General features: G+C 51.4%; 223 protein-coding genes, 2 tRNA genes, 1 other RNA gene and 4 pseudogenes (2 of these 230 running past the window's edge). 117 read left to right on the top strand and 113 right to left on the bottom strand.

The features are described from left to right. Both maeA and sra read right to left on the bottom strand, forming a co-directional pair. Window positions 1-177, bottom strand: the 5' end (the start) of a protein-coding gene (maeA, locus tag FDX09_RS12300) for a malate dehydrogenase (RefSeq protein WP_087856604.1). Its footprint begins 1521 nt before the window's first position; 177 of the gene's 1698 nt are visible here — the first part of the coding sequence; it begins with the start codon at window positions 175-177; its stop codon lies off the left edge, out of view. Between the two features lie 179 nt (window positions 178-356). After that, entirely contained in the window at window positions 357-497 is a 141-nt protein-coding gene (gene sra, locus FDX09_RS12295; RefSeq protein WP_038640628.1) for a stationary-phase-induced ribosome-associated protein, read from the bottom strand. Between the two features lie 228 nt (window positions 498-725). Here sra and FDX09_RS12290 point away from each other — a divergent pair, with 228 nt between their 5' ends. Next, complete coding sequence (locus FDX09_RS12290; RefSeq protein ID WP_085048199.1) at window positions 726-1157, top strand: OsmC family protein; 432 nt, start codon at window positions 726-728, stop codon at window positions 1155-1157. Between the two features lie 47 nt (window positions 1158-1204). On the opposite strand, the gene FDX09_RS12285 is transcribed toward FDX09_RS12290, so the two are convergent. The 6 genes from FDX09_RS12285 to FDX09_RS12260 are packed head-to-tail and all read right to left on the bottom strand — an operon-like array spanning window position 1205 to window position 6917. Beyond that, a complete protein-coding gene (locus FDX09_RS12285) occupies window positions 1205-1975 on the bottom strand; it encodes a 3-hydroxybutyrate dehydrogenase (RefSeq protein WP_085048200.1) in 771 nt (256 codons plus the stop codon). A gap of 11 nt (window positions 1976-1986) precedes the next feature. Beyond that, window positions 1987-3381, bottom strand: coding sequence for a GntP family permease (locus tag FDX09_RS12280; protein WP_199951110.1), 1395 nt, complete (start codon window positions 3379-3381; stop codon window positions 1987-1989). Window positions 3382-3424: 43 nt separating this feature from the next. After that, complete coding sequence (locus FDX09_RS12275) at window positions 3425-4348, bottom strand: 3-hydroxyacyl-CoA dehydrogenase family protein (protein ID WP_137347284.1); 924 nt, start codon at window positions 4346-4348, stop codon at window positions 3425-3427. Further along, complete coding sequence (locus tag FDX09_RS12270) at window positions 4338-5540, bottom strand: acetyl-CoA C-acetyltransferase (protein ID WP_137347283.1); 1203 nt, start codon at window positions 5538-5540, stop codon at window positions 4338-4340. Before FDX09_RS12270 ends, FDX09_RS12275 begins: the two co-directional genes overlap by 11 nt. Before the next feature lie 10 nt (window positions 5541-5550). Continuing rightward, the gene (locus FDX09_RS12265; RefSeq protein WP_038640615.1) at window positions 5551-6207 is read right to left on the bottom strand and encodes a CoA transferase subunit B; all 657 of its coding nucleotides are present in this window, start codon (window positions 6205-6207) and stop codon (window positions 5551-5553) included. A 2-nt stretch (window positions 6208-6209) separates the two neighbouring features. Continuing rightward, window positions 6210-6917: a CoA transferase subunit A gene (locus FDX09_RS12260; RefSeq protein WP_032939731.1), complete on the bottom strand. Its 708-nt coding sequence runs from the start codon at window positions 6915-6917 to the stop codon at window positions 6210-6212. Window positions 6918-7059: 142 nt separating this feature from the next. Between FDX09_RS12260 and FDX09_RS12255 the strand changes: the two genes are divergently transcribed. Beyond that, window positions 7060-7950: a LysR family transcriptional regulator gene (locus tag FDX09_RS12255; protein WP_038640611.1), complete on the top strand. Its 891-nt coding sequence runs from the start codon at window positions 7060-7062 to the stop codon at window positions 7948-7950. 13 nt (window positions 7951-7963) lie between these two features. Here the strand turns inward: FDX09_RS12255 and FDX09_RS12250 are convergent, their stop codons facing one another. From FDX09_RS12250 to FDX09_RS12220, 7 genes are read right to left on the bottom strand one after another with little or no spacing between them, the layout of a single operon-like run. Next, window positions 7964-8905: an ABC transporter ATP-binding protein gene (locus FDX09_RS12250; RefSeq protein WP_085048204.1), complete on the bottom strand. Its 942-nt coding sequence runs from the start codon at window positions 8903-8905 to the stop codon at window positions 7964-7966. Beyond that, entirely contained in the window at window positions 8898-9884 is a 987-nt protein-coding gene (locus FDX09_RS12245; protein ID WP_038640607.1) for an ABC transporter ATP-binding protein, read from the bottom strand. The genes FDX09_RS12250 and FDX09_RS12245 overlap by 8 nt, the downstream gene beginning before the upstream one ends. Continuing rightward, window positions 9881-10777, bottom strand: coding sequence for a D,D-dipeptide ABC transporter permease (gene ddpC, locus FDX09_RS12240; protein WP_137347282.1), 897 nt, complete (start codon window positions 10775-10777; stop codon window positions 9881-9883). The genes FDX09_RS12245 and ddpC overlap by 4 nt, the downstream gene beginning before the upstream one ends. Further along, on the bottom strand, window positions 10774-11796 hold the full coding sequence (locus FDX09_RS12235; protein ID WP_038640603.1) for an ABC transporter permease: 1023 nt from the start codon (window positions 11794-11796) through the stop codon (window positions 10774-10776). The genes ddpC and FDX09_RS12235 overlap by 4 nt, the downstream gene beginning before the upstream one ends. 44 nt (window positions 11797-11840) lie before the next feature. Beyond that, entirely contained in the window at window positions 11841-13403 is a 1563-nt protein-coding gene (locus FDX09_RS12230) for an ABC transporter substrate-binding protein (RefSeq protein WP_137347281.1), read from the bottom strand. Between the two features lie 15 nt (window positions 13404-13418). Next, window positions 13419-14006: a D-alanyl-D-alanine dipeptidase gene (gene ddpX, locus FDX09_RS12225; protein WP_137347280.1), complete on the bottom strand. Its 588-nt coding sequence runs from the start codon at window positions 14004-14006 to the stop codon at window positions 13419-13421. Between the two features lie 14 nt (window positions 14007-14020). Further along, the gene (locus tag FDX09_RS12220; protein WP_038640598.1) at window positions 14021-14887 is read right to left on the bottom strand and encodes a MurR/RpiR family transcriptional regulator; all 867 of its coding nucleotides are present in this window, start codon (window positions 14885-14887) and stop codon (window positions 14021-14023) included. Window positions 14888-15284: 397 nt separating this feature from the next. On the opposite strand from FDX09_RS12220, the gene hdeB reads away from it, so the two are divergent. Further along, window positions 15285-15614 carry an acid-activated periplasmic chaperone HdeB gene (hdeB, locus tag FDX09_RS12215; RefSeq protein ID WP_032939734.1) on the top strand — a complete coding sequence of 110 codons (330 nt, stop codon included), beginning with the start codon at window positions 15285-15287 and terminating at the stop codon, window positions 15612-15614. A 155-nt stretch (window positions 15615-15769) separates the two neighbouring features. Beyond that, window positions 15770-17713, top strand: coding sequence for a methyl-accepting chemotaxis protein (locus FDX09_RS12210; RefSeq protein ID WP_137347279.1), 1944 nt, complete (start codon window positions 15770-15772; stop codon window positions 17711-17713). Between the two features lie 45 nt (window positions 17714-17758). On the opposite strand, the gene FDX09_RS12205 is transcribed toward FDX09_RS12210, so the two are convergent. Genes FDX09_RS12205 through FDX09_RS12195 form a run of 3 tightly spaced genes read right to left on the bottom strand, consistent with a single transcriptional unit; the run spans window position 17759 to window position 19682 of the window. Beyond that, window positions 17759-18898, bottom strand: coding sequence for an HlyD family secretion protein (locus FDX09_RS12205; RefSeq protein ID WP_137347278.1), 1140 nt, complete (start codon window positions 18896-18898; stop codon window positions 17759-17761). A gap of 2 nt (window positions 18899-18900) precedes the next feature. After that, on the bottom strand, window positions 18901-19242 hold the full coding sequence (locus FDX09_RS12200; protein ID WP_042308402.1) for a DUF3302 domain-containing protein: 342 nt from the start codon (window positions 19240-19242) through the stop codon (window positions 18901-18903). 41 nt (window positions 19243-19283) lie between these two features. Beyond that, window positions 19284-19682: an ion channel gene (locus FDX09_RS12195; RefSeq protein ID WP_085048211.1), complete on the bottom strand. Its 399-nt coding sequence runs from the start codon at window positions 19680-19682 to the stop codon at window positions 19284-19286. Window positions 19683-19893: 211 nt separating this feature from the next. Between FDX09_RS12195 and FDX09_RS12190 the strand changes: the two genes are divergently transcribed. The 3 genes from FDX09_RS12190 to FDX09_RS12180 all read left to right on the top strand — a co-directional run bounded on the left by FDX09_RS12190 (window position 19894) and on the right by FDX09_RS12180 (window position 22272). Then, complete coding sequence (locus tag FDX09_RS12190; protein ID WP_137347277.1) at window positions 19894-20532, top strand: helix-turn-helix domain-containing protein; 639 nt, start codon at window positions 19894-19896, stop codon at window positions 20530-20532. Between the two features lie 161 nt (window positions 20533-20693). Next, on the top strand, window positions 20694-21008 hold the full coding sequence (locus tag FDX09_RS12185) for a helix-turn-helix transcriptional regulator (protein ID WP_087856616.1): 315 nt from the start codon (window positions 20694-20696) through the stop codon (window positions 21006-21008). After that, window positions 21001-22272 carry a type II toxin-antitoxin system HipA family toxin gene (locus tag FDX09_RS12180; protein ID WP_137347276.1) on the top strand — a complete coding sequence of 424 codons (1272 nt, stop codon included), beginning with the start codon at window positions 21001-21003 and terminating at the stop codon, window positions 22270-22272. The genes FDX09_RS12185 and FDX09_RS12180 overlap by 8 nt, the downstream gene beginning before the upstream one ends. A gap of 37 nt (window positions 22273-22309) precedes the next feature. On the opposite strand, the gene FDX09_RS12175 is transcribed toward FDX09_RS12180, so the two are convergent. The 3 genes and pseudogenes from FDX09_RS12175 to FDX09_RS12165 all read right to left on the bottom strand — a co-directional run. Beyond that, the gene (locus tag FDX09_RS12175; protein WP_137347275.1) at window positions 22310-23677 is read right to left on the bottom strand and encodes a glycoside hydrolase family 10 protein; all 1368 of its coding nucleotides are present in this window, start codon (window positions 23675-23677) and stop codon (window positions 22310-22312) included. A gap of 12 nt (window positions 23678-23689) precedes the next feature. Beyond that, window positions 23690-23977: a VF530 family protein gene (locus tag FDX09_RS12170; protein WP_087856619.1), complete on the bottom strand. Its 288-nt coding sequence runs from the start codon at window positions 23975-23977 to the stop codon at window positions 23690-23692. Between the two features lie 205 nt (window positions 23978-24182). Then, a pseudogene (locus tag FDX09_RS12165) lies at window positions 24183-24464 on the bottom strand (AraC family transcriptional regulator); the annotation flags it as partial. Window positions 24465-24630: 166 nt separating this feature from the next. On the opposite strand from FDX09_RS12165, the pseudogene FDX09_RS12160 reads away from it, so the two are divergent. Beyond that, window positions 24631-24834 (top strand): annotated as a pseudogene (locus tag FDX09_RS12160) (alpha/beta hydrolase); the annotation flags it as partial. A gap of 727 nt (window positions 24835-25561) precedes the next feature. Here the strand turns inward: FDX09_RS12160 and FDX09_RS12155 are convergent. Beyond that, a complete protein-coding gene (locus FDX09_RS12155) occupies window positions 25562-26212 on the bottom strand; it encodes a GntR family transcriptional regulator (protein WP_137347318.1) in 651 nt (216 codons plus the stop codon). 85 nt (window positions 26213-26297) lie between these two features. Between FDX09_RS12155 and FDX09_RS12150 the strand changes: the two genes are divergently transcribed. Both FDX09_RS12150 and FDX09_RS12145 read left to right on the top strand, forming a co-directional pair. Continuing rightward, window positions 26298-27500 (top strand): MFS transporter, encoded by a 1203-nt coding sequence (locus tag FDX09_RS12150; protein ID WP_137347274.1) that lies wholly within the window; start codon window positions 26298-26300, stop codon window positions 27498-27500. 40 nt (window positions 27501-27540) lie between these two features. Further along, window positions 27541-28147: pseudogene (locus tag FDX09_RS12145) on the top strand (isochorismatase family cysteine hydrolase). A 239-nt stretch (window positions 28148-28386) separates the two neighbouring features. Here the strand turns inward: FDX09_RS12145 and FDX09_RS12140 are convergent. Beyond that, on the bottom strand, window positions 28387-28911 hold the full coding sequence (locus tag FDX09_RS12140) for a GNAT family N-acetyltransferase (protein ID WP_137347272.1): 525 nt from the start codon (window positions 28909-28911) through the stop codon (window positions 28387-28389). 109 nt (window positions 28912-29020) lie between these two features. Here FDX09_RS12140 and tam point away from each other — a divergent pair, with 109 nt between their 5' ends. Together tam and FDX09_RS12130 are read left to right on the top strand one after the other, a co-directional pair. Continuing rightward, entirely contained in the window at window positions 29021-29779 is a 759-nt protein-coding gene (tam, locus tag FDX09_RS12135) for a trans-aconitate 2-methyltransferase (protein WP_137347271.1), read from the top strand. A 130-nt stretch (window positions 29780-29909) separates the two neighbouring features. Then, window positions 29910-30290 (top strand): GFA family protein, encoded by a 381-nt coding sequence (locus FDX09_RS12130; RefSeq protein ID WP_085048228.1) that lies wholly within the window; start codon window positions 29910-29912, stop codon window positions 30288-30290. Here the strand turns inward: FDX09_RS12130 and FDX09_RS12125 are convergent. The 6 genes from FDX09_RS12125 to sad form a co-directional block, all read right to left on the bottom strand. Further along, on the bottom strand, window positions 30283-31197 hold the full coding sequence (locus FDX09_RS12125) for a bestrophin family protein (RefSeq protein ID WP_085048229.1): 915 nt from the start codon (window positions 31195-31197) through the stop codon (window positions 30283-30285). The genes FDX09_RS12130 and FDX09_RS12125 overlap by 8 nt on opposite strands. Before the next feature lie 209 nt (window positions 31198-31406). Beyond that, window positions 31407-32858 carry a tagaturonate reductase gene (locus FDX09_RS12120; protein ID WP_069325035.1) on the bottom strand — a complete coding sequence of 484 codons (1452 nt, stop codon included), beginning with the start codon at window positions 32856-32858 and terminating at the stop codon, window positions 31407-31409. 106 nt (window positions 32859-32964) lie between these two features. Then, window positions 32965-33492, bottom strand: a complete 528-nt coding sequence (locus tag FDX09_RS12115) for a GNAT family N-acetyltransferase (protein ID WP_137347270.1) — start codon at window positions 33490-33492, stop codon at window positions 32965-32967. An 80-nt stretch (window positions 33493-33572) separates the two neighbouring features. Further along, window positions 33573-33932 carry a DUF4186 domain-containing protein gene (locus FDX09_RS12110; protein ID WP_038640562.1) on the bottom strand — a complete coding sequence of 120 codons (360 nt, stop codon included), beginning with the start codon at window positions 33930-33932 and terminating at the stop codon, window positions 33573-33575. Continuing rightward, on the bottom strand, window positions 33932-34858 hold the full coding sequence (gene glsB, locus FDX09_RS12105) for a glutaminase B (protein ID WP_038640560.1): 927 nt from the start codon (window positions 34856-34858) through the stop codon (window positions 33932-33934). Before glsB ends, FDX09_RS12110 begins: the two co-directional genes overlap by 1 nt. A 150-nt stretch (window positions 34859-35008) precedes the next feature. Then, entirely contained in the window at window positions 35009-36397 is a 1389-nt protein-coding gene (gene sad, locus FDX09_RS12100; protein ID WP_137347269.1) for a succinate-semialdehyde dehydrogenase, read from the bottom strand. Between the two features lie 102 nt (window positions 36398-36499). On the opposite strand from sad, the gene FDX09_RS12095 reads away from it, so the two are divergent. Together FDX09_RS12095 and FDX09_RS12090 are read left to right on the top strand one after the other, a co-directional pair. Then, complete coding sequence (locus FDX09_RS12095; protein WP_038640556.1) at window positions 36500-37360, top strand: LysR family transcriptional regulator; 861 nt, start codon at window positions 36500-36502, stop codon at window positions 37358-37360. Window positions 37361-37454: 94 nt separating this feature from the next. Beyond that, window positions 37455-38651, top strand: a complete 1197-nt coding sequence (locus FDX09_RS12090) for a sugar transporter (RefSeq protein ID WP_137347268.1) — start codon at window positions 37455-37457, stop codon at window positions 38649-38651. Between the two features lie 37 nt (window positions 38652-38688). On the opposite strand, the gene FDX09_RS12085 is transcribed toward FDX09_RS12090, so the two are convergent. Next, the gene (locus FDX09_RS12085) at window positions 38689-39354 is read right to left on the bottom strand and encodes a MarC family NAAT transporter (RefSeq protein WP_061381352.1); all 666 of its coding nucleotides are present in this window, start codon (window positions 39352-39354) and stop codon (window positions 38689-38691) included. Window positions 39355-39611: 257 nt separating this feature from the next. On the opposite strand from FDX09_RS12085, the gene marR reads away from it, so the two are divergent. The 3 genes from marR to marB are packed head-to-tail and all read left to right on the top strand — an operon-like array spanning window position 39612 to window position 40695. Beyond that, window positions 39612-40046 (top strand): multiple antibiotic resistance transcriptional regulator MarR, encoded by a 435-nt coding sequence (gene marR / locus FDX09_RS12080; RefSeq protein WP_042308445.1) that lies wholly within the window; start codon window positions 39612-39614, stop codon window positions 40044-40046. 19 nt (window positions 40047-40065) lie between these two features. Next, window positions 40066-40449: an MDR efflux pump AcrAB transcriptional activator MarA gene (gene marA, locus FDX09_RS12075; protein WP_003032424.1), complete on the top strand. Its 384-nt coding sequence runs from the start codon at window positions 40066-40068 to the stop codon at window positions 40447-40449. 27 nt (window positions 40450-40476) lie between these two features. Next, window positions 40477-40695 (top strand): multiple antibiotic resistance protein MarB, encoded by a 219-nt coding sequence (gene marB, locus FDX09_RS12070; RefSeq protein ID WP_069325030.1) that lies wholly within the window; start codon window positions 40477-40479, stop codon window positions 40693-40695. 33 nt (window positions 40696-40728) lie between these two features. Here the strand turns inward: marB and eamA are convergent, their stop codons facing one another. Then, window positions 40729-41628: an O-acetylserine/cysteine exporter gene (eamA, locus tag FDX09_RS12065; protein WP_087856391.1), complete on the bottom strand. Its 900-nt coding sequence runs from the start codon at window positions 41626-41628 to the stop codon at window positions 40729-40731. 198 nt (window positions 41629-41826) lie between these two features. On the opposite strand from eamA, the gene ydeE reads away from it, so the two are divergent. Next, window positions 41827-43014 carry an efflux MFS transporter YdeE gene (ydeE, locus tag FDX09_RS12060; RefSeq protein WP_137347267.1) on the top strand — a complete coding sequence of 396 codons (1188 nt, stop codon included), beginning with the start codon at window positions 41827-41829 and terminating at the stop codon, window positions 43012-43014. Window positions 43015-43054: 40 nt separating this feature from the next. On the opposite strand, the gene urtE is transcribed toward ydeE, so the two are convergent. From urtE to urtA, 5 genes are read right to left on the bottom strand one after another with little or no spacing between them, the layout of a single operon-like run. Continuing rightward, window positions 43055-43753: an urea ABC transporter ATP-binding subunit UrtE gene (gene urtE, locus FDX09_RS12055; RefSeq protein ID WP_121529040.1), complete on the bottom strand. Its 699-nt coding sequence runs from the start codon at window positions 43751-43753 to the stop codon at window positions 43055-43057. Window positions 43754-43762: 9 nt separating this feature from the next. Next, entirely contained in the window at window positions 43763-44560 is a 798-nt protein-coding gene (gene urtD / locus FDX09_RS12050) for an urea ABC transporter ATP-binding protein UrtD (protein WP_137347266.1), read from the bottom strand. Further along, the gene (gene urtC / locus FDX09_RS12045) at window positions 44560-45633 is read right to left on the bottom strand and encodes an urea ABC transporter permease subunit UrtC (protein ID WP_137347265.1); all 1074 of its coding nucleotides are present in this window, start codon (window positions 45631-45633) and stop codon (window positions 44560-44562) included. Before urtC ends, urtD begins: the two co-directional genes overlap by 1 nt. Next, a complete protein-coding gene (urtB, locus tag FDX09_RS12040) occupies window positions 45633-47207 on the bottom strand; it encodes an urea ABC transporter permease subunit UrtB (RefSeq protein WP_137347264.1) in 1575 nt (524 codons plus the stop codon). Before urtB ends, urtC begins: the two co-directional genes overlap by 1 nt. Window positions 47208-47250: 43 nt before the next feature. Continuing rightward, window positions 47251-48522 (bottom strand): urea ABC transporter substrate-binding protein, encoded by a 1272-nt coding sequence (gene urtA, locus FDX09_RS12035; RefSeq protein ID WP_137347263.1) that lies wholly within the window; start codon window positions 48520-48522, stop codon window positions 47251-47253. A 486-nt stretch (window positions 48523-49008) separates the two neighbouring features. Here urtA and mgtS point away from each other — a divergent pair, with 486 nt between their 5' ends. Next, window positions 49009-49104, top strand: coding sequence for a protein MgtS (gene mgtS, locus FDX09_RS12030; RefSeq protein WP_137347262.1), 96 nt, complete (start codon window positions 49009-49011; stop codon window positions 49102-49104). Between the two features lie 283 nt (window positions 49105-49387). On the opposite strand, the gene FDX09_RS12020 is transcribed toward mgtS, so the two are convergent. Together FDX09_RS12020 and dcp are read right to left on the bottom strand one after the other, a co-directional pair. After that, complete coding sequence (locus tag FDX09_RS12020; protein ID WP_087856385.1) at window positions 49388-50314, bottom strand: diguanylate cyclase; 927 nt, start codon at window positions 50312-50314, stop codon at window positions 49388-49390. Between the two features lie 167 nt (window positions 50315-50481). Beyond that, window positions 50482-52527, bottom strand: a complete 2046-nt coding sequence (gene dcp, locus FDX09_RS12015) for a peptidyl-dipeptidase Dcp (RefSeq protein ID WP_137347261.1) — start codon at window positions 52525-52527, stop codon at window positions 50482-50484. Between the two features lie 137 nt (window positions 52528-52664). On the opposite strand from dcp, the gene ydfG reads away from it, so the two are divergent. From ydfG to ydfZ, 3 genes are all read left to right on the top strand, one after another. Continuing rightward, window positions 52665-53411 (top strand): bifunctional NADP-dependent 3-hydroxy acid dehydrogenase/3-hydroxypropionate dehydrogenase YdfG, encoded by a 747-nt coding sequence (gene ydfG / locus FDX09_RS12010; RefSeq protein WP_085048243.1) that lies wholly within the window; start codon window positions 52665-52667, stop codon window positions 53409-53411. A gap of 86 nt (window positions 53412-53497) precedes the next feature. Then, a complete protein-coding gene (locus FDX09_RS12005; protein ID WP_085048244.1) occupies window positions 53498-54184 on the top strand; it encodes a GntR family transcriptional regulator in 687 nt (228 codons plus the stop codon). 190 nt (window positions 54185-54374) lie between these two features. Further along, on the top strand, window positions 54375-54578 hold the full coding sequence (gene ydfZ / locus FDX09_RS12000) for a putative selenium delivery protein YdfZ (RefSeq protein ID WP_038640526.1): 204 nt from the start codon (window positions 54375-54377) through the stop codon (window positions 54576-54578). Window positions 54579-54653: 75 nt separating this feature from the next. Here ydfZ and FDX09_RS11995 read toward each other — a convergent pair whose 3' ends face one another. The 5 genes from FDX09_RS11995 to FDX09_RS11975 form a co-directional block, all read right to left on the bottom strand. Further along, a complete protein-coding gene (locus FDX09_RS11995) occupies window positions 54654-56120 on the bottom strand; it encodes a mannitol dehydrogenase family protein (protein WP_137347260.1) in 1467 nt (488 codons plus the stop codon). Window positions 56121-56284: 164 nt separating this feature from the next. Beyond that, window positions 56285-57664 carry an MFS transporter gene (locus FDX09_RS11990; protein WP_137347259.1) on the bottom strand — a complete coding sequence of 460 codons (1380 nt, stop codon included), beginning with the start codon at window positions 57662-57664 and terminating at the stop codon, window positions 56285-56287. A 53-nt stretch (window positions 57665-57717) separates the two neighbouring features. Continuing rightward, window positions 57718-58737 (bottom strand): Zn-dependent oxidoreductase, encoded by a 1020-nt coding sequence (locus FDX09_RS11985; RefSeq protein ID WP_137347258.1) that lies wholly within the window; start codon window positions 58735-58737, stop codon window positions 57718-57720. Between the two features lie 13 nt (window positions 58738-58750). Beyond that, on the bottom strand, window positions 58751-59965 hold the full coding sequence (gene rspA, locus FDX09_RS11980; protein ID WP_003832907.1) for a starvation-sensing protein RspA: 1215 nt from the start codon (window positions 59963-59965) through the stop codon (window positions 58751-58753). 107 nt (window positions 59966-60072) lie between these two features. Next, the gene (locus tag FDX09_RS11975; protein ID WP_038640517.1) at window positions 60073-60399 is read right to left on the bottom strand and encodes a YnfA family protein; all 327 of its coding nucleotides are present in this window, start codon (window positions 60397-60399) and stop codon (window positions 60073-60075) included. 152 nt (window positions 60400-60551) lie between these two features. Between FDX09_RS11975 and FDX09_RS11970 the strand changes: the two genes are divergently transcribed. Together FDX09_RS11970 and speG are read left to right on the top strand one after the other, a co-directional pair. Beyond that, complete coding sequence (locus FDX09_RS11970; protein WP_137347257.1) at window positions 60552-60893, top strand: DUF1283 family protein; 342 nt, start codon at window positions 60552-60554, stop codon at window positions 60891-60893. A gap of 37 nt (window positions 60894-60930) precedes the next feature. Beyond that, window positions 60931-61491, top strand: a complete 561-nt coding sequence (gene speG, locus FDX09_RS11965) for a spermidine N1-acetyltransferase (RefSeq protein ID WP_137347256.1) — start codon at window positions 60931-60933, stop codon at window positions 61489-61491. 6 nt (window positions 61492-61497) lie between these two features. On the opposite strand, the gene FDX09_RS11960 is transcribed toward speG, so the two are convergent. Continuing rightward, complete coding sequence (locus FDX09_RS11960) at window positions 61498-62208, bottom strand: YnfC family lipoprotein (protein WP_038643159.1); 711 nt, start codon at window positions 62206-62208, stop codon at window positions 61498-61500. A gap of 103 nt (window positions 62209-62311) precedes the next feature. Here FDX09_RS11960 and FDX09_RS11955 point away from each other — a divergent pair, with 103 nt between their 5' ends. From FDX09_RS11955 to clcB, 6 genes are all read left to right on the top strand, one after another. Next, window positions 62312-62620 carry a DUF1161 domain-containing protein gene (locus tag FDX09_RS11955; protein ID WP_087856380.1) on the top strand — a complete coding sequence of 103 codons (309 nt, stop codon included), beginning with the start codon at window positions 62312-62314 and terminating at the stop codon, window positions 62618-62620. A gap of 153 nt (window positions 62621-62773) precedes the next feature. Next, complete coding sequence (gene ynfE / locus FDX09_RS11950; protein ID WP_137347255.1) at window positions 62774-65212, top strand: selenate/tellurate reductase subunit YnfE; 2439 nt, start codon at window positions 62774-62776, stop codon at window positions 65210-65212. Between the two features lie 10 nt (window positions 65213-65222). Then, window positions 65223-65840, top strand: a complete 618-nt coding sequence (locus FDX09_RS11945; protein WP_038640507.1) for a DMSO/selenate family reductase complex B subunit — start codon at window positions 65223-65225, stop codon at window positions 65838-65840. Between the two features lies 1 nt (window position 65841). Then, window positions 65842-66696, top strand: coding sequence for a dimethyl sulfoxide reductase anchor subunit family protein (locus tag FDX09_RS11940; RefSeq protein ID WP_137347254.1), 855 nt, complete (start codon window positions 65842-65844; stop codon window positions 66694-66696). 42 nt (window positions 66697-66738) lie between these two features. After that, window positions 66739-67353 (top strand): Tat proofreading chaperone DmsD, encoded by a 615-nt coding sequence (dmsD, locus tag FDX09_RS11935; protein ID WP_137347253.1) that lies wholly within the window; start codon window positions 66739-66741, stop codon window positions 67351-67353. A gap of 117 nt (window positions 67354-67470) precedes the next feature. After that, a complete protein-coding gene (gene clcB, locus FDX09_RS11930; RefSeq protein WP_137347252.1) occupies window positions 67471-68760 on the top strand; it encodes a voltage-gated ClC-type chloride channel ClcB in 1290 nt (429 codons plus the stop codon). On the opposite strand, the gene bioD is transcribed toward clcB, so the two are convergent. The 3 genes from bioD to FDX09_RS11915 all read right to left on the bottom strand — a co-directional run bounded on the left by bioD (window position 68716) and on the right by FDX09_RS11915 (window position 71784). Then, on the bottom strand, window positions 68716-69411 hold the full coding sequence (gene bioD, locus FDX09_RS11925) for a dethiobiotin synthase (protein WP_121529033.1): 696 nt from the start codon (window positions 69409-69411) through the stop codon (window positions 68716-68718). The two genes, clcB and bioD, sit on opposite strands and share 45 nt — an antisense overlap. 125 nt (window positions 69412-69536) lie before the next feature. Then, window positions 69537-70757 (bottom strand): sugar metabolism global transcriptional regulator Mlc, encoded by a 1221-nt coding sequence (gene mlc, locus FDX09_RS11920; protein ID WP_085049336.1) that lies wholly within the window; start codon window positions 70755-70757, stop codon window positions 69537-69539. Between the two features lie 118 nt (window positions 70758-70875). Next, window positions 70876-71784 (bottom strand): LysR family transcriptional regulator, encoded by a 909-nt coding sequence (locus FDX09_RS11915; protein WP_038640495.1) that lies wholly within the window; start codon window positions 71782-71784, stop codon window positions 70876-70878. 107 nt (window positions 71785-71891) lie between these two features. On the opposite strand from FDX09_RS11915, the gene FDX09_RS11910 reads away from it, so the two are divergent. Next, window positions 71892-73142 carry an MFS transporter gene (locus tag FDX09_RS11910; protein ID WP_137347251.1) on the top strand — a complete coding sequence of 417 codons (1251 nt, stop codon included), beginning with the start codon at window positions 71892-71894 and terminating at the stop codon, window positions 73140-73142. A gap of 30 nt (window positions 73143-73172) precedes the next feature. Here the strand turns inward: FDX09_RS11910 and FDX09_RS11905 are convergent, their stop codons facing one another. From FDX09_RS11905 to FDX09_RS11895, 3 genes are all read right to left on the bottom strand, one after another. After that, on the bottom strand, window positions 73173-73847 hold the full coding sequence (locus FDX09_RS11905; protein ID WP_042308544.1) for a CPBP family intramembrane glutamic endopeptidase: 675 nt from the start codon (window positions 73845-73847) through the stop codon (window positions 73173-73175). Between the two features lie 87 nt (window positions 73848-73934). Further along, window positions 73935-75416: a HAMP domain-containing sensor histidine kinase gene (locus tag FDX09_RS11900; protein ID WP_137347250.1), complete on the bottom strand. Its 1482-nt coding sequence runs from the start codon at window positions 75414-75416 to the stop codon at window positions 73935-73937. Continuing rightward, window positions 75413-76135 carry a response regulator transcription factor gene (locus FDX09_RS11895; RefSeq protein ID WP_137347317.1) on the bottom strand — a complete coding sequence of 241 codons (723 nt, stop codon included), beginning with the start codon at window positions 76133-76135 and terminating at the stop codon, window positions 75413-75415. Before FDX09_RS11895 ends, FDX09_RS11900 begins: the two co-directional genes overlap by 4 nt. 187 nt (window positions 76136-76322) lie before the next feature. Here FDX09_RS11895 and msrP point away from each other — a divergent pair, with 187 nt between their 5' ends. The 5 genes from msrP to FDX09_RS11870 all read left to right on the top strand — a co-directional run bounded on the left by msrP (window position 76323) and on the right by FDX09_RS11870 (window position 81111). Further along, on the top strand, window positions 76323-77327 hold the full coding sequence (msrP, locus tag FDX09_RS11890; RefSeq protein WP_137347249.1) for a protein-methionine-sulfoxide reductase catalytic subunit MsrP: 1005 nt from the start codon (window positions 76323-76325) through the stop codon (window positions 77325-77327). Beyond that, window positions 77328-77954 (top strand): protein-methionine-sulfoxide reductase heme-binding subunit MsrQ, encoded by a 627-nt coding sequence (msrQ, locus tag FDX09_RS11885; RefSeq protein WP_137347248.1) that lies wholly within the window; start codon window positions 77328-77330, stop codon window positions 77952-77954. Window positions 77955-78001: 47 nt separating this feature from the next. Further along, window positions 78002-79489, top strand: a complete 1488-nt coding sequence (locus FDX09_RS11880; RefSeq protein ID WP_087856373.1) for a carboxypeptidase M32 — start codon at window positions 78002-78004, stop codon at window positions 79487-79489. Between the two features lie 137 nt (window positions 79490-79626). Further along, window positions 79627-80019, top strand: a complete 393-nt coding sequence (asr, locus tag FDX09_RS11875) for an acid resistance repetitive basic protein Asr (RefSeq protein WP_085049341.1) — start codon at window positions 79627-79629, stop codon at window positions 80017-80019. A gap of 270 nt (window positions 80020-80289) precedes the next feature. After that, the gene (locus FDX09_RS11870; protein ID WP_038640479.1) at window positions 80290-81111 is read left to right on the top strand and encodes a serine protease; all 822 of its coding nucleotides are present in this window, start codon (window positions 80290-80292) and stop codon (window positions 81109-81111) included. A gap of 34 nt (window positions 81112-81145) precedes the next feature. On the opposite strand, the gene mdtI is transcribed toward FDX09_RS11870, so the two are convergent. Next, entirely contained in the window at window positions 81146-81475 is a 330-nt protein-coding gene (gene mdtI, locus FDX09_RS11865) for a multidrug/spermidine efflux SMR transporter subunit MdtI (protein WP_038640477.1), read from the bottom strand. Then, window positions 81462-81827: a multidrug/spermidine efflux SMR transporter subunit MdtJ gene (mdtJ, locus tag FDX09_RS11860; RefSeq protein ID WP_160956389.1), complete on the bottom strand. Its 366-nt coding sequence runs from the start codon at window positions 81825-81827 to the stop codon at window positions 81462-81464. Before mdtJ ends, mdtI begins: the two co-directional genes overlap by 14 nt. Before the next feature lie 416 nt (window positions 81828-82243). On the opposite strand from mdtJ, the gene FDX09_RS11850 reads away from it, so the two are divergent. Then, window positions 82244-83278 (top strand): AI-2E family transporter, encoded by a 1035-nt coding sequence (locus tag FDX09_RS11850; RefSeq protein ID WP_110498092.1) that lies wholly within the window; start codon window positions 82244-82246, stop codon window positions 83276-83278. A gap of 31 nt (window positions 83279-83309) precedes the next feature. On the opposite strand, the gene FDX09_RS11845 is transcribed toward FDX09_RS11850, so the two are convergent. Beyond that, a complete protein-coding gene (locus FDX09_RS11845; RefSeq protein ID WP_069324177.1) occupies window positions 83310-84506 on the bottom strand; it encodes a multidrug effflux MFS transporter in 1197 nt (398 codons plus the stop codon). Between the two features lie 261 nt (window positions 84507-84767). On the opposite strand from FDX09_RS11845, the gene FDX09_RS11840 reads away from it, so the two are divergent. After that, the gene (locus FDX09_RS11840; RefSeq protein ID WP_087856370.1) at window positions 84768-85619 is read left to right on the top strand and encodes an aldo/keto reductase; all 852 of its coding nucleotides are present in this window, start codon (window positions 84768-84770) and stop codon (window positions 85617-85619) included. Window positions 85620-85661: 42 nt separating this feature from the next. On the opposite strand, the gene pntB is transcribed toward FDX09_RS11840, so the two are convergent. Both pntB and pntA read right to left on the bottom strand, forming a co-directional pair. Further along, a complete protein-coding gene (gene pntB / locus FDX09_RS11835; RefSeq protein ID WP_038640472.1) occupies window positions 85662-87050 on the bottom strand; it encodes a Re/Si-specific NAD(P)(+) transhydrogenase subunit beta in 1389 nt (462 codons plus the stop codon). 10 nt (window positions 87051-87060) lie between these two features. Next, window positions 87061-88590: a Re/Si-specific NAD(P)(+) transhydrogenase subunit alpha gene (gene pntA / locus FDX09_RS11830; protein WP_085049552.1), complete on the bottom strand. Its 1530-nt coding sequence runs from the start codon at window positions 88588-88590 to the stop codon at window positions 87061-87063. Between the two features lie 525 nt (window positions 88591-89115). Here pntA and ydgH point away from each other — a divergent pair. The 3 genes from ydgH (at window position 89116) to folM (ending at window position 92448) form a co-directional block, all read left to right on the top strand. Further along, window positions 89116-90060 (top strand): DUF1471 family protein YdgH, encoded by a 945-nt coding sequence (ydgH, locus tag FDX09_RS11825; RefSeq protein WP_069324179.1) that lies wholly within the window; start codon window positions 89116-89118, stop codon window positions 90058-90060. A gap of 246 nt (window positions 90061-90306) precedes the next feature. Further along, a complete protein-coding gene (locus tag FDX09_RS11820) occupies window positions 90307-91689 on the top strand; it encodes an amino acid permease (RefSeq protein ID WP_069324180.1) in 1383 nt (460 codons plus the stop codon). A gap of 36 nt (window positions 91690-91725) precedes the next feature. After that, on the top strand, window positions 91726-92448 hold the full coding sequence (gene folM / locus FDX09_RS11815; RefSeq protein ID WP_121529026.1) for a dihydromonapterin reductase: 723 nt from the start codon (window positions 91726-91728) through the stop codon (window positions 92446-92448). Here folM and FDX09_RS11810 read toward each other — a convergent pair. Beyond that, window positions 92445-92780, bottom strand: a complete 336-nt coding sequence (locus FDX09_RS11810; RefSeq protein ID WP_032939759.1) for a GlpM family protein — start codon at window positions 92778-92780, stop codon at window positions 92445-92447. The genes folM and FDX09_RS11810 overlap by 4 nt on opposite strands. Window positions 92781-92906: 126 nt before the next feature. Here FDX09_RS11810 and rstA point away from each other — a divergent pair, with 126 nt between their 5' ends. Beyond that, window positions 92907-93641, top strand: a complete 735-nt coding sequence (gene rstA / locus FDX09_RS11805; protein WP_170973237.1) for a two-component system response regulator RstA — start codon at window positions 92907-92909, stop codon at window positions 93639-93641. Between the two features lie 243 nt (window positions 93642-93884). Then, the gene (locus FDX09_RS11800) at window positions 93885-95225 is read left to right on the top strand and encodes an L-cystine transporter (RefSeq protein WP_137347247.1); all 1341 of its coding nucleotides are present in this window, start codon (window positions 93885-93887) and stop codon (window positions 95223-95225) included. Window positions 95226-95279: 54 nt separating this feature from the next. Here the strand turns inward: FDX09_RS11800 and FDX09_RS11795 are convergent, their stop codons facing one another. Next, on the bottom strand, window positions 95280-96308 hold the full coding sequence (locus FDX09_RS11795; protein WP_087856366.1) for a HoxN/HupN/NixA family nickel/cobalt transporter: 1029 nt from the start codon (window positions 96306-96308) through the stop codon (window positions 95280-95282). A 344-nt stretch (window positions 96309-96652) separates the two neighbouring features. On the opposite strand from FDX09_RS11795, the gene FDX09_RS11790 reads away from it, so the two are divergent. Further along, a complete protein-coding gene (locus FDX09_RS11790; protein WP_137347246.1) occupies window positions 96653-97444 on the top strand; it encodes an MBL fold metallo-hydrolase in 792 nt (263 codons plus the stop codon). Window positions 97445-97469: 25 nt separating this feature from the next. On the opposite strand, the gene FDX09_RS11785 is transcribed toward FDX09_RS11790, so the two are convergent. Beyond that, window positions 97470-97814, bottom strand: a complete 345-nt coding sequence (locus tag FDX09_RS11785) for a DUF1294 domain-containing protein (protein ID WP_087856364.1) — start codon at window positions 97812-97814, stop codon at window positions 97470-97472. A 65-nt stretch (window positions 97815-97879) separates the two neighbouring features. On the opposite strand from FDX09_RS11785, the gene rstB reads away from it, so the two are divergent. Both rstB and tus read left to right on the top strand, forming a co-directional pair. Then, complete coding sequence (rstB, locus tag FDX09_RS11780; protein WP_137347245.1) at window positions 97880-99181, top strand: two-component system sensor histidine kinase RstB; 1302 nt, start codon at window positions 97880-97882, stop codon at window positions 99179-99181. Window positions 99182-99255: 74 nt separating this feature from the next. After that, window positions 99256-100185: a DNA replication terminus site-binding protein gene (gene tus / locus FDX09_RS11775; RefSeq protein WP_087856362.1), complete on the top strand. Its 930-nt coding sequence runs from the start codon at window positions 99256-99258 to the stop codon at window positions 100183-100185. Here the strand turns inward: tus and fumC are convergent. Further along, the gene (gene fumC, locus FDX09_RS11770) at window positions 100182-101585 is read right to left on the bottom strand and encodes a class II fumarate hydratase (RefSeq protein ID WP_137347244.1); all 1404 of its coding nucleotides are present in this window, start codon (window positions 101583-101585) and stop codon (window positions 100182-100184) included. The two genes, tus and fumC, sit on opposite strands and share 4 nt — an antisense overlap. A gap of 140 nt (window positions 101586-101725) precedes the next feature. Beyond that, on the bottom strand, window positions 101726-103372 hold the full coding sequence (fumB, locus tag FDX09_RS11765) for a class I fumarate hydratase (protein WP_061381392.1): 1647 nt from the start codon (window positions 103370-103372) through the stop codon (window positions 101726-101728). A gap of 262 nt (window positions 103373-103634) precedes the next feature. On the opposite strand from fumB, the gene manA reads away from it, so the two are divergent. After that, the gene (gene manA, locus FDX09_RS11760) at window positions 103635-104810 is read left to right on the top strand and encodes a mannose-6-phosphate isomerase (protein ID WP_137347243.1); all 1176 of its coding nucleotides are present in this window, start codon (window positions 103635-103637) and stop codon (window positions 104808-104810) included. A gap of 106 nt (window positions 104811-104916) precedes the next feature. Next, window positions 104917-106425 (top strand): YdgA family protein, encoded by a 1509-nt coding sequence (locus tag FDX09_RS11755; RefSeq protein WP_137347242.1) that lies wholly within the window; start codon window positions 104917-104919, stop codon window positions 106423-106425. 45 nt (window positions 106426-106470) lie between these two features. Here the strand turns inward: FDX09_RS11755 and FDX09_RS11750 are convergent, their stop codons facing one another. Beyond that, window positions 106471-107499, bottom strand: coding sequence for a Mal regulon transcriptional regulator MalI (locus tag FDX09_RS11750; protein WP_121529020.1), 1029 nt, complete (start codon window positions 107497-107499; stop codon window positions 106471-106473). A 169-nt stretch (window positions 107500-107668) separates the two neighbouring features. Between FDX09_RS11750 and malX the strand changes: the two genes are divergently transcribed. Both malX and FDX09_RS11740 read left to right on the top strand, forming a co-directional pair. Further along, entirely contained in the window at window positions 107669-109261 is a 1593-nt protein-coding gene (gene malX / locus FDX09_RS11745) for a maltose/glucose-specific PTS transporter subunit IIBC (protein ID WP_038640441.1), read from the top strand. Between the two features lie 10 nt (window positions 109262-109271). Further along, entirely contained in the window at window positions 109272-110444 is a 1173-nt protein-coding gene (locus tag FDX09_RS11740; protein WP_137347241.1) for a MalY/PatB family protein, read from the top strand. 68 nt (window positions 110445-110512) lie between these two features. On the opposite strand, the gene FDX09_RS11735 is transcribed toward FDX09_RS11740, so the two are convergent. After that, window positions 110513-111712, bottom strand: coding sequence for a zinc-dependent alcohol dehydrogenase (locus tag FDX09_RS11735; protein ID WP_137347316.1), 1200 nt, complete (start codon window positions 111710-111712; stop codon window positions 110513-110515). Window positions 111713-112197: 485 nt separating this feature from the next. Between FDX09_RS11735 and FDX09_RS11730 the strand changes: the two genes are divergently transcribed. The 6 genes from FDX09_RS11730 (at window position 112198) to add (ending at window position 117134) form a co-directional block, all read left to right on the top strand. Next, window positions 112198-112383, top strand: coding sequence for a general stress protein (locus tag FDX09_RS11730; protein ID WP_006684659.1), 186 nt, complete (start codon window positions 112198-112200; stop codon window positions 112381-112383). A 92-nt stretch (window positions 112384-112475) separates the two neighbouring features. Continuing rightward, complete coding sequence (locus FDX09_RS11725) at window positions 112476-112973, top strand: ferritin-like domain-containing protein (RefSeq protein ID WP_038640435.1); 498 nt, start codon at window positions 112476-112478, stop codon at window positions 112971-112973. A gap of 24 nt (window positions 112974-112997) precedes the next feature. Next, on the top strand, window positions 112998-113504 hold the full coding sequence (locus FDX09_RS11720) for a ferritin-like domain-containing protein (protein WP_038640433.1): 507 nt from the start codon (window positions 112998-113000) through the stop codon (window positions 113502-113504). Window positions 113505-113554: 50 nt separating this feature from the next. Further along, the gene (locus FDX09_RS11715) at window positions 113555-114961 is read left to right on the top strand and encodes a cytochrome ubiquinol oxidase subunit I (protein WP_121529016.1); all 1407 of its coding nucleotides are present in this window, start codon (window positions 113555-113557) and stop codon (window positions 114959-114961) included. Beyond that, the gene (gene cydB / locus FDX09_RS11710) at window positions 114961-115971 is read left to right on the top strand and encodes a cytochrome d ubiquinol oxidase subunit II (RefSeq protein WP_137347240.1); all 1011 of its coding nucleotides are present in this window, start codon (window positions 114961-114963) and stop codon (window positions 115969-115971) included. The genes FDX09_RS11715 and cydB overlap by 1 nt, the downstream gene beginning before the upstream one ends. Window positions 115972-116132: 161 nt before the next feature. After that, window positions 116133-117134: an adenosine deaminase gene (add, locus tag FDX09_RS11705; protein ID WP_038640426.1), complete on the top strand. Its 1002-nt coding sequence runs from the start codon at window positions 116133-116135 to the stop codon at window positions 117132-117134. 77 nt (window positions 117135-117211) lie between these two features. On the opposite strand, the gene FDX09_RS11700 is transcribed toward add, so the two are convergent. Beyond that, window positions 117212-118252 (bottom strand): oxidoreductase, encoded by a 1041-nt coding sequence (locus FDX09_RS11700; protein ID WP_038640423.1) that lies wholly within the window; start codon window positions 118250-118252, stop codon window positions 117212-117214. A 240-nt stretch (window positions 118253-118492) separates the two neighbouring features. On the opposite strand from FDX09_RS11700, the gene blr reads away from it, so the two are divergent. The 12 genes from blr (at window position 118493) to gstA (ending at window position 128845) form a co-directional block, all read left to right on the top strand. Further along, window positions 118493-118618, top strand: a complete 126-nt coding sequence (gene blr / locus FDX09_RS11695; protein WP_038643149.1) for a division septum protein Blr — start codon at window positions 118493-118495, stop codon at window positions 118616-118618. A 290-nt stretch (window positions 118619-118908) separates the two neighbouring features. After that, window positions 118909-119124, top strand: coding sequence for a transcription modulator YdgT (gene ydgT / locus FDX09_RS11690; RefSeq protein ID WP_008784684.1), 216 nt, complete (start codon window positions 118909-118911; stop codon window positions 119122-119124). A gap of 91 nt (window positions 119125-119215) precedes the next feature. Next, window positions 119216-119656: a DUF2569 domain-containing protein gene (locus tag FDX09_RS11685; protein WP_038640418.1), complete on the top strand. Its 441-nt coding sequence runs from the start codon at window positions 119216-119218 to the stop codon at window positions 119654-119656. A 76-nt stretch (window positions 119657-119732) separates the two neighbouring features. Further along, window positions 119733-120314, top strand: a complete 582-nt coding sequence (rsxA, locus tag FDX09_RS11680) for an electron transport complex subunit RsxA (RefSeq protein ID WP_003029144.1) — start codon at window positions 119733-119735, stop codon at window positions 120312-120314. Next, the gene (gene rsxB / locus FDX09_RS11675; RefSeq protein WP_032943340.1) at window positions 120314-120892 is read left to right on the top strand and encodes an electron transport complex subunit RsxB; all 579 of its coding nucleotides are present in this window, start codon (window positions 120314-120316) and stop codon (window positions 120890-120892) included. Before rsxA ends, rsxB begins: the two co-directional genes overlap by 1 nt. Then, on the top strand, window positions 120885-123002 hold the full coding sequence (rsxC, locus tag FDX09_RS11670) for an electron transport complex subunit RsxC (protein WP_137347239.1): 2118 nt from the start codon (window positions 120885-120887) through the stop codon (window positions 123000-123002). The genes rsxB and rsxC overlap by 8 nt, the downstream gene beginning before the upstream one ends. Then, window positions 123003-124055, top strand: a complete 1053-nt coding sequence (rsxD, locus tag FDX09_RS11665) for an electron transport complex subunit RsxD (RefSeq protein ID WP_038640414.1) — start codon at window positions 123003-123005, stop codon at window positions 124053-124055. It begins immediately after the preceding gene. A gap of 9 nt (window positions 124056-124064) precedes the next feature. Continuing rightward, complete coding sequence (gene rsxG / locus FDX09_RS11660; protein WP_038640412.1) at window positions 124065-124685, top strand: electron transport complex subunit RsxG; 621 nt, start codon at window positions 124065-124067, stop codon at window positions 124683-124685. A 3-nt stretch (window positions 124686-124688) separates the two neighbouring features. Next, window positions 124689-125381: an electron transport complex subunit E gene (locus FDX09_RS11655; protein WP_038640410.1), complete on the top strand. Its 693-nt coding sequence runs from the start codon at window positions 124689-124691 to the stop codon at window positions 125379-125381. After that, window positions 125381-126016 (top strand): endonuclease III, encoded by a 636-nt coding sequence (gene nth, locus FDX09_RS11650; RefSeq protein WP_137347238.1) that lies wholly within the window; start codon window positions 125381-125383, stop codon window positions 126014-126016. Before FDX09_RS11655 ends, nth begins: the two co-directional genes overlap by 1 nt. A 613-nt stretch (window positions 126017-126629) precedes the next feature. Continuing rightward, window positions 126630-128135, top strand: a complete 1506-nt coding sequence (gene dtpA, locus FDX09_RS11645; RefSeq protein ID WP_038640405.1) for a dipeptide/tripeptide permease DtpA — start codon at window positions 126630-126632, stop codon at window positions 128133-128135. A gap of 104 nt (window positions 128136-128239) precedes the next feature. Further along, complete coding sequence (gstA, locus tag FDX09_RS11640) at window positions 128240-128845, top strand: glutathione transferase GstA (protein WP_069324194.1); 606 nt, start codon at window positions 128240-128242, stop codon at window positions 128843-128845. 107 nt (window positions 128846-128952) lie between these two features. Here gstA and pdxY read toward each other — a convergent pair whose 3' ends face one another. From pdxY to anmK, 5 genes are all read right to left on the bottom strand, one after another. Next, the gene (gene pdxY / locus FDX09_RS11635; protein WP_137347237.1) at window positions 128953-129813 is read right to left on the bottom strand and encodes a pyridoxal kinase PdxY; all 861 of its coding nucleotides are present in this window, start codon (window positions 129811-129813) and stop codon (window positions 128953-128955) included. A gap of 64 nt (window positions 129814-129877) precedes the next feature. Further along, window positions 129878-131152 (bottom strand): tyrosine--tRNA ligase, encoded by a 1275-nt coding sequence (tyrS, locus tag FDX09_RS11630; RefSeq protein ID WP_038640399.1) that lies wholly within the window; start codon window positions 131150-131152, stop codon window positions 129878-129880. Window positions 131153-131278: 126 nt separating this feature from the next. Then, on the bottom strand, window positions 131279-131935 hold the full coding sequence (pdxH, locus tag FDX09_RS11625) for a pyridoxamine 5'-phosphate oxidase (RefSeq protein ID WP_038640396.1): 657 nt from the start codon (window positions 131933-131935) through the stop codon (window positions 131279-131281). Window positions 131936-131994: 59 nt separating this feature from the next. Next, window positions 131995-132318 (bottom strand): C-type lysozyme inhibitor, encoded by a 324-nt coding sequence (gene mliC, locus FDX09_RS11620; RefSeq protein ID WP_038640393.1) that lies wholly within the window; start codon window positions 132316-132318, stop codon window positions 131995-131997. 93 nt (window positions 132319-132411) lie between these two features. After that, a complete protein-coding gene (anmK, locus tag FDX09_RS11615) occupies window positions 132412-133533 on the bottom strand; it encodes an anhydro-N-acetylmuramic acid kinase (protein ID WP_038640391.1) in 1122 nt (373 codons plus the stop codon). 273 nt (window positions 133534-133806) lie between these two features. Between anmK and slyB the strand changes: the two genes are divergently transcribed. Next, the gene (slyB, locus tag FDX09_RS11610; RefSeq protein WP_003029175.1) at window positions 133807-134274 is read left to right on the top strand and encodes an outer membrane lipoprotein SlyB; all 468 of its coding nucleotides are present in this window, start codon (window positions 133807-133809) and stop codon (window positions 134272-134274) included. 46 nt (window positions 134275-134320) lie between these two features. Here slyB and slyA read toward each other — a convergent pair whose 3' ends face one another. Continuing rightward, window positions 134321-134761, bottom strand: coding sequence for a transcriptional regulator SlyA (gene slyA, locus FDX09_RS11605; protein WP_019076732.1), 441 nt, complete (start codon window positions 134759-134761; stop codon window positions 134321-134323). Window positions 134762-134953: 192 nt separating this feature from the next. Here slyA and FDX09_RS11600 point away from each other — a divergent pair, with 192 nt between their 5' ends. The 3 genes and pseudogenes from FDX09_RS11600 to FDX09_RS11590 all read left to right on the top strand — a co-directional run bounded on the left by FDX09_RS11600 (window position 134954) and on the right by FDX09_RS11590 (window position 138093). Continuing rightward, window positions 134954-135190, top strand: a complete 237-nt coding sequence (locus FDX09_RS11600; RefSeq protein WP_085049402.1) for a DUF1656 domain-containing protein — start codon at window positions 134954-134956, stop codon at window positions 135188-135190. Between the two features lie 2 nt (window positions 135191-135192). After that, window positions 135193-136056, top strand: a complete 864-nt coding sequence (locus FDX09_RS11595) for an HlyD family secretion protein (protein WP_038640386.1) — start codon at window positions 135193-135195, stop codon at window positions 136054-136056. Then, window positions 136053-138093: pseudogene (locus FDX09_RS11590) on the top strand (FUSC family protein). Before FDX09_RS11595 ends, FDX09_RS11590 begins: the two are co-directional and overlap by 4 nt. Here FDX09_RS11590 and sodC read toward each other — a convergent pair. The 3 genes from sodC to FDX09_RS11575 all read right to left on the bottom strand — a co-directional run bounded on the left by sodC (window position 138069) and on the right by FDX09_RS11575 (window position 139860). Next, window positions 138069-138593: a superoxide dismutase [Cu-Zn] SodC gene (gene sodC / locus FDX09_RS11585; protein ID WP_038640384.1), complete on the bottom strand. Its 525-nt coding sequence runs from the start codon at window positions 138591-138593 to the stop codon at window positions 138069-138071. The pseudogene FDX09_RS11590 and the gene sodC sit on opposite strands and share 25 nt — an antisense overlap. 81 nt (window positions 138594-138674) lie before the next feature. Further along, on the bottom strand, window positions 138675-139571 hold the full coding sequence (locus FDX09_RS11580; RefSeq protein ID WP_137347235.1) for an aldo/keto reductase family oxidoreductase: 897 nt from the start codon (window positions 139569-139571) through the stop codon (window positions 138675-138677). Between the two features lie 49 nt (window positions 139572-139620). Beyond that, window positions 139621-139860, bottom strand: a complete 240-nt coding sequence (locus FDX09_RS11575) for a DUF1289 domain-containing protein (RefSeq protein ID WP_038640381.1) — start codon at window positions 139858-139860, stop codon at window positions 139621-139623. Between the two features lie 100 nt (window positions 139861-139960). Here FDX09_RS11575 and FDX09_RS11570 point away from each other — a divergent pair, with 100 nt between their 5' ends. The 4 genes from FDX09_RS11570 (at window position 139961) to rnt (ending at window position 142960) form a co-directional block, all read left to right on the top strand. Then, entirely contained in the window at window positions 139961-140560 is a 600-nt protein-coding gene (locus FDX09_RS11570) for a TetR/AcrR family transcriptional regulator (protein WP_038640379.1), read from the top strand. 54 nt (window positions 140561-140614) lie between these two features. Then, window positions 140615-141712: an alkene reductase gene (locus tag FDX09_RS11565; protein ID WP_038640378.1), complete on the top strand. Its 1098-nt coding sequence runs from the start codon at window positions 140615-140617 to the stop codon at window positions 141710-141712. Window positions 141713-141809: 97 nt separating this feature from the next. Next, entirely contained in the window at window positions 141810-142217 is a 408-nt protein-coding gene (gene gloA / locus FDX09_RS11560; RefSeq protein ID WP_038640376.1) for a lactoylglutathione lyase, read from the top strand. A 95-nt stretch (window positions 142218-142312) separates the two neighbouring features. Beyond that, complete coding sequence (gene rnt, locus FDX09_RS11555; protein WP_038640374.1) at window positions 142313-142960, top strand: ribonuclease T; 648 nt, start codon at window positions 142313-142315, stop codon at window positions 142958-142960. 53 nt (window positions 142961-143013) lie between these two features. On the opposite strand, the gene grxD is transcribed toward rnt, so the two are convergent. Then, window positions 143014-143361, bottom strand: a complete 348-nt coding sequence (grxD, locus tag FDX09_RS11550) for a monothiol glutaredoxin 4 (protein ID WP_003832760.1) — start codon at window positions 143359-143361, stop codon at window positions 143014-143016. Between the two features lie 334 nt (window positions 143362-143695). On the opposite strand from grxD, the gene FDX09_RS11545 reads away from it, so the two are divergent. Together FDX09_RS11545 and sodB are read left to right on the top strand one after the other, a co-directional pair. Continuing rightward, window positions 143696-144526: a C40 family peptidase gene (locus FDX09_RS11545; protein ID WP_038640372.1), complete on the top strand. Its 831-nt coding sequence runs from the start codon at window positions 143696-143698 to the stop codon at window positions 144524-144526. Window positions 144527-144653: 127 nt separating this feature from the next. After that, entirely contained in the window at window positions 144654-145235 is a 582-nt protein-coding gene (sodB, locus tag FDX09_RS11540) for a superoxide dismutase [Fe] (protein ID WP_003029205.1), read from the top strand. A gap of 39 nt (window positions 145236-145274) precedes the next feature. On the opposite strand, the gene FDX09_RS11535 is transcribed toward sodB, so the two are convergent. Together FDX09_RS11535 and cydH are read right to left on the bottom strand one after the other, a co-directional pair. Beyond that, on the bottom strand, window positions 145275-146444 hold the full coding sequence (locus tag FDX09_RS11535) for an MFS transporter (protein ID WP_137347234.1): 1170 nt from the start codon (window positions 146442-146444) through the stop codon (window positions 145275-145277). A gap of 175 nt (window positions 146445-146619) precedes the next feature. Then, window positions 146620-146709: a cytochrome bd-I accessory subunit CydH gene (gene cydH, locus FDX09_RS11530; protein ID WP_003029209.1), complete on the bottom strand. Its 90-nt coding sequence runs from the start codon at window positions 146707-146709 to the stop codon at window positions 146620-146622. Between the two features lie 297 nt (window positions 146710-147006). Between cydH and purR the strand changes: the two genes are divergently transcribed. Next, window positions 147007-148032, top strand: a complete 1026-nt coding sequence (gene purR / locus FDX09_RS11525) for an HTH-type transcriptional repressor PurR (RefSeq protein ID WP_038640368.1) — start codon at window positions 147007-147009, stop codon at window positions 148030-148032. Here the strand turns inward: purR and punR are convergent. Next, window positions 148029-148961 carry a DNA-binding transcriptional activator PunR gene (gene punR, locus FDX09_RS11520; RefSeq protein WP_038640367.1) on the bottom strand — a complete coding sequence of 311 codons (933 nt, stop codon included), beginning with the start codon at window positions 148959-148961 and terminating at the stop codon, window positions 148029-148031. The two genes, purR and punR, sit on opposite strands and share 4 nt — an antisense overlap. A 113-nt stretch (window positions 148962-149074) precedes the next feature. On the opposite strand from punR, the gene punC reads away from it, so the two are divergent. Both punC and cfa read left to right on the top strand, forming a co-directional pair. Then, window positions 149075-150280, top strand: a complete 1206-nt coding sequence (gene punC, locus FDX09_RS11515) for a purine nucleoside transporter PunC (RefSeq protein ID WP_137347315.1) — start codon at window positions 149075-149077, stop codon at window positions 150278-150280. Between the two features lie 290 nt (window positions 150281-150570). Then, window positions 150571-151719: a cyclopropane fatty acyl phospholipid synthase gene (gene cfa / locus FDX09_RS11510; RefSeq protein WP_085049407.1), complete on the top strand. Its 1149-nt coding sequence runs from the start codon at window positions 150571-150573 to the stop codon at window positions 151717-151719. A 47-nt stretch (window positions 151720-151766) separates the two neighbouring features. On the opposite strand, the gene FDX09_RS11505 is transcribed toward cfa, so the two are convergent. After that, window positions 151767-152408, bottom strand: coding sequence for a riboflavin synthase (locus FDX09_RS11505; RefSeq protein ID WP_038640361.1), 642 nt, complete (start codon window positions 152406-152408; stop codon window positions 151767-151769). A gap of 217 nt (window positions 152409-152625) precedes the next feature. On the opposite strand from FDX09_RS11505, the gene mdtK reads away from it, so the two are divergent. Then, complete coding sequence (gene mdtK / locus FDX09_RS11500) at window positions 152626-153999, top strand: multidrug efflux MATE transporter MdtK (protein WP_061381408.1); 1374 nt, start codon at window positions 152626-152628, stop codon at window positions 153997-153999. 38 nt (window positions 154000-154037) lie between these two features. On the opposite strand, the gene FDX09_RS11495 is transcribed toward mdtK, so the two are convergent. Continuing rightward, window positions 154038-154736 carry an RluA family pseudouridine synthase gene (locus FDX09_RS11495; RefSeq protein WP_087856343.1) on the bottom strand — a complete coding sequence of 233 codons (699 nt, stop codon included), beginning with the start codon at window positions 154734-154736 and terminating at the stop codon, window positions 154038-154040. 134 nt (window positions 154737-154870) lie between these two features. Between FDX09_RS11495 and FDX09_RS11490 the strand changes: the two genes are divergently transcribed. The 10 genes from FDX09_RS11490 (at window position 154871) to trpS (ending at window position 165705) form a co-directional block, all read left to right on the top strand. Further along, window positions 154871-155662 (top strand): PhzF family phenazine biosynthesis protein, encoded by a 792-nt coding sequence (locus tag FDX09_RS11490; protein ID WP_137347233.1) that lies wholly within the window; start codon window positions 154871-154873, stop codon window positions 155660-155662. 39 nt (window positions 155663-155701) lie between these two features. Further along, window positions 155702-156010: a monooxygenase gene (locus FDX09_RS11485; RefSeq protein WP_038640354.1), complete on the top strand. Its 309-nt coding sequence runs from the start codon at window positions 155702-155704 to the stop codon at window positions 156008-156010. A 225-nt stretch (window positions 156011-156235) separates the two neighbouring features. Then, window positions 156236-156631, top strand: coding sequence for a RidA family protein (locus tag FDX09_RS11480; protein WP_137347232.1), 396 nt, complete (start codon window positions 156236-156238; stop codon window positions 156629-156631). Between the two features lie 27 nt (window positions 156632-156658). Continuing rightward, window positions 156659-157627, top strand: coding sequence for a threo-3-hydroxy-L-aspartate ammonia-lyase (locus FDX09_RS11475; RefSeq protein ID WP_137347231.1), 969 nt, complete (start codon window positions 156659-156661; stop codon window positions 157625-157627). Window positions 157628-157751: 124 nt separating this feature from the next. Further along, complete coding sequence (locus FDX09_RS11470; protein ID WP_069324208.1) at window positions 157752-158393, top strand: helix-turn-helix transcriptional regulator; 642 nt, start codon at window positions 157752-157754, stop codon at window positions 158391-158393. Window positions 158394-158793: 400 nt separating this feature from the next. Next, window positions 158794-159288, top strand: a complete 495-nt coding sequence (locus FDX09_RS11465; RefSeq protein ID WP_137347230.1) for a molybdopterin-dependent oxidoreductase — start codon at window positions 158794-158796, stop codon at window positions 159286-159288. Between the two features lie 17 nt (window positions 159289-159305). Further along, on the top strand, window positions 159306-161234 hold the full coding sequence (locus tag FDX09_RS11460) for a GGDEF domain-containing phosphodiesterase (protein ID WP_137347229.1): 1929 nt from the start codon (window positions 159306-159308) through the stop codon (window positions 161232-161234). 236 nt (window positions 161235-161470) lie between these two features. Then, window positions 161471-162580 (top strand): AI-2E family transporter, encoded by a 1110-nt coding sequence (locus tag FDX09_RS11455; RefSeq protein ID WP_069324210.1) that lies wholly within the window; start codon window positions 161471-161473, stop codon window positions 162578-162580. 118 nt (window positions 162581-162698) lie between these two features. Beyond that, on the top strand, window positions 162699-164483 hold the full coding sequence (locus FDX09_RS11450) for a diguanylate cyclase (RefSeq protein WP_137347228.1): 1785 nt from the start codon (window positions 162699-162701) through the stop codon (window positions 164481-164483). A 217-nt stretch (window positions 164484-164700) separates the two neighbouring features. Then, window positions 164701-165705 (top strand): tryptophan--tRNA ligase, encoded by a 1005-nt coding sequence (gene trpS / locus FDX09_RS11445; RefSeq protein ID WP_137347227.1) that lies wholly within the window; start codon window positions 164701-164703, stop codon window positions 165703-165705. Between the two features lie 744 nt (window positions 165706-166449). Here the strand turns inward: trpS and FDX09_RS11435 are convergent. Further along, window positions 166450-167430: a nitronate monooxygenase gene (locus tag FDX09_RS11435; RefSeq protein WP_087856337.1), complete on the bottom strand. Its 981-nt coding sequence runs from the start codon at window positions 167428-167430 to the stop codon at window positions 166450-166452. 198 nt (window positions 167431-167628) lie between these two features. Here FDX09_RS11435 and FDX09_RS11430 point away from each other — a divergent pair, with 198 nt between their 5' ends. From FDX09_RS11430 to FDX09_RS11410, 5 genes are all read left to right on the top strand, one after another. Beyond that, window positions 167629-168525 carry a LysR family transcriptional regulator gene (locus FDX09_RS11430; RefSeq protein WP_137347226.1) on the top strand — a complete coding sequence of 299 codons (897 nt, stop codon included), beginning with the start codon at window positions 167629-167631 and terminating at the stop codon, window positions 168523-168525. A 383-nt stretch (window positions 168526-168908) separates the two neighbouring features. Then, window positions 168909-168985, top strand: a tRNA-Val gene (locus FDX09_RS11425). 4 nt (window positions 168986-168989) lie between these two features. Further along, window positions 168990-169066 (top strand) — tRNA-Val (locus FDX09_RS11420). 215 nt (window positions 169067-169281) lie between these two features. After that, complete coding sequence (locus FDX09_RS11415) at window positions 169282-170889, top strand: FAD-NAD(P)-binding protein (RefSeq protein WP_137347225.1); 1608 nt, start codon at window positions 169282-169284, stop codon at window positions 170887-170889. 4 nt (window positions 170890-170893) lie between these two features. Further along, window positions 170894-171616, top strand: coding sequence for a substrate-binding domain-containing protein (locus FDX09_RS11410; RefSeq protein ID WP_137347224.1), 723 nt, complete (start codon window positions 170894-170896; stop codon window positions 171614-171616). On the opposite strand, the gene FDX09_RS11405 is transcribed toward FDX09_RS11410, so the two are convergent. The 4 genes from FDX09_RS11405 to puuE form a co-directional block, all read right to left on the bottom strand. Continuing rightward, a complete protein-coding gene (locus FDX09_RS11405) occupies window positions 171603-172355 on the bottom strand; it encodes an ABC transporter ATP-binding protein (protein ID WP_079224361.1) in 753 nt (250 codons plus the stop codon). The genes FDX09_RS11410 and FDX09_RS11405 overlap by 14 nt on opposite strands. Then, window positions 172352-173356 (bottom strand): iron ABC transporter permease, encoded by a 1005-nt coding sequence (locus FDX09_RS11400; protein WP_121528996.1) that lies wholly within the window; start codon window positions 173354-173356, stop codon window positions 172352-172354. Before FDX09_RS11400 ends, FDX09_RS11405 begins: the two co-directional genes overlap by 4 nt. Beyond that, window positions 173343-174398 carry an ABC transporter substrate-binding protein gene (locus FDX09_RS11395; protein ID WP_121528995.1) on the bottom strand — a complete coding sequence of 352 codons (1056 nt, stop codon included), beginning with the start codon at window positions 174396-174398 and terminating at the stop codon, window positions 173343-173345. The genes FDX09_RS11400 and FDX09_RS11395 overlap by 14 nt, the downstream gene beginning before the upstream one ends. A 176-nt stretch (window positions 174399-174574) precedes the next feature. Beyond that, window positions 174575-175837 (bottom strand): 4-aminobutyrate transaminase, encoded by a 1263-nt coding sequence (gene puuE / locus FDX09_RS11390; protein WP_038640330.1) that lies wholly within the window; start codon window positions 175835-175837, stop codon window positions 174575-174577. A 106-nt stretch (window positions 175838-175943) separates the two neighbouring features. Between puuE and FDX09_RS11385 the strand changes: the two genes are divergently transcribed. After that, complete coding sequence (locus FDX09_RS11385; protein WP_137347223.1) at window positions 175944-177419, top strand: PLP-dependent aminotransferase family protein; 1476 nt, start codon at window positions 175944-175946, stop codon at window positions 177417-177419. 42 nt (window positions 177420-177461) lie between these two features. Here the strand turns inward: FDX09_RS11385 and FDX09_RS11380 are convergent, their stop codons facing one another. The 4 genes from FDX09_RS11380 to FDX09_RS11365 all read right to left on the bottom strand — a co-directional run bounded on the left by FDX09_RS11380 (window position 177462) and on the right by FDX09_RS11365 (window position 182561). Continuing rightward, window positions 177462-178670, bottom strand: coding sequence for a cytochrome c (locus FDX09_RS11380; protein WP_137347222.1), 1209 nt, complete (start codon window positions 178668-178670; stop codon window positions 177462-177464). Between the two features lie 3 nt (window positions 178671-178673). After that, window positions 178674-180566 (bottom strand): FAD/NAD(P)-binding protein, encoded by a 1893-nt coding sequence (locus tag FDX09_RS11375; RefSeq protein WP_137347221.1) that lies wholly within the window; start codon window positions 180564-180566, stop codon window positions 178674-178676. Window positions 180567-180648: 82 nt separating this feature from the next. Then, entirely contained in the window at window positions 180649-181122 is a 474-nt protein-coding gene (locus FDX09_RS11370; protein WP_038640326.1) for an ester cyclase, read from the bottom strand. Between the two features lie 11 nt (window positions 181123-181133). After that, the gene (locus tag FDX09_RS11365; RefSeq protein WP_085049426.1) at window positions 181134-182561 is read right to left on the bottom strand and encodes a gamma-aminobutyraldehyde dehydrogenase; all 1428 of its coding nucleotides are present in this window, start codon (window positions 182559-182561) and stop codon (window positions 181134-181136) included. 313 nt (window positions 182562-182874) lie between these two features. On the opposite strand from FDX09_RS11365, the gene FDX09_RS11360 reads away from it, so the two are divergent. Then, window positions 182875-183600, top strand: a complete 726-nt coding sequence (locus tag FDX09_RS11360) for a GntR family transcriptional regulator (RefSeq protein WP_038640319.1) — start codon at window positions 182875-182877, stop codon at window positions 183598-183600. A 24-nt stretch (window positions 183601-183624) separates the two neighbouring features. Continuing rightward, window positions 183625-184323 carry a cache domain-containing protein gene (locus FDX09_RS11355; protein ID WP_038640317.1) on the top strand — a complete coding sequence of 233 codons (699 nt, stop codon included), beginning with the start codon at window positions 183625-183627 and terminating at the stop codon, window positions 184321-184323. 19 nt (window positions 184324-184342) lie between these two features. On the opposite strand, the gene FDX09_RS11350 is transcribed toward FDX09_RS11355, so the two are convergent. Next, window positions 184343-185824: an APC family permease gene (locus tag FDX09_RS11350; protein ID WP_042308718.1), complete on the bottom strand. Its 1482-nt coding sequence runs from the start codon at window positions 185822-185824 to the stop codon at window positions 184343-184345. A 332-nt stretch (window positions 185825-186156) separates the two neighbouring features. Between FDX09_RS11350 and FDX09_RS11345 the strand changes: the two genes are divergently transcribed. After that, window positions 186157-186297 carry a hypothetical protein gene (locus FDX09_RS11345; RefSeq protein WP_003832695.1) on the top strand — a complete coding sequence of 47 codons (141 nt, stop codon included), beginning with the start codon at window positions 186157-186159 and terminating at the stop codon, window positions 186295-186297. 53 nt (window positions 186298-186350) lie between these two features. Here the strand turns inward: FDX09_RS11345 and FDX09_RS11340 are convergent, their stop codons facing one another. Further along, window positions 186351-187244 (bottom strand): LysR family transcriptional regulator, encoded by an 894-nt coding sequence (locus tag FDX09_RS11340; RefSeq protein WP_087856327.1) that lies wholly within the window; start codon window positions 187242-187244, stop codon window positions 186351-186353. A 212-nt stretch (window positions 187245-187456) separates the two neighbouring features. Between FDX09_RS11340 and FDX09_RS11335 the strand changes: the two genes are divergently transcribed. Genes FDX09_RS11335 through FDX09_RS11320 form a run of 4 tightly spaced genes read left to right on the top strand, consistent with a single transcriptional unit; the run spans window position 187457 to window position 190562 of the window. After that, a complete protein-coding gene (locus FDX09_RS11335) occupies window positions 187457-188290 on the top strand; it encodes an ABC transporter substrate-binding protein (protein WP_085049427.1) in 834 nt (277 codons plus the stop codon). Window position 188291: 1 nt separating this feature from the next. Then, entirely contained in the window at window positions 188292-189110 is an 819-nt protein-coding gene (locus FDX09_RS11330) for an amino acid ABC transporter ATP-binding protein (protein ID WP_137347220.1), read from the top strand. Further along, window positions 189110-189895 carry an amino acid ABC transporter permease gene (locus FDX09_RS11325; RefSeq protein WP_038640306.1) on the top strand — a complete coding sequence of 262 codons (786 nt, stop codon included), beginning with the start codon at window positions 189110-189112 and terminating at the stop codon, window positions 189893-189895. The genes FDX09_RS11330 and FDX09_RS11325 overlap by 1 nt, the downstream gene beginning before the upstream one ends. Further along, window positions 189885-190562, top strand: a complete 678-nt coding sequence (locus tag FDX09_RS11320; protein ID WP_038640304.1) for an amino acid ABC transporter permease — start codon at window positions 189885-189887, stop codon at window positions 190560-190562. The genes FDX09_RS11325 and FDX09_RS11320 overlap by 11 nt, the downstream gene beginning before the upstream one ends. Before the next feature lie 9 nt (window positions 190563-190571). Here FDX09_RS11320 and ydhT read toward each other — a convergent pair whose 3' ends face one another. The 9 genes from ydhT to ttrS form a co-directional block, all read right to left on the bottom strand. Beyond that, window positions 190572-191384, bottom strand: a complete 813-nt coding sequence (gene ydhT / locus FDX09_RS11315) for a protein YdhT (protein WP_038640302.1) — start codon at window positions 191382-191384, stop codon at window positions 190572-190574. Window positions 191385-191387: 3 nt separating this feature from the next. Then, the gene (gene phsC, locus FDX09_RS11310; protein WP_121528988.1) at window positions 191388-192173 is read right to left on the bottom strand and encodes a thiosulfate reductase cytochrome B subunit; all 786 of its coding nucleotides are present in this window, start codon (window positions 192171-192173) and stop codon (window positions 191388-191390) included. Next, window positions 192170-192838 carry a 4Fe-4S dicluster domain-containing protein gene (locus tag FDX09_RS11305; protein ID WP_042308731.1) on the bottom strand — a complete coding sequence of 223 codons (669 nt, stop codon included), beginning with the start codon at window positions 192836-192838 and terminating at the stop codon, window positions 192170-192172. The genes phsC and FDX09_RS11305 overlap by 4 nt, the downstream gene beginning before the upstream one ends. A 64-nt stretch (window positions 192839-192902) precedes the next feature. Further along, window positions 192903-193568: a YdhW family putative oxidoreductase system protein gene (locus FDX09_RS11300; protein WP_085049429.1), complete on the bottom strand. Its 666-nt coding sequence runs from the start codon at window positions 193566-193568 to the stop codon at window positions 192903-192905. A gap of 10 nt (window positions 193569-193578) precedes the next feature. After that, the gene (locus tag FDX09_RS11295) at window positions 193579-195681 is read right to left on the bottom strand and encodes an aldehyde ferredoxin oxidoreductase (protein ID WP_038640295.1); all 2103 of its coding nucleotides are present in this window, start codon (window positions 195679-195681) and stop codon (window positions 193579-193581) included. A gap of 113 nt (window positions 195682-195794) precedes the next feature. Next, a complete protein-coding gene (locus FDX09_RS11290) occupies window positions 195795-196421 on the bottom strand; it encodes a ferredoxin-like protein (RefSeq protein WP_038640293.1) in 627 nt (208 codons plus the stop codon). Window positions 196422-196899: 478 nt separating this feature from the next. Next, window positions 196900-197109 (bottom strand): fumarate hydratase FumD, encoded by a 210-nt coding sequence (gene fumD / locus FDX09_RS11285; RefSeq protein ID WP_038640291.1) that lies wholly within the window; start codon window positions 197107-197109, stop codon window positions 196900-196902. 92 nt (window positions 197110-197201) lie between these two features. Next, window positions 197202-197786, bottom strand: coding sequence for a tetrathionate respiration response regulator TtrR (gene ttrR / locus FDX09_RS11280; protein ID WP_137347219.1), 585 nt, complete (start codon window positions 197784-197786; stop codon window positions 197202-197204). Beyond that, window positions 197761-199494: a tetrathionate respiration histidine kinase TtrS gene (ttrS, locus tag FDX09_RS11275; RefSeq protein WP_121528987.1), complete on the bottom strand. Its 1734-nt coding sequence runs from the start codon at window positions 199492-199494 to the stop codon at window positions 197761-197763. The genes ttrR and ttrS overlap by 26 nt, the downstream gene beginning before the upstream one ends. Before the next feature lie 227 nt (window positions 199495-199721). Between ttrS and ttrB the strand changes: the two genes are divergently transcribed. From ttrB to ttrA, 3 genes are read left to right on the top strand one after another with little or no spacing between them, the layout of a single operon-like run. Continuing rightward, window positions 199722-200456: a tetrathionate reductase subunit TtrB gene (gene ttrB / locus FDX09_RS11270; protein ID WP_038640285.1), complete on the top strand. Its 735-nt coding sequence runs from the start codon at window positions 199722-199724 to the stop codon at window positions 200454-200456. Beyond that, a complete protein-coding gene (gene ttrC, locus FDX09_RS11265; protein ID WP_137347218.1) occupies window positions 200457-201479 on the top strand; it encodes a tetrathionate reductase subunit TtrC in 1023 nt (340 codons plus the stop codon). Next, complete coding sequence (gene ttrA, locus FDX09_RS11260; RefSeq protein ID WP_137347217.1) at window positions 201472-204537, top strand: tetrathionate reductase subunit TtrA; 3066 nt, start codon at window positions 201472-201474, stop codon at window positions 204535-204537. Before ttrC ends, ttrA begins: the two co-directional genes overlap by 8 nt. A 78-nt stretch (window positions 204538-204615) precedes the next feature. Here the strand turns inward: ttrA and FDX09_RS11255 are convergent, their stop codons facing one another. The 3 genes from FDX09_RS11255 to FDX09_RS11245 are packed head-to-tail and all read right to left on the bottom strand — an operon-like array spanning window position 204616 to window position 207133. Further along, window positions 204616-205428 (bottom strand): MetQ/NlpA family ABC transporter substrate-binding protein, encoded by an 813-nt coding sequence (locus FDX09_RS11255; RefSeq protein WP_003029358.1) that lies wholly within the window; start codon window positions 205426-205428, stop codon window positions 204616-204618. A gap of 21 nt (window positions 205429-205449) precedes the next feature. After that, a complete protein-coding gene (locus FDX09_RS11250) occupies window positions 205450-206118 on the bottom strand; it encodes a methionine ABC transporter permease (protein ID WP_069324235.1) in 669 nt (222 codons plus the stop codon). Continuing rightward, complete coding sequence (locus FDX09_RS11245) at window positions 206111-207133, bottom strand: ATP-binding cassette domain-containing protein (protein ID WP_121528984.1); 1023 nt, start codon at window positions 207131-207133, stop codon at window positions 206111-206113. Before FDX09_RS11245 ends, FDX09_RS11250 begins: the two co-directional genes overlap by 8 nt. A 577-nt stretch (window positions 207134-207710) precedes the next feature. Here FDX09_RS11245 and pykF point away from each other — a divergent pair. Continuing rightward, on the top strand, window positions 207711-209123 hold the full coding sequence (pykF, locus tag FDX09_RS11240; protein WP_006684766.1) for a pyruvate kinase PykF: 1413 nt from the start codon (window positions 207711-207713) through the stop codon (window positions 209121-209123). A 309-nt stretch (window positions 209124-209432) separates the two neighbouring features. Next, window positions 209433-209669 (top strand): murein lipoprotein Lpp, encoded by a 237-nt coding sequence (gene lpp / locus FDX09_RS11235; protein ID WP_003029373.1) that lies wholly within the window; start codon window positions 209433-209435, stop codon window positions 209667-209669. A gap of 68 nt (window positions 209670-209737) precedes the next feature. Here the strand turns inward: lpp and FDX09_RS11230 are convergent, their stop codons facing one another. The 8 genes from FDX09_RS11230 to FDX09_RS11195 all read right to left on the bottom strand — a co-directional run bounded on the left by FDX09_RS11230 (window position 209738) and on the right by FDX09_RS11195 (window position 220299). Next, entirely contained in the window at window positions 209738-210742 is a 1005-nt protein-coding gene (locus tag FDX09_RS11230; protein ID WP_137347314.1) for a L,D-transpeptidase family protein, read from the bottom strand. 123 nt (window positions 210743-210865) lie between these two features. Then, on the bottom strand, window positions 210866-211282 hold the full coding sequence (gene sufE, locus FDX09_RS11225; protein WP_137347216.1) for a cysteine desulfuration protein SufE: 417 nt from the start codon (window positions 211280-211282) through the stop codon (window positions 210866-210868). A gap of 12 nt (window positions 211283-211294) precedes the next feature. Continuing rightward, window positions 211295-212515: a cysteine desulfurase SufS gene (gene sufS, locus FDX09_RS11220; RefSeq protein WP_137347215.1), complete on the bottom strand. Its 1221-nt coding sequence runs from the start codon at window positions 212513-212515 to the stop codon at window positions 211295-211297. Further along, a complete protein-coding gene (gene sufD, locus FDX09_RS11215) occupies window positions 212512-213783 on the bottom strand; it encodes a Fe-S cluster assembly protein SufD (protein ID WP_137347214.1) in 1272 nt (423 codons plus the stop codon). The genes sufS and sufD overlap by 4 nt, the downstream gene beginning before the upstream one ends. Then, on the bottom strand, window positions 213758-214504 hold the full coding sequence (gene sufC, locus FDX09_RS11210; RefSeq protein WP_038640264.1) for a Fe-S cluster assembly ATPase SufC: 747 nt from the start codon (window positions 214502-214504) through the stop codon (window positions 213758-213760). The genes sufD and sufC overlap by 26 nt, the downstream gene beginning before the upstream one ends. Window positions 214505-214520: 16 nt before the next feature. Continuing rightward, on the bottom strand, window positions 214521-216008 hold the full coding sequence (gene sufB, locus FDX09_RS11205; protein ID WP_038640262.1) for a Fe-S cluster assembly protein SufB: 1488 nt from the start codon (window positions 216006-216008) through the stop codon (window positions 214521-214523). An 8-nt stretch (window positions 216009-216016) separates the two neighbouring features. Continuing rightward, on the bottom strand, window positions 216017-216385 hold the full coding sequence (sufA, locus tag FDX09_RS11200) for a Fe-S cluster assembly scaffold SufA (RefSeq protein ID WP_038640259.1): 369 nt from the start codon (window positions 216383-216385) through the stop codon (window positions 216017-216019). Between the two features lie 401 nt (window positions 216386-216786). Continuing rightward, window positions 216787-220299 (bottom strand): autotransporter outer membrane beta-barrel domain-containing protein, encoded by a 3513-nt coding sequence (locus tag FDX09_RS11195; RefSeq protein ID WP_137347213.1) that lies wholly within the window; start codon window positions 220297-220299, stop codon window positions 216787-216789. Window positions 220300-221254: 955 nt separating this feature from the next. On the opposite strand from FDX09_RS11195, the gene FDX09_RS11190 reads away from it, so the two are divergent. Both FDX09_RS11190 and FDX09_RS11185 read left to right on the top strand, forming a co-directional pair. Beyond that, window positions 221255-221875, top strand: coding sequence for a helix-turn-helix domain-containing protein (locus FDX09_RS11190; protein ID WP_161668284.1), 621 nt, complete (start codon window positions 221255-221257; stop codon window positions 221873-221875). Window positions 221876-221880: 5 nt separating this feature from the next. Next, entirely contained in the window at window positions 221881-222477 is a 597-nt protein-coding gene (locus tag FDX09_RS11185) for a hypothetical protein (RefSeq protein WP_137347212.1), read from the top strand. A gap of 237 nt (window positions 222478-222714) precedes the next feature. Here the strand turns inward: FDX09_RS11185 and FDX09_RS11180 are convergent, their stop codons facing one another. Then, entirely contained in the window at window positions 222715-223602 is an 888-nt protein-coding gene (locus FDX09_RS11180) for a LysR family transcriptional regulator (RefSeq protein ID WP_137347211.1), read from the bottom strand. A gap of 122 nt (window positions 223603-223724) precedes the next feature. Here FDX09_RS11180 and FDX09_RS11175 point away from each other — a divergent pair, with 122 nt between their 5' ends. Further along, window positions 223725-224576 carry a Vmh family MBL fold metallo-hydrolase gene (locus tag FDX09_RS11175; RefSeq protein ID WP_137347210.1) on the top strand — a complete coding sequence of 284 codons (852 nt, stop codon included), beginning with the start codon at window positions 223725-223727 and terminating at the stop codon, window positions 224574-224576. 67 nt (window positions 224577-224643) lie between these two features. Here the strand turns inward: FDX09_RS11175 and FDX09_RS11170 are convergent, their stop codons facing one another. The 3 genes from FDX09_RS11170 to FDX09_RS11160 all read right to left on the bottom strand — a co-directional run bounded on the left by FDX09_RS11170 (window position 224644) and on the right by FDX09_RS11160 (window position 228373). Beyond that, a complete protein-coding gene (locus FDX09_RS11170; protein ID WP_029139522.1) occupies window positions 224644-224832 on the bottom strand; it encodes a YdiH family protein in 189 nt (62 codons plus the stop codon). A gap of 77 nt (window positions 224833-224909) precedes the next feature. After that, window positions 224910-225320 carry a 1,4-dihydroxy-2-naphthoyl-CoA hydrolase gene (gene menI / locus FDX09_RS11165; RefSeq protein WP_042308766.1) on the bottom strand — a complete coding sequence of 137 codons (411 nt, stop codon included), beginning with the start codon at window positions 225318-225320 and terminating at the stop codon, window positions 224910-224912. Beyond that, entirely contained in the window at window positions 225317-228373 is a 3057-nt protein-coding gene (locus FDX09_RS11160; RefSeq protein WP_137347209.1) for an FAD-binding and (Fe-S)-binding domain-containing protein, read from the bottom strand. Before FDX09_RS11160 ends, menI begins: the two co-directional genes overlap by 4 nt. 213 nt (window positions 228374-228586) lie before the next feature. Between FDX09_RS11160 and ydiK the strand changes: the two genes are divergently transcribed. From ydiK to FDX09_RS11140, 4 genes are all read left to right on the top strand, one after another. After that, entirely contained in the window at window positions 228587-229687 is a 1101-nt protein-coding gene (gene ydiK / locus FDX09_RS11155; protein ID WP_038640243.1) for an AI-2E family transporter YdiK, read from the top strand. Between the two features lie 184 nt (window positions 229688-229871). Beyond that, window positions 229872-229979, top strand: an RNA gene (gene rprA / locus FDX09_RS11150) — antisense sRNA RprA. A gap of 158 nt (window positions 229980-230137) precedes the next feature. Further along, window positions 230138-230494, top strand: a complete 357-nt coding sequence (locus tag FDX09_RS11145) for a YdiL family protein (RefSeq protein ID WP_137347208.1) — start codon at window positions 230138-230140, stop codon at window positions 230492-230494. A gap of 48 nt (window positions 230495-230542) precedes the next feature. Further along, window positions 230543-230686, top strand: the 5' end (the start) of a protein-coding gene (locus FDX09_RS11140; RefSeq protein WP_137347207.1) for an MFS transporter. 1077 nt of this gene lie beyond the right edge of the window; only the first 144 of its 1221 coding nucleotides appear in the window; it begins with the start codon at window positions 230543-230545; the stop codon falls past the right edge of the window.

Below are 230686 nucleotides of genomic sequence, written 5' to 3'. Positions count from 1 at the left end.
GCGTTCAGCCTGTTCTTCAATCGTCTCGACCACTTCCGGCAGTAACCCCAGCAGGTTGAAGTTACGGCGTTCTTCCACACTGAAAGCGCTCCCTTTATTCAGTAAAGGGAATTCCAGCAGTACCGGGCCAGCGTAGGGGATGTAAAGGGAACGCAGTTTTTTAGTTTCGTTTTCCATGTCACTCACTCTTTTTTGAATAACCGTCCCTGGCGTTCTTTATGATCGTATGTGGCCTGTCCGCCAGGGAAACGGGCGAAGTATAAAGCATTGTGAATGGGGTATGGGGTTTTATAAGCAAAAACACCACTGCGGTTGCAATGGTGTTTATCTCGTTATTCAGTCAGACCTGCGAAAGACTATTTGCCGTCAGCGCGGCGTTTTCTTCCGGTAGGATTGTTGACCACACTGGTTTTGTCACCTTCGGTCACGACTTTACGTTGGTTTGAGATTTTGTGGTCCAGTCCAAGAATATGACGGGCCTGACGGTTCGATTTCATTCTAACTCCTTAATCCTGTTTCTGGTTTCAAGGGCGAGCCCGTATAACAACGGACGAAATACAACCTGATAGAAAGCCGATGTTTAAAATAACGGCTTTCAGGATGGTCGGTCATTTTGTCTGAAAGGTCAATGCTTAAGCGGTAAATGCAGAACTATCCCGGATGGATCATGCATTTTCTCAGGCGTCCTATACTTGTAACTTCAACGACAACACAGGAGAACGGTAATGACTATCCATAAGAAGGGTCAGGCACACTGGGAAGGCGACATTAAACGCGGTAAAGGTACCGTATCGACCGAAAGTGGCGTGCTGAATCAGCAACCGTATGGGTTTAATACGCGGTTCGAAGGGGTAAAAGGCACCAATCCTGAAGAGTTGATTGGCGCGGCCCATGCCGCCTGCTTCTCAATGGCGCTTTCGTTAATGCTGGGCGATGCGGGCTTTACGCCAGACGCCATTGATACCACTGCCGATGTTTCTCTGGATAAGGTGGATGCGGGATTTGCGATAACCAAAGTAGCGCTGCACAGTGAGGTAAGCGTTCCGGGGATAGACGCCGCCACGTTTGACGGCATCATCCAGAAAGCGAAGGCCGGCTGCCCAGTTTCGCAGGTACTGAACGCGGAAATTACACTGGATTATCAGCTGAAGTCTTAATCGTGGCGTGCCGGATGCGACTGCGTCTTATCCGGCACCCGATGATGTTATTGCGCCACCCAGCCGCCATCCATATTCCACGCAACGCCTCGTACCTGCGCCGCACCGTCTGAACATAAAAACAACGCGAGTTCCCCTAACTGCTCCGGCGTGACGAATTCGCGCGACGGTTGCTTTTCCGCCAGCAGGGCGTCACGTGCGACGTCAGGCGCAGCGCCTTCGGCAATACGTTTATCAATCTGCTGCTGAACCAACGGTGTGAGCACCCAACCGGGGCATAGCGCATTGCAGGTGATGCCGGTCTGCGCGGTTTCCAGCGCAATGGTCTTGGTTAATCCCACCACGCCGTGCTTGGCTGCCACGTATGCGGATTTCTCTTTAGAAGCCACCAGGCCGTGAACCGAGGCGATATTAATGATGCGTCCCCAGTTCCGTGCGCGCATGCCTGGCAGCGCCAGTCGCGTAGTGTGAAAAACGGATGAGAGGTTAATAGCAATAATCGCGTTCCATTTTTCAACCGGGAAGGTTTCTACCGGAGACACATGCTGGATCCCGGCGTTGTTGACCAGGATATCCACACCGCCAAATTCGCTTGCGGCATAGCGCATCATGTCAGCAATTTGCGCTTCATCGCTCAGGTCCGCGCCGTGGTAGCCTGGCGTTTTGCCATACTGCGCCACGGCGTCTTTGGCGGCTTCGACATCACCAAACCCGTTGAGGATCAACGAAGCGCCCGCTTGTGCCAGCACCTGAGCGATGCCTAATCCAATACCGCTGGTCGAGCCGGTAACCAGGGCGGTTTTTCCCGTTAAGTTCATGATGATTCTCCTTAAACAATTCCGGTGGTGTAGAAGACGCCGATAACAAACAGCACGGCCAGGCTTTTGATCACGGTGATGGCGAAAATCCCGCCGTACGCCTGACGATGGCTGAGGCCGGTAATAGCCAGCAGGGTAATGACCGCGCCGTTGTGCGGCAGGGTATCCATGCCGCCACTGGCCATTGACGCCACGCGGTGGAAGACTTCGAGTGGAATATTGGCGGCATGGGCAGCGGCAATAAAAGTGTCAGACATGGCGGCGAGGGCAATACTCATTCCGCCAGACGCCGAGCCGGTGATCCCGGCCAGCGTGGTGATGCTGATGGCTTCGTTAAGAAGCGGGTCGGGGATCGCCGCCAGCGCTTTTGACAACACAAGGAAACCCGGCAGGGCAGCGATCACCGCACCAAAACCATACTCCGACGCGGTGTTCATCGCCGCGAGGATCGCGCCGCCAACCGCCGTTCTGCTGCCTTCCGCCAGGCGACCTTTAATGTTGCGATAGCCGAACAGCACCACCAGCAGGATCCCTGAAATCAGCGCCGCTTCCACCGCCCAGATAGCGGTAATTTTACCGACTTCGGTGGTAATCGGTTTGGCAAGGCCTGGCAGTTCCAGTTGATGTGTTGCGCCGTACCACTGTGGGATCCAGCGGGTAAACAGCAGGTTAAATACCCCAACCAGAATCAGCGGAGAGATAGCGATTATCGGGTTCGGCAGGTTAATGTTATCCGGCGTTTCCGGCTCGTTTAACAGTTCAGTGCCATAGCCTTCATTCTTTGCCTGCGCTTTACGACGCTGACGTTCGAGATAAACCAGACCGACGAAAATAATAAACAGCGAGCCTATCAGCCCCAGCCACGGCGCGGCCCAGGCGTTAGTCCCAAAGAAGCTGGTCGGAATAATATTCTGGATCTGCGGCGTGCCCGGCAAGGCGTCCATCGTGAAGGAAAACGCGCCCAGCGCAACGGTGGCCGGGATCAGGCGCTTAGGGATATTACTCTGGCGGAACAGCTCCGCCGCAAAGGGATACACCGCAAACGCCACGACGAACAGCGATACCCCGCCGTAGGTTAACAGCGCGCACACCAGCACGATCACCGGGATGGCGTGACGCCGCCCGAGAATATTGATGGCGGCGGCAACAATAGAGCGGGAAAAACCAGACAACTCGATTAACTTGCCAAACACCGCACCCAGCAAAAATACCGGGAAGTAAAGCTTCACAAAACCGACCATTTTTTCCATAAACAGGCCGGTGAAGGCAGGGCCGACGGCGCTGGGTTCAGTAAGCAATACAGCACCTAATGCTGCGATGGGGGCAAACAGGATGACGCTGTATCCGCGATAGGCTGCAAGCATCAGCAGGCCCAGCGCTGCCAGGGCGATTAATACACTCATCATGACTCCTCAATATCATTGTTATAGTGGGGTACAGAAAGAGAAGTTACGGTTTCAGGGCAAAGCGCAGCTGGTGCTCTCTGCGTTGCTGGATGTACTCCTTGCGCGAATCATCCCAGCGATAAAATCCCTGGCCGCTGCGCAAACCAGTATCACCGTTGGCAACCTTGTCAGCGACCAGCGACATCATGTCGCTACCGGTGGCGAGCGTGGGTAACAGATGCTGACAAATGTCCTGTACCGTAGAAAGACCGGTCATATCAGCCGCCTCCAGCGGACCAACCATGGCATAGCGTCGTCCGAGCGAGGCACGCATTACCTGATCCACTACCTCCGCGCTGGCGATACCGCTTTTAACGATATGCAACGCTTCACGCAGCAGGGCGAATTGCAGACGGTTGCCGACAAACCCTGGCGCGGCGCGATCGAGTACGACCGCTTCCAGCTGCATCGACAGCAGTAGTTGTTGTAATTCATGGAGATATTCCGCCTTCGTTGCCGTCCCCGGCACAATTTCAACCAGCGGAATAAAGTGTGGCGGGTTCCAGAAATGGGCAATCAGCAACCGCTCAGGATAGGCAAGCTTTTCTGCCAGGGCATCGGGTGGCAGTCCGCTGGTATTACTGGCGATCACCGCCTCCGGTGCGATCAGCTCTTCCAGTTGCGCATACAGCGCATGTTTAAGTTCGAGGCGTTCCGGGATGGCTTCAATCAGCAATCCGCACGCGGCAATATCCTGTAGCGACGTCGTACCGTGTAGACGGTTCATAACCGATGCTTTTTCGCTTAGAGCAAATTGTTCAGTAGCAATAAGCTCATCCACAATACCGCTGGCAATATGGCTAATTTCCGCAATTCGGCTGCTATCGGTGTCGTACAACCAGATATCGTGACCAAAGCGGGCAAAGTGGGTGGCGATGCCGACGCCCATTAAACCCGCGCCCAGTACGCAAATTTGCTTATTTTTCATGAGATCCCCCCGGACGCTCTACTGCCAGCGCGACACCCTGACCGCCGCCTACGCACAGTGTGGCCAACCCTTTGGCGGCGTTGCTGCGGGCCATTTCATGCAGCAGGGTCACCAGAATCCGGCACCCGGAGGCGCCAATCGGATGACCCAGCGCGATCGCGCCGCCATTGACGTTAACTTTGCTGCTGTCCCAGTTCAGTGATTCGCCAACCGCCAGCGCTTGTGCGGCAAACGCTTCGTTGGCTTCAATGAGATCAACATCGTTCAGCGCCCAGCCTGCCCGTTGCAGACACTGAAGTGACGCATCTACCGGCCCAATACCCATAATGGCCGGATCGACGCCGGAGACCGCGTAGCCCGCAACCCGTCCCAGAACCGGCAAATTGAGTTCCGCGGCTTTGGCGGCGCTCATTAGCATCACCGCCGCGGCGCCATCATTGATTGAAGAAGCATTCCCGGCGGTCACCGTGCCGTTTCCTGGCCGAAACGCTGGCTTGAGCTGAGCCAGCTTATCAGCCTGAGTATCCGGGCGCGGCTGTTCGTCGCGGTCCACAACACGCGGCGGTTTTTTCCCCTGCGGAACGCTGACCGGGGTAATCTCCGCACTAAAACGACAGGCTTCAATCGCGGCAGTTGCTTTTTGCTGGGAGTGCAGAGCAAATGCGTCCTGTTGCTCACGACTGATAGCGAACTTATCCGCCAGATTCTCCGCGGTAATGCCCATGTGATAGTCGTTGAAGGCGTCCCATAAACCGTCATGCACTACGCTGTCTTTCAGGCTGGCATGACCCAGGCGCAGACCGGCCCGCGCGCCGTCGAGGAAATAGGGCGCATTGCTCATGCTCTCCTGTCCACCGGCAATCACAATTTGCGCATCACCGCAGCGAATCGCCTGTACCGCCTGATGCACCGCCTTCAGGCCCGAGCCGCACACCAGATTAATGGTTAGCGCTGGCGTAGTGACCGGTAAGCCCGCGCGTAACGCCGTCTGTCTGGCCGGATTTTGACCACTGCCCGTCGTGAGCACCTGACCCAAAATCACTTCATCAATTTGCTCAGGCGCCACGGCCGTTTTTTCCAGCAGGGAACGGATAACCACCGAACCGAGTTCAACCGCCGAAAGCGGCGCCAGCGCGCCATGAAAACTGCCAATCGGGGTACGCGTTGCCGCGACAATAACAACATCCTGCATGGTCAGCTCCTCAGTTAAATTGCATCTCGGGGACATTTTCAGGAACGATCAGCTTGCCGGCGGTTCTGGCGACGATGTCATCCACGCTGATACCCGGGGCGCGTTCACGCAGAATGAACGCCCCGTCGGCAATCTCCAGCAGCGCCAGATCGGTAAGTACGCGTTTGATGCAGGCCACGCCAGTCAGCGGCAGGGTGCAGGCGGGAAGCAATTTTGACTCACCGTTTTTGGAGGCATGGGTCATCACCACGATGATGTTGTCGGCTCCAGCCACCAGGTCCATTGCGCCGCCCATGCCTTTCACCATTTTTCCGGGGATCATCCACGAGGCGATATTGCCGTTTACATCGACTTCAAACGCGCCGAGCACCGTCAGGTCAACGTGGCCGCCGCGGATCATCGCGAAGGATTGCGCCGAGTCGAAAATCGCTGCGCCTTTGCGCGCCGTCACGGTCTGTTTTCCGGCGTTGATCATGTCTGCATCAATTTCGTCTTCTGTGGGAAACGGCCCCATACCCAGCAAACCGTTTTCCGATTGCAGCATCACGTCCATACCATCGGGGATGTAGTTCGCTACCAGAGTGGGAATACCAATCCCAAGATTGACGTAATAACCGTCGCGCAGCTCACGGGCGACACGCATTGCCATTTGTTCACGCGTTAACATGGTCAGGCTCCTTTCTGGCGCAGGGTGCGTTGTTCAATACGTTTTTCAAATTGCCCCTGAATAATGCGGTTAACAAAAATTCCGGGAGTATGAATCGCAGCGGGATCCAACTCGCCAGGGGGGACAATCTCTTCAACTTCCACCACGGTAATGCGCCCGGCAGCGGCCATCAGCGGATTAAAATTCTGTGCGGTATGGCGATAGATAACATTGCCGTACCAGTCGGCTTTCCAGCCTTTGACCAGCGCAAAGTCCCCGGTTATGGCCTGCTCTAAAATGTACGGACGTCCGGCAAACTCGCGCACCTCTTTTCCTTCGGCCACGGGGGTCCCGTATCCGGTCGCGGTGAAGAAAGCGGGGATCCCCGCGCCGCCAGCGCGCAACTGCTCCGCCAGCGTGCCTTGCGGCGTCAGGATGGCTTCCAGTTCGCCGCTAAGCACCTGCTTTTCAAACAGCGCGTTTTCACCCACATAGGATGCAACCACTTTGCGCACCTGACGCGTTTCCAGCAGTACGCCGAGGCCAAAACCGTCCACGCCGCAGTTGTTTGACACCACGGTAAGACCCTGAACCTCCCGACGACGTACTTCGGCAATCAGATTTTCAGGGATGCCACATAAGCCAAAACCGCCCGCGAGCAGCGTCATGTTGTCGGTCAGTCCTTCCAGCGCCTCTTGATACGTGGCGACCCGTTTATCCAGTCCAGCCATATACTTGCCCCTCCTGTTGTCCTTGCCGACATCATTGAGGGAGAAAAATGATTTGTTAATTTTAAATTTGTGACTCACTCATTGGGTTTTTTTATCAATTTAATGTTAATTAAAGGTATTCAACAGGTTAAAGGAATGCGAAATGGGAATGAGCATCAAACAGTTACGCGCGTTTTTAGCGGTAGCTCACACTCTGAATTTTGCTCATGCCAGTGAAAGACTGAATATGTCGCAACCCGCATTAAGTCTGGCGATTAAAGGACTGGAGGATTCGTTAGGTGGGGCTTTACTGTTGAGAACCACCCGCAAGGTGACCCTGACGCAGGAAGGGGAAACGTTGCTGAACATGGGGCGACAGTTGCTCGCGGACTGGGAGAACACGGAAGAGGCAATGCGCCAGCGATTCACGCTGCAACGCGGTAAAATCTCTATTGCCGCCATGCCTTCATTTGCTGCTAACGTCCTGCCGTCAGTACTGAAGACGTTTCGTGATTCCTATTCCGGTATCAACGTAACGGTTCACGATGTGATCAACGAACAAGTCATTGAGATGGTGAGTGAAGGGCGGGTGGAGATGGGCATTGCCTTCGAACCGGACTATTCCGGGCATCTGCATTTCACCCCGCTTGGTGTGGATCGTTTTATCGCGATTGTCCCGCCAACATGCCGACTGGCAGGGCGGGATCGTATTGCGTGGCGTGAACTGCTGACGCTGGATTTCATCACTCTGCAACGACCTTCCGCTGTGCGTCTGATGCTGGAAGAACAGTTGGTGCAAAGCGGGCATTCGCTGGAGGTGGCGCTGGAGAGCCATCAACTGGTGACCATTGGCCGGCTGGTGGCTAAGGGCCTGGGCGGCAGCGCGGTACCCGCGCTGTGCCGTACGCAAATGACTGAATTAGGCGCAACCTGTATCGATCTGGACACGCCAGTGATCCAGCGTCGGATCGGCGTTCTGCGTTCGGCACATCATAAGTTATCTACCGCCTCAGAAGTGCTGGTGGATACCCTGAAAAAGGCGTATTGCGCCTGATTTTCCGCCGCGTTCAGCTCACGTTAACCGCCCGCCAGCAGCGAACCTCACATCCTGATTCGCTGGACAGCAAGATCTGTTTATTCTCACAGCCACGGATCGCCAACGGACATCTGTCACGAAAAAAACAGCCCTCAGGCAGCGTTCGGTTCCCCGGTAGTTCGGTTTTCCGTAATACTAAATCCTCCGCCAGCGGTGCTCCCGTTTTAGGGACGGAGTCGAGTAATAATCGCGTGTAGGGATGGGCAGGATGAGTAAGAACCTGCTGCGTTTCTCCCAGTTCAACAATTTGCCCAAGGTACATCACCGCCACGCGATCGCTCATATGGCGAACCACCGACACGTTATGCGATATCAGCACATAGGTCAGATTTCTGCGTGCCTGCAATGACACCAGCAGGTTAAGAATTTGCGCCTGCACGGAGATATCCAGCGCCGAAGTGGGTTCATCCAGTACAATCACGTCCGGCTCTGACGACAACGCCCGGGCAATGGCAATACGCTGACGCTGCCCGCCGGAGAACGCATGCGGCAGACGGTCGAGATATTCAGGGCGGATCCCTACCTGTTGCGCCAAATCTTCGGCAAGAATGCGGCGTTCACGCTCGGAGCTTCGCTTCTGGATCCACACCGGTTCGGTGATAATTCGCCACACCGGTAAGCGCGGATCAAGCGATGAAAGCGGGTCCTGAAAGACCATCTGCATACCATTGTGCTGCTTGTCATCGCGGCGAGAGTAGTTTCCCTGACTGGGTTGCAGCATCCCCATCAGCAGTTGCGCCAGCGTACTTTTTCCGCAGCCGGATTCACCGACAATCCCCAGCGTTTCTCCCTGTCGAATCTGTAAATCCAGACCGTTGAGCGCATGCACCCGTTCGGTAACCTTGCCGAGCCAGTTTTTACGCGCGGGAAAGCTGACATGAACATCCTGCAGGGCCAGTAAAAATTCAGACATGTGTTGTCTCCAGTTGCGGATACCAGCAGGCCGATTGTTGATCCGCGCCTCCCTGACTGCTTAATGCCGGCGTCTCGTCACAGCGAGGGCCAGCCGCAAAACAGCGCTCACGAAATGCGCATCCGCTCGGTAAGCGGGTTAAATTCGGTACGGTGCCGGGAATGGCAGGCAGCAATGCGCGCGGTTCGCCGTGTTCCGGCGCACATTTCAGCAAGCCGATGGAATAGGGATGCGTGGGATGCTGAATAACGGTTGGTGTTGGACCACTCTCAATCACGCTTCCGGCATACATGACATATAACCGGTCGCACAATTGTGACACCACCGCCATATCATGGCTGATAAATAGTACGGCTGTCCCGCTGGCGCGCGCTTTTAGCTTCAATAAACGCAGCACCTGCAGCTGTACCGTGACGTCGAGCGCGGTGGTCGGTTCATCGGCAATGATCAGTTCCGGCTCGCAGGAAAAGGCCAGCGCAATCATCACCCGCTGGCGCATACCGCCGGAAAGTTCAAACGGGAAACGTTTCATCACTTCCGCCGCGTCCGGAATTTGCATCTCTTCCAGCAAAGCGATGGCTTTCTGGCGAGCATCCGTGCGGCTTAGCGCCTGGTGATGGCGGATAACTTCCACCATCTGCTGGCCGATACGTCGCGTGGGATTAAGCGCGGTCATGGGCTCCTGAAAGATCATCGCAACGCGTGCGCCGCGCCATTGACGCATTTGCTTTTCGCTGGCGTTGAGCACATCTTCACCCAGTAGCGAAACGCGTCCCTGGTGAATATGATAGCTGCCCTCCGGCAGCAGCCGCATGGTAAGCATCGCCGTCACGGACTTGCCGGAACCGGATTCACCGACCACGCCGACAATTTCTCCGCGGTTGATATGCAGCGAAACATGGTTCAGCGCATGCACGTCAGCTTTATAGCCGGGGAAACTCAGATGCAAATCCTCAATTTCCAGTACGGGTTGTGTCATGACTGTTTTCCTCCGGCTTTCGGATCCAGCAGGTCGCGAATACCATCGCCAAAAAGATTAAAGCCCACGGCGGTAATCAGAATTGCGGCGCCGGGAAAAGCGCAATACCACCACTGATCAAGCACGTAGTTGCGGCCTATCGCCACCATCGCTCCCCATTCCGCGCTGGGCTGCTGTGCGCCCAGACCAATAAACCCGAGCGTGGCGGCCATCAGGATCGCGCTGCCGATATCCAGCGACGCCTGCACAATCAGCGGCGGTAAAGAGTTACGTAAAATGTGCCAGCTAATCAGGTGCCAGCGAGAAGCGCCGTAGGTCCGCGCAGCCTGGACATAGGTAAACTGACGCACCACTAACGTTTGACCGCGGGCGAGGCGCACATAAAAAGGAATACGTACGATGGCAATCGCCAGCATGGCGTTAAACAGGCTGGGTCCCAGCGCAGCGGCCAGCGCCATTGTCAGTACCAGCGAAGGGATGGACAGCATGACGTCCATTATTCGCATGATAATTGCATCGGCGCGTCCCCCCATGACACCAGACAGACAACCCAGCAGCGAACCCAATCCGCCGGCAATTCCCACCACCACCAGACCAGCGACGACCGACTGCTGGCTTCCGACCAGAACACGGCTGAACAGATCGCGGCCCACTTCATCGGTACCAAACCAATGGGCCGCGGACGGTGGCAGCAGGCGCGCACTTAAATTGATGGCATTAGGATCGTAAGGCGTAATCCACGGAGACAGCACCATCAGCAACAGTATCAGTACAATGATGACCCCGCCTATCAACGTCAGCGGGCTGCTTTTCATCATCCACAACAATTTCGCCCAGTCCGTACGACGACGAACAGTCTGTGGGGCGGTCGGCGTTTCTTGAGTGAGCATCATTCAGCACCTCCGCGTCCAATACGTGGGTCAATCCACAGGTAGAGTAAATCAACCGCCAGGTTGACCAGCACATAAGCGAAAGAGACCACTACGGCAAATCCCATCACCGCCGGGAAGTCGAGCGCCTGAATCGACGTTACCACCCAGGCGCCCATTCCCGGCCAGGCGAAGACCGTTTCGGTCAGTACCGCACCGTAGAGCAGATCGCCCAATGCCAGGCCGAGCACGGTTATTGATGGAATAAGCGCATTCGGCAACGCGTAACACAGCACGATGTACCAGCCCGGCAGTCCGCTGGCGCGCGCGGTACGAATGTAATCTTCACTCAGTTGCTCCAGCATGGCGGAGCGAATCTGGCGGGCAACGATCCCTAAGTGCACAAAAGCCAGCGTCAGTGACGGCAGGATCAGGTGCTGGAGCGCATTGAAAAAGACTTCGCCATTGCCTTCCAGCAGGGCATCAATCAGGTAGAATCCGGTGACATGAGCCGGTGGATCCAGCCAGTCGTCTAACCGTCCACCACCGGGCAAAATTTGCAGATGACCGTAAAACAGCACGATAACCCCCAGCCCCAGCCAGAATGCAGGCGTGGAGATGCCGGTAATCGCCATCAGGCGAACGAGGTGATCAAGCCAACGGTTGCGCCAGACTGCAGATAAAATACCTAACGGAATACCGATCACCAGCGCCAGCAACAAAGAGCAGAAAGCCAGCTCCAGGGTGGCGGGAAAGAAGATACGCAGTTCATCCAGTACCGGGCGTCCGGTGCGAATAGAGGTGCCTAAGTCGCCCTGAAAGATATCGCTCACATAGCGAAAGAACTGCACATACAGCGGCTGGTTCAGCCCCAGCTGTTGACGAATATTTTCGACAATTTCATCGCTGGCGCGATCGCCCGCCAGCAACCGTGCGGGGTCGCCTGGGATCAGGTGCGAAATAATAAAGGTGATCACGCAAACACCGATAACCACCAGAATAAGTCCCCAGCATCGCTGGCGTAAAATGCTCCAGAACGTCATTAGCTTCCCCTTGCGGAGCCTGAGTGGCTCCGCATCAACGTGGCTTATTTACTCATGGTGGAGATATTGAAGACCTGTTCCAGCATGGGGTTAAATACAAATCCTTTGACGTCTTTGTTCATCGCCAGTTGATAGTTTTTCTGGAATAAATAGACGTAGGCCGCTTCATCAATCACGATGGTTTGCGCCTGCTGGTAATCATTGGTTCTGGCAACCGGATCGGTGGTGGCTAATGCGCTACGCAGCAGCTTATCGACCTCACTTTTTTCATAGAATGAACGGTTACCCGGCAGACCTTTTTTATCTGACTCAAACCAGTAGTTCATGAACATGTACGGGTCGGCGAAATCCGGGCTCCAGTTGCCGATAGCAATGTCGTAATCCCCTTTACCCACGCGGTCACGCATGGTGGCATTCGCCAGTTTTTCCAGCTTCACCTTAATACCCAGTTTGTTGAGACTGGCCTGGGTAGAGAGGGCAATCGGCTCCCAGTTAGGGTCATTATCTGAATACAAGAAACTCAGGCTCTCGGGTTTGTTCGCGACCTTGTCCCATGCGGCTTTCGCTTTGGCTTCATCAAAACTGTACTGCATAGCCTTGTCATCAAAACCCCACATACCTTCAGGGATCGGACCGCGCATCTGTTTACCATTGCCACTGAGGATCCCATTCACCATGCCTTTATAATCGGTGGCCCATGAGATGGCGCGGCGTAAATCCACCTGATTGAGCGGCGCTTTACTGTTGTTCAGATACAGATAGGTCACGCGCAGCGAGGGATAATCCACTACGTTAACTTTGCCTTCCTGTTTTAAAGCGGCCAACTGGTCGACTGGAAGCGCGTCGGCAATGTCGATATCGCCACGCGACAACTGCAGGCGACGGGAGGCGCTTTCACCAATGATTTTTACCGAAACCCGCTTAAACGTTGGTTTGGCCCCGGAATAATGCGGGTTTGGCACCAGTACCAGTTGTTGTCCTTTTTGCCAGCTTTTCAGCATGAAAGGACCGGAGCCTGCCGTGTTCTGCGCCAGGAATCCGCGGGCATCGTCTGCGGCATGCTCTTTTAAGATTGCCGGGTTGATAATTGAGGCCCCGTCATTTGCCAGCGTATACAGGAATGGCGCGAACGGCTGGCTGAGGGTAAATTTCACCGTATTGTCATCAATGGCCTCAACCTTCAGATCTTTCGGGAATGCTTCAGCGGGTCCCTGGCCAATTTTGAGCAGGCGCTCAAAGGATTGTTTTACTGCATCTGCCGTCACCGGCGTACCGTCGGCGAATTTGGCATCGTTTTTCAGGGTGAACGTCCACTCTTTCTGATCGTCAGAGGCTTTCCAGCCGCTGGCTAAATCACCTTCAACTTCCGTTGAGCCTTTACCGCCTTCGGTTTTGTACTGAACCAAACGCTGATAAGAGGGATAGGTGACCGTCCAGTCGTTGTTATCGATTGTCACGGCGGGGTCGAGCGTCTGCGGGTCGGCGGCTTTACCGATGACCAACATATCTTTCGGCACGGCGGCCTGCGCGGCAGGGAGGGCAAATGCCAGCGCAATGGCGATCAGAGCGGGGCGAAAAAACGCATTTAACGCAGGTGTAGTCTTCATAACCAGGCTCCAGAATTAAAAAGGATGTTGTGTTGTTATGGGGGGAACAGGGAAACAGGCTATCTGGTCGTCAAGCAGTGGATAACGCGCGGCATCAGGTAATTCAAAATGCCACCACTCGCTGTTAATGCCGACAAAACCGCCACCGAACATAATGGCGTTGAGTAACAACCGGTTACGCTGCGCGGCTGGTGGAACAGAAGGGTGCCAGGCATGAGAACGCTCGTGCATCTCATCAAAATCAGCGCCCATATCAAGAACATTGCCACGATCGTCCATCAGCGTAACGTCGATGGCCGTCCCACGGCTGTGATTGGATCCAATCGCCACATCGACGACGTACTGGGGATCCGGGCACGCATTCCACAGCACCGCCTGCGCCTGCTGGGGGCGATACGCGTCATAGATTACAAGCTTCAGGCCCGCCAGTTGCGCGATACTGATGCTTTTAGCCAGCGCGGTTACCGCCTCGCGGTGTAACAGGCAGCGCGCTTCCCGGTAGATAGGCGCGCCGGTAATGTTGTCGGCCGTGGCGTATTTGAGATCGATATGCAGTGACGGGAATATCACCGACAGATCGACCAGTTCTGGGGTTTCTGACATAGCACATTTCCTGTTTATTGTTCGAATTGACCAAACTGTTGTTGTAACTGGCGATTGGTTTGCAGGCGTCCTGCGAGGGAATCACCAAGTTGCTCCACCACCGCAGAGAGTAATAAGTTGAACAGACAGCTCACGGGAGCCAGAGAATCCCAGAAATGTCCGGTGTCAGTTTTTACCTGGAGTAAATCAAGGGCATAATCTCTGGCCCACGGACACCACACATCGGTGATCAGCGCCAGTGGAATATGGCGTTCTGTCGCGACACGGCAATATTGTCGGGAGATAGCGGAGTAGGCGCGCATGTCGGTGATCACCACGTATGGCTGGTTAAATCCCGAATTCAGCGACTCGACCCAACTGCCGGAAAGCCCTTCGGAGTAGCTGACTTTAGGCCGCAGGTATTCAAGATGACTAAAAAAGGCGTTGGCAATCCCACGTGTAGATTGGATCCCGAGGATGTAAACCGCTTCCGCATGCGCCAGCTGCTGCGCAATGCGTAAAAATGTTTCGCTTTGCGCGAGTTGATAGACATGGGTAATGGCGTCGATTTCCAGTAACAGCGACTGCTGCGCACGATCCGGCAGGCTTTGCTGCTGGTGCCAGGAATCCAGCCGTTCGTTCATTCCCCAGGGCTGATAGGGGACGACGGGCAGCTCACGCAGGCTGGCTTTTGCATCCTCCAGATTGCGAAAGCCCAGCTTACGCAGATAGCGTCCTACGGTAATGCCGCTGGTTCCTGCTGCTTTAGCGATGCCATCCGCGGTTTCAAAAGGGATCTGTACACCGTGGGCTAACAGCCATCCGGCTACGCGCTTTTCGCTCGGCGTAAGCTGGCTGAAGGTCTGTTCTATGCGGGTAAATAATTCAGGTTTCGCTGTCATTACCTTCTCGCTGTTAGTTGTCTGTCAGATGACGGCTCACTGTTAGTGAATTAACAATGCAGGACGCGTGCCAGGTCGCTAACAGCATACGCTGGCTGTTTTTGTTAAAACACAAACCATATTCATTAACCAATGATCAACATTTGTGCAGCGTAGTTCAGTTTTGGTGCAGCGACAGGAGAGCGGGGTATGAATCTGCTGATTTCGTCGGAACGATCACATTGTCGGCAACATTCCCCCTCAAACATCAGAATCGGTAATGGGAAATATCAATTTCAGCCAAATCAATAATGGCAATCTTTATTCTTATAACGGTAGGGGTATTATTTTTGCGAACTACATTAACGGTTTGAAGCGCGAGTGTAGATATTATCTATATTATAAATGGAGTACTACAATGAATAAATTCTCCCTTTCTACAGCAGGTATTCTGGTCGCAGCGCTGTTAACCAGTGTTAGCGTCAATGCAGCCACTGATAGCGCGAAAACTGAAGTGACGCCGAAAGGCATGAGCTGCCAGGAATTCATTGATCTGAACCCGCAGACCATGGCTCCGGTGGCTTTCTGGGTGCTTAATGAAGACGAAGATTTCAAAGGTGGTGATTACGTCGACTATAACGAAACCGTCACAACCGCAGTACCTCTGACCGTAGAACTTTGTAAAAAACATCCGCAGAGCGAATTAAGTAAAATAAAAGACGAAATCAAAAAAGAATTATCAAAATAAAATTAAAGCGTTATTAAAACCCGGCCAAAGTGCTGGGTTTTGCTATTTGTGACGCCGTCACTTATTTATTTTGCAATACTTAAGGAAACTTTATAAAGATAAAAACGCCGGTGCCGATACTGGGTAAAAGTTAGCCTTTTGCAGAAGGAGTTTGTATGGCCTGGTATCCTACTCGTATTTCAACGCGTTTAACCATTGGCGGCATTCTGCTGCTTGCAGTCACTACACTTGTTATTGTTGCGATTATGCTCTGGCGAGGGCAGCCGCGCGTCGTTGAAATCAATACCGCCCTGATCGAAGAAACGGGGCAAGGTTTAACCCGCCAGTTAAGTACCGTGTTGTCGCGAATTGAAGGTGAGACCGTCGGTTTGTCGCGACTGGCCGAAGTGCTGCCCAACGATGAATCGCTATATCAAAGCGTTGTTCCACATTTGATAGGTGAAGATAAAGAATCGATCATTACCGGCGGCGGCATTTGGCCAGAACCAGACGCCTTCACCGCAGGCGTAGAAAAACGCAGCTTTTTCTGGGCGCGTAACGCTGAAGGAAAGCTGATGTACTCCAACGACTATAACGTCGAAGGATCAAGCGGATACCACAATGAAAGCTGGTATCAGCATGCCAAGGGACATTCACAAAACAGCTGCTTATGGTCTGATGTTTACCAGGATACCAGTTCCGGGGTCAACATGGTAACCTGCAGCGTTCCTTATCAACTGGCCGGTAAGTTTGCCGGCGTCGCCACTACCGATATTCGTCTCGATAACGTTGCCACCTTTATGCAACAGCAGGGAAACAGCACCGGCGGTTACGCGTTCGTGGTGGATAAACAGGGACAAATTCTCTATTTCCCGCAGGCAGACCTGACAAAACACAAAACCATTAACGATCTGGCGCAAAGCGCGCAATGGCTTATCCCGGTGGAAAACGGTCTTAAATCTTTACGTCCGGCAGATGGGGTGAAGACGATTACGCTTGCCAACGACAATGTGTTGAATACGCCGACCCGGGTAATGCTATTCCCGATGGCGGATACCGGCTGGGTCGTGGGGCTGGTGACGCCTGAATCACGCATCGTCGGTCTCGCCAAAGTGATGATGCAGGACGTGCTGGAAGTGTTGATCCCAATTATGACGCTATTGCTGGTGGGATCCTGGCTGGTGGTTCGCCGACTGATTTCGCGTCTCGATGATACCCGCCAGGCGCTCGATGATATTGCGCAGGGCGAAGGCGATCTTACCCGTCGCCTGGATGTGCGCGGCAAAGATGAGATTTCGGCTATCGCCGAGGCGTTTAATCTGTTCGTCGATAAAATCTCAGCCATTCTGATCACCGTCAGAAGCAGTAGCGTGGTGGTGGCGAATAATGCCGTCAGCCTGGCAGACAGCAATATGGAACTTTCATCTCGCGTCACGCAGCAGGCCGCTGCGCTGGAAGAGAGTTCGGCGGCGATGGAACAGTTAAATGCGACCGTTCATCAAAATGCCAGTAATACGCAACTGGCGGATGAGCTATCCGATAGCACCGCGCAAACGGCCAACCGCTGTGGCGATGTTATGCAGGGCGTGATCTCAACAATGGATAACGTCAGCGCGTCATCCGGCAGAATGGTGGAAATTGTCGCGGTGATTGACAGCATTGCGTTCCAGACCAATATTCTGGCCCTGAACGCCGCCGTTGAAGCCGCCAGAGCGGGCGATGCGGGCAGAGGGTTCGCCGTTGTCGCCTCTGAAGTACGTACGCTGGCCCAGCGTAGCGCCACCGCCGCGCAGGAAATTAAAGCATTAATTGATGAATCCGTATCTCATGTTGGTAGCGGAAGTCAGCAAATTCACAATGCAGGCGAACGGCTGGGAGAACTGGTCAATAACGTACGGCAGGTGCGTCAGTTGATGGGGGAAATACGCGTTGCAGGCGAAGAACAGCGTAAAGGCGTTTCCGAAGTCACGCTGGCCGTTACCGAAATGGACAGCACCGTTCAGCAGAATGCCTCGTTAATTGATGATGCCGCAGCACGTACCCAGGCCCTGAAAGAAGAGGCGGAACAACTGGCGTTGCTGGTCTCCTCATTTAGATTACCAGAACCTGCTACCGCCTGAGCGTCGAGTGAGGTCCGGGCGTAACCATTGCACCCGGACAGTCGATTAATGATCAAGGTACAGGTAGTGCATCCAACTGGTCATGCGCAAGAGTATTTTCCGTAGCAATGATAATGCTTCAAAATGCTGAGCTGAATAGACCGCAACCTGAGCGGCAACACCGTCTGGGAGTTGCTGTTCAGCCTGATTATTATCAACTTCGATACTGACCAGCACTTTGTTACTGCCCGGTGTGACGTTTAAGGATTGCAATGTTCCCTGGGCATAATAAGCCCCGGTCGGGATCACGGGGGCAACATTGATGACTTTTCCCTGTACTACTTGTCCCGGCAGGCCATTGAAGACAATCTCAGCTTCATCACCCACATTGAGACGTAAGATCGAGTTTTGACGAAACGCCGCAACAATTTGGTTTTTGTGCGCAGGAATAAACACCATAACAGGCTTAAAAGGCAGTCTCGACGCATAGGTTCCCGGACGAACCAGTAATTGGCTGACATAACCGTCGCTGGGGGCGCGAACAATGGTTTGCTCATAATTAAATCGAGCCTCATCAATTTGAGCTTGCAGACTGGCGATCTGCGAGTTTTGTCCATGAATAGTGCTGTCGAGTTCTTTCTGGATACTGTTCAGTTCAGCATTGGCGGCGTTCATCGCCGCATCCTGAGCCAGATAATCCTGGCGCGCTGTATCAATATCATTGGCAGTAAATGGGTTCACTTTTGCCTGACTGCCTTTCTGGTAGCGCTGATAGTTTTTGTAATATTTATCACGTTCAGCCCTGGCCTGTTCTAGCTGCAGTCGCGCGCTATTGCGTTTCTCCTCAAGGGCCAGAACGTCATGTTTTGCCGTAACAATGTCCGCTTCAAGCTTTTCCAGTTTAGCTTTATAACGGGCAGGATCGATTTTAAACAGGACATCTCCTTTTTTTATTGGTGTGTTAATTTTATCCGTTACTTCTGAAACCACCCCGGTAACTTGCGGAACAACGGGAATGCCCACAACCAATTTTTGTGCATCTTCTGTATAGGGATGATTATAATTCATGGTAAGGATCAGCGCCCCAAGCATGACCACGCCCCCCAATACCGCTGAGGGTAATGTCCACTTATTCAACGGAACCTTAAATACTTTAAAAATGACGTAAACGATAGCGGCGTAGGTTAATGTTAATAATATTTCCACGATTAATTTACCTTTGGATCCTGCGGGCTGTATGCGCTATTAGTTTGTTCATGTGTTTTTTCCAGTATCGCAATCCGCGCGCTTAGCTCAGCGATATTATGTCCTGAGGTATTGCCATGCCAGCCATGCTTATCACTGTATAATGTTGCCCAAATCCAGAGAAATGGCCAAATCGCATGTAATGTAAATAAACTGACCCAACCCGCGACATGTATGGCATCGAGGTGAGGGTGGTTGCGTTTCTTTGCAATCTCGTACGGGATGTCGTGCAAGATTAATACGCCATAAAAAATAATTAAGAACACCAGGATGAGTATTGCTAATGATAAATAATTGAGCAACATAGTAACTCCAACAGAATTTATAACTTAATTAGAGGGTATCTCTAACGTTGTTTTTCGCCGGATTCGAGCACCACTACTGCTACCAGTAAAGCGACCGACCAACCAGTTAGCAGTGCGCCTGTCATGCCTTCAAGTGAACCGGAGATCTCCCAGAATCGTGGTAACAGCAAATCGCCATAACCGACGGTGGCAAAACTTGTAATTGAAAAATAAAGCGAGTCGTAAAATGAACTAAAGCAATGATGAATATAATAAAATGTTGCATAAACGCCACATTCCAATAAATGAGCAAGCAGTAATAAAGAGCATAATAATCCTGCTCTCGGCTTTCTCAATGTTGCACATTGCAGGCGTCTGGTTACCCATCGCGTCAAAATATAATGAACCCCCACACATAATCCAGTAATAAATAGCGACCACAAGATATTTTTAATTAACATTGAAAAAGCCCACAAGAACCATTTTGTTCATTGATATTATCACTGTGTTTTTTTTGACAAAAAGTATTAATGTATTGCAAGTATAAAATCAGACTTTCTTGTAAGGCTAATGTTAATAATAAAATCCAAAAATGGACTTTTCAGGTTTGATTTTTTCTCTATTACCGATAATCATTAATAAGATTATTTAGTGAATTAGACTGAGCCTTCTATGACCAGCAATACTGAACAAACCGGTAGCAGCGAAGAACTCCTTGCGACTAATATAACCAAACTTTTCAATGCATTACTGCCACTTTCTGAAGCCCAGTCGCTATATCGCAGCGGTTCTTTTATTATGGACTCTCAGGGTGAGAATGGGATCTGGTTGTTGACCGAAGGTAGAATAGTCATTCGCCGGCGCACTGATGGGCTCATCCTGGCCAGTCAGCAGGCGCCAATGATGCTGGGAATGGCCGAGTTCTTTCTTCCCACTGGGCATAACTTTTATAATATCGAAGCAGTCAGCCCATGTACTACTCATGTAGTGAAGAAAACGGATTTCATGACTATCGTTAATCGCGATCGACTCTGGGAATCTGTGGCAATAGTTGAAGCGTATATTATTCAGGTAATGAGCCAGCGCGATCGCCTGATCACCAGTCGAACCGCAACTGATATGGTTTGGGGACATCTTGAACTTTTACAGCAAGAGCCGGATGACGTCAGAAAAAGAATCCCGGCGGTACAGTATATCAGGGAGCGAACCGGGCTTTCCCGCAGCACCATTATGGATACGCTTGCCAGGTTAAAACGACAGGGGGCGATCCAGTTGCATCGCGGGCATTTAATCTGCATTTCGGCAGATTAACCACCGCATCCGTCCATGATTTAAATATAGTATGATGGGTCTTATGACGGATTTATGACGTTAAATCCATCAAAACATATGTTATCCGCTTTGTATCAACCTCAATTTAACTCTATAATATTGTGTGTAAACTGGCATTTATCCAAATAAGGGCCAATATTATGGATTTAACACTCAATACGGCTGCTGATATCGTCAAACTACTCTGTGACAGATTGCGTAAAGAACGACTCGCGCGGCAAATGACGCAGGCTGAGGTTGCCGCGCGTTCAGGTGTCGGTGTGAATACCGTTTCGAATCTGGAAACAGGTAAGAACGTAGGATTTGAGAATCTGGTCAAAGTCGCAATGGTGTTAGGTTATGGCGATGCGCTGGAGGGTTTATTCAAACCCAGGATAGACAGTCTGGATGATATTTTGCGTTACGAGAAGAGCGCGGCACGCCAGCGGGTGAAAAGGAAAAATTCTGATGCCTGAACAAGTTGATGTCTTTTATGAAGGCTGGGGTGAAAAATGGCTGTGGGGAAAACTGGTGTCTTCCACAGCCCTGACCGGACGCCCGTTGATCGCCTTTGAATACAGTGAAGACGCCATACGTAAGGGACTGGAACTGTCCCGGCTGATGTTACCGCTGAACGGCCCACGTTTACGCAGGGATTTCCCGGCTCATCAATTGGGATTACCTGGACCAGTCTATGATTCGTTACCTGATGGCTGGGGTATGCTGTTGATGGACCGATTATTTAAACGCCGCGGACTAAACGCAGCGCGCATAGGTCCTTTGGAGCGCTTAACCTGGGTCGGCAACAACGCGATGGGCGCCATGACTTTCCAGCCCGTTCAGTCAGATGTCGAGAAGATTTCAAAAGAGGATGTGCCTCTCGAACAACTGGCCGCTGAGGTGCAGGAAGTCCTGAGTGGAGACGGCGGGGAATTCTTGCAAAAATTGCTTCAGATGGGCGGTTCGCCACAAGGGGCAAGGCCAAAAGCGCTACTTTATCGTGACAGTGTCACGTCAAAATTTACTACTGCGCCGCTACCCGGGAGCGAAAGCTGGTTGATTAAATTTCCCGCCAGGCATGAGCATGCTGAAGTATGTGCCATCGAAGCGGTTTATGCTGAATGCTTGCGTCAATGTGGGATTACCACGCCCGATACGGCATATTTTGAGCTGCCCGGCGGGCAGGCGGCCTTTGCCACCCGCCGTTTCGACCGTGACCAGTCGATACGTATTCCAATGCAGAGTCTGGCGGCACTTACCGGAGCAAATTACCAGTTACCCGGCGCTTTAGATTACCGGGATTTTCTGCGCGCCACGCAGATCTGTACCAATGATGTCAGAGAAAAGGCGAAAGCGTTCGAACGCGTGGTTTTCAACGTGGCATTCAACAATCGTGACGATCATCCGAAGAACTTTGCTTATTTAATGTCAGCCGATGGAAACTGGACTCTGGCTCCGGCTTACGACGTCACCTGGTGTGAAGGACCCGGCGGGTACCACCAAATGGACGTGCTGGGGGAGGCGCTGGATATCAAAAGAAAGCACCTTCAGTTGCTTGGCGTTCAGGAAGCTGAGCTCTCTGCTGACCAGGTGAACGCCATAATCGAAAAGATCTGCCACTCTGCGATAGGGCTGAGCGCTATCGCCAGTGACAAATACCCCGATCAGATAACGCAAACCACGCTGGATACGATCCAAAAACAAATTAATGATAATGTCCGCCGGTTACTGTCCAAGTGATGCAGATACCGTCGTTACACTGACCTAAAGATAACCATTAACGCCCCCAACGGCTGCGAATATAGGTTACGGCCTCATGCGTTTGCGGCTGATTGAGATAATCTTCGCGAAACAGGATGGTGCCGTTGATGTGTGGTTCGGACTCGTTCAGATCGAGCTGCTTTTTCAGCTCTGGCACGCCACCTTTGACTGTCCAGTCCGGCTCTTTTCGTGAAGGTTCGCCGACTTTATACAGCGCCACTCCAATGTAAAGGCGAGTGTTGGTTGATTTCACAACATCTGCCCACCACTTCGCCAGCACATCGTATCGCGCCGCATCACGGGCAAAAGGCCAGTACAGCTGAGGGGCGATGTAGTCCAGCAAGCCTAATTGTACCCAGCGACGAGTATCAGCATAAGATTCATCATACGCTGCTGCGCCACGGGTGTCGGAACCCGCAGGATCGTGAGAACGATTGCGCCATACACCGGCGGGGCTGACGCCAAATTCCACCTCAGGCTTAAGTTTCTTAATGGCCCGCGAAACCTGGGCGATCAATCGTTGGGTGTTATCGCGCCGCCAGTCAGCTTTGGAATCAAATCCCTGACCATATTTTCTGAAGGTCTGGCTGTCGTTAAGCGCTGAACCGGGAGACTCGGTATAGAAGTAGTCATCAAACTGCACGCCGTCGACCGGATAATTTTCCACCACTTCCGCCACGATGCTGGTGATCCAGTCGCGCACTTCGGGAATACCGGGATCCAGTACAAAACGCTCGCCCGAGGTGCGGATCCAGTCCCGGTGCAGGACATAAACGCTGGAGGGCGTCTGCGACAGCGTGCTGTTTAATTCGGTGATCGTTGATGGTTTGAGATTAACGGATACGCGGTAAGGGTTAAACCAGGCATGAACTTTCATGCCGCGTTTATGCGCTTCATCGAGCATAAACTGTAGCGGATCGTAACCCGGATCCTGACCAATCGTGCCGGTTAGCGTATCTGACCACGGCAAGATTTTAGATTGCCACAATGCGGTACCATCGGGTTTGACCTGGAAAAAAACGGTGTTGATGCCAAGACGTTTCAGGTTATCCAGCTTATCCGTCAACGCTTTCTGCTGCAGGCTGATACGGATGGCAGGGGAACTGACATTCACTGATGAGATCGGCGGCCAGTCCAGACGGGAAACCGTCGCCAGCCAGATTCCGCGCACCGGCTCCTTACTCTGTTGCGGTTTACTCACCGGAGGTAGTGGGGCGACTTTGGGACCGGGCGGCTGTGAAGAGCAACTGCCAAGTAACAACATACTGCCCACAAGTACCGCGAACCATTTCAGATTGGTTCGCGGTACTCTGGCATGGCAACGGACGAAGATATTCGCCAGTTTTTTCTGATATTTTCCTGAAAAGAAACCGGATGCTGGCATCAGACTATGCTCTTATTTTTTCTTGTTGCGGCTGTTAGCCCAGGGATCAATAGCAGGTGTAGTGTTGTTGAACGGGGTCACGTCATGCAGCGAATCAAGATAGAGCGCTTCAACTTCAGCACGCGCCCACGGCGTACGGCGCAGAAATTTTAAACTGGATTTAACGCTCGGCTCATTTTTAAAGCAGTTGATGTTAATGCGTTGAGCAAGCTCGGCCCAACCAAAACGATCGACCAGTGCATTGACCTGCATTTCTAGCGTAACGCCATGTAAAGGGTCTTTTGAAGTATGAGCATTCATATGAAGTCCAGTTCGGTATTTCCAGATTTTGTCAGTCGTGCAACGAGACAGATTACAAGAAAGCGGAACGACCAGCAATGGCCCAAATCGACACTGATCTTCCAAGGAACATTCGCTGAAACTGTAAAAAGAAGAGGGCGGACAGACCTGACACTTCAGGCTAATCGCGATGGAAGAACTCTTTCTCGTATAGCAATCCGTTACCCTGTAATACTTCCGAACTGGCTGGCAGGTCAAGAGAAGTGATCAGGAATTTTTCCGCACTATATTCATAAGGTTCACCACCAACCCACATGATCTTCGCGCCATCGGCCACCAGAACGATACTGGGAGGGACCAGACAGCTCACCGGAGGAGCGGGTTCGTTTCGGCGGAACAATTCGAGTCCTTCTACGGCTGTAGGAAAATCACCGGTGCCGGGTGTACGCTGAGCAATATCGTTCGAAAGCTCACAAAGTAATTTTTCAACCGACTTGTCAGAAATCATTCTGTAATACCTCACATTTTTACGTCTTTTGGCGTAATCAACTTAGCAGCTATGAAAATTGAAATATACGCTTTGAAATCAGGTTCAGAGGATCAGGCAAATAATGCAGAGTATTTTAATAACATCTTTCATTAAAGATACTCAAAATAACAACACTGAAATTACAATGAAAGGTTCTAATATCATGTCGCCAAAATCTTCAGCGCGCTTTTTTAATGGCGCACTCCTTGCCGGAGCAATGGCTCTGATTTCAACAGAAACTGCGGGCGCCCAGCCTGCACCAGGCACAGCAGATTCTTCAGTGCGTCTGGTTCATACGTGGGATAAAACTTTCCCAAGAAGCGAAAAAGTGGATCATCAAAAAATGACTGGGACACGTGCCAGAGCGGCCACGATCGAGATTTTACCTTCGTGAAGTGATGCTGCGTGTTTACCAGCGCCAGTTGATTGATTGCCTGACAAAGTTAAAAGCCGCCTACATAGAAGGTGGCTTTTATTTCTTCCCATCGATAGGGTAGTCGGAAATCACAACGTATTTAATTATTGCGTATCCAAGAGTAGAAACAGAAGCGATGAGTTAGAAGTGGTGTCAACCAATGTCCAAATGCCAGCAAACGAAAGATTAATGGGGACTTAACTCTATGACTTTATGCGCATCACATGATTTAACATAATATACATTATGCGCACCAGTGACACGGAGAGCCATTTTTACGGTTCCGGCCTGGTCAATCAACCACATCACACAACGAACGGCTTACAGCGCGTTTCACGCAGCATGGCAAATTCACGTATCGATAAACCGGATTACGTGAAATTTTACGTAATCCGTGGTGGCCACCACCGCCGGAACTGGCGAACGTCACCCGCAGCCGCCGCAGCTACATCACAACGCCTTTAATACTCGTGCGCGGATCATTACGTATAACGTCTGTTTTTTCGATTCGTCAGACGTTGACGAAAACAGCCAGCCAATTCTGGCTGGTTAAGAGGTTTTTATGGTGTCCGGTCATCCACTCAAACCGCGCCGATACGTAATAATTTTTACGTACTGACCCCGTTCACAGGTCTGCGACCCCGACGACCTGGAGACCATATTAGGATATCGCAATACCTCTCGCCCTTAGGCTACGCCTGCTTGAATTGATTGCCTCAAGAAGGCGGAGGCGGCTTTCGCAGAGATGAACGGCGAGTAATTCTGCTGCCTTATCAGTATCCCGCGACCGAAGCGCAGCAATTATTTCTCGATGATCATCCCACGCGGGATTTGACGGCGCTTTGTCGAACCATCGTGCCCGTGAAAGTCGGCGCAGGGCATCGCTTACCCCTTCGAAAATAAACGCATTCTGACAAAGACGGGCCAACTGTAGATGGAATCGTGTCCCGGCATCGTCCATCACCTCTTCTGGCGCATCAGCAGTATTCGTTTTAAGCAGGTTTTCCAGACCGTTGAGTTGTTCTTCCGTCATTTGGCTGGCGGATAGTTTTAATGCTGCCACTTCCAATACTTCCCGGTAAATACACAGCTGTTCAACTTCAGCGACATCAATCGGTGCCACCATCCAGCGTAACCCGTCACGACATACTAGCCCTTCTGACTCCAGCTTTTGTAATGCTGCACGCACAGGTGTCCGGGACGCGTTAAACGTCGCTTCAGCCCAGCGCTCCGTTAACCGCTCTCCCGGCCCCAGCTCCATGTTGAGTATCAGTTTTCTTAATTGGTTTTCAACCTCAGATGCCTGGCTCATGACGGCAATGATCTCCCAAAAATTGACAGTGAAATGCATTATCTTTATGGTATACCAATATGGTATACCAAGAAAGAGTATTTCTATGACCCAATTGTATAACAGCTTCTGGCAACGAAACCTGCTCGTTTGCTTCATTGGCTCGTTCTCAACCGTCTTCGCAATGACCCTTATGCTGCCGTTCCTGCCTTTGTATGTCGAAGAACTGGGTGTTAGCGGGCATGCCGCGGTCGTTCAATGGTCTGGCGTAGCATTTAGCGCAACGTTTATCACTGCCGGGTTGATCGCCCCTGTCTGGGGAAAACTCGGTGACAGATATGGACGCAAGTCGATGCTCGTGAGAGCCAGCCTTGGCATGGCAGTTACTGTTTCGCTTATGGGGCTGGTGACAAATATATGGCAACTTGTCGGATTAAGGTTGTTAGTTGGCCTGGCAGGAGGCTACTCATCCGGCGCGACAATTCTTATCGCAGTTCAGGCTCCCAGAGACCGTGCAGCCTGGGCGCTGGGGATTGTTTCATCCGGTGTAATGGCTGGCAATCTTGTCGGTCCACTTGCCGGAGGATGGCTTCCTGGTCTGATCGGTATTCGAACCACGTTTTTCTGTGCAGGTGCGCTGATATTTCTGTCCTTTATCATGACCCTCACTCTCATTCGCGAAGAGGTGCAAAAGCCTGAGGATACAGTGGCAAAAACGGGAGTGAGCTGGTCGCAGTTGCCTGCCCGTACTGTAATTATCTGCATGCTTTGCACCGGTCTGCTGCTGATGCTGGCCAATATGTCGATAGAACCCATTATCACAGTCTATGTGCGCACTCTCGTCAGTGAGGCTTCTCAGATAACGAAAGTAGCGGGATATGTGATGGCTGCAACGGCTCTGGGCAGTATTATTTCCGCGTCATGGCTAGGAAAAGTGGCAGACAGGATAGGACATTTACGCATTATCACGCTGGCACTGACTGCGGCCGGTTTACTGCTGATCCCTCAGGCATTTGTCACCTCCGGGTGGCAACTGATTGCCCTGCGTTTCCTTATGGGACTGGCACTCGGAGGCTTATTGCCTTGTATTGCAGCAGTGATACGCCACCGCGTACCAGAAGGTATGGTGGGCAGCATTCTTGGCTATTCCGTCGCAGCACAGTTCGCTGGCCAGTTCATCGGACCGCTGATTGGCGGCTTTGTCGGCGGGCATATCGGTATGCGAGCCGTCTTCCTGGCAACCAGCTGCATCCTGCTAGCCGGAGCGGTCTGGAACTTTAAAATCCATCGCCAGTCAGCAACACGCTAACTGACTTCATTACACGTCATCTGCAAACTTCGGAAATTTTATGTCAAATCAACTTAGTAACATCAGTAAAAACAGCGCTCTGCTGGTTATGGATTTTCAGACGATCATCCTTAACAATTTCCTCCCGCAAGAAAGCGCTGGAAACGTTATCCGCAATACCGCATCACTGATAGCCGCTGCACGCACGGCAGGCGTACCGGTCATTTATGTCAGTGTCGGATTCCGCAAGGGGTATCCAGAGGTCAGCAAAAACAACACGATCTTTTCTGCGATTAAAGAGAATGGAATTTTTATGGCTGACAACGAGAGCACGGCTATTCATCCTGATGTCGCTCCGGCAGAGAATGAGGTTGTCATCGTTAAACGCAGAGTCGGAGCTTTCTCGTTTACCGAACTTGAGATGGTTCTCCGTGCTCAAGGCATTGAAGAGCTGATTCTTACCGGTGTGACGACCAGTGGCGTTGTGCTTTCTACAGTGGGGCAAGCGTTTGACCTGGATTACCGCCTTATCGTTGTGAGTGATTGCTGCGCAGATCCAGATCATGAAACCAATGTGTTTTTACTTGAAAAAATTCTACCTCAACATGCTTTTGTTACCAGCTCATCTGAAATAGCAAAAGCCTGGGCATAAAAATATGAATTGCTGACATCAAAATAACCGTAATGTACTGGGGGAAGATGACCGGATATGCCCGTTCATATGAACGTCCCCCCTGATTAAAGATGGCGTTGCATCGACTCATTGAACTCACAGCACTAAGCAGACTTTTCAACATTTGGACATTTCTAACGAGCCAGTGATTAGACAATTCTGGTGAGCTTTGACAAGTAGGTAATCGTTATATACTGCTCCATGAGACATCGCTTACTTTCCGAAAAATGGTAATCAAACTGCCCCCCTCCGATACAGGATGTGTTGTGCTAACCGGTGATCAGGGGGCAACGCGGGATGCACGAACTCTTCAGTTTTATTCATGCCCAACCGTATCATCAGATGCTCTGACGGTTTATTCAGCACCGACGTAAATGAAACCACCTCACTTAACGCCAGGTCCTCGAAAGCAAACGTCAGGCACGCCTCGGCGGCCTCCAATGCCAGCCCCTGGTGCCAGAAGGATTTAGCAAGACGCCAGCCTATTTCGGTACAGGGTGAAAAGTGAAATTTATCAGGTTGTGGATGTAAACCTACACACCCCACAAACTGCTGTGTTTCTTTAAGTTCAACGGCCCAGAATCCCCAGCCGCGCTCTGTAATGCCTTCCTGGAATCTGGCAGCCAGGTTGTCGCTTTCCGTTCGTTGCAGCGGAGCCGGAAAAAAACGCATCACGTCCGGATCGGCATTTAATGCGGCAAACGGGGCTTTGTCTTTGTCTTCCCACGGGCGTAAAATCAGTCTTGATGTTTCCAGCATATTTCTGCCCTTCTCCTGTATTTTCATATAATCTTCTAAAAGAAATGGCTCATCGGCAAGGACTTATGTGCCCCTTTCCGCCTTCTTCTCTCATACTGGAGATTCATTCATGGCCGACTGGAATCCTGCGCTTTATCTGCAATATGAAACTGAACGATCAAGACCCGCTGCGGAATTACTCAGCAGAGTGGCGTTAGAGAATGTCCATTCAGTGGTCGATCTTGGCTGTGGTCCGGGAAACAGTACGGCATTACTGCATCAGCGCTGGCCCTCGGCTTTAATAACCGGGGTTGATACCTCACCCGCCATGCTCAATGAGGCGCGCAATGCATTACCGACATGCCGTTTTATTGAAGCGGACATTCGTTCATTTCAGACAGAGCAGCCTCTGGACCTGCTGTATGCTAATGCCTCATTGCAGTGGGTTCCCGATCACTATGAATTGTTCCCGCATCTGGTATCGCTACTGGCTCGCAATGGCGTGCTGGCGGTACAAATGCCGGATAACTGGCTAGAGCCAACGCATGTTTTGATGCGTGAAGTGGCTTATGAACAAGGTTACCCTGACCGGGGCCGCTCGCCGCTTCCTGGCGTTCACGCCTACTATGATATTTTGACTGAAGCGGGCTGTGAGGTGGATATCTGGCGCACAACGTATTATCACGTTATGGATTCACATCAATCGATTATCGACTGGGTAAGCTCAACGGGCCTGCGGCCCTGGTTGCGTGATTTGAGCGAAAATGAGCAACATCTTTACCTCGCACGTTATCATGAACTGCTTCAGGAACAATATCCTCTGCAGGAAAACGGTAAAATTTTGCTGGCCTTTCCGCGGTTATTTATCGTAGCCAGACGTAATGATTAAGCGTTTATTATAAGTGCATCACAGGAGCTGACTATCTGCCATGCGCGCCCTCGCCTTTTTATCATGAGGATCTAGTGGCAAAGCCTGTCATCTGCTAGTGTCTGGCAACGTGTTTCTGACAGGAGTTGTCATGTCTAAAGTCTATATTGGTGGCTGTCTGTGTGGTTCGATTCGCTTCGCGGCCAGCAGTCCTAATAATTCCCATACCTGCTCCTGCGATATATGTCGGAAACATACGGGCGCACCAACCGTCGTCTGGATTGAGTTTAATGCAGAAAATGTAACGTGGACGGGTAAAGCCGGAAAACCGACAACCTGGCGCTCTTCTGAGACGTCAAGTCGGGCATTTTGCCCTCAGTGTGGCAGTTCCGTAGGCGCCATTGATGACGCCCCGGTTATTGCGCTGTTAGCTGGCGCTTTTGACGATCCTGACGATGAAGACCTGGCGCCGGAATTTCACTCTTTTTCAGATATGCAGCCTACATGGTGGCAAAAGAATGTAACTAAGTGAGTTGGTAATGCTTATCCGGAATGTGTTTTGCTGGCACGTTTGTTTCATCATTCATCTGTAACAAATCGATTTCAATCGCATTGCAAATCGCATCCAGCGGGAGGTCGTTGTTCTCTGTACCAAACGGATCTTCCAGCTCTTCTGCAAGCGTATCGAGCGAAATAAAAGTATAGGAAATCAGCACTGAGATAAACGGCGTCATGTAATGTAGATCTACCACCAACGCGAATGGCAACATGATGCAAAACAGATAGACCGTGCGATGAAGGATTAAGGTATAAGCAAACGGGACGGGGGTATTCGCGATCCGTTCACATCCTGCCAGCACCGCAGACATATCATTTAACCTATTGTTTAAACTATGGAATAATATGTCTGACAGTTGACCATTGCGCCGACGTACAGCTAACCATTCCCCCATCAGCAACAGAATGCGATTTGCCGGTGATTGTGAGGCAAATACTATTCGCAGATCCTCCTCACTAAGGTATTTCGCCAATGGTTCAGCCTGTGGCTGACGGCGTAAAGTCATGCGTAAACAGTGGGCAAAGGCGATTTGCAGACGAACAAACTGTCCCAGTTCGCTGTCGTCCGGCAAGGTAGTTTTTACTTCACGTAGCAGCGACCGGGAAGCAATCATCAACTGCCCCCACAGGTGTCGAGCCTCAACATAACGTGAATAACAGGCGTTATTACGAAAACCTAAAAAGATAGCAATCGCCACGCCGAGAATGCTGAACGGTGCCAGGGTAAATTTGATGCCCAGCATCGTATACCACGGCAGCATGATAATAACGGCGATGGAGAGCAGGAAGTTCAGCAGCAGACGTGAAAAAATTTTAGATAATACCGACCCATGCCAGACGAATATCAGGCGTAGCCAGTGTTGTTGGGGGCGAACGATCATGGTTATCTTCAGAAAAATGTGAAATCCGTCACATTAGACGCGAACATGATCAATGTTGCAAGCTAATCGCAACACTATCTAAACATCTTTCCTCCTGCTGAACGGACAATGCGCTGAAGTGGCAGACTGTCACCATAAAAGTAGAAAACTATAGTATGTTGTAACTAAGTAAGATCTGTAAAAAACCCGGCCTGAGCCGGGTCTGCGTATTAGCACAGTGGTTTAACGGCTTCGCGCATGCCTTTTAGCAGAATGCTATCCAGATCGGCAGTAACCTGTTCTACCAGTCCGGAAACTTCTGTAAGATCCTGTTCCCAGTGTTCTGTAACGGCCAGCACAGCTTTAACCAGCTCTTCGGTACTTATCTGGCGGTCATGATGCTGGGACCATAGCTGTTGAAAACGCGTCATCCAGTGCGCATCATCCTGAACCGGGTAAGACTCACCGTTACGCTCTCCACGGTAGAACGCAATCAACGCGGCAAGCGCAAAAGTCAGACGCGCAGGCAGTTTACCGCTGGCCTGTTGCCCCGCCAGCAGTTGCGGCAAGATGCGAGTGCGGAATTTAGTCATGCCGTTCAGGGCAATCGACAACAACTGATGTTTGATATACGGGTTGCAGAATCGACCTGTCACTGCGCTGGCAAAAGACGCCAGCTCATCGCGTGGTAAATCCAGCACTGGAATAATTTCTTCATAGATCGCTTTTTCCACGAAGGCGCGAATCTCCGCGTCATTCATGGCCTCCCCCACGGTATCCAACCCAGCCTGCCAGGCAACGGGAACCAATGCGGTATGTGCGCCGTTGAGAATCGCCACTTTCCGTTCTTTATACGGTTTGATGTCATCAACAATCAGGACATTCAGCGGATATTTATCCAGACGCAACTCAGCGGCTAATGACTTCGGTCCCTGGATAACAAACAGATAGAAGTGTTCTGCGGTGTCCAGAAACGCATCGTGATAACCCAGTTCCGCTTCAAGCTTCGCGACTTCATCACGTGGATAGCCAGTGACAATACGGTCCACCAGCGTGGAGCAAAAGGCGTTGGCCTGATCCAGCCATTGGATAAATGCTTCCGGCAATGCCCACTCCTGGGCATAGCGCAGAACCAGTTCACGCAGCGCATCACCATTGTAATCAATCAGTTCACAAGGAATGATTATCCAGCCTTTATCCGACGCGCCATTAAAATGGCTGAAACGCTCGAACAGCAGTCGGGTCAGTTTGGCCGGATAACTCACCGCTGGCGCATCCTCAAACTTATCACCAGCATGATAGCTGATGCCGGCTTCGGTGGTATTGGAGAAAACAAAACGCATATCAGGGTTATGCGCCAGCTTCAGGAACTCATCGTACTCACTATAGACGCTGATCTCGCGGTTAACCGAACGAATTAAACGGGCGTCGCTCACGGCCTCGCCCTTCTCATTCAAACCACGAATGATGGTGGTATAAAGGCCGTCCTGTGTACTCAGTGATGGAGGGAAAGTACTTTCGATAGGTCGGACAATGACCACACCAGAGTTAAGATCGGTATGCTCATTCAGCAGATCGACTTGCCAGTCAACGAAGGCGCGCAGGAAGTTTCCTTCACCAAACTGAATAATGCGTTCAGGATACTGAGCACCGGGGAAATCGCGACGATTTAAAGTTTGCACAATGGGTTCCCTTTTTGATTAGTCATACAACCTGATTGAATTGGTCCAATAGGTTAGCAAACTTTAATACATTGAAACCCTGTTTTGATCAATCCCCAGCGACAAATTAGAGAGTTTTATAAAAAAGTGTGGTCCCGGTCAGCGTCCCGTCAGGCATTTTGGCATAGTCAGGTATCACTCCTGCTTTTTGCCACCCACACTTGTGGTAGAACAACTCCGCGCCACTGCCCGTCGCCGTATCGAGCACCAGCAACGTTTTGCCCCTTTGACGCGCACAACTTTCCAGCTCGTTCATCAGTTTCCGGGCAATCCCGCTCCGCCGCGCAGAAGTATGAACCAGCAGCTTAGCGACATCGGCGCGATGAGGTTGGTTTTCAGGTTGATCGATAATGAGCTGGACGGTACCGACAAGCGTTCCCTGGGCATTCTGGGCGCCAAGAACGAGTCTTTCCCCACGGGCAACGCTTTGCGCGACGTTCATCCAGAAAGGCCGTGATTTCTCACGATTAAAAGGCAGCATAAAGCTGACGGAGGCGCCATCATTGACGCACTGTTCAAGGACATCGCTGAGCTCGTCGATTCTCGACAGAATCTGGGCCGCATTCAGCACGAAGCAGGGTTTGCAGGAAGCCATTTTTTCTCCTTAGATTGACCCCCTCAGCATGCTTTTAACAATTACATAACACAAGGGGTTGTATCATAGGATAATGTTATCTATGGCTTGTTCATTTGAATCACTAACCAGTGATAAATAACCGTGACAACGTAACGTTGCTGTTGTTCGTTAAGCGCCACACCCTGAGGAATGTCATGCCATTTTGCCAGACACCCCCGACAGCAGGTCGCCGTCGCGTGCTGCGCGATAAAAACCGGGTGACCACGCATTGGCGTCTGCTTCCCATCATTAGCGGGAAAAGCGGGAGCCAGCCGTTTGGCAATAAAATCGGCTGCATGTTGTTCAATAACCGGCGCGCCTTTATCCAGACAATACTGCCTTTCTTTCTGGCCGAGGCGAAACCGCGAGCGAAACGTCGATTTCGCCAGCCGGGCAAAAAGAGGATCGAGCGTATTCATCAGTAAACCGAACGCCCCATTTGTTGCGTTAGTTGCTCCAGCGCGGCGATACCCGCCAGTGAATTTCCCGCTGGGTCCAGTTCCGGACTCCAGACAGCAATCGCCATCTCGTGCGGAACAATGGCCACGATACCGCCACCCACACCAGATTTTGCCGGCAACCCAACCCGCCAGGCAAATTCCCCTGCGTTCTGATACATCCCACTGGTCGCCATCAGCGCGTTGATTTGTCGGGCCTGCATCGGCGTCACTACGGGCTCCTCAAGATGGAAGGCATGGCCCTGATTCGCCAAAAATACGAAGGTTCGCGCCAGTTCCACACAGCTCATTTTCAATGCACAGTAGTGAAAATAGTTTTGCAACACAGTGGTCACGTCATGGTTAAAATTGCCGAACGATTTCATCAACCAGGCAATAGCCGCGTTACGTGCGGAATGCTCAAACTCTGATCGCGCCACCGTCGCATCGTAGGCGATATCCGGGACGCCGCTTAATGCCCGGACCACTTCCAGCATCCGTTGACGTGGTGCGCTCAGACGCCCTTGCAGCATGTCGCAAACCACCAGCGCCCCGGCGTTAATAAAGGGATTACGCGGGATACCCTGCTCCAGTTCCAACTGCACCAGGGAATTAAAAGGATGACCGGACGGATCTTTGCCAACGCGTTGCCAGATCTCCTCTTCCTGATAGTGACGCATCGCCACGACCAGGCTTAATACCTTCGAAATCGACTGAATAGAAAAGCGTTCTTGTGCATCCCCTGCCTGATAGTGCTGCCCATCGACGGTACAGATGGCGATGCCCAGTTTTGAACCGTCGACAGAGGCTAACGCAGGAATATAATCAGCGACTTTACCCTGACCAATCAGCGGACGAACCTGCTGTACAATGGTCTCTAAAATTGAATTGTCCATGGCCCTGGCCACAACATGCTCCTTGCTCGCAGGTATGAAAGGCCTGCGAGTATAACAGAGCTGAATACGCTGCGTCAGACCATTAGGTGTCAGCGGACGAAGAGTCAATGACAAAAATATGCCGAGACCAGACAGGTGCCCCCGACGGAGGCACCCTCACCTTCAGAGGCGGTTTTTCCAGACGGTCTGCACATTACAAAATTCATGCAGGCCAAAATGCGAAAGCTCGCGACCAAAACCACTTTTCTTCACGCCGCCAAACGCTACACGGGCATCGCTGGCGCTGTAACCATTGATGAATACGCCTCCACACTCCAGACGAGAGGCCATCTTCTGGGCCAGCGCGTCATCCGCAGTGAACACCGTGGCGGATAATCCAAAATCACTGTCATTCGCCAGCGCCAGAGCATGTTCCGCATCCCTGGCAACGGTGATCGCCGCAACCGGACCAAACAGCTCCTGACGGAAAGCCGTCATTTCTGGCGTTACGCCGCCCAGTACCGTCACGGCATAGTAATTGCCCTGACCTGCTATTTTTTCACCGCCAAGAAGTAACTTCGCCCCTTCGGCCAGGGATGCTTCAACCTGCTGATGCAACTCATCACGCAGATCAAATCGCGCCATCGGTCCAAGGTCGTTTTCTTCGTTTAACGGATCGCCCATTTTGAGCGCGCTCGCGGCCGCCACAAAACGCGCAGTAAATTCTTCTGCAATCCCTTCTTCGATAATAAAGCGCTTCGCTGCCGCACAAACCTGCCCGGTATTCTGATAACGTCCGGCGACTGCCGCTTTAACGGCCAGATCGAGATCGGCATCATTCAGGACAATAAACGGATCGGAACCACCCAGTTCAAGTACGCATTTTTTCAGCGCCGCCCCCGCCTGAGCACCAATCGCCGCACCGGCGCGTACGCTACCCGTTACCGTGACCGCCGCGATGCGCGGGTCGTTAATCATCTGACTGACTCCGGCGTTATCGGCATTGATCCAACCGTAAACACCGGCTGGTACGCCTGCATCAGCAAAAACCTGTGCAATAATCGCAGCACAGCCGGTTACGTTAGGCGCATGCTTTAACAAATAGCCATTTCCGGCCAGCAGAATCGGAATGGCGCCACGCAGCACCTGCCACAGCGGGAAATTCCACGGCATGATCGCCAGAATAGTTCCAAGCGGGCGATACTCAATCACCGCCTGGTTATTTTCCACCAGCGTGGGCTCCGGGTTCAGCATCGCGGGTCCATGTTCGGCGTACCAGTCACACAACGCGGCTGACTTGGCGACTTCACCCCGAGCCTGTTTGATGGGTTTACCCATTTCACGTGAAATACACTGCGCCATCTCTTCCGCGCGATTACGCAGGGCCTGGCCGATATGACGCAGCGTATGCGCGCGGTGCGCGACGGTAGTCTGTTTCCATTCACTGTAGCCACTTGCTGCAAGACTCAGTGCCTGAGCAATCTCTTCAGTACGGGCCCACGGCATCGCCGTCAGTCTTTCACCGCTGGTAGGATCAACCGAAATAGCATGTGTTGCTGCTGTGATAGTCATAGATGCCTCTCTTTATCGCAGGGTATGGTTATATCATGAGCATATTTACTCTTTCTGAAAAATGAATAATATTAACCACACCATTCACGATTAGAGAATATTATGGATCTGACGCAACTGGAAATGTTCAATGCCGTCGCGGAGACCGGCAGCATTACGCAGGCCGCAGCGAAGGTGCACCGCGTGCCGTCCAATCTCACTACCCGTATACGCCAACTTGAGGCCGATCTTGGCGTCGATCTGTTTATTCGTGAAAACCAGCGCCTGCGGCTTTCCCCCTCCGGGCACAACTTTTTACGCTACAGTCAGCGGATCCTGGCGCTGGTTGAGGAAGCGAGAATGGTGGTCGCCGGGGATGAACCGCAGGGCTTGTTTTCGCTCGGATCGCTGGAAAGCACCGCCGCGGTGCGTATTCCTGCAACGCTGGCTGAATATAACCAACGGTACCCGAAAATTCAGTTTGCACTGGCGACAGGTCCCTCTGGCACCATGCTGGACGGCGTGCTCGACGGCACGCTGAACGCTGCCTTTGCCGATGGCCCTATTACCCACCCCGGACTTGAGGGTATTCCGGTCTATCGTGAAGAGATGATGATTGTCACCCCACACGGTCACCCTCCCATCCAGCGGGCCAGCGACGTCAACGGCTGCAGTATTTATGCGTTTCGCGCCAACTGTTCCTACCGCCGACATTTTGAAAGCTGGTTTCATGCCGATCGCGCCATGCCGGGTACCATTCATGAAATGGAGTCATACCATGGGATGCTGGCCTGCGTTATTGCCGGTGCGGGTATCGCGCTGATTCCACGTTCGATGCTGGAGAGTATGCCCGGACACCATCAGGTCAACGCCTGGCCATTGAGCGAAAACTGGCGCTGGCTGAATACGTGGCTGGTCTGGCGAAGGGGGGCAATGACGAGGCAACTGGAAGCCTTTATTGAGGTATTGAACCCGCAGCTGTAAAAATGAGATCCGCATCACGAAATGATTGTATTTTCACCAGCAAACGTTTTAAGATCGCGATCTTACCTTTTCGCAGCTAATCCACTGATTCACTATGACAACAGACACTGTTTCCCGCAAAGTGGCGTGGCTACGTGTAGTTACGCTCGCCATTGCCGGTTTTATTTTCAATACCACAGAGTTTGTCCCTGTCGGTTTGCTGTCCGACATTGCACAAAGTTTTAATATGCAGACCGCTCAGGTCGGGATCATGCTGACGATCTACGCCTGGGTTGTTGCCTTAATGTCGCTTCCCTTCATGCTGCTCACCAGCCAGGTGGAACGACGCAAGCTGCTGATCTGTCTGTTTGTCGTGTTCATCGCCAGCCATGTACTCTCTTTCCTGGCCTGGAATTTCACCGTGCTGGTGATTAGCCGCATTGGTATCGCCTTTGCGCACGCTATTTTCTGGTCCATTACTGCATCGCTGGCAATTCGTCTGGCCCCGGCAGGAAAACGCGCGCAGGCGCTTAGCCTGATTGCTACCGGCACCGCGCTGGCAATGGTGCTGGGTCTGCCTATCGGGCGTATCGTCGGTCAGTATTTTGGCTGGCGCACCACGTTCTTTGCCATCGGCATGGGGGCGTTAGTCACCCTGCTCTGCCTGATTAAGTTACTGCCTGAATTGCCCAGCGAACACTCCGGTTCACTTAAAAGTTTGCCGGTGTTATTCCACCGTCCGGCATTGATGAGTCTGTATGTGCTGACGGTGATTGTGGTCACCGCCCACTACACGGCTTATAGCTACATTGAACCGTTTGTACAGACCGTCGCCGGACTGAGTGCCAACTTTGCTACCGTGCTGCTACTGATTCTGGGCGGCGCGGGTATTATTGGTAGTGTGATATTTGGCAAACTGGGTAACCTTCATGCGTCCATGCTTATCAGTAGCGCCATTGCCCTGCTGACGCTGTGTCTGGTGCTGCTGCTACCAGCCGCTGACAGCGAAATGCACCTCGCCATCCTGAGTATTTTCTGGGGCATCGCGATTATGTTGATCGGCCTTGGCATGCAGGTAAAAGTGCTGGCGCTGGCCCCGGATGCCACCGATGTCGCAATGGCGCTGTTCTCCGGTATCTTTAATATCGGCATTGGCGCTGGCGCGCTGGTGGGAAATCAGGTGAGTTTGCACTGGTCGATGTCAACGATTGGTTATACAGGTGCAGTGCCTGCCGTTGTCGCGTTGGTATGGTCGGTGATTATCTTTCGTAAATGGCCAGTATCGCTCGAAGAGCGGCCTCAGCATTCATAAAAAACGGGCCTGGTAAAACAATACCGGGCCCGTTTTTTTAAGCGTAAGTTTTAATAATTTCCAGCACGCCGTTAATAATAAACTGCACGCCCATACACACCAGCAGGAAGCCCATCAGACGCGAAATAGCTTCTATGCCGCCTTTGCCTACCAGGCGCATAATCCCACCAGAACTGCGTAAACACCCCCACAGGATAACGCCGACAACCGCAAAAATTATCGGCGGCGCAACCATAATTACCCAATCAGGAAATTCGGAGCCATGGCGGACGGTTGACGCCGAGCTGATGATCATTGCTATCGTGCCCGGACCGGCGGTGCTTGGCATTGCCAGCGGTACAAATGCAATATTGGCAGTCGGTTCATCTTCCAGCTCCTCTGACTTGCTTTTCGCCTCAGGAGACTCATGCGCCTTTTGTTGTGGAAACAACATCCGAAAACCGATAAACGCAACGATTAACCCACCCGCAATTCGTAATCCGGGGATTGAAATCCCGAAGGTATTCATCACCAGTTGTCCGGCATAGTACGCCACCATCATGATGGCAAACACATACACAGACGCCATCAGAGACTGACGGTTACGCTCCGCGCTATTCATGTTACCAGCAAGGCCAAGGAACAACGCCACGGTGGTTAACGGGTTTGCCAACGGTAACAGGACTACCAGCCCCAGTCCTATTGCTTTAAACAAGTCCATCATAATGTCATCTTTCCTGTGCGTTAATCGTCAACGGCAAGTATAAGGTGAAACCCGAGAGATAAGCCATTTTCACGGTGTAAGGATTCATTTTTCACCTGCACCTATAAGCCATAATTATCAAACTGTTAAAATTATATACATCTGTTGATGAGCCTGCGGATTTAGCAAAACGTGGCATTTTCCGCCCCATTTATTTGACTTATATTTGCCTAAGCAATAATATCAGCCGTGACTAACTACTTGCCAGGGCAACCATTGTGAAAAGCACCAGTGATCTGTTTAACGAAATCATCCCACTGGGGCGTTTGATCTACATGGTTAATCAGAAAAAAGATCGTTTGCTAAACGACTATCTGTCACCGCTGGATATCACGGCATCACAGTTCAAAGTGCTCTGCTCCATCCGTTGCGCGGTGTGCATCACCCCTGTCGAATTGAAAAAAGTGCTGTCTGTCGATCTTGGCGCCCTGACGCGGATGCTGGACAGACTGGCCTGTAAAGGCTGGATAGAAAGGCTTCCGAATCCACACGATAAGCGTGGCGTGCTGGTGAAACTCACCGAGCATGGCGCAGCAATTTGCGAGCAGTGTCACCAATTAGTCGGGCAAGACCTGCACCAGGAACTAACAAAAAACTTAACGGCGGATGAAGTAGCCACGCTTGAGCATTTGCTTAAGAGAATTCTGCCGTAAACAGAAAAGAGGTATGACGATGTCCAGACGCAATACTGACACAATCACTATTCATAGCATTTTGGACTGGATCGAAAATAACCTTGAATCGCCGCTCTCGCTGGAAAAAGTGTCTGAGCGTTCAGGTTACTCCAAATGGCACCTGCAACGGATGTTTAAAAAAGAAACCGGTCATTCACTGGGTCAATACATCCGCAGCCGTAAAATGACCGAAATAGCGCAAAAATTAAAAGAAAGTAACGAGCCGATTCTTTACCTGGCGGAGCGTTACGGCTTTGAGTCTCAGCAAACCCTGACCAGAACGTTCAAAAACTATTTTGATGTTCCGCCGCATAAATACCGTATGACCAATATGCACGGCGAGTCACGCTATTTGCTTCCGCTCAATCAGTGTAATTGCTAATCGCCAAACGACGTAACCGAGGAAATGATGAAAATTCTGTCTTATGCGATGCTGGCCCTGCTGTTGATTGTTTCGGGCCAGAGCATGGCGGAACAGACCGCGCAACCAGCCACCCAGAACAGCCGTGACGCGATGATTATGCCCCCTGCGCACGATCAGTCCCCGTTCGATTTTAATCATATGGGTGCCGGCAGCGATAAGTCCGACGAATTGGGTGTGCCTTATTATAATACGCGCAACCTGTAATTCGTTTTTGCCCCGCCACGGCGGGGCTTTTTATTATCCTCTCACCTGCGCTATCTTGCGCAAACGAAAGCCAAACACATTAATATACAGCCCAGCCATAATCAGCAGCGCACCCAGCAGTTGCAAACCCGTGAGCGTTTCATCCAGCAGCACCACCGCACTTGCCAGACCGACAACGGGCACTAACAGCGACAGCGGCGCTACCCGCCAGGTTTCATAACGTCCGAGCAAAGACCCCCAGATGCCGTAACCCACAATGGTCGCCACAAACGCCAGATAAACCAGTGACAAAATGGTGGTCATATCTATCGCCACCAGACTCTGCACAATTTGTGTCGGACCATCAAGCAGTGCGGATGCCAAAAAGAACGGAATAATGGGAATTAAGGCGCTCCACACGACCAGGGACATCACCGCCGGACGCGCCGTATGCTGCATTATTTTTTTGTTAAAGATATTGCCGCAGGCCCAGCTTAGCGCTGCCGCCAGCGTCAGCATAAAACCGAGCATGCCGACATGCTGTCCGTTCAGACTGGCTTCAATCAGTACCAGTACGCCAAACACGGCCAGCGCAATCCCTACCAGCTGTTTCCCGTGCAAACGCTCGCCAAAAGCGAATGCCCCCAGGATGATGGTGAAAAATGCCTGAGCCTGTAATACCAGAGAAGCTAATCCGGCAGGCATACCGAATTTGATGGCGCTAAAGAGAAACGCGAACTGCCCAAAACTGATAGTCAGGCCATAACCAAGTAACAGCGAAAGTGGGATTTTCGGGCGGGCAATAAAGAATATCGCCGGAAACGCCACCAGTAAAAAACGCAATCCTGCCAGCATCAATGGCGGCATATTGTGCAGACCCACTTTAATGACGACAAAGTTCAGGCCCCAAACGACGACGACCAGCAACGCTAACAACCCGTCTTTACGTGACATACCACCGCCCTTGTAAATATTAAATTTTTGTAAAAAAGTTAAGGTAACGGAAATCATTGTACCGGAACAGATCATTAATTCAGGTAGGCTGCTGAGGGCATTTTCCGACAACTTATTGGGTGTACATCACACTTTTACCATGCTATTTGTTTCTGATATCTAAAAAAAACATAACAACATGCATTATCGGGCAGGAAAATGAATATCTCTCTGAGACGGTCCACTCTCGCGTTACTTGCATCATCTTTGTTATTAACCATTGGGCGTGGCGCTACGCTGCCATTTATGACGATTTACCTCAGTCGGCAGTATAACCTGAGCGTCGATCTGATCGGTTATGCGATGACGGTCGCCCTGACTATTGGCGTCGTTTTCAGCCTTGGCTTTGGTATTCTGGCCGACAAGTTCGATAAAAAACGCTACATGCTGCTGGCTATCTGCGGTTTTGCCTCTGGTTTTATTGCGATCCCACTGGTGCATAACGTGGTGGTGGTGGTACTGCTCTTCGCCCTGATCAACTGCGCCTACTCCGTCTTCGCAACGGTGCTGAAAGCCTGGTTTGCCGATAATCTCTCTGCCACCAACAAAACGAAAATTTTCTCGCTTAACTATACCGTGCTGAACATCGGCTGGACCGTTGGCCCCCCGCTGGGCACGCTACTGGTGATGCAAAGTATTAACTTACCGTTCTGGCTGGCGGCCGCCTGCTCGGCTTTACCACTGGTGTTTATCCAGACGTGGGTAAAACGTTCCAATGCAGCATCAGAAAGTTCAAACGCCGCGGTTTGGTCACCCTCGGTGCTCCTGCGCGACAGAGCATTGTGTTGGTTCACGTTGTCGGCATTTCTGGCGTCATTTGTTGGCGGCGCATTTGCTTCCTGTATTTCGCAATACGTGATGGTGGTCGCCAACGGTGATTTTGCCGAAAAAGTGGTAGCGGTCGTTCTGCCCGTCAATGCCGCCATTGTGGTATCGCTGCAATATGCCCTCGGACGCAGGATCACTGCAGCTAATATTCGACCGCTGATGACAGTAGGCACAATCTTCTTTGTGCTCGGTCTGGTTGGCTTCATGTTTTCCGGCAACAGCCTGTGGTTCTGGGGTATTTCTGCTGCCCTTTTCACGATCGGCGAGGTCATTTACGCCCCAGGCGAATACATGCTGATCGATAACATCGCCCCGGCTGGTATGAAAGCCAGCTATTTTTCCGCCCAGTCGCTGGGCTGGCTTGGCGCCGCGGTAAACCCATTGGTCAGTGGCGTTATTTTGACCACATTACCGCCGTGGTCGCTGTTTGTGGCGCTGATCGTGGCGATTGTCCTTGCCTGGGCGTTAATGATAAAGGGTATGCGCGCCAAACCCTGGGATCAGACGGTAGTCTGCTGATTGTCATCGCGACAGAGCCAGAGTGGTTCTGTCGCGTATCTCAAATGGCCACCAGCCCTCGTACTCCCTCGGATTCCATATTCTCGCCGAAACCGCTTTGAATAATACTTCCGCGCGACATAAGCAGGTATTTGTCAGCCAACTGCTGCGCAAAATCATAGAACTGTTCCACCAGCAAAATGGCCATATCGCCCCGGTGCGCCAGTTGAGAAATAACCTGACCAATCTCTTTAATTACTGACGGCTGGATCCCCTCGGTCGGCTCATCAAGGATCAACAACTGCGGGCGACTGGCCAGCGCCCGTCCAATAGCCAGTTGCTGCTGCTGTCCGCCGGACAAATCTCCGCCCCGTCGATACTTCATCTCCTGTAGCACTGGAAATAGCGCGTAAATATCATCCGGCACGCGCCGGGCGTCCTGTGCTGAAAAGCGGGAAAGGCCCAGCAACAGGTTCTCTTCCACTGTCAGACGCGGAAAAATATCGCGGCCCTGCGGCACGTACGCCACACCTGCTCTGACCCGTTGATGTGGCTTCCAGTGCGTGACATTTTTTTCCTGCCAGAGCACGCTTCCACTGCGGGCAGGAATAAGTCCCATCAGGCATTTTAGTAGCGTTGTTTTTCCTACGCCGTTACGCCCCAGCAGACACGTCACTTCGCCGATACGCGCTTCAAAGCTCACGCCACGCAGAATATGGCTGCCGCCATAATATTGATTCAGTTCATTAACCTGTAGCATCAGCCCTCCTTACCGTCCAAGATAAACTTCAATAACCTGCTCATTAGCCTGCACATCGCGCAGGCTTCCTTCGGCCAGTACTCGCCCCTGATGCAGCACCGTGACATGGTCAGCAATCGTCTCGACAAATCCCATGTCATGCTCAACAACCATCAGCGAGTGCTTTCCGGCAAGCTGGCGAAACAGCTCCGCGGTGTATTCCGTCTCCGCATCGGTCATCCCTGCCGCCGGCTCATCCAGTAGTAGTAAATGCGGCTCCTGGACCAGCAGCATGCCGATCTCAAGAAACTGTTTTTGTCCGTGCGAAAGCAGCCCGGCACGGCGTTCGCGATCGTTGCCCAGGCGTAACAGCGCCAGCATTTCATCGATGCGATCCCGCTGTTCACCCGAAAGGCGAGCCCGTAAAGAACCCCAAACGGATTTATCATTTTTCAGTGCCAGCTCCAGATTCTCCGCCACCGTTAGCGCTTCAAATACCGTGGGCTTCTGAAATTTTCGTCCAATCCCCTGGCGCGCAATGGCAATAGAATCAAACGTCATTAAATCAATAGACTGATCGTAAATCGCACGACCGCTTTGCGGTCTGGTTTTGCCGGTAATGACATCCATCAACGTCGTTTTTCCGGCGCCATTAGGACCAATAATGCAGCGCAGTTCCCCTACGCCAATATTGAGCGTGAGATCCGTTAGCGCCTGAAACCCATCAAAGTTCACGTTGATTTTTTCCAGCTGTAACACCGGGTCGGTTTGATTGCGAAATCTGTCCCCTGGCAACTGGCGGGTAAAAAGACCTTCATCTGGCTGCATTATTTGTCTCCTTTGCGAAACAGACCAATCACGCCACGGGGTAAAAACAGCGTAACGCCAATAAAAATCAGACCAAGAAACAGTTGCCAGTATTCGGGCATGATCACCGTAAACAGACTTTTAGCGCCGTTCACCAACACAGCGCCAAAAACCGGGCCAATCAGGGTTGCGCGACCGCCGAGGGCGACCCAAATCGCCGCTTCAATCGAGTTGGTCGGTGACATTTCGCTGGGGTTAATGATGCCCACCTGCGGAACATACAGCGCACCAGCCAGCCCGCACAACACAGCGGAAAGCGTCCACACCAGCAGCTTGAAACCTTTCGGATCATAGCCACAGAACATCAGCCGATTCTCGGCATCGCGCACGGCGGTCAGGATACGACCAAACTTACTGCGCGCCAGCGTCAGTCCCAGCCATAACGCCAGCACCAGTAGCATCACCGTCGCCAGAAACAGCGCGATACGGGTTGAGGTCGCGGTCACGGGGAACCCCAGAATAGTGGTAAATCCGGTGAAACCGTTATTTCCACCAAACCCGGTTTCGTTACGGAAAAACAGCAACATGCCTGCGAAAGTCAGGGCCTGAGTCATGATAGAGAAATAGACGCCCTTGATTTTTGAGCGAAAGGCAAACCAGCCAAACACCAGCGCCAGCAGGCCGGGCACCAGCACAACCAGCAGCATAGCCCAGATAAAATGTTGCGTTCCCCACCAAAACCAGGGCAGTTCGGTCCACGACAGAAACGACATAAAAGCCGGTAGTCCTTCGCCGGAGGCCTGACGCATCAGGTACATCCCCATCGCATATCCCCCCAGTGCAAAGAAAATGCCATGGCCCAGTGAGAGCATTCCGGCATAGCCCCACACCAGATCCAGTGCCACCGCCACAATGGCATAACACAGGATTTTCCCGGCCAGCGTCAGCGTCCAGACGGAGATTGCCAGCGGATGATCCGCGGGGAGTAGCGCCAGAAATGGCAGAATAATGAGCGCCAGCAGCAAAAACAGTCCCAGGATGCGCGTCACGCGCGGCGCTTTTCGTGCCAGCGTTAATGTCATTGGCATAGTCATTAGTCAATAACCCTCCCTTTCAATGCGAAAAGTCCCTGAGGTCGTTTCTGGATAAACAGAATGATCAGCACGAGGATCATAATTTTGCCGAGAACAGCCCCCACCTGAGGCTCAAGAATTTTATTGAAGATCCCGAGACCAAACGCCGCTGCCACACTCCCGGCGAGTTGTCCAACGCCGCCAAGCACCACCACCAGAAACGAATCAATAATGTAACTTTGCCCCAGCTCCGGCCCCACGTTACCCAGCTGCGACAGCGCCACGCCACCCAGCCCGGCAATGCCTGAACCCAGTCCAAAGGCCAGCATATCGACTCGCCCGGTAGGTACGCCGCAGCAGGCCGCCATATTGCGGTTTTGCGTCACCGCGCGCACACGCAGCCCCAGACGGGTTTTATTCAACAATAGCCAGGTGAAGAACAGCACCAGCATGGCAAAGCCAAGCACCACAATTCGGTTCCACGGCAAAATCAGATTGGCATAGACCTGAATCCCCCCGGAAAGCCATGTCGGATTGGCGACTTCGAGGTTTTGCGCGCCAAAGGTCATTCGTACCAACTGGATTAGCATCAGACTGATCCCCCATGTCGCCAGCAGTGTTTCAAGCGGACGGCCATATAAATGGCGGATCACGCCGCGCTCCAGCAACATTCCTACTGCCGCGGTAAGTAAAAAGGCGACCGGAAGCGCAATGACCGGATACCAGGCTAACCATTGCGGGAGAAACTGCCCCATCAACTGTTGCACCATCCAGGTACAGTAAGCGCCGAGCATTAACATCTCGCCATGCGCCATATTGATGACGCCGAGTAACCCGTAAGTAATCGCCAGACCCAGTGCCGCCAGTAGCAAAATCGAGCCCAGAGACAGTCCCATAAAGGCCTGTCCAAGAAGCTCGCCAACCTTCATGCGGTGTGCGATGGAATTCAGACTTTCGTCGGCGGCAGCGCGAACGCGGGCATCAGGTTCATGCTCTGCACGGGTGAAAGGTTGTAATTTCGCCTGGGTTTCAGGGTCGTTTGACGCCCCCAACAGTTCAATTGCCTGCCGCCTGACCTCTGGTGATGCACTGGTCAGTTGCAGGTTAGCCAGCGCAATAACCAGTGCAGATTTCACGTCAGCATCCGATTCCTGCGCCAGTCGTTGCTGTAAAAATGGCAGCATGCCAGGCATCGCCTCACGCTGTAATATGCGCGCGGCATCAGCCCTAACTGTGACACTGTCACTTAAAAGCTGATGCGCAGCCAGCGTTCCGGCGACCAGATTGCGCAGTCGGTTAGTCAGGCGGACTTTTTTTAGCTCGCCGTCTGGCGCTGCCGCCGACCCCAGCGCTTGTGCTCGCGCCCCGTCCATGACAAACGCATGTTTCGCATTATCGGTCAGCAGGTTTTCATCTCGCAGCGCCTTAAGCACGGGTAAACGCTGAAGGTCGGGATTCATCGCCCATTGTTCAAGTAAGGCGGTCTGCTGCGTCCGGCTGGCAGCGGTAAAAGTATCGGCATCTGATGCCTGCGCTATCCACGACAAAAACCACGTCAGCAACATCACACCACGAATAAAGCGCATGACTTTCATGAGCATTCTCCTAAGCGTTGCCCTCCCGCAGGAGGGCATAAGATCAGTTGCTGGCGGTTTTTACGGGTTGTTCAGATTTTTTATCATTGCCGGAGATATACGGGCTCCACGGCTGGGCGCGGACCGGCTCATCGGTTTGCCACACCACGTTAAACTGACCATTGCTTTCAATCTCGCCAATCATGACGGGTTTGTGGAGATGATGGTTGGTGGCATCCATCGTGAGGGTAAAGCCAGATGGTGCGGCGAATGATTGCCCTGCCATTGCAGCACGGACTTTATCCACATCGGTAGTTCCGGCTTTTTCTACTGCCTGTGCCCACATATGCAGACCAACCCAGGTGGCTTCCATTGGGTCGTTTGTCACAACCGAATCCGCATTCGGTAATTTGTGCGCTTTGGCATACGCCCGGTAATCCGCGACAAACTTCTTGTTAGCCGCATTATCCACGGACTCAAAGTAGTTCCAGGCGGCAAGGTTACCTACCAACGGTTTCGTATCAATACCGCGCAATTCTTCCTCACCTACGGAGAAGGCCACCACCGGAACATCGGTGGCTTTCAGCCCCTGGTTCGCTAACTCTTTATAGAATGGAACATTAGAATCACCGTTGATGGTTGAGACCACCGCCGTTTTTCCCCCTGCGGCGAATTTTTTAATGCTGGCGACTATGGTCTGATAATCACTGTGTCCAAACGGGGTATACACCTCTTCGATGTCTTTATCGGCAACGCCTTTCGAATGCAAAAAGGCACGGAGAATTTTATTAGTCGTGCGCGGATAAACATAATCAGTCCCCAGCAGGAAGAAGCGTTTCGCACTGCCGCCGTCCTCACTCATCAGATACTCAACAGCCGGGATCGCCTGCTGATTAGGCGCCGCGCCGGTATAAAAGACGTTAGGCGACATTTCCTCGCCTTCATACTGCACCGGATAAAACAGCAAACCATTTAACTCCTCGAATACCGGTAACACCGATTTACGCGAAACCGATGTCCAGCACCCGAACACCGCCGCTACTTTGTCCTGACTCAGCAACTGTCGAGCTTTTTCAGCAAATAAAGGCCAGTTCGAGGCTGGATCAACCACCACCGGCTCCAGCTTTTTGCCCAACACGCCGCCCTGCGCATTGATTTCGTCAATAGTCATCAACGCCACATCTTTCAACGGCGTTTCGGAAATCGCCATCGTTCCGGATAACGAATGCATGATGCCCACTTTAATAGTGTCAGCCGCCTGGACGCTAAAACTCATGCCCATTGCCATAACGGAGGCCGATAACGCAAAAGCTTTTAAAATTGTACGACGCTGCATAGTTTCACTCCTGAAATTAGATTCGCTGAAAGCTCCGGTGCAGCCGGGCAGACAAAACGGTGCAAATTAAGGGGATTCAGAAGTGATAAGGCAAAAACGATGCCAGATATTAAAACACCATATAAAATCAAAGCATTAGAGTAGTACAGTTCAGTGGCTGGATGAAAATATTTCGCCAATAAGGCGGATCGCCAGGAAAATTGAACCACCATGAGACAGCGTTGCATTATAACCGTGCAACAATTTGCATGGGGGTCGTATAACAATGACTTTGGCACTCAGCATAAAATCGTGGTTAATTTGCCGAGGATAAGCGCGCCTTGTCACTATTATTTATTTTCCCCGACAAAATCGCGTCAATTTTTTACATTTCAGACGAAATAATCATACAGTTCAGCCTTTGTTTAAGTTGCAATTGCTACTATAGTCATAAGCGAGGTGAACTTAAGGTAAGAGAGGAAACTCACAGATAAAGGAGCATTTACTATGCTGGGTAATATGAATATTTTTATGGCTGTTCTGGGAATTATTTTATTTTCCGGTTTTCTGGCCGCGTATTTTAGCCAGAGATGGGATGATTGATGAACGACGATAGTCCTGCACCGAACCGGCCCCTTGTAGCGTCACTGCACAAGGGGCCATTTTTTTACCTGAATCGCCTTTCCTGCACCTTTTCCCTGGCCATCAATAAAAAAAACCGCCGGATAAACCAGCGGTAAATGCTTGCATGGATAGATTTGTGTTTTGCTTTATACGCTATCTGGCAATTCCCTGCGAAGATAACGGATATCTGGCTAACCTATCATCGGCAACCCCAATGAAAGCTAAACGAAACGTAACTAACGCAAAACAGCTTAGGTGGATCTCACGCGCTGAGGTGGAACGAAAGCCCATCACTGGCGTTAACCAGGGTGATCTGCTCGCGTTCATCCATAAACATACAGCGATTTCTGCCGCTCTGTTTTCCCTGATACATCGCTCTGTCAGCCCGCCCAAGAGCGGTATCTAATTTCTCATCCCGCTGAGCTCTGGTGATACCGCCCGTTACGGTGATAGCGATCTCTCCATCTGCGTAAGGGATTTTTTGCTGGCCAACAAGCTGACACAATCGCAACCCAGCCTGGCGGGCCTGCTCATCAGTTTTCGTTCGGATGATGATAATGAACTCTTCGCCACCGTAGCGGTAAGCTTGTTCATCATATCGCGTCCATGCCAGAAAATTTGCTGCCAGAGCGCGTAATACTACGTCCCCCACAAGATGACCATACGTATCATTAACGTGTTTAAAACGGTCGATATCCAGCAGCAATATATAAAGGTTAAGCGGTTCGGCATCGATTAACTGTTGGTCAAAAGACTCATCGAGCATTCTTCTGCCCGGTAAGCCTGTTAATATGTCGATATTGCTCCGGATACTCAGCAAATATATTTTATAGTCCATTACAGCAGACGTAAATGCCAGTAACGCGTCCTCGAATTTGGTGAAATGCCATGGATAACTCCGTTTCTCCAGTATTGCCAATAGCAAATCCTTGCCTGATAAATGCATTTTTTCATGAACAGTATTTATCTTATTCACATAGCTACAATCATCTTCATTGCGCAGCGATTGATTATTAAGCCACTGTCCAAATTGGCAAACAAAATGCGCGTTGTCACCCATGATATCTGGTTGCGTAGCATTCGAGGTTACTGCGCAACGGAACATATTCACCAGCCATTTATAGTGGGCATCAATTGACTTGTTCAACTCGATCAAAATTGCATCTATTTCCATCGTATTTCTCATCATCACGATCTTCCTCCCTGTTCGAACGTTTCTGATGCAATCATCTTAACGATAAAAAAGAAAATTTATGTAATTTTTTTATTTTGAGAATAAATCTTATCAGGTGCAATAATGAACAGTAAGATAAGACCGGGCATCACGCCCGGCTCAATTTTTTTACTGACAGTGCCTTACGCGCTCAAACCACGATGTTCCAGCATCGGCTCCATGCGGGGATCGCGCCCGCTCCACTGGCGATAAAGTTCAGCTAAATCAGTACTGTTCCCGCGGGACAAAATCGCTTCGCGGAATTTCTGCCCGTTTTCGCGGGTTAATCCACCCTGATCTACAAACCACTGATAGCCGTCATCAGCCAACATTTGCGTCCATAAATAAGCGTAATAACCCGCAGCATAGCCGCCGCCAAAGATATGGGCAAAATAACTGCTACGATAACGTGGCGGCACGGCCTGAAGATCCAGATCTTCTGCCGCCAGCGCCTGCTGCTCGAATTGATCAACTGAATAAGATGACGCCTTCGTCTCCAGACTGTGCCAACGCATGTCCAACAATGCGGCACTGAGCAGTTCGGTCATATCGTAGCCTTTATTAAACAAGCTGGCCCGCTGCATTTTATCCCGCAACGCCTGCGGCATTGGCTCCCCGGTTTCGACATGACGGGCAAATCGGGCAAAAACCTGCGGATGGCTCGCCCAGTGTTCGTTAATCTGCGAAGGAAACTCGACAAAATCACGCGGAGTGTTAGTGCCTGAAAGCGTGGCATAACGCTGAGTGGCAAACAGACCGTGTAACGTGTGGCCAAACTCATGAAATAACGTAATGACATCATCCCACAGCAGTAACGCCGGCTTACCCGTTACGGGTTTTTGATAATTACAAACATTGTAAATAACGGGTCGGGTTTCGTTAAGCTCCGATTGCTCAACAAAATTGCCCATCCATGCCCCGCCGCTTTTTGATTCACGGGCGAAGAAATCACCATAAAACAACGCCAGTCCTACGCCATCATGGTCGAAAATTTCCCATACCCGAACATCCGGGTGATAAACCGGAATGTCGAATCGCTCAACGAATTTGATACCAAAGAGCTGATTGGCCGTCCAGAAAACGCCCTCGTTCAACACCGTATCCAGAGCAAAGTAAGGTTTAAGCTGTGCCTCATCAAGGGCGTATTTCTCGCGGCGGACCTGCTCAGCATAAAATGCCCAGTCCCAGGCCCTGACGCTAAACTGCCCCTGCTCTTGATCGATGACTTTCTGGATTTCAGCCTGTTCATCCAACGCACGCTGGCGCGCGGCCGGAACGATCGCCCGCATAAACGAAAGTGCCGCCTCAGGCGTTTTAGCCATCTGGTCGGCGATTTTCCAGGCCGCATAATTGGCAAAACCGAGTAATTTTGCCTGTTGCATGCGGATGTCGACCAGACGCTGAATAATAGCCCGGGTATCGTTATCGTCATCGTGTTCGGCCCGCGTCCATGCCTGGGTAAACAGGTCTTCACGGATCTGGCGATCGCGTAACACGGCAAGCGCCGGTTGTTGAGTGGTATTCAATAACGCAATAACCCAACGTGATTCAAGCCCCTTTTCTTTTGCAGCCTCAGCGGCAACGGCAATTTCTTCGGCGCTAAGTCCGTCAAGCCGCCGGACATCATCTACCACCAAAGCACCGGACTTGTTCGCCGCCAGCAGACGCTGATTAAACTGACTGGTCAGCGTGGCTGACTCGGTGTTGAGCGCTTTGAGGCGTGCTTTGTCGGCCTCATTGAGGCGAGCGCCTGCCAGTACAAAACGCTGGTGGACAACCTCCACCAGACGCACTGATTCGCAATCCAAACCTAAGGTATGACGTCGTTGCCAGACTGCATCGACGCGGGCGAAAAGCGCGCCATCAAGATAGATATCATTGGCAAGTCCCGCCAGCTCTGCTGAGAACGCTTCGTCAAGGCGTTGTAGTTCATCGTTAGTGTGCGCCGCCGTCATCGCAAAGAAAACGCTGGTTACGCGCGTGAGCAGCGCGCCGCTTTGTTCAAGCGCCAGCAACGTGTTAGCAAAATCCGGGTCCTGTGGGTTTTGTACAATTGCCGCGATCTCCTTGCGTTTTTGCCGCACGCCCTCATCAAACGCCGGACGATAATGCTGCACGTCAATTTGATCAAACTGCGGTGCCTGATACGGCAATGTACTGTGGTGTAAAAAAGGATTCGTTAACGACATCTTTCACTCCTGAAAACGATTTGTTTACCAGAGTAGACTTCCCGGGGATCGACCGCAATCCTGTTAACCAGGAATAGCTCTGACCGGAAATGACGTGCTATGGTAGTACTACATAAAAAGCGTTGAGGAACAGTGAGATGATCGTTTTAGTAACCGGAGCAACCGCAGGTTTTGGTGAGTGCATTACGCGTCGTTTTATTGAGAATGGGCATAAAGTTATTGCCACCGGACGCCGCCAGGAGCGCCTGCAGGAACTCAAAGATGAGCTGGGTGACCGCCTCTATACCGCGCAACTGGACGTACGTAATCGCGCATTGATTGAAGAGATGCTGGCGTCCTTACCTGCTGAATGGCGCGATATTGATGTTCTGGTCAACAACGCAGGTCTGGCGCTGGGCCTCGAACCTGCCCACAAGGCCAGCATTGAAGACTGGGAAAACATGATCGATACCAACAACAAAGGCCTGGTTTATATGACCCGTGCCGTGCTGCCTGGTATGGTTGAGCGCAATCGCGGACATATTATCAATATCGGCTCTACCGCGGGTAGCTGGCCATACGCCGGCGGTAACGTTTATGGCGCGACCAAAGCGTTTGTCCGTCAGTTTAGCCTCAACTTACGTACTGACTTACACGGGACAGCGATTCGTGTTACCGACATTGAGCCGGGTCTGGTTGGCGGTACGGAATTCTCTAACGTGCGTTTCAAAGGCGATGATGCCAAGGCGGAAAAAACTTACGAAAATACCACTGCGCTGACCCCACAAGATGTTACAGAAGCGGTATGGTGGGTGGCTTCGTTACCCGCTCATGTCAACATTAACACCCTTGAAATGATGCCTGTCACACAGTCTTTTGCCGGGCTGAGTATCCATCGGAGCTAATTTCTCTGCCCGGCCTTGCGCCGGGTATAGATAGCCTGAAATAAGTGATAAAATATCTGGGTTAACTCTCTAAAAAGTAAGAATGAATGACCGTAGAAACGCAGCTCAACCCTACACAGCCTGTAAATCAGCAGATTTACCGTATTCTTCGTCGTGATATCGTGCACTGTCTGATTGCGCCGGGTACGCCGCTGTCGGAGAAAGAAGTTTCTGTACGCTTTAATGTGTCACGCCAGCCGGTACGAGAGGCATTCATCAAACTGGCAGAGAACGGTCTGATTCAGATCCGTCCGCAGCGTGGCAGCTACGTGAACAAAATTTCGCTGTCGCAGGTGCAAAATGGCTGTTTTGTTCGCCAGGCGATTGAATGTGCCGTGGTCCGCCGCGCCGCCGCCCTGATCACCGATAAACAGTGCTATCAGCTCGAACAGAATCTGCATCAGCAGCGTATCGCGATTGACCGAAAACAAATTAATGATTTCTTCCAGCTTGACGATGAGTTTCATCAGAAACTGGCTTTAATCGCCGAGTGCCAGCTCGCCTGGGACACCGTCGAGAATATAAAGGCCACCATTGACCGCGTTCGCTATATGAGCCTGGATCACATTTCCCCTCCTGAAATGCTGCTGCGCCAGCATCACGATATCTTTGCCGCACTTGAAAAACATGATGGTGACGGCGTCGAGCGTGCAATGATGCTGCACCTTCAGGAAATCGGTGAGTCTGTTCAGCTTATTCGCCAGGAAAATAGCGACTGGTTCAGCGAAGATTAATATGACGCTCACCTCTCTGCGGGGTGAGTTTTTCAACGTTTTCCCCTCTCCTGCACATCTGCCTAAAAAAAGCTGTGACTTTGATCGAAAACAAAAAAAATCATTAACGAGAAGCGTATTTATATTGCGCCCGTTACGTGGGACTAAAAGCCCACGGGCTTTGACGGTGAGTTGGAAAGGAGAAAACACCATGAAAACATACGATCGTAACCGTAACGCAATCACCACTGGCAGTCGCGTCATGATTAGCAACACCGGACTCACAGGCCGCATTACAGCGATAGATACCGATGGCCTGACCGCTGAGCAAATTCGCCGTGGCAAAACAGTGGCAATCGAAGGGTGTGAAGGCAAATATGCCCCACTCGAGTTGATTCGTTTGGGCATGAACTAATTGGTGTGAATGCCAGAAAACACTGCGCCATCTGGCCCGTTTAAAGCCAGATGGCGACATAAATGATGCCCTTGGTTACTTCAGTTTTGCAGCATACTTCGCAACCGTTGCCTTTGCCCCTTCAGCCAGTAAAGTAAGATAGGCTTCTGTGACCTGGCTTTTGAACAGTTCTACCTGCGGTAATTCGCGACCAAAAATGGCATCAATCGCCAGTAACGCCTGAACGCGCGCTTCCCCCTCGTGACTACTGCGGACCGCAGTCTGGATCACTGGCAACAGCGGATCGCTGATTTCAATCGCCTGACCGTGTTCATCCACACCGCCGACATAGCGCATCCAGGCGGCTACGCCCAGTGCCAGCAGCGCAAAATGGCTGCCATGCGCAATGTGCCAACGAATTGAATCGAGCATACGCTGCGGCAGTTTTTGGCTGCTGTCCATCGCAATCTGCCAGGTACGGTGACGCAGTGCCGGGTTGCTGTAGCGCTCAATGAGCAGATCGGCATAGTGTTGCAGATCCACCCCTTTCACTTTCAGCGTCGGCGCCTGTTCCTGCAACATCAACGCTCGAGCGGCAAGACGATAATTTTCATCCTCCATGCAGTCGTTGATATGCTGATAACCCGCCAGATAACCAAGATAGGCAAGGAAAGAGTGACTGCCGTTGAGCATACGCAGTTTCATCTCTTCAAACGGAATCACATCCGATACCAGCTCCGCCCCGGCCTTTTCCCATGCCGGACGACCGGCGACAAAGTTATCTTCAATTACCCACTGACGGAACGGTTCACAGGCTACGCCTGCCGGGTCGCGTACCCCGGTGATGTGTTCAATTTTGTCCAGCGTATCCGGAGTAACCGCAGGAACAATGCGGTCCACCATTGTAGAGGGGAACGTCACATGCTGTTCGATCCACGTAGCCAGTTCAGCATCTACCGCCCGGGCATACGCGGTGACGACATTGCGCATAACGTGGCCGTTTTCAGGCATGTTGTCGCAGGACATCACGGTAAATGCGGCTAATCCCGCAGCTTTGCGACGCGCCAGGGCTTCAACCACCACGCCTGGCGCAGTTTTTGGTTGTTTTGGATTTTGCAGATCGGCGGCAATCATGGGGTTGTCTAACATCAGTTGACCCGTCGCCGGAGAGTGGCAATATCCTTTCTCGGTGATGGTGAGAGAAACGATCGCCACCTGCGGTTCACACATCGCAGCCAGTACGCTTTCCAGACCATCTACCTGCGCATGCAGCGCGTTTTTCACCACACCAACGACTCTGGCAGTCCACGCATCCGCAGACATCTCCGCAACGGTATACAAATTATCTTGCTGTTTCAGATCGGCAATCTGCTGCTCACCGCCAATCAGATTCACTTCGCAATAGCCCCAGTCACTGCCGTGTTCTGCAGCCAGGATGTCAGCATAAACACCCTGATGTGCGCGATGAAACGCGCCAAATCCCAGATGAACAATACGCGGGATCAGAGTAGTACGATCGTAGTCAGGAAGCGCAGCCTTTGCCGCTAACAGCTTGTTTTGCATGGTATGACCTACTTATCAATGAAATCAGGACTGTCTCAGAGTAACGCCTGCAGGGTTGTATGTTTTGATTTGCATTAAGCTTTTTATGATTGGTATGACATCATTTAAAGCTGTGTAATAGCATGAACGGAGCATGACCGCCCCGTCCATGCTACAGCCAGGTCTTAGCTTACCTGGGTCGCTGAGCAACGAACTTTATCCGTCTGACTCACTTCAGCGGCATCCTCAAGCACGCTCAGATCGCGGTCTTTGACCTCCGGCATCAACAACGCGGACACCAGACCGATCAGTGAGTAGGCAATAACCATCGCCAGAATTGGCCACCAGGAATTGGTCATGTTGCAGAAAATGCCGGCCAGAACCGGCCCAAAACCAACGGCTACCAATCCGCCCGCCTCTTTTGAAATCGCCATTCGCGTAAACCGATTGCGAGCACCAAATATTTCAGCCATGGTGATATTTTCGAGAGCAAATAATCCCAACACAGCAAAGTTATGAATAACAATCAATGCTGACATGATAACGCCAGGGCTATACGTTTTATCCACTACAATAGACAACATCGGGTAAGCCAAAATAATGGCTGAGATATTGAGGATAATATATGGCAATCGACGGCCAAATTTATCAGACAACCAACCGAGCAGCGGTATGGTAATAAATCCCAGTACCGAGCTAATCATTAATGCATCAGTGGGAATTGATTTATCAAACAACAAAGTCTGCACTAAATAACCGGCGAGGAATGTCTGGATTAATCCTGAGTTTCCCGCCTGTCCAAAACGTAAACCGGTGGCCAGCCAGAAGGATTTACTGGTAAACATCGCGCCCAGCGTATTTTCCGACGAATTGTTTAATGCAGGCGCATTTTCCTCATTATTCACTTTCTCAAATACCGGACTTTCTTTGAGATTCATACGTAACCAGATGGCAAAGATCATCACCACAACACTGGCCAGGAACGGAATGCGCCATCCCCAGGCTAATAATTCTTCACGGTCAAGAGCAAAGAACATCACCGCCCAGATGGCCGTTGCGCTAAGGGTCCCACAGTTGGTACCCATGGCGACAAGTGAGGAAATAATCCCACGTTTTCCTTTCGGCGCATACTCGGCAAGCATAGTACCCGCCCCGGAGATCTCAGCCCCCGCGCCAAGTCCTTGCACAATACGCAGCGTCACCAGCAGTATGGGCGCAAAGATACCGATTTGCGCATACGTTGGCAGCACGCCGATTAATGTTGTACAAATCCCCATCATTGTAATCGTGATAAACAACACCTTTTTACGCCCGATGCTGTCCCCCATCTTGCCAAATATAAATGCCCCGACGATACGAGCAATATATCCTGCGCCGTAGGTTCCCATCGCTAAAATGAGAGCCATCGCCGCAGATTGTTCCGGGAAAAATATCTCATGGAATACCAGTGCGGCACCCAAAGAATATAACTGAAAATCCATAAATTCGAGCGCAGTACCTAACCATCCGGATACGGCGGCTCTGACCAGATCTGTGGTGGATCTTTCGTGTTTTTCTTGATTCATATTGGCTATCTCTTAGAGGTAAGATGCGTACCACTTACTCGCAGTTATTTATATTATTCAGTGAATGTGAGTAAAACTTTGCAGCAGTGCTGCTGATCTTTCTCAAACAATTCAATTGCGTCTGTAACGTGGTGATAGTCAAAAGTATGGGTAATAAGTTGATTAGGGCTAATAAGTCCGTTAACCAACCAATCAATAACAACCGGGAATTTATTGGCATTTAATCTTGAGGAATAAATTGAAAGTTCTTTCCCGGTAATACCCTGCTGAACAATCTGACAAGGTTCGCTAGAGAAGCCCATCAGAACAATTCGCGCGGCTGGCGATGCCAGCGTAATAGCCTCCTGTAAAATGGATGGATGACAGGCCGCATCTACGATGATCGTCGGCTTAAGCTCTTTTTCCGCCAGGAAATCGTGCAAAGATTGCTGACCGTTATTTATTACCCAGTCAGCACCGCACCGTTTCGCCATGCTCAGGCGTTCTTCGATTCTGTCGGCAATCACCACCGTTTTTACCTTATAGACACGTTTAAGCGCCTGTACGGTGGTCAGCCCCATAGGCCCTGCGCCATAAATCAGCGCAATATCATTTTCTGTGGGTTTAATTTGCCCGGTTACGTTCGCGGCGATGGTAAAAGGCTCGACCATGACGGCATGTTCATCTGGTACGGTATCGGGGATCGGCCAGGCATTTTTTGCCGGCACTACGGCGTACTCGCTAAAACCACCATCGCGATGAACACCCAGCACCACCAGCGATGTGCAAACGTTGGGTTTACCTATCGAACAGGGATAGCAATGCCCGCAACTGATAACGGGATCAACGGACACTCGCTCACCTATTCGCGAACGATCGACACCTTCACCTACCTCATCGATCACGCCAAAAAATTCGTGGCCGATAACGCGAGGATATTGCGCAAATGGATTATGCCCGCGGTAAATATGGCTATCGGAACCACAAATTCCCGCCAGTTTTACCTTCACCCTGACCTCTCCCGCTGCTGGCTCTGGAACGGGCCGTTCGGCAATGACCAGCGTATTTGGTTTTTCAATCACAACACTTTTCATAGCAAATCACTCCTTACCAGTTCCACAACGTACCATCTTCCAGGCGAGCGACAGGCAGATATGCCGGGTCATACGGATATTTCGCGGCCAGTTTTTCGTCAAACTCGATACCAAGGCCTGGCTTATCGCCCGGGTGCATGTAGCCGTTATCAAAAGTCCAGTTATGCGGGAACACTTCCAGCATTTGCTCGGAATACCCCATATATTCCTGAACGCCGAAGTTCGGCACCCACAGATCAAAATGCAGTGCTGCGGCCATGCATACGGGTGACAGATCGGAAGGTCCATGTGACCCCGTGCGTACCTGATACAACGAGGCAAAATCGGCAATACGGCGCATACCGGTAATACCGCCCGCATGGGTAATGGTGGTGCGGATATAGTCGATCAACTGTTCTTCGATCAGTTGTTTGCAATCCCAGATGCTATTGAAGACTTCCCCTACTGCAATCGGCGTGACCGTATGCTGGCGGATCAGGCGGAAACACTCCTGGTTTTCGGCTGGTGTGGGATCTTCCATCCAGAACAGACGATATTGTTCAATGCTTTTGCCAAACCGGGCAGCTTCAATCGGCGTCAGGCGATGGTGCATGTCATGTAGCAGATGTTCGTTAAAACCAAATTTATCGCGAACGGCGGCAAACAGTTTCGGCGTGAAATCGAGGTATTTCTCTGTAGACCACAGCTGCTCTTCCGGCCACTGCCCTTTGGTCGCGGGTTCGTAGGCCAAACCTTTGCCTTTAGACATACCGTAAGTGGTTTTCATGCCCGGTACGCCGCACTGTACGCGAATCGCTTTAAAGCCCATCTCTTTATGTCGCGCGTAATCCTCCAGCACATCATCTACGGTATGCCCTGTGGTGTGGCAGTAAACCATGACCCCTTCACGCGATGCGCCGCCAAGCAACTGATACAACGGCATGTTCGCCGCTTTCGCTTTGATATCCCACAATGCCATATCCACTGCGGAAATCGCCGACATGGTGACCGGCCCCCGACGCCAGTACGCGCCTTTATAGAAAAACTGCCAGATGTCTTCGATTCGATGCGCGTCGCGTCCGATAAGTTGCGGACAGACATGATCTTTCAGATAGGACGCCACGGATAACTCGCGGCCATTTAAGGTGGCATCTCCCAGCCCGGTGATCCCGTCTTCTGTCGTTATTTTTAACGTAACAAAATTACGCCCCGGGCAGGTGACAAAAACTTCAGCCCCGACAATCTTCATTTTTTATTCCTTACATCTGTTCTTGTGATGCAGGAAATTTACTCAACTGAGCTACTACCATACAAGTATAAAGATCGAAAAAGCCCTCGTTGATCACAAAAAAGGCGCTATGCGCGCCCCCATCCAGCCACAATAATCAGCATCCCGCACAAGGCCACCAGCGCACCAGACCAGTCATACAGGCTGAGTTTTACGCCATCGACAAAGCGCAGCCATAGCAGCGCAGTGACAACATAAACGCCGCCATAGGCCGCGTAAACTCGCCCACTCGCGGCCGGATGCAGCGTCAACAGCCAGACGAATAAGGCCAGAGACACTCCGGCGGGTACCAACAACCACGCCGTCGCGCCTCGTTTAAGCCACAGCCAGGGTAAAAAACAGCCGATGATTTCGCATAAAGCAGTGACGAAAAAGAGAAAGGTAGTCTTCAGCATTGACGTTATTCAGTTATCTTCGGTTTAACCATGATACGACAGAATATCGCCAACGTATCCATATCCGCTCAGTGGGTATGCCCTGAAGCAGGAATAGTGTAGAATTTAACCCTGTTTTATCGTTTTTCCCTTTCTCATAAAAGGAATTCGCCATGAATATTACACTGACCAAACGTCTGTGTCTGACGGCTATGCTGACGCTTGCGGCGGCTGTGTACACCTCTTCAGCATTTGCTGAAACCAGTAAACTGGTCATTGAATCCGGGGACAGTGCGCAAAGCCGTCAACAGGCCGCCATGGAAAAGGAACAATGGAACGATACACGCCAGTTACGTCAGAAAGTGAACAAGCGTACTGAGAAAGAGTGGGACAAAGCCGACGCGGCCTTTGATAGCCGTGATAAGTGCGAACAGAGCACCAATATTAACGCCTACTGGGAACCTAACACCCTGCGCTGCCTCGACCGTCGTACTGGCCGTACCGTTGCACCATAATGACTATGCACCTTAAAGGATATTGCAAGGATACAATATGACTAGCGTCCTCAGTGTTAAGCTGCGCCCGCTGGAGCGTGAAGATTTACGTTTTGTCCACCAGCTTGATAACAACGCCAGCGTTATGCGTTACTGGTTCGAAGAGCCTTACGAAGCGTTTGTTGAGCTGTCAGACCTGTACGACAAGCATATTCACGACCAAAGCGAACGTCGCTTCGTGGTGGAATGCGAAGGTGAAAAAGCCGGGCTGGTGGAGCTGGTAGAGATTAACCACGTCCACCGCCGGGCTGAATTCCAGATTATTATTTCGCCTGAATATCAGGGTAAAGGTCTGGCTTCGCGGGCGGCAAAGCTGGCGATGGATTATGGTTTTACCGTCCTCAACTTATATAAGCTGTATCTGATCGTCGATAAAGAGAACGAAAAAGCCATCCACATCTACCGTAAACTCGGCTTTATGGTGGAAGGTGAATTGATTCATGAATTCTTTATCAACGGCCAGTACCGCAACACCATCCGTATGTGTATTTTCCAGCAGCAGTATTTGGCGGAACACAAAACGTCAGGTCCTAACCTGCTACAACCTACCGCTCAGTAAAGGCGACTAGTAGTAATCGATGGTGTTTTCAATCGAATAATGATGTTCAACTGCTGGCTTCACGCTTTCGTCGACGATAACCAGCTGGCAGTTGACCGGGTTGGCGTAGTTATCGTACTTACACGTTTGCCTGACATTACCCAATGGATGATTGTTCAGCATACTCACCGCCGTGTAATCCAGCTTCTTCAGCGGATCAACCGACGGTTTGGCATCAACCTGTAAAGTATTGTCTTTACTGACAGTAGTTTTACCCAGCGGGTAGCCTTCCGCGTCATAGCGGTACTGGACTTTCATCTCTTTTCCTGTGGCGGAAACGACAAAGCCGTTATCGTCGGTATCCCACACCACACCGGCAGCAGGCAGTTCCGCTAGCTGGCATTTACCCTGCAAGCGAATCTTTTTTTCCAGCGTTTCGGCATCGCGATAGTAGTTGGCATCCAGAACCAGCGCCATGCCGGTATTGTTTTCGATATCGTGCAGTTCAAGCGTATCGAAACACCCTTCCTGCGAGAGCGTACCGACAACGCGCTTGGAAACTTCACCTTTATCATTTAGAAGCGTCTGACTGAAATCTTTCACTGGTCCACGCAGCGGATCGAAATCAAATTCATTGGAAAAACTGGCCATTTCCGGCGTAAAAGAAACCAGCCCTTTGGCGTTATCACACCCGACCAGTACGGCGCACAGGAAAACTAACAGGGTCTGTTTCTTCACATTTTTCACCTGGATAAGAAGATAATTCTCAATCATATTAGCAAATACAGTTATTTACACCAGAAATGCTACTCTTAGTTCATGTCGATCATAAAAGGAGCTGATGATGAAATACATAACAGGAATTGCCGCAATCTTACTGGCAGCTGCTTCCCCGCAAGTTCTGGCGGCGCCAGCGTCCTGCGAACGCGTTAAGAGCGATATTGAGCAGCGCATCATAAATAATGGCGTAGCGGAATCCAGCTTTACGCTGAGTATCGTCCCCAACGATCAGGCCGATCAACCTGATTCCCTGGTAGTGGGACATTGTGCAAACGATACGCATAAGATTCTCTATACCCGGACCAACAGTGGCAATGCCCCCGCCAATAGCACCCCTGCCCAGGACGGGCATGCTGCCGAGCCGCAATAAAATAAATAGTGCCCTCCGCTCGCGGAGGGTCGCTCCCCTTTGATATGCATTAAGGTGACATGCCTATAAGTGGGTAAACTCACTCCATTATTAGCATGCTATTAATTTCGTTATAGAAATTAATATATAGCGATAACTATAATGGAGGGAGTTATGTCTGAAACTGAGCAATATGGAGGCATCAGCCGCAGGACGTTAGTGAAATCCTCGGCTATTGGTTCGCTGGCGCTTGCCGCAGGCGGACTCTCATTACCTTTCGGAATGCGCTCCGCAGCGGCTGCGGTACAACAAGCATTACAACCAGCAGAAGAAAAAGTCGTTTGGGGGGCTTGCTCCGTGAACTGCGGAAGCCGTTGTGCCCTGCAACTTCATGTCAAAGACGATGAGGTCGTATGGGTAGAATCCGATACGACCGGGGATGATATTTATAGTCAGCACCAGGTTCGCGCCTGTTTGCGTGGTCGTTCTATCCGTCGCCGAATTAATCATCCGGATCGCCTCAACTATCCAATGAAACGCGTGGGTAAGCGCGGTGAAGGTAAATTTGAGCGCATAACCTGGCAGGAAGCCCTGGATACTATCAGCGCCAGTTTAAAAAATACCGTACAGAAATACGGTAATGAAGCCGTGTATATCAACTACACCTCTGGCATTGTCGGCGGCAACATTACACGCTCCTCCCCTTATGCCTCACTGGTCGCTCGCCTGATGAACTGCTATGGCGGATTCCTGAGCCATTACGGTACCTATAGCACCGCGCAAATCGCGGCGGCAATGCCTTATACCTATGGCTCAAACGAAGGCAACAGTACCTCAGACATCGAAAACACGAAACTGGTGGTGATGTTCGGCAATAACCCTGCCGAAACGCGCATGAGCGGCGGCGGCATAACTTACTTTCTGGAGCAAGCCCGGGAGCGCTCAAACGCCCGGATGATCGTCATTGACCCCCGCTATACCGATACTGCAGCGGGTCGAGAGGATGAGTGGATCCCTATTCGTCCGGGCACCGACGCTGCACTCGTAGCGGGAATCGCCTGGGTCATGATTAACGAAGATCTTGTCGATCAGGCGTTTCTCGACAAATACTGCGTCGGTTATGACGAGAAAACCCTGCCCGCCGATGCTCCCGTTAACGGGCATTACAAAGCTTATATTCTTGGCAACGGTGATGACGGTATCGCCAAAACGCCACAATGGGCCTCGCACATCACCGGGATCCCAGTCGAGCGCATAATCAAACTGGCAAGGGAAATCGGCAGCACTAAACCGGCGTATATTTGCCAGGGTTGGGGTCCTCAACGTCAGGCTAACGGTGAACTAACCTCACGCGCGATCGCCATGTTGCCTATTCTGACCGGCAACGTCGGCATCAACGGCGGCAATAGCGGCGCACGAGAATCAACCTACACCATCACGATTGAGCGCATGCCACTGCCTGAAAATCCCATCAAGACTCAGATATCCTGCTTTAGCTGGACCGACGCCATCGTCCGGGGCCCGGAAATGACCGCTACCCGCGATGGCGTTCGTGGGAAAGATAAGCTCGACGTGCCGATAAAATTTATCTGGAACTATGCGGGCAACACCATCACCAACCAGCACTCAGATATCAATAAAACGCATGAGATCCTTCAGGACGAGACGAAATGCGAAATGATAGTGGTCATCGAAAACTTCATGACATCTTCGGCCAAATATGCCGATATTCTGCTGCCTGATTTAATGACCGTCGAACAGGAGGATATTATTCCCAACGACTACGCGGGCAACATGGGGTACCTCATTTTTATTCAACCCGCGACGTCGCCTAAGTTCGAACGTAAACCGATCTACTGGATAATGAGCGAAGTAGCGAAACGTCTTGGCGACGATATCTACCAACGTTTTACTGAAGGCCGTACCCAGGAACAGTGGCTCCAGTATCTGTATGCAAAAATGCTGGCTAAAGACCCCGCGCTCCCTTCTTATGACGAGCTGAAGAAAATGGGGATCTATAAACGCAAAGATCCCAACGGACACTTTGTCGCCTACAAAAAATTCCGCGACGATCCGCAGGCCAACCCGCTCAAAACCCCCTCTGGCAAGATTGAAATCTACTCCAGCCGACTGGCGAAAATTGCCAACTCCTGGGAGTTGCAAAAGGATGAGGTGATAAGCCCACTTCCCATTTACGCCTCAACGTTTGAAGGATGGGACGATCCAAAACGCAGTTCATTCCCGCTGCAGTTGTTTGGTTTCCACTACAAATCCCGCACCCACTCCAGCTACGGGAATATTGATGTTCTCCAGGCATCCTGCCGCCAGGAAATATGGATCAACCCCGTCGATGCCCAAAAGCGGGGAATCAGAAACGGCGATGTGGTGCGGGTCTTTAACGATCGTGGTGAAGTGCGTATCCCGGCCAAAGTGACGCCGCGGATCCTGCCCGGCGTAAGCGCAATGGGTCAGGGCGCATGGCACGATGCCGATATGGCTGGCGATAAAATTGACCATGGTGCCTGCGTCAATACGCTGACAACCCAGCGCCCTTCACCGCTGGCAAAAGGCAACCCACAGCACACTAACCTGGTCGAGATCGAGAAGGTTTAAGGACTAGCCCATGACAACTCAGTATGGATTTTTTATTGATTCCAGTCGTTGCACCGGGTGCAAAACCTGCGAACTGGCCTGCAAAGACTACAAAGATCTCACGCCTGAGGTGAGCTTTCGACGGATTTATGAATACGCGGGCGGTGACTGGCAGGAGGATAACGGCGTCTGGCATCAGAATGTCTTCGCCTATTACCTCTCCATTTCTTGCAATCACTGCGAAGATCCAGCCTGTACCAAGGTTTGCCCAAGTGGCGCCATGCATAAACGTGAAGATGGTTTTGTCGTGGTGGATGAAGACGTATGCATAGGCTGCCGCTACTGCCACATGGCCTGCCCATACGGCGCGCCGCAGTACAATGCAGCTAAAGGTCATATGACCAAGTGCGATGGCTGTCATGATCGCGTCGCCGACGGCAAAAAGCCTGTCTGCGTCGAGTCCTGTCCGCTACGCGCGCTGGACTTTGGTCCGCTTGATGAGCTGCGCAAAAAACATGGTGAGCTGGCGGCGGTTGCCCCGTTACCGGGCGCGCATTTTACCAGGCCGAGTATTGTGATTAAACCCAATGCCAATAGCCGCCCGACCGGGGATACCACGGGTTTTCTGGCTAATCCGAAGGAGGTGTAAAATGGGAAATGGATGGCATGAATGGCCGCTGGTCCTGTTTACGGTGCTGGGTCAATGTGTGGCCGGGGCGCTGATCGTGAGTGGGTATGGCTGGTTAACCACCAAAGACGATGTGGCAAAACAACGTATCGTGCGCAGTATGTTTTTTCTGTGGCTGGTAATGGGCATCGCCTTTCTCGCCTCAATAATGCATTTAGGTTCACCGCTACGCGCGTTTAACTCGCTGAACAGAATCGGCGCATCGGCGCTCAGTAACGAAATCGCCAGCGGTTCGCTGTTTTTCGCTGTTGGTGGCCTGTGGTGGCTGGTGGCGTTTCTCGGTAAAATGCCGGCTTTGTTAGGTAAAATCTGGCTGCTGCTCAGCATGTTGCTTGGTCTAGTTTTTGTTCTGGCGATGACTAACGTCTACCAGATAGACACCGTTCCGACCTGGTATAATGGCTATACTACGCTGGCGTTTTTCATGACGATGTTGCTGAGTGGCCCGCTGTTTGCCGCCCTGCTGCTACGCGCTGCAAGCGTGTCGTTTAACGCCGCCAGATTCGCCGGAATCAGCATACTTGCCCTACTGGTGAGTGTGGCCATTATCGTTTTGCAGGGCGTATCGCTCAGCGAAATTCACAGTTCGGTACAACACGCCAGCGCTCTGGTTCCCGACTACGCAAGCTTACAGGTCTGGCGCATCGTGATGCTGGCTGCGGGGCTGGGTTGCTGGATATGCCCGCTAATTCGTCGCAAAGAACCGGCTGTCGGCGGATTGGCGCTGGGTTTAATTTTCGTGCTTGCCGGTGAAATTATTGGCCGCGGTTTGTTTTATGGCTTACATATGACAGTCGGAATGGCTGTTGCAGGTTAATACTCGGGTGCGGGGCAACCCGCACTTTTCAGGATTGTTTGCATGACCCATTTTTCACAACGTGACAACTTCTCTACCGCGGCGCGCGTATTGGGTGCGCTGTTCTACTATGCGCCAGACAGTACAGAAGCTTCTGCGCTGGTCAGTGCGCTAAAAACCGATGGCTGGCAGGCGCAGTGGCCGCTTGAACCCACGGCCCTTTCTGCGCTGGCTGAACAACTGCAGACCGAGGCCGATGAGCCGCTCCCGCAAGCCTGGCAGCGACTGTTTGTCGGCCCTTACGCGCTACCTTCGCCGCCCTGGGGTTCCGTCTGGCTGGATCGTGAAAATGTCTTGTTTGGCAATTCCACGCTGGCATTACGTCAGTGGATGCGTGACAACGGGATCCAGTTTGCCGTGCAGCAAAATGAACCGGAAGATCACTTTGGCGCGCTGCTGTTACTGACGGCCTGGCTTGCTGAAAACGGACGCCACACCGAGTGCGAACAGCTGTTAGCCTGGCATCTGCTACCGTGGTCAACGCGTTTCCTTGACGTGTTTATCGAACATGCGAACCACCCGTTCTACCGGGCTCTGGCAGAACTGGCGCGCCTGACGCTGGCAAAGTGGCGATCGCAATTATTAATTCCAGTAGCCGATAAGCCTTTGTTTCGTTAATGTCGCCACAGGCAGGATGTATCCTGCCTGCATAATACCGTTGCGCACGCTGAGCTTTTGCTTCTGTTGCCAAATAGCCGCAAAATAAAGCCTCTGAATTTCCCTGTCTGGCCACTCATGCACCATTTACATGCTTATCCTGACCTGCGCGCTATGTTTCGCCGCCTGCTGATCGCCGCGCTGATTGGTATCCTTGCCGCGTTGGCCGTCGCAGGCTTTCGCCATGCCATGTTCCTTCTTGAATGGTTGTTCCTGAGCAACGACACGGGCAGTCTGGTCAATGCGGCGACAAATCTTTCTCCGTTAAGACGCATGCTGACGCCCGCGCTGGGCGGCCTGGCAGCTGGCTTACTGCTCTGGGGTTGGCAAAAATTCAACCGTTTACGACCACAGGCTCCCACAGATTACATGGAAGCCCTGCAAACGGACGGTCAATTCGACGTCAGCGCCAGCCTGGTAAAGTCACTGGCATCGTTACTGGTTGTCGCCAGCGGCAGTGCTATCGGGCGTGAAGGTGCCATGATTTTGCTGGCGGCGCTGGCCGCGTCCAGCTTTGCTCAACGTTTCACACCGCGCGCCGAATGGAAATTATGGATCGCCTGTGGAGCGGCAGCAGGTATGGCCGGCGCGTATCATGCCCCGCTGGCGGGCAGTTTATTTATTGCTGAAGTCCTGTTTGGCACGATGATCCTCGCCTCGCTGGGACCGGTGGTGGTATCCGCCGTCGTCGCCTTGCTGACCACCAATGTACTGAGCGACAGCAATGCGTTGCTCTATGCCGTGCACTTCACACGGGAACTGCATGTGATGGAATACGCTATGATTCTCAGCACAGGTCTGGTTGCCGGCGTCTGCGGTCCGTTGTTTATGTGGTTGATGACCGCCAGCCATAACGGTTTTTTGCGCTTAAAACTCTCGCCACCGTGGCAACTGGCGCTTGGCGGGCTGATCGTTGGCCTGTTGTCGCTGCTCACTCCTGCCGTTTGGGGAAATGGCTACAGCGTGGTGCAGTCATATCTGCTCTCGCCACCGCTATTGACCGTGGTTAGCGGGATCTTTATCTGCAAATTACTGGCGGTGCTTGCCAGCAGTGGCTCCGGTGCGCCGGGCGGGGTGTTTACGCCAACGCTGTTTGTCGGTCTGTCTGTCGGCATGCTGCTGGGACGGACGTGGGGATTATGGCTTCCGGGTCCGGATGAAATTGCCATTCTGCTGGGATTAACGGGGATGGCCACGCTACTGGCAGCAACCACGCATGCGCCAATTATGTCTACATTGATGGTTTGTGAAATGACCGGGGAGTATCGCTTGCTCCCCGGATTACTGATCGCTTGCGTGGTGGCGTCAGTGCTGTCGAGAACGTTACGCCAGGACTCTATCTACCGACAGCACGCTGCCAAGCATTGACAGACGGATATACTGTGACAGCTCTCGCTGCTCTGCGCGAGGCAGATACGGCAGTTCGCCGATTAGCGGCGCAGGTAATTTTTTGCTCAGCACGTCAATGATTTCCGCATAATGCGCCAGCCCTGGGTTGATTCGGTTTGCGACCCAGCCAAGCAGCGGCAATCCGTCGCTGGCGATCGCCTGTGCGGTAAGAATGGCATGATTAATACAACCTTCCTGGATACCCACCACCATCAGCACCGGCATTTGTTCCTGTACCACCCATTCAGATAGTGGACGCAGATCGTTCATCAGACTCCGCCAGCCGCCGGTACCTTCCACGACAACGTGATCGACTTTTTCGCTCAGGCTTGCGAGACCGTTGGATAGCAAGGTGTAATTGACCGGACCACTATGCGCTACGCTGCTTTCATCCTCGCTCAGCGCAATCGGGTTGACCGCCTCATACGGCAGTTCGATAGATGAAACACTTTGCAGCACCAGCGCATCTTTGTTGCGCAAACCTTCAGGTGTCTCCTTACTTCCTTTGGCTACCGGTTTGTAGCCCGCGACACTTTTACCCCCTGACGCCAACGCTTGTAGTAATGCGCGGGAAACCACGGTCTTCCCAACAGAAGTGTCTGTACCTGTAATAAAGAAACGCTTCAGCATCACTAACTCCACCGTTATGCTTTGAAAATATAAGTCAGGAAAATAAAACAGTGGAGAAAGTCTAAGGTATGACGACCGGAATCAGCTTGAGATAGCGCAATTTTTCGTACAACAGTTAAAAAATGTTAACCCTGTAATAGACGTATCAACAAAGAACCGTTATACATCGCGTCCTTAACGAGCGCGGCCCCCGCCATGGTTCCCTGGTTGGTAAACTGCGTACTTTCGACCACAATATGCTGACTATACGCCGGGAGCGCCTGCTGACGAATGCTGTCAGCAATGGTGGGAAACAGTATATCCGCTGCTTTGCTGAGCGGAGAACCAATCAATATCTTTTGCGGGTTGAACAAATTCACCATGATGGCAAGGATGCGTCCGACGTGGGTCCCGACGCCGCTAATGATATCTTTTGCCAATAAATCACCCTGCATCGCCGCCAGACACAGTGCGTCTACCGTTAACGGTTGTCCATGCAGTGAAGAGCTCATTGACTGCTTCAGCCGCACCTGCGCCAGTTCCAGCACGCTGTCGACGCTGGCGATAGTTTCCAGACAGCCATGATTACCGCAATAGCAGCGTTTACCGTAAGGATCCACCTGCGTATGACCAATTTCCACCAGGCTACTGCTCCCGGCATGCAGTAAATGACCGTCGGTTATCACCCCTGCACCGACGTTATGGTCAATAACGACCTGAATGACATCGCGTGCGCCACGTGACGCGCCAAAAAGCGCCTCCGCCATGGTCCAGGCGCTGATATCATGCTGAATATAGACCGGCACGCCGGTATGGTTTTCGAGCGCTTCGCCCAACGGCATCTCTTTGACATCATCGTAAAACGGCATGCGATGTACGATGCCGTTTTCGGTATCGATTATGCCAGGTAGCGTGATGGCGATGGAGGTCAAGCGTTCCAGCTTTTGCTGGTGGCGGATGAAAAACTGATCGACCTGGGTAATGATACGCGCCAGCAGAGGTGTTTCACTGACCAGCGCCATTTCCAGGCAATCCTCAACCACCAGCTTGCTGCTCAGATCGCGCAGCGCCAGAAAAATCTCGCCGCGACTGATGCGAATGGATAGATAATGCCAGGCTTCGGTTTCGACAACCAGCCCCACGGCCGGACGCCCACGACTCCCTGCTTCCTTGATTTCCAGCTCTTGTACCAGGTGGGCTTCAAGCATTTCGCGGACAATTTTGGTAATACTGGCAGGCGCCAATTGTGCCAGGCGAGAGAGATCAATACGCGATACCGGTCCCAGCTGATCAATCAGGCGATAGACCGCGCCCGCATTGGTCTGCTTAATTTGATCGATATGCCCAGGCTGACTATCAGCAACCACCACTTACTCCCTTTATTTTCGCGCTCCGAAATAATCTGCGGGCTATGGTGAAGCACTTCAATGGCTTCCGTCAACTTTTTACTTAGCCTTGTGATTTACTGCACATTTTCACCCATATTTAAACTAAATTAATCGCCTGGACCGCCGCCAGCAGTTGTTCACGAAAACGTTGCGCGGCATGACTTTGCTCATGATGCTTAGGCCAGACTAACCACATTTCGGAGACGGCATCTTCTTCCGCTATCGGGATCCAGCACATTTCATACAGTTGCACCCGTTTAAAGGAAGCGGGCAGGATCGAAACGCCCAACCCCGCGGCCACTAACCCAATGATGGTCATCGCCTCGCCTACCTCCTGAGTAATCGTCGGTTTGAGGTCATAGCGACGCATCAGGCCCAAAATGTCGTCATACAACCCCGTTCCCACATGCGGGTCAAAAAAGACAAATGGCTCATTAGCCAGTTCAGTCAGCGTCACTACGGGCTTTTGCGCCAACGGATGCGCTCGTGGGATCATCGCCATCAGCGGTTCATGCAGAATAACCTCTCGCGCCAGCGTTTCCGGGAGTTGCGTGTTGCGCATAAGCCCCAGATCCAGAGTACCTTCGTTAAGTGGGGCAATTTGCTCGCGCGTATTCATTTCGCGGGTTTGCATATGCACCACAGGATAGCGCTGGCGAAACAGGGAGAGCGTATCTGACACCGCTTTGATAAACGGCGCTGATGACGTAAAGCCGATACGCAATTCCCCTGCTTCTCCGAGATGCAAACGCTCTGCCCGGGCGGCGGCTTCATTAACCAGGCTAAGGATCTGTCGGCTGTCCGCCAGAAACTGTTTTCCGGCGGCAGTGAGGGCCACGCTACGGTTAGTTCGCGCCAATAACCGGGCGCCAATCTGTTGTTCCAGGATTTGGATCTGCTGGCTTAACGGTGGTTGCGAAATATTCAGCCGCGCTGCCGCCCGACCAAAATGCAACTCTTCCGCAACCGCCACGAAGTAGCGTAAATGACGAAGTTCGATATTCATATTTTTAAAATATTATTTGAGATTATTAATATATTAGACAGAATATTGGGATTTTCATACTCTTAAGGCTGGTCCTGTAGTAGCAAAATATTAAGCAAGGATTCCAAGTGAGTCGTACAACAACGGTCGATACCGCGCCGGCAAGCGATATTGACGAGAGCGTTACCCTGCCGGATGGTTTTATCAAACGCGGCACATCCCCTTTTATGCGCGTTACGCTGGCGCTGTTTTCTGCCGGGCTGGCGACATTTGCCCTGCTCTATTGCGTGCAGCCCATACTGCCGGTGCTCTCGCACGAGTTTGGGGTTTCCCCTGCCAGCAGCAGTATTTCGCTTTCCATCTCTACGGCAATGCTGGCCATCGGTTTACTGTTTACTGGCCCACTTTCCGATGCGATAGGTCGTAAGCCGGTAATGGTTACGGCACTGCTACTCGCCTCCTGCTGTACACTGCTTTCAACAATGATGACCAGCTGGCACGGGATTTTAATCATGCGCGCGCTGATCGGTCTGTCGCTGAGCGGCGTGGCGGCGGTGGGGATGACCTATCTGAGTGAGGAAATTCATCCCAGCTTTGTGGCTTTCTCAATGGGCTTGTATATCAGTGGGAACTCAATTGGCGGTATGAGTGGTCGCTTGATCAGCGGCGTATTCACCGACTTTTTCAACTGGCGTATCGCGCTGGCGGCGATCGGCTGTTTTGCCCTCGCCTCCGCGCTGATGTTCTGGAAAATTTTGCCAGAGTCCCGTCATTTCAGGCCCACGTCGCTGCGACCTAAATCATTGTTCATCAATTTCCGTTTACACTGGCGCGACAGAGGGTTACCGCTACTGTTTGCGGAAGGTTTTTTGCTGATGGGGTCGTTTGTCACACTGTTTAATTACATCGGCTATCGACTGATGCTCTCTCCGTGGGAACTCAGTCAGGCAGTTGTCGGCCTGTTATCCGTGGCATATCTGACCGGGACCTGGAGTTCGCCGAAAGCAGGCTCCATGACTACCCGCTATGGTCGCGGCCCGGTGATGATCGTTTCAACCGGCGTGATGCTTTTTGGGCTATTGATGACCCTGTTTACCTCACTATGGCTGATCTTCTCCGGGATGCTGCTCTTTTCTGCCGGGTTCTTTGCCGCGCACTCTGTGGCAAGCAGTTGGATTGGGCCACGGGCAAAACGCGCTAAAGGCCAGGCTTCTTCCCTGTATCTGTTCAGCTATTACCTGGGCTCCAGTATTGCCGGTACGCTGGGCGGTGTGTTCTGGCATAGCTACGGCTGGAACGGCGTGGGCGGATTTATCGCCCTGATGCTGGTGCTGGCGTTGCTGGTCGGTGCGCGTTTGCACCATCGTCTGCACGTTTAATCAAGGATGCCCGGCTTCGGGCATCATTACTTATGAAGACGCTGCCATTTGCAGGACAATAACCGTCCCGTTCATCACGATATGCAGCGTCATCGGCATCAGCAGTCCGTTGCTTTTCAGTCTGGCAAGGATTAAAACCTGCGACACAAGAAACAGCATCAGCAGCGTGCGCAGATCCACATACTGGGTATGCATCACGGCAAAAATGATCGATACCACGACTGACGACAGCCAGGTTTTATTATTGAACCAATACTGGAATGCGTTGAATAAACAGCCCCTGAAAACAATTTCTTCATAAACTGGCGCAAAAAATATCAGGGTCAGAGTGGATAACCACAGCGCGTAGTTGTTTAAAGATATCTGGCTGGTTACCCACGCTTCGGTTTGTCTGAGACCTATCAACCACGGCAAGATAAGCTGAATAAAAAGCAGGGCCGCAAATAAAATGCCAAACCAGCGGGCATTGAAGATCCCTTTGCCCAGCCCCTCTCTTTTTCTGAAGAAGAAATAATACAGCGGAACCAATACGATAAATTCCAGCATAAACAACAGCGGGAAGAGTAATCCTTTGGCGAGCAGCTCCTGGCTTGCGGGAAAAAACAACGGGGTAAACGTGAGGCCAAACATCAGCAAAAACATAGAAAAACAGCCAGCAACGGCTTTGGTCCGGGCGATATATTGGTTGTCGACATCCTGTGACATACAATCTCCTTGCACTTGTCGAGTATAAGATGATGAATTATCGATATATGATAAAAATTCTCATTATCACTGACAACCTACCAACATTTACCCTATGTATGGCGAATCCGTCAGCGGCAGCCAAAAGCGGAAGCACGCGCCTGCCGTTGAATTAACCAGATTGATATCGCCGCCATGCAGTTCAAGCATTCTTCGCACAATCAGCAATCCCAGACCGCCGCGCTGCTCACGGGGAGTTAACGCGGTTGGGCGCTGAAATAACACTTCGCGTACCCCCATTTCCACGCCTGGACCGCTGTCCTGCACCTCTGCGACCAGTCGGTCTTCATCACGCCAGATTTTTAGCCATACATCCCCTCCGTCAGGCGTATGCCGGATAGCATTATCCAGCAAATTCGTCACCACCCTTTCCATCATCGATAAATCGGCATTTACCAGCGGTAACGGCCCCATCACATTAAGGTGTAACTGCAAATGGCGTGTGGCAACAGGGAGATCAAACTTCTGCGCCACATCCTGGATCAACTCGCCAATAGCAAAACGTTCGCGCTGAGGTTTTATGCCGCCGTGCTCCAGCCTCGCCAGCTCAAACAGTTGTTGTGACAGATGGCGAACCTTATGCCCCTGGCGCAACGCGATACTAAGATAATGCCTGTTTTCCTCTGGCGTTATCGTGTCGGCTTTCAGCGACAACATTTCCAGATAGCCCAGCAGCGAGGTGAGCGGCGTGCGCAAATCGTGAGATATATTGGCGATAAACTCTCTGCGCTGGCGATCGCTGTCAGCTAACAAATCCCACTGCTGCGCAATTTGCTGTGCCAGCTCTATAAACGCATTGTTCAACAACGCAATTTCATTCCCCGGTGACGGATCGGGCTTTTTCTGCGCCAACTGCTTAATGACGCTAATACTGTCCTGCTCCATTTTGACCACCTGCGCGGTCAACCTTTTTACCGGATGCGTCACCCATCGCCACACCAGCAAGCCCGCAATTCCGCCGGCTAATAAAACCAGAATTAACGTTCCTGCCACCGTGTTCCAGAGCGTTTTCTGCCAGGCGGTATTTGCCAGCATATGCAGATTTTCGCCCTGGAGAATAATGTACAGATAACCATGCAGTTGGCCGTTAAGCATCACTGGCGCCGCACTAAAGACCTTCTGCTGATTGCTGCGCGGATCATCGCCATACACTGGCAAAGCATCCGAATTTAGAAAATCCTGAATCGGCTGCACGGTAATTTTCTGGCGCTGAATATGCCCGGGCGGTGCGGCATCGGCGAGTATGTCACCTGCTGGTGAAACCAGATACAGTTCGACGCTTGGATTGAGCGTCATCAGGTGATTAAACAGTCCTTTTAACGTCTGTCGATTGATCTGCCCGCGGGTATCAATCAGTGACTCACTTTTGACAATCTTGCTCGCCAGTTCCAGCGACAGCCTTTGCACCATGGCGTCGCCATATTTTTGACTATTACGTAGCTGGACAACGCTGACGGCTACCGCGCAAATCAACATAATCGCGGTAAATACCAGGGTCAGCCGCTGGCTTAAAGACAGTCGATAAATCATGACTGATGCTCCGCGTTATTCGCCGCAAGCTTATAACCTCGTCCCCAAACGGTGAGAATAATTTCCGGCTCAGCAGCATCTTTTTCAATCTTGGTCCGCAGACGATTAATATGACTGTTCACCGTATGCTCATACCCTTCGTGCTGGTAGCCCCACACATGATCTAACAGCGCCTGACGCGAAAAAACCTCGCCGGGATGACGAGCGAAAAAATAGAGCAGATCGAACTCACGGGGCGTCAAATCGATTAATTTGCCATGCTGGCGGACTTCTCGGGCTAAGGGATCAATCTCCACGCCATGGACGCTAATGATCCCCGCCTCCAAACGTAGATTCTGACTCATCGCCTCCTGACGGCGAAACAGCGCCTTCACGCGGGCCATCAGTTCCAGTACGGAGAAAGGTTTGGCTAAATAATCATCAGCTCCCATCTCCAGCCCCAGAACGCGGTGAGTTTCACTGGTGCGGGCGCTAATAATGATGACGGGTAAATAGAAACTCATTTGACGAATGCGACGACATATTTCCAGACCATCGACACCCGGCAGCATCAAATCGAGGATAACCGCATCCCAGACATGTTTTTCCAGTTGTTCAAGCGCGCGCGTTCCATCCGCCTCATGGATAATTTCATATCCCTCATCCTTCAGGCTAAGCTGCAAAAGTGAGGCAATATCGCTGTCATCTTCCACCAAAAATATCTTTTTTGCGCCGGCCATCAGTGTCATCCCCTCTCGTTGTACTGAAAGCTTACCTCAGGCAAGGGGCGGAAGTTATCACAAAATTTTTAACTTTTCGTGAGGATCCTGGGATACGCCTGGATCCAGGATGTCGTTACAGAAAGTCACGCATCAACAGGAAAACGTCGCTTTGTTTTCCTTAACATGAAAATAAAAAGGAACAGTTATGCAGAAAAAACGTCCACTTCGGGAAGCTGATGTTACCGCCGAATCAGTTTTTTTTATGCAAAGACGACAGGTCCTCAAAGCGCTTGGAATAGGCGCTGCAGCCGCTTCTCTCGCCTCCCCGACGCAGGCGAATCTACTGAATTGGTTTAAGGGTAACGATCGAGCGCCTGCACCGGCGGGGAAACCGCTCGAGTTCATAAAACCGGATGCCTGGCAAAGCACACTACCCCTGACGCCGGAAGACAAGGTAACGGGCTATAACAATTTCTATGAATTTGGTCTGGATAAGGCCGATCCTGCCGCCAATGCCGGTAGCCTGAAAACCGATCCCTGGACATTAACCATCAGCGGTGAGGTGAACAAACCCTTAACGTTGGATCATGATGCGCTGACCACACGTTTTTCGTTAGAAGAACGTATTTACCGGATGCGTTGCGTTGAAGCGTGGTCGATGGTTGTGCCGTGGATTGGCTTTCCCTTACATAAATTATTAGCGCAGGTTGAACCCACCAGCGAAGCCAAATACGTTGCCTTTGAAACACGCTACGCCCCCGATGAAATGCCCGGTCAGAAAGATCGCTTCATTGGTGGTGGGTTGAAATACCCCTATGTTGAAGGTTTGCGTTTGGATGAGGCCATGCACCCTCTTACCCTTCTGACCGTGGGCGTGTATGGCAAAGCATTGCCGCCGCAAAACGGGGCGCCGATACGCCTGACGGTCCCCTGGAAATATGGCTTCAAGGGTATTAAATCGATCGTCAGTATCAAGCTGACACGTGAGCGCCCGCCGACGACCTGGAATATGTCAGCGCCAAACGAATACGGTTTTTATGCCAATGTTAATCCACATGTCGATCATCCCCGGTGGTCTCAGGCGACGGAACGTTTTATCGGTTCCGGCGGGATTCTCGATGTACAACGCCAGCCGACGTTACTTTTTAACGGTTACGCCAATGAGGTGGCTTCTTTATATCGGGGTATGGATCTACGGGAGAACTTTTAAGTGAGATTAACGGCAAAGCAGATAACCGGCCTGAAAGTGCTACTGCATCTCGCCGGTTTTTTACCCCTGCTATGGCTCTTCTGGGCAGTGCAACAGGGTGCGCTGGGCGCCGATCCCGGGAAAGACATTCAGCATTTTACCGGCATTACGGCGCTAAAATTCTTGCTTGCCACCCTGCTGGTATCGCCGCTCGCACGCTATACAAAGCAGCCTTTGCTGTTTCGTACCCGACGCTTGTTAGGATTATGGTGTTTTGCCTGGGCCACACTGCATCTGACCAGCTATGCGCTATTGGAGCTGGGTATACAAAATTTAGGATTGTTGGGGCGAGAGCTGGTTTCACGGCCATGGCTCACGCTGGGCATGACGGGTTGGGTTATCTTACTCCTGCTGACGCTGACCTCCACGCAGGCCGCACAGCGTAAAATGGGCAAACGCTGGCAAACGTTGCACAACTACGTCTACCTGACTGCCATTTTACTCCCGGTTCATTACCTATGGTCGGTCAAAGTGTTATCACCGTCCCCTATTATCTACGCCTTCTGTTTTATTGTGCTGCTGGTATTTCGCTATAAAAAGTGGTTACGCAAAAGCGGATACAAAGGTGTGTTTATGAAAAGTGAATGATTCACGGTAAACTTCTTAACCACACCTAAACAGAACGAGAACAAAAAATGAGTAACAATGATAATTACCATCAACTCACCCGCACGTTCCAGCGGCTCTCTCGCTTCTCTCACCTCTCGGCCATCGCCAGTTGGGACATGTTTACCATGATGCCGCCGGGCGGCAGCAAAGCCCGCGGCGAAGCGTTGGCAGAACTGAGCGTACTTGAGCATCAGTTGTTAACCGACGCGAAAGTAGCCAAGTGGATCGCCGCCGCAAAACAGGAAGACCTTAACGATGTTGAGCAAGCGAATTTGCGCGAAATGTCGCGACTGCATCACCAGGCATCCCTGCTGCCTGAATCACTGGTAGAAGCAAAGTCGCTGGCGGGCAGCCGCTGTGAGCATGCCTGGCGCAGCCAGCGACCCGCGAATGACTGGGAGGGTTTTTCCGAGAACCTGAAAGAGGTCGTGAAATACAGCCGCGAAGAAGCCCGACTGCGCGCAGACGCTAAAGGTTGCTCACCTTATGATGCGCTACTGGACATCTTTGAACCAGAGATGACCAGCGCCCAACTGGATGTCCTGTTTGCAGATGTGAAAAGCTGGCTGCCCGATCTCCTTAGCAAGGCAGTGGCAAAACAGTCTCAACAAACGCTTATCGCCCCAATTGGCCCCTTCCCGACCGCTGTACAGCGAGAGCTGGGGCTGGAAACGATGGCGCAGTTAGGATTCGACTTTACCGCTGGACGACTGGATATCAGCGCGCATCCCTTCTGTGGCGGCGTGCCGGAAGATGTTCGCATTACGACCCGCTATGACGAAAATGAACTCCTCAGCGCGTTGTTTGGCGTGATTCATGAAACGGGTCACGCCCGCTATGAGCAAAATCTGCCGCGTAACTGGTCAGGACAACCTATCGCTCTGGCACGCTCAACAGCCATTCATGAGTCGCAAAGTCTGTTCTTTGAGATGCAATTGGGACGCAGCAAAGCATTCCTGACGCGACTCATTCCGGCTGTGACGCGTCATTTTGGCAACCAGGCAGCGTTTGAAGAGAGCAATTTCATTGCCTGGAACCAGCAGGTAAAACCCGGTTTTATCCGCGTTGACGCCGACGAGGTGAGCTACCCTGCTCACGTGATCCTGCGTTATGAAATCGAGCGAGCGTTAATTAACGGTGACATTGAAGTGGATGACATTCCGGCCTTGTGGAATGAGAAGATGCAGGCCTGGCTTGGACTGTCAACGGTGGGGGATTATCGCAATGGCTGTATGCAGGATATTCACTGGACCGACGGCGGCTTTGGCTACTTCCCGTCTTACACTTTAGGCGCTATGTATGCGGCGCAATTGTTCAGCGCAGCTCACCGCGCATTGCCCGATCTGAACCAGTCCATTGCGCAGGGAGAGTTTAGCGCCCTCTTTGACTGGCTACGCCAAAATATCTGGCAGCATGGCAGTCGTTTTACCACTGAACAACTCATTACCCAGGCCACCGGAGAGCCGCTCAGCAGCCGCTATTTCCGCGCTCACCTGGAAGCCCGTTATTTGTAATCTCATGCCGTGAGTCATTGTACATATCGTTACACGCCGATACCAATGACTCACGGAAGCCCAGTGATTACAGCGATATAGTTATTTCAACGGCCCCGCAGTGGGGTTGAATGAAAAACCAAATCGAGGGTATGAGAATGAAAAAAGTATTAGCTCTGGTTGTTGCCGCTGCTATGGGTCTGTCTTCTGCTGCATTTGCTGCTGAAACAACTGCTACCACCGCGCCAACTGCTGCAACAACAAAAGCGGCCCCGGCGAAAACCACCCATCATAAAAAACAGCACAAAGCTGCACCGCAGAAAGCACAGGCTGCCAAAAAACACGCCAAAAAAACCACCACTAAACCGGCGGTAGAACAGAAAGCGCCAGAACAGAAAGCTCAGGCCGCTAAAAAACACACCAAAAAAGCAGCTACCAAGCCTGCCGCAGAACAGAAAGCACCAGAGCAAAAAGCTCAGGCCGCTAAAAAACACACCAAAAAACCTGTGAAACACGACTCCGCTAAACCAGCCGCTCAGCCAGCCGCATAACACACCTGTAGTTACTATGGCGTCCCCCACGCCGTAGCATACGGCGCTAAATCATTCAGATTTAGCGCCGCCTTTCGGAGGGTAAAATGGTGTCACATTACCGCTTTGAGTTCATTCTTACGGCCCTGATTATTTGTGCCCTCATCGCCATGCATTTTTATCTTTCCTGAGTGTAGTTATCTGATTTTACTCCCACTTTCCCGCCGTCCCGTCTATAGTATTAACTGAGGGTTTGCTGTTAAAAATCATAATTCCCCACCAGAGTGTGATATGCATAAAACCATTGCTGTGTTACTGGGTTCAATTTGTTTAACTCCTGTCGTTGCGCATGCGGAACAGCCAGCAACGTCCAGCGCTGAAGCAGAAAATATAAAAACGCTGTTTTTTGGACATGACGATCGCATTAAGGTGACTGACCCAACGCAATCACCATGGGACGCTATCGGACAACTGGAAACCGCCAGCGGTAATCTGTGTACCGCTACGCTCATTTCACCCCATCTGGCTCTGACTGCCGGACACTGCTTACTTACGCCGCCAAAAGGTAAACCTGATAAAGCCGTGGCGTTACGCTTCGTGTCGAAAAAGGGTATCTGGCGTTATGAGATCCACGGAATTGAAGGCCGGGTTGATCCTTCGCTCGGCAAACGTTTAAAAGCCGATGGTGATGGCTGGATTGTGCCCCCCTCCGCCGCCCCATGGGATTTTGGTCTGGTGGTGTTGCGTTATCCACCTTCCGGTATCACACCGCTGCCATTATTTGAAGGTGATAAAGCGGCGTTAACCGCGGCGCTGAAAACCGCGGATCGTAAAGTCACGCAGTCAGGCTATCCGGAAGATCATCTTGACGATTTGTACACGCATCAGGATTGCGTGGTAACCGGCTGGGCGCAAAATACCGTTTTGTCACATCAGTGCGATACGCTCCCGGGCGACAGTGGGTCGCCATTGATGCTGAAGACGGATTCCGGCTGGCAATTGATTGGCGTACAAAGCTCCGCTCCGGCGGCGAAAGATCGCTGGCGGGCAGATAACCGCGCGATTTCCGTGACCGGATTTCGCGACAAACTGGAAGCGCTGGCCAAGGGATAACGCATACTGCCCGTATTAACGGGCAGCACTTTTATCAGGCCAGTTTTATCATGATCATTCCGGCCAACAGCAATGCCACGCCGATCCAACCTTTATTGTTCAGACGCTGACCAAACAGCACCCAGCCTGCGGCTAACGTCGCGGCAATCCCGAATCCGCCCCATAAGGCATAGGCGACGGAGAGATCGATACCTTTTACCGCCTGCGACAGCGCACTAAAAGCCGCTAAAACTGCAGCCAGCGACAGCACGCCATAAGCCTTACGGCGAAAACCATCAGAAAACTTCAAAAAGACGTTAGCCACGATTTCCAGAACGATAGCCATGCCAAGCCAGGCGCCATGAACCCATTCAAACTGCTGCATGGGTCACCTCTCTGCCCGCTTTGGCAGGCTTTCGTGTACCGGATTTAATCAGCACAATACCTACCACCAGCGAGACCAGACCAGCCACCTTCATCGTGGACAAGGTTTCGTCAAATAACAGCACGCTGAACAGCGTAATAAATAAAATACCGATACCTTCCCATAAGGCATAAGCTACGCCGAGGGCAATTTTTTTAACGGCAAAACTGAGAAAAATATACGATAAGGCGATCATTACCAGCATTAAAATAAAGCCTGAATTACCATGGCCCACGCTCGCCCATTTCATTGACAGCGTACCGGTAATTTCAGCCGCGATGGCCAGACCTAATAATATCCAGTAAAACATGATGCTTCTCCTGCTTGAGAATATAGTCCTTTGGGCCTACTGCATGCAGTAAACCAAAAAATAAAATCAGTTAGCTCAGCGCACAGCGCCAGCTCAGGCAGAAGAAGGGACTAAAGCGCGTTGCGCCAGTGTTGCTCACCCGCAAGCAGGAAAGTGGAAGAGGTACGAAGAAGTGTAGGTAAAAGCAAAAACATCCTGAACATATTGTCCATAATATTACAATTATCCGCAGTGTTGCTTCTCATCATCGCGGATGATAATTGTCCTCGGTAGTTAAACACAGATGATTTGTATCATAGGTTCATTACGAACTCAAAGCCTTTTCACTTCTTTACCAGCCCCGTTTGATTTTTGTTATAACGGCTCGACGCAAATCACATTATTATTCAGATTCAAAAAGTAAAAACACAGGAATACACATGGCGAAACCGATCATCACGCTTAACGGGCTAAAAATAGTCATTATGCTGGGCATGCTGGTTATCATACTGAGCGGCATCCGCTTTGCCGCAGATATCATCGTGCCCTTTATTCTGGCATTATTTATTGCCGTTGTGCTGAACCCTGTGGTGCAACGCATGGTGAAACTTCGCATACCGCGCGTATTCGCAGTGTCATTGCTGATCGTAATTATTGTAATGCTAATGGTGCTGTTATTAGCCTACTTAGGTACATCCTTAAATGAGCTTGCGCGGACGCTACCGCAATACCGTTCTTCACTGGTTATCCCGCTGAAAAATCTCGAGCCTTGGCTACAGCGCGCAGGGATAGGCGTTTCGGTGGATGAGCTCGTCAAATACATCGACCCGAACGCGGCAATGACGCTGGTCACTAATTTACTGGCGCAGCTGTCTAACGCCATGTCATCGATATTTTTACTGCTGCTGACGGTGGTTTTTATGCTGCTGGAAGTCCCGCAACTGCCCAACAAACTGAAACAAATGATGAGCCGGCCTATTGAGGGAATGGCAGCGATTCAACGCGCCATCGACAGCGTATCGCACTATCTGGTACTAAAAACGGCAATCAGCATTGTGACCGGACTGGTCGCCTGGGGCATGCTCGCCGCCCTCGACGTGCGCTTTGCCTTTGTCTGGGGATTGCTGGCCTTCGCCCTCAACTATATTCCTAATATCGGTTCCGTGCTGGCAGCCATCCCCCCTATTGCTCAGGTGCTGGCATTTAGCGGTCTTTACGACGCCCTGGTGGTGCTGGCGGGTTATCTGGTCATTAACCTGGTGTTTGGGAATATCCTCGAACCGCGGATTATGGGACGTGGTCTTGGGCTGTCCACGCTGGTGGTGTTTCTGTCATTGATCTTCTGGGGCTGGTTGCTGGGACCTGTGGGGATGCTGCTTTCTGTCCCGCTGACCATCATCGTCAAAATTGCGCTTGAGCAAACCAACGGCGGGCAAAGCATTGCCGTTCTGCTTAGCGATCTCAACAAAGCGTAAACTGTCGCCCCGACTGCGCGGGGCATTTCGTTTATCGTTTAGCCCGTAGCGCCAGGGAGGCACTCAACAGCGTAAATAACGCAATTATCCACGCCATGGTCCATGGCGTGCCGTCACTGAAAGCGGCCAGCAGTAATGATGAGATAATCCCGCTACCGTACTGTAATGCGCCAATCAGCGCGGAGGCTGAACCAGCGATGTTCGGTACCGCATCCAGCGCTGCGGCCGTTGAGGTAGCCGCAATAATGCCGTTCATCGAGAACAACAGGAATATGGTAGTGATAATGGCCACGATTCCCCCGGACTCCAGCTTAACCAACAGGGCAAGCGCAACCGCAGCCAGCGCCGCCAGCATCGTCGCATATTTCAGCAGTTGCTCCAGGGGATGCCGTTGCACCAGCCTACGGTTTACCACACTCATCGCCATGACGCCGACAATATTTAGCGCAAACAGCCAGCCATAATGCTGAGGATCAACATGGTAATAGCTAATATAAACAAATGGCGATCCGGTAATAAACGCATACGCGCCGACGTAATAAAACGTCAGGCTCAGGGTGTAGCGCATAAAACGCCCATTAGATAACAGGGAACGGTAATTACGAAATGCGCCCGTCAGAGAAGCTTTTACCCGTTTTGCTTCAGGCAGTGTTTCTGGTAGCCAACATAAAGAGACACACATTAACGCGCCAATCAGCACCAGCAGCCAAAAAACTGCGTGCCAGGTGCTCAGGCGAATAATTTGCCCGCCAATCAATGGCCCAGCTATCGGCGCAATCGCCATTATCAGCACCAGCGTCGAGAGCATTTGCGCCGCACGGGTACGCGCAAAGAGATCGCGGATCATTGCCCGGGCCAGCATAGGCCCAGTACAGGCGCCAAGGGCCTGAAATACCCGCCAGAAAACAATCTGCGTGATGCTTGTAGACATCGCACATCCTGCAGACCCGATGATAAAAAGCACCATGCCAATAAACAGCGGTTTACGCCTGCCCAGATGATCGCTAATCGGTCCCCAAATCAGCTGTGCGATAGTAAAACCTACCAAAAATCCGGTGATCGTAAGTTCTACATTGCCATGTAAATCCGTGGCCATTGTCGGCATTGCCGGAAGATAAATATCGGTAGAAAGTGAGGTAAAGGCCATCAGGCCACTGAGGATCAGAATAAAAGTAAGGCCGGTGTGGCTTGCTGTAGCCACCGGCGATGCCAGTTCATTTTTACGCATAGCGCTCTGTCATGTTGAAGAAACAGACCGCAGTATATATGCGACGTATTGCGGTGATTAGAGGGCTAAAATGGCATAAGTTTATGAACCATAATCATGAATAATGGCAACGTTAGCAGCAGATACTGCGATCCCACTCCAGTATTTGCTATCCAGAAATGAATTTAACTCATAGGTCCATGCGGGATTCACAGACTAATAGTACCCACAGAAAATTGCTAATCTGCGGTCAATACAAAGATGAATGCTCAGGAGAATCCCATGAATACAAAAGTACTCAATAACGGTGTTGAGATGCCCCTGCTTGGTTTTGGCGTTTATCAAATGACCGATGCCGCCGAATGCGAGCAAGCCGTACGGGATGCCATTGATTCAGGTTATCGCCTGATTGATACCGCTGCCTCATATCTGAATGAAACTCAAGTAGGGAACGCACTCAGGCAAAGCAGTGTGCCACGTAATGAGCTTTTCGTGACCACCAAGCTGTGGTTACAAGATGCAAGCTATTCCGGCGCAAAGGCGCAATTTACGCGGTCCCTGCAACGCCTTCAGCTTGATTATATTGATCTTTATTTAATCCATCAGCCCTATGGAGATGTACATGGTGCCTGGCGCGCTATGGAGGAGTTATATGAGGAAGGAAAAATCCGTGCGATTGGCGTGAGTAATTTTTATCCGGATCGACTGGCTGATTTAATGGCCTTCAATCGCGTGATTCCTGCCGTAAACCAGATTGAGGTAAACCCATTCCATCAACAGCCACATGCGGTTGCCTGGATGCAGAGCAGAAACATTCAACCACAAGCCTGGGCACCGTTCGCCGAGGGGCGTAATGACCTGTTTCAGAACCCGGTTTTAGCGGCTATTGGGGAAAAATATGGCAAAAGCATCGGTCAGATCGTGCTGCGCTGGATTTATCAGCGCGGAATTATTTCACTGGCGAAAACCGTGCGTAAAACGCGTATGACCGAAAATATTCAGGTGTTGGATTTTAGCTTGACCCCGGAAGAAATGACGCAAATTGCCGCCATGGATAGCGGAAGCAGCGCGTTTTTCTCGCATCGAGATCCGGCTAGAGTGGAATGGATCACCCAGCGGAAGCTGGACGTTTAAAAAAACGGCCTCCGCAGAGGCCGTCTTACTTTTAGCTAACGATTACAGCGCTTTCAGAATCGCATCCACGCTGGCCTTGGCATCGCCAAACAGCATATGGGTGTTTTCTTTAAAGAACAGCGGGTTTTGTACGCCAGCATAGCCGGTGTTCATTGAACGTTTAAACACGATAACGTTCTGCGCTTTCCACACTTCCAGCACTGGCATACCGGCGATCGGGCTGCGTGGGTCATCCTGCGCCGCCGGGTTTACCGTATCGTTGGCGCCAATAACCAGTACGGTATCGGTGTCGGCGAAATCATCATTGATTTCATCCATTTCCAGCACGATGTCATATGGCACTTTGGCTTCCGCCAGCAGCACGTTCATATGACCCGGCAAACGCCCTGCTACCGGGTGGATCCCGAAACGCACTTTGATGCCGCGGGCACGCAACTTCTCAGTGATTTCCGCCACCGGATATTGCGCCTGAGCCACAGCCATACCGTAGCCCGGAGTGATGATCACAGAATGCGAGTTCTTCAGCATTTCTGCTGTGTCTTCTGCATTAATCTCCCGGTGTTCACCCACCTCTTCATCAGAACCCGTAGATGAGCCATCAGAACCGAAGCCGCCCGCAATTACGCTGATGAACGAACGGTTCATTGCTTTACACATAATGTAAGACAGGATCGCACCGCTCGAACCTACCAGCGCACCGGTAACGATCAGCAGATCGTTGCTCAGCATAAAGCCCGCCGCCGCCGCCGCCCATCCGGAGTAGGAGTTGAGCATTGAAACGACTACCGGCATGTCTGCACCACCGATGGACGCCACCAGATGCCAGCCAAAAGCCAGCGCAATAATGGTCATCACCAGCAGCGCCAGAACCTGCAGGCCAACGCTTTCAGTACGAACAAACACCACCAACAGCAGGAAGGAAACGACCAGCGCCGCGAGGTTCATTTTGTGACGGTTTGGCAGCATCAGCGGTTTAGAGGAGATCTTGCCGCGCAGTTTGCCAAAGGCCACCACGGAACCGGTAAAGGTCACCGCACCGATAAAGATACCGAGGAACACTTCTGTCAGGTGAATGTTCACCAGAATCGGTTCCAGGCCCGTGTCGTGATACAGGTAGCTGTTAAAGCCCACCAGTACCGCCGCCAGACCAACGAAGCTGTGCAGAATCGCCACCAGCTCCGGCATCTCGGTCATCTCGACTTTTTTCGCCAGGCGGATACCAATCGCGCCGCCGATGATCATCGCTACCAGGATCCAGGCAACATTGCCGGTATCCGGGCCAAAAATCGTCGCAATCAGCGCAATCGCCATCCCGGCGATACCGTAGTTGTTACCCTGCTGGGAGGTTTCGTGTTTCGAAAGTCCCGCCAGGCTGAAAATAAACAGGATCGCGGCAACAATGTATGCAGCTGTAACTAATCCTCCAGACATATGTTACCCCTTAGTTTTTCCGGAACATTTTCAGCATGCGCTGAGTCACGGTGAAGCCACCGAAAATATTAATGCTGGCAATAAGCACCGCGATAAAGCTCAGGAAACTCACCCAGCCACCCTGGCCAATTTGTAACAACGCGCCGACAACGATAATCCCGGAGATGGCGTTGGTCACAGACATCAGCGGAGTATGCAACGCGTGCGACACATTCCAGACCACGTAGTAACCCACCACGCAGGAAAGCGCGAACACCGTAAAGTGACCGAGGAACTCTTTCGGGGCGACGTCGGCAAGCCAGCCAAACAAAATGACTACCAGCGCCATCAGCGCATATTTACGCCATGGTGAAACCGGTTTTTTCTCTTCTTTCGGCGCGGGAGCCGCTTTTGGCGCAGCCTGCGGCTGAGCTGAAACCTGGATCGGCGGCGCAGGCCAGGTGATTTCACCCTCACGAACCACCGTCACGCCACGCACCACCACGTCGTCAAAATCAACGGTAATGTTGCCGTCTTTCTCTTTGCACAACAGTTTGAGCAGGTTGACGAGGTTGGTACCGTACAGTTGGGAAGACTGCGTCGGCAGACGACCAGGCAAATCGGTATAACCGATAACCTTCACACCGTTCTCGGTGGTGGTCACCTGGTTAGGCACGGTATATTCACAGTTACCGCCGTTTTGCGCGGCGAGATCGACAATTACACTCCCCGCTTTCATCGAATCAACCATTTCACGGGTGATCAGTTTCGGCGCAGGCTTACCCGGGATCAATGCCGTTGTAACGATAATGTCGACATCTTTTGCCTGAGCGGCGAAAAGCGCCATCTCGGCTTTGATGAAGGCTTCGGACATCACCTTAGCGTAACCGTCGCCGCTGCCCGCCTCTTCTTTAAAGTCCAGTTCGAGGAATTCAGCGCCCATACTCTGAACTTGTTCTTTCACTTCCGGACGGGTGTCAAAAGCACGGACGATAGCGCCCAGGCTGTTTGCCGCCCCGATCGCCGCAAGCCCTGCCACACCCGCACCAATCACCATGACCTTGGCAGGCGGAACCTTACCCGCGGCGGTGATCTGTCCGGTAAAGAAGCGGCCAAATTCATGGGCGGCTTCAACAATGGCGCGATAGCCGGCGATATTTGCCATCGAGCTTAAGGCATCAAGCGACTGCGCACGCGAAATACGTGGGACGGAGTCCATTGCCATCACTGTCACATTGCGCTCTGCAAGCTTTTGCAGCAGCTCCGGGTTTTGCGCAGGCCAAAGAAAACTCACCAGCGTCGTGCCCGGATTAAGCAAGGGAATTTCCGCCTCTTCCGGTGCATTGACCTTCAGAATAATCTCTGACTGCCAGACAGCATTGCCGTCAACAATTTCTGCGCCTGCCTGCACAAACGCCTTATCGTCAAAACTCGCCAGTTGACCTGCGCCGCTTTCAACCGCGACGCTAAAACCCAGCTTTAGCAGCTGCTCAACCGTTTTCGGCGTAGCTGCGACACGGGTTTCATTGGTTAACCGTTCTTTTGGTATGCCAATTCGCATAATGTTCCCTTCCATCTGTATTTTTGATGATGGTTTATCAATGTTTACAAGAGGCATGCGCGCACTCTCGAAAGAGGTCAGTGTTACCTCAATAAAATAAAACAGTAACAAACTCTGTATAACCTACTGAAAATGGAGCCTGTGATCTAGCGCCAAAAAACAGTATTTATTATGAAATTCGCAAAACAGGGATGAATTCGCCCGCAGACAGGGATAATGCCCTTTAAATAGCCCGCAATGGCTGATAATTCGCTCAAGCGAAGCGGCAAAACATGATTAAGCGCCACCAGAGAACAATTGATTAACATTAAATTAACTTATGAAATTCAACTGTTTTATCAGTTTTAGCCTCCAAACGCCGAATTTTTGGACATATCACAAAATGTTATCGACACTGTTACACCCTGTGGCACGATGAGTGAAAAATGACGCAGACACTGACACAATTTAAATGCAATAATCAGCGACGTTTCTAGTCAATAACAATACCAGTACCTGGTTTGCGCAAGGCGAAGGATTATTTTTATGAAGCTTAAGAACACTCTCCTGGCGTCCGCACTTATTTCTGCGACTGCTTTTTCTGTAAATGCAGCGACAGAATTGACGCCGGAGCAAGCTGCTGCCCTGAAACCCTATGACCGCATTGTGGTTACCGGTCGTTTTAATGCGATCGGTGACGCGGTGGATGCCGTATCACGTCGTGCAGATAAAGACGGTGCAGCCTCTTTTTATGTTGTTGATACCTCAGATTTTGGCAGTGGCGGTAACTGGCGCGTTGTAGCCGACATCTATAAAGCCGACGCTGAAAAAGCGGAAGCATCCAAAAACCGTATTATTAACGGTGTGATGGAGTTACCTAAAGATCAGGCCGTTCTGATAGAACCTTACGATACCGTTACGGTACAGGGCTTCTACCGCAGCCAGCCTGAAGTGAATGATGCCATCACCAAAGCGGCGAAAGAGAAAGGGGCTTACTCCTTCTATATCGTTCGCCAGGTCGATGCCAACCAGGGTGGTAACCAGCGTATTACCGCATTCATCTATAAAGCGGATGCGAAAAAACGCGTAGTACAAAGCCCTGATGCAATCCCGGCTGATTCTGATGCCGGTCGCGCCGCATTAGCTGCAGGTGGTGAAGCCGCGAAGAAAGTTGAGATCCCGGGCGTTGCGACTACCGCATCTCCGAGTGCTGAAGTTGGCCGCTTCTTCGAAACGCAATCCACCAAAGGTGGACGTTACACCGTCACGCTGCCGGATGGCACGAAAGTTGAAGAGCTGAATAAAGCGACTGCTGCCATGATGGTTCCGTTCGACAGCATCAAGTTCACCGGTAACTACGGTAATATGACCGAAGTCTCTTATCAGGTTGCCAAGCGCGCAGCGAAGAAAGGCGCGAAGTATTATCACATTACTCGCCAGTGGTCAGAACGTGGTAACAACATGACCATCAGCGCTGATCTGTATAAGTAATATCCTATGCTTTATCAGGTCTGCAGCGCTTGTAGGCCTGATAATTTTCCCTTGTTAAGCCCTCAGCCCGAACAAAAAACACGAATATTAAGACAACTTTTCACACTATTAGTCACAAATCTCTCTATCCCCATTGCATGCGTTCTCTTCTCTCCGTAAAATCCCGCGCCTTAGTGGCTTTCACCATTTTTATGCGGTTTGCCAAAATAATTATTCTCTCACTCTCGTTTTAGTAACTGGATACAAATGGAAAAGAAATTGGGTCTGAGCGCACTGACCGCGCTGGTTCTAAGCTCAATGCTCGGCGCTGGTGTTTTCAGCCTGCCACAAAATATGGCGGCGGTTGCCAGCCCGGCTGCATTACTGATTGGTTGGGCGATTACCGGTGCGGGTATTCTGCTACTCGCCTTTGCCATGCTGATCCTGACGCGTATCCGACCTGAACTGGACGGTGGCATTTTTACCTACGCGCGCGAAGGTTTCGGGGAACTGATTGGCTTCTGCTCTGCATGGGGATACTGGCTATGCGCCGTTATCGCTAACGTTTCGTATCTGGTTATCGTCTTCTCTGCGCTCAGCTTCTTTACCGATACGCCGGAATTACGCCTTTTTGGCGATGGTAATACCTGGCAGGCTATTGTTGGCGCATCAATGCTGCTGTGGATCGTCCATTTTCTGATACTGCGTGGGGTGCAAACCGCAGCCAGCATAAACCTGGTCGCGACCCTGGCCAAATTGCTGCCGCTTGGCCTTTTTATCGTGTTGGCGTTCATGCTGTTTAAGCTCGATACCTTCAGTCTGGATTTTACCGGTGTCGCGTTGGGCGTCCCCGTCTGGGAGCAGGTCAAAAACACTATGCTCATTACCCTTTGGGTATTCATCGGTGTGGAAGGCGCAGTGGTGGTTTCCGCCCGCGCACGAAACAAACGCGATGTCGGACGCGCCACGCTGCTGGCGGTGCTTGCCGCGCTGGGCGTTTATCTGTTGGTCACCCTGCTGTCGCTGGGTGTTGTCGCACGTCCAGAACTGGCAGAAATCCGCAACCCATCAATGGCCGGTCTGATGGTAAAAATGATGGGACCATGGGGCGAAATTATTATTGCCGCGGGTCTGATTGTCTCCGTTTGCGGTGCCTATTTGAGCTGGACGATTATGGCAGCGGAAGTGCCATTCCTCGCCGCTACCCACAAAGCGTTTCCACGGATTTTCGCGCGTCAGAATGCGCAGGGTGCGCCATCCGCGTCGCTGTGGCTGACCAACATCTGCGTCCAAATCTGTCTGGTGCTGATCTGGCTCACAGGTTCCGACTACAATACGCTACTGACTATTGCCTCAGAGATGATTCTGGTGCCCTATTTGCTGGTCGGCGCATTTTTGCTGAAAATCGCTACCCGTCCGTTGCATAAAGCCGTCGGTGTCGGTGCGAGCATTTATGGCATATGGTTATTGTATGCGTCAGGTCCGATGCACCTGCTGCTGTCTGTGGTGCTATATGCGCCGGGACTACTGGTTTTCCTTTATGCCCGTAAAACACACGCGCATGAAAATGTATTAAAACGTCAGGAGATGGCGCTGATCGGCCTGCTGCTTATTGCTGCAGTTCCGGCGACCTGGATGTTGGTGGGGTAACGCTATCCCCATCGTTCGCGAAACCTGGAGATTACGATGGGTAAAAAGCCCCCTTTGCCGATACTTATCACTGGAGGAGGTCGTCGCATCGGCCTCGCCGTCGCATGGCATTTTCTCAATCAAAGACAGCCAGTTATTGTCAGCTATCGGACGCATTACCCGGCCATTGATGGCTTGTGCGAAGCTGGCGCGTTATGTATCCAGGCTGACTTTTCTACCGATAAAGGCGTGTTAGCCTTTGCCGATGAGGTTAAAAGGCAGACGAACGGTTTGCGCGCCATTGTGCATAATGCCAGTGCCTGGGTTGCAGAAAAGCCGGGCACGCCGCTAACCGAAGTGCTGTCGGCCATGATGCAGATTCATGTCAATACGCCCTACTTACTCAACCACGCCCTGGAAGAGTTGTTACGCGGTCATGGACATGCAGCCAGCGATATTATCCATTTTACGGATTATGTTGTGGAGCGTGGCAGCGACAAGCACATCGCTTATGCTGCCAGTAAAGCGGCGCTGGACAATATGACTCGCTCGTTCGCCCGCAAACTGGCGCCGGAAGTCAAAGTGAATGCGATTGCCCCCTCGCTGATCCTGTTCAACGAGAGTGACGATGCTGAATATCGCCAGCAGGCTCTGAATAAATCACTGATGAAAACGGCGCCCGGTGAAAAAGAAGTCATTGATTTAATTGACTATCTATTGACCAGTTGCTTTGTCACAGGACGTAGTTTTGCCCTTGATGGCGGGCGTCATCTGCGTTAATGCAGTTTAATCCAACAAAAAATCAGCAACCACGCGCTCAGGCTCCAGCACACTACTGACCCGCCGAGCGCGACGGGTAAGCGCATAAAGCCGGTGAAATACCACAGCGAAACGAGGTAGACAAAATAGGGAATAATCGACCACATGCTGAATACAATGGTGGTACGCAACGCCTCGATTCCACGCTCACTGGCCACGATATAATGGGCAATCAACGCGAATGTCGGGAACAGCGGGATTAATCCAGCAATATAGTAATTCTTTGTTTTAGCGAGCAAACCAATCAACACCACCACCAGCGCACCCAGCGCCGCTTTGATAACGAGTCCCATTACCCTGCCTTAACACATCAATAACATCAGTCCCTAGCATAACGGAAGCAATCTTGTTTAGAAAAGATTAATGGAAGGAAAAACGAGGGCGGTGTATGTTGGCGTTTTATATTCAAAATGAATGATATGAACACCATTGTATTTGTTGAAGATGATCCTGAAGTTGGCTCGCTGATTGCCGCCTATCTGGCCCGGCATGACATTGAGGTTATTCTTGAACCTCGTGGTGATTTGGCCGAGGAGAGAATCCTGCAAGTTCAACCCGATCTGGTGTTGTTAGATATCATGCTGCCGGGCAAAGACGGGATGACAATCTGCCGCGATTTACGTGGACGCTGGCAGGGTCCGATTGTTCTGCTGACCTCTCTGGACAGCGACATGAACCATATCCTGGCGCTGGAAATGGGGGCCTGCGACTACATCCTTAAAACAACCCCTCCGGCCGTACTGCTTGCGCGACTACGCCTGCATTTGCGTCAGAGCGAACATTCAGCCCAGTCTAAAGGTATTCAGGCAGCGACCATCACGCCGCACACAACGCTACGCTTTGGTACACTCGCTATCGACCCAACCAACCGCTCCGTGTTACTCGGCGGCGAGCAAGTCTCTCTTTCCACCGCCGATTTTGAATTATTGTGGGAGCTGGCGACTCATGCCGGGCAGATTATGGACCGCGATGCGCTGCTGAAGAACCTGCGCGGTGTAAGCTATGACGGTATGGATCGCAGCGTCGATGTGGCGATTTCCCGATTACGTAAAAAACTGCTTGATAACGCCACTGAGCCCTATCGAATCAAAACGGTACGCAACAAAGGTTACCTGTTTGCACCGCACGCCTGGGACGACGAGCCACAGAAATAATGCCATCAGGCCGGTCTCGCAGATCGGCTGGATTTATCACAATACGTTACACCGTCACGAAAAATTGTTTACAGAACAGGCATACAACCGCCATCCGGCTAGTTTCCACATTTTTTGTGTGGCTGCTGACTTCCCCCCTCCCTATAATCCGTTGCGGTCCTGAACCTTATGGTTCAGGTTTATTTCGCAATAACAAAACTCTTTCCGGCATTTCAGGTGCTGAATGAGGCAAGAGGCTACAATATGTTCGTTACGCTCGCGTATATCGCGTTCTTTTTGGTTTGTTCATGGGCAATTTTCAGAATCAACCAAAAAAGTCACTCTCTTTCAAAAAGTGTCTTCATCGCTATTTTTCTAGGTGCCGTTATCGGCTTATCCCTGCATCTCATTGCTGCCGACGACAGTAAAACAGTTATCGGTTGGTATAACGTTATCGGCAATGGCTATGTGAATTTACTAAAGCTGGTTGCGGTTCCGCTGATTTTCATCTCTATTCTCTCAGCCATTAATAAGCTCGAAAATAGTGCAGGCATTGGGAAAATGTCGTTAACCATCGTCGGATGCATGCTCTGCCTGGTAATGATTGCCGGGTTTATTGGGCTACTGACTGCGCATGTATTAGGTCTGGACGCCAGCGCATTTGTTCATATGCAGTCCACGCTGACGGCGGATGATGTGAGTAAAACTGCCGCCATTTCACTACCAAAACTGATGACCTCCCTGATCCCCACGAACATTTTCCTCGATCTAACCGGGGCCAGAAGTGTTTCCGTCATAGGCATTGTTATCTTCACGCTACTTGCCGGCGTGGCATTATTAAAGGTCAAACAAGACGCCCCGCAAGAAGGTGAAAAATTAAGTGCCGGCATTAACGCCATCCAGATTTGGGTGATGAAGATGGTACGTATCGTTATTGCCCTCACCCCTTATGGCGTGATGGCATTAATGGCAGGCGTATTTTCCGCGTATCGACTTGAACAATTTGCCAGTCTGTTAGGCTTTATTGCAGCCTGTTACCTTGCCATTCTGATGATGTTTATCGTCCACGCGCTAATACTGGTGCTGAGTGGCAATAATCCGGTTCACTATTTTAAAACCGTCTGGCCAGTATTAACCTTTGCCTTTGTGTCACGCAGCAGTGCGGCATCTATTCCACTGGCTATTACCGCGCAGGAAAAGTTTGGCGTGCAAAACACCATTGCCAATATTGCGGCCTCATTCGGCTCCAGCATGGGTCAAAACGGCTGCGCCGGGATCTATCCGGCTATTATGGTGGCGATGATTGCGCCAACTATTGGCATTGATCCGCTATCGGTGGATTTTTTGCTCGCCATGCTACCTGCGATTGCGCTGGGTTCCATCGGAGTGGCGGGCGTTGGTGGCGGCGGAACATTTGCTGCGCTGATCGTCCTTTCAACGCTGAACTTCCCTGTCGCGCTGGTGGGGATTTTCATTGCTATCGAGCCTGTCGTTGATATGGCCAGAACGGCACTCAACGTGAATGGTTCGATGATGTCAGGCGTACTGGCTAACAGGCTCCTGAAAAAAAGAGCAGAAGAACCGCAACGCGTGAACGCGAATTAATCAGCCTTCCAGTAAGAACTAAGCCTTCCTGTAAACGGAAGGCTTTCTTTTGTGTCAACTGAATGTCAGTCCGTCGTATTTTTTCCAACGGTAATTCACGGCAGAAATAATCCAGCAGCAGATAAAAACGCCAATAATCACAAAGCCGACATTGCCCATATGGTCACTCAAATTGCTGACGGTATCCCATAATCCTCCCTGGAGTGAAAATGCGTCAGAGAGAAGTCCCAACGCCTCCAGTCCACCGATAAATAGCGCAACAATCACCGAGGTTCCGGTGATGGTCATATTGTAATAAAGCTTGCGCTGCGGCTTATTAAACGCCCATCCATAGGCCTCAACCATCAGGATGCTGTCAAGGCAATCAATCAGCGCCATCCCGCAGGTAAACAGCGCCGGGAAAACTAATATTGACCAGACCGACATGCCACTGGACGCGCTTGAAGCGGAAATACCCAGCAGAGAAATTTCAGTGGCGGTATCAAAACCCAGACCAAACAGAAAACCGACAAAATACATATGCCAGTCTTTACCTACCAGGCGGAAAGCTGAGCGAAAAATCCAGTTCAAAGGACCTGAAACCGTAATATTTTCCGTGTTGCCAGCGTAAGTACCGGTGCGTTTAAGATGGCGAAAAGCCTTCCAGACATGGCAGAAGATAATGAGATTGATAGTGGCCAGAATCAGCAGAAATGCGGCAGAGACCGTGGTACCGATAAGACCGCCGACATTCTGAAACCATGTCATATGCTGCTTAAAGACGCTGGTGGTCAGCGCAATGCCAATGCTTGCCAGCACAACAATGGTGGAGTGACCAAGGGAAAACCAGGCTCCCGTCGTCAGGGCGCGTTTTTTCTGCTGCATCAGTTTGCGCGTCGCGCTATCTATAGCAGCAATATGGTCGGCATCCACGGCATGGCGCAAACCATAGCACCACGCGATTAGACTCAGCGCCAGTAACGACGTGTTGTTGCTAAACGCGGTGAAAGCCCACAGCCACGCCACAATGTTTGCCCCGATGAGTAAAATCATCAACGAAATAATGTTTGGGCGTTTTTTTAAAATTGAAAACAATGCGTTCATTGTTTCCAGCCTGTCAAATTTGCGCTAAACAACACACTACACCGCCGTTCACTGATTGATTAATAAAACGTTTACCAGGCTAATGATAACTCTTAAGAATTACCAACCCAGTGTCATAGATCAAAGTTGATTACCACTGATGCGAGTTCCGCCATCGCTCACTCCGCTACGCACAGGGGTATATAGTCGCGTTGTCCCCCTCTTACAAAAACCGGCTTTAACTCCGAAATCAAGAATCAGGCATTGAAGCATTCCGCAGAAGATTATGGCCCAGAGCACTAATGGGCACATTCTTATGTCTCCGTGTGCCATGCTGATTGTGGTTGTTAAATGAGGAAAACGCGATGATTGTTTTATGCAAAGCCTGCGGGACATCCTATGAGAAAACGGATTCTCATCCACAACATTGCGCTATCTGTAATGATGAACGCCAGTATGTCCCCGCGACAGGGCAGAAATGGATCGATTTTTCCGCCCTTTGTGCTTCACATACAAATAAGTGGCAACAACACAACGGCGATCTTCTCAGCATCCGCACCGTTCCGGATTTTGCGATTAACCAGCGGGCATTTATTCTACGTACTCCCGAGGGCAATATTCTGTGGGACTGTATTGCTACGCTCGATGATGCCACGAAAATGCTAATAGCATCTCTGGGCGGGCTTAAGGCTATTGCGATATCGCACCCTCACTACTACACAACGATGCAGGACTGGGCTGCAGAATTTAATGCCCCGATTTACCTCCATGCCAGTGATAGCGAGTGGGTGATGCGCAACAGCCCGTGGATTAGATTTTGGCAAGGCGACACCCTTGAACTCGCCCAGGATGTCAGTGTGATACGACTGGGGGGACACTTTTCCGGCGGCTGTGTTTTGCACTGGGCACGAAATGAAGGCCTGGTACTTTCCGGCGACATCGTTCAGGTCACACCAGGGACGCATGCCGTCTCCTTTATGTGGAGTTATCCCAATATGCTGCCGCTGCCAGCCGCAACGGTCAGCGACATCACTCACCGCCTGAGTACGGTAAGATTTAAACAACTCTACGGCGCATTTGAGGGAAAAGATATTAAGGACAATGCCGATGAAATCGTACGCCGTTCAGGCGAAAAGTATATCTCCTGCCTTAGATAATCGGGCCGTTTACTCTCTCCCTCACTCAGGAAGATGAAAATGGATAGAACTGATAAACCGCCCCCATCAGCGAGAGACTGACTATCACGCTAATAATAAAATAGGTTTTGAATGGCTGCTTTTGTGTTTTATGGCGGAAAATTTGTTGACCCGCTATCGCGCCCCCCCACCCGCCAACAACACCAAACATCAGCAAAGTAGACTCAGGCACCCTGCGCCAGGTCTTACGAGCGGCCATTTTGTCGACGCCGTATAGCGCCATCGTCAGTATATTGGCAACTATTAGCCACATAACCACAGGATGTGCGGTGAAAATACAGCCTGTTGCTGCGAAAATGAGTAGCAAATAACAACAACGATTGAAATTCATATTTTTATATCACAACAATTTTGAGAGTATCAGTACGCATTATATTGCGTATTCGGTGATTTTATATGAAGAAGCTGTTTGTACAGTTTTATCTCCTGCTGTTTGTCTGCTTTCTGGTGATGACCTTACTGGTCGGCCTTGTATACAAATTCACCGCAGAACGCGCGGGCAGACAGTCGCTCGACGATTTAATGAAAAGCTCGTTGTACCTGATGCGCAGTGAACTGCGCGAGATCCCACCACGTGACTGGGGTAAGACGCTAAAGGAGATGGATTTGAACCTCTCTTTTGATCTGCGCGTTGAACCGCTGAATAAATACACGCTGGATGCCCCAACCATGCAGCGCCTGCGCGAAGGCGATATTGTCGCGCTTGACGATCAGTACACTTTTATTCAACGAATCCCGCGCAGCCATTACGTGCTGGCCGTCGGCCCGGTACCCTATCTCTATTTTCTGCATCAAATGCGCTTGCTGGACATCGCGCTGATGGCGTTCATTGCCATTTCGCTGGCCTTCCCGGTGTTTATCTGGATGCGCCCCCACTGGCAGGAAATGCTCCGACTGGAAGCCGCAGCACAACGTTTTGGTGAGGGACATCTGGGCGAACGCCTCCATTTTGATAACGGTTCCAGTTTTGAGCGTCTTGGTGTGGCGTTTAACCAGATGGCGGACAATATCAATGCGCTGATCGCCAGTAAAAAACAGCTTATTGATGGTATTGCCCATGAGCTTCGGACTCCACTGGTACGCTTACGTTACCGACTGGAGATGAGTGAGAACCTCACCGAGCAAGAATCTCAGGCACTGAATCGTGATATCGGCCAGTTGGAAGCGTTGATCGAAGAGTTACTGACCTACGCCCGGTTGGATCGCCCACAAAATGAATTGAAGCTTAGCGTACCCGACCTGCCCCTTTGGCTGACAACCCATCTTGAGGATGTGCAAAGCGTCAATCCTGACCATGAGGTGCGGCTACGCCATCTTCAGAGTGGCGACTACGGTGCATTGGATATGCGCCTGATGGAGCGTGTGCTGGATAATCTGCTGAATAACGCCCTGCGCTATTGCCAGTCGACGGTACAAGCCAGTCTGCAGTTGGACGGCAACCAGGCGACACTGATCGTGGAAGACGACGGTCCGGGTATCGCACCTGCGGCGCGTGAACAAGTTTTTGAGCCATTTGTACGCCTCGATCCCAGTCGTGACCGGGCGACCGGTGGTTGCGGACTTGGGTTAGCCATCGTCCATTCGATCGCATTGGCTATGGGCGGTACGGTCGTCTGCGATGAAAGTGAACTGGGCGGGGCTCGTTTTTCTTTCAGTTGGCCTGTCTGGCATAACATTCCTGAATTTCCCACTGCCTGACCCATGCCGCTCGGTGGTCAGGCGGCAAATGTTGTGCTATAAAAAAGTATGTTGTAACTAAAATGGTAAAACACATGGCCCGTTACGATCTCGTTGACCGTCTGAACAGCACCTTCCGCCAGATGGAACAGGAACTGGCGCTTCTGAGCGAAAATTTGTTGCAGCAGACGCTGCTGATTGCGCGCGTGTTCTCGTTACCAGAAGTCGTCAAGGAGGCAGAACATGCCCCTTTGCAGAGCATCGATGTAAAACAACATTTAGGCAAAGAGGCTGAATCGCTGGCACTGCGTCACTATCGCCATCTGTTTATTCAGCAGCAATCCGAGAACCGCAGCAGCAAAGCGGCCGTCCGTCTTCCTGGCGTGTTGTGCTATCAGGTGGATAACGCGGCGCAGCGCGCTCTGGAAGAACAAATTCAGCGTATTAACCAGTTGAAAACGACGTTTGAGCGCATTGTCACTGTGGAATCGGGACTGGCGTCGGCGGCACGTTTCGAATGGGTGCATCGCCACCTGCCAGGACTGATTACGTTGAATGCCTATCGTACCCTCACGCTGGTGAAAGAACCCGCCACCCTGCGCTTTGGCTGGGCTAACAAACACATCATTAAAAACCTGAAGCGCGATGAAGTCCTGCAGCAACTGGAAAAGAGTCTGACGTCGCCGCGCAGCGTACACCCTTGGACGCGTGAAGAGTGGCAGGCGAAGCTGGAGCGGGAATATCAGGACATCGCAGCCCTGCCACAGCAGGCAAAACTGAAGATTAAAAGACCGGTGAAAGTGCAGCCCATCGCCCGCGTCTGGTACAAAGGAGAGCAAAAACAGGTGCAATACGCCTGCCCGACGCCGCTGATTGCGCTAATCAACAACAACAACGGAATGACCGTACCCGATATCGGCGAGTTACTGAATTACGATGCCGACAACGTTCAGCATCGTTTTAAACCTCAGGCGCAGCCGTTGAGATTGATTATTCCCCGACTGCACCTGTACGTTGCTGATTAACTGCCCGGTCGCATGCTGCCAACCATCAGTTCCGGTCGTACCCAACTGTCGAACTCCGCTTCGGTTAAATATCCCAGCGCAAGGGCAGATGCTTTTAACGTCAGCCCTTCCTTGTGCGCTTTTTTGGCTATCTCAGCGGCTTTGTCGTAACCGATATGGGTATTGAGTGCGGTAACCAGCATCAGCGACTCGTTGAGTAACTGGTCGATTCGCTCACGATTGGGTTCAATACCCGTCGCGCAATGCTCGTTAAAGCTTTCCATCCCGTCCGCCAGCAAACGCACTGATTGCAGGAAGTTGTGGATGACCATCGGTCGATAAACGTTAAGCTCAAAGTTACCTGACGCCCCGCCCATGTTGATGGCAACATCATTGCCCATCACCTGGCAACAAAGCATGGTCAGCGCCTCACACTGAGTCGGATTGACTTTACCCGGCATAATGGAGCTACCCGGTTCGTTTTCAGGAATTGAAATTTCACCAATACCACAGCGCGGACCGGATGCCAGCCAACGCACATCGTTGGCGATTTTCATCAGTGATACCGCCAGCCCCTTGAGCGCTCCGTGGGCGTGAACCAACGCATCGCAGGTCGCCAGTGCTTCAAATTTATTCGGTGCAGTAACAAACGGCGCGCAGGTAATGACCTTCAACTCATCCGCGACCCGACGAGCATATTCAGGATGGGTGTTCAGTCCAGTTCCCACCGCCGTTCCCCCCAACGCCAGTTCCGCCACATGGGGTAAACTGTTTTCAATGTGTCTGAGGTTATGTTCGAGCATCGCCACCCAGCCGGAAATTTCCTGCCCAAGCGTAAGCGGGGTAGCATCTTGCAGATGCGTCCGGCCAATTTTGACGATATCGGCAAACGCGTGGGATTTATCACTGAGCGTTTTGGTCAACTCCGTTAATTGCGGGATCAGTGATTTGCGCAGCGTCAGCAGCGCGGCAACATGCATCGCTGTCGGAAAGACATCATTCGAGCTTTGGCTTTTATTAACATCATCGTTGGGGTGAACTTTTCGCTCCATTCCCCGCACGCCGCCCAGCAATTCGCTGGCACGGTTTGCCAGCACCTCATTCATATTCATATTGCTTTGCGTGCCGGACCCCGTCTGCCAAATGGCCAACGGAAACTCATCCCGATGTTTGTCCGCCAATACTTCATCTGCGGCCTGCATAATCGCGGTGGCTTTATCTTCCGCCAGCAGCCCGAGATCTAAATTAACCTTGGCAGCCGCCCGTTTCGTCAGCGCCAGCGCATGGATCAGCAAGACCGGCATTTTCTCCGTAGAGATACGAAAATGCTCCAGCGAACGTTGGGTTTGCGCCCCCCAAAGCTTATCGGCAGGAACATCAATTGCGCCCATTGAATCATTCTCGCGGCGTACCGTTACCATTACCTGCTCCTTACATTAAGAATTGATTAGGTTATGTTTCGACATTGCCCACTTGCATTGGTCTTATCAGTATTAACGAGGATTAAACTGTCGTTTGGTGGTTCGTGCGGAAAAAAAACCGCCCCTAAGGGCGGCTGACGTTACTTAACGCAGCGTGCGCACTGCGACGTCTGAATTTGCTTGAAGAAATCATTACCTTTGTCATCCACCAGGATAAACGCCGGGAAATCTTCGACTTCAATTTTCCAGATGGCTTCCATCCCCAGTTCAGGATATTCCACGCATTCCAGACTCTTGATACTGCCCTGGGCAAGCACCGCTGCGGGGCCGCCAATGCTACCTAAGTAGAAGCCGCCGTGCTTATGGCAGGCATCGGTCACCTGCTGGCTGCGGTTGCCTTTCGCCAGCATGATCATACTGCCGCCCGCGGCCTGAAGCTGGTCGACATATGAGTCCATACGTCCGGCTGTAGTTGGGCCAAGTGAACCAGAGGCATAGCCTTCCGGCGTTTTTGCCGGACCGGCGTAATAGATCGGGTGATCTTTAACATACTGCGGCAAACTTTCACCGTTATCCAGACGTTCTTTCAGTTTCGCATGCGCAATATCACGACCAACAATAATGGTTCCGTTGAGTGACAGACGCGTGGACACCGGGTACTGCGACAACTGGGCCAGGATCTCTTTCATCGGCCGATTGAGGTCAACGCGCACCGCTTCGCCTTCGCCCGCCTGGCGCAGCTCTTCTGGGATATATTTACCAGGATTATGCTCCAGTTTTTCGATCCAAATGCCTTCACGGTTGATCTTAGCTTTGATATTTCGATCGGCTGAGCAAGAAACGCCCATGCCAACCGGACACGACGCGCCGTGACGCGGCAGACGGATCACGCGAATATCATGAGCGAAGTACTTCCCACCAAACTGCGCGCCCAGCCCCAAATTCTGCGCTTCTATCAACAGCTCTTTTTCCAGCTCCACATCGCGGAATGCCTGACCATGCTCGTTACCTTCGGTCGGCAGTTCGTCGTAGTATTTCGCCGAAGCCAACTTGACGGTTTTCAGCGTCGCTTCCGCCGACGTTCCACCAATCACAAACGCGATATGATACGGCGGACAAGCCGCTGTTCCCAGCGTACGCATCTTCTCGACCAGGTAATTTTTTAATTTGCCCGGCGTGAGCAGCGCTTTGGTTTCCTGGTACAGATAGGTTTTATTTGCCGAACCACCGCCTTTAGCAATACACAAGAATTTGTATTCATCGCCGTCAACGGTATACAGATCGATCTGCGCCGGCAGGTTAGTGCCAGTGTTCACTTCTTTATACATATCCAGCGCGGCGTTTTGTGAATAGCGCAGGTTGTCTTCGATGTAGGTGTTATAGACCCCTCGTGCCAGTGCCGCTTCATCTCCGCCGCCGGTCCAGACACGCTGACCTTTTTTACCCACGATTATCGCTGTGCCGGTATCCTGACAGGTCGGCAAAATACCTTTCGCCGCGATGTCGGAGTTACGCAGGAATTGCAGGGCCACATATTTGTCGTTTTCGCTGGCCTCAGGGTCACGCAGGATATCAGCAACCTGCTGCTGATGCGCAGGACGCAGCATAAACGAAGCATCATGAAAAGCCTGACGAGCCAGCAGGGTTAGCGCTTGCGGCGCGACTTTAATAACCTCCTGCCCTTCGAATTCGGCAACGGAGACATAGTCGCTGGTCAGCAGATAGTATTCGGTATCATCCTTTTTAAGCGGGAAAGGATGCTGATAATGAAAGGGTTTGTTTGACATTGTGCTCTCACTTACTGCTAGGTCTGGTTATTCTCTGGGCAGATGTTCCATTGCCCTGCTGCCCTGCCATAAGTCGGGTTGGAGAAGGCAAGGCTTTCTGCAACCGGAAATACTCAGGGTATTAAAAGCGAGTCACCATATCCTACACAATTTTTTAACAAAAACTGAGACAAGTACGACTTTTTACATGCGCAGGTTACTTCCCTCAGGGTTTCTTGGTTTAATAGCCAGAGAAAATTCCACATTCAAACAGGGCTTGAGAATGCAAAAACTCATCAACTCAGTGCAGAACTACGCCTGGGGAAGTAAAACTGCGTTAACGGAACTTTATGGGATTGCCAACCCAACTCAGCAACCGATGGCTGAACTTTGGATGGGGGCGCACCCAAAAAGCAGTTCGCAGGTTCAGAGCGCTGACGGTCATACGGTTGCTTTGCGCGACGTTATTGAACGCGATAAATCCGCGCTATTAGGTGATGCCGTTGCCAAACGCTTCGGTGAACTGCCCTTCCTGTTTAAAGTGCTCTGCGCCGCGCAACCCCTTTCGATTCAGGTTCACCCTAACAAGCACAATTCTGAAATCGGGTTTGCCAAAGAAAACGCCGCCGGGATCCCAATGGATGCCGCCGAGCGCAACTACAAAGATCCTAACCACAAACCAGAACTGGTTTTTGCTTTGACGCCTTTCCTGGCAATGAACGCATTTCGTGAGTTCTCCGAAATTGTTGCGTTATTACAACCCGTTTCCGCTGCGCATCCAGCTATTGCGCATTTCCTGCAGGAGCCGAGTGCAGAGCGTCTGAGCTATCTATTCGCCAGTTTGCTGAATATGCAGGATGAGGAGAAATCCCATGCTCTGGCGATCCTGAAATCGGCGCTGAACAGCCAGCAGGGTGAACCCTGGCAAACCATCCGCCTGATTGCCGACTTCTACCCTAACGACAGCGGACTCTTTTCCCCACTGCTGCTCAACGTGGTTAAACTCAATCCCGGCGAGGCCATGTTCTTGTTTGCTGAAACCCCGCACGCCTACCTGCAAGGTGTGGCGCTGGAGGTGATGGCTAACTCAGATAACGTGCTGCGCGCCGGACTGACGCCAAAATATATTGATATCCCGGAACTGGTCGCCAACGTTAAATTTGTCGCTAAACCTGCAAACCAGTTGCTGACCACACCGGTTAAAACGGATGGCGAACTGGACTTCCCCATTCCGGTCGACGATTTTGCCTTCTCCCTACATGAGTTAACGGCCACTGGCGCAGAGATCGGCCAGCAAAGCGCCGCAATTCTGTTCTGCATTGAGGGTGAAGCCGTGTTGAGCAAAGGTGAGCAGCGTCTGGTACTGCAGCCGGGTGAGTCGGCCTTTATTAGTGCGAATGAATCGCCGGTCAACGTCAGCGGCAAGGGCCGTTTAGCTCGGGTTTATAACAAGCTGTAGCAAGATACTGATATTTTTAACAACTCTTGCTAAGCTGTAGTGAGTTAAAGACAAGTCACTCCTCCAGGCGTCTTCAAACGCCTGGTTTTATTTTATGGATATCAAAATGAAAAAATCGCTGGTAGCTGCGGGTGTAGTGGTTGCACTGGGTATCGTCTGGACGGGCGGCGCCTGGTACACAGGTAAAAAACTCGAAACGCATCTCGCCGAGATGGTGACACAGGCAAACAATCAGTTGAAACGCTACTCCCCTGAGGCGGGAATTGAACTGAGTTATCAAAACTATCAGCGCGGCGTGTTCAATAGCCAATTGCAACTGGTGGTTAAACCCATCACCGGGCAGCAAGATTCCTGGCTGAAGCCGGGGCAAAGCATCGTCCTTAATGAAACGGTTGATCACGGCCCTTTCCCGCTGGCACAGCTGAAGTCGCTGAATCTGGTTCCCGCTATGGCCTCGGTAAAAACAACGTTGGTGAATAACGACGTCACCAAACCACTGTTCGACATTGCCAAAGGTGAAACGCCATTCATCATTAACTCCCGTATCGGTTACAGCGGCGATACCCGCTCCGATCTCTCCCTCAAACCGCTGAACTACGAGAATGGCGATGAAAAAGTGGCCTTCAGCGGCGGGGAATTCCAGTTTACGGCTGACAAAGACGGTAATGCGGTTTCGCTGACTGGCGATGCGCAAAGTGGTCTGGTTAATGCGGTCAATGAGTACAACCAGAAGGTACAAATTACCTTCAATAACCTGAAAACTGAAGGTTCCAGCAGTATCGCCAGCTTTGGTGAGCGTATTGGCGACCAGAAGTTGTCACTCGAAAAACTGTCAATTTCAGTCGAGGGTAAAGAGCTGGCGGTTCTGGAAGGCATGGGTATCGATGGTAAATCCGATCTGATCAACGAGGGTAAAACCGTCAACAGCCAGCTGGATTACACTCTGAACAGCCTTAAACTGCAGGGCCAGGATATGGGTAGCGGCAAACTGACGCTGAAAGTGGGTCAGATTGATGGTGAAGCCCTGCACCAGTTCAGTCAGCAGTATAGCGCCCAGACCAAGGCGTTGATGTCACAGGTGGATGTGGTGCAAAACCCGGAGCTATATCAGCAGAAAGTCACCGAAGCCTTCTTTAATGCCCTGCCGATTCTGATGAAAGGCGAACCGGTTATCACCATTGCGCCACTGAGCTGGAAAAATGCGAAAGGTGAAACCGCCTTTAATCTGTCTCTACTGCTGAAAGATCCGACCGCAAACACCGTGGAGCCGCAAACGCTGGCCCAGGAAGTGGATCGCTCCGTCAAATCACTGGACGCTAAGCTGACGATCCCTGTCGACATGGCGACTGAATTCATGACGCAGATTGCCAAACTGGAAGGATATCAGCAGGAAGAAGCGGCGGGTCTGGCGAAGCAGCAGGTTAATGGCCTCGCGGCGATGGGTCAGATGTTCCGTATTACGACGCTGCAGGACAACGTTATCGGTTCAAGCCTGCAATATGCGAACGGTCAGGTAACACTTAACGGACAGAAAATGTCGCTGGATGAGTTTGTTGGCATGTTCGGTATGCCTGCCTTTGCTGAGCCGGACGCGCCTGCTACCCCGCAACAGTAAATATCCCTTACGACAGGCCCGATAACATTGCTTATCGGGCTTTTTTTATTTCGTGACGACCAGTCGGGCGGCAAGCGTCAGATTGCGCGAATGGCTTTCATCGTGGCCAATGCGTTGTAGCATGCGTTCCGCAAGGGTGTATCCCATTTCACGGGCAGGCGTGCAGGCCCAAATAATGGGAATATCATCCAGCGCGCTTTCCGCCACATCGGCAAATCCGGCCAAGGATATTTGCTGTTCAAAGTAGCGATCTACGCCTGTTTCACCACTCTGTCGCCCTGCTCTCATCAGGCCAAACCAGGCGCCTACGGCAATGGTTTCGTTGTAGCACACCACCGCACTGATTGTGGGATTCCGGCGTAACAGCGCCGTCACCTCTTCCGCGGCCTGCTTTTGGCTGGATGAACACTCCAGCACCCAGTCGCTATGAAACGGCAAACCATACTTTAACAATGTCGCACAATAGCCGCCGACGCGCTCTGCCCGGGTTAATGAAGAGCTTTGCCCGCCCAGCCAGGCAATGCGCTGATGCCCATGACGTATCAGTTGTTCAACCAGAAGTTGCGCGGCCTGCATGTTATCAGGTCTGACGGTGTCAACGTCATCCATATAGCTGGCGCGTGACGCAAACACCACCGGGATCCCTTTCTCAGCGGCCAGTTGCTGTAGCGCGTCACTGCTGCCCGCGGCCCCGGCGATCACCACGCCATCAACCCCTTGATTAAGTAACAGGGTGAAGCGCTGTGTCAGCTGTTCGCCGTCTTTACCGCCATGCAGTAAGAAGACCATGCGCCCCTGAGCTTCTAATGCTTCCGTCAGCCCCGCCGTTAGCTCGGCGTAAAACGGCGTAGAAAGATCGCGCACGATCAACCCCACTACCCCGCTCTGCCCACCGCGCAGGGCTGATGCTTGTCGATTACGCACAAACCCCAGTTGCTCAATGGCAGCATTTACCCGTTCACCGGTTGCTGATGAAATACGTCCTTTGCCACTGAGTACCAATGAGACGGTACTGACCGAAACACCCGCAGCCAGCGCAACATCATGGATCGTTATTTTTTTGGCTATAGCCATAAAAACAGAAAACTCCCTGATAACGTGACGGATAAAACGTTTTATCAATCACTTATATTTATACCCCCTATTATCGTTCGATAATGTGATTTATACCGCACTAAAATTAGGTAAAACGTTTTATCTTCTCGCCATCATTAGCCAGCCTGATTTAACAAGGAGTCGTTTAATGACGACGAGAACCACACCAAAAATAACGTTATGGGAATTTTTCCAGCAGTTGGGCAAAACTTTTATGTTGCCCGTGGCTCTGCTCTCATTTTGCGGGATCATGTTAGGGATCGGCAGTTCGTTAAGCAGCCACGACGTCTTAACGTTAATCCCGGCGTTAGGAAATCCGGTGCTACAGGCCATCTTTACCTGGATGAGCAAGGTTGGCTCATTTGCGTTTAGCTTCCTACCGGTGATGTTCTGTATTGCCATTCCTCTTGGCCTGGCGCGCGAGAACAAAGGTGTGGCGGCGTTTGCTGGTTTTGTCGGTTACGCGGTAATGAACCTTGCCGTCAACTTCTGGTTAACCGCAAAAGGTATCTTACCCACCACTGATGCGGCGATCCTGAAAGCCAACAACGTGCAAAATATTCTGGGGATCCAGTCGATCGACACCGGGATCCTCGGCGCCGTCATCGCCGGGATCATCGTCTGGATGCTGCATGAACGCTTCCATAACATTCGTCTGCCGGATGCTCTCGCCTTCTTCGGCGGCACTCGCTTCGTTCCCATCATCTCCTCGGTAGTGATGGGCCTGGTCGGTCTGGTCATTCCCCTGATTTGGCCGGTTTTCGCCATGGGCATTACCGGACTCGGTCACATCATCAACAGTGCAGGTGAATTTGGTCCTATGCTGTTTGGCACCGGCGAACGTCTGTTGCTGCCTTTTGGCCTGCATCATATTCTGGTGGCATTGATTCGCTTTACCGAAGCCGGCGGCACGCAGGAAGTCTGTGGTCATAGCGTGAGCGGCGCACTGACTATTTTCCAGGCTCAATTGAGCTGCCCGACAACCCAAGGCTTCTCTGAAAGCGCAACCCGCTTCCTGTCTCAGGGTAAAATGCCAGCGTTCCTCGGCGGGTTACCGGGTGCAGCGTTAGCGATGTATCACTGTGCACGTCCAGAGAATCGTCATAAAATTAAAGGGTTATTAATTTCCGGTCTGATTGCCTGTGTAATTGGTGGTACGACCGAACCTCTTGAGTTCTTGTTCCTGTTCGTGGCCCCGGTTCTGTATGTGATTCACGCTTTGCTTACCGGCCTCGGCTTCACCGTGATGGCGGTGCTTGGCGTTACCATCGGTAACACTGACGGTAACCTGATCGACTTCGTGGTGTTCGGCATCCTGCATGGATTGTCTACCAAGTGGTATCTGGTCCCTGTCGTCGCAGCTATCTGGTTCGCGGTGTATTACGTTATCTTCCGCTTCGCCATCACGCGCTTCAATCTGAAGACACCGGGTCGCGAAGTCGAAATGGCCAGCACTATCGAAAAAGTGATGGCTGGAGCGCCAGGTAAATCGGGATACAACGTGCCAGCTATTCTGGCGGCGTTGGGCGGCGCGGAAAACATTGTTAGCCTGGATAACTGCATTACTCGTTTGCGCTTGTCAGTAAAAGATATGTCGCTTGTTAACGTACAAGCTCTGAAGGACAATCGTGCCATTGGCGTAGTACAACTCAATCAGCATAACCTCCAGGTTGTTATTGGTCCGCAGGTCCAGTCAGTGAAAGACGAAATCGCGGTTCTGATGAATACCGTACAGGCTTAAGGACAACACTATGTTTGATTTTTCAAAGGTTGTGGACAGACACGGCACCTGGTGTACCCAATGGGATTACGTCGCCGACCGTTTTGGCTCAGCCGATCTGCTACCGTTCACCATCTCTGACATGGATTTTGCCACTGCCCCCTGCATTCTTGAGGCGCTTACCCAGCGCCTGTCCCATGGCGTATTGGGTTATAGCCGTTGGAAAAATGATGAATTTTTGGCGGCCATTCAGCACTGGTTTCTTACGCGTCACAATACCAAAATCGATCCTCAGTCGCTGGTATATGGTCCCTCGGTCATCTATATGGTGTCAGAGCTGATTCGCCAGTGGTCTTCCGCGGGTGATGCGGTGGTTATCCACACTCCGGCTTACGACGCGTTTTACAAAGCTATCGAGGGTAATCAGCGCGTGGTACGCGCTGTCGAACTGGAAAAACGCACTGATGGTTGGTACTGCGACATGGCCGCGCTGGAGAGTGCCCTGTCTCGTCCAGAGAGCAAAATTCTTCTGCTCTGTAGCCCACAAAATCCGACGGGTAAAGTGTGGACACGTGATGAGCTGGAAACCATGGCGGAACTGTGCCAGCGCCATGGTGTAAAAGTTATTTCCGATGAGATCCATATGGATATGGTATGGGGAGATCACCCACATATTCCCTGGAGTAACGTCGCACGTGACAGCTGGGCGCTGCTCACTTCCGGTTCAAAAAGTTTTAATATTCCGGCACTGACCGGGGCTTACGGGATGATTGAAGACGCTCAAAGTCGTAACGATTATCTCAGCGCATTAAAAGGTCGCGATGGTCTTTCCTCGCCGGCGGTACTGGCGCTGACCGCTCATATTGCCGCCTATCAACAGGGCGCAAGCTGGCTTGATGCGCTGCGGGATTACCTTGCCAGCAACCTGCATTACGTCTCACGCGAGCTTAATGCCGCATTCCCCGAACTGAGCTGGCAGGTTCCGCAATCTACCTATCTGGCGTGGATTGACCTGCGTCCGCTCAACATTGATGATCGCGAATTGCAGGAAGCGCTTATCCACCAGCAGAAAGTCGCCATCATGCCAGGATACACCTACGGCAAAGAAGGACGCGGTTTTGTGCGCCTGAATGCCGGATGCCCGCGCTCAAAACTTGAAAAAGGCGTTCAGGGATTGATTAACGCCATCCGTACAATTCGTTAAGCAGGTTTGCGCAATGAAAACCTCATTGCGCGCCTTATCAGCCTGACGCCTCCTCCATTAAGTCAGCGTCAATCATTCACCGTGGATAATCCCGCTTTCATTCCCGGTACCAGAATAACTTTTCGACACCCATCTTCACGTTTCTCAAAAATTTCATATCCTCTTGCGGCATCTTCCAGCGGCATATGGTGCGTCACAATCTCTTCCGGGGTAAGCAATCCCTTCTCTATCAAATTAAGCAGATCAGGTAAGTAAGCATGCACATGTGTCTGCCCCATTTTGAACGTCAGTCCCTTATCAAAGGCATCACCAAACATGAATCCGTGGATAAAACCGGCGTAAACGCCAGGGACGCTGACAATTCCTCCCCGGCGCACTGCCGCAATGCATTGCCTGAGCGCTTTTCCGCTACTGCCTTCAATTTTTAATGTACTGAGTACAGTTTCAGTGAGGCTCCCTTTTGCCTCAAAACCGACGGCATCAATCACCGCATCCACGCCACGATGACCTGCCGTGTTATCAATAATCCATTTTGCGGGATCCTCGTTTTTATCAAAGTTAATGGGAATCGCACCATAACGTTGTCGTGCAAATTCAAGGCGGTAATCGTTATGATCAATGATAAATATCTGTTCGGCACCGTTGAGACGAGCACAAGCCGCAGTTAATAACCCTACCGGTCCAGCGCCAAAGATAGCAACGCTGGAGCCTGGCTTAATGTCGGCATTCTTCACAGCCTGCCATGCCGTCGGTAAAATATCAGACAGGAAAAGAACCTTTTCATCTGCCAACGTATCCGGCACTTTGAATGGGCCTGTGTTCGCTTTTGGCACCCGAACATATTCGGCCTGACCGCCAGGAATACCGCCGTACAGATCGCTGTAGCCAAACAGTGCCGCCGGTGGCGTGATATTCTTGCGGTTCAGCGCTGCGCCGTTGCCACTGTTAGTGCTTTCACACGCGGCATACTGATGAAGTTGACAGAAAAAACATTCGCCACAGGCAATGACAAAGGGTACCACCACGCGATCACCTTTACTTACAGCCGTCACTTGCGATCCCGTTTCAACCACTTCGCCCATAAACTCATGACCAAATATATCGCCATGATGAATTCCAGGGATCTTACCGCGATAAAGATGCAGGTCCGAACCGCATATAGCAGTCGCAGTAACACGCAGAATGATATCATCCGGCTCTTCTATGCCGGGATCTGGCATATTATCAACGCTAACATGATGAGGGCCATGATAAGTCAGTGCTTTCATCATTTTTCTCCTTTAAGTCATCATCTTAAAAGTAAAAAATTATCGTATTTGGCTGGTTCCTTCATTATTTAGGTTAGCCATGTTTTCGCTCCGTATTGTTTTTGCCCAAAAGAGTAGTAAGCGTAGAACAAAATGAATACCATGACATTTAATAATGTCATTTTAAGACTGAGCGGAACGCTTCGATTTTATTGCGATCTATTTATAATTTAAGAAAATTTACAAGAATAATCCTGATCAGGCAATCATGTCTTTATTCCTTCTAAATCTCAGACGGTTACAGCAATTTATTAATTAAACGTCAACCATAATAAGCGAAGCGGTATTTACCGCAATCCATTGAAAATTATCAATACGGACTGATTCGCCTATCAACATTAAATTTGACTTAATACAAATAGCCGCTAACTTTAAGCCTTGAACAACGACGGATACGAAATTATTTTTTTGTATCTGACTGACATAACCGATATATGAGGTGATATATGGCAGAGCATCGTGGTGGTTCCGGTAACTTCGCAGAAGACCGAGAAAAAGCATCAGAAGCGGGCCGTAAAGGCGGTCAACATAGCGGTGGTAACTTCAAAAACGATCCGCAACGCGCATCTGAAGCAGGCAAAAAAGGTGGACAAAGCAGCCACGGTGGTGGCCGTAAGTCTGACAACTCCTGATAGTTAGCGTTATTTTCATCTTTTAATGAAAAGAGTGTCCTGCGGGTCTGTATGAGGCTCGCAGTTATTTTTAACCTCTACAGGATATTAATATGCATATGAAAAGCATTGAAGACGTATTTATTCACCTACTTTCAGATACCTATAGCGCTGAAAAACAATTAACGCGCGGACTGGCTAAACTCGCCAGGGCCGCATCAAGTGAAAAGCTCAGCAAAGCCTTTAATGCCCACCTGGAAGAAACTCAGGGGCAAATTGAACGTATTGACCAAATCGTTGAGCAAGAGCCGGGAATTAAGATTAAACGCATGAAATGTGTGGCGATGGAAGGCTTAATTGAAGAGGCTAATGAGGTTATTGAAAGCACCGAGAAAAATGAAGTACGCGATGCGGCATTAATCGCAGCCGCACAGAAAGTGGAACATTATGAAATTGCCAGCTACGGCACACTGGCAACCCTGGCAGAACAACTTGGATATAAAAAAGCCGTAAAACTCCTCGCAGAAACGCTTGAAGAAGAGAAACAAACCGATCTGAAATTAACCGATCTTGCGGTTGGTAACATTAATAAAGACGCTGAAAAACGATAACCATACTGACACGAGGAAATTACGATGAATCACTTAGAACATTACCATGACTGGCTACGCGATGCGCACGCGATGGAAAAGCAAGCGGAGTCAATGCTGGAATCGATGGCGAGTCGTATCGATAATTATCCTGATTTGCGTGCCAGAATTGAGCAACATATTAATGAAACAAAACGGCAAATTACTCTGTTGGAAGAGATCCTCGATCGAAACGATATCTCGCGCTCTGTATTAAAAGACTCAATGAGTAAAATGGCGGCTTTTGGCCAGTCGATTGGCGGCATGTTTCCTTCTGACGAAATTGTAAAAGGCGCAATTAGCGGCTATGTATTCGAGCAATTTGAAATAGCCTGCTACACATCGCTTTTGGCCGCCGCTAAAAAGGTCGGTGATACCGCCTCTATCCCCGCTATTGAAACGATTCTGGCAGAGGAACGTGAGATGGCCGACTGGCTGATTAAACATATTCCGCAAACGACAGAACAATTTCTCTTACGGTCTGACGCTGACGGCGTTGTAGCCAAAAAATAATCTCATTACGCTCTGCTTCAGGCAGAGCTTCCTCGGATGGGGTCTGTACCGTGCCTGAACTTGACGCTTTTTATTTAGCCCGTTTTCAGTTCGCCTTCACTGTCTCTTTCCATATTCTTTTTCCCGCGATTACGATTGGACTGGCCAGCTATCTGGTGGTGCTGGAGGGGATGTGGCTGCGCACGCGAAACAATCTCTGGCGCTCGCTCTATAATTTCTGGCTGCAAATCTTCGCCGTCAATTTTGGGATGGGCGTCGTATCCGGCCTGGTGATGGCTTATCAGTTTGGTACCAACTGGAGCGGCTTTTCGCAATTTGCCGGCAGTATTACCGGACCACTGCTGCTTTATGAAGTCCTGACCGCCTTTTTCCTCGAAGCGGGCTTCCTTGGCGTAATGCTATTCGGCTGGAACAAAGTATCTCCAGCGCTGCATTTCTTCACCACCTGTATGGTGGCGCTGGGCACGTTACTCTCTACCTTCTGGATCCTGGCTTCCAACAGTTGGATGCAAACACCTCAAGGTTTTAGCCTCGAAAATGGGCATGTCATTCCCCAGGATTGGCTGGCTATCATATTTAACCCTTCATTTCCGTATCGCTTATTGCATATGTCGATTGCTGCTTTTCTGAGTAGCGCGATGTTCGTTGGCGCATCTGCCGCCTGGCATTTACTCCGGGGTAACGATACCCCTGCCATTCGTAAAATGTTTTCGATGGCGTTGTGGATGGCTCTGATTGTCGCCCCTATTCAGGCCGTTGTTGGAGATATGCATGGCCTCAATACCCTTGAGCATCAGCCTGCGAAAATAGCGGCCATTGAGGGACACTGGGAGAATCCCCCCGGAGAGGCGACGCCGTTGACGCTGTTTGGCATGCCTGACATGGAGGAAGAGCGCACCAAATACGCTCTGGCGATCCCTGCGCTGGGCAGTCTGATTCTGACCCATAGCCTGGACAAGCAGGTTCCAGCGCTGAAGGATTTTCCCAAGGAAGATCGCCCCAACTCCGCAATTGTATTTTGGTCGTTTCGCATCATGGTTGGCATGGGCGTGTTGATGATCGCCCTGGGTATCTGCAGTGTCTGGTTACGTTGGCGCAAACGCCTGTACCATTCCCGCCCATTCCAGTGGTTTGCGCTTTTGATGGGGCCTGCCGGACTATTGGCCTTACTGGCCGGCTGGGTGACCACGGAAGTTGGCCGCCAGCCCTGGGTCGTATACGGTTTTTTGCGCACGAGGGATGCCGTTTCATTGCACAGCACAACGCAAATGGTCATCAGTTTGCTGGTATTTATCGTCGTTTATAGCACCGTCTTTGGCGTGGGTTATCACTACATATTCAGGCTGATTAAAAAAGGACCTCAGCCGGTCAGTGAACTGACCTCACAAACCGATGGCACCCCTGCGCGTCCGCTTTCCGCCGCAGAACCGGTAACGGATGAAGAGGAGAAAATCTGATGGACATCGATATCACCGTAATCTGGTTTATTATCATTGTCTTTGCCACGCTGATGTACATCGTAATGGACGGTTTCGATTTGGGCATTGGTATGTTGTTTAGCATTGTACATGCCCCCAGCGAGCGAGATGTGATGGTGAACAGCGTGGCCCCCGTCTGGGACGGGAACGAAACCTGGCTGGTGCTCGGTGGGGCCGGTCTCTTTGGCGCATTCCCTCTGGCTTATGCTGTGATTGCTGACGCACTGGCAATTCCACTCACGATGATGCTAATTGGGTTGATTTTTCGCGGCGTGGCATTTGAGTTTCGCTTTAAAGCCACGCCTTCGCATCGGCTATTTTGGGACTACGCCTTTGCCGGCGGCTCGTTGCTGGCGACCGTGAGTCAGGGTATCGTTGTTGGCGCCATGATTAACGGCTTCGATATAGCAGAACGACGCTTTGCCGGGTCGGCCTTGGATTGGTTGACCCCATTTAATGTATTTTGCGGCCTCGGACTGGTTGCCGCCTATCTGTTACTCGGCAGCACCTGGCTGATAATGAAAAGCGATGGCGCGCTTCAGGAACGGATGCGTAAATTAACGCGCTATGTTTTGCTCGCTCTGCTGGCGGTTATTGCCGTGGTCAGCATCTGGACCCCCCTTAGCTGGCAATACATCGCAGAGCGCTGGTTCACGCTACCTAATTTCTACTGGTTTGTGCCGGTCCCCATTCTGGTGACGATATTCAGCCTGTGGATTTGGCGTCTGAGCAGCGACAACACCAGCCATGCACGACCTTTTATCCTGACGCTGGGATTAATCTTTCTGGGTTTTAGCGGCTTAGGCATCAGCCTGTGGCCCTATATTATTCCGCCGCATATTACCTTATGGGATGCGGCGGCTCCTCCTGCAAGTCAGATGTTTATGCTGGTTGGCACGCTTATTATTATTCCGGTCATTCTGATGTATACGGCATGGAGCTACTATGTCTTTCGCGGCAAAGTATCTGACGGAGAAGGCTACCATTGACCAGGATAGCACGCCGATCGCCTGACTCATTGAAAATCTGAAATAAATGCCCACAATGTGACCCTTTTACAAAGTGTTGGCGCGCTTTATTCAAAGTTATTAGAGAATTATGATTCTGTTGTATAATGCCCTGCACTTTACCTAAAAATACGAGTGCGACCATGATTGATACTTCTCTCCCCTTAACCGACGTCCATCGCCACCTTGATGGTAACATCCGTGCCCAAACGATCCTCGATCTGGGTCGCCAGTTCAATTTAACCCTCCCGGCACAGACGCTGGAAACGTTGATCCCTCATGTGCAAGTGACGTCAACCGAGCCTGATTTGGTCAGTTTTTTATCCAAACTGGACTGGGGCGTAAAGGTTCTGGCCTCGCTGGACGCCTGCCGCCGCGTCGCGTTTGAAAATATTGAGGATGCCGCACGTAACGGCCTGCACTATGTTGAACTACGTTTTTCCCCTGGCTACATGGCAATGACCCATCAACTCCCTGTAGCAGGCGTGGTTGAAGCCGTTATTGCAGGCGTGCGCGAAGGCTGCAAGGCCTTTGGCGTTGAAGCGCGTTTAATTGGCATTATGAGTCGTACCTTCGGCGAAGCCGCCTGCCTGCAGGAACTTGATGCGCTGTTAGCACACCGTGACCATATTACTGCGCTGGATCTGGCCGGTGACGAACTGGGCTTCCCGGGTAGTTTGTTCCTGTCACATTTCAACCAGGCACGCGATGCAGGCTGGCATATCACCGTCCATGCCGGCGAAGCCGCGGGACCAGAAAGTATCTGGCAGGCCATTAAAGAATTGGGCGCTGAACGCATTGGTCATGGTGTTAAAGCGGTCGAAGATCGCGCATTGATGGATTATCTCGCCGAACACCGTATCGGCATTGAATCCTGCCTGACATCGAACATCCAGACCAGCACCGTCGCTACGCTGGCGACCCATCCGCTGAAAACATTTCTTGAACATGGCGTTGTGGCCAGTCTGAATACGGACGATCCGGCTGTTCAGGGTGTCGATATTATTCACGAGTACACCATTGCCGCTCCTGCCGCAGGTTTAACTCGCGAACAGATCCGCCAGGCGCAAATCAATGGTCTGGAAATGGCATTCCTGAGTAACGAAGAGAAACGTACGCTGCGCGAGAAGGTCGCCGCAGCGTAACGCTTGTCCGGCCTACGTGGCGTTGCATTGTAGGCCGGATCAAATACCGGGGCATCCGCCATCCGGCATGAGCCTTATCAGGCAAGGCAAAGCGTGGAGCGGTGTTTTGCGGACTCAAGGCCAAGCTCAATCAGCTCCATAATCTGGATAGCTTGTCTCGCCGGGACCGGGTTTTCACCATTACCGTTCAGCGCATCACGGATGCCTGCATAGTACGCCGGGTAATTACCTGGCACGGTCAGCCAGGTCTCTTCAACCCGCTCATCGCCTTCAACTCGCGTCAATACGCCATCGCGCATGTCGTAACCCCAGTCTTCCTGAGGCAGGCGCTCGCCATTTTTCAGACGTTCTTCCTGTGGATCAAGACCATACTTGACGTAGCTACCGCGTGAGCCGTGCACGATATAGCGAGCCGATTCTGCGGCCGCCAGCATGGTTCCATGCAGAATCACACGACGCTGTGGATACGTCAGAATGGCATGGAAGTAATCTGTCGATTGCGCGCCCGGACGCAGTTGCGCCAGATCCACCGTCATACTGACCGGCAAACCAAACAGATTAATCGCTTGATCCAAAAGATGCGGCGCTAAATCATACCAAATACCGCTGCCCGGACCGCCCTGTTCACGCCAACGGTCACGAACCTGCGGGCGGAAACGATCGAAGTGGGACTCAAAATAGGCAACTTCGCCCAAAACGCCATCCGCCAATAGCGCTTTCAACGTCAGAAAATCACTGTCCCAGCGCCGGTTATGGAAAACGGATAGTACGCGCCCCAGACTACGCGCGAGAGCATCCAGCTCACGAGCTTGTGACAGTGTCACGGTAAACGGTTTATCAACAACCACATGTTTACCCGCTTCCAGTGCGGCCTTCGCTAACGGGAAGTGCGTGTCATTTGGCGTAGGGATCACAATCAGGTCAATATTAGGATCGTTAAAAAGGTGCTTAGGCTCAGCAACAACCGTCACTGTAGGCCAGTCGGCCTTCACTTTTGCTTCATCGCTACTGGACACCGCGGCCAGTTCCAGGCCTGGTGTGCCCACAATCAGGGGGGCATGGAAGGTTTTACTGGCGTAACCATAGCCGATTAGCCCAACGCGGATGTTGTCACTCATGTTATTGCCTCTCAATTCAGACTGACCTATTTCACACCATACATTGCAACGTCTCAATAGTTTAATAACCTTTGCGCTACAAAGGTTGTTTATTAACTTAAGTCAAACATATGCTTCTTAAGCTGAATTTGCCGCGAAAAAGTGGCTGAAATCGTTCCCAATCTTCTTGCTGTATTATGGAGAGATTAGTAACATTTGCAGCCTGTGTTTATGGATAAATCAAAGCAAATGTCATCAGTAATGAATCGTCTTATTGAGTTAGCAGGTTGGATTGTTCTTGCGGTCTCCGTGATCCTGCTGGGTATTGCCAATCATATTGACAATTACCAGCCACCGGAGCCAATTGCAGCAGTGCAGAAAAAATAAGCGTCATCAGCTTTTTTCGACCCGCAATTCACCTTTACGCATTGCTGGGTCCGGCTGTAAAAGATCCAATTCTGTCAAAAAAAGCGAATTATGCCGCATCCCGCTCCCGCGCGTATTGCCTGGGATCGCGAAGCGCGCTAACCTTGCCGCAGGCGTAAATAGCGCCTGCTTTTTACAGGTATGCATACTCTTCTTACATTTGCGCGCAAATCCGCTTTTACCTGTGCACGTTGTTTATTTCTTAATATTTTCTACTCCGTTGGTATTATTTTATATATGGATTGCTCTTTATGACTGTTCAGGATTACTTATTAAAATTCCGTAAAATTAGTTCACTCGAAAGTCTGGAAAAACTGTTCGATCATCTTAACTACACGCTCACCGACGATAACGACATTATCAATATGTACCGTGCAGCAGACCACCGTCGTGCGGAACTCATCTCCGGAGGTCGTCTGTTTGACGTCGGTCAGGTGCCTAAATCAGTCTGGCATTACGTGCAATAAAGAAGAAAGTAGCGCTCAACGTTAAAAGCTTTATAATAATTGCCCCAAAATGAATGGCATGTTTGATCGCGCGCGTAAACCTGGAGAAGAGATGACTACCACACCGGCACAACGTATCGGAGGCTGGCTACTTGGGCCATTGGCCTGGCTGTTAGTTGCGTTGTTGAGTGCTTCGCTGGCGTTGTTACTTTACGTCACTGCGCTGGCCACACCGCAAACCTTCCAAACGCTTGGTGAGCAAAGTACGACCAATTTGTTGTTATGGGGCGTCTCTTTTATTACGGCTATCGCCATGTGGTATTACACGTTATGGCTGACGATTGCGTTTTTCAAACGCAGAACCTGCGTGCCGAAGCACTATATTTTATGGCTGTTGATCTCCGTGTTACTGGCGATTAAAGCGTTTGCGTTTTCACCCGTCCCGGACGCCTTTGCCGTGCGCCAACTGCTGTTCCCTTTGTTAGCAGCAGCACTGCTGGTGCCCTACTTCAAGCGCTCACAGCGCGTTAAGTCGACGTTTGTGAACCCGTAATAACCCTACAGTTAACCTGTTGTCGCCTGTTGTAGATTGTCAGATAATAGGCGGCTTTTTTATTTCAGGCCGAAAAATGACTGATTACCTGCTGCTGTTTGTCGGAACTGTGCTGGTCAACAACTTTGTACTGGTTAAGTTTCTGGGCCTCTGTCCGTTTATGGGCGTTTCCAAAAAACTGGAAACCGCAATGGGTATGGGCCTGGCCACGACGTTTGTCATGACGCTGGCCTCTATTTGCGCATGGTTGATTGATACCTGGATCCTCATTCCGCTCAATCTCATCTATCTGCGCACGCTGGCTTTTATTCTGGTCATCGCCGTCGTCGTGCAATTTACCGAGATGGTGGTCCGTAAAACCAGCCCTGCGCTTTACCGCCTGCTGGGGATCTTCTTACCGCTGATCACCACAAACTGTGCGGTGTTGGGGGTGGCGTTGCTGAATATTAACCTCGGCCATAACTTCTTACAGTCGGCGCTATACGGTTTTTCTGCCGCCGTCGGCTTCTCACTGGTAATGGTACTGTTTGCCGCCATTCGCGAACGCCTCGCTGTGGCAGACGTCCCTGCTCCGTTTCGCGGTAATGCGATTGCGCTGATTACCGCCGGTTTAATGTCATTGGCCTTTATGGGCTTTAGTGGTTTGGTGAAGTTGTAATGAATGCTATCTGGATTGCCGTTGCCGCAGTGAGTCTGCTGGGTCTGGCGTTCGGCGCTATTTTGGGTTACGCCTCGCGACGCTTTGCCGTTGAGGATGACCCGGTCGTGGAGAAAATTGATGAAATTCTCCCGCAAAGCCAGTGTGGACAGTGCGGTTATCCAGGCTGTCATCCCTATGCTGAAGCGATCGGCTCGCAGGGTGAAAAAATCAATCGTTGCGCGCCCGGTGGTGAAGCCGTGATGTTAAAAATCGCTGCCCTGTTGAACGTCGACCCGCAGCCGATTGATGGTGATGAACAAGATGTTACGCCCGTGCGAATGCTGGCGGTCATTGATGAAAATAATTGTATTGGTTGCACAAAGTGCATTCAGGCCTGTCCGGTCGATGCCATTGTGGGTGCGACCCGCGCCATGCACACAGTGATGAGCGATCTCTGCACCGGCTGCAACCTGTGCGTTGACCCATGTCCAACGCAATGTATCGAATTACGCCCGGTGGCTGAGACGCCCGATAGCTGGAAATGGGATTTAAACACTATCCCTGTGCGCATCATTCCTGTGGAACAACATGTTTAAGTTATTCTCTGCATTCAGAAAAAACAAAATCTGGGACTTTGATGGCGGCATTCATCCACCAGAAATGAAGACCCAGTCAAACGGTACGCCGCTGCGGCAGGTTCCGCTGGCGCCGCGCTTCGTTATTCCCCTGAAACAACATATTGGCGCGGAAGGTGAACTGTGTGTCAACGTGGGCGACACCGTCCTGCGTGGCCAGGCGTTAACCATCGGGCGTGGCAAAATGCTGCCGGTACATGCGCCAACGTCAGGCACTATTGTTGCTATTGCGCCGCATTCCACCGCACACCCTTCGGCATTAGCCGAGCTAAGCGTCATCATTGATGCCGATGGCGAAGACCGCTGGATTGAGCGTGATGGCTGGGCCGATTACCGTTCCCGTAGTCGGGAAGAGCTTATTGCACGTATTCATCAGTACGGCGTCGCCGGTCTGGGCGGCGCAGGTTTCCCAACCGGGGTTAAGCTACAGGGCGGCGGCGATAAAATTGAAACGCTGATCATCAACGCCGCAGAATGCGAGCCGTACATTACGGCGGATGACCGTCTGATGCAGGACTGCGCGGCTCAGGTCGTCGAGGGTATCCGCATCCTCGCGCACATTCTTCAGCCGCGTGAGATCCTGCTGGGAATAGAAGATAACAAACCGCAGGCAATTTCCATGCTGCGTGCGGTGCTGGCCAATTCACACGATATCAGCTTACGCGTGATCCCAACCAAGTACCCGTCCGGCGGCGCCAAGCAGTTAACGCAAATTCTGACCGGTAAGCAGGTACCTCATGGCGGACGCTCCTCAGATATTGGCGTGCTGATGCAAAACGTCGGGACCGCCTACGCGATTAAACGTGCGGTCATTGACGGAGAACCTATTACCGAGCGTGTTGTGACGCTTACAGGCGAAGCCGTCAGCCGTCCGGGCAACGTCTGGGCGCGTTTAGGTACGCCGGTTCGTCATCTGCTCAACGACGCGGGTTTCTGCCCTTCCGCCGACCAGATGGTGATTATGGGCGGGCCGCTGATGGGGTTTACGCTGCCGTGGCTGGATGTACCGGTGGTGAAGATCACCAACTGCCTTCTGGCCCCCTCTGCCAGTGAAATGGGTGAAACACCGGAGGAGAAAGGCTGCATTCGCTGTAGCGCCTGCGCCGATGCCTGCCCGGCCGATCTTCTGCCGCAGCAACTCTACTGGTTCAGTAAAGGGCAGCAGCACGATAAAGCCACAACTCACAATATTGCAGACTGCATCGAATGCGGCGCTTGCGCATGGGTATGCCCAAGCAATATTCCGCTGGTGCAGTATTTCCGCCAGGAAAAGGCCGAGATTTATGCTATTAGCCAGGAAGAAAAACGCGCCGCGGAAGCCAAAGCACGTTTTGAAGCCCGACAGGCGCGACTTGAGCGTGAAAAAGCCGCACGTCTTGAACGCCACAAAAGTGCTGCCGTACAACCTGCGGCTAAAGATCATGATGCTATCGCCGCCGCGCTGGCTCGCGTAAAAGAGAAACAGGCTCAGGCAATGCAACCGGTTGTTATTCAGGCTGGCGAAAAACCTGACAATAGCGCAGTGATTGCCGCTCGCGAGGCGCGTAAAGCACAGGCTCGTGCGGCCCGGACGGAAAATTCACACAAAATTGAAGACAGCAGCGCGGGTACCGACCCGCGTAAAGCGGCAGTCGAAGCGGCTATCGCCCGCGCCAAGGCCCGTAAACTTGAGCAGCAGCCGGTCACTGAAATCGCTGAACCGGTTGACCCACGTAAAGCGGCAGTTGAAGCGGCAATCGCCCGCGCCAAAGCCCGTAAGCTTGAGCAGCAGTCGGTGACTGAAACCGCTGAACCGGTGGATCCGCGTAAAGCCGCCGTCGAAGCGGCAATCGCCCGCGCCAAAGCCCGTAAGCTTGAGCAGCAGACGGTAACGGAAACAGCAGAACCGGTGGATCCGCGTAAAGCCGCCGTCGAAGCGGCAATCGCCCGCGCCAAAGCCCGTAAGCTTGAGCAGCAGTCGGTGACTGAAACCGCTGAACCGGTGGATCCGCGTAAAGCCGCCGTCGCGGCCGCTATCGCACGCGCCCAGGCTAAAAAAGCCGCACAGCAGCAGGTTGTAAACGAGGAATAAATGGTATTCAGAATAGCAAGCTCCCCTTATACCCATAACCAACGTCAGACATCACGCATCATGATGTTGGTGTTACTTGCTGCATTGCCGGGGATCGTCGCGCAGCTATGGTTCTTTGGCTGGGGGACGTTGTTGCAGATCGTTCTGGCCGCCATTAGCGCTATCGGCGCCGAAGCGGTCGTACTTAAACTGCGGAAACAACCCATTGCGCCGATTTTAAAAGATAACTCTGCGCTCCTTACGGGGTTGCTGCTGGCCGTGAGTATTCCTCCGCTGGCCCCCTGGTGGATGGTGGTATTAGGCACGGTATTTGCCGTTATCATTGCAAAACAGCTGTATGGCGGCCTCGGACAAAACCCGTTCAATCCCGCCATGATTGGCTACGTCGTACTGCTTATCTCATTCCCGGTGCAGATGACAAGCTGGCTGCCGCCGCAGGAAATTGCAGCCACGGTACCCGGATTCTTTGACGCTCTGAACGTAATCTTTACCGGACATACCGCGGGCGGCAGCGATATGAACGCGCTCCGTATGGGAATCGACGGCATCAGCCAGGCTACCCCCCTTGATACCTTCAAGACGTCTCTGCATGCGGGACGAACGGTTGAACAGGTAATGCAGTACCCGATTTACAGCGGCATGCTCGCGGGTGCCGGATGGCAGTGGGTTAACCTTGCCTGGTTGGCTGGCGGCATTGTGCTGTTATGGCAAAAAGCGATTCGCTGGCATATCCCGGTTAGTTTCCTGCTGTCGCTCGCTGTTTGCGCTACTTTAGGCTGGATTTTCTCGCCAGAGTCGCTGGCATCGCCTCAGTTACATCTACTTTCTGGCGCGACGATGCTCGGCGCTTTCTTTATTCTTACCGATCCCGTTACGGCATCGACCACCAACCGTGGTCGCCTGATTTTTGGCGCGCTTGCGGGTTTGTTAGTGTGGTTAATCCGCAGTTTTGGTGGCTATCCTGATGGCGTGGCCTTTGCCGTGTTGCTGGCAAATATTACGGTTCCCCTGATTGATTATTACACCCGCCCTCGCGTGTACGGACATCGCTAAGGACAACATATGCTGAAAACGATTCGTAAACACGGTATTACTCTGGCGCTGTTTGCCGCCGGATCTACGGGGTTAACCGCGGCAATCAATCAATTAACCAAATCCACTATCGATGAACAAGCGGCGTTGCAGCAAAAAGTATTGTTTGATCAGGTTCTGCCTGGCGATCGCTACAATAACGCGTTGTCTGAGAGTTGCTATCTGGTGAATGCGCAGGCGTTAGGTAAAGGGACTCACCGTGTGTATATCGCGCGCCAGGACGATCGACCTGTTGCGGCAATTCTCGAAGCCACTGCCCCAGATGGTTATTCCGGCGCTATTCAGCTGTTGGTTGGTGTGGATTTCACAGGTACCGTATTGGGCACACGCGTGACTGAACACCATGAAACGCCGGGGCTGGGCGATAAAATTGAGCTGCGTCTGTCCGACTGGATCACCCACTTTAGCGGCAAAACGATCGGCGCGGGTAACGATGCCCATTGGGCGGTGAAGAAAGATGGCGGCGACTTCGACCAGTTTACTGGCGCAACCATTACGCCGCGTGCGGTAGTTAATGCGGTGAAACGCGCCGGTTTGTATGCGCAGACGTTGCCAGCGCAACTCCCTCAACTTAGCGCCTGTGGAGAATAAACCATGAGCGAAATTAAAGATGTCATTGTCCAGGGGTTATGGAAAAATAACTCCGCGCTTGTGCAGTTACTTGGTATGTGCCCGCTGTTGGCGGTAACGTCTACCGCCACCAATGCGTTAGGTCTGGGACTGGCGACTACGCTCGTCCTGACGCTGACGAACCTGACCATTTCAGCCCTGCGTCGCTGGACACCGTCTGAAATTCGTATTCCGATTTATGTCATGATCATCGCTTCCGTCGTGAGTGCGGTACAGATGCTAATTAATGCTTACGCTTTTGGCCTGTATCAGTCTCTGGGGATCTTTATTCCGCTGATTGTGACCAACTGTATTGTTGTTGGTCGTGCTGAAGCCTTCGCAGCTAAAAAAGGCCCGGCATTATCCGCCCTTGATGGGTTCTCCATCGGTATGGGCGCAACGGGGGCCATGTTTGTTCTGGGCTCGCTGCGTGAAATAATTGGTAACGGCACGCTATTTGATGGCGCAGACGGTCTGTTAGGCAGTTGGGCTAAAGTACTACGCGTAGAGATCTTCCATACCGATACGCCGTTTCTGCTGGCCATGCTGCCACCGGGCGCTTTCATTGGTCTGGGCCTGATGCTGGCGGTGAAATATCTGATCGATGAGAAAATGAAGAAACGTCGTGCCGAAGCGGCTGTTGCAGACAGTCCGGTTGGTGAAACAGGGAATGTGTAATGAACAAAGCAAAACGGCTGGAAATACTGACACGCCTGCGTGATAACAATCCGCATCCGACCACTGAGCTGAATTTTACATCGCCGTTCGAACTGCTGATTTCGGTCTTGCTCTCCGCGCAGGCCACCGATGTCAGCGTCAATAAAGCCACGGCTAAGCTGTACCCTGTCGCCAATACCCCTGCCGCTATGCTGGAGCTCGGCGTAGACGGGGTTAAGTCCTACATCAAGACAATCGGGTTGTTCAACAGCAAAGCGGAGAACGTGATTAAGACCTGCCGCATTCTGCTGGACAAACATAATGGCGAAGTGCCAGAAGACCGGGCCGCATTAGAGGCCCTGCCCGGGGTTGGGCGAAAAACAGCCAACGTGGTGTTAAATACCGCCTTCGGTTGGCCTACCATTGCGGTAGATACCCATATTTTTCGCGTCTGTAATCGCACGCAATTTGCGCCAGGCAAAAACGTCGAGCAGGTAGAGGAAAAATTACTGAAAGTCGTACCGAGTGAATTTAAAGTCGATTGCCATCACTGGTTAATCCTTCATGGCCGCTACACCTGTATTGCCAGAAAACCGCGCTGCGGTTCTTGCATCATCGAAGATCTCTGCGAATTCAAAGAGAAAGTTGATATCTGATACTGATGGGGCGTTCCCTTTGCCCCTTTGACACATAACGATTAGTTATGCACTCCCTAAACAATCTTTTCCCGTCGATGATGCCATTCAACTGCGCATATCTAACGCATTATTCTTGTGTATAAACACCTGAGCAGGTTAATCGTTTTTTTAGTAATAGAAATTTCTATCTATACGTGATGCAGATCACTCAGACAACACAATGTTAAATAATTTTTATTTTTTAGTTAAAGTGACAATCAGATGACCTTACTGAACAGTTTCTAAACAAAACATTACACTGGCTATTTTTCAGATAATGGCCTATATCACTGGATTCAACCGCAAATAGCAGAACATATCGCCGCATTACGGTTTTTGGGTCACTTAAACAGTGTAAAAATCTGCGATTTTTCAAATGAAAAAATTTAACGCTAGATAACATTTCTCTGTACCGATGATTTCACCACCCAGGATATATGTAACAGATTATTACAAACCACTTGTCTGAATGGTCAAGATAGTGAACATTACTTGCCGTTTCCCCTCCCACTATAACAATCGGACGGATGAACTTGATTCATCACGTACCTGAACACCCCCGTTGATATGGGATGTAAAAAAAGAGGTAAAAGTGTCTACTGCAAACAATAAACCAACAGAAAGCGTTAGTTTAAACGCCTTCAAACAACCGAAAGCGTTCTATCTCATTTTCTCGATAGAGCTGTGGGAACGTTTTGGTTATTACGGCCTGCAAGGGATTATGGCCGTCTACCTGGTTAAGCAACTGGGTATGTCAGAAGCGGATTCCATCACCCTTTTCTCGTCCTTTAGCGCCCTGGTGTATGGTCTGGTTGCCATCGGCGGCTGGTTAGGTGATAAAGTTCTGGGAACAAAACGTGTCATTATGCTGGGCGCCATTGTTCTGGCCATCGGTTATGCGCTGGTTGCATGGTCCGGTCACGATGCCGGTATTGTTTATATGGGCATGGCGGCCATCGCGGTCGGTAACGGCCTGTTTAAAGCCAACCCATCCTCCCTGCTCTCTACCTGCTATGCAAAAGATGACCCGCGTCTTGATGGTGCATTTACCATGTACTACATGTCCGTCAACATCGGTTCATTCTTCTCTATGCTGGCAACGCCATGGTTAGCTGCGCGTTACGGCTGGAGCACCGCGTTCGCGCTGAGCGTCGTAGGTATGCTGATCACCGTGGTTAACTTCGCATTCTGTCAGCGCTGGGTTAAACAGTACGGTTCTAAACCTGACTTTGAGCCGATCAACTTCCGTAACCTGCTGCTGACCATCGCTGGGGTTGTGGTTCTGATTGCGATTGCGACCTGGCTGCTGCACAACCAGGAAATCGCCCGTATGGTTCTGGGTGTAATTGCCATTGGTATCGTATTTATCTTCGGTAAAGAAGCCTTCACCATGCACGGTGCTGCGCGTCGTAAAATGATCGTCGCCTTCATTCTGATGCTGGAAGCGATTATCTTCTTCGTGCTGTACAGCCAGATGCCGACTTCACTGAACTTCTTCGCGATTCGTAACGTTGAACACTCTATTCTGGGTATTGCTTTTGAACCTGAGCAGTACCAGGCGCTGAACCCGTTCTGGATCATCATTGGTAGCCCAATCCTCGCCGCTATCTATAACAAGATGGGTGATACGCTGCCGATGCCGACCAAGTTCGCGATTGGTATGGTGCTGTGCTCCGGTGCGTTCCTGATCCTGCCGCTGGGTGCGAAATTCGCCACCGATGCGGGCATTGTTTCTGTTAACTGGCTGATCATCTGCTATGGCCTGCAAAGCATCGGTGAGCTGATGATTTCCGGTTTGGGTCTGGCCATGGTGGCGCAGCTGGTTCCGCAGCGTCTGATGGGCTTCATCATGGGTAGCTGGTTCCTGACCACTGCCGGTGCAAACATCATCGGCGGTTACGTCGCCAACATGATGGCAGTTCCAGAAAACGTGACTGACCCGCTGATGTCTCTGGAAGTCTACGGTCGTGTGTTCCTGCAGATTGGTGTTGCAACGGCGGTTATCGCTGTTCTGATGCTGCTGACGGCGCCGAAACTGAATCGTATGACTCAGGACGATGACGTTAATGAGAAAGCCTCTAAGGCCGCGACAGCGTAATTCTCAGGGAAACTCATTTTCAGGCCGCTAACTGTTGTTAGCGGCTTTTTTTTTACCTGAGGTAGCACTACCATACGATAAACCTCAGCCAAAAGGAGTTACCGATGAAACTATTCTACAAACCGGGCGCTTGTTCTCTCGCTTCCCACATCACGCTGCGTGAGAGCGGTAAAGATTTCACGCTGGATGGTGTCGATTTGATGAAGAAACGTCTGGAAAACGGCGATGATTTTTTCGCGGTAAACCCCAAAGGACAAGTTCCCGCGCTGCTGCTGGACGACGGTACATTACTAACCGAAGGCGTCGCCATCATGCAGTACCTGGCGGACACAGTGCCAGACCGCCACCTCCTCGCCCCTACCAGCAGCCTCTCCCGTTACAAAACCATCGAATGGCTTAATTACATTGCGACAGAACTGCATAAAGGTTTTACCCCGCTGTTCCGTCCCGATACACCGGAAGACTTCAAGCCAACCGTTCGCGCGCAGCTGGAGAAAAAAATGCAGTACGTGAATGAATCGCTGAAAGATGGGCAATGGATCTGCGGCCCGCGCTTCAGCATTGCAGACGCTTATCTGTTCACCGTGCTGCGTTGGGCTTATGCGGTTAAGCTGAATATGGCAGGATTAAGCCATATCGAGGCGTATATGGCGCGTATGGCTGAACGCCCGGCGGTTGCCGCAGCGCTTAAAGCAGAAGGGTTGAGCTAATCACTAATGTGCCGGATGGCGGCGCCAGGCGCTTTATCCGGCCTACTTACTTGGCTGGCCGACGGCCAAACGTACGCCCGATAAGCGTGAGCGCCATCGGGCATTGATTACAACTGCGTCGCGCTAAAGTAGTGTTCAGGCATCGCGATACGATCCTGAGCGGCTACCACCTGCAGTTCATACTCATGCATTTCTTTGGTGGCGATCATCACTTCGTACACTGCCGCCGTCAGATGCTCAAGCGCCTGCTGTAAAGACGCGCCCTGGAGCAGTTTCACCAGCAGCAAGCCGCTGGTAACGTCACCCACGCCAACCGGCTGACGCGCGCCAAAATCAACTAATGGGCGGCTGATATGCCACGCCTGTTGCGCAGTGACCAGCAGCATCTCGAAACGATCGGTGCTAATACCTGCGCGAGCCAGATGCTTCACCAGCACAATTTCTGGCCCCTGGGCGATCAGCTCACGGGCAGCCATCACCGCTTCAGTTACATTGTGAACTGCATGTTCGCACAGAATTTCTAATTCAACCAGGTTCGGGGCAATAATGTCGCTGGCGGGAAGCGCATGACGCACATGAAATTCCGCCACGCCCGGCGCGACGATACACCCTTTCTCCGGATGCCCCATCACGGGGTCACAAAAGTATTTTGCCCGCGGATTGGCCGCTTTAACCTGGCGCACAATACCCAGAATATGCTCACCCTGCTCTGCCGAGCCAAGATAGCCGCTTAGTACTGCGTCACAGGTCTGGAGTTTATCGATATCGGCAATACCCTGCACGATTTCAGTCAGATGAGTCGGCGGCATAACGCAACCGGTCCATTTGCCGTACTGCGTGTGGTTAGAGAACTGCACGGTATTTAGCGGCCAGACATTTGCGCCAAGACGACGCATCGGAAATTCAGCCGCGCTGTTGCCCGCATGACCAAAAACAACGTGGGACTGGATGGCGAGGATATTTTTCATTTTACTTATCACAACCCTGAAAAAATAAAGGGGCGTAGTTTCCCACGCCCCTGCTAACTAAATCTTACTTCCAGCAAATCAGACAATAGTTCTTCTTGCCACGGCGCAGTAAGGTATAGCGCCCGAAGAGGATATCACTCTCCTGGAAGAAATATTCCGGATCGGATTGCTTCTCACCGTTGATGGTCACCGCGTTAGACGCAATGGTCTTACGCGCCTGGCCGCGAGACGGTTGCAGTTCGGAATCGACCAGCGCCTGCATCAGATCCGCACCTTTCTCCATCTCAATCATCGGCACGCCATCCTGCGCCAGCTGTTCGAAATCCGCTTCGCTCAAATCGCTCAGGTTGCCGTTGAACAAGCTTTCGGTAATGCGTTTTGCCGCAACCAGACCTTCTTCACCGTGAACCAGACGTGTGACCTGCTCAGCCAGAACATACTGGGCGCGCGGTGCTTTACCACTGTTCTTATCTTCTTCTTCCAGCGCATTGATCTCTTCAATGTCCATGAACGTGAAGAATTTCAGGAAGCGATAAACGTCCGCATCGGCGGTGTTGATCCAGAACTGGTAGAATTTGTACGGACTGGTTTTCTTCGGATCCAGCCACACTGCGCCGCCTTCGGTCTTACCGAATTTGGTGCCGTCCGCTTTGGTGATCAGCGGAACGGTCAAACCAAATACCTGATTCTGGTGCAGACGGCGGGTCAGGTCGATACCTGAGGTAATGTTACCCCACTGGTCAGAACCACCAATCTGCAGCGTCACGCCGTGCAGTTTATTCAGGCAGGCAAAGTCATAGCCCTGCAGCAGATTGTAAGAAAACTCGGTAAAGGAGATCCCCTGATCGTCACGGTTCAGACGTTGCTTAACCGCTTCTTTGTTGATCATCTGGTTAACAGAGAAGTGTTTGCCGATATCACGCAGGAAAGTCAGTACATTCATACCGCCAAACCAGTCGTAGTTGTTCGCAGCAATCGCCGAGTTGTCGCCACAGTCGAAATCGAGGAACGGTGCAACCTGCTTACGGATTTTATCCACCCACTCCTGTACGGTGTCTTCGGTATTCAGTTTACGCTCGGCGGCTTTAAAGCTCGGGTCACCAATCAGACCGGTCGCGCCACCTACCAGTGCAACAGGCTTATGGCCTGCCTGCTGGAAGCGTTTCAGGCATAACAATGGAACCAGATGCCCCAAATGCAAGCTGTCAGCGGTAGGATCGAAGCCGCAATAGAGCGCGATCGGGCCTTGCGCCAGTCGCTCTGCTAACGCTTCCTCGTCCGTCACCTGGGCCACCAGCCCCCGCTCTTGCAATTGTTTAATCAAGTTACTGCTTGCCATCAAAATCTCCATGTATAAAACGACTGCACCTTTGCCGGTACACGACTTTTCGCCTGATGCGAAAGAAACATAGAATAAAGCGCCGGATTGATCAGCACCAGCGCTTAAAACAAGAATTTTGCATCTTTAGGGGGCCAGACGATCAATTTTCCACGCGTTATCTTCACGTTGGTATAAAAAACGATCGTGCAGACGATTTTCGCCGCCCTGCCAAAACTCCATTTGTTCAATACTTACGCGAAAGCCGCCCCAGAAACTGGGCAACGGAACTTCCCCTTGCTGAAACTTCTGCTTCAGCTCAAGGAATTTGCTTTCAAGAATGCCGCGAGCGGAGATTCGACTGGACTGTTTAGATACCCAGGCGCCAATCTGGCTGTCGCGTGGGCGACTGTGGAAGTACTTCACCACCTCAAGCGTGGAAAGGCGCTCAGCCTTGCCAATCACCATCACCTGCCGTTCCAGGGTATGCCATGGGAACAACAGACTGATACGGGGGTTCTTCTCGATTTGATGCGCCTTGCGGCTACCGAGGTTGGTATAGAAAACCAGCCCTTTGTCATCATAATGTTTGAGCAACACGATGCGCTGATACGGCTGACCGTTTTCATCAACGGTCGCAACAACCATAGCAGTAGGGTCTGCCAGTTTGGCATCGCAGGCTTGCCCCAGCCAACGCTCAAACAGCGCAAGAGGCTCGGCGGGAAGATCGTGGCGGCGCAGACCGCCTTTCGTGTATTCACGGCGCAGATGCGCGATTTGCTGCAATTCGTCGTTATCAGACATGATGTTGGGCTACGGATTGTCAGTGGGTGACGCTATTGTGCGCCGCCCAGGTGAAAATCTCAACGCTTCGGGTTCTGTAACTGACAGTTATTTAGCACAATTCTGTCTCGTTTATAGACCGTTGCCTCGTCGCCTTTAGACCAGAAGACGTAGATACCATCCGTATAGCGCGCCCCCGATGCCGACATGCCCTGTTTGAGGTTCAATAGCTGATTATCATAAACAAAGTTCACTTCCTGGCGCGTATTGTTCAGCTTCACGGTAAGCGGTTTTTCATCACAGCGGTATTCAAGCGTGTCGGTTTGCATACGCTCAACAAATTGGTTGTACACGCTGCACCCGCTAAGCAGTACCGGCAGACATACTAACAACAGTTTTTTCATAGCCCTATCCTGAAGACTTTCCTGGTCCCGGAGGGTAATGGCACCCTCCCTAATATCCCTAGTTTACCGGTATGCCGCGCTGAATAATTTCAGTTAACTCTGAGTTCGCGGATTGGCAGGATAAATCGCCCCTAACACGCTCGGCTCTGACGCCCCGGTCACAGAAGGTAAATTTCCCGGTAATCCAGCCAGCGTTCGCCACGCCAGCCAGGCAAAGGCTAACGCTTCCATATCGTCGCCGCTGATCCCGGCTTCATCGGTAGAGGTGACTTCGGTACCTGACAATAATGCCGCCAGACGCATCATCAGCAGCGGATTACGGCTTCCACCGCCACATACCATGAGGCGATCACAGCCGCCGCTTAACAAGACCTGCTCTGAAATGGTGACGGCCGTCAGTTCGGCAAGCGTCGCCTGTACATCGCGTGGGCTGATTCCCGGAAACTGCGCCAGATGACGCTCTATCCAGCCGTAATTGAAATACTCACGACCAGTGCTTTTGGGCGCAGGCGTGGAAAAATAAGGGTCGTTAAGCATATTTTGCAGCAACGGCAGGACTACCGTTCCTGAAATGGCCCACTGCGCATCTTTGTCGTAAGGTTGACCGCATTGCCGCCAGATCCAGGCATCCATCAGCATATTGCCCGGCCCGGTGTCGTATCCACGAACGGGTTGTTGCGGAATAAGCAGAGACAAATTGGCAATTCCGCCGATGTTCAGCACCATCCGCCGTTCCGTAGGATGAGCCAACAGTGCCTGATGAAACGCAGGAACAAGTGGCGCGCCCTGCCCACCGAGCGCGATGTCACGTCGACGAAAATCGCCGACGACGGTTATCCCGGTACGCGCGACAATCTGGTTGTTATCACCAATTTGCAGCGTGTGCGGCGCGGCGCCGTTCGGTTCATGCCACACGGTTTGTCCGTGGCAACCAATCGCCACGATATCCTGCGGTTTCAATTTTTCCTTCGCCAGTAGCGCATTTACCGCCTCAGCAAAAAGATAACCCAGTTGCGCGTCCAGTTGACCAAACTGAGAAAGCGTAAGCTGCTGCCCCTGGCAGATATCCAGAATCGCCTGTTTTACATGACCAGGGATAGGCCAGGTCAGACTCGCCTGCTGTGCAACCATCGTTTCATCTATTGTCGCCAGCACAACATCGACGCCATCAAGGCTGGTTCCAGACATAACACCGATAAAACGGCCCGATTTCATACGTCATCCTTTTAAGCAAATTAGCCTTGACACTCAACCATAAAGTGCAGACTAATGCCATGCTTCCTGAATGATTTTTGAGAGGAAATCATGCCAACGGTCGCTTAATTACATCAATTATATGAATGATTCGTTTATACTCGGTTGATCCGATTTCGGTTAAGATTTTCATATTGTGCCAGTGGAACATGTGACCTCAGGCTCACAAATGCCATATAATTTAACCATGATGGGGCTTTATTAGCGTTTCGTGGTGACAAAGGAGATTTGTAAATGATTAAACGTGTGCTGATTGTTTCATTAATGGGCGTATCTTTAGCGGGCTGCGTGAACAATGATAGCCTTTCAGGCGACGTATATACCGCATCCGAAGCGAAACAAGTTCAGAACGTTACCTACGGTACGATTGTTCATGTTCGTCCGGTGCAAATCCAGGGTGGCGATGACGCAAACGTAATTGGCGCTATCGGTGGTGCGGTGCTCGGCGGGTTCCTGGGTAACACCGTCGGCGGCGGTACGGGTCGTTCATTAGCGACGGCTGCAGGCGCAGTTGCCGGTGGCGTTGCGGGCCAGGGCGTGCAAGGCGCGATGAATAAAACTCAGGGTGTCGAACTGGAAATCCGTAAGGATGATGGTAATACCATCATGGTGGTTCAGAAACAGGGCGCGACCAAATTCTCTGCGGGTCAGCGTGTTGTTATGGCGAACAACGGTAGCCAGGTTACCGTGTCTCCACGTTAATCGAATTTACGTGTGGTCAGGCTCTGGCCACACGTCATCTCTCGTCTCAGCCCTGAGACTGCAGTTCAATAATATTGTGTTCCAGTCTGGCGACCAGTTTTATCAGCAGATCAATTTCCTCAGCTGAAATCCCTTCCAGAATCTCTCCACGTGTCTTGTTGATAACCGCTTCCATATCTGCGATCAGTGGTTCGGCTTTCTCGGTCAGTTTAATTCTCTTTGCCCGACGATCGCTGGCGCAAGTCTGTCGTGAAATGAGTCCCTTTTCTTCCAACTGGTCAAGCGTACGTACCAGCGAAGGCTGTTCGATGCCAATCGCTTTAGCCAACTGGATCTGCGATTGATCCGGCGGCAACTGATGAATGTTGTGCAGCGTAACCCAATGCGTCTGCGTCAACTCCAGAGGTTTCAGGCGATGGTCAATCAGAGCACGCCAAATGCGCACCAACCGTGCCAGATCAGAACCTAATGGCGATTCCAATTTCATCTCCTTATAATTAGCTTGCTAAGTTATTGTACTGATTTTAGAATAGTGTGCAGCATTTGTATTCTCAAAACAAATGTATTGCCAAATTTGCTTACCGGTTGACATTTTTTCAGACATTATGTGTTACAGAGACTCATCGTCTCTTTTTTGCTAAACCTATAGCAATGCTCTCTTCCGTCAAGGATTTTGCCCGTGAAGTTTATGTTTAATGCAACAGGATTGCCCCTACAAGATTTAATGATCGGTGCATCTGTCTACTTCCCTCCCATTTTCAAGGCGTTTGTCGCAGGGTTTATTCTCTGGTTGGTTGTTCATCGCCTGCTGCGCGACTGGATTTATTCCGGTGAGATCTGGCATCCCCTGTTGATGGATCTGTCTCTCTTTACGCTTAGCGTAGGTCTGGCCTTTGTTCTGCTGATTGTGTGGTGATTATGTCGCTCAAAACCATTAAATACTTCTCAACCATTATAGTCGCTGCAATCGCAGTTTTTGCCGGATGGTGGATGTGGAATTACTATATGCAATCGCCCTGGACACGTGATGGCAAAGTGCGCGCAGAACAGGTCAGCATCACACCGCAGGTTTCGGGCAGCATTAATGAACTCAATATAAAAGATAACCAGTTCGTGAATAAAGGTGATGTCCTGTTTACTATCGACAAGACGCCGTTTCACATTGCTGAACTGAATGCGCAAGCACAGCTGGCGAAAGCACAATCCGATCTGGCAAAAGCGAATAACGAAGCCAATCGCCGTCGTCACTTATCGCAAAATTATATCTCAGCCGAAGATCTGGATACCGCCAACCTCAACGTAAAAGCGATGCAGGCAAGCGTTGAAGCAGCCGAGGCCAGTTTGCGCCAGGCGCAATGGCAACTGTCGCAAACGGTCGTCAAAGCGCCCGTAGCGGGCTGGGTCACCAACCTTTCAACCCGCACCGGCGACTACGCCTCAACCGGTAAGCCGCTGTTTGCTCTTGTCGACAGCCACTCTTTTTATGTAATGGGGTATTTTGAAGAAACGAAGTTGCGTCACATACGCGAAGGTGCGCCGGCGTTAATTACGCTCTACAGCGGCAACGTTAAGTTACAGGGTCACGTTTCCAGTATCGGTCGCGCAATTTATGACCAAAGTGTTGAAAGCGATTCCGGTCTGATTCCCGACATCAAACCTAACGTGCCGTGGGTACGTCTGGCGCAGCGTGTCCCTGTACGCATTGAATTTGACGCTTTGCCGCAGGATGTCACACTGGTCTCTGGTACCACCTGTAGCGTCTCCATCGGCCAGCGTAAATGAAAATGCCCCCCCTGACGCCAGGCAATTGGCCGTGGTTTAAAGCCACGCCGGCACAGTGGCGTTATGCGCTGCGTAACACCATTGCAATGTGTCTGGCGTTAACCTTCGCCTATTATCTCAATCTGGACGAGCCCTATTGGGCGATGACTTCGGCGGCGGTGGTGAGTTTCCCTACCGTCGGCGGGGTGATCAGCAAAAGCCTGGGCCGTGTAGCCGGTAGTTTACTTGGCGCGACAGCCGCACTGATTATTGCCGGCCATACCCTCAATGAACCGTGGCTTTTTCTGCTGAGCATGTCAGTCTGGATCGGCTTTTGTACCTGGGCCTGCGCGCATTTTACTAATAACGTCGCCTACGCCTTTCAACTAGCGGGTTACACGGCGGCGATCATCGCGTTTCCCATGGTCAATACCGTTGAGATCACGCAGTTATGGGATATCGCGCAGGCCCGCGTATGCGAGGTCATTGTCGGTATCTTGTGCGGGGGTATGATGATGATGATCCTACCCAGCACCTCCGATGGCACCACGTTGCTTACAGCACTGAAAAACATGCATACGCGTTTGCTCGAGCATGCCAGTTTGCTCTGGCAACCGGAGACAACGGATGCCATCCGCACGGCACATGAAGGTGTTATCGGTCAGATTCTGACCATGAACCTGTTGCGTATACAGGCGTTCTGGAGTCACTACCGCTTTCGCCGCCAAAATGCCTTACTCAATTCGCTGTTGCATCAGCAACTACGTATGACCAGCGTGATTTCCAGCCTGCGCAGAATGCTGCTGAACTGGCCTAATCCTCCCGCTAATACCCGCGATATCATTGAGCAATTACTTGGCGCGCTGGTCAAATCCAATACCGACAGCTATACCGTCGCGCGTATTATCGCCCCACTGCGGCCCGTCGATGCCCGCGATTATCGACACGTCGCCTTCTGGCAACGGCTGCGCTATTTTTGCCGCCTCTACTTACGTAGCAGCCATTACCTGCATTTGCTGGAAAATGGCGTTACCGCCGAACGTATCAATGTTGCTCGTACGCCAGGGCTTGCCCGCCATACCGATAATGCGGAAGCTATCTGGAGCGGGTTGCGCACGTTCTGCACTTTGATGCTTATCGGCGCATGGAGCATTGGCGCACAATGGGAATCAGGATCTGGCGCACTCACGCTCGCGGCCATCAGCAGCGTGTTGTATTCCGCCGTTGCCACGCCCTTCAAATCACTTTCCTTGTTAATGCGCACGTTGGTTCTGTTGTCGCTGTTTAGCTTTGTGGTCAAGTTTGGTTTGATGGTACAAATTACCGACCTCTGGCAGTTCATCCTGTTTCTCTTCCCGCTCCTCGCCACCATGCAGTTGTTAAAGCTACAAATGCCTGCGCTGGCGGGGCTTTGGGGGCAGCTTATCGTGTTTATGGGATCGTTCATCGCGGTAACGAATCCCCCGGTATACGATTTTGCTGATTTTCTGAATGACAATTTGGCGAAAATCACCGGCGTGGCGCTGTCATGGCTGGCATTCGCCATTCTACGCCCCGGATCGGATGCGCGGAAAAGCCGCCGTCATATTCGCGCCCTGCGTCGGGATTTTGTCGATCAGCTCAGCCGACATCCTGCACTCAGTGAGAATGAATTTGAGTCGTTGACCTATCATCACGTCAGCCAGTTGAGTAACAGTCAGGATGCGCTGGCGAGGCGTTGGTTATTACGTTGGGGGGTTGTCTTGCTGAACTGCTCGCATGTGGTGTGGCAACTGCGTACCTGGGAGGCGCGCTCAGATCCGCTGGCTCGCGTCAGGGACGTATGTATCGCGTTGCTTCGCGACGTGATGAGTGAGCGCGGCGTCCAACAACGACCGTTGAATGCCACGCTAAACGAGCTACAGCGTATCTGCGATACGCTCGCCCACCATCACCAACCTGCTGCGCAGGAGTTGTCGGCCCTCGTCTGGCGGCTGCATTGCTCGCTGTCACAGCTTGAACAGGCACCACCACCGGGTACGCTAAGCAACTGATTATTTGATAACGCCACAGGCGTAGCGCGCTCCGCCACCGCCAAGCGGTTTCGGTTGATCGGACATATTATCGCCGCCCACATGAATCATCAGCGCCTTACCTTTTACCTCATCCAGGGATTTAAGCCGGGGCGCAACGACCGGTGTTGTGGCGTTACCATCGTTATTCACCACCAGCAGCGGCAGGTCACCCATGTGGCCTGCACCTTCCGGGCCTTCGTGTTTACCCGTTTGGTGAGGGTCGTAATGCCCTCCCGCTGATTCCGCCGCTGACGCCTTCCCGTCTTTAATCGCCGGTTGGCAACTGCCGTTGGCATGCACATGGAAACCATGTTCACCCGGCGGCAACGCTTTCAAATCGGGGGTAAATTCCAGCCCCTTTCCGGTTTCAGTAATTGAGACAGTACCAATCGCCTGGCCGACGCCTTGCGACGTCACCAGATTCATCGTCACTTTTTCTTCACTGGCAGCCTGCGCACCTGCACAGGCCAGTAAGGTAATAATGGCTAAACTCAAACGCTTCATAAGACCTCCGTCTAAAAGGTGTCTGATTGATAAGTGTAAACCAGTGACACAAATTTGAACGGTGAAGCGCCAAAAACGCGATTAAGGCACGTCATAACCGAGCGCGGCTTTACGGATTCGGAACCATTGTTGGCGAGACATGTTCAGCGATTCGGACTCAATGGCGGCACGAACACGCTCGATTTTACCCGAACCAATAATCGGCAGCGGTTGCGAAGGCAGACGTAAGATCCAGGCGTACACCACCTGCTCAATAGACTGTGCGTTCAACTCTTCTGCGATCGCGGCCAGTTCATTGCGCAGCGGCTGGAAGGCATCGTCATTAAACAGACGACCGCCTCCGAGGCAGGACCAGGCCATCGGGCGGATACGCAGCTGTTGTAATTGATCTAATGTGCCATCCAGCAGGAGTGGCTGATGCACCGGTGAAATTTCAACCTGGTTGGTCGCCAGAGTAAACGGCAGACGCGATTGCAGCAGCGAGAACTGCGCAGGGGTGAAGTTAGAGACGCCAAAGTGACGCACTTTGCCGCTATGGTGCAATTTTTTAAATGCGTCGGCCACATCGTCTGCATCCATCAGTGGATCGGGACGATGGATCAGCAGCAAATCAATATGATCGGTCGCCAACAGCTTTAACGATTGTTCCGCGCTGGCAATAATATGGTCGCTGTCGGTAATGTAGTGCCCGAGCGCATTTTCCGTGCGTGCCGTCGTGGCGATCCCGCATTTGGTGACAATCTGCATTTTCTCACGTAAATGCGGAGCCAGCTTCATCGCCTCGCCAAACGCTGCTTCACACTGGTATCCGCCGTAGATATCGGCGTGATCGACGGTGGTAACGCCCAGGTCAAGATGCTCTTCAATAAAGCTGACTAACTGACGCGTGGACATATTCCAGTCCATCAGGCGCCAGTAACCCATCACAAAGCGAGAAAATTCCGGGCCTTGCGGCGCAATAGTACTACGCTGAACCATAGCAGCTTCCTTATAAATGAATGTGCACTGAGTATACGCAATTACGCTTTTAAAAGAGTGAAGGTTGTTGCGGTTCTTCCGGCGGGTTGGGTTTGTTTGCACGTAATTTACGCATCAGGCGCTGACGACAAAGACGCAGCACGTCCTGCTTTTCGGCATCGCTCATTTTTTGCCAGTTAAAACGCTCATCCCGGCTACGAAAACAGCCACGGCAAAAGCCGCGCTCGTCAGACTGACATATACCACGGCATGGGCTCTGGACGGGGAAAAATTCCAGCTGTTCGGCCACATCCCCTCCTGTAGTAAGATTGATATATCTATTGAAGACGTTAACTGAATTTCTCGCAAGCGCTATTGCATTAGACCGACTGGTCTATTATGCTTCTTTCATGAACAAAGTCACTGAACACGATACACGCGAACATCTTCTGGCGACTGGCGAGCTGCTGTGCATGCAGCGTGGCTTCACCGGCATGGGTCTGAGTGAGCTACTGAAAACCGCTGAAGTGCCTAAGGGTTCGTTTTATCACTATTTTCGCTCAAAAGAAGCGTTCGGCGTCGCGATGCTGGAACGCCACTATGCGGCTTATCATCAGCGATTGGCTACGCATTTTGATACGGGGGCGGGAAATTACCGCGACAGGATTCTGGCTTACTATCAGGAAACCCTGAATCAGTTTAGCCAGCACGGCATTATTAGCGGTTGTTTAACCGTTAAACTGTCTGCCGAAGTGTGCGATCTGTCAGAAGATATGCGTACCGCGATGGATAAAGGCGCGCGACACATTATTGCGTTGCTGGCGCAGGCGCTGGAGAAAGGTCAGGCCAATCATTGTCTGTCTTTTGTTGGTGAGCCATTACAGCAGGCGCAGGTTTTGTATGCGCTGTGGCTGGGCGCCAATCTTCAGGCCAAGATTTCTCGTAGCGCCACGCCGCTGGAAAATGCGCTGGCGCACGTTAAAACCATCATTACAACGCCTGCCGTTTAACAGGCGTTTTTATTTCTTTTATTACTAGACGACCGGTCTATTCAGGAGTACCACATGTCATCTGAAAAATTGTTTTCCCCACTGAAAGTGGGTGCCATTACGGCAGCAAACCGCGTTTTTATGGCGCCATTGACGCGTCTGCGCAGCATCGAGCCTGGCGACATCCCTACTCCGCTGATGGCCGAGTATTACCGTCAACGCGCCAGCGCGGGACTCATCATCAGTGAAGCGACGCAGATTTCCGCCCAGGCGAAAGGCTATGCCGGTGCGCCGGGACTACACAGCGAAGCGCAGATTGCCGCATGGAAGAAAATCACTGCAGCCGTACATGCTGAGCAAGGTCATATTGCTGTCCAGTTGTGGCACACCGGGCGCATCTCCCACGCCAGTCTGCAGCCAAACGGCCAGCCACCGGTAGCACCTTCCGCGATTAGCGCCGGTACCCGCACCTCACTGCGCGATGAAAACGGTCTGGCGACGCGTGCCGATACGACTATGCCGCGCGCACTCGAAACGGAAGAAATTCCGGGTATCGTTAATGATTTCCGTCAGGCAATTGCTAACGCGCGTGAAGCGGGTTTCGACATGGTAGAACTGCACTCCGCCCACGGCTACCTGCTGCACCAGTTCCTGTCGCCAACCTCTAACCAGCGTACCGATCAATACGGCGGTAGCGTCGAGAATCGTGCGCGTCTGGTGCTGGAAGTTGTCGATGCCGGTATTAAAGAATGGGGTGCCGATCGCATTGGCATTCGCGTCTCTCCGATTGGCTCTTTCCAGAACGTCGACAACGGTCCGAATGAAGAAGCCGACGCGCTGTATCTGATTGAACAACTGGGCAAGCGCGGTATCGCTTATCTGCATATGTCTGAACCGGACTGGGCTGGTGGTGAGCCGTATTCCGACGCGTTCCGCGAGAAAGTGCGTGCCCGTTTCCACGGTCCGATCATTGGCGCGGGCGCTTACACGCCTGAAAAAGCCGAAACGCTGATCGAGAAAGGTCTGATCGACGCCGTTGCTTTTGGTCGCGCTTATATCGCTAACCCGGATCTGGTGGCGCGTCTGCAACATAAAGCGGAACTGAACCCACAGCGTGCCGAAAGCTTCTACGGCGGCGGCGCGGAAGGTTACACCGATTACCCGACCCTCTAACGTCACAATCTCCGTTCTGCCATTGATAGCGGCGTAACAACGCCGCTATACTAAAACAACATTTTGAATGTATTAGCCATTTTCGAAGGGGAAAAAGATGCGTTTACTTCATACCATGCTGCGCGTGGGTGACCTGCAGCGTTCCATCGAGTTTTATACCAACGTGCTGGGCATGAAGCTGCTGCGTACCAGCGAAAACCCTGAATACAAGTACTCTCTGGCCTTTGTTGGCTACGGTCCTGAAACCAGTGAAGCCGTGATCGAACTGACCTATAACTGGGGCGTTGACAACTATGAGCTGGGCACAGCCTACGGTCATATCGCCCTGAGCGTAGACAACGCGGCTGAAGCCTGCGAACGTATTCGTCAGAACGGTGGTAACGTGACGCGTGAAGCTGGCCCGGTAAAAGGCGGCACAACCGTGATCGCGTTTGTTGAAGATCCGGACGGCTACAAAATTGAATTAATTGAAGAGAAAGACGCCGGGCGCGGCCTGGGCGACTAACCTCCCCCTCGGGCGCAGATCGTCTGTGCCCGTAGTTTTATCATCATCATTTTGCCATAATACGCGCTGCAATTTTCCCGTATTAAGAGACCCAGATGTCCGATAACGCTCAACTTTCCGGTCTGTGTGACCGTTTTCGTGGTTTTTACCCTGTCGTCATTGATGTCGAAACCGCAGGGTTTAATGCCAAAACCGATGCGCTGCTTGAGATCGCAGCCATCACATTGAAAATGGATGAACAAGGCTGGCTGATGCCGGACACGACGTTACATTTCCACGTAGAGCCGTTTGAAGGGGCAAATTTGCAGCCTGAAGCGCTCGCCTTTAACGGTATTGACCCTAACAATCCTTTACGTGGCGCGGTCAGCGAATACGACGCTCTGCATGCCATCTTTAAAATGGTACGTAAAGGCATTAAAGACAGCGGCTGCAATCGGGCAATCATGGTGGCGCATAACGCCACATTCGACCACAGTTTTATGATGGCCGCTGCAGAACGCGCCTCACTGAAACGTAACCCGTTTCACCCGTTCGTTACCTTTGATACTGCGGCATTAAGCGGTCTGTCGCTGGGGCAAACTGTGTTATCAAAAGCATGCCTGGCGGCAGGAATGGAATTTGATGGCACTCAGGCGCACTCGGCGCTGTATGACACCGAACGTACGGCCGTGCTGTTTTGTGAAATCGTTAACCGCTGGAAACGCCTCGGCGGCTGGCCTCTCCCCGTGCCGGAAGACGCATAACGGACCGATAAAAAAAGCGACCCTCACAGGTCGCTTTTTTATTTCAGCTGATATTACTCAGCGTCCGGCTCTTCGGTTTTGTATTTCGCCGCTGTTTCTTTAATCAGCTGCTGCAACTCACCGCGCTGGTACATTTCAATGAGAATGTCACACCCGCCAACCAGCTCGCCATCAACCCACAGCTGTGGGAAGGTCGGCCAGTTTGCGTATTTCGGCAGCTCGGCGCGAATATCCGGGTTCTGCAGAATATCAACATAAGCAAAGCGTTCACCACAGGCGGACAGCGCCTGTACGGCCTGAGCGGAGAAACCGCAGCTTGGCAGTTTAGGGGAACCCTTCATGTACAGGAGAATTGGGTTTTCAGCGATCTGGCGCTGGATTTTTTCGATAGTGGTGCTCATTATCTTGCTTCCTTAAACTTCTTTTACGGCAGTAGTCTGACATTGTAGCGGGTCAGGCAGGCAACGGAAAATAACATTTTCATTACGCGTTATTATTTTATCGCCTGCCGTTAAAAGTTGCATTCTTAATCTTACTTACCCGCTCGAAGTGTATGGTTTTGATTATTTATTCACCGGCTACACTTTGATTTGCTGTTTTTTTTTGCGGTCGGTAACGAAACGCCGCGTTAAACAAAAAAAGCTATTAACTTTCCCCGTTTCGATAGATTAGAATCATCAAGTTTTGAAAATCACACGCAGGTATGATAGACCTGCCTTAACAGAGGACTGCTCAGTGGCGCGGATAAACCGAATCTCGATCACGCTCTGTGCTTTACTTTTTACTACACTGCCTTTTACGCCTATGGCGCATGCTTCCAAGCAGGCCAGGACGACACCTACCAGTTCCCACACCGTCAAAACGGTAGATAAAAAGAAAAGCGCAACAACCAGCCAAAAAACAGCCAGGACCAACAAGAAATCGGCGACAAAAACCACCAGCAAAACCAGTAGCAAAACAGCCTCCTCTTCTAAAAAACGCACAGCCACTCCGGCAAAATCGACTAAAACGGTAAACCGTCGCAGCAAAAATGCCGCAGCACAAACCGCTGCCGTTACCTGGACTGAAAAATGTACGCCGCGCAAAGGTCATAAACCGCGCTGTGTGAAAGTGAAAACCGCCGCACCGACAACGCTTGCTGAGGCGCATAAAGTTAAAGTGCAGAAAGCGACGAAAACCGCTATGTCCACCCTGATGAACCAAATCGGCAAACCTTACCGTTGGGGCGGCTCTTCGCCAAGAACCGGCTTTGATTGCAGCGGTCTGGTCTATTACGCCTATAAAGATCTGGTTAAATTCCGCATTCCGCGTACGGCGAATGAAATGTACCACCTGCGTGACGCCGCACCGATTGAACGTGGCGAGCTGAAAAACGGTGACCTGGTCTTTTTCCGTACCCAAGGTCGCGGTACAGCCGATCACGTCGGTGTTTACGTGGGTAACGGTAAATTTATTCAGTCACCGCGCAGCGGTCAGGAAATTCAAATCACTTCTCTGAGCGAAGATTACTGGCAGCGCCACTATGTCGGCGCGCGTCGGGTAATGACACCAAAAACAATTCGCTAAAAACTTACCCTACAGAACATGCTGTAGGGTAAGTTCTTCTTTTGCATAACCTTTCAATTTGCTACCCTATCCTTACTCACAATGAGGCTATTGTGTGTACTCAATATAAATAATAAGGAGAGAAGCAATGTCGTTTGAATTACCTGCATTACCGTATGCCAAAGATGCTCTGGCACCGCACATTTCTGCCGAAACGCTGGAATACCACTATGGCAAACACCATCAAACCTACGTGACCAACCTGAACAACCTGATCAAAGGCACGGCGTTTGAAGGTAAATCACTGGAAGAGATCGTTCGTAGCTCTGAAGGCGGTGTATTCAATAATGCTGCACAGGTATGGAACCACACGTTCTACTGGAACTGCCTGGCGCCGAACGCAGGTGGCGAGCCGACCGGTAAACTGGCCGATGCAATTGCCGCCTCCTTTGGCAGCTTTGCGGATTTCAAAGCGCAATTCACCGATGCCGCTATCAAAAACTTCGGTTCTGGCTGGACCTGGCTGGTTAAAGGAACGGATGGCAAACTGGCTATCGTTTCTACTTCCAACGCAGGTACTCCGCTGACGACCGACGCGACGCCGCTGATGACCGTTGACGTATGGGAACACGCCTACTACATCGATTATCGCAATGCCCGTCCTGGCTACCTGGAGCACTTCTGGGCGCTGGTGAACTGGGAATTTGTTGCGAAGAACTTCGCAGCATAAAATGATAACGCAGAAGGGACCCCCTTCTGCGTTTTAGCCTTAGCTGGAGGCAGTGCAGACTTCTTCAGATTGCCTTCTTGCCGAGATAAAGACCAGCAGTAACGCAAGCCCCGCCACAATCGCTCCCATCACGGGTACAAAACTGTAGCCCAGACCACCGGAAATCACCGCCCCACCGGCTGCCGCACCTAACGCATTTCCCAGGTTAAACGCGCCAATGTTGACTGACGATGATAACCCTGGCGCTTCGCTGGCAACGCGTATCACCCGCATCTGCAACGGCGGAACCACCGCAAACGTCGCCGCGCCCCAGACGACCATACTGACCGCCGCCCCCAGCTCATTACGCGCGAGGAAGGGAATGGCCAGCATAATAACCATCAACAACAGCAAAAAGCCTTTAAGCGTACCGTTGACAGAACGATCCGCCAGTTTGCCGCCAAGATAGTTTCCGATCGAGAATCCGACGCCAATTAATACCAGCATTCCGGTCACAAACGCCGGTGTGGCATGGGTAATGCTGTGCAGCACCGGCGAGATGTAAGTATAAAGCGTGAACATCGCGCCTGCGCCCAGCACAGTGGTCAGCAGAGCCGACAGCACCTGTGGGCGCATAAGTACCGCCAGTTCGCTGCGGACATCAGGGCGCGCTCCTGCCCCACCTTTCGGTAATGAGAAGAACAGGCTGACCATAGCGATGACGCCCAGACCCGCCGTCGCCATAAACGACATCCGCCAGCCGATTGTCTCACCAAGCCACGTCGCCGCGGGAACACCGCCAATATTGGCAATCGTTAACCCCATAAACATGGTTGCCACGGCGCTGGCTTGCTTATGTTTAGGTACCACGCTTGCGGCGACCACAGAGCCGAGACCAAAAAAGGCGCCGTGATTAAGACTGGTCAAAATACGTGACAGCATCAGCGTGGTGTAATCCGGCGAGATAGCGGAAAGCACGTTGCCCAGCGTGAAAATAGCCATCAGGAATATCAGCGCATTACGTCGCGCGCGATGGGACAGCAGCAGTGTCATCAGCGGAGCCCCCACCATCACGCCAACCGCATACGCGCTAATCAGCATCCCGGCCGCGGGAATCGAGACATCCACCCCTTTGGCTATCACGGGCAATAATCCCATTGGCGAAAATTCGGTGGTGCCAATGCCAAACGCGCCAATCGCCAGCGCCAGTAAGGGATAATTGATTTTCATATATCGACTCCGTAACGTCGAGCCGTGGCGCGACATAAAATAAGAGTCAAAAGCATGACATTGATCGCAAAATTAATAAAGTTAACAAAATTGCAAAAGACTTTTGCTTATTCGCAAACAATAGAGGGGGAATAGATGCGGAAAGGATGAGGGAGAGCTAACTCCCTCGGGGAAATCAATGCAGTGCTGCGGTCAGGCCACCCGCGACGATCAAACCCAGAACAATAATGGTAGTCACTAACGAAAATTTCAGATCGGTGCTCATCAAGTTTTCTCCTTTTTATTCCCACACAAAAAGTGATATTGCGCATTTTTACACACTTGAAAGCAAAAATCTCTCACGATTTATATTGATAACTGCTTTTAACTCTTCCCCTTTTCGTTAAGATCAGACAAAATTCCACGCTTACTTGATTAGCGTACCGGCCATTGACCCCTTCCTGACGTTCCGTGTCGTTTTCCCGGCGTGCCGCAACCCCTACGTTGCGTTAAGGGTGTGTGAAGGCAAACGTTTACCTGGAGTATTCTCAGGAGCTTAGGATATGGTCTGGAGTGAGATGTAATGGCAACAATTAAAGATGTAGCGAAGCGAGCAAACGTTTCCACTACAACCGTATCACACGTAATTAACAAAACGCGCTTTGTCGCGGAAGAAACGCGTAATGCGGTTTGGGCTGCGATCAAAGAGCTGCACTATTCTCCAAGCGCAGTTGCGCGCAGCCTGAAGGTGAATCACACCAAGTCTATCGGCTTGCTGGCGACCAGCAGCGAAGCGGCCTATTTCGCCGAAATTATCGAAGCCGTTGAGAAAAACTGTTTCCAGAAAGGCTATACCCTGATTCTGGGCAACGCATGGAACAGTCTTGAAAAGCAGCAGGCCTATCTGTCGATGATGGCGCAAAAGCGCGTTGATGGTCTGTTAGTGATGTGTTCTGAGTATCCGGAATCGCTGCTTTCGATGCTCGAAGAGTATCGCCATATTCCGATGGTTGTCATGGACTGGGGCGAAGCTAAAGCTGATTTTACCGATACGGTCATTGATAACGCTTTCGAGGGCGGTTACATGGCGGGTCGGTATCTGATAGAACGCGGCCATCGCGAGATTGGCGCAATCCCGGGCCCGATGGAGCGGAATACCGGGGCCGGTCGTCTGGCTGGCTTTATGAAAGCGATGGAAGAAGCGCTGATTAAGGTTCCCGAAAACTGGATTGTACAGGGCGATTTTGAACCTGAATCCGGTTATCGCGCCATGCAGCAAATTCTTTCACAGTCGCATCGTCCTACCGCCGTCTTCTGCGGTGGCGATATCATGGCGATGGGCGCGCTGTGCGCCGCTGATGAGATGGGACTGCGCGTACCGCAGGATGTCTCGCTCATCGGTTATGATAACGTGCGCAACGCCCGCTTCTTCACGCCAGCGCTGACCACCATTCACCAGCCTAAGGATTCACTGGGTGAAACGGCCTTTAATATGCTGTTAGACCGCATCGTGAATAAACGCGAAGAGTCGCAGTCTATCGAGGTTCATCCGCGTCTGGTAGAGCGCCGCTCCGTTGCTGACGGTCCATTCCGCGATTATCGTCGTTAAGCCTGTTGTGCGGGGGCCTCATCTGGCTCCCGCAACCATTCTTTATTCAGCGTTTCGCTATCACCTAAATAGTCCAGCAACCAGCTCAGTGCTGGCGAGGTATCGTTCTGTTGCCATGTCAGACAACACGCGGCATCAGGAAAGGGATTCTCCAACTGCAGCGACACCCATTTACCGCTATCAATCCACGGCTTGGCAAAATGTGTTGGTACCATGCCTACACACAATCCCGCAGATAAACAGGTTGCGGAAGATTCCCAGTCAGGCACCACAACGCGCTTTTGGTTGTCCAGTAACCAGGTTATACGCTTCGGCAATGTACGCGAGGTATCTTCGCGCACCAGTGACGGCCAGTTGCGCAACGTATCATCGCTTAGCGGCCCCGACATTGACGCCAGCGGATGATGGCTGGCCACCACGCAGCTCCAGCTCAGCATGCCCATGTCGCGGAAGGTATAGCGACCCCCTACCGGAATGGCCTGTGTGGCGCCAATAGCCAGCTCTACACGCCCATCGGAAAGCGCATCCCAGACACCATTAAAGACTTCCTGAAAAACCAGCAGTTCCACATCATCAAAGTGGCGATAGAAATCCACAATCATCTGCCGGGTACGTTCGGGACGGACAATGTTATCTACCGCGATTGCCAGTTGTCCTCGCCAGCCGTTGGCGATTTGTTGACATTGCTGACGAGTGATCTGCATTTTTTTGATAACAGAGCGCCCTTCTTTTAAAAACCACGCGCCGGCAGGCGTTAATTCCACATCGCGATGGCGTCGCTCAAAAAGCGGTACAGCCAGCCACTCCTCCAGTTGGCGCACGGTGTAGCTTACCGCCGAAGGTACGCGGTGTAACTCCTGCGCGGCTGAACTGAAACTGCCGTTGCGTGCAACCGCATCAACCACTTCAAGTGAATATTCCGACCACATATTCTGCCTACAAAAAATTTGAAATCAGTAAGCAAATATTAGCGTTTCACAGCGTGAATTACACTCACTACACTCAGCGGCATTGTTCTATTGCTAAAAAAAGAGAAATGATGATGCAACCTGGGAAAGGTTTTTTAGTCTGGTTGGCGGGCCTTAGCGTGCTCGGCTTTCTGGCGACAGATATGTATCTGCCCGCCTTTGCCGCGATTCAGTCCGATCTGCAAACACCTGCATCTGCCGTCAGCGCCAGCCTAAGTTTATTTTTAGCGGGTTTCGCCGTCGCACAACTACTGTGGGGACCGCTCTCGGACCGCTATGGCCGTAAACCGATTTTACTGTTGGGTTTATCTATTTTTGCGCTGGGTAGTCTGGGTATGCTGTGGGTTGAAAACGCCACTGGCTTGCTGGCGCTGCGCTTTATTCAGGCCGTTGGCGTCTGTGCCGCGTCGGTTATCTGGCAGGCGCTGGTTATAGACTATTACCCTTCACAAAAAGTAAACCGCATCTTTGCCACCATTATGCCGCTGGTCGGGTTATCACCGGCTCTCGCGCCGTTATTGGGCAGTTGGATTCTGGTCCATTTCTCCTGGCAGGCCATTTTCGCCACCCTGTTTGCTATTACCCTGATTCTGATGCTTCCGGCCCTGCGTTTAAAACCGACGGTTAAAGCACACGACGACAGCCAGGATAAACTAACTTTCGCCACACTGTTGCGCTCGAAAGCTTATCGTGGAAACGTACTGATTTATGCCGCCTGCTCCGCAAGCTTTTTCGCATGGCTGACGGGTTCACCGTTTATCCTTAGCGAAATGGGCTACAGCCCGGCAGTGATTGGCCTGAGCTATGTTCCGCAAACTATCGCCTTCTTAATTGGTGGTTACGGTTGCCGTGCGGCGCTGCAAAAATGGCAAGGTCGTCAGATGCTGCCATGGTTACTGATTCTTTATGCCATCAGCGTTGTTGCCACCTGGGCTACCGGCTTTATTCATCATGTTGCGCTGGCTGAAATTCTGATCCCATTCTGCGTAATGGCGATTGCCAACGGCGCAATCTATCCTATCGTTGTCGCTCAGGCGTTACGTCCTTTCCCACAGGCCACAGGACGCGCAGCCGCATTGCAAAATACCCTGCAACTGGGTTTATGCTTCCTGGCAAGTCTTGTGGTGTCGTGGCTGATCGCCACCCCGCTGCTCACCACCACCAGCGTGATGCTGACAACAGTGCTGCTGGCAGCCATCGGTTACAAAATGCAATCGCAGACCGATAACACCCGTCAAACAGATGACCGGGCGCAAATTGCCCACGGTGAGTCTCACTAATAATTGTCGCGGGCACATAGTTAGCCCGCTAACAATTTTCTATTGAATCGTCAAAAAATCAGGCTTATACTGATTTCCAGTTGTTACAAAAACGATAATTTTTAGGTATTAACGGGGACAAGAACGTTCCCGTTTTTCCACGGATGGCCTTTTCGGTAAGGGTTCCTCCCTTCCTCTGTTCTACGTCGGATTAAAGATTCGCGGATTAATTCCGTGAGATTTCTCACAAAGCCCAAAAAAGCGTCTACGCTGTTTTAAGGTTCTGATCACCGACCAGTGATGGAGAAGCTATGAGTTCATCGTGTATAGAAGACGTCAGCGTACCGGATGATGACTGGTATCGCATCACCAATGAATTATTGAGCCGTGCAGGCATTACCATTAATGGTTCGGCTGCGGCGGATATTCGTGTCAAGAACCCCGATTTTTTCAAACGCGTACTGCAGGAAGGATCGTTAGGTTTGGGTGAGAGCTATATGGATGGCTGGTGGGAGTGCGATCGGCTGGACATATTTTTCACCAAGGTATTGCGCGCCGGGCTTGAAAATCAACTCCCCCGCCACTTCAAAGATACCTTACGTATCGCCACGGCACGACTGTTTAATTTACAGACCAAAAAGCGCGCCTGGGTTGTCGGCAAAGAACATTACGATCTGGGCAACGACCTCTTTAGCCGCATGCTTGATCCTTACATGCAGTATTCCTGCGCCTACTGGAAAGATGCCGATACCCTGGAATCTGCCCAACAGGCGAAGTTAAAAATGATTGCCGAAAAATTGCAGTTAAAGCCGGGAATGCGGGTGCTCGATATTGGTTGCGGCTGGGGTGGCTTGTCCCATTTTATGGCATCGCAATACGGTGTGAGCGTGGTAGGTGTGACCATCTCAGCAGAGCAGCAGAAAATGGCGCAAGCGCGTTGCGCGGGACTGGACGTCACCATTTTGCTGCAAGATTACCGCGACCTGAACGACAAATTTGATCGCATTGTCTCCGTCGGCATGTTTGAGCATGTCGGCCCGAAAAATTACAACACCTATTTCGACGTTGTCGATCGCAATTTAAAGCCGGACGGTCTGTTTTTACTGCACAGCATCGGTTCGAATAAAACCGACAATAATGTTGATCCGTGGATCAATAAATACATCTTCCCGAACGGCTGTTTACCGTCAGTTCGCCAGATTGCCAACGCCAGCGAGCCGCATTTTGTGATGGAAGACTGGCATAATTTTGGCGCGGATTACGATACCACGCTGATGGCATGGCACGAACGCTTCATGCGTTCCTGGCCTGAAATCGCCGATAACTATACCGAGCGTTTTAAACGGATGTTCAGCTATTACCTGAACGCCTGCGCCGGTGCGTTTCGTGCTCGCGATATCCAGCTTTGGCAGGTGGTTTTCTCCCGCGGTGTCGAACACGGTCTGCGCGTCCCCCGCTAATGGCTGCCGCCCCCGTACTCACGGGGGCATTTTGTTTCAGGCCGGACTCAGGCCTCGCCCGCTATGTTACTGATGGCGCTTTCACGCGCAGCCAGCACACGTTCAACGGTATCAACAACCGCTTGCGTTTGCGGATCGATTTCGATATTAACCCGCGCGCCCAGCTTTTTCTTACCCAGCGTCGTACGCTCCAGCGTTTCCGGGATCAAATGCACGCAAAAGCGCGTTGGCGTGACTTCGCCGACCGTCAGGCTGATGCCGTCAATGCCGATAAACCCCTTATACAGGATATATTTCATCAGCGATGGGTCCTGAACTTTAAACCATACCTGCCGGTTATTTTCCGAAGTCAGAATTTTCGACACCTCGGCGGTGGTCATAATATGGCCCGACATTAAATGCCCGCCAATCTCATCGCTGAATTTTGCCGCACGCTCAACGTTAACCATATCCCCGACCTTCAGGTCGCCCAGGTTGGTGATACGCAGCGTCTCTTTCATCAGATCGAAGCTTATGTGATTACCGTTGATTTCGGTTACCGTCAGACAACAGCCATTGTGGGCAACCGATGCGCCGGTCTCCAGCGCATCCAGCATATATTCAGGCAACTCCACGACATGCGTACGAAAATTTGGTTTTTCATCAATGGACACCAATTTTGCGGTGCCCTGCACAATACCCGTAAACATACTTCTCACTCCTGAACTCAATTAAGACATCTCTGCCCAGCACAATAGCAGGTGGAAATTCAGGTTGCCAGCAGTGCGCCACCGCTGCCTGTTTTTTCACTGGAGAATTACGTATTCCTCGCTACAATAGACTGAAATTTCCCCAGCTTTTTCTCCTTGCTGCCATATAAGGCGGCTTTTTTAGTCTCTCAAATAACAACAATATAGTGGTGTACACGTGCAAAAGTATGTAAGTGAAGCGCGTCAGTTATTAGCTCTGGCAATACCGGTGATTCTTGCGCAAATCGCTCAAACCGCAATGGGGTTCGTCGATACCGTCATGGCGGGCGGATACAGCGCGACGGATATGGCGGCCGTCGCCATTGGTACGTCGATCTGGCTGCCGGCTATTCTGTTTGGCCACGGACTCCTGCTGGCGTTGACGCCGGTAATCGCCCAACTCAATGGCTCCGGCCGCCGCGATCGTATCGCCCATCAGATACGCCAGGGATTCTGGCTGGCGGGTAGCGTCTCCGTTTTGATTATGGTCGTGCTGTGGAATGCGGGTTATATCATCCGCTCCATGCATAACATCGACCCGGCGCTGGCCGATAAAGCCGTCGGTTATCTGCGCGCATTGCTGTGGGGCGCGCCGGGATATTTGTTTTTCCAGGTAGCCCGTAACCAATGCGAAGGCCTGGCCAAGACTAAACCGGCGATGGTGATGGGGTTTATCGGCCTGCTGGTGAACATCCCGGTTAACTATGTTTTCATCTATGGTCATTTAGGTATGCCGGAACTTGGCGGCGTAGGCTGTGGCGTGGCCACGGCGGCGGTTTACTGGGTGATGTTTGCCGCCATGCTGTCTTACGTCAAACACGCGCGTTCAATGCGTGACATCCGTAATGAGCGAGGATTCCAGAAGCCAGACACTGCAGTGATGAAGCGTCTGGTACAGCTGGGTTTACCCATCGCGCTGGCGTTATTTTTTGAAGTGACGTTGTTTGCTGTGGTTGCGCTACTGGTTTCCCCGCTGGGGATCGTCGATGTGGCCGGGCACCAAATCGCGCTGAACTTTAGTTCGTTAATGTTCGTTTTGCCGATGTCGCTGGCTGCCGCCGTCACTATTCGTGTCGGTTATCGTTTGGGTCAAGGTTCCACGCTTGAGGCGCAAACGGCAGCCAGAACGGGTTTGGGCGTTGGTGTCTGCATGGCGGTAGTGACGGCGATTTTCACCGTGACCTTCCGTGAGCACATTGCCCTGCTCTACAACGATAATCCGGAAGTTGTCGCTCTGGCGGCGCAACTCATGTTGCTGGCCGCGGTGTATCAAATATCGGACTCTATCCAGGTTATTGGCAGCGGTGTCCTGCGCGGTTATAAAGACACGCGCTCTATCTTCTTTATCACCTTTACAGCCTACTGGGTGCTGGGTCTGCCAAGCGGCTATATTCTGGCGCTTACCGATCTGGTGGTCGACAGGATGGGACCTGCAGGTTTCTGGATGGGCTTTATTATCGGTCTGACCTCTGCGGCCGTATTAATGATGCTGCGGATGCGTTATCTGCAACGCCAGCCGTCTGCCGTCATTTTGCAACGCGCTGCACGATAAGCTCACAATAGCCGCCGTCAGGCGGCTTTTTTACGCCTTCAAAAGGGACTGGCGTTTTCGGCATTCACCCACTGTTCGCTGACAGGATGCCTGAAACGCAATGCGCTGGCATGCAGCATCAGTCGCGGGGTGAGTTCAGTACCTGGCAGCAAACGCCCACCATACAAATCGCACCCCAAAATAGGATGTCCCAACTGCTGACAGTGGATCCGGAGTTGATGGGTACGCCCGGTTTCAGGCGTCAGTTGTACCCGCGTTAAGGGGAGTAATCCCCCGTCCTTCTGGCGATGGAGAAAACGCTCAACAACCTGATAACGCGAACGCGCGGGCTTGCCGTTAACGGCGCAAATCGTCATCAGCGGAAACCGCGCCGGATCTTTGCTAATCGCTGCGTCGATAACCCCTGCATTGTTTTCCAAATGCCCGCATAACAGCGCGCTGTATACCTTCGTCACCATGCGCTGACTAAACTGCTGGCACAGCGCGGCGTTAATACCCTTGTTACGTGCCACCACCATCAGCCCGGAGGTGCCGAAATCAAGCCGATGGACCAACGTGCAACCGGGATAAATCTGTACCAGCCGGTGATGTACCGAATCGAGATTCTGCGGATTTTTCCCCGACAAGCTAAGCAGCCCTGTGGGTTTATTGATAAGCACCAGATGCTCGTCCTGATAGAGAATCTCTATCTCGTCATGACAAGGCGGGGCAATAAAGGTATCAAGGATTGTAGACATCAGACAGCCAGGATGGAATGTGGGCACGGATGATAACGAATTTTCACTGCACTGGCGAATCGACCCGCGTAACTAATGGCAATCATTACATGGTAGAGTGGAGGTTATCCCGAGTGCAAAGAGAGGGTTACACAGTGCAACAAATCGATTTTTATATGGTAGACGCCTTTAGCACCACGACGTTTGCTGGTAATGCCGCCGCTGTATGTCCCCTCACGGACTGGCTGCCCGATGAAACATTATTAAAAATGGCGCAGCAGCATAACCAGTCGGAAACCGCTTTCTTTGTCGCCAATGATAATGGCTTTGAGCTACGTTGGTTTACCACGCAGGGAGAAATTAATCTCTGTGGGCATGCCACGCTTGCCGCGGCGCATGTGATTTTCGAACATCTGGATTACCCGGACACGACGATCCATTTTGCCACCCGATTTGTAGGTCCGCTGATGGTCACACGCAGCGGTGAATGGCTGACGCTTGATTTTCCTGCCTGGCAAAGCGAGCCTGTCATACCGCCCGCCTTACTGCTGGAAGCGTTAGGCATCACAGAATATAAAGAAGTTCGCGTGGGTCGCGATTACATGGTGGTGTTGGAGGATCAGCACCACGTCGAGGCTGTACGTCCGAATATCCACGCCATGGTTCCACTAGGCAAAATGGTTTGTATTACCGCGCCTGGCGACGGGGAATATGATTTTGTCAGCCGTTTCTTCTGTCCGGGCGAGGCCATCGCAGAAGATCCCGTCACGGGTTCGGCGCATAGCATGCTCATTCCTTACTGGGCCGCAAAACTGAATAAAACAGAAATGTTGGCGCGTCAGGTATCTGAACGCGGGGGAGATTTACGCTGTCAATTGGCGGACTCTCGCGTTTATATTGGCGGGCAGGCAACCACTTACCTGACGGGTAAAGTGCTGCTACGCTAACCCTCTTATCCGTTACACAACCCAATCCAGGGAGGATATATGTCGAACAAACTGGTGCAGATTCACTTTAATTTTCATGGTCCGTTTGGCGCCGAGATGTCGCAGCAACTTGTCGAACTGGCCGAATCCATCAATCAGGAGCCGGGCTTTATCTGGAAAATCTGGACCGAGAACGAAGCCAATCATGAAGCTGGTGGCATCTATCTGTTTCAGGATCAAGACTCCGCACAGGCTTATATCAAAAAACATACTGCCCGCCTGAAGCATCTGGGTGTGGAAGAAGTGTTTTTCAAAATCTTCGATATCAATGAGCCATTGAGTAAGATTAACCACGGTCATATTGGCTAACGTTATTGGCTTAAACGCCCCGTTCTGGGGCGATACCTCCTCCCCCAGTTTTCCCCTCACTCATATCCCAACATCCGCTATATAGCGTGTGTCACGTTTGTTTTAGTTCACAAAATCAGCGCCCATGAAAACTATCACTAGCCGACCGGAGCATGAAGGCGTATAAATAATACAAACAGTATTATTTTATACAAATTGAATTACCAAAAACACAGGAGATCGCTTATGTCGCCAGACATTACGCTCAATGCTTCACCAGGAAGTTTCCCCCCGGCGGGTCATTACTCGCACAGTACAACGGCAGGTGGTTTTGTGTTCATTTCCGGGCAACTGCCAGTCACCCTGGATGGCGAAAAAAAAGCCGATGCGTCTTTTGAAGAACAAACCAGACTGGCCTTACAAAATGTCGATGCCTGTCTGGCTGGCGCTGGAGTCTCGCGGCAACATCTGGTTTCAGTGCGTGTCTATGTGACGGATATCAACCAGTGGCCGACATTTAACAGGATCTATGGTGAGTGGATCGGTGATTTTCGCCCTGCCCGTGCTGTCGCTGGCGTTGCCGAACTTCATTACGGTTTTGCCGTAGAAATCGAAGCGATAGCTTTGGCCGCACAGGTCTAATTTTTAACTGCATACAGGTGAATAAAAATGACTGATATGACACTGCCTGATTATAACGATATTGTCGCTGCGGCAGAGCGCATCGCAAATTATGCCAACAAAACACCGGTAATGACGTCCCGCACGGTTGATGAAGAATTTGGCGCTGAAGTCTTCTTTAAATGCGAAAACTTCCAGAGAATGGGCGCGTTCAAATTTCGCGGCGCTATGAATGCGCTACGCCAGTTCACGCCACAACAACGGGCTGCGGGCGTCGTGACCTTTTCTTCGGGGAATCATGCGCAAGCCATAGCCTTGTCGGCAAAATTATTGGGGATTCCGGCGACAATTATCATGCCGCATGATGCCCCGGCTGCCAAAGTTGCCGCGACCAAAGGGTATGGCGGAAATGTAGTGATTTACGATCGCTATACTGAAGACAGAGAAAAAATTGGTCAGGACCTGGCTGAGAAACAAGGGCTGACGCTGATCCCTCCTTACGATCATCCGCACGTTATTGCGGGCCAGGGCACCGCAACGAAAGAGTTGATTGAGGAAGTGGGACCGTTAGACGTCCTTTTCGTATGTCTGGGTGGCGGCGGCCTGCTATCCGGTTCCGCACTGGCAGCGAGGCATCTTTCCCCTGACTGTGTGGTCTATGGCGTAGAACCTGAGGCAGGCAATGACGGTCAGCAGTCGTTTCGCAGCGGCAACATTGTTCATATTGATACACCGAAAACCATAGCCGATGGCGCTCAGACTCAACACCTTGGGCAATATACGTTTGCGATTATTCAGCAAAACGTGAACGATATTCTGACTGTCTCAGATACTGAATTAGTCACCGCGATGAAATTTATCGCGGAACGAATGAAAATCGTCGTAGAGCCAACGGGCTGTCTGGGTTTTGCCGCTGCCAGAGCACGGAAATCTGAACTTCAGGGTAAGAAAATCGGCATTATTATCAGCGGTGGAAACGTGGACATCAGCCGCTATGGTGAATTGCTGGCTGGATGATAAGCAAGGTATCTGCCATGCAGATACCTTATTCCTGTCTGTACATTCCCGTCTGGAAAAGCGAGCCCTGCTCACTGTAAACTGCTCGTCATCGTGGCAAAAGGCACCACTGCAGGAGACTGGCATGCCAAAAACCGACAATAACTCGCTTCTCAGCCAACTTGATACTATCGCCAGAGGGTTAAGCGAGACCTTTTCTCCCTTTTGTGAAGTGGTTGTTCACGACCTCAAAAAACCTGAACATGCCATTTTGTCCATCCATAATAATCTTTCCGGACGTAAACCAGGCCAACCAGCAACAGAACTGGGTCTGGCGCGCATAGCATCACCAGACTTTCCCAGCATCATCGCCAACTACAGCAATCAGTTTGCTGATGGTCGTCCGGTAAAAAGCACTTCCATTGGTATCAAGGATGAGGACGGTAAATACGTCGCAGCGCTGTGCCTTAATGTTGATATGACGTTGTTTCGGGGTATACAGAGCGCGCTTGCACAATTTACTGAAACCGAAGACTCCCCCATAAAAGAACATATCGATCCCGGTAGTAATGAAGTTATTCGCCAGCGTATTGATGACTTTGCCGCTAAACGCGCGACCACGGCGCGCGCGCTCAAACCTGAAGACCGTAAGTTATTGATTCAACAACTCCGTAAAGAAGGTTTGCTGAACGTACGAAAATCAATGGATACCGTCGCGCAGCATTTAGGCGTGTCGCGAGCCACCGCTTACCTGTATGCGCGCCAGTCGGCACACATGCGCGATTAAGCTGATTCAGACAGGCATAACTGCCTCAACTTGCCTGTCAATCATTGCTGGCACGCAGCAAGCCCACTTACGGGGCTGCTTTACAGCCAGAAATTATCATCCAACGAAAAAACGTCACCTTATGACTGCAAAAAATAAACCTTGGCATTCGTAGGTATTTATTTGCGCTGACTGAATTGATAGCTTATTTTTATACAGACGGGGTAAATTTTAGCGGTACTTTAAATGACAGCATCGGCCTTACTTAATCAATGCATAAAATGACCCCACACTAACCCACTGATTTCATTAAGTTAAAAAACAAAAAGGCGTACTGTAAAATAATGTCCATACAGTATATATAAATAGCATAATATCTAAATTATAATCTTTTTACATCCGGAAGTCAGGTGAGGTCAGAATGCGGGTATTTGTCATGTTGTTAAGCTTGGTTGTCTCCACACAGCTCTGGGCGGGTGAACTTTCCAAACCTACGGGCAAAGTCCTTTTAACCGTGTCCGGTAATATAGAAAATACAAATGAAGACGGGAAAGCCACTTTTGATACCGCCAGCCTCGAGAAACTGGGCATGGTAAGTTTTCAGACCACTTCTCCCTGGTATAATGGACGCACGACTTTTACGGGTATTCCACTACAAAAGCTCATGGATTTTGTTGGGGCGAAAGGTACGGTTGTAAAAGTTACTGCGCTCAATGACTACACCACCGTTATCCCTCTCAATGATTTCAAGAAGTACAATGTCATTCTTGCTTTAAAAATCAACGGAAAATATATGCAAATCCGTGATAAAGGGCCGTTATTCATTGTGTATCCCTATGACAGCATATCTGAACTGAATAATCAGATTTATTACTCAAGGTCAGCATGGCAGGTCAGTAGAATGGATATTGAGTAAGCGTTCAGAGGAACATCATGAACAGAATACTGGCTGGCATCATATTTTTTCTTTTTATATCTACTGGGTATATTTCCTTCCTGGTGCATGAAAGGCAGCAAGAGTTACAGAAATTAACGCATTACACCGATTCATGGTCCGCTGCGCAAATGGTATCGCAATATTACCGATTCGAATCATTGCTTGGTCTTTACACTATCGATGAAACGATGGGCCTCGATGAGGTACGCCTGCGCCTCGACATTATGCTTAGCCAGAGTGATTTGATAAAAGAAGGTGATTTAGGGCACTATATAGCGAGCAATCAGGCGCACAGTGAACTGGCGTTAAAACTTGAAAATACGCTTAACTATCTGGACGTTAACCTCGAGAAAATGAACCGTTCAGAACTCCAGGCATACCTGAAAAAAATGCATACGCTGGATTCGCAACTTGGCCGCCTTTCATCCGGCGCGTTAAATAAGGATGTTAACTCGATCAATAACGCCAACCTTAAAATTCAAACGCTGTACTATATTTACTCGGCAACATCTGTTCTGCTGATCATACTGAGTGCGATACTGGGTGTACTGATATTCTTTCAGAACAGAAATATTCTGCGAGCGCATCTTCAGGTAAAGAGTCTCGCTGAAGAACTTCAGAATTCTAAAGAAAAGTTGCAAATCCAGAATGCAAAACTGGAATATGACGTCTACCATGACTCGCTTACTGATATGAATAACCGCCAATTCTTCTGGGGGAATTTAAATCAAACAATCGAGATGGCAGAAAAAAACAACGATTCCGTGACTGTGATGCTGTTTGATTTAGACCGATTCAAAGAGGTAAATGATACCTATGGTCATGATGCCGGTGATATTTTATTACGCCAGATATCGGACCGTCTGATTTCAATGAGCCACACTTCAGATACGCTGTATCGCTTAGGTGGAGATGAGTTTGCGTTTCTCTCAAGTGGTCTGACAGAGAGCCAGGCCGTTTCGCGCGCCCAAAAGATATGCGATTTTATCAGCCAACCCTATACGATTTATAACACAATTATAAACATAACTACCTGTGTTGGGATTGTTATATCAGAAACAGAACGCCGCTCCGATTATCTTTATAAATTTGCAGATCTGGCCCTGTATGAAGCCAAAAATGAAGGTTCAGGTAAGATAAAAGTCTTCCGGCAATGGATGTTAGAAAAGCTGCAAGAAAGCAGAACGCTTGAGCATGATATGGCGATGGCCATAGTGAATAAAGAATTCGTGGTTTATTATCAGCCTATTGTGGATTCTTTCAGCCGGGAAATTTACAGCTATGAAGCCCTTATTCGTTGGGTTCACCCTCTAAAGGGCCTCCTGTCGCCGGATAGCTTTATTCCTGTTGCTGAAAAAACAGGCATGATTAACGAGATGGGAAAATTTGTGCTGGAAATTGCCTGTACGGAAGCGGCTTCCTGGACGATTCCGGCCAAAATTTCAGTCAATGTCTCGCCGGTACAGCTAAGCAGCAAAGCCTTTGCCGGAATAGTGCTGACTATTCTGAAAGAAACAGGACTCCCCGCTCAACGCCTTGAACTGGAGGTCACTGAATCCTCTATCTTTACTGAGAGTAATACGCCGATGAATACGCTGAATAAACTCAGAGCGCTGGGCGTGAAAATCTCCATCGATGATTTTGGTACCGGGTATTCTTCTCTTTCCCGGTTGAGCCGGCTGGCCTTCGATAAAATAAAAATAGATAAGTCCTTTGTACATTCACTGTCTACCCAGGACGATGCCCTTAATATTATCAAACTCATTACAGGCATGGCGAAATCCCTTAATATGAAGGCTGTTGCAGAAGGCGTTGAAACGCAAGAACAACTGGAAAAACTTCAGGCACTGGGCTGTGATTTCGCACAAGGATATCTGTTTGGTAAACCTCAACCGGGAATTGATGGGAAAATCAGACACGGCTAAATCAGAACGGATATCCCTGGCCGCTAAAGTGGGGCAACAACACTGTTGCCCCACTATGTAGGTTTTACGGAAATGACCTGTTTCATTACCTGTTTAAAAAAAATGATGGGACGATATCCTCTCTGAGCTTACGTGAGTCGGTATCCGCAAGTATTGAGCAGAGATCTTCAGCAAAAGTTGGTAAATCCTCAGAACGGTTCTATAGTCGGGACTGCTTCTCATTACAGGATTCACCGATGCGATTTAACGGACTGACCAAAGGTTTCTTCATTTTCATACTTGCCCTCGTTACCTGGGCGTTCTTCGACGTGCTGTCCCCCTACTTTTCCGCCATTTTGTGGGCCGCGATCTTAACGACTATTTTTAACCCGGTAAAAAACAGGTTGCGCAGCGCACTTGGCGAACGCAACGGGCTGGCATCGTTAATAACCATCGCCATTATCTGTTTAATTGTCTTTATCCCACTCATGGTGATCCTGTCATCGCTGGCCATTGAACTCAATGTGGTGTACAACAAACTGCAACAAAACGACACGCAGTTTCCCGAAGTCGTCACCTCTATTCTTTCGTATCTTCCTGGCTGGGCGCGAGGATTCCTCGCAGAACACAATCTGGATAATGTTGCAGAAATCCAGAAAAAGCTGTCCGACATTGTGTTGCAAGGCGGCCAGTACCTTGCGGGCAGCGCGTTCCTGATCGGTAAAGGGACATTCGGCTTTGCCATCAGCTTTGGCATCATGCTGTATCTGCTGTTTTTCTTGTTAAAAGATGGACCTTATCTGGTACGCCAGATTCTGGACTCATTACCACTTTCTGATTTTGCCAAACAGCATTTGTTCGCCAAATTTGTCGGTGTAACGCGCGCAACCGTCAAGGGCACAGCGGTTGTGGCTTTAGTTCAGGGGATTCTTGGCGGCATCGCGTTTGCGATTGTGGATATCGACGGCAGCGTTCTGTGGGGCGCATTAATGGCATTTCTCTCTCTGGTGCCTGCCGTCGGCTCGGCAATCGTCTGGGTACCCGCAGCCATATTCCTCTTCGCTACGCACCAACTGTGGCAAGGGCTGTTTATCGTCGGGTTCTTCGTGATTATCGTCGGTCTGGTGGACAACATTCTGCGCCCGCTTTTGGTAGGAAAAGACACCAAAATGCCGGACTACCTGATTCTGATAACCACCCTCGGCGGGATGGAGATTTACGGCATTAACGGGTTTGTGATTGGCCCCCTGATCGCCGCACTGTTCATTACCTGCTGGAACCTGTTTTCCGGGCGCGATCATGCCGGTAACGTGGAAGGTATCGACGAAGCCTTTATGGAAGAAGGAAAAAATCCTCCAGATTTATGATGTCAGGACGATAACAGAAGGCGGCCCAGAGCCGCCTTTTTTATTTTCACGCAAAATCATACGTTTCCTATAATTTCAATCATGCTAATTGATTAATCGTCGCAGAAGGAACTAATCAGTGCGAATAGCCACAATCACCAACTGGGCCTACAGCGCGACGGTATGCCTGACCATCGCCTCCGGCGTTGTCATGCTGATGGCGTCCAACGCCGATAACACCGAACGCCAGGTGGTGGAACAACGTTATAAATTTGACCAACTGACCGAAGAAGTGGAACTCGACGCCTGGTCGCTGTCTGATATGGCGCGTCTCTACGTGGTCAGTAAAGACCCTGATGCTTTGAAAAACTATCGTCAGAAAGAGGCGTCACTGAAAGCCGTTGAGCATCGTCTGGCAGCGTTGAAAGATGCCGGAGCGACAGGTGAAGAACTGGCGCTATTGCATGAAGGATTGCAGATTGTTGATGCTCTGCAGGACGAACAAACTGCAGCGCTGGCCAGCGTCGCGCGGGGAGAGCACACACAAGCGATTGCCCTGCTCTTCAGCAAAACCTATGAACAGGAACTGGAGCGGGCACAGGACCGGATAGACCATTTCCGCCAGTTGCTCGACAACCGTGTACTCAATGCCATTGAAGATGCCACTCAGGCGTCACGTACACTGCGCACAGCCTCTGAAGTGATGGTCGGTCTTACGGCGCTGCTCTTTTTGTTCGTTCTTGGGTTTATATTGAAGCGCCGTGTGTTGCGCCCGGTGGTGCGTTTGAGCGATGTAGTTAACCGTCTGGCATCGCAAGATTATGCTGTCGAGACACCCAGCTTTAACCAGATCGATGAAATTGGCGATATGGCCCAGGCGATCCGGATTTTTCGCGAGAACGGGCTGGCCCGTCAGCGGCTGGAGAAAGAGAGAGACGCCGACTGGGGGATCCGCGAACTACTGGCGCGCATGACGCAGCGTCTGCAGGGGTGCGAAAGTTTTGCCGATGTTATTAATGTGGCGGAACTGTTCGCGCCGAATATTGCTCCAGGTATCGCCGGCCGACTGTACATACTGGATCGGGAGCCCTGGCAGATGCGCTGCGTTGCGCAGTGGCTCTCACCAGAGGGTAAAGCCGATGCGTTTCACCCGGACGAATGCTGGGCGGTACGCCGCGGCCAGAGCCATCCACCGGTACAAGACGAACCGGATATCGCCTGCTACCATCTGCCAGAATCGTGCCAGCGGCATACCTTATGCGTGCCGCTGATTGCCCAGGGTGAAGCCATCGGCCTGCTCTCATTTCAGAATCTCAGCGAGGATTCCACCTCATCTCGCGCCTACCTGGAACTGATGGCAGAAGCACTCGGCCTGGCATTAGCCAACCAACGCCTGCGCGATGCGTTGCTGGAGAAAGCGCTGTACGACCCCCTAACCGGCCTGCGCAATCGTCATCATCTTGAAGATACTCTCCGTACCCAGATGAGCCAGGCGGTTCGTACCCAAGAACCGATCAGTTGCCTGATGATCGATATCGACCATTTCAAAAACATCAATGACCGCTTTGGTCATGAGGCCGGCGATAGTGTGATAAAAAGTATCGCCGCCGTTATTCAGCGTGTTGTCCACGACAGCGGCATGGCTTTCCGTTACGGTGGCGAAGAGTTTCTGGTACTGCTGGCAGGTGCGGATGAACAGGCGGCCAATAGTTTTGCGACGGATATTTACAACGGCGTACGCGAATTGTCACTGCGCTTTGGCGTATCCGATATTGGCCACGTGGATGTCTCTATCGGTGTTGCCAGCTACCCGCAGCATGCCCAAAGCGATAATCTGCTGCGTGCCGCAGACGTCGCGCTGTATCGCGCAAAAGAACTGGGGCGCTCGCGCATTGTGAGCTTTGGCATGCTGGAAGCGAGCTGAACTATGTCAGTTGTCGGCGCATTGCTTTACCTCTACGTCAGGTAGTGGTAAGTTGACGGGATGAACACCAGACACGATATCAACGCTTTTACTCATAATCTGTGGTGGCTGCCTTCTTAAAGGCGGTCAGAATGTGTTTCCCCATTTTAAATAACCGCCGAAAGGCGGTTATTTGCATTTGAAGACCCCTTTCGGTTTTACGCTTAAGGAGTCTTATATGAACAACAAAACCATCATCCTCACTGGCGATCGTCCTACTGGCCCGTTGCACCTCGGCCACTATGTTGGCTCGTTGCGCCAACGCGCCACGCTGCAGTACGATTATCAGCAGTTTATATTGGTCGCAGACCTGCAAGGACTGACCGATAACGGCAGTACGCCACAAAAGATCCAAAACAACATTCCCGAAGTGCTGGCTGACTATCTCGCCGCGGGCATAGACCCCTCACTCACCACCATTTGTTTGCAATCGGCCTTGCCCGCCCTTGCCGAACTGACCGCGCTTTATATGAACATCGTTACCGTGGCGCGCGTGGAACGTAATCCTACTGTCAAAAACGAAATTGCGCAGAAAGGGTTCGCCCGCTCGTTACCGGTTGGCTTTCTGGTTTATCCCATCAGTCAGGCGGCAGATATTTCAGCCTTCAAAGCTGAAGTGGTTCCGGTCGGCGACGATCAACTGCCGATGATCGAACAGACCAATGAAATCGTGCACAAAATGAATAGCTTGTTACCTGCCCCAGTCTTGTCGCATTGCAAAGCGTTGCTGAGTGAAACCAGTCGTCTGCCCGGTATCGACGGTAACGCCAAGATGTCGAAATCACTAGGTAATACAATTCTGTTGTCCGCCAGCGAGGAAACCATTCATCGCGCCGTCAGCGCAATGTACACCGACCCTAACCATCTGAAAGTATCCGATCCGGGGCAGATTGACGGCAATATCGTATTCACCTACCTCGACGCGTTTCACCCAGATAAAATCAAAGTGGCGGAGATGAAAGCGCATTATCAGCGCGGCGGATTAGGTGACAGGGCATGCAAAAATGAGCTGGAGATGTGCTTGCAAGAACTCATCGCGCCGATGCGTGAGCGTCGGGCAACTTACATTCAGGATAAAGGCATGCTGATGGCGATGCTGAAAAAAGGCAGTGAACAGGCGCACGAAGTCACACAGCAGACATTAAGAGAAGTGAAACAAGGGCTGGGTTTACCGGTGTTCTGAACACGAATCGCGCTCCCGACGATTTGCCACCGTCGGGAGTGATCAGCGACTGGTTCAGCCACTTCTTATGGCTCTATGCCACAGCGTAGACTCCTCCGGGATACAAATTGCAACACTATCATGTTGCGCTGCAATACCCACATTAAAGGTTATAGCTTTTGTTACTTCCTGGATATTATTAATATCCGGTAACAATGGAGAGTCTTTATCAAAATTCACTTGATAATAAGAGACTAACGTTCGGCTTGCAGTTATTAGCCTATTTTCCGTTATGCGCGTAGCATGGCTAGCCTAACCCAATACCATGAAATATTTAAACATTTTTACATTGTGCCATCGGGTATTGCTTCCCTTTGTATATTACCGGATTAAATGGGATGCCATTGCAACAATGGCATCCCCTCAGTCCTTCAATAATATCTTCCGGTCTCGCCCTACGCGTGAAGTCGAGTTGGAACATGGCATGATTTTTGGTTTTTTACAGTGAGTATATGCTTCATTTAACATAGTGTTCTTCCTGATATAATCATCCGTATTCAGTTACTATTACATACTGAAAATCAGTGTGTTAGCGATTAACATGGTGATGATCCCACCAAGAGCCGGAATAACAGTTCTGCGCACGATCGTAAATGGAGAACACTCACCTGACTGACTTACTGCAATAATGATACCGGCGACATTGCACCTCCCATCCCAGCCCATTAATTGCATTGGCAAAAGCATTTATAGGTGGTACCGCATTCACCCTACGGTTAACTCGTCCACTACCTCGGCTACGCCTTTAACGCTGCGAATATTGCCGATGCCTGTCCCGAGTGAGATATAACCTTCATCGGTGTTACCTTCCAGCATACCAATACGCAGGCCACGCAGCCCTCCCATCGTTTTACCTAACTCCTCATTACTTGCTCCGGCTTTGTCCATTGATACCAGAGTTGTTGCCAGCCTGCCCGGCAGTGAGCGGTAATAGTGAGGAAGCGTGCGGAACAGCAACAAATCCAGCCCGTTTGCATCAATGATTTTATCTTTAACCGATTTTGGTACGCGACTTTCTTCGGTGCCGATAAAGACTGAACCGGCAAACACCCCTTCAGCGCCGAGCGCGTGTGCCGCTTTTGCGGTGCGGTTGTCGGTAATACCGCCTGCAGCCATTACGGGAATATTTACCACGGAATCGGCAATCAATGGCACGATGGAAAAAGTACCCAGTGCAGTACCCGGAAGAGTCCCACCTTCGTCAAAACCGGTCGCAACGATGATATCGGCTCCGGCCTCTTCAGCAAGCCGGGTATTTTCAGGCGTCGGGTTGATATCCCTATAAATTACGGAAATACCCGCCGCTTTTAATTCGTCGAACAATGCGGGAATCACCGCTCCTTCTCCGTAACCGGTGTATACCACAGCCCTGACGCCTTCTTCTTTTATCACCTGCAAAATAGGTTGAGTCCAGATGTCATTTTCAGGCGTAGGTATCAGATTTACACCGAAAGGCTTTTCGGTAAGTTTTTTGGTTTTGCGGATTTCTGCGCGCATTTTTTCTGCCGTTTCTTCAGGGGTGGAAACGGCGGTTTCGGCGGTTAAGCCTGCGTTGGGACCCAACACGCCTAGCCCACCAGCATTGCTTACGGCTGCAACTAAACGAGCATCTGTCAGCCATGATAAAGGTCCCTGGATGACAGGTTTTTCTATGCCAAGGATTTGGCAGACACGATTATCTTTCATGTTGGAATTTCCTTCATATTAGCTTGCCGCACCGATGGGGCGGCCTGAGATTTACTGTTTCGAAACGGGGTAACGAATGACGGGGAGTGTAAGCAGGAATATTATTTAGAAAAATAGCTAAAATTATTCATCACTGTTATAAAATTAGTAACAATCTAACCCATATGCTCTGTCATATTTCAGAAAAAAGATAACCTTATGCAAATAAATCTCTTTGAATCTATTAGAATTTTTATAGAAATAGTTGAGTCAGGGAGCTTTACTCAGGCGGCAGAGAATCTGGGCATTTATCGTCCCGCCGTTACCAAAGCGCTACAGCTACTTGAGCAGCACAGCGGCACGCGTCTGATGCAGCGAACGACGCGCCGTATCAACCTTACGCCTGACGGGGAAGAGTTCTATCGTCGTAGTAAACCCCTGCTGGCACAGGCAGATGAATTGCTGGAGTCCTTCAGCAGCGACCAGGTTCTGCACGGTCAGCTACGTGTAGATATGCCTATTGCGCTTGCAGCGCTGCTGGTCATTCCCGGGTTACCCGACTTCTATAGCAAGTATCCGGGAGTTGAAATCATTCTGAGCAGTTCGGACCGCCGTCGGGATATGTTACGGGATGGTCTGGATTGCATACTGCGGGTGGGGGAACTGGAAGATGGTGATTACATTGCTCACAGAATGGGCAGTATCAAAATGACGACCTGTGCCAGCCATGGCTATATTGCGCAGCATGGCAATCCGGAAACGCTGGAGGATTTGAGGAACCACCATGCCATCAACTGGGTTAACAGCAGCAGCCGGCAAATTATGCCGTGGACCTTTGCGACGCCAAAAGGGATCGAGGAAATAACCTTGCCGGGTAAACTTGTTGTTGATAACTCTGAGGCATACGTTGCTGCAGGCCTTGCTGGTCTGGGCTTGCTTCAGGGAATGAACGTATTTTTACAGCCCTATCTCGATAGCGGGCAGCTTGTTGAGGTATTGCCCCACCATCCTTCTCCTGACCGCAACTTGTCACTTCTTTATCCACACCGACACCTTTCACGCAAGGTACGTATATTTACTGAATGGTTAGAAAGCTTATTGTGCAAAGGTTTATGAGTTCAGACGTCATATAAACTGCCGGTAAAATAAACAATTTGAAAAGCGAGGAAACGTTCCAAATTAAAGGTGATTATTCTGAGAATACCATGTCCTCTTCTCGCTGTGAGTTCAACTGATGGACGCAACACAATTATCCGCTTCTTACCTGCAATGAATACGGAGCAGGTCAGCATGCTGAACAGAAGGATGCCAACCCAAATGCCCCCATTACGTCCCCAGCGTACCGAGTGAATAAAAAACACGCTGCAAAATCAACAAAATATAATCAACTTGCTTAATTACTCTGCAAACGCGTGAGATCCGGAAGAAAAATGCGATTTCCCTCTTGCCTCATTCGGTCTGTGCCGCTAATATTCGTCCCCGTTGTCACCTACAACGTTGCGTTCATAGCTCAGTTGGTTAGAGCACCACCTTGACATGGTGGGGGTCGTTGGTTCGAGTCCAATTGAACGCACCATATTGCGTCCGTAGCTCAGTTGGTTAGAGCACCACCTTGACATGGTGGGGGTCGGTGGTTCGAGTCCACTCGGACGCACCATATCACTTTTGATGTGGTGCCTTTCTCCTTATATTATTCTCGATAAAATCCCCTAATTGTTGTTGCCGTCCTGAGCGATTTCGCTATTCTTGCTGTCTATCCCGTTTGTCTCCTGCGCCGTTATCGACCACACTTATCCTGCTTCGCTTGTTTTCGGCACAATGCCGACACAGAACATCGATCACAGGGCATAAAAATAATATCAGGTGGATAAGATGAACAAGATCGCTATCGTCGGTACGGGACCGACAGGAATCTATACGTTACTCGCGCTTCTCAAGCATCAAACCCCGCTTTCAATTAGCCTCTACGAACAATCGAATGAAGCTGGGGTAGGCATGCCCTATAGCGATGAGGAAAACTCGCGATTGATGCTGGCAAATATCGCCAGTATTGAAATACCCCCCATTACCTCTTCTTATCTCGACTGGTTACGCCAACAGAGCGTTGAACATTTAGCCCGTTATGGCGTGAAACACGCCTCGCTGCATGACCGACAATTTCTGCCGCGAATTCTGCTCGGTGAATATTTTCGTGACCAGTTTTTACGCCTTGTAGACCTTGCGGACAAACAGGGGTTTAACATCACCGTACACGAATCCTGTCAGGTCAAGGATGTCAAAGCCACAACGGATGGCGTTGTTATTTGCAGCGATCATAACGACCCGGAGCACTTTGATCTTGCTGTCATCGCCACGGGTCACGTCTGGCCTGACGCACAAAGCGCATCACGCACCTTCTTCCCGAGTCCGTGGACCGGGCTTATGGAGGCAAAAATCCCGGCGTGTAATGTAGGAATTTTGGGTACGTCGCTGAGCGCTATTGATGCGGCTATGGCCGTCGTCGCACAACACGGTAGGTTTGTATTAGATGATGCGCAGGGTGTTCATTTCGAAAGAAATGAAGGCAGTCAGGATCTCAACATTCTCCTCATGTCCCGTTCTGGCATTCTACCGGAAGCCGATTTTTACTGCCCTCTCCCCTATGAACCACTCTCCATTGTGACTACTGAGGCACTGGAACAATGTATTGCAGTTGGTTCTGCTGGGCTGCTGGACAGGATCTTTATGCTCATAGTCAAAGAAATTGAGCTGGCAGACCCTGTCTGGAGCAAAGAAGTCGCCCTCTCTTCCCTGAACGCCGACAGCTTTACAGATGTCTGGTTCGCTGCCCGTAAAAAGCACGATCCGTTTCGCTGGGCCGCAGCCAATCTTGAAGAAGTCGAACGCAATAAACGTGAAAAACACACGGTTGCCTGGCGTTACGCTATTCTGCGACTGCATGAGGCCGTACAGGAAATTGTCCCGTGGCTGGATGAGAAAGACAGAGAGCGGTTTAACAATGGACTTGCTCGCGTCTTTATCGATAACTATGCAGCCATTCCTTCACAGTCGATCCGTAGATTACTGGCGCTGCGTGAGGCCGGGATCCTGAATATTCGCGCGCTCGGTCAGGATTATCAGTTAGAGCAAAAAGAGAAAATGACGGTGATACGCGCTCAGGGCGAAACCTATAAGTTTGACGTTTTTATCGATGCCAGAGGCCAGAAAGCGTTAAAAATTAAAGATCTGCCATTTCCATCGCTGCGGGATCAACTGCAATCCACGAGTGAGGAAATACCGGATGTCGGCGATGACTATACGTTACAGGCGCCTGATATCGTCCGGGGCCGCATTGCGCTCGCCGCACTTCCGTGGCTGATGCACGATCAACCGTTTGTGCAAGGGCTTACTGCCTGCGCAGAAATTGGCCAGTGCGTCGCCCGTGCCATTTCCCGGCCAGCCACGCGTCTTCGTCGACGCTTACCCTATTACGAGGCGTGACGCGATGTCTTCTTCCATCACTCTGCTTGCAGCCGGCAGTTTACGTCCGGCACTGACTCCGCTGATAACCCATTTCACGCACATAAGTGGAATAGATGTGAAAGTGGAATATGGTCCAGCCGGTTTATTGCGCGAGCGGATTGAAGCAGGCGAACCCTGTGCGCTGTTTGCTTCGGCCAGTCGGGAGCATCCGCAACGCCTTCTGGCTCAGCATAAAGCTCTCTCAACGCACACCTTTTGCTGGAACCAACTGGGTCTGGTTACCAACCGGACCGGTGAATGGCTGGATTTGCTGCGAAACCCTACCCTGCGAATTGGTACCTCTACGCCCGGCTGTGACCCTTCCGGGGATTATACCTGGGCATTTTTTGACAAGATGGATGCGCTGGAGAGGGGCCTTGGGCAGCAGCTTCGCGAAAGGGCCATTCCCCTGGTTGGTGGTCGAGACACCGTGAGGATCCCGCAGGGAGAACTGGCCAGCGCCTGGGTCCTGCGTCAGGGACTGGCCGATCTGTTTATCGGCTACGCGCATTATGCAAAAACGCTCCGCACACTACCCAACGTTCGTTATGTAGCGATTCCGGCTGAATATAACATTCAATGTGAATACCAGTTGGCGCTGCTGGAGGCATCCAAAGATGCGCTGGCGCTGGTTGAGTTTATGCTCGGCAACGGCGGTCAGGAATTTCTGATCGCCGCCGGTTTTATACCACTTACCGACGAATAGAAAACAGCGGCGCAATAAACGGCGTCTGGTAATGGTCAACGTTCACTTTTCGCAGCGGTAATCCATAGGCCTGGGACAGATTATCTTCCGTCACGATGCTGTCCGTCGGCCCTGCCCGCCATTTTCCTTCAGGAAGCAGCAGCAGCGTATGCGTGGCTATCTGTAGCGCATGCAGCGGATCGTGGGTTGAAAACAGCACGCTGCAGCCTTGTTGGCGAGCCAGATCGCTGATGAGCTGCAGCACCACCTGCTGATTAGCGAGATCCAGCGCGGAACATGGTTCATCAAGCAATAACGTCTGGCATTCCGTGACCAATGCCCTGGCTATCATCACTAACTGTTGTTGCCCGCCAGAGAGTGAACCAAACGAGCAGGCCCCAAGATGTGCGATATTAAGTTGCTCCAGCGCCTGCGCTGCCCTTTTTTGATCCTGCTGGCTGGGCTGCGCAAATAACTTCACGTGTTGTGCCCGCCCCATCAGTACCACATCGCTGACCGTATAGGGAAACGGCAGATGACAATGTTGCGCCACAATCCCAATTCCACCGGCATTCTCAATACTGCCGCCCAAAGCAGGCAGCGTGCCGGTTAGCGTATCGAGCAGCGTACTTTTACCCAGACCGTTACGTCCCAGCACCGCCCAGACCTCACCTTTCCGGCAACTGAACGTAAGCGGCTCAAATAGCGGTGCGCGATACCCGTAAGTCAGCCGATTCACGCGCAGTGCGACAGATTTCATTGTTTCCTCCGACGGCTGTTGCGGATGAGTAAAAAAGCAAACAGCGGCGCGCCAAATAATGCAGTGATGATCCCCAGCGGGATCTCCGCAGGCATCAGGGTGCGCGCAATATCATCCACCACAATCATAAAACCGCCCCCCAGCCAGAAGGCACAAGGGAGCAACCGACGATGATCGACACCCACCAGCAAACGTGCCAGATGCGGAATAACCAGACCGACCCAGGCAATACTGCCGCTTACCGCCACCTGAGCGGCGACTAAAAAAGCGCAGCACACCAGCACGCTGCGTCGCAGAGGAACCACCGCCACGCCCAGCGCTCTGGCATCTTTATCATTGAGCGATAGCAGATTTATCCGCCAGCGTAACTGATACAAAACCGTCGCGGCGATACCCACCGGAATCGCCAACAGCAGAACTTTATGCCAGTTGGCCGTCGCAAAACTCCCCAGCAGCCAGAACACAATGTTCGGTAACGTCTCTTCGGTATCCGCCTGATACTGAATCAGACTCACCAGTGCGGCAAAGAAACCGCTCAGAATGATACCCGACAGGATCAGCACCAGCGTATTCTCCAGCCCCTGCAATGTAGCGATGGCATACACCAGAATCAGCGCCGTCAGACCGAAGAAAAACGTTGAGCCCATCATCAGCCACGGCGACAGGCCGAGCAGAATAGCCAGCGTACCGCCAAAGGCAGCCCCCGACGTCACGCCGATAATATGCGGGTCGACCAGTGGATTATGAAATACCCCTTGCAGCGTCGCGCCGCATAAACCTAACGCGCCCCCCGCCAGCAACGCGATCAGAATACGTGGTAACCTGACCGTCCAGACAATCTGGCTGGCAATCCCTTCGGCGTCGCTATAGTGCGTCAGATGGTAAAATACCTCGCTTAACGACAGCGGATATTGTCCGAGGCACAGCGAGCTGACGCCCAGTAATAAGACCGCCGCCATTAGCAGCGGCTGCTGGGGTAAAATGCGGTTACTTAGCTGCATCAGACTGCCAGTTCACACGATAAAAACGCTGATAGTAGTCTTGCGCCTGCGCATCGACATCCACGTCTTTATAGGCGTCCGGATACAGTTTTTTGGCCATCCACAGTTCACCTATCGCCAAGGCTTCCGGCATCGGATACCCCCAGGCTTTGGCGTATTCCGGCATCAGCCAGATGCGATGATTTTTCACCGCATCAATCCCCTGCCAGTTGGGATCGTTTTGGATCTCAGTCACCACCTGCGGGTAACGGTCCTGAACAAAAATTACCTGCGGATTCCACGCTAATACCTGCTCAAGCGCGACCTGACGGGCGCCTTTCACACTGGCCGCCGCCACGTTTAATCCCCCCGCGTGCTGCATCATCAGTCCCGTATACTTCCCGGAGCCGTAAGTCATCAGATCAGGGTTAGCCATATAAATACGCACCTTTTGCGCATCAGGAATGTTGGCAACTGGCGCGTTGAACTTTGCCCGCGCCGCAAAAACGTAATCGATCAACGTTTCTGCCTGCGCTTTGCGCCCCACAACATCCGCAATCAGGCGAATCCCCTGTTTTAACCCTTCGTTGTAGACCTGCTCTTCATCGGCCATAGTCGGATTCATTTTATTCTGCTGACCATCAGCATCCTGACGCAATGAGATAGCGACCACCGGAATACCGGCGTTCTGAATCTGCTGAATCATCTCCGCAGGCGCATAGTTGGCAACAAAGACGACCTGTGGGTGAATCGCCAGCAGGCTCTCGATATTCACGCTGGTGAGATCGCCCGGCGTCGGCAATGTCGTTATCTTCGGCATAAAACGCGCGAATTCAGGCCCGAGTTGTTTTTTCCAGCTCGACATTACACCAACAATGTCTTGCTGGGCGTTGAGTTGCACCAGAATATTCAGCGTCTGGTGTTGCAGCACAACCACTTTGTCGACATGGTCTGGAATCGTGATCTGACGACCAAGCTGATCGGTAATCGTACGCTCGGCCTGCGCAGAGAACGCCACCAGGAAGCTGGCGCAAACCAGCACAAAAGAACGGAGAGTTAACATGGGGTACCATCTGGATGAGGAATAAAAACGATATATATTAAATTATATAACGATATAACTGGCAACCCATTAGCGATAATTACCGCGCTACACACGAGGAAGATCAATTTTTGTGGGCAAAAATAAAGCCGACGGCAATGACCACCGTCGGCTTTTGTTGATACTGAGTGGCTAAACTATTTCGTCGCAGCTTTAATGATATCGAGCGCTTTCGCAAACTGATCCTGCGGAATTGTCAGCGGGTAAAGGAAACGAATAACGTTGCCGTACTGGCCACAGGTTAACAACAGCAATCCCTGCTCAAGGGCTTTCTTCTGCACGCGTTGCGCGACGGCAGCGCTGGGCTCCCCCGTCGCTGCATCGCAAAATTCAGCAGCAACCATTGAGCCTAAGCCGCGCACTTCGGCCAGCTCAGGGCACCATCCTTGCGCGTCAGTCAGGGTGGCGCGCAGTTGTTCGCCGAGAGCCGCTGCTCGTTGGCACAACTGCTCATCACGAATAATATCCAGTACCGCATGCGCCGCCGCAATCGACAACGGGTTGCCGGCATAGGTACCACCCAGACCACCCGGCGCAGGCGCATCCATAATTTCTGCCTTGCCTACCACGCCAGACAGCGGCATCCCACCCGCAAGGCTTTTTGCCATCGTCATCAGGTCCGCTTTGTCGGCGTAGTGATCCATCGCAAACAGTTTACCCGTGCGAGCAAAACCACTTTGCACCTCATCGGCAATCATCACGATGCCATGCTCATCACAGATACGGCGGATCCCGGCAACAAACTCCGACGGCGCCACCACGAAACCGCCTTCGCCCTGGACCGGTTCGAAGATAATCGCCGCAACCTGAGTTGGATCGATGTCGGCTTTAAACAGGCGTTCAATCGCTTTTAGTGAATCCGCCGTGGAGACACCCTGCAACTCAGAAGGATATGGCGCATGGTAAACGGAACCCGGGAACGGGCCGAACCCTTTTTTATAGGGCGCTACTTTGCCGGTCAGCGCCATCGTCATGTAGGTACGTCCATGAAAACCGCCGCCAAAAGCGATAACACCGGGACGACCGGTATGCGCGCGGGCGATTTTCACCGCATTTTCCACGGCTTCTGCGCCGGTAGTAAAGAATGTGGTTTTGCGTTTACCGTCAATCGGCGCAACGGCGTTGATTTTCTCAGCCAGAGACACATAGCTTTCGTACGGCACAATCTGATAAGCCGTGTGGGTAAAAGCCTGCAGTTGCGCTTCGACTGCCTGCACCAGACGAGGATGACGGTGCCCGGTGTTCAGCACGGCAATCCCGGCGGCAAAATCAATATACTGATTGCCCTCAATATCGGTAATCGTGCTGTTTTCTGCCGACTGGGCGTAAAAATCACACATGACACCCACGCCACGCGGGGTGGCATCCAGACGACGTTGTTGCAGGTTTTTATTGTTCATTCTCTACACCTTGTCCATAAATACATTTCAGTTGAATTACCCTTTAAATTTAGACGCCATCTGGTACTTTAATCGAGAGCCAAATCGTTTTATTTTAAGGATCCAAATGCGTTCACTTGCCGGAGATGTGATCAAGCAAGCATTTAGCCAGCAGACAGATGAAAAACTGCATCGTCGCCTGTATGCCGCCATCTGTAGTTGCATCCTTGAGGGCAGCCTGAAACCAGCTACCCGCATGCCTCCCTCGCGGGATCTGGCGGGCGAACTGACGTTATCGCGAAACACCGTCTTGCGGGTTTACGAGCAGTTGCAGGCCGAAGGCTATATCTCTGCGCGCACCAGCAGCGGCACCTTCGTTAGCGACAGCGTGCTCGACAATCTCGACCTCCGCCCCAACAAAGAGCCTGTTGCTGCCGCGCTTGAAGATCACACCCGCTTATCTGCCCGCTGCCTTGAACTGCTGGGGCATGCCAGCGCCAGTCCCCGGCAATGGGGAGCCTTTATTCCTGGCGTGCCTGATGTTCAGCATTTTCCTCACCGGGTGCTCAAAAAAATCCAGGATCGGCTGGCAAGGCGACTGCGCCCGGCGTTTCTCACTTACGATGCCGCAGGCGGGGTGAGTGAATTGAAAGAAGCGCTGGCAGACTATTTGCGCACCGCCCGGGGTGTACGTTGTTCGCCTGATCAAATCCTGATTACTGAAGGTATTCACCAGGCGTTGGATCTGGTTACGCGTGCGTTGTGCAATCCGGGTGACAGTGCCTGGATTGAGGAGCCAGGCTATTGGGGGATAAAAAACATTCTACGCATCAACGCGGTTCACTTTTCGGCAATCCCGGTTGATGAGCAAGGTATGATTCCGCCAGGCCCAACAGAACCCGCACCGAAGCTGATTTTTGTGACACCGTCACATCAGTATCCGCTCGGTTCGGTAATGAGTCTGAGCCGTCGGCAACAGCTTCTCTTGCGCGCCCGCGAAACGCGAAGCTGGATAATAGAAGATGATTACGATAGCGAGTTTCGCTTTTCCGGGCAGCCTATTCCGTCATTACAGGGACTGGAGGAAGAGACGCCGGTTATCTACATCGGAACATTCAGTAAGACCCTTTATCCCGCACTGCGACTCGGGTATGTGGTACTGCCCAAACCGCTAGCCGCGCCGCTTAAAAAGGTTCATAACGACCTCTATCGCGGCGGACATTTGTTGATTCAGGCCGCGCTGGCGGAGTTTATCCGCGAGGGATACTACGCGGCGCATATTCGAAAAATGCGCCAGTTGTACAGTCGTCGTCGCCAGATGCTGGTGGAACTGATTACCCGCCAACTTGGTGAGCAATATCTTGGCTCCTTCAGCAGCAACGCCGGGCTGCATATGATTTTACAGCTACCCGCCGGAAGTGATGACGTCGCCATAGCCCGGCAAGCGAATGCGCAAGATCTGCTGGTGCGTCCGCTGTCTCGTTACTACGTGAATGAAGAGAAATGCAGCGGCCTGCTGTTGGGGTTTGCCAGTATTGAAGAACATGAAATGGCGGCGGCGTTTACCCGACTCGCGACGATTATCAGGGAAAACGCCGTATAAGCACTGCCGGATAGCGGTGCTCGCACCTCTCCGGCATGCTGTTTAATGTGACGCTTTTTTAACGCCAGCCAAATCCTCCTGGCTTACTTCACCATTCCCTTCCCCCCAACTTTTACGCACGTAGTTAATTACGTCACGCATTTCGCTGTCGGTTAACATGCCGCCGTAGGCTGGCATCTTAAAGGAGACGCTGCCCCGCGTTGTCGGGGTTTCTGCGCCATAGGCAATCACTCTGTACAGTGGCGTCGGGTCATCCACCATCACCAGCGGATTGCGGATCAACGAAGGTGCATTATCATCCGTACCTTTGCCTTCCAGACCGTGACACGTTGAGCAGTAGCGGTTATAGGTCACTTTGCCCGCCTCGGCTGAATTCGACCAGGATGTCGTAGTCGCTGCGGTACGCCCCGCTTCAGGCTTCGTACTTTTCAGGCTCAGCAGATATTGTGCGATCGCCGTGGCATCTTCGTCCGTCAGATACTGTGTACTTTGCGTAACGACTTCAGCCATCGAACCAGAAACCGCGGCATGTTTACTTTTACCGGTCAGCAACAGCGATTTTAACTCCGACTCCGACATTCCGGTGCCCCGCAGCGACGGCGCATACCAGCCGTCGATCATCGCGCCGCTCAGATACTCGGGATCCGCATTGGTGTACGCTTTTTCGTTCATCGCCACACCTCTCGGTGTATGGCATGAACCGCAGTGGCCCGGGCCTTCCACCAGATAAGCGCCTCGTTTTAGCAGGACCTCGTTTTCATCCGTTTTCGCGCCCGTAACAGCCGTCTCTGGCGCGTCGGTAAACAACCAGTTCCAGATATGCAGCGGCCAGCGGGCGGAGAGTAGCCACGGAATGGCATTCTCTTTATTGGGTTGTGCCGAGGGCGTGACGTCATGCATAAAATAGCGGTACAGCGCCTGAACATCCTCGTCAGAAAGCTTCGCGTAAGAGGGATAAGGCATGGCCGGATAGAGCGGATGACCATCTTTGGCAATCCCTTGACGTACCGCCTTTTCAAAATCCTCGTATGCGTAGCTACCAATCCCCTGCGTCTTATCTGGCGTAATATTGGTCGAATAAATATCCCCAAGCGGAGTGGGAAACTTTTTACCCCCTGCCATCGCCGCGCCACCTTCCGTCGTGTGACAGGCTACGCAGTCAGAAATCCTCGCGATGTATTCGCCATGAGTTTCAGCCGCAGAAACCGTGGCGGTAAATAAACAGGCGGCAAGAACGGTTACATTACGCATAGATCACCCCATCTCCTTGAGTTCATTAACCGCTCGCCATGCCTGATCGATCGCCGTATGAGCATATGCCCCCCAGTCAGAATCGGAATTAGCAATGGCAATACGACCAACTGGCTTGCGCGCCCGCTCGATAATCTCGGGCATTTTGTCCATGTCGTCGAACAACGAGTTAGGGTAATAGGCATAGCCATGCGCCCAGCGGTTAACCGTAATGGCGGCAATATCGCGTTGATTATCAAAGCCTGTTGCGCCAAACATCTCCTGCAACTGGGAGCGAATCATCTCTTCATGCGCCGCAAATGTCGTTCCCAGCAAATAGGCCCGCCCCAGACGGAACTGCTCTCTGGCCGAGAGGTTACTGCCAGGATACGTGGGGACGTAGACCATATGAATCACCATCGGATCGTCTGGTGAGGCTGGGTGTTGATACCCGCCGATACTGACCGGATAGTCGAGCTTAACCCGGCTGTAAGGTGCTGCCGGAGAGTAAAATTCATGCACGCCAAGCTGTTTAAATGCCTGCCAGTTTTTAACCACCACGTTGGTGTATACCAGCGGCGCTTTCACGTTCAGTTTGAGATCAGCCTGCTGCTGTTCCGGCATCTCTGGCACCAGATACGGAATCAGCATGTTATAACCCGCCATAATGGTGTTCTTACCACGAACGCGATGCATTTTTCCGTCGCGCAGATAGCTGACAACAACGCCATCCGGTACGTTGGCGGCGTTAATCACCGTGCTGTTGAGACGCAGACGCGTGGTGTTTTCCGGCAGGTCCAGTTTTTCATAATGCAGTCTGGCGAGGACCGAGTCCTCCATGGTGGTACCCGGTAGCGCATCCGGCAGCATATACCTGACCAACAGTCGGGCAAGACCGGCATTTCCATCCGGAAAATGGTAAACATACGGCTCTTCGAGGTCGGCCAGCGACTCTCCATCCAGCGGGGGTAATCCCAGCGCTTCCATACCCGGTAAGGCGCACGCCCGGGCATCGCTACAGGAAATCCCTTCAATGCCAATGGCAAAGAAGTCGTTAGAACGCTGCTGAAAATAGAGCAGCGCCATTTTGCTCAAACCGACTTTTGTCGCCAGAAACTCACTGTAGCTGTGAGTATCCAGCCATTCAGTTTTCTCATCAATCGTCATACCCGGAAGGTAGTCCGCAGGACGTACATGCAGATCGATTAACGCTTTTCTGTCGTTCTCGCTTAGCGGAAAATCATTGATAAAGTCTTCGATCTTGCGTCCATTCAGTCTGTCCGGCGGAATATCATCAGATACCGCCCGTCCCGGATCGCCGCTGACGATTTTTGTTTCGCCAAAATTCTTTTTATCGAAGAAAACGCCGCGACTGAGCTGCCAGTCGGGATAGAAGTTTACGTCAAAACTCTCTTTCAACCGCGTGACGCTGACGCCCACGGTTTCCATCAGCTTTTGCACTTCGGGACTGAAATTATGCGCCGGCGACTGGAATGCTTCACTGCCGCCATAGCCGAGTAGTTTCTTGCCCGAGCTGGTAAACTCATTCCGTTTGGCATGTCCTCCAAAATCGTCATGATTATCGAGGATCAAAATCCGGCTATTTTGTCCGGCAAGTTGACGCCAGAAACAACCGGCAGCCAGGCCGCTAATACCGCCGCCTACAATCACCAGATCGTACTCTTCCTCAATAGGCAAAGCGTTTAAATCAAAATGTTTATGCTCACGGCCCACGGCATGCGCCATTTCAAACGATCCCGGATGATTGCCCCGCAGCCCTGTAAGCGCAGGCGGATAATAACTTCCATCTATAAATGCGTTTTCCTTCCCTGCCGCCCTGACCCATTCCAGCGGGGTAAGCCCCGCTGCAACGGTCACCGCGACGCCGTTGAGAAAATCACGTCTGGTAATTGCCATTAACTTTTTCCTTATTGCTACACGGCCCTTAACACGACACAAATAAGAGGCATCCCCTTCTCAGCAAAAAGGGGATCGCCATCTATTTCACTGGCTTTAATTCTTCATCCAGTTTCTTAGAATCATAATAATCACCCTGCCAGGTGATTTTTCCTGCTTTAACATGAATATAGCTAACACCTTCAAATCTTATCAGATTATTTGTCGGTGGGCTCCCTGCCCATTCACCACTATTTTTTCCTGAGAACTGCCAACGAAAAGCCACGGTATCCTCGTCATAAACGGGTTTACCGATCATTTTCCAGGTCAGATCCGGGACCGCCTTAATAAAGGCCCCAATAACTTCTTTTTCTGCTTTTTCCCGGCCGGTAATCGGTTCTCCCGCGGCGGCATCATAATAGACTGCATCATCTGCAAGATATTGAGCCGCTCGCGAAGCATCATGCGCATTCCACGCCGCCATATACTCGTTCACGGTATTCAGCGAGGTACTTTCTGCCAGGCTATAGCCCGAGAGCATCACCAATGAAAGCACCGCCACTTTTAATGTTTTCATCACTACCCTCTCTATTCAGAAATGTCGCACATGATATGTTTCACCCGTGTGTATTCCTCGAGTGAATAAGATGAGAGATCTTTGCCATAACCTGATTTTTTGAAGCCGCCATGCGGCATTTCGGCGCACAGGGGAATATGGCTGTTAATCCATACCGTGCCAAAATCGAGGTCAATGCAAAAGCGCTGCGCGCGGCTGTGATTGCTGGTCCAGACACTCGCCGCCAGACCATATTCCACATCATTGGCCTTAAGTAATGCATCTTCATCGCCAGAAAACGACTGAATAGTCATTACTGGACCAAATACTTCATGCTGGATAGCTTCATCGTGCTGTTGCAGACCAGAGACGATCGTCGGCTCAAAATAGAAGCCAGGGCCAGATCCGGCGCGCCCGCCGGTCTCAATTTTTGCATGCGCCGGTAAACGCTCAATAAAGCCTTTCACTTGTTCCAGTTGATTCCGGCTATTCAATGCACCATACAGCGCATCCTGGTCTTCTGGCGGCCCAAATTTAATACTCTTTGTTTTTTGTACCAGTTTTTCCAGGAATTCAGCGTAGATGGACTGTTCGACCAGAATACGCGTGGCCGCCGTGCAGTCCTGCCCGGCATTGAAAAAGCCAGCCGTGACAATCGCCGCAATCGCCTTGTCCATATCCGCATCAGCAAATACCACCGCTGGCGCCTTCCCGCCCAATTCCAGATGCGCCCGGGTCAGGTTCGCCGCTGCCGAGGCCGCAACCTGCAGACCTGCACGGACCGAACCGGTAATCGAAACCAGTGAGGCTTTCGGGTTTGAGACCACCAGAGAACCGGTACTGGCTTTGCCTAAAACCACGTTAAACGCCCCTCTCGGGAACAAGGGTGCCGCCAGTTCCGCCAACAGCAGCGTACTGACCGGCGTGGTGTCGCTTGGCTTTAACACTACCGTGTTACCCGCCGCCAGTGCCGGCGCAATCTTCCATACCGCCATCATAAACGGGTAATTCCACGGCGTAACTTGCCCGACAATACCCAGCGGTTCCCGGCGAATAGTCGAGGTAAATCCAGCGGAATATTCGCCTGCTGCCTTGCCTTCAAGACAACGCGCAGCCCCGGCAAAAAAACGGATGGCATCGCAGGATGCCGCGATCTCTTCCTTCTCAATAAAATGGCGAAGCTGGCCCGTCTCCTGGCTCTGGGCATTGACCAGTCGCTCCACGTTGCGTTCTATTTCGTCCGCCAGGCGCAATAACGCTATTTGTCGCTGGGCCGGTGTCGATTTTCTCCAGATGCTAAACGCCGCTTCAGCAGCAGAGTAAGCCTGCTCCACCTCTGCCGCGCTGGCATTAGGAGATAATGCGTACGTTTCACCGTCGACCGGACTCACCAGTTCGAAGGTCTCTTCGCTGCCGCCTGCTACATATTGCCCATTAATAAAATGCTTCAGGGTTTTCATGTCTGTCTCCACCCGTTAATACATAAAGAATCTTATGTAATATATATATTGTAAAAACTTTTCAAATACGCAACATTGACACTATGATAAGCCTCTCATTTTTAACTTGTTCTTTACATTATTCAGAGAAAGGCTTGTCATTGTTAGCTGACGCGGCGCGCGCAGCTCCAATGGTTATTGGGACACACATCCGTCTGTGCGGCAGCTTTTGCGCATGGGCATGTAAAATAACGCGGCCATTCTTACCTTCCTTGCCCAGCAGGCATGTGTTAGAAAGGGTCGTTGTTTCAGGGAATTGAGTGCAGAAAAGATTATGATTACTCACGCGGTCATATTTGCGCCTATCGGGCAGGTCAGTCGTTCAGACCAGATAGTGCAACGCCTTTCAAATGCCATTATCACGGGATTGTTGGAGCCGAAAGAACAGCTTCCCAACGAAACTGATTTGGCAAAGATGATGGGTGTCTCACATATCACTATCAGAGAAGCGCTAAACACGCTTCGGGCTAATAATCTTATCCATACTGTTCGTGGCCGTAATGGTGGCAGCTTCGTTTGCGAAAATATCGATGGCAAAAATAGCCCCCTGCATCCGTTCAAAGCGATCAGTACCGATTATCTTTCGGATCTGGGGGAAATGCATTGCGCCATCATTAGCCATAGCGCAAGACTTGCTTCCAGACGAATGACCGGCGCGGATATCGCCAAATTTCGCGAGTTTGTTGAGGTGCTCAGACAGGCAAAATCACCTGAGCTGATGACCCAGGCCGATATGCGATGCCTGCTGGCAATAGCCGCCAGTTCACATTCGGCACGGCTGGCGAACCAGGAGCTTCAGGTGCAAGCTGAATGGGCATCGCTGGTGGCGATCCTCTATCGCACGGACAGCATTCATGCCGAAATTATCGCGCTTTATTCAGCGCTGGCCGATGCGCTGGCCGCCCACAACGAGGCGGAATCAGTACAGCTTGCCACGCGGATCATCGACACCTTTACCTATTACCTTATCGAAAAAAAGCTGAAATATAACTCGAACTGACAATCCGTGAAGGCAGGACAGACAATGAGCTCTTCGACATCTTTAAGCGCATTAATCCGTAAAATTGATGATATTACTGTCTCTACGGTAGATTCTACCGTGGCGCTGGCGAGGAGCATCCATGAGGCGATTGCCGGGATACAGAAAGCTTCAGCCGAGGTTGTCCTCGATCCCTCGGTGCGATCCACCGTTCAACAGCATATTAAGCGTACGCTCAATGACAACCATTACTGCTCTGGAGCCGGATTTGCCAGCCATATAGAGAGCACCGCCACCACCAAAGAGTATTGGCTTTTGGAGTGGTGGTATAAGAAAGATAATGGTTTGAGCCAGGCGCACCTCGATTTGGATCAGGCCACGCAGCAACGACTGGATTTCAGAACCTTCGAGTGGTTTAAACATTCGCCACCGGCAGGCAAAGCTTATATCCACGGCCCGTACGTCGATTATATCTGCAATATCTCCTATACCCTGACTTCGGCAGTGCCGGTCTACTACAACGATCAGTTTCTTGGCGTCGCCGCCGTCGATCTGCTGGTCAGCCAAATCGAAGCCGAACTGCTCTCCTGCGCTCATCCTGACTATGTCATACTGACCAATCTGGAAAACAGGATTATCTTCTCCAGCTGGCCGCGCTTTCGCGTGGGTGAGTTACTGTCGCCCGCCAACAGCACCGTGGTATATCAGAGCGACTACTTTATCCTTTATCACTATCAAAACTAAGGGCCCGAAGGCCCTTGTTTTAGTTGTCCTGCCCCATATTGAGCTTATTGGCGTAAGCAATGGCGTCGTTTTCCGGCGCCGCAGAGCGCCCAAACGGTCGGGTCAGGAACATATAGATAAGCCCCGATCCAACGACAATCGCCAGGCCGAACAGCACTGTCCAACGATCAATGAAATCGCTGCTGTCTGCTGGTTGGGCCAGCAACCAGATCCCGCATAATCCATAGGCTAAGGCCAGTACGTTTACAATCACGCCCCAACCGCCAATGGTCCACTCCCCGGCCGGTTTCCAGCCCTTCAGACGCTGACGTAACGCAGCAAGTACGACCATCTGGAACGAGATATAAATACCGATTACGGCAAACGCGGTAATACGCGACAGGTTGTCTGGCTGGAAATAGACCCAAACACAGATGATCACCGGCAGCAAGCAACTGACGACCATCGCATTATCCGGAACGCCGTTTTTCGAGATTTTGGACATCCATTCACTTCCCGGCAGCATTCTGTCGCGAGAGAACGAAAAAATAAGACGGCTTAACGCAGCCTGTAGAGACAAAATGCACGACAACATCGCCACAATCGCGACAATGATAAAGATAGTTGCGCCGGTTTCTCCCAGGGCTTCATTGAGAATGGCGGGGATTGGATCGGACGTTTTACCATTCACGATACTGACCAGATTCGGTGAAGCCAGCAGATAACCCATCACGGAAATGATGGCGGAAATCGCGCCAAATACGATGCTTAAAATCATCGCGACCGGGATCTTTTTGCTCGGGTTCTGCACCTCTTCCGCTACGTTACCGCAGGCTTCAAAGCCAAAGAACATAAACAGCCCCATTAGCGCGGCGGACATAAACGCGGTGGAGTAGCTTCCGTCCTGAGCAAGCACGCCCATCGAGTCGAAGATGACGGAGAAAGGCTGAGAACGGTGAAAGATCAGCAGGTAAATTCCCAGCGCAATCACGCTGACAATTTCACACCAGAAGCCAATTTTGGCGACTCTGGCCAGGTTTTTGGTCCCGGACATGTTAACAGCCATCATCAACAGCAGTAGCAGGACAGACGTCAGCAACATGGTGGCAGGCGTTTGACCATAGTGGAACAGCGACTCAACAAACGTCGAGGTATATTCCGCAATTGACGTAATGGTGACCACCAGCGCCCACAGGTAAATCCAGGCGGCAATCCAGGCATATTTCTTGCCCCATAATCTTCTCGCCCAGGGATACAGTCCACCGGTTATCGGATACTGGGAAGCGACCTCGCCAAATACCAACGCCACTAAAAGCTGGCCACATGCGACGATTAAAATCCACCATACTGCGGGCGGCCCCGCCAGCGTTACGGCCAGCGCAAACAGCGAATAGACGGCAGTGAGCGGCGAAAGGTAGGTAAACCCCAACGCGAAATTAGAAATTAAACCGATTGAGCGATTGAACTGTTCTTTGCCATCTTTCTGAAAATTATCGTTTTTCTTATCAGGTGTCTGTTCCATATATCTTTCTCTTTTGTGGAATAGTCGCAGGGTTGAACAATTAATGTATAAAAGATATTAAGTTATATGTATAGTGATTTTGTCGCAGAGTTGTTAAAAATGATCGCATGTCACGTTAATGAAAAAGTGAGAGCAAAACGGTAGAAAGCGCTGGCATTTAGCAGTATTTATGACCAATGGATCTTCGCAGCCGCCAACCGTGGGCTACGCTGGCGGAAAAACATGCGCATCTGATTTAAGTTTGGGGCTAAGTAGCAATAATCGCTGCTGTTAAGCAACATTTTTGCAATATAATAGTGTGATGTTAAACGCTGAACCTGAGCAGGTGAATGATGGAAATTGATCTCGATAATCTGGTCTTTGATGGACTGGAAGAAGCGCAAGAGCGTAATGCTGAACGTCTGGAAGATGCAGATAAGAAAGCGCAGGAAATTATTGCTGATAATGACTGCGGCGACGCCTGCAAAATCTGATTTCCGAACCGGCGCAATGCCGGTTTTTTTATCGCCTGTTACCCCTTTCCGTTTCAGCCCGTATACCGTAAAGCCTCAATCAATTTGGCAAAGGCGGCGGTGTGCTGCCTGCGGCTGGGGTAGTACATATAATAGCCCTGGAAGGGTTCGCACCAGTCCTCCAGCACTTTTTCCAGCGCACCGTCAGCCACCGCCTGTTCGACAGTGTCTTCCGGCACAAATGCCAGCCCCATCCCGGCAATCGCTGCGCTAATCCGCGGGGGGAGATTGTTAAAAATAAGCTGCCCTTCAACCCGCACGCGCAAATCTTGTCCGCCTTTGCTAAATTCCCAGGCATACAGCCCGCCCAACGTCGGCATGCGCATGTTGATGCAGTTATGGTTTTGCAGATCGTGTGGGGTGAGTGGTTTACCATGGCGGGCAAAATAAGCGGGTGAACCGACCACCACCATGCGCCAGTCCGGACCAATTCTGACAGCAACCATATCTTTTGCCACCTGCTCGCCGAGACGAATACCCGCGTCATAACGGCCAGCCACAATATCCGTCAGGCTGTTGTCGAGGGTCATTTCCACTTTCACTTCAGGATAAGCCTGCAAAAAAGGCGCCAGCGCGGGCCAGACGGTCGATTGCAACGCATGTTCACCCAAGGTAAGGCGAATGTTACCCGCCACCCGCTGACGGATGTCGGTTAATGCCAGCAGCTCCGTTTCAATGTCATCAAAACGCGGACTGATACTGTTGATAAGCCGTTCTCCGGCTTCAGTCGGCGCGACGCTGCGCGTGGTACGGGTCAGGAGTCGGACATCCAGCCGCTCTTCGAGTCCACGTATCGCATGGCTTAACGCTGACTGCGAGACCCCGAGCTTTGCCGCAGCCCGCGTAAAACTCCGCTCGCGGGCGACGATAATGAGATAATAAAGATCGTTAAAATTATCACGCAGCATGCTTGTCCCCAGCCATTAACTTTATTGACGTATGGTACATGTCATGAGGGTAATCACGTAGCGTTTCTCAACGTTCGCGCACATCACTCCTGTTCTCCCCCCTTTCACTAATAACATTTTGTATATAGATAAGAATTTTTTCTTATTTTGTCTGAATCGTAAGTTATGGGAGCGTAAAAAGCACAAACCAAAAACTACAGGGATTTCTTACAATGATGGCAACGAAAATTCACAGCGCTAAAAAAACACTTCTGGCACTCAGCGTGCTGCTGGCCTCTGGCATTAGCGTCTCACAGGCTCAGGCTGACCAATTGGCCGATATCAAAGCCGCCGGCGTCGTTAAAGTGGCGACATTCGACGCCAATCCGCCGTTCGGTTCAGTTGATGCAAAAACGCATAAGATTGTCGGCTATGACGTCGATTTTGCCGAAGCGCTGGCCAAGTCCCTGGGGGTAAAACTGGAGCTGGTGGCCACCAATCCGGCCAACCGTATTCCGCTATTACAATCCGGTAAAGCCGATTTAATCGTAGCGGATATCACGATCACACCTGAGCGTGCACAAGTGATCGATTTCTCCGTGCCCTATTTTGTCACCGGCCAGCAGTTCCTTGTGCCAGCAAAATCCCCGGACAAGCTCGATGAATACAGCAAAGCGCGAATCGGCGCGGTAAAAGGTACTACCGGTGAGCAGGCGTTACATCAGCGCTTCCCGCAGTCGCGCGTACTGGCCTATGACGATATCCCCCTGGCATTAACCGCCTTACGCAACGGTAATGTGCAGGCCATCACCCAGGACAGTACAATCCTGGCGGGCTTGTTAAGCGGTGCGCCGGATAAAGCGGATTTCAAAATTTTGCCGGACCTGCTGAGTAAAGAAGAGATCGGCGTGGGGGTAAAAAAAGGCGAACCGGCTTTGTTAAAAGCCGTCAACGATGAACTTTTGAAGCTGGAGTCTACTGGTCAGGCAGCAAAAATTTATGATGTGTGGTTCGGCCCTGAAACTAAAAACCCGCAGCCCCGCGCCTTTAAAATAGAAGCCCAGTAATATGCTCTCAGCTCTTTTTCATCGTTCCGCAGCTTCGGCTGCGGATTCTACCCAATTGGGTCAGGCAAGCGTCAAACTGCACAATGTGTTTAAACAGTATGACGCTCATACCGTACTTAACGGCGTCAGCCTGGCAGTTGAACCTGGTGAAGTGGTGACCATTTTGGGTCCTTCTGGCTCTGGAAAATCCACTCTTATACGTCTTATCAACCAGCTTGAGTCGCTCAGCGGTGGCGAAATTTTCATTGATGGTAAACCGATTAGTCAGTTGCGCGGCGCTGCATTACGCCAGTTACGCAGCCGTATCGGTTTTGTATTTCAGCAATTCAATCTCTATTCGCATCTGACCGCGCTGCAAAACATTGCGCTGGCGCTGGAATATGTTCACGGCTGGAACAAAGCGGAAGCAAAAGGCCGGGCACTCAAATTGCTGGATCAAGTGGGACTGCTCGAGAAAGCCGATGCCTATGCCGCTCAGTTATCCGGCGGGCAGCAACAGCGCGTTGCCATTGCCCGCGCGCTGGCTTCATCGCCACAAATCATTTTGTTTGATGAACCCACCTCCGCGCTGGATCCAGAAATGATCGGCGAGGTGTTACAAGTGATGAAAAATCTGGCTCACAGCGGTATCACGATGATCGTCGTGACTCATGAAATGCACTTCGCTCGTGAGATTGCCGATCGTGTGGTATTCATTGATGGCGGCGATATCCTGGAAGTCGCCTCGCCGGAGGATTTCTTCACCCGCCCACAACATCCCAGAACCCAGCGTTTCCTGAAAAAAGTGCTCGACCCGTTACACCAGGAGTTACCGTTATAATGCATCTAATGGACTGGCAGGGGGTGCTGAGCGGGCAACCTCTGCAATGGATAATTTCCGGTTTTCTCACCACGCTATGGGTGACGCTGGCAGGCGTCACGCTCGCCACTCTCTTTGCTCTCCTACTACTCGGCTTACGTTTGACAGGCAATCGCATTGCCACCGCGGTGGTCGGCGTGTGGGTCTCCGCTTTTCGCAATACGCCTTTACTGGTGCAACTGATGTTCTGGTATTTCGCCGCATGGAATTGGCTACCCCGTGACGTGATTACCTTTATTAATGCTGAACACCCATGGTCAGTTCTGCCAGGTGACGTCTGGTGGTTAACGCCGGAGTTTCTTTGTTCTGCCTGGGGGCTGGGTGTTTTTACTTCAGCCTTTTTGGTCGAGGAGATTGCCTCTGGTTTGCAGGCGGTTTCTGCCGGACAACGCGAGGCGGCCATTGCCCAGGGCTTTTCCTCATGGGCGGTTTTTCGTCACATTCTCCTTCCCCAGGGACTGGCGAACGCATGGCAGCCCATCGTTGGGCAATATCTCAACCTGATGAAGCTCTCCTCGCTTGCCAGCGGTATTGGATTTGCAGAGTTGACCTATCAGGTGCGGCAAATTGAGAGCTATAACGCACATGCACTGGAAGCCTTTGCCGTTGGAACAGTGCTCTATCTGCTCATCGGTATCGTGTCAGGTATGCTGCTTACGCGTCTTGGACCAAAAACTGTGTCAGGTAAACCGTTCAGGGCAAAAGCCCGTCTGTTCAGCGTCAGGAGCATATCGCATGATCGCTAATATTTCGGTCATTACTGACAATCTTGACTATCTTCTGTGGGGACGCGTGACCGAAGGCCAACCCGGCGGCGTTTTGCTTACTTTGCTGATGGCTATCGGCGCGGCATTGCTGGCACTTCCCGGTGGGATAGTTCTTGCCTGCTGCGCCTGGCGTTTTCCTGGCGCGATGCGCAAAGGACTGTTTATCTGGGCCGAGTTTATTCGCGGCATTCCGTTAATCTTTGTGATTTTCTGGATGTGGTATTTACTCCCCATGCTGACTGGAAGCGATCTGCCTGGCGCAGTTACCGTGACGTTGGCGCTGGCATGGTTCACCGCCGCCTCGGTGATGCACTCGGTGTATGCAGGAATTAGCGCCTTACCTGGCGGGCAATATGAAGCGGCAGTAGTGCAGGGTTTTCGCCCGTACCAGGCCCTGTGGCTTATTTTATTGCCGCAAGTACTGCGCAACATTATGCCGTCATTGACCGGGATATTTATTGGACTACTGAAGGACACGTCGCTGGCGTTTATCGTCAATGTGCCAGAACTCACGACGGTTGCCGGTCAGGTTAATAGCCGGGTGCAAATCTATCCGGCGGCCATTTTTATCTTTACCGGACTGGTCTATTACCTGCTGTGCTTTAGCCTGGAAAAATTCACCCAGCGACGATTCGCGCTAAAATGACCTCAAGGCTCAACATTCCACGAACTGGTGGTCTTCGTTGAGCCGATATTTCACGCCAGCCCGGATATTTTTTTCACCTTCAACGGCAAGCGCAAAACGCATTCTTTCGCCATCATGATAGGCCAGCGCCGCGCATCCGCCAGGACCGAGTATTATCGAATCGACAGTGCCGGTACTGGCAACAACGGCGTTCTCTCCGCTGGCAATAATATGGATATTGTCTGCGCAATTGGCGATTTTCGATTCCGCACCGAAACAGGCTAGCTGGGTTAAATCACCGCTGCAGGCAATCCGATTTCTGTCGCCCAGTGCACTGATGCGTACACGCATGCCGGCACTGGCGATGCGCGTACCGTCACCCACGCTACTGATACGCGCTGAATTTCCCGCGACCGCAATTCGCCCGCGATCGCCCGAGCTGCCGATATGCGCGTTATAGCCTACGCTGCCTATACGTACGCTGTAACCTGCACTGGCAATTTGCGCGGCATAGCCAGCGCTGGCGATTTTAACGTTATCATCCGCGCAGCCAAAGCTGACATTATCTTCCGCACTCGCCAGCGGGCTGCTGGTCCCCCCCGTTGTTTTCACGCGGGAAATATTTCCCATCGCGCGAATATCCTGCCGGACAAAACTCTCCTCTTCCCGCCATTTTGACCAGCCGTATTCCACCAGACTATTTGCCCAGTCGATATACCCTTCCCGCTGGAGCGCACGATGTACATCGGCATAACTTCCCCCGGCGGGAAAAGTGCGTAGAAACCAGCGATACATTACGGGCCCAACGCGCCAGGCCCGTAAGTCATCACGCGTAATCATCATCGCTTAATGCCGGTGATAGCCATCCACCATGCACTTGAAGGTTTCGCCCGGCGTGCGGCCCGTAGTGCAAAGATAAAGATGCCCAAAAATGAAAAACAAACTGATTATTGCCAGCGCAAAATGCGCCTGTAACAACCAGTAACGCACACCGGGGAACAGATCGCCGACTACCGCCGGATAGAGCGATAACAGACCCGATATCAACAACAGCGGCAGCAGACCATACATCACGCCAACATAGGCCGCCTGCTGTAGCGGATTGAATTTCGAACGCTTTGATGCCGGGAATGGATGTGACTCTCCCTGCATAATGCCAAACAGGTAAAAACGCGTTTGTCTTTGCGCGCGTCCGATCCAACCCCGGCGCTGAATGATATAGTGATGTCCGTTATCGCCAATCAGGTTGATCAGGACAAAACCAATCCAGCAGGCGAGCAGCAAAAAGCCACAGACTTCGTGTACGGTAAGCAGGCTTTTCATCACCGACGCGCTAACGGCCGAGAAGTGATTGACGAGTCCACTGACCAGAAGTAGCAGAAATAACAGCGCGTTCGACCAGTGCCACAAGCGGACAGCCTTCGAGTATAAGTAGATCTTCTCACCGTGCCCTGCCGACGCTTTATGCGCGGCACGAAAGCGCAGCATGGCGTGTAGCGCCAGCACCAGCCACATTCCCACCAGCATTAATCCGGCGATGACCAGCCACACTGGCCAGTAGTCAGGAGAAAACATAGGGACATATTGCGCAAGCTGGGCGTGAAACTGTTCGGCATTCTGCGACGCGTTCATACATTTTCCTTTTTAATCAAATGTTGACCGAACCGACGATACAGATGGGGTTTCCCGGCGCCTGCAAGTTGATACTCGTAATACTTGTTTTCCCGCAGCCAGGTCTGAATCTCCGGGCTATCTTCACGACCAAAAATCAGCGCGTGTTCCGGGCAGGCGTTAACACAGATCGGTGGAAAACCTTTCGCCAGACGTGATTCAGCGCAAAAGTCGCATTTATCAGCCACTTTGGTGCGCGGATTGAGATAGCGGACCTGATAAGGGCACGCGCCTATGCAGTAACTGCAGCCGATACACGAAGACGTGTCGACCCGGACAATGCCGTTCTCATCTCGCCAGGAGGCGCCGGTTGGACAGACCTCAATACAGGGCGCATCATCACAATGCTGGCAGGACTGACGAAAATAGTGATACAGCGTTTCGTTGTCGTTATCCGAAACCGGAATATGCGCTATCGACAAACGGCTGCCCTGGTCAGGAACATGATTGGTTTTTCTGCATGCGCGGGCGCAAATATTACAGCCGTTACACAGTGATTCGTCGTGAATCATGACATAACGAACGCCTTTAGTGCTCCTGGGGCTTGCTAACAAACTTTGACCTGGGCCGGTAAAAAAAATCACCGTCCCCATGCCAATGACAAATTTACGTCGGGTGAAGGACATCGGGTTATCCTCTAATGCTGTGACAGTGGTCGTCCACACATTCCATGACATCAACCTGAAGAATTCAGGGGTTCTGATACTGCTCAACCTCAAACCATTCGCACAGGCCGTACGCTTTGCCATAACTCATAAAACGTTCGCTGAACAAATAAGGCTCCGCATTTGACGATTCCACAGTGCGTATATCTGCGTAATCCGGGTGCGTTTCCATTGCCGAGAGCGCCGCTGCAACCTGCTGATCGCCAAAGCTATACGGCGGTTGCGTCAACATGGCGACCTTATAGGGGCGTGGATACGTTTGACAGTCGAAGCGTACCGCCTCGGCAATCGCGCGACAGATGTCGTTCTCCACCACCTGCACACACATGCTGGCATAGTTTGCCGTCATGGTTTGCGTCGAAAAGAAATATGCCTCTTCAGCGCCATGCACACAGGTAATATCCGCCCCATTCGCGCCCTGACACAGGGTATCTAGCAGCACGGTTAAGTCAGTCTCAGGAACCGAATACGGTGGCTGCAGGAAGACACTGCGAGCCACCAACTGACCCGATGCTGAATGTTGGCGGATAAATTCCGCCACTATCGACTCCGGGCTGGCAGGTTCCTGAACCTGCGGCGCGTTCACCTGTTCAGCAGGCGGCTGTAGCGCCTGCAGCCAGTGTCTCTTTTGGCTATCTACCTCATCAGGAAACGCCTCAATGGGTGCCTGAACGTTGCTCACGTTAGTCATCTCGCGTTCCTTACGCTGGCAACAGATCTTGTGCCGCCAGATCGGCTGCCACATCCTCAAGTCCGAGTCGATTCAGCGTTTCGCGCGTAGGGCAGCCCAGTTCCGGATCCCAACCCATTTCCTGATAGAACATCGTCAGTGACAGGCGCATGTCCTCCCGGTCCATCTTGTCGGTCCCCTCGGTGAAGACCGGGATCTTCGGATCTTTATCAAACACCCAGGAGCAAATGAGATCGTGCTCATTGCGCATATCTTTGGTTTGCATCAGTTTGACCGTATAGGCACGATGCAGGGTAAAGATACGTTCAGCGGCCAGATCCAGACTCGCCTGCGTGGTTTCATCGCCGGTAACCGCCTGGAAAAATTTCGCTTCCAGATCCAAATCTCCGCGATAATTACGGCTCTTGAGCGGCGAGACCGTCATCGGCCAGACCCAGTTGCATAGCGTGACCGCGTTATGCAAACAGACTTTCAGCAACGTCCATTTGGCATATTTGATCTTCGCGGCATTGATCGGGGTGTAGTTTTTGGTTTCGTCGTAGGCATCCTGTGAACCAAACAATTCGCCCGCCACTTCGCGCTGTAATTTCAGCGGCAAACCGGAACCGATGAAGTTAATATGGGTATGCGTCATACAGTCACGGTTAAACATACAGTTGGTGATCGCCCCAACCTGCGCTGAAGCCTCGTTAGCATGGTGGACAGGAAAACCAAACGGCGACCACAGTTTGTTCTTGGCATAACCCCAATACTCTTCGCCCAAATCCCAGCGCTCAGCAATGGCATATGAACCGTCCGCAAGGTGGCTGAGTTCCCCCACGCGATGCGCCAGTCGATAGTAAAAATCCTTAATAAAATTAGGATCGCCCGCTTCCAGCTGATCCCAGCGGATCTCCGCATACTCTTCCGCCGGCAGTACGCGCTTAAAAACGCCTTTCGAGTAGCAATAAGTAAAATCGCGGTGCAACTGCCCGTAGTTACACCAGATGCCATAATCGTCGAACAGGTTCAGACCAATCAGGTTTCCCACCACGCGCCCATCGTCTTTATCGTCAAAATCTTTCGGGCCATTGGGGAAAATGGTGGTGTGCACAAAGTTCGCTACGCAGGTGTTGCCACCGGTACTCGGTACGCCAAAATCTTTCACCCGCGGGACATTGAGCTGTGACATACAACGAATCGGGCACGAATGGCAGCCGCTCATTTTTACCGTGTATTTCTCAGCGGCAGGTCCGAGATCGAACACGGATTTATAGGTACGGAAACCGACGGTATTCTGGTTGCCCGGCGGGATTTCACCCGTTTCAATTGGCCCGCCTTCCGCCGCGCCCCAGAACAGTCCCTTGCGGGCCGTCCAACGCGAGTTTGGCGAAGAGTATTCTGCCCAGGCCTGCGGGGTGCTCGGCACAACGTGGTTGTTGTTGGCGCCGATAAGCTCAGTCATCATATAGTCATTGAGCCGCTTCATCTCTTTGCGGTCGGCAATGTTGACACCTTTGGTCCCTTCTACCGCAATGGCCTTCAGATTTTTCGAGCCCATCACCGCGCCAGTACCGGCGCCGCCGCTGTGGTTGCGACTGTTGATCATGCAGGAGAGCGGTACCAGATTTTCCCCCGCCTGGCCAATCGCGGCGACGCAAGTCTCAGGGCTGGTAATGCGGCAAATCTCTTCGGTTGTGGCGCGCGTGCCCTTGCCCCACAGGAAATCGGCTTTTTCGATGCTGACTTTATCGTCTTTGATGTTGATCCAGACAGGCGACGCGGACTTACCTTCGATAATAATGGCGTCGTAACCGGCAAATTTCATCTGTGCGGCGAAGAAACCGCCCATGTGGGCATCTACGACTAAATTACCTTTGGTAAATGTTGACAAGGAGGTGATATTGACGCGGGAGCTACAGGGTGCGCCCGAGCCCGTTAATGGCCCGGTGGCGAAAACCAGTTTATTCCCTTCATCAAACGGCATGGTGCCTGGCGGGACTTCGTCGTACATAATTTTATACCCAAAGCCCATCCCACCGATAAATTTCTTAAATTTACTGGAATCTTCATGGGTGATATTACCCGTGGTGAGATTGATCCGTAAAATATTACCTGTCCAACCGTTAGCCATCATGTTTTCCTTTGCAAGAAGGTTTAATAGATATACCCGTCAGGCAGCTTTTTTATTCAAAACTGCGCTATTTTTGGCAATTAGTGACGCGTATCAGGCATGCCTTCCCTCTATCAAACGGTAATATCTTTCCACTCGATAATTTTTAATGCCCCAGTCGGGCAAGCATTGGCGCATTCCCCGCATAACACACATTTTGAGGATTTTTTCGTTTCCGTGTTGACGGTCGCCATCATCCACGGGCAGGCTGTGGTACAAGCGCTACAGCCAATGCAACGTTTATGGTCCACGGCAATACAACCGTCTTCCTGCTTCCAGGTAATGGCGCCAATCGGGCAGACCTTCATGCATTGCGGATCTTTGCATTGGCGGCAGGTATCCGCGGTATAGTTTAAATCACCATACAGTCCGCCACCGGACCCGACGCCATCATCGCCAAAGAAGTAATTACGATGAATTTTGATGCGGGAAAAGAAGGTGCCAACGGCCCCATCGTTATAATTGGTACAGGAAATCTCGCAGCGATGACAACCAGTGCAGCGTGCTCGCTGCGTTACCAGCACCCCTTTCGGCGTATTGATAAGCCCAACGGTACCGCTGTCGATATCTTCCTGCTTACAACCAAAAAGTGATAACAACGCGGGCGCAATGGTCAGTCCTGCCAGACCCTTTCCGGATATACGTAGGAATTCAAGCCGCGTTAAACCACAATCTAAAAATGGACGATCAACCTGGTTCATTTATTTCGCATCCTCTTCGCAAACGCAGTAGCGGCAACACATCAAGGCTAATTTTTGCGCACAGATCGGGCCAATTCGACCATTAATGTTGCCAACAACACGTGAATATTTGCCCTAACCTGATCGTATAAATGACGGTGGTTAAACTAAATGAATCTAATCCTTTAGGGTTAGGCACAATGATAATGTGGTTATTCAGCGCCCGTCGTTTTGATCGTCATCAATTAAAAAACGGAAGGAAAGTAATTAATGCGGAGTGAGATTTATTATCATTAAGATAAGTTGAAATAATATTTCATATGGCTTGCAAATATTTGTGACTTCACTCTCAAATATATTTTTATATATCAATCGATATACAACCAAATATACAGCGATGTGTGTTTCTCTAATTGCAGTCCTAAATTATATATATTGATAGAATAACGTGACGAGAATAAGAGGATGGCGCAAATGACTGCCCTCCTCTTTTTATGGATTATCCGGCCAATGCTTTAATAACGGTCTCAATGGCCTGTTTTTCTAGTTCACTGCGCTTTACACGCTGGTTGGCGAGGGTGGTTCTCAGCACACCCGCAATGACGATATGCTTTGGCTCTTGTCCCAGATCGCGCATTTCCAGTACTACTTTACCGACTATTCTGCACATTTCCCGGTACAACTCATCGTCTTTGGTCTGATTTCCCATATTTGCCCGCTCGTCATTAACTCAAACCAACAGCATATATCACTCTGGCTAATTAGACAAAATTCAATGAAAATCAAACAAATGTCATAAATCTATCGGATCCGCTGCAGTCGATTTACCAGTTCCGCAAGGCTCCGCGCCTGCATTTTTTCCATCACCCGCGCGCGATGAACTTCAACCGTGCGCACGGCAATATTCATAGCGTCCGCAATTTCCCGATTCATTAACCCTTTTGCAACCAGTTGCGCCAACTCTCGCTCCTTTGGTGTGAGCATCTGATAGCAGGCCACGATCTCTTGTCGCGAGAAAGCGGCGTGAGAAACCTGCAAAGCGTGCTCTAACGCCGTCTGCAAAGGCCCGGCGGACACCGGCTTTTGCAAAAAATCGACTGCTCCACGTTTCATTTGCTCAACCGCCATCGGCACATCACCATGCCCGGTGAGGAACACCACCGCCAGCGTACTTTCTCGCTGGCGCATCACTTCATGTACAGCATGCCCATCCAGTACCGGCATACGCATGTCCAGCAAAAGCACGCCCACCTGGTGCAGATTTGCCCCTGCGAGGAATGTTTCACCCTGCTCCCAGCAACATACCTCATATCCCAGACTTTCCAGTAAAAACGCACAGGCCTGGGTGACGGCAATGTCGTCATCCAGCAGATGAATTAATGCCACTACGGCCTCCCTCCTGGTTTTGCTTAAAATGTAATGTCACTACCGCCCCCGCTTTTTCATCAGGAGCCTGATGATTTTTGATCTCAATGTCGCCATTTGCGTAACGCACCAGCCGCTGACAAATGGCTAATCCCAGCCCCATGCCTTCTTTACGGGTGGTCATAAACGGCTGAAAAGCCTGGTACAACTGCGCCTCATCAATACCGCCAGCGTTATCCTGCACCTGAATACGCACATCCCCCTCCTCACGCTGAGCGCTAAACCACACCGTGGTTGCCCCGGCCTGGGCCGCATTGAGCACCAGATTGGCCAGCACCTGCTCAAGCAGAACGCTTGGCAGAGTCAGCGTTAACGTCTTGCCGACACGCGTTTGCAGCGCCACCGCCGGGAATTGCTGGGGCATGCGCAATAATTGCCAGACGTGATGAATTGCATCATGAACGTTGACGGCCCGCCAGTCATCGGTCATCACCGGATTACCCTGCGCCTGGCTGACCCACTGGCGCAGATTGTGCAAGGTATCAGCGCCCCGCTGCGCCTGAGCATCAATGTTCTCCAGCGCAGGCAACAACGGATGCTGCTTATCCTGACCGCGCAGGCGGATCAAACAGCCCTGCGCATAATGGCGGATAGCCGACAGCGGCTGATTAAGTTCGTGGGCAAACCCGGAGGTCATCTCGCCAAGCACACTCATTTGGCGAGCGGTTTCCAGCGCCTGTTCTTGTTTGCGCAGCAGAATGCTGTTCCGCTCCAGTTGCCTGCCGCGACGACGAACCAGCAGCATCACCCAGATATAATTGAGCGTCAGCAGCAACAGCACAACGGCCACAGCCCCCATAGCGAGCTGGTGCTGGATAAACCAACTTTTGACGTCCAGCCAGAGCTGGCGCTGCTGCGGATGCTGGCGGACATCGCGTAGCAACGCTTCTACTTCGCGTGTCGAGGCAGGCGCTCCCCAGCGAAACGTTGCATTCTGCGGAGAATTGAACAGCACCCGTGTGACGCGATCGGCGAGCTCGTCGCTCACTGCAGGCAGTGCCGCAAATGACCAGTCAGGATAGAGCGGCGTACTGGTTAAACAGGGAATCGAGGTCGGATGGTTGAGTACAGCCCTAAAGTCCGTTTTATGAATGAGCCCTTCCTCATCCATGTTTTCCAGCAGACACACCGGCACAATCACCGCCTGCACAGCTTTTTCGCGTAGTAAATAGAGTAAGGCATCGGCAGGAAAACCGGTAAACCTCAGGCGTAAATCGCGCTCAGGTCGCAGACCGGCATCGCTAAGTGCTTTATACCCCAACAAATAGCCGCCAAAAGCCTGAGCATCAATGGCGCCAACCGTTTTACCGATCAGATCATGCGCGGAAGTGATTCCACTATCGCGCCTGACGAGAATCGCGCTACCGATCACGTTACTGGCGGCTTTGCCTCCCCGGGTAGAACGTAACGACGCCAGCCAGCGTAACGCAGAGCGGTTGTTTAGCTGTACAAACTGCGCCGGATTGGTGACCACAAATTGTACCGTGCCGCGATTCACCGCCTCCTGCATCTGGTGCAGATCCAGCGGTTGTATATGAAACTGCTCACCGGGAATTTGCTGATTCAACAGGGTTTCCAACGGCTGCCAGTGCTGACGTGTGGAGATCTCCCCACGCATTGCCAACACGCCAATGTTCCATGTCTGCGCCGCGACCGTGCCGCTTAGCATCCACAGCGACGCCAGTACCGTCAGGCATCTTACTACGTTGCGTCCCACTCAATTATCCCTGTCAATTATGTTGTTTTAGATCAACAACAAGCCGGGTATGTGGTTAACCACAATAGAGTACCCCCGGTCACGATTTTTACACTGTAAATCATTGAGATTCTTTATTCATCACACACAAATCAACGGCGTGACCAATGTTTCGTTGTTGTACCGTGACGGGAGAAAATATGGACAGCAGTAAACGGCAGTTTCTCCAGCAACTGGGCGTCCTGACCGCTGGCGCTTCACTGGTCCCCCTGGCGCAGGCGCAATTCCCCTTCTCGCCTGAACGCCATGAAGGCTCACTCGCGCATCGCTACGCCATGTTGATTGACCTGCGACGCTGCATCGGCTGCCAGGCCTGTACCGTCAGTTGCGCTATTGAAAACCAGACGCCGCAGGGAGAATTCAGAACCCTCGTTAACCAGTATCAGGTGCAGCTTACAGGCCAGCAAAGCGTCACCAACGTCCTGCTGCCGCGCCTGTGCAACCATTGCGATAATCCCCCTTGCGTACCCGTTTGTCCGGTGCAGGCCACCTTCCAACGTGAAGACGGTATTGTGGTCGTCGACAACACCCGCTGCGTGGGTTGCGCTTACTGCGTGCAGGCCTGCCCTTACGATGCGCGGTTCATCAACCATGAAACGCAAACCGCCGATAAATGCACATTTTGCGTACACCGTCTGGAAGCGGGGCTGCTCCCGGCCTGCGTGGAATCCTGCGTCGGCGGCGCACGCATCATTGGCGATATCAAAGATCCGCACAGCCGGATTTCTCAAATGCTGCATGAACACCATGAGGCCATCAAAGTGCTAAAACCCGAAAGCGGAACATCACCGCACGTGTTTTATCTGGGTCTGGATGAAGCGTTTGTCACCCCGTTAATGGGACGCGCTCAACCCGCTCTCTGGCAGGAGGTTTAAATGAACCATTCACTGATTATCGAAGAGGTTCTGGCCCATCCGCAACATGTAAGCTGGTTACCCTGGGCCGTACAGTATTTCTTTTTCATCGGTATTGCCGCCTGCGCCGCGCTGTTCGCCTGCGTGCTGCACTGGCGCAAACAAGAGACGCCGGACCTGGAAAACCTGACGCTGTTAATTGCCCTGACCTGTGCAATAACTGCCCCGTTGGCGCTAACCGCCGATTTACACCAAACCGCCCGCGTCTGGCATTTTTATGCTTATCCAACGCCATGGTCCTGGATGCCGTGGGGCGCGCTGTTTTTACCGCTGTTCACCGGCTTCCTGGGCCTGTGGTTTCTGGCACAACACGTTAAGCAGCTAACGCTTAAAAGTTACAGTGTAACTAAATGGTTGGCCGTCGGTAGCGCCTTATCCGCCATCGGATTACTGGTTTACACCGGTCGCGAAGTGTCGGTGGTGCAGGCGCGTCCCATTTGGTTCAGCTACGCCTTTCCGGTTGCAATGTTCCTCAGCGCGCTGCAAACGTTCCTCGCCCTGCTCATCGCTGCAACAAACAGTGAAGGCTCTTTGCTGCGCAAACTGGCGTGGGGACAAATTGTCGCCTTGAGCGCGCTGGCTATCGTGGTGGCAATTTGGGTGAGCGGCAATACGCTCTCCGGTTCAGCAATTCGCCAGTGGCTGGATGTCGCCTCTTCGGCACGACACTACACCATCGGTTGGGTTGCGTTATGGCTTGTCTCGCTCGTCCTTTGCGGGCTGGTGCTGCGTTTTCCATTATCGCGGCTGCTGCGCATATTACTGGCGTTTAGCGCCATGGCGCTGTGCTGGCTGATGCGCTGGACGTTACTCATCCAGGTACAGACCGTACCGAAATTTAACGCCCAATTTAATCCTTACACCCTGCCCGGCGGCACCGATGGCTGGCTGGCCATTGTGGGCACCTTCGGCCTGTGGATAGCACTGATTATTATTGTTCGTGAAGCGCTGAACGCGATCGCAAGGAGAATGCAACATGGCTAATTTTACCCGTCGTCAGTGGCTTAAAGTCGGTCTTGCAGTAGGTGGCATGGTGACGTTTGGTCTGAGTTATCGGGATGTAGCAAAGCGCGCACTGGACGGTTTGCTGGACGGTACCTCTGGTAAAATTACCCGCGACCGCATCTTTGGTAATGCGCTCATCCCTGAAGCCAATGCCCGGCCGCAATGGCAGCAAAATCCGCAGCAGGTGATCTCAATGACGCAGTGCTTTGGCTGCTGGACGCAGTGCGGTGTGCGGGTACGCGTTGATAGTGAGCAAGGCAAAGTGCTGCGCATTGCCGGTAACCCTTATCATCCATTATCTCACGAGCACCATATTGACGCCTCGGTTCCCTTTGCCACGGCAATGGCGCAACTGGCGGGCGAGTCGGGTCTGGACGCGCGCTCCACCGCCTGCGCTCGTGGCGCAACCTTACTTGAAGGTCTGTACAGCCCACAGCGCATTCTGCAGCCCATGAAACGCGTCGGCAAACGCGGCGAGGGAAAATGGCAGCGCATCAGCTTCGAACAATTAATCACAGAGGTGGTGGAAGGCGGTGACCTGTTTGGTGAGGGCCATGTTGATGGCCTGCGGGCAATTCACGATCCCCATACGCCGCTTGATGCCAGACATCCCGGCTTTGGGCCAAAATCCAATCAGTTGCTGGTCACCAATACCAGCGATGAAGGACGTGATACGTTTTTACGTCGCTTCGCGCTGAACAGTTTCGGCAGTAAAAACTTCGGCGCGCATGGCGCTTACTGCGGTCTGGCCTACCGGGCCGGTTCTGGTGCGCTAATGGGCGATCTGGATAAAAATACCCACGTGAAGCCCGATTGGGATAATGTCGAGTTCGCGTTGTTTATGGGAACCTCTCCGGCGCAATCCGGCAATCCGTTTAAACGCCAGGCTCGCCAACTCGCCAGCGCCCGTTTACGCGACGACTTTCGCTATGTGGTGGTGGCGCCAGCCCTGCCATTAACCACGGTACTGGCTGACGATCGCGGCCACTGGCAGCCCGTGCGTCCGGGAAGCGACTCCGCGCTGGCGATGGGTATGATCCGCTGGATAATCGAAAAACAGCGCTATAACGCCGATTACCTTGCGATTCCCGGCGTACAGGCCATGCAGCAAGCCGGTGAAAAAAGCTGGAGCAACGCCACGCATCTGGTGATCACCGATGAGATCCCAAATCTTGCCGGGCAGCATTTAACCCTCGCGCATCTGAACGCAAACGCCGCCCAGGAGCCGGTGGTCGTTAACGAAGCCGGAGAAATCGTCGCCGCCAGCGGTTGCCCACGCGCGCAGTTATTTATCACCCGCGTGGTGACGCTGGCAGACGGCCAGACGGTGACGGTAAAAAGCAGCCTCCAGTGCCTGAAAGAATCCGCCGAAAAACTCACGCTGGCGCAATACAGCCAGCAGTGCGGCGTGGCTGAAGCAGACATTAGCGCACTGGCCGACGCGTTTACCCGCCACGGACGTAAAGCGGCGGTAATCGCGCACGGCGGAATGATGGCAGGTAATGGATTTTATAACGCCTGGTCGGTAATGATGCTCAATGCGCTGATTGGCAACCTGAGTCTTGAAGGCGGCGTGTTTGTCGGCGGCGGCAAGTTCAATGGCGCCACCGATGGACCACGCTACAACATGGACAGTTTCACCGGGAAGATTAAACCAAAGGGATTAAGCATCGCACGCAGTAAAACCGCGTATGAGTCTTCCGAAGAGTACCGCAATAAAGTAGCCGCCGGACAATCGCCCTTCCCGGCAAAAGCCCCCTGGTATCCGTTTGTGGCAGGTCAACTTACTGAACTTCTTGTCTCGGCACTCGAAGGCTACCCTTATCCGCTAAAAGCCTGGATCTCTAACATGACCAACCCGTTTTACGGCATCGCAGGGTTGCGCGGCGTGGCGGAAGAAAAGCTTAAAGATCCTGCGCGTTTGCCGCTATTTATCGCCATTGATGCCTTTATGAACGAAACCACGGCGCTGGCAGATTACATCGTGCCGGATACCCATAACTTCGAAAGCTGGGGATTCAGCGCCCCGTGGGCGGGCGTCGCCAGCAAAGCTACCACCGCTCGCTGGCCCGTGGTCAGAGCCGCAACCAGCAGTACCGCTGACGGTCAACCGGCCTCAATGGAATCTTTCTGTATTGCGGTAGCAAAACGCATTGGTTTGCCTGGTTTTGGTGATAATGCGATTACCGACCCACAGGGCAATCAGTATCCGTTAAATCGTGCGGAAGATTATTATCTGCGCCTCGCCGCCAATATTGCGTTTATGGGTAAATCACCGGTCCCGGAGGCTCAGCCGGAAGACATTGCCTTGACCGGGGTGCAACGGATCATGCCGGTGATAACGCAAACGCTGAAAGCCGATGAAGCCAGCCGGGTGGCATTTGTGTATTCACGCGGCGGGCGTTTCGCCCCAGCCAGCAGTGGCCGGGTGGAGGATCGCGTCGGCAATGCGTGGGAAAAACCGCTGCAAATCTGGAATGCGAATGTCGCCGCGCACCGCCATGCGATTACCGGCGAGCGCTACAGCGGCTGCCCGGCCTGGTATCCTTCGCGCCTGTCAGACGGACGTGCGGTCGAGGAGTTGTTCCCGGAACAAGAATGGCCGCTGAAATTGATCTCCTTTAAATCCAATACCATGTCCAGCGCTACGGCGGTCATCCCGCGCCTGCATCATCTGAAGCCGGTTAATCTGGTGGCGCTCAACCCGCAGGATGGTAAGCGGTACGGCTTAGCACATGGCGATACGGTACGTATCACTACGCCTGGCGGTCAGGTACAGGCGCAAATAAGCCTGCTTCATGGTGTTATGCCGGGAGTTATCGCCATTGAACATGGCTATGGACATAAAGAAATGGGCGCGGCGCAGCATACGCTCGACGGCGAGCCGATGCCATTTGACGCGCAGATAAGGTCGGGAATTAATCTCAATGACTTGGGCTTTGCGGATCCTACCCGGCAGGTAACCAATACCTGGCTTGACTGGGTGTCGGGTGCGGCGGTACGCCAGGGGCTGCCAGCGAGAATTGAGCGCGTGTAACTCGCGCGTCCGGTGGCAACGCTAACGCATTTTATCCGGCCTACAACATCCTGTAGGCCGGATAAGGCAAAAAGCGGATCAGTTATTCACCGGGATCACCGCGCCTTTGTATTTAGTGCGGATCCAGTCCTGAATCTCTTTTGAATGCAGCACGTCTACCAGCGCCACAATATCCTTTTTCTTCTCATCGCCGCGATGTACGGTAATGATGTTGGCATACGGGTTGTTTTCACCGCTTTCGACGGCAATCGGATCTTTCACCGGATCCAGCCCCGCGTCGATAGCGTAGTTCGCGTTAATCACCACCGCATCGCCTTCGTCGTTGTTGTACATCTGCGGTAACAGCGCCGCTTCCACGTTAGGCAGGAACTTCAGTTTTTTCGGGTTTTCCACGATGTCGCTAATGCGCGCGGTGACTTTGTCCACCCCCGGTTTCAGCTTGATCACACCCTCTTTTTCGAAAATCGACAGGATACGGCCTTCCTCAGATACCGCATCGCGCATGATGACCTTGCCGCCTTCCGGCAGATCTTTAAGCGATTTCACCTTCTTCGAATAGATGCCGATCGGCTCAATGTGAATCGCTCCGGCGCTGACGAAGTCATAGGTTTTATCGCCAGCATGATCTTTAATCACGCTGTTCAGATACGGAATATGTTGGAAGTAGTTAGCGTCAATTTCACGGCCAGCCAGCGCGGTATTCGGCAGGATGTAATCCTGGAACGGCTTAATTTCCAGGTCGATCCCCTGCTTTGCCAGAATCGGTTTGGCCTGCTCAAGGATCTCCGCGTGCGGTACGTTTGATGCGCCAACGGTCAGCGTATCAGCCCAGGAGGCGAAGCTCAGGGCGCTTAAGGTTGCTGCGGCGAGTAATGTCAGTGATTTTTTCATGATAATGGTTTCCGTATTTTATTAGCGTTTATCTAACAGAGAGGTGATCACATCGCCGCAAAGCTGGATGATGAAGACGATGAGCAGAATCGTCACCGTCGCCACCAGCGTGACGTCGCTGTGGTTGCGCTGGAATCCTTCCAGATAGGCCAGATTCCCTAAACCCCCGGCACCAATGACTCCCGCCATCGCGCTGTAGCTGACCAGCGCAATCAGCGTCACGGTAATCCCGGACACCAGAGCGGGAGAAGATTCCGGCAGTAAAACCCGAAAAATAAGCGTACTCAGACGCGCGCCCATCGAACGCGTCGCTTCAATAACGCCTTTATCCACTTCACGCAGGGCAATTTCGACCAGACGCGCGTAAAACGGCGCGGCTCCCACAATTAACGCAGGCAGCGCGGCATTGGCGCCGAGAATGGTGCCAACCATCGCTTTGGTAAATGGGATCAGCAGCACGATCAAAATGATGAAAGGGATCGAACGGAAGATATTCACCACCAGCGAAATCGCGCTATACACAGCGCGATTGTGGAACAGTCCGCCACGCGCCGTCAGAAACAACGCCAGGCCAAGGGCGATCCCAAGGACAAAGGTCGCCACGCCAGAAAGCGCGGTCATATAGAGCGTTTCCTGCGTTGCTGCTAATAATTGATCCCATTTCAGATGGGGGAACAGTCCTTCAGCCATGTTGAATCACCTCACCTTCAATGTCGCTATCGCGCAGGTCGGCCAGAATATTGCTCAGTTGCTCCTCGGTAGCCACAACGTGCACCCATAGCTGACCAAACACTCCGTGCGCGGTTTGCGTCATCTTGCCGTGCAAAATGTTAAACGGCAGGCCGTAGCGCAGGGTCAATTCTCCAACGACGGGACGGTGGGTGCGTTGCCCGGTAAACGTTAGCTTGATCACCACGCCGCCCAGTTCGCTCGCCAGCTGTGGGTTGAACTCATCTTCTTCGGCGTACTGGCTCACCTGACGCACGAATTGTCGGGTGATCGGCTGCTGCGGATGGGTAAAGACGCTGAGCACATCGCCTTCTTCAACGACTTTACCGTTTTCCATCACCGCCACGCGGTCGCAGATTTTGCGCACCACGTGCATTTCATGGGTGATCAACACAATGGTTAATTTGAAGCGACGGTTAATATCGAGCAGTAAATCAAGGATCTGATCGGTAGTTTGCGGATCTAACGCCGAGGTGGCTTCGTCGCATAGCAGTACGTCAGGATTGTTCGCCAGCGCGCGGGCAATTCCCACCCGCTGTTTTTGCCCGCCGCTGAGCTGAGACGGATAAGCATTCTCGCGACCACTCAACCCAACCAGCGTAATCAGTTCGGCAACCCGCGCTTTGATGGACGCCTTTGGCGCACCCGCGATTTGCATAGAGAAAGCAATATTTTCGCTAACCGTGCGCGACCACAGTAAGTTGAAGTGCTGGAACACCATGCTGATTTTCAGTCGCGCCTGACGCAGAGATTCTCCGCGGGCGGCAGAGATATCATGGCCGTTAATCGTCACGCTGCCGGAGGTCGGTTTTTCCAGACCATTAAGCAAGCGAATTAAGGTGCTCTTACCCGCCCCGCTGTAACCAATAATTCCGTAAATCTGTCCCTGCTCAACCGTCAGGTTGACGTTATCGACAGCGGTAATGGATAGCCTGCCTGGCGTAAACACTTTTGAAATATTTTTCAGGACAATCATGTCGTTTGGGTATCCGCTGCTGCTTTTTGTAATCCTGCTAGCGCTTTTAGCTGTTTAGCAGTATGGATGTCCAAACGAGTGTAATGAGTGAAATTGGCTTTTAGAATGAATTAAAACGAATTTGATATAATTTTTAGGAATATGATCTGTACATTGAAAACCCTCGCGTAAATCTGTTTATTTGGATAGCCAGGGCAGGTTGTTGCGCAACAAACTGTCGCTGAGCCCAACGCCTTTATCCATACCGATGAACAAATTAATGAATATTTTTTGTAAAACCGCACAGAACTGTTTTGAAACAGCGTTTCCATTTTCCTTTTAGATAAAATTCAGCGTATAATGCGCGCCAATTGTCTCTTGAATGGTTTCAGCACATTGACCTGTAAAACTCAACGACTACAAAACTCACCTTCCCGTTGGGCTGAAACGCAAGCACACATTCCTCTGCACGCTCTTTCGATGTCACCTATCCTTAGAGCGAGACTTCACCACTTTCGTAACTCAGGTTTAGCTTCCCATCCGTGCGCGATGGGAGCCAGATTTCCCAATCCTTCTCAACTTAAAGACTAAGACTGTCATGAAAAAGACGAAAATTGTTTGCACCATCGGTCCGAAAACCGAATCCGAAGAGATGTTAACCAAAATGCTGGACGCGGGCATGAACGTCATGCGTCTGAACTTCTCTCATGGCGATTACGCAGAACACGGTCAGCGCATCAAAAATTTGCGCAACGTGATGAGCAAAACCGGTAAGAAAGCCGCTATCCTGCTGGATACCAAAGGTCCGGAAATCCGTACCATTAAGCTGGAAGGCGGTAACGACGTTTCTCTGAAAGCAGGCCAGACCTTCACCTTCACCACCGACAAATCTGTTGTCGGCAACAGCGAAATCGTTGCTGTGACTTACGAAGGCTTCACTAAAGATCTGTCTGTCGGCAACACCGTACTGGTTGACGATGGCCTGATCGGCATGGAAGTTACCGCGATCGAAGGTAACAAAGTTATCTGTAAAGTGCTGAACAACGGCGACCTGGGCGAAAACAAAGGCGTTAACCTGCCAGGCGTTTCTATCGCGCTGCCAGCACTGGCTGAGAAAGACAAACAGGACCTGATCTTCGGTTGCGAACAGGGCGTTGACTTCGTTGCGGCATCCTTTATCCGTAAACGTTCTGACGTGGTTGAAATCCGCGAGCACCTGAAGGCGCACGGCGGCGAAAACATCCAGATCATCTCCAAAATCGAAAACCAGGAAGGCCTGAACAACTTCGACGAAATCCTCGAAGCGTCTGACGGTATCATGGTTGCTCGTGGCGACATGGGCGTTGAGATCCCGGTTGAAGAAGTTATCTTCGCGCAGAAGATGATCATCGAGAAATGTATCCGCGCGCGCAAAGTCGTTATCACTGCGACCCAGATGCTGGACTCCATGATCAAAAACCCGCGTCCGACCCGCGCTGAAGCCGGCGACGTCGCGAACGCCATCCTCGACGGCACCGACGCAGTCATGCTGTCTGGCGAATCCGCGAAAGGTAAATACCCGCTGGAAGCCGTGACCATCATGGCGACCATTTGCGAACGTACCGACCGCGTGATGACCAGCCGTCTGGACTTCAACAACGACAGCCGCAAACTGCGCATCACCGAAGCCGTTTGCCGTGGCGCGGTTGAAACTGCGGAAAAACTGGACGCTCCGCTGATCGTCGTTGCAACCCAGGGCGGTAAATCTGCTCGCGCAGTGCGTAAATACTTCCCGGATGCCACCATCCTGGCGCTGACGACTAACGAAACTACCGCGCGTCAGCTGGTACTGAGCAAAGGCGTTGTGGCACAGGTTGTTAAAGAAATCAGCTCCACCGATGATTTCTACCGTCTGGGCAAGGAAGTTGCTCTGGAGAGCGGTCTGGCGCAGAAAGGTGACGTTGTGGTTATGGTTTCTGGCGCGCTGGTTCCAAGCGGCACGACCAACACCGCATCCGTTCACGTACTGTAATAATTCCGCCGCGAATTAATTTGCTTATAAAAGCGCCCTCGTGGCGCTTTTTTTATTTTATCGATAGCCACAATTAATAAAAAATCAAATCGGATTTCACTATCTAATCCGTGATTATCTAAGATGAATCCGATGGAAGCTTTCTGTTTTCACTCGGTTTTTTAGCCGTTTTTGCACAATTCGATGCTTCTTTGAGCGAACGATCAAAAATAAGTGCATTCCCATCAAAAAAATATTCTCAACATAAAAAACTTTGTGTAATACTTGTAACGCTACATGGAGATTAACTCAATCTAGAGGGTATTAATAATGAATCGTACTAAACTGGTACTGGGCGCGGTAATCCTGGGTTCTACTCTGCTGGCAGGTTGCTCCAGCAACGCTAAAATCGATCAGCTGTCTTCTGACGTTCAGACTCTGAACGCTAAAGTTGACCAGCTGAGCAACGACGTGAACGCAATGCGTTCCGACGTTCAGGCTGCTAAAGACGACGCAGCTCGCGCTAACCAGCGTCTGGACAACGCAGCTACTAAATACCGCAAGTAATAGTATCTGTGTAATAAAAATGGCGCACATTGTGCGCCATTTTTTTGCCCTGAATTTCTCGTTCCCTGTTATTGCGTAGCGCGCACCTCTGCATTCTCTCCCGGCACCCCATTTCGCGCAGACTTCACTTCCGCACCATTGTTAACGACCGAGGCCTGGCTGGCCGTCACTGTGACCGGATAACCCGCACGGCGATACAACGCGCGCTCCACCAGGCTGTTATCAACGGCTTTATTGTCTTTGAACTGAGTAAAACCGGCTGGGAGCACATACGGCATGGTCTGAACGTTTTGTTCCTCTTCCGGCGACAGTGGGCGATGCACCTCGACATACCGCATGCCGTTCGGCTCAATCGAATATTTGATCGGCTCATTAATCACCCTGACCGGCGTTCCTGTTCGGACTTGAGCAAACAATGCCTTGATGTCCGGCGCGTTCATGCGAATACACCCGGAGCTCACGCGCAGACCGACACTGTCCGGCGCGCTGGTGCCATGGATCAGGTATTCACCGTTTCCATGCGCCAGACGCAGTGCAAAGCGTCCTAACGGGTTATTTGGCCCGGCGGGCACTACCGGAGGCAATGTTATGCCACGTTCCAGAGAGCGTTTACGGATGCCTGCTGTAGGGGTCCAGGTAGGATTCGGTATTTTCTGCCCTACCCGGGTTTCCATCACCGGAGTTTCCAGCCCCTGCAAACCGATACCAATCGGGAATACCTGAACGATATTCTCTCCCGGCGGGTAGTAATACAGACGTAGCTCCGCCAGATTCACAATAATGCCTTCGCGTGGCGCATCAGGCAGCAGTAATTGCGAGGGAATAGTAATCAGGGTTCCGGGTTTGGGAACAGGGGCAATAGTATTATTGGCTTCGAGGATCAGCATTGCGGCGGTATCAAACTTACGGGCAATCGCCTGTAGGTTTTTATCCCCTTCCTGCACGGTATAAGTTTGATTTTGCCCAACAAGACGACTGTTTGCCTGGGGCAACGGATAATCGACCGCCCATGCGGCCTGAATAGCGCTGTAAGCGCCGATTAGCATTAAGGTAATAACAGACGCGCGTTTCATACTCACTCACCCCCCTGGCGTTCCTGCCGGACGACGGCGAGCGCCAGATCCGGCTTACGAGTCACTGCGTTGCCTTACACGATCGATTTCAAGTCGGTCTGAAAGTTGACGTGTTTTATCAGTTTAGCTAAGAGTTACGGCTTTGGCGCGGATAGCCCGAATCATTGCCTCCAGCCCCTGTGAACGAGACGGTGTGAGATGCTGTGCGAGCGCCATTTTTTCAAACCACGGACGCACATCAAAATTCACAATATCCTGGGCCGTCATGCGGTCGTACAGAATGAAGACCACGGCGATAAGCCCTTTCACAATTGCCGCATCGCTGTCGCCCTGAAATTCAATAATCCCTTCAGCATTCTGACGCATAACAATCCATACCTGACTTTGACATCCCTGAATGCTATTTTCGGGGCAGCGATCGTCGGCGTTTAATTCCGGCAAACGCTGACCCAGTTCAATGATGTACAGGTATTTCTCTTCCCAATTAGCGCAACGCAGAAAATTACGCAACAATTTTTCTTTATTCGGTAGCGCAGCCATAACGCCTCCCTGTTATCCCAGTAAGTGATGAATACGCTTGAGACCTGTCACCAGGCGATCCACTTCTTCATGGGTGTTGTACATGGCAATCGACGCCCGACACATGGCGGGAACGTGATAGTAGGCCATCAGCGGCATTGCGCAGTGATGCCCCGTCCGCACGGCGATCCCATAGTTATCGAGAAAACTCCCGACGTCATAGGCGTGATGTTTGCCGAGGTTAAAGGCAATCACCCCAAGGCGGTTATCCGGTCCGTAAAGCGTCAAATCCGGCACGTCCGCCAACTGTTCCAACGCATAGCGCATCATGAACTGTTCATATTCGCTAATTTCAGTCAGCCCCAGCGCTGAAACATACTCAATAGCCGCGCCAAGCCCGATGATTCCTCCTGTGTTAGGCGTACCGGCTTCAAAACGCCACGGCGCTTTGGCCCACGTCGTCCCCTGGCTCAGGCTCACGGTCGCAATCATCGAACCGCCGCCTTCCCATGGCGGCATTTCCTGCAGCAGCGCCTCTCTGGCATACAGCACGCCAATACCGGTTGGCCCGTAGAGCTTATGTCCGGAGAAAACATAAAAATCGCAATCTAACGCCTGCACATCCACTTGATGATGCATAACCGCCTGTGCGCCATCCACCAGTACTTTTGCGCCGTATTGATGCGCCAGCGCAATCATCTCACTTAGCGGGTTTTCGGTGCCCAGTACGTTTGAAACATGGGTAATTGCCAGCAGTTGCGTACGCTCATCGAACAGCGCTGGCAACGCTTCCAGTTGCAATGTGCCGTCGGCATTGAGCGGAATGACCCGCAGTTCTGCGCCCACGCGGGCGCACAGCATTTGCCAGGGAACAATGTTGGCATGGTGCTCCATTTCGCTGATGATGATGTTATCGCCAGTCTTGACATTGCTGGTGCCCCAACTGTTCGCCACCAGGTTAATGCCTTCCGTGGTACCGCGAACGAACACCAGCTCTTCAGCGGAGCGAGCGTTAATAAACAGCGAGGCGAGCTTGCGCACATTCTCCATTTTTTCCGTGGCCTGCGCGCTCAGCGTATGGATACCACGATGAACCGCCGCATAACCGTGACGGTAAAACTCGGCTTCGGCATCGATCACCTGATTAGGCTTTTGCGCGCTGGCAGCGCTGTCCAGATACGCCAGCGGTAAACCGTTCACTTCACGCGTCAGGACCGGAAAATCAGCCCGCACTTTTTCAATAGGAAATGTCATGCTACGCCTCCCGGCAGGCGGTGAGCGATCCGCGCCAGTACCAGTTGTTTAAGCGTTTCATCGCGCAGGGCTTCCGTCAGCTCAGCGGCAAACGCATAGAGAATCATCTGTTGAGCATCCTGCTGACCGATCCCGCGCGAACGCAGATAGAACATCTGCTCGTCGTCAATCCGCCCTACCGTCGCCCCGTGACTGCATTTCACGTCGTCGGCATAAATTTCGAGCTGAGGCTTGGTGTCCACTTCCGCCAGTTTTCCGAGCAGTAAATTGTTATTGGTCATCTGACCGTCGGTTTTAATGGCGTGTTGGGCGACGTTGATCAGGCCATTGAACACCGCCCGCCCCTTATCGCTGACAATCGTTTTATGCAACTGGCGGCTGTTGCAATAGCCCTTGTTGTGTGCAAGCCAGGTCCGGGTGTCACAAACTTCGTTTTTCACCGGCATCGCCAGGCTGTTAAGGCGCAGCGTGGTATTTTCGCCGTTGAGCTGGGTACTGGTGTTATGGCGTAACACGGCATCACCCAGCAAGAAACTTTGGCTGACTGCCGAGGCATCTGCACTCAACTGAATATCATTATGGGCAAAGTGGTGGCTGAGCGAATTCTCAAACGCCAGTTTAATGTGGTGCAAATGTGCATTGGCCGCGACGTTCATCGTTAAGCGCGCCCCGGTAAAATGGCGAAGCTCGCTGAGACTGACATAATGCTCAATAACGGTGGCTTCTGCGCCTTCCGCCAGTTCCAGATGGTGACGATAGTGCGCCGTATTCACCGCATCGCCCGTCGCTCCCTGGGTAATGTGCAGCAGCAGCAGCGGTTTCGCTGGTCGCTGGTTACGCTTGACCAAAATGTGCGTTACGCTGCGGGACAGGCTTTCGGTCAGGTGCAGAAATACTTCCGGCTGAATAGCCGCAGGCAGCATCTGACGCTCATCATTAACGGTAATATCAAATCCGCTACCTTCCACACTGTCGCTGAGCGTGGGACAAAATTTCCCGTCGACAAACACCAATCGTACCGCATCAATCGCTGGTGCCAGCGCTTCAAACTGGGCTGGCGTTAGCGCGGAGACATTGCTGACGAACCGGCTGTTGGTTAATCCCTCCAGAGGCGTGTATTTCCAGTCCTCATGCTTACGCGTTGGCAGCCCCAGACGCAGTAGCTGTTGCAGATGCTGTTGCGCATAGTGCGAACGGGTCTCCCCTTGGGTCTCAAACAGATGGTGCCACTGTTGCAGCACGTTACTGCTGTTCGCTAAGCCAGCCATATCCTTGCTCCTCCAGTTGTTTGACCAGCGTGAAATCGCCGGACTTCACAATTCGCCCCTGGTAGAGAACGTGAACATAATCGGGTTTGATATAGTCCAGGATGCGCTGATAGTGAGTGACGATAATAAATGAGCGTTTCCCGTCGCGCAGCGAGTTCACGCCATCGGCGACGATTTTCAGCGCATCAATATCCAGCCCGGAGTCTGACTCATCGAGAATGCACAACTGAGGCTCCAGCACCGCCATTTGCAAAATGTCATTCCGCTTTTTCTCACCGCCAGAGAAACCGACGTTTACCGAACGCGTCAGTAAGTCTTCCGGCATCTTCAGCAGCGCGATTTTTTCTTCCATCAGATCCTGGAAGTCGAACCTGTCCAGCGACTCCTCCCCACGATAACTGCGCACCGCATTCAGCGCCGTTTGCAGGAAAAACTGATTACTGACGCCGGGAATTTCTACCGGATACTGAAATGCCATAAAGATCCCTTCACCGGCCCGGTCTTCCGGCGACAGTTCCAGTAAATCCTTACCGTTAAATTCAACCGTCCCGCCAGTGACTTCGTAATCTTCACGTCCGGCGAGCGTGGCGGACAGCGTACTTTTCCCGGAACCGTTCGGCCCCATAATGGCATGGACTTCTCCGGGACGAATCTCAAGGCTGAGCCCACGCAGAATCGCCTTATCTTCGACACTGACCTGTAAATCTTTAATGCTTAACATGTGCTTTCCTTAAATTTTAACCGACGCTGTGTTCAAGACTTATGGCGAGAAGTTTTTGCGCTTCCACCGCAAATTCCAGCGGCAGTTCAGAGAACACGTCTTTACAGAAACCGTTGACGATCATCGAAATGGCATCCTCTTCGCTGATGCCGCGTTGCAGACAGTAAAACAGCTGGTCTTCACCGATGCGTGACGTCGTGGCTTCGTGCTCAAGCTGGGCGCTGTTGTTTCGACACTCGACATACGGGAAGGTATGCGCCCCGCAGTCCGCCCCGATCAACATGGAGTCGCATTGGGTATAGTTACGCGCGTTGGTGGCGGTCGGCATGATTTTTACCAGGCCGCGATAGCTGTTCTGACTCTGACCGGCGGAGATCCCTTTCGAGATGATGGTCGATTTGGTGTTCTTGCCAATGTGGATCATCTTGGTGCCGGTATCGGCCTGCTGGTGACCGCTGGTCAGCGCGACGGAGTAGAATTCACCGATAGAGTTATCGCCACGCAGAATGCAGCTTGGGTATTTCCAGGTAATAGCCGAGCCGGTTTCCGACTGCGTCCACGACATTTTGCTGTTTTCGCCTTCGCACAGCGCGCGCTTGGTGACGAAGTTCAAAATGCCGCCGGTATTACCATCACCGGGGAACCAGTTTTGCACCGTCGAGTATTTCACTTCAGCATCTTTATGGATGATAACTTCCACCACCGCCGCATGTAGCTGGTAGCTGTCGCGTACCGGAGCTGAACAACCTTCGATATAACTGACGTAGCTGCCCTCATCCGCAATCAGAATAGTGCGTTCAAACTGCCCGGTCTTTTCGGCATTAATCCGGAAGTAGGTAGAGAGTTCCATGGGACAACGCACGCCTTTCGGCACATAAATAAAGGTGCCATCAGATGCCACTGCGGCATTCAGCGCGGCGAAGAAATTATCATTACCCGGAACGACGGTTCCCAGATACTGTTTCACCAGCTCGGGATGGTCATGAATCGCCTCACCGAACGAACAGAAAATAATGCCCTGCTCTGCCAGCTTGTCGCGATAGGTTGTCGCCACCGACACCGAGTCGAAAATAGCATCAACCGCCACCTCTTTTCCTTCACGAACCGGTACCCCTAGCTGTGCAAAGGCGTCTTCTACCTCTTTGCTTAAAAAGGCATTCGCCCCTGTTTGCTGAACAGCCCCCGGTTCAGAAGCACAGGTTTCATCACAATTGCCGCAGGACGGCGCAGAGTAATAGCTGTAATCCTGATAATTCAGCTTGTCGTAGTGCGCTTTGAGCCAGTGCGGCTCTTCCATGGTGAGCCATGCGTTAAAGGCATTCAGGCGAAACTCCAGCATCCAGTCGGGTTCATTACGTTTTGCCGAAATCGCGCGCACAACGTCTTCATTGATCCCTTTTGCCAGCTCATCGGTTTGCAGTTGGGTGAAGAAGCCCTCTTTATAATTGAGGTGCCCGCCAGCCCAGGTGTTGACATCATCAGTTGCTTCAGTATTACGAGACATAGTACCGCCTATACCCCAAAACTTTCGCCACAGCCGCATTCGTTCTGGGCTTTCGGGTTATGAAATTTAAATAACTGATTTAATCCTTCGCGAACGAAATCGACTTCCGTCCCGTCGATAAACGGCATCGCCTGTAACGGCACATAAAGTCTGGCGCCATCCGATTCATACAGCAGATCGTCTTTTTCCGGCTCACGGACGGTGTCCAGCACGTAGCCGAATCCCGCGCATCCGGTTTGTTTCACACCTAAACGCACGCCCAACATACCGGGTTGTTTTGCCACCAGTTCGCGGATGTGCGCCGCAGCTGCCGGCGTTAACGTCAAACCACGCCATGCGAAATCGTCCGGGTTAAATGTTCCTGAATGCAATTCCATAGGGTTACCTCGAGTCATTAGCTTTCAAGCTATAACACCATGTTAGTGATAATGATTATCACTTCAACCCCTCAACAGCAGGGGCATTCGGGTTAATCGCCATTTTTGGCTACTTTTAATAAGCATAGACCCTGCAGCGCGGGTTATCAGAGATGGATTATTTTGTTCAATACATTGATTAATAATGGATTATGAAAATCCAATCGTTCAGGCAGGTCAAACGCCAAAAGATGTATAGGTAATACCTATTTAAGGGATTGGTTTTAAAATCTGAATAAAATCATGCAATTATTGTATAATCAGGGACTTAATATTTGCATATTACAAAACGTATTGATTTACAGGCATATTACTTACGTTAATAAAAAAGCGGTAAGCATAAACTTACCGCCCTTTAACTATTACCAGTTAACCCGAATTCCCAGGTTGCCAGCAAAACCATGCATATTACCTTCAAAATCATGCTGATATTTCATATCTGCATATAGTGAAGCATTTTTGGTAATATCACCGGTAAAACCACCGCCCACTTCATACCATTGATCTGAATAATCTTGATTAAATTTCACCGAGCTCACCGTTACATCTGGCGAACGACCAATATTAGTCAGGACATTTGCAGTTAAATATGGATGTGCTTTAGATGTTTTAACGCTATCATAACCCAGACGTCCTCCGATACGAGCAAGGCCCGAGTTATCAGACGCTGATTTAACGTAGGCAACGCCATCGTTTGTCGCATCTAAGTGAAGGTATTGATACATAAGTTGAACTTGAGGTTCCAGATATAACCCATTGGCATATTTGAATGGCTTACCTGCCTCTACGGATAGAGTTATGCCATCACCATCCTGAGTGGCATCATTACCGTAAATACTATTATATTCATTACGATAGTGAGTATACTGAGCCACAGTATCTACATATACGTCATTTGAAAAATATGAGGTGTAATAAGCCCCTACACCGTAGCCTTTGGAATTGATCTTACCTGTCGTTGTCGATCTGCCTTGATACATTCCACGAACAGAATCTTTAGCAGACGTGCTAACTTGTCCGAAAGTAGCAAATACGCCACTATGTACTCTGGTGCCATCTTCTTCAAAGTTGTTATAAAGATCGCCGCCAAGCTGAGCAAACCAGGTGTCGGCGTCATAGTTAAAACGATCTGCATTAGATTTTGTTTCACCGCCGCCAATACGTCCCCAGGCCCCCTGAGGCATATTACTTTCTTTCTTAATATTTTCCTGTTCACCGACCCTTTCATGCAAAGTACCAACGGTCTGATAGCCATACATGCGGTTTAAGTACGGGGCGATAACGTAACCAGGTACTGATGGGTTATATGATGGTTCCGATGTTGGGGCCGGAGTCGGATTTGGCGTCGGCTCCGGAGTTGGGTTTGGCGTCGGATTTGGCGTCGGCTCAGGGGTTGGATTCGGCGTCGGCTCCTCGGTCGGTTCTGGGGTAGGCTCTAAAGTCGAGCGCAAATACCATCCATTTCCGGATTGGCCGCCGTTATACGCCAGATATTCATAAGCGCCTGCGACAACAGGTTTTGATAGCGTTACCGAGCTCGTATCCTGACCACTGATAGAAGCAAGTTTAATACCATCGTTTACCGTGAGCGCCCCCGCTCCACCAATCTGATTGATATTAATCGTATGGCTACCGGCAGCATCACCATTAACTACAATTCTGTCAGAAACTGTATTAGCGTCGCCTTCATTAAGAACCGTATTAAAAGTTATCGTTCCATTATTTCCGGAGAATGAATTCGTCGTGATGGTCTTAACATCATTAACGCCACTGCTTTGAAAGTTAATCAAAGCACTATTTAAGGTAATAGCCGCAGAATTTGAATCGCCCGTCACATTCCACTGGCTTCCATTGGCAATGTTTAGATTTGTCATATCAACAGCTTTACCTGTCCAGACAGAGCCATTGTTAAGCGAAAGCGAAGCCGTCGATGATGAGGTATTAATTGCATCCCCCGACACAACAGAGTTAGCATCGGCATTGACTTCTAACGCCGCTGCCCCCGTGTTTTGAATAAACACGCCGTTATTAACGGTGGAATTAACCTCATTTAACTGGATGGTCCCATTGCCTTCTATAGCGTAGATAGACTCACCGGCAAGAGATGATAATGCACCGCCAGTCATTGAAAGCGTCGACACGCCGCGATTCTGCAAAATTGCCGGGCTTTGGATGCTATTAGTCGTATTTACTGTTGTATTAGTAAGAACGACATCCCCACCCTCAAGAGAAACACCTGGCGAATAGTTACCTTTCGTCTCTAACGCACTATCCGTGACGTTAATCTTGCCACCAGATACCGCCCGTACCGCCGCTGAAATATGATTCTCGGTAAGTATATTTGAGTTACTAATATTGGCGATGGCACCATCCCTCGTCATAACGCCTGCAGCGGATGAATTTTTTGTGTTTATATTGCTATCAACAACGTTCAGGGTAGCCCCTTCTTTTATCGCGTATGCACCAAGCGCACCCACTCCAGCAGTTGAAATGTTAGTATTGGTGAGCGAGATGCTTGTCGGATTATTCAAATCACCGCTGCCATCTACATAGGCGCCATGAATGTTTGCACCTGTCGTGTTGATATTTATGGCATCTGTACCCTGGATTGAGACACTGCTTGCGGATGCAGCATAAATCGCAGATGTTGTGAAGATGGATGATGATGAATTCTTTTCGATGGTGCCAGTACCTGACAATGTGATTGTACTGCTGTCTGTAGCAGATATAGCAGAAGCATCATCGCCAGTACTCACAATATTGAACCGATCGCGAACGTCAACGTTACTATTATCTTGAGCAACTATCGCTGAAGAACCACTTCCGGTGGAATTAACACTTAACAGCCCCTGTGAGCTAACGTTGCCTGAACTCGTGGCATAGATGCCAAAAGATTCGTCGCCTGTCGTGTTGATTGAAACTCCATTGAGCTGTGAATCACCGCCAGCGATAACTGAAATACCGTTTGCAGTCGCCCCACTGGTCGTAATGGATGAATTTTGTATCACACCTGCACTATTGCTGCCGAGGAACTTAATACCATCGGCATCTGTCCCGGAGGTCGTTACGGTCGAGTCACTAAGTAAAAAATCATCCCCAACAAATACCCCATTTGCATTTGCACCCGATGTGGAGATAGCTAAGTTGCTTCCATGGACGGAAGTCCCCACTCCGTTAGCATCCATTGAGATACCATGCGCAGTATCGCCAACGGTTTTAATATTTAATTTAGAGGATGAGGTGCCATTAAGCTCGATACTGGCCCCATTTGATGCATTCACTGCAGACGAATTGACTCCTCCACCAGAAGGTAAAAGAGAGGATGTCTGAATCAAGCCTCCGGCATTAACAATTACACTGGTTCCGTTTCCGCTAGCTTCTATTGCGCTATATGGGCCATTGGCAGATGCATCGTTGTTAGCCGTTACGTTTAACGTCCCGGCGGAAACATCAACTTTGCCGCCGTTTAAGGCATATATTCCATACGAACTTCCATTTGCTGTGATGTTAAGGTCCCCCTGGCTTGTTACCGAAGAACCTGTACCATCCACTTTAATTCCGGATGAATCGCCGCCAGAAGTCGTAATAGTTGAAACGCCGTTGAGATTAACCGTCCCGCCAGATTGAGCAAGAACGCCCTCAGAGTTACCTCCGGTCGTGACAATATTTAATGCCCCAGGCGAAGTAATTGTTCCTGCATTCAAAGCAAATAACTCTGGAGTATCAGAAGTACTGCTTGACGATGAATAGCCTGCAAGCACATTAGTTGATGTGTTATCGGCTATCGTTTGCGCCTTAGCGATCTCAGTTGATGTTGAGAATAGAAGACCAATCATTATTGATACTTTTGATAACCTGGTGTTTAAGCAAGACATCGACGCTCCTTAATTCCCATATCTCTAAAACCCCACTACATTTGCAGTGAAGTTCATTTTCTTAAGAGGTGTAATTACTTGAACGATCCTGGAGAATAGTAATAGCTCATGGCATAACTAAGTTATGTATAGCCCCATGGTTTAGAAACATCAAGTTACACAGTTTTACGCCACGAGTATACCCTGGTTATTAAAGCTATCAATTTCCAACCAGCATGAAAAATCCTAAACTTTTTAATGCGGCAAATAGGTTCAGATTTAATATCCTGTTGTTTTATATCTATTACTTTCCTTTACATCCTTATCCTTGTCGTCCTGTTTTCGTTTTTATCTTGTCCTGACATACATAACAGACACCGTAACTAACATTTCTTTGACCGGCAGACCAGGTATATATTAACCATTTGATATATATGAAATTCCCCAGCCCACCGCTAACCGCATATTCCTGTTTATAACGATGCAGTCGCGAACAGGATCGTCGTCAATAAGTAATACGTTTGAAATTCTGCAGGCATTACGGCGCATTGCAACGTAACTCCCGATTTAATAACGGAATAAATTATTTCTCGCTTAACGAATTGCCTCTCGCCCCTCTCGCTATGTAAATTTATGTAAAGAGAAGATTCAAATGACACAATCAGGAATAGAACACATAAGAACCTTGTGGATATATAATTCACAAAATAGAGAGAGGACAGAACATTAAACCAGACATAAACGCAAAACCAAGATTAAAACATTAAAAAAACGAGCAAGTACAAATGCTTGAACCACAAAACGACCTTATATTACATAATAATTTCATTTAATTTCATTAAGTTACCATTTCAATATGGAATTAATTATTTTCCCATATTGCAAGGAAAGTATTCCCCATGTGAATATACTTACATCGTGAGTACTCATTGAACATTGATACTAAAATTCCACTTTTATGATGAGAATCCTGCGTATGATGAAGCCAAATGATGAAATGAAGTTAATTATCTCCAAATGGTTATCATCCGGTGCCGCGCGTATCATAATAAAAAGCGAAATTGGAATTGAGCGTACTTTAGGCGTTAAGCCGAATAATACTGACTTCGTCTTTCTGACTGAAGGAGCGATGGATATCAGGAGAACAAGGGACGACCTGGTATTCTGTACTGCGCTTGCGCCCTATATTATGAGCGGGACCGACCATCCTGAAAGTGAAGCGTACTTTTATGGTGAGATACGGGCTCATTCAGTAGCATATCGGATTAAAAAAGAAACCGCATTGAATTTAGTGGAAAAGTTCAATTTATTCAAAGAATTGTGGATAGTTGAAAAGTATAAATCTCAAGCCATATGGCGCAGAGATGCCAACCTCAATGGCGCATCAGTTAAAGTGGCAATCGGAGAGCTGATTACCGTTCTTAGTATGCTCCCACCAGAGTTTAGAAAATCAATCTCTGTTTATAAATTTCTTCAGGAAAGAACAAAGTATTCAAAAAGTACAATAATGCGTGTCGTAAACCATTACAGAGATAATGGCCAACTAGATATTAAAAATGGAATACTTATTGAATGGATTCCTAAAGAAAAAGGATAAACACTATGGGATTTCATATACATACTTACTGTGCCTATACCCGGCAGGGGGTTTTGGGCCTCATTGATGAAATATTTGAAACTTCACAACCCGATGAGGTCATTCATATTTTCGATCTCATCGAAAACCCACATCCAATCTTACTATTAAATAAAATAAAAAATTACATGCGGATTACATTAGATGAACCGCAGAAAATAATAGCTATATGCAATAAACAGACAGCAGATTTTCTGCGTAAATTCAGCATACTATGCATTACACCGACAGAATCAATATTAAACTGGGTGGATATTCTAAAAAAAGCAAAGGCGTATACTAAGTGGTCTGTAGCCAGCATTCCAGAACTGGAGCATCATTACGCTTCAAAGCCTCTGACAAATAAGGATTTTTTTATTCTTGAGCATTTGTGTCAGGGTTATTCATTTTCTGAAATCTCTGAACTAAGTGGTTTGAATGCAAAGATAGTTTATGCCAGACTCAGTAAAATTAAATGTGAATTTAACTTAGAAAGGAATAACATCCATCTCGCTTACACTTTTATTTTAGAGTCAAGAACAAACTATTTTCATTGTGGCAGACAGTCCAATTATCATCTTTAAAGGCACATAGAAATTAAGCGCTTACAGTCTCAGCAGCAATGCATTATTATGCGGAACAGTGCAAATAACAAAAAACCCTTAAGTCTGCTTGCTGGCAGGCTTAAGGGTTCCGGCCCCATCCGGCGCTTATCTCCGGCACTCGTAATGGCTTAGCTCTTGAAGGGGCATAAGAATAATCTCACTCCCGGATAAGTTTTGTTTAACACAAATTGCGGTTTGATTGTTTTTTGAGCGCAGTCAATGACATAATTCGCGCGTTGTTTCACTAATTGCGTCTAACAACAAGCGTAACCCCGCAGGCTGATGCTCACGAGAAAGATACAACCCGTATATTGGCAGGCGTTTAGGCTGTAGCTCTGGCAGTAACCGAACTAACTTTCCCTGCGCCAACCCTTCTCGCGCTTCCGGCTCCGGTACCAGCGCAATGCCCATACCCGCCAGCGCCGACTCACAGAGCAGCGAAGAGATCCCGGCGCTCAAATTCCCTTTGATCGCAACAGAAACCGTCTGCCCTTGTACATCGAAAAAGTGCCAGGATTTTCCGGCAAAGTCGCTGTAATAGAGGCAGTTATGCTGCGTAAGATCGTCGAGCGTTTCAGGAGTGCCATGTTGATGCAGATAATCGACAGACGCACACAGCACGGATTCACAGTCCCCCAATCGACGGGCGATGGTCCCAGGCTCGGGGGTATCCGTAATGCGGATCGCCACATCGATGCGTTCCCCGACCAGACTTACCGGTTGATTATTAATCTCAACCTCAATGCGCAGTTGCGGATACCGCGCCAGAAAAGTGGGCAGCACCGGAGCAAGAATATGCATCGCGGTATAGTGCGCGCAAGCGACACGTAGCGTACCGGAAGGTATTTGCGCGGCACTGGCGGCAGCAATATCCAGCGAAAGTTGCGCCAGAGAACGCGTTTTCACTAACGCTTCTTCTCCGGCTGGCGTGATCGTCAGGCGACGCGACGACCGATGGATAAGCCTTGCCCCCGCCCATTTTTCCATTTCGTCGAGGTAACGACTAACCATCGGTCTGGAAAGCCCCAGCGCTCGCGCGGCGGCGCTTAAGCTGCCCAAATCACAGATATGGTTGAATACCGTTGCCGCCATTACTCTGTCCATTGCATCCCATCCGATCGTTTTAAGAAACTCAGCATACCCTGATACAGGAATTCTAACAGATGCAAATATCCTTAAAATACGCGAACTATCAAAAGACAATTTCCTGCACAAGGTTACCTGGTATGAATGTTAAAACTCTGGCTCTGCTGTTACCCCTGTTCTCCTCTTCACTCTTTGCCGCCCCGCTCCAGCTGGACGTCTACAACCCGCAGGATAAGGCTATTTTCCCGGTCTCCTCGACGCTGGTTTCAGGACCGAAAGAAGCGATTTTGTTTGATGCGCAGTTCAGCACCAAAGATGGCGAACAACTGGTACAGATGATTCACGCCAGCGGTAAAACGCTGAAAGCCATCGTAATCACCTCCGGCGATCCGGATTTCTATTTCGGTCTGCAGCCCCTCGTCAACGCCTTCCCACAGGTAAAAGTGCTGGCAACACCGCATGTGGTTGAGCATATCCGCGCCACGAAAGAGGCCAAACTGCAGTTATGGGGCCCGCAAATGAAGGACGGCGCGCCAACATCACTCACCGTGCCGCAAGCCACCACACAAACGCGTTTCACGGTTGATGGCGAAACGCTGGAACTTCGCCATCCCAACGATTATGCGGCGTATGTCTGGATCCCGGCGAACCGCGCAATCATTGGCGGTACCGGCGTGGCTTCGGGGATCCATGTCTGGACGGCGGATACACAATCTGCTGAACAGCGTTCCGCGTGGCGCAATGTGTTAAGCGAGATGCAGAACTTACAGCCCGCTCAGGTGGTCCCGGGGCATTATATTGGCGAACGCCCGACAGGCGATAAAGCGATTCGCTTCACCCGGGACTATTTGCAGTCATTTGAACAAGCGTTAAGCGCGAATAAAGGTTCAGCTTACGTGGTTAAAACCATGACGTCGGCATGGCCAGGTCTGGCGGACGCCAGCTCTCTGGAGCTAAGCGCGAAGGTCAATACCGGTGAGATGAAGTGGTAAACAAGATTTAACGCCAAAAATAACCCCGAACGCATGTCGGGGTTACATTACAATAAGCATACCGGAATCAATGAACGCCCATGCGCCAGGCAAAATAGATCTCTTCTTTCAGTTCAGTTGAAGAGAGCGTCAATAAATCCGCAAACTCCAGCTCAAGCTGTTTCAGTCTTTTCAGGTACTGAGCCGGTGAAAGATCGGTTTTATCACGACGTAAAAACTCTATTGCCAGTTGGGCCGGGTCTAATTGGGTAGACATATCATCCTCGCTTGTGTTCAAAACCTGCACAGTATAACACCATTCACTGCGCAGATAATGACCAAAAGCAATATGCATCACAAAATAGCGGTCGTCAGACGCGATGTGCAACACAATCGCCCTTGCTCATCGAAGATTTCGATTTGCCATACCTGATGGCGAGAGCCGGTATGAATGGCGCTACACACGCCTCTGACACGCCCTTCCCGCGCAGAGCGAACATGGTTGGCATTAACCTCAAGGCCCACCACTTTTTGTTCTCCCTGAGTGCACAGGTAACCGGCCACTGAACCAATGCTTTCCGCCAACACCACCGATGCACCGCCATGTAGTAAACCAAAAGGTTGTTTGGTGCGATGGTCCACCGGCATTGTGGCCTCCAGGGTATCGTCGCCAATATGTTCAAAGCGAATGTCGAGCAACCCCACCATATTTCCTTCACCCATGGCATTGAGCGCCTCAAGAGTGACTTCACGTTTCCAGATCATCCTATAATCTCCAGCAGTGCCTGTAATGGATGGCGAACGCCCGTGCCTTCAACGCGTTTAACCTGGCTACGACAGGAATATCCGGTAGCCAGACAACGATTTCGCGGCAGTCGTTGCATTGCCTGGTGCCATGATAGCTCATAGATCCCCAGTGAGTTCTGGTGATTTTTCATTTCGTGCCCATAAGTGCCAGCCATGCCGCAGCACCCCACGCTGACGTTCTCCAGCCTGGCGCCAAAACGGGCAAAAATAGCTGCCCACTGCGCAGGCGCGCCTGGCAGGGCCGTCACTTCGGTACAATGACCAAAGAAATACCACGGCTCACCGGCAATAGCAGCTGGCTGCTGTGACGCCACAACGGTAGATAACCATTCGTTGACCAGCAATACATGGAAATCCCCCCGCTGTTCTCCAAGCGCCAGCTTGTATTCATCGCGATAACAGAGCACCAGCGCCGGATCAACACCCACCATTGGAATATTCAGCTTCGCCACCCGGTTGAGAAACTCAGATGTCTTTTTCGCTGTTTTGGCAAAACGGTTTAAAAAGCCTTTAATGTGCTGCGCTTTGCCGTTTGGCGAGAACGGCAGCAGTACCGGCTGTAAGCCCAGTTTTTCTACCAGACGGATAAAATCAGCCACCACCTGCGCATCGTAATAGCTGGTGAACGGATCCTGTACCACCAGCACCATACGGGCTTTTTGTTCCGGGCTGAGTAATTCGAGCTGCTCCAGTGTCATGTTCGCAGAACGATGACCAACCAACTGACGTTGCAGCGACGGCGCAGACAACAACGGTAAATCCACCATACCGATGTGCTTTTTAGCCAGATTACGCACCAGCGGCTGATTGATGAAGAAATTAAACGTTTTGGGCGCACGCGCCATTAGCGGCGCATAACTCTCAACGGTCGCCACCATATGATCGCGCAACGGTCGCAGATAACGCGTGTGGTACAGTTGCAGGAAGCGCGAGCGGAACTCCGGTACATCAATTTTAATCGGACATTGCGTGGAACAGGCTTTACACGCCAGACAACCGGACATCGCCTCTTTGACTTCATGCGAGAAATCGTATTCGCCCTTACGCGCATGCCAGCTGTTACGGGTGCGGGCAATCAGCGTGCGTAAACTGGCGCGTTTTTCCGGTAGCTCTTTTTCCAGCTGTATCGGGTCAATTCCGCGATCCGCCAACAGACGCAGCCATTCACGTACCAGCGTGGCACGGCCTTTCGGCGAGTGGATTCGGTTGAGGCTGATTTTCATCGACGGGCACATGGGGCTTTTCGCATCAAAGTTAAAGCATAACCCGTTGCCGTTACACTCCATTGCTCCGCGCCACTCTTGCCGCACCGCCAATGGGATCTGTCGGTCATAAGTCCCTCGCTTGACGGCATCCACTTTCATCATTGGCGCGTCAACGTCTTCCGGTGGACAGATTTTCCCCGGGTTCAGCCGGTTTTGCGGATCAAATACCGACTTCACTTTGCGCAATTCGCGATACAGTTCGTCACCGAAAAACGCCGGACTGTATTCTGCACGAAAACCTTTCCCGTGTTCGCCCCACAGCAGACCACCATATTTTGCCGTCAGCGCGACCACATCGTCAGAAATGCGTTTCATCAGCACTTCTTGCTGCGGGTCACACATATCCAGCGCCGGTCTGACATGCAGCACGCCGGCATCCACGTGGCCAAACATGCCATAACTCAGACCGTGGCTGTCGAGCAGCGCACGGAACTCGGCAATATAGTCAGCCAGATGCTCCGGTGGAACGCAGGTATCTTCGGCGAACGGAATAGGCTTCGCGGAACCTTTCGCATTTCCCAGCAAACCGACGGCTTTTTTACGCATGGCGTAAATGCGCTCCACGCCCGCGAGTTCAGTACACAGCTGCCAACCAATGACACCGGCCTCCTGACGGGCAATTAAGCCGTCCAGGCGTTCGCACAGCGCCCTGACCTGAGCATCAATCAATGCTTCATCGTCACCCGCAAATTCGACGATATTCAGGCCCAGCATTTCTTTATCCGGTACGTCGGTAATCAACTCACTTACCGAATGCCAGACGATATCTTCCCGCGCCAGATTAAGCACTTTGGAGTCAACGGTTTCTACCGAGAGTGCGCGCGCTTCCACCATAACCGGGGCGTTACGCAATGCTGAATCAAACGAGTCATACTTGACGTTGACCAACTGCCTGACTTTGGGCAACGGTGTGATATCCAGGCGCGCTTCGGTAATAAACGCCAGCGTACCTTCTGAACCGGTAAGAATGCGGGTTAAATCAAACTCGGTCATCTCGTCGTTGAAGACGTGTCGGAGATCGTAACCAGTAAGGAAGCGATTGAGTTTGGGGAATTTATCAAGAATAAGCTGCCGATTATCACGACACCGCTCATACACCGTCTTATAGATGCGGCCAATAGTGGTATTGCTGTTGCCCAGCGTTTGGGCGAGTTCGACCGGCATTGGCTGAGTATCAAGAATATCGCCGCCCATCAGCACCGCGCGGATACCCAGCACGTGATCGGAGGTTTTACCGTAAACCAACGAACCTTGTCCGGATGCGTCGGTATTGATCATCCCGCCCAACGTTGCCCGGTTACTGGTGGATAATTCCGGGGCAAAGAAATAGCCGTAAGGCTTCAGAAACTGGTTGAGCTGATCTTTGATTACCCCGGCTTCGACCCGCACCCAACCTTCCTGCGGGTTGATTTCAATAATGCGACTCATATAACGGGACATATCAACAATAATGCCCTGATTCAGCGCCTGACCGTTCGTCCCGGTACCGCCGCCGCGCGGGGTAAAAATCAACGACGAAAAAAGAGGTTCAGCCGCCAGACGGGCGATCAGCGCCACATCTGCCGTTGAACGCGGGAAAACCACAGCATCAGGAAGCAACTGATAGATACTGTTATCCGTCGACATTGTCAGCCGATCGGCGTAGCTCGTTGCCGTATCGCCCGTGAATCCTTGCTGCTCCAGCGCCTGCAAAAAATTGAGCACCAGTTGAACGACACCTGGCGCCTGAGAAATTTGTGGAATCATTATAGTGACCCTTTCCTGCGGTCTGTGTTGTGAATTTAATCGTTTGCGTGTTGCTTTGTTTGTTGTATCACATTTTTTTCTAATACGCTCAGCAGATTTACAGGCAGAATCCGCCTGTTCAAAACCGCTGAAATTGCTCATCATTACAGGGTGTGATTTAAGTGTTCACGTCGCGTCAACGTTCTGACGCAAAGACAAAGGTGAAAAGTATTTATGGTAAATTTTCGTCAGCCCAGGGATATTGCACAAGTGCTGCTAACGGTGCTGTTTTTAGCCATCATGATTGTGGCCTGTCTCTGGATTGTGCAGCCCTTTATCCTCGGTTTTGCATGGGCGGGTACGGTGGTCATCGCAACCTGGCCTATCCTGTTACGCTTGCAAAAACTGCTGTGGGGACGCCGTTCACTGGCGGTGCTGGTAATGACCCTGCTGTTGGTAATGTTGTTTATCATTCCTATTGCGCTGCTGGTTAATAGCATTGTTGATGGCAGCGGACCGTTGATCCATGCCGTCACTGCTGGCGATATGACGCTGCCGGATCTGGCATGGTTGAACAGCATTCCGTTGGTGGGAGCCAAAATGTATGGCGCATGGCACAGCCTGCTGGATATGGGCGGCGCAGCCATTATGGCCAAAGTTCGGCCTTATGTCGGCGCCACAACGACCTGGTTTGTCGGTCAGGCTGCGCATATTGGTCGCTTTATGATGCATTGTGGCCTGATGCTGCTATTCAGCGCCCTGCTGTACTGGCGTGGTGAGCAGGTGGCGTTAGGGATCCGTCATTTCGCGTGTCGACTGGCATCTAAACGCGGTGATGCCGCCATTCTGCTGGCGGCGCAGGCCATTCGCGCTGTTGCGTTAGGTGTTGTGGTTACGGCTCTGGTACAGGCGGTCCTCGGCGGCATTGGTCTGGCGGTAACCGGCGTGCCGTATGCGACGCTGCTGGCAGTATTAATGATCCTCTCCTGCCTGGTACAACTGGGGCCGCTGCCGGTGCTGGTCCCGGCCATTATCTGGTTGTACTGGACCGGGGATTCAACCTGGGGCACCGTGCTGCTGGTGTGGAGCGGTGTGGTTGGAACGCTGGATAACGTCATTCGCCCAATGTTGATTCGTATGGGCGCCGATTTGCCGCTGCTCCTTATCCTTTCTGGCGTCATCGGTGGATTAATTGCATTCGGCATGATTGGTCTGTTTATCGGCCCGGTAGTCCTGGCTGTGTCCTGGCGTCTGTTCTCTGCCTGGGTGAATGAAGCGCCTGCGCCGGGGAGCGATCCGGACGAACTCCTCGCAGAAATTGAAAGCAATAAGTAATCCAACGTCAGGCGGCATTGCCGCCTGATTGTTTAGTAATGTTAATCTATCCCGTCCCGGTACTGAGTTAAACCGAACGGTACTCTCCTCGCAGCACTCATTTATGTCGCAAATTCTTTACAGTTTTTAAACTATTGAGATGAATCTGATCGACGCGAAAAATCAGTATGCCTACTATTAGCTCAAGGCTGTAGATCAACACATTGATTTATAAGCATGGAATTCCCCTGAGTGAAACAACGAATTGCTGTGTGTAGTCTTTGCCCATCTCCCACGATGGGCTTTTTTTTGTCCTTCACTCACCTCTGCACTCGACTGGCTGCAAAACTCAGTACCTCTTCCCTGCTATACAACAAATAATATTGCACAAGATACTGTGACTCTCTTCAAGCCGAAATATCCACAGCAATGCTATTACTATTCCACCGTCTTTTATGAGGTAATCAAATAATGAACGCATTGGAACTGCAGGCTATCCGCCATATTTTTGCTATGACGGTGGAAGAAAGCGCGATGTATATCTCGCGTGATAATAATGTTGCCGCATGGCAACAATGGGAAAATGGCGATAGGGAAATCCCGGAGTACATCGCGCACATTTGTAAAGAAATGAAAGCCAGACGGAAAGTAAGAATTAATGCAGTTATCGACAAAATTAATAACCGCATTGGTAATAACACTATGCGTTTTTTCCCCGATCTGAACTCATTTCAGACGGTTTATCACCACAACGATTTCCTCGACTGGAAAATCTATCAATCGGCTGCTGTTGAGCTCTACGCTCACGACCTTGAGCGTTTGTGTTAAGCATTTACAACGCCATACCAATTTAGCCTCTTCGCTGAGTAACACATTATGAAAAACACCTATTTCTCCACTGCGATAGGGCTGTACTTTAATTACCTGGTCCACGGCATGGGGGTCATTCTGATGAGCCTCAATATGTCTTCGCTTGAACACCAGTGGCAAACCAACGCCGCGGGCGTCTCGATCGTTATT

Source organism: Citrobacter sp. wls717, from assembly GCF_005280955.1.
GTDB lineage: Bacteria > Pseudomonadota > Gammaproteobacteria > Enterobacterales > Enterobacteriaceae > Citrobacter > Citrobacter werkmanii.
The sequence above is the reverse complement of the archived record's forward strand: the minus strand, read 5'-3'. Positions and strand labels throughout refer to the sequence as shown.

Bases quoted from the DNA above. Each gene is read 5' to 3' on its own strand.
- FDX09_RS11435 (WP_087856337.1), bottom strand. From the start codon at position 167,430: ATGAAAGATAATCGTGTCTGCCAAATCCTTGGCATAGAAAAACCTGTC.
- FDX09_RS11940 (WP_137347254.1), top strand. From the start codon at position 65,842: ATGGGAAATGGATGGCATGAATGGCCGCTGGTCCTGTTTACGGTGCTG.
- ttrS (WP_121528987.1), bottom strand. From the start codon at position 199,494: ATGCTAAGCGGCACGGTCGCGGCGCAGACATGGAACATTGGCGTGTTG.
- FDX09_RS11145 (WP_137347208.1), top strand. From the start codon at position 230,138: ATGAACGCATTGGAACTGCAGGCTATCCGCCATATTTTTGCTATGACG.
- ydgH (WP_069324179.1), top strand. From the start codon at position 89,116: ATGAAGCTTAAGAACACTCTCCTGGCGTCCGCACTTATTTCTGCGACT.
- ydfZ (WP_038640526.1), top strand. From the start codon at position 54,375: ATGAAAACATACGATCGTAACCGTAACGCAATCACCACTGGCAGTCGC.
- FDX09_RS11175 (WP_137347210.1), top strand. From the start codon at position 223,725: ATGAATGTTAAAACTCTGGCTCTGCTGTTACCCCTGTTCTCCTCTTCA.
- FDX09_RS12235 (WP_038640603.1), bottom strand. From the start codon at position 11,796: ATGACGTTCTGGAGCATTTTACGCCAGCGATGCTGGGGACTTATTCTG.
- FDX09_RS12285 (WP_085048200.1), bottom strand. From the start codon at position 1,975: ATGAACTTAACGGGAAAAACCGCCCTGGTTACCGGCTCGACCAGCGGT.
- pntA (WP_085049552.1), bottom strand. From the start codon at position 88,590: ATGCGAATTGGCATACCAAAAGAACGGTTAACCAATGAAACCCGTGTC.
- FDX09_RS12085 (WP_061381352.1), bottom strand. From the start codon at position 39,354: ATGATGGACTTGTTTAAAGCAATAGGACTGGGGCTGGTAGTCCTGTTA.
- rsxC (WP_137347239.1), top strand. From the start codon at position 120,885: ATGTTTAAGTTATTCTCTGCATTCAGAAAAAACAAAATCTGGGACTTT.
- rspA (WP_003832907.1), bottom strand. From the start codon at position 59,965: ATGAAGATTGTCGGGGCTGAAGTTTTTGTCACCTGCCCGGGGCGTAAT.
- urtC (WP_137347265.1), bottom strand. From the start codon at position 45,633: ATGACTATGCCAATGACATTAACGCTGGCACGAAAAGCGCCGCGCGTG.
- clcB (WP_137347252.1), top strand. From the start codon at position 67,471: ATGCACCATTTACATGCTTATCCTGACCTGCGCGCTATGTTTCGCCGC.
- FDX09_RS11380 (WP_137347222.1), bottom strand. From the start codon at position 178,670: ATGCGTAATGTAACCGTTCTTGCCGCCTGTTTATTTACCGCCACGGTT.
- FDX09_RS12270 (WP_137347283.1), bottom strand. From the start codon at position 5,540: ATGCAGGATGTTGTTATTGTCGCGGCAACGCGTACCCCGATTGGCAGT.
- FDX09_RS11370 (WP_038640326.1), bottom strand. From the start codon at position 181,122: ATGAAAACATTAAAAGTGGCGGTGCTTTCATTGGTGATGCTCTCGGGC.
- FDX09_RS11850 (WP_110498092.1), top strand. From the start codon at position 82,244: ATGGCGAAACCGATCATCACGCTTAACGGGCTAAAAATAGTCATTATG.
- FDX09_RS11990 (WP_137347259.1), bottom strand. From the start codon at position 57,664: ATGAATCAAGAAAAACACGAAAGATCCACCACAGATCTGGTCAGAGCC.
- FDX09_RS11565 (WP_038640378.1), top strand. From the start codon at position 140,615: ATGTCATCTGAAAAATTGTTTTCCCCACTGAAAGTGGGTGCCATTACG.
- FDX09_RS11190 (WP_161668284.1), top strand. From the start codon at position 221,255: ATGATGAAGCCAAATGATGAAATGAAGTTAATTATCTCCAAATGGTTA.
- FDX09_RS11685 (WP_038640418.1), top strand. From the start codon at position 119,216: ATGACTACCACACCGGCACAACGTATCGGAGGCTGGCTACTTGGGCCA.
- urtE (WP_121529040.1), bottom strand. From the start codon at position 43,753: ATGCTACAGGTTAATGAACTGAATCAATATTATGGCGGCAGCCATATT.
- FDX09_RS11795 (WP_087856366.1), bottom strand. From the start codon at position 96,308: ATGAACGCATTGTTTTCAATTTTAAAAAAACGCCCAAACATTATTTCG.
- FDX09_RS11465 (WP_137347230.1), top strand. From the start codon at position 158,794: ATGCGGGTATTTGTCATGTTGTTAAGCTTGGTTGTCTCCACACAGCTC.
- FDX09_RS11460 (WP_137347229.1), top strand. From the start codon at position 159,306: ATGAACAGAATACTGGCTGGCATCATATTTTTTCTTTTTATATCTACT.
- FDX09_RS12195 (WP_085048211.1), bottom strand. From the start codon at position 19,682: ATGTTAATTAAAAATATCTTGTGGTCGCTATTTATTACTGGATTATGT.
- grxD (WP_003832760.1), bottom strand. From the start codon at position 143,361: ATGAGCACCACTATCGAAAAAATCCAGCGCCAGATCGCTGAAAACCCA.
- FDX09_RS12125 (WP_085048229.1), bottom strand. From the start codon at position 31,197: ATGATCGTTCGCCCCCAACAACACTGGCTACGCCTGATATTCGTCTGG.
- FDX09_RS11345 (WP_003832695.1), top strand. From the start codon at position 186,157: ATGGAAATTGATCTCGATAATCTGGTCTTTGATGGACTGGAAGAAGCG.
- FDX09_RS11415 (WP_137347225.1), top strand. From the start codon at position 169,282: ATGAACAAGATCGCTATCGTCGGTACGGGACCGACAGGAATCTATACG.
- FDX09_RS11355 (WP_038640317.1), top strand. From the start codon at position 183,625: ATGAGCTCTTCGACATCTTTAAGCGCATTAATCCGTAAAATTGATGAT.
- phsC (WP_121528988.1), bottom strand. From the start codon at position 192,173: ATGAACGCGTCGCAGAATGCCGAACAGTTTCACGCCCAGCTTGCGCAA.
- FDX09_RS11755 (WP_137347242.1), top strand. From the start codon at position 104,917: ATGAAAAAATCGCTGGTAGCTGCGGGTGTAGTGGTTGCACTGGGTATC.
- gstA (WP_069324194.1), top strand. From the start codon at position 128,240: ATGAAACTATTCTACAAACCGGGCGCTTGTTCTCTCGCTTCCCACATC.
- marA (WP_003032424.1), top strand. From the start codon at position 40,066: ATGTCCAGACGCAATACTGACACAATCACTATTCATAGCATTTTGGAC.
- FDX09_RS11985 (WP_137347258.1), bottom strand. From the start codon at position 58,737: ATGAAAAGTGTTGTGATTGAAAAACCAAATACGCTGGTCATTGCCGAA.
- ynfE (WP_137347255.1), top strand. From the start codon at position 62,774: ATGTCTGAAACTGAGCAATATGGAGGCATCAGCCGCAGGACGTTAGTG.
- ddpX (WP_137347280.1), bottom strand. From the start codon at position 14,006: ATGTCAGAAACCCCAGAACTGGTCGATCTGTCGGTGATATTCCCGTCA.
- rsxG (WP_038640412.1), top strand. From the start codon at position 124,065: ATGCTGAAAACGATTCGTAAACACGGTATTACTCTGGCGCTGTTTGCC.
- FDX09_RS11720 (WP_038640433.1), top strand. From the start codon at position 112,998: ATGAATCACTTAGAACATTACCATGACTGGCTACGCGATGCGCACGCG.
- sufE (WP_137347216.1), bottom strand. From the start codon at position 211,282: ATGGCTGCGCTACCGAATAAAGAAAAATTGTTGCGTAATTTTCTGCGT.
- malX (WP_038640441.1), top strand. From the start codon at position 107,669: ATGACGACGAGAACCACACCAAAAATAACGTTATGGGAATTTTTCCAG.
- rsxA (WP_003029144.1), top strand. From the start codon at position 119,733: ATGACTGATTACCTGCTGCTGTTTGTCGGAACTGTGCTGGTCAACAAC.
- tus (WP_087856362.1), top strand. From the start codon at position 99,256: ATGGCCCGTTACGATCTCGTTGACCGTCTGAACAGCACCTTCCGCCAG.
- FDX09_RS11870 (WP_038640479.1), top strand. From the start codon at position 80,290: ATGCATAAAACCATTGCTGTGTTACTGGGTTCAATTTGTTTAACTCCT.
- fumD (WP_038640291.1), bottom strand. From the start codon at position 197,109: ATGGGAAATCAGACCAAAGACGATGAGTTGTACCGGGAAATGTGCAGA.
- urtB (WP_137347264.1), bottom strand. From the start codon at position 47,207: ATGAAAGTCATGCGCTTTATTCGTGGTGTGATGTTGCTGACGTGGTTT.
- FDX09_RS12180 (WP_137347276.1), top strand. From the start codon at position 21,001: ATGCCTGAACAAGTTGATGTCTTTTATGAAGGCTGGGGTGAAAAATGG.
- urtA (WP_137347263.1), bottom strand. From the start codon at position 48,522: ATGCAGCGTCGTACAATTTTAAAAGCTTTTGCGTTATCGGCCTCCGTT.
- urtD (WP_137347266.1), bottom strand. From the start codon at position 44,560: ATGCAGCCAGATGAAGGTCTTTTTACCCGCCAGTTGCCAGGGGACAGA.
- FDX09_RS11410 (WP_137347224.1), top strand. From the start codon at position 170,894: ATGTCTTCTTCCATCACTCTGCTTGCAGCCGGCAGTTTACGTCCGGCA.
- ydiK (WP_038640243.1), top strand. From the start codon at position 228,587: ATGGTAAATTTTCGTCAGCCCAGGGATATTGCACAAGTGCTGCTAACG.
- FDX09_RS12155 (WP_137347318.1), bottom strand. From the start codon at position 26,212: ATGAGCCAGGCATCTGAGGTTGAAAACCAATTAAGAAAACTGATACTC.
- sufB (WP_038640262.1), bottom strand. From the start codon at position 216,008: ATGTCTCGTAATACTGAAGCAACTGATGATGTCAACACCTGGGCTGGC.
- trpS (WP_137347227.1), top strand. From the start codon at position 164,701: ATGAACAACAAAACCATCATCCTCACTGGCGATCGTCCTACTGGCCCG.
- pdxY (WP_137347237.1), bottom strand. From the start codon at position 129,813: ATGAAAAATATCCTCGCCATCCAGTCCCACGTTGTTTTTGGTCATGCG.
- FDX09_RS11725 (WP_038640435.1), top strand. From the start codon at position 112,476: ATGCATATGAAAAGCATTGAAGACGTATTTATTCACCTACTTTCAGAT.
- FDX09_RS12115 (WP_137347270.1), bottom strand. From the start codon at position 33,492: ATGGCTTCCTGCAAACCCTGCTTCGTGCTGAATGCGGCCCAGATTCTG.
- FDX09_RS11730 (WP_006684659.1), top strand. From the start codon at position 112,198: ATGGCAGAGCATCGTGGTGGTTCCGGTAACTTCGCAGAAGACCGAGAA.
- FDX09_RS11290 (WP_038640293.1), bottom strand. From the start codon at position 196,421: ATGAACCAGGTTGATCGTCCATTTTTAGATTGTGGTTTAACGCGGCTT.
- FDX09_RS11900 (WP_137347250.1), bottom strand. From the start codon at position 75,416: ATGATTTATCGACTGTCTTTAAGCCAGCGGCTGACCCTGGTATTTACC.
- FDX09_RS11430 (WP_137347226.1), top strand. From the start codon at position 167,629: ATGCAAATAAATCTCTTTGAATCTATTAGAATTTTTATAGAAATAGTT.
- ttrC (WP_137347218.1), top strand. From the start codon at position 200,457: ATGAACCATTCACTGATTATCGAAGAGGTTCTGGCCCATCCGCAACAT.
- dmsD (WP_137347253.1), top strand. From the start codon at position 66,739: ATGACCCATTTTTCACAACGTGACAACTTCTCTACCGCGGCGCGCGTA.
- cydB (WP_137347240.1), top strand. From the start codon at position 114,961: ATGGACATCGATATCACCGTAATCTGGTTTATTATCATTGTCTTTGCC.
- cydH (WP_003029209.1), bottom strand. From the start codon at position 146,709: ATGAGCACCGATCTGAAATTTTCGTTAGTGACTACCATTATTGTTCTG.
- mgtS (WP_137347262.1), top strand. From the start codon at position 49,009: ATGCTGGGTAATATGAATATTTTTATGGCTGTTCTGGGAATTATTTTA.
- FDX09_RS11255 (WP_003029358.1), bottom strand. From the start codon at position 205,428: ATGAAAAAATCACTGACATTACTCGCCGCAGCAACCTTAAGCGCCCTG.
- puuE (WP_038640330.1), bottom strand. From the start codon at position 175,837: ATGAACAATAAAAACCTGCAACAACGTCGTCTGGATGCCACCCCGCGT.
- ydfG (WP_085048243.1), top strand. From the start codon at position 52,665: ATGATCGTTTTAGTAACCGGAGCAACCGCAGGTTTTGGTGAGTGCATT.
- FDX09_RS12255 (WP_038640611.1), top strand. From the start codon at position 7,060: ATGGGAATGAGCATCAAACAGTTACGCGCGTTTTTAGCGGTAGCTCAC.
- FDX09_RS11160 (WP_137347209.1), bottom strand. From the start codon at position 228,373: ATGATTCCACAAATTTCTCAGGCGCCAGGTGTCGTTCAACTGGTGCTC.
- FDX09_RS11655 (WP_038640410.1), top strand. From the start codon at position 124,689: ATGAGCGAAATTAAAGATGTCATTGTCCAGGGGTTATGGAAAAATAAC.
- rstB (WP_137347245.1), top strand. From the start codon at position 97,880: ATGAAGAAGCTGTTTGTACAGTTTTATCTCCTGCTGTTTGTCTGCTTT.
- FDX09_RS11405 (WP_079224361.1), bottom strand. From the start codon at position 172,355: ATGAAATCTGTCGCACTGCGCGTGAATCGGCTGACTTACGGGTATCGC.
- rsxB (WP_032943340.1), top strand. From the start codon at position 120,314: ATGAATGCTATCTGGATTGCCGTTGCCGCAGTGAGTCTGCTGGGTCTG.
- FDX09_RS11905 (WP_042308544.1), bottom strand. From the start codon at position 73,847: ATGTCACAGGATGTCGACAACCAATATATCGCCCGGACCAAAGCCGTT.
- fumB (WP_061381392.1), bottom strand. From the start codon at position 103,372: ATGTCAAACAAACCCTTTCATTATCAGCATCCTTTCCCGCTTAAAAAG.
- ttrB (WP_038640285.1), top strand. From the start codon at position 199,722: ATGGACAGCAGTAAACGGCAGTTTCTCCAGCAACTGGGCGTCCTGACC.
- lpp (WP_003029373.1), top strand. From the start codon at position 209,433: ATGAATCGTACTAAACTGGTACTGGGCGCGGTAATCCTGGGTTCTACT.
- FDX09_RS12190 (WP_137347277.1), top strand. From the start codon at position 19,894: ATGACCAGCAATACTGAACAAACCGGTAGCAGCGAAGAACTCCTTGCG.
- sra (WP_038640628.1), bottom strand. From the start codon at position 497: ATGAAATCGAACCGTCAGGCCCGTCATATTCTTGGACTGGACCACAAA.
- FDX09_RS11495 (WP_087856343.1), bottom strand. From the start codon at position 154,736: ATGTCTACAATCCTTGATACCTTTATTGCCCCGCCTTGTCATGACGAG.
- cfa (WP_085049407.1), top strand. From the start codon at position 150,571: ATGAGTTCATCGTGTATAGAAGACGTCAGCGTACCGGATGATGACTGG.
- sodC (WP_038640384.1), bottom strand. From the start codon at position 138,593: ATGAAGCGTTTGAGTTTAGCCATTATTACCTTACTGGCCTGTGCAGGT.
- FDX09_RS11320 (WP_038640304.1), top strand. From the start codon at position 189,885: ATGATCGCTAATATTTCGGTCATTACTGACAATCTTGACTATCTTCTG.
- FDX09_RS11335 (WP_085049427.1), top strand. From the start codon at position 187,457: ATGATGGCAACGAAAATTCACAGCGCTAAAAAAACACTTCTGGCACTC.
- FDX09_RS11570 (WP_038640379.1), top strand. From the start codon at position 139,961: ATGAACAAAGTCACTGAACACGATACACGCGAACATCTTCTGGCGACT.
- hdeB (WP_032939734.1), top strand. From the start codon at position 15,285: ATGAATAAATTCTCCCTTTCTACAGCAGGTATTCTGGTCGCAGCGCTG.
- sufD (WP_137347214.1), bottom strand. From the start codon at position 213,783: ATGGCTGGCTTAGCGAACAGCAGTAACGTGCTGCAACAGTGGCACCAT.
- FDX09_RS12250 (WP_085048204.1), bottom strand. From the start codon at position 8,905: ATGTCTGAATTTTTACTGGCCCTGCAGGATGTTCATGTCAGCTTTCCC.
- punC (WP_137347315.1), top strand. From the start codon at position 149,075: ATGCAACCTGGGAAAGGTTTTTTAGTCTGGTTGGCGGGCCTTAGCGTG.
- FDX09_RS11250 (WP_069324235.1), bottom strand. From the start codon at position 206,118: ATGGCTGAAGGACTGTTCCCCCATCTGAAATGGGATCAATTATTAGCA.
- slyB (WP_003029175.1), top strand. From the start codon at position 133,807: ATGATTAAACGTGTGCTGATTGTTTCATTAATGGGCGTATCTTTAGCG.
- pdxH (WP_038640396.1), bottom strand. From the start codon at position 131,935: ATGTCTGATAACGACGAATTGCAGCAAATCGCGCATCTGCGCCGTGAA.
- FDX09_RS11735 (WP_137347316.1), bottom strand. From the start codon at position 111,712: ATGAAAGCACTGACTTATCATGGCCCTCATCATGTTAGCGTTGATAAT.
- menI (WP_042308766.1), bottom strand. From the start codon at position 225,320: ATGATCTGGAAACGTGAAGTCACTCTTGAGGCGCTCAATGCCATGGGT.
- FDX09_RS12230 (WP_137347281.1), bottom strand. From the start codon at position 13,403: ATGAAGACTACACCTGCGTTAAATGCGTTTTTTCGCCCCGCTCTGATC.
- FDX09_RS11305 (WP_042308731.1), bottom strand. From the start codon at position 192,838: ATGTCCTTCACCCGACGTAAATTTGTCATTGGCATGGGGACGGTGATT.
- FDX09_RS11470 (WP_069324208.1), top strand. From the start codon at position 157,752: ATGCCAAAAACCGACAATAACTCGCTTCTCAGCCAACTTGATACTATC.
- FDX09_RS11180 (WP_137347211.1), bottom strand. From the start codon at position 223,602: ATGGACAGAGTAATGGCGGCAACGGTATTCAACCATATCTGTGATTTG.
- FDX09_RS11820 (WP_069324180.1), top strand. From the start codon at position 90,307: ATGGAAAAGAAATTGGGTCTGAGCGCACTGACCGCGCTGGTTCTAAGC.
- msrP (WP_137347249.1), top strand. From the start codon at position 76,323: ATGCAGAAAAAACGTCCACTTCGGGAAGCTGATGTTACCGCCGAATCA.
- sufS (WP_137347215.1), bottom strand. From the start codon at position 212,515: ATGACATTTCCTATTGAAAAAGTGCGGGCTGATTTTCCGGTCCTGACG.
- FDX09_RS11350 (WP_042308718.1), bottom strand. From the start codon at position 185,824: ATGGAACAGACACCTGATAAGAAAAACGATAATTTTCAGAAAGATGGC.
- FDX09_RS12020 (WP_087856385.1), bottom strand. From the start codon at position 50,314: ATGATGAGAAATACGATGGAAATAGATGCAATTTTGATCGAGTTGAAC.
- FDX09_RS11300 (WP_085049429.1), bottom strand. From the start codon at position 193,568: ATGACTAACGTGAGCAACGTTCAGGCACCCATTGAGGCGTTTCCTGAT.
- sad (WP_137347269.1), bottom strand. From the start codon at position 36,397: ATGACTATCACAGCAGCAACACATGCTATTTCGGTTGATCCTACCAGC.
- FDX09_RS11295 (WP_038640295.1), bottom strand. From the start codon at position 195,681: ATGGCTAACGGTTGGACAGGTAATATTTTACGGATCAATCTCACCACG.
- nth (WP_137347238.1), top strand. From the start codon at position 125,381: ATGAACAAAGCAAAACGGCTGGAAATACTGACACGCCTGCGTGATAAC.
- FDX09_RS12090 (WP_137347268.1), top strand. From the start codon at position 37,455: ATGACAACAGACACTGTTTCCCGCAAAGTGGCGTGGCTACGTGTAGTT.
- FDX09_RS11245 (WP_121528984.1), bottom strand. From the start codon at position 207,133: ATGATTGTCCTGAAAAATATTTCAAAAGTGTTTACGCCAGGCAGGCTA.
- fumC (WP_137347244.1), bottom strand. From the start codon at position 101,585: ATGGTAACGGTACGCCGCGAGAATGATTCAATGGGCGCAATTGATGTT.
- speG (WP_137347256.1), top strand. From the start codon at position 60,931: ATGACTAGCGTCCTCAGTGTTAAGCTGCGCCCGCTGGAGCGTGAAGAT.
- FDX09_RS12220 (WP_038640598.1), bottom strand. From the start codon at position 14,887: ATGACAGCGAAACCTGAATTATTTACCCGCATAGAACAGACCTTCAGC.
- FDX09_RS11970 (WP_137347257.1), top strand. From the start codon at position 60,552: ATGAATATTACACTGACCAAACGTCTGTGTCTGACGGCTATGCTGACG.
- dcp (WP_137347261.1), bottom strand. From the start codon at position 52,527: ATGTCGTTAACGAATCCTTTTTTACACCACAGTACATTGCCGTATCAG.
- ydgT (WP_008784684.1), top strand. From the start codon at position 118,909: ATGACTGTTCAGGATTACTTATTAAAATTCCGTAAAATTAGTTCACTC.
- pntB (WP_038640472.1), bottom strand. From the start codon at position 87,050: ATGTCTGGAGGATTAGTTACAGCTGCATACATTGTTGCCGCGATCCTG.
- slyA (WP_019076732.1), bottom strand. From the start codon at position 134,761: ATGAAATTGGAATCGCCATTAGGTTCTGATCTGGCACGGTTGGTGCGC.
- FDX09_RS11975 (WP_038640517.1), bottom strand. From the start codon at position 60,399: ATGCTGAAGACTACCTTTCTCTTTTTCGTCACTGCTTTATGCGAAATC.
- FDX09_RS11230 (WP_137347314.1), bottom strand. From the start codon at position 210,742: ATGAAACGCGCGTCTGTTATTACCTTAATGCTAATCGGCGCTTACAGC.
- FDX09_RS11800 (WP_137347247.1), top strand. From the start codon at position 93,885: ATGTTCGTTACGCTCGCGTATATCGCGTTCTTTTTGGTTTGTTCATGG.
- FDX09_RS12210 (WP_137347279.1), top strand. From the start codon at position 15,770: ATGGCCTGGTATCCTACTCGTATTTCAACGCGTTTAACCATTGGCGGC.
- FDX09_RS12150 (WP_137347274.1), top strand. From the start codon at position 26,298: ATGACCCAATTGTATAACAGCTTCTGGCAACGAAACCTGCTCGTTTGC.
- FDX09_RS11595 (WP_038640386.1), top strand. From the start codon at position 135,193: ATGTCGCTCAAAACCATTAAATACTTCTCAACCATTATAGTCGCTGCA.
- FDX09_RS11945 (WP_038640507.1), top strand. From the start codon at position 65,223: ATGACAACTCAGTATGGATTTTTTATTGATTCCAGTCGTTGCACCGGG.
- FDX09_RS12275 (WP_137347284.1), bottom strand. From the start codon at position 4,348: ATGAAAAATAAGCAAATTTGCGTACTGGGCGCGGGTTTAATGGGCGTC.
- FDX09_RS11385 (WP_137347223.1), top strand. From the start codon at position 175,944: ATGCGTTCACTTGCCGGAGATGTGATCAAGCAAGCATTTAGCCAGCAG.
- FDX09_RS11700 (WP_038640423.1), bottom strand. From the start codon at position 118,252: ATGAGTGACAACATCCGCGTTGGGCTAATCGGCTATGGTTACGCCAGT.
- FDX09_RS11480 (WP_137347232.1), top strand. From the start codon at position 156,236: ATGTCGCCAGACATTACGCTCAATGCTTCACCAGGAAGTTTCCCCCCG.
- FDX09_RS12265 (WP_038640615.1), bottom strand. From the start codon at position 6,207: ATGTTAACGCGTGAACAAATGGCAATGCGTGTCGCCCGTGAGCTGCGC.
- FDX09_RS12095 (WP_038640556.1), top strand. From the start codon at position 36,500: ATGGATCTGACGCAACTGGAAATGTTCAATGCCGTCGCGGAGACCGGC.
- FDX09_RS11790 (WP_137347246.1), top strand. From the start codon at position 96,653: ATGATTGTTTTATGCAAAGCCTGCGGGACATCCTATGAGAAAACGGAT.
- FDX09_RS11485 (WP_038640354.1), top strand. From the start codon at position 155,702: ATGTCGAACAAACTGGTGCAGATTCACTTTAATTTTCATGGTCCGTTT.
- FDX09_RS11995 (WP_137347260.1), bottom strand. From the start codon at position 56,120: ATGCAAAACAAGCTGTTAGCGGCAAAGGCTGCGCTTCCTGACTACGAT.
- sodB (WP_003029205.1), top strand. From the start codon at position 144,654: ATGTCGTTTGAATTACCTGCATTACCGTATGCCAAAGATGCTCTGGCA.
- FDX09_RS11880 (WP_087856373.1), top strand. From the start codon at position 78,002: ATGAGTAACAATGATAATTACCATCAACTCACCCGCACGTTCCAGCGG.
- FDX09_RS11330 (WP_137347220.1), top strand. From the start codon at position 188,292: ATGCTCTCAGCTCTTTTTCATCGTTCCGCAGCTTCGGCTGCGGATTCT.
- FDX09_RS12110 (WP_038640562.1), bottom strand. From the start codon at position 33,932: ATGAATACGCTCGATCCTCTTTTTGCCCGGCTGGCGAAATCGACGTTT.
- blr (WP_038643149.1), top strand. From the start codon at position 118,493: ATGAATCGTCTTATTGAGTTAGCAGGTTGGATTGTTCTTGCGGTCTCC.
- marB (WP_069325030.1), top strand. From the start codon at position 40,477: ATGAAAATTCTGTCTTATGCGATGCTGGCCCTGCTGTTGATTGTTTCG.
- FDX09_RS11475 (WP_137347231.1), top strand. From the start codon at position 156,659: ATGACTGATATGACACTGCCTGATTATAACGATATTGTCGCTGCGGCA.
- FDX09_RS12185 (WP_087856616.1), top strand. From the start codon at position 20,694: ATGGATTTAACACTCAATACGGCTGCTGATATCGTCAAACTACTCTGT.
- ydhT (WP_038640302.1), bottom strand. From the start codon at position 191,384: ATGATGATTACGCGTGATGACTTACGGGCCTGGCGCGTTGGGCCCGTA.
- FDX09_RS11810 (WP_032939759.1), bottom strand. From the start codon at position 92,780: ATGGGACTCGTTATCAAAGCGGCGCTGGGTGCGCTGGTGGTGGTGTTG.
- FDX09_RS12170 (WP_087856619.1), bottom strand. From the start codon at position 23,977: ATGAATGCTCATACTTCAAAAGACCCTTTACATGGCGTTACGCTAGAA.
- pykF (WP_006684766.1), top strand. From the start codon at position 207,711: ATGAAAAAGACGAAAATTGTTTGCACCATCGGTCCGAAAACCGAATCC.
- FDX09_RS11395 (WP_121528995.1), bottom strand. From the start codon at position 174,398: ATGTTAACTCTCCGTTCTTTTGTGCTGGTTTGCGCCAGCTTCCTGGTG.
- purR (WP_038640368.1), top strand. From the start codon at position 147,007: ATGGCAACAATTAAAGATGTAGCGAAGCGAGCAAACGTTTCCACTACA.
- FDX09_RS12280 (WP_199951110.1), bottom strand. From the start codon at position 3,381: ATGATGAGTGTATTAATCGCCCTGGCAGCGCTGGGCCTGCTGATGCTT.
- eamA (WP_087856391.1), bottom strand. From the start codon at position 41,628: ATGTCACGTAAAGACGGGTTGTTAGCGTTGCTGGTCGTCGTCGTTTGG.
- FDX09_RS12260 (WP_032939731.1), bottom strand. From the start codon at position 6,917: ATGGCTGGACTGGATAAACGGGTCGCCACGTATCAAGAGGCGCTGGAA.
- asr (WP_085049341.1), top strand. From the start codon at position 79,627: ATGAAAAAAGTATTAGCTCTGGTTGTTGCCGCTGCTATGGGTCTGTCT.
- FDX09_RS11505 (WP_038640361.1), bottom strand. From the start codon at position 152,408: ATGTTTACGGGTATTGTGCAGGGCACCGCAAAATTGGTGTCCATTGAT.
- FDX09_RS11170 (WP_029139522.1), bottom strand. From the start codon at position 224,832: ATGTCTACCCAATTAGACCCGGCCCAACTGGCAATAGAGTTTTTACGT.
- rsxD (WP_038640414.1), top strand. From the start codon at position 123,003: ATGGTATTCAGAATAGCAAGCTCCCCTTATACCCATAACCAACGTCAG.
- ddpC (WP_137347282.1), bottom strand. From the start codon at position 10,777: ATGATGCTCACTCAAGAAACGCCGACCGCCCCACAGACTGTTCGTCGT.
- add (WP_038640426.1), top strand. From the start codon at position 116,133: ATGATTGATACTTCTCTCCCCTTAACCGACGTCCATCGCCACCTTGAT.
- FDX09_RS11750 (WP_121529020.1), bottom strand. From the start codon at position 107,499: ATGGCTATAGCCAAAAAAATAACGATCCATGATGTTGCGCTGGCTGCG.
- anmK (WP_038640391.1), bottom strand. From the start codon at position 133,533: ATGAAATCGGGCCGTTTTATCGGTGTTATGTCTGGAACCAGCCTTGAT.
- FDX09_RS11195 (WP_137347213.1), bottom strand. From the start codon at position 220,299: ATGTCTTGCTTAAACACCAGGTTATCAAAAGTATCAATAATGATTGGT.
- sufA (WP_038640259.1), bottom strand. From the start codon at position 216,385: ATGGAATTGCATTCAGGAACATTTAACCCGGACGATTTCGCATGGCGT.
- rstA (WP_170973237.1), top strand. From the start codon at position 92,907: ATGAACACCATTGTATTTGTTGAAGATGATCCTGAAGTTGGCTCGCTG.
- FDX09_RS11360 (WP_038640319.1), top strand. From the start codon at position 182,875: ATGATTACTCACGCGGTCATATTTGCGCCTATCGGGCAGGTCAGTCGT.
- FDX09_RS11535 (WP_137347234.1), bottom strand. From the start codon at position 146,444: ATGAAAATCAATTATCCCTTACTGGCGCTGGCGATTGGCGCGTTTGGC.
- FDX09_RS11895 (WP_137347317.1), bottom strand. From the start codon at position 76,135: ATGGCCGGCGCAAAAAAGATATTTTTGGTGGAAGATGACAGCGATATT.
- bioD (WP_121529033.1), bottom strand. From the start codon at position 69,411: ATGCTGAAGCGTTTCTTTATTACAGGTACAGACACTTCTGTTGGGAAG.
- FDX09_RS12175 (WP_137347275.1), bottom strand. From the start codon at position 23,677: ATGCCAGCATCCGGTTTCTTTTCAGGAAAATATCAGAAAAAACTGGCG.
- FDX09_RS11915 (WP_038640495.1), bottom strand. From the start codon at position 71,784: ATGAATATCGAACTTCGTCATTTACGCTACTTCGTGGCGGTTGCGGAA.
- gloA (WP_038640376.1), top strand. From the start codon at position 141,810: ATGCGTTTACTTCATACCATGCTGCGCGTGGGTGACCTGCAGCGTTCC.
- FDX09_RS11340 (WP_087856327.1), bottom strand. From the start codon at position 187,244: ATGCTGCGTGATAATTTTAACGATCTTTATTATCTCATTATCGTCGCC.
- FDX09_RS11185 (WP_137347212.1), top strand. From the start codon at position 221,881: ATGGGATTTCATATACATACTTACTGTGCCTATACCCGGCAGGGGGTT.
- FDX09_RS11455 (WP_069324210.1), top strand. From the start codon at position 161,471: ATGCGATTTAACGGACTGACCAAAGGTTTCTTCATTTTCATACTTGCC.
- FDX09_RS11400 (WP_121528996.1), bottom strand. From the start codon at position 173,356: ATGCAGCTAAGTAACCGCATTTTACCCCAGCAGCCGCTGCTAATGGCG.
- FDX09_RS11785 (WP_087856364.1), bottom strand. From the start codon at position 97,814: ATGAATTTCAATCGTTGTTGTTATTTGCTACTCATTTTCGCAGCAACA.
- tyrS (WP_038640399.1), bottom strand. From the start codon at position 131,152: ATGGCAAGCAGTAACTTGATTAAACAATTGCAAGAGCGGGGGCTGGTG.
- FDX09_RS12130 (WP_085048228.1), top strand. From the start codon at position 29,910: ATGTCTAAAGTCTATATTGGTGGCTGTCTGTGTGGTTCGATTCGCTTC.
- FDX09_RS11955 (WP_087856380.1), top strand. From the start codon at position 62,312: ATGATGAAATACATAACAGGAATTGCCGCAATCTTACTGGCAGCTGCT.
- FDX09_RS11845 (WP_069324177.1), bottom strand. From the start codon at position 84,506: ATGCGTAAAAATGAACTGGCATCGCCGGTGGCTACAGCAAGCCACACC.
- FDX09_RS11375 (WP_137347221.1), bottom strand. From the start codon at position 180,566: ATGGCAATTACCAGACGTGATTTTCTCAACGGCGTCGCGGTGACCGTT.
- FDX09_RS12200 (WP_042308402.1), bottom strand. From the start codon at position 19,242: ATGTTGCTCAATTATTTATCATTAGCAATACTCATCCTGGTGTTCTTA.
- tam (WP_137347271.1), top strand. From the start codon at position 29,021: ATGGCCGACTGGAATCCTGCGCTTTATCTGCAATATGAAACTGAACGA.
- ydeE (WP_137347267.1), top strand. From the start codon at position 41,827: ATGAATATCTCTCTGAGACGGTCCACTCTCGCGTTACTTGCATCATCT.
- FDX09_RS12245 (WP_038640607.1), bottom strand. From the start codon at position 9,884: ATGACACAACCCGTACTGGAAATTGAGGATTTGCATCTGAGTTTCCCC.
- FDX09_RS12140 (WP_137347272.1), bottom strand. From the start codon at position 28,911: ATGCTGGAAACATCAAGACTGATTTTACGCCCGTGGGAAGACAAAGAC.
- punR (WP_038640367.1), bottom strand. From the start codon at position 148,961: ATGTGGTCGGAATATTCACTTGAAGTGGTTGATGCGGTTGCACGCAAC.
- FDX09_RS11365 (WP_085049426.1), bottom strand. From the start codon at position 182,561: ATGAAAACCCTGAAGCATTTTATTAATGGGCAATATGTAGCAGGCGGC.
- sufC (WP_038640264.1), bottom strand. From the start codon at position 214,504: ATGTTAAGCATTAAAGATTTACAGGTCAGTGTCGAAGATAAGGCGATT.
- mdtI (WP_038640477.1), bottom strand. From the start codon at position 81,475: ATGCAGCAGTTTGAATGGGTTCATGGCGCCTGGCTTGGCATGGCTATC.
- FDX09_RS11740 (WP_137347241.1), top strand. From the start codon at position 109,272: ATGTTTGATTTTTCAAAGGTTGTGGACAGACACGGCACCTGGTGTACC.
- FDX09_RS11840 (WP_087856370.1), top strand. From the start codon at position 84,768: ATGAATACAAAAGTACTCAATAACGGTGTTGAGATGCCCCTGCTTGGT.
- folM (WP_121529026.1), top strand. From the start codon at position 91,726: ATGGGTAAAAAGCCCCCTTTGCCGATACTTATCACTGGAGGAGGTCGT.
- FDX09_RS11325 (WP_038640306.1), top strand. From the start codon at position 189,110: ATGCATCTAATGGACTGGCAGGGGGTGCTGAGCGGGCAACCTCTGCAA.
- manA (WP_137347243.1), top strand. From the start codon at position 103,635: ATGCAAAAACTCATCAACTCAGTGCAGAACTACGCCTGGGGAAGTAAA.
- FDX09_RS12290 (WP_085048199.1), top strand. From the start codon at position 726: ATGACTATCCATAAGAAGGGTCAGGCACACTGGGAAGGCGACATTAAA.
- ttrA (WP_137347217.1), top strand. From the start codon at position 201,472: ATGGCTAATTTTACCCGTCGTCAGTGGCTTAAAGTCGGTCTTGCAGTA.
- mliC (WP_038640393.1), bottom strand. From the start codon at position 132,318: ATGAAAAAACTGTTGTTAGTATGTCTGCCGGTACTGCTTAGCGGGTGC.
- rnt (WP_038640374.1), top strand. From the start codon at position 142,313: ATGTCCGATAACGCTCAACTTTCCGGTCTGTGTGACCGTTTTCGTGGT.
- FDX09_RS12005 (WP_085048244.1), top strand. From the start codon at position 53,498: ATGACCGTAGAAACGCAGCTCAACCCTACACAGCCTGTAAATCAGCAG.
- FDX09_RS11580 (WP_137347235.1), bottom strand. From the start codon at position 139,571: ATGGTTCAGCGTAGTACTATTGCGCCGCAAGGCCCGGAATTTTCTCGC.